This is a genomic window from Tolypothrix sp. PCC 7601 (assembly GCF_025677855.1).
GTDB lineage: Bacteria > Cyanobacteriota > Cyanobacteriia > Cyanobacteriales > Nostocaceae > Aulosira > Aulosira diplosiphon.
In genome coordinates this window covers 5882492-6113177 of record NZ_CP064879.1, presented here as the reverse complement: position 1 = coordinate 6113177, position 230686 = coordinate 5882492, and the positions used below count along the sequence as shown (strand labels likewise).

General features: G+C 40.9%; 172 protein-coding genes, 1 tRNA gene and 3 pseudogenes (2 of these 176 cut by a window edge). 83 read left to right on the top strand and 93 right to left on the bottom strand.

The genetic code is table 11. The features are described from left to right. The 3 genes from HG267_RS25070 to HG267_RS25060 all read right to left on the bottom strand — a co-directional run. Positions 1 to 1445: the start of a DEAD/DEAH box helicase gene (locus tag HG267_RS25070; RefSeq protein WP_045868491.1), read on the bottom strand. The gene continues 5065 nt to the left of window position 1, outside the view; only the first 1445 of its 6510 coding nucleotides appear in the window; its start codon is at positions 1443 to 1445; the stop codon falls past the left edge of the window. A gap of 481 nt (positions 1446 to 1926) precedes the next feature. Beyond that, positions 1927 to 2274, bottom strand: a complete 348-nt coding sequence (locus HG267_RS25065) for a type II toxin-antitoxin system RelE/ParE family toxin (protein ID WP_045868490.1) — start codon at positions 2272 to 2274, stop codon at positions 1927 to 1929. Continuing rightward, complete coding sequence (locus HG267_RS25060; RefSeq protein WP_228045616.1) at positions 2258 to 2578, bottom strand: type II toxin-antitoxin system Phd/YefM family antitoxin; 321 nt, start codon at positions 2576 to 2578, stop codon at positions 2258 to 2260. Before HG267_RS25060 ends, HG267_RS25065 begins: the two co-directional genes overlap by 17 nt. A 273-nt stretch (positions 2579 to 2851) precedes the next feature. On the opposite strand from HG267_RS25060, the gene HG267_RS25055 reads away from it, so the two are divergent. After that, positions 2852 to 3070: a helix-turn-helix domain-containing protein gene (locus tag HG267_RS25055; protein WP_228045615.1), complete on the top strand. Its 219-nt coding sequence runs from the start codon at positions 2852 to 2854 to the stop codon at positions 3068 to 3070. Positions 3071 to 3326: 256 nt separating this feature from the next. Here HG267_RS25055 and HG267_RS25050 read toward each other — a convergent pair whose 3' ends face one another. From HG267_RS25050 to HG267_RS25035, 4 genes and pseudogenes are all read right to left on the bottom strand, one after another. Continuing rightward, the gene (locus HG267_RS25050; RefSeq protein WP_045868489.1) at positions 3327 to 3716 is read right to left on the bottom strand and encodes a hypothetical protein; all 390 of its coding nucleotides are present in this window, start codon (positions 3714 to 3716) and stop codon (positions 3327 to 3329) included. 19 nt (positions 3717 to 3735) lie between these two features. Continuing rightward, entirely contained in the window at positions 3736 to 4044 is a 309-nt protein-coding gene (locus HG267_RS25045; protein WP_045868488.1) for a hypothetical protein, read from the bottom strand. After that, on the bottom strand, positions 4025 to 7960 hold the full coding sequence (locus HG267_RS25040; RefSeq protein ID WP_052335073.1) for a hypothetical protein: 3936 nt from the start codon (positions 7958 to 7960) through the stop codon (positions 4025 to 4027). Before HG267_RS25040 ends, HG267_RS25045 begins: the two co-directional genes overlap by 20 nt. A gap of 42 nt (positions 7961 to 8002) precedes the next feature. Next, positions 8003 to 9125, bottom strand: a pseudogene (locus HG267_RS25035) (RNA-guided endonuclease InsQ/TnpB family protein). A 38-nt stretch (positions 9126 to 9163) separates the two neighbouring features. Between HG267_RS25035 and HG267_RS25030 the strand changes: the two are divergent. Continuing rightward, a complete protein-coding gene (locus tag HG267_RS25030) occupies positions 9164 to 9310 on the top strand; it encodes a ribbon-helix-helix protein, CopG family (protein WP_045868487.1) in 147 nt (48 codons plus the stop codon). On the opposite strand, the gene HG267_RS25025 is transcribed toward HG267_RS25030, so the two are convergent. The 6 genes from HG267_RS25025 to HG267_RS25000 all read right to left on the bottom strand — a co-directional run bounded on the left by HG267_RS25025 (position 9307) and on the right by HG267_RS25000 (position 17964). Then, a complete protein-coding gene (locus tag HG267_RS25025) occupies positions 9307 to 10191 on the bottom strand; it encodes a hypothetical protein (protein ID WP_045868486.1) in 885 nt (294 codons plus the stop codon). The two genes, HG267_RS25030 and HG267_RS25025, sit on opposite strands and share 4 nt — an antisense overlap. A 696-nt stretch (positions 10192 to 10887) precedes the next feature. Further along, a complete protein-coding gene (locus tag HG267_RS25020; protein ID WP_235623010.1) occupies positions 10888 to 12939 on the bottom strand; it encodes a tetratricopeptide repeat protein in 2052 nt (683 codons plus the stop codon). 81 nt (positions 12940 to 13020) lie between these two features. Then, the gene (locus tag HG267_RS25015) at positions 13021 to 13482 is read right to left on the bottom strand and encodes a hypothetical protein (RefSeq protein ID WP_045868484.1); all 462 of its coding nucleotides are present in this window, start codon (positions 13480 to 13482) and stop codon (positions 13021 to 13023) included. 148 nt (positions 13483 to 13630) lie between these two features. Beyond that, positions 13631 to 16648, bottom strand: coding sequence for a DEAD/DEAH box helicase (locus HG267_RS25010; protein WP_210403061.1), 3018 nt, complete (start codon positions 16646 to 16648; stop codon positions 13631 to 13633). A 114-nt stretch (positions 16649 to 16762) separates the two neighbouring features. Further along, entirely contained in the window at positions 16763 to 17455 is a 693-nt protein-coding gene (gene xerC / locus HG267_RS25005; protein ID WP_263419974.1) for a tyrosine recombinase XerC, read from the bottom strand. A 293-nt stretch (positions 17456 to 17748) separates the two neighbouring features. Next, the gene (locus HG267_RS25000; protein ID WP_228045711.1) at positions 17749 to 17964 is read right to left on the bottom strand and encodes an Arm DNA-binding domain-containing protein; all 216 of its coding nucleotides are present in this window, start codon (positions 17962 to 17964) and stop codon (positions 17749 to 17751) included. Between the two features lie 1324 nt (positions 17965 to 19288). On the opposite strand from HG267_RS25000, the gene HG267_RS24995 reads away from it, so the two are divergent. Further along, positions 19289 to 21457 (top strand): phage/plasmid primase, P4 family, encoded by a 2169-nt coding sequence (locus tag HG267_RS24995; RefSeq protein ID WP_081583905.1) that lies wholly within the window; start codon positions 19289 to 19291, stop codon positions 21455 to 21457. 239 nt (positions 21458 to 21696) lie between these two features. On the opposite strand, the gene HG267_RS24990 is transcribed toward HG267_RS24995, so the two are convergent. The 9 genes from HG267_RS24990 to HG267_RS24950 form a co-directional block, all read right to left on the bottom strand. Continuing rightward, positions 21697 to 22920, bottom strand: a complete 1224-nt coding sequence (locus tag HG267_RS24990) for a UvrB domain 3-containing protein (protein ID WP_375539732.1) — start codon at positions 22918 to 22920, stop codon at positions 21697 to 21699. A 185-nt stretch (positions 22921 to 23105) separates the two neighbouring features. After that, positions 23106 to 23495 (bottom strand): hypothetical protein, encoded by a 390-nt coding sequence (locus HG267_RS24985; RefSeq protein ID WP_045868481.1) that lies wholly within the window; start codon positions 23493 to 23495, stop codon positions 23106 to 23108. A gap of 42 nt (positions 23496 to 23537) precedes the next feature. After that, entirely contained in the window at positions 23538 to 24830 is a 1293-nt protein-coding gene (locus HG267_RS24980) for an ISKra4 family transposase (RefSeq protein ID WP_081583904.1), read from the bottom strand. 49 nt (positions 24831 to 24879) lie between these two features. Further along, complete coding sequence (locus HG267_RS24975; RefSeq protein WP_228045642.1) at positions 24880 to 26577, bottom strand: type I restriction endonuclease subunit R; 1698 nt, start codon at positions 26575 to 26577, stop codon at positions 24880 to 24882. Further along, complete coding sequence (locus tag HG267_RS24970) at positions 26577 to 27791, bottom strand: restriction endonuclease subunit S (protein ID WP_045868480.1); 1215 nt, start codon at positions 27789 to 27791, stop codon at positions 26577 to 26579. Before HG267_RS24970 ends, HG267_RS24975 begins: the two co-directional genes overlap by 1 nt. A gap of 7 nt (positions 27792 to 27798) precedes the next feature. Next, positions 27799 to 28905: a HigA family addiction module antitoxin gene (locus tag HG267_RS24965; protein WP_045868479.1), complete on the bottom strand. Its 1107-nt coding sequence runs from the start codon at positions 28903 to 28905 to the stop codon at positions 27799 to 27801. Continuing rightward, a complete protein-coding gene (locus HG267_RS24960) occupies positions 28898 to 29227 on the bottom strand; it encodes a type II toxin-antitoxin system RelE/ParE family toxin (RefSeq protein WP_045868478.1) in 330 nt (109 codons plus the stop codon). The genes HG267_RS24965 and HG267_RS24960 overlap by 8 nt, the downstream gene beginning before the upstream one ends. Before the next feature lie 166 nt (positions 29228 to 29393). Next, on the bottom strand, positions 29394 to 30878 hold the full coding sequence (locus HG267_RS24955) for a class I SAM-dependent DNA methyltransferase (protein ID WP_045868925.1): 1485 nt from the start codon (positions 30876 to 30878) through the stop codon (positions 29394 to 29396). Then, positions 30875 to 32383, bottom strand: a complete 1509-nt coding sequence (locus HG267_RS24950) for a class I SAM-dependent DNA methyltransferase (RefSeq protein ID WP_045868477.1) — start codon at positions 32381 to 32383, stop codon at positions 30875 to 30877. The genes HG267_RS24955 and HG267_RS24950 overlap by 4 nt, the downstream gene beginning before the upstream one ends. Before the next feature lie 397 nt (positions 32384 to 32780). Here HG267_RS24950 and HG267_RS24945 point away from each other — a divergent pair, with 397 nt between their 5' ends. The 3 genes from HG267_RS24945 to HG267_RS41980 all read left to right on the top strand — a co-directional run bounded on the left by HG267_RS24945 (position 32781) and on the right by HG267_RS41980 (position 35943). Beyond that, entirely contained in the window at positions 32781 to 33728 is a 948-nt protein-coding gene (locus HG267_RS24945) for a hypothetical protein (protein WP_045868476.1), read from the top strand. 301 nt (positions 33729 to 34029) lie between these two features. Beyond that, positions 34030 to 35565 carry a fdxN element excision recombinase XisF gene (xisF, locus tag HG267_RS24940; RefSeq protein ID WP_045868475.1) on the top strand — a complete coding sequence of 512 codons (1536 nt, stop codon included), beginning with the start codon at positions 34030 to 34032 and terminating at the stop codon, positions 35563 to 35565. 18 nt (positions 35566 to 35583) lie between these two features. Beyond that, positions 35584 to 35943, top strand: a complete 360-nt coding sequence (locus HG267_RS41980) for a hypothetical protein (protein WP_045868474.1) — start codon at positions 35584 to 35586, stop codon at positions 35941 to 35943. Positions 35944 to 36134: 191 nt separating this feature from the next. Here the strand turns inward: HG267_RS41980 and HG267_RS24930 are convergent, their stop codons facing one another. The 9 genes from HG267_RS24930 to HG267_RS24890 all read right to left on the bottom strand — a co-directional run bounded on the left by HG267_RS24930 (position 36135) and on the right by HG267_RS24890 (position 45933). Then, entirely contained in the window at positions 36135 to 36509 is a 375-nt protein-coding gene (locus HG267_RS24930) for a hypothetical protein (protein ID WP_096621870.1), read from the bottom strand. 17 nt (positions 36510 to 36526) lie between these two features. Next, on the bottom strand, positions 36527 to 37513 hold the full coding sequence (locus tag HG267_RS24925) for a hypothetical protein (protein ID WP_045868472.1): 987 nt from the start codon (positions 37511 to 37513) through the stop codon (positions 36527 to 36529). A gap of 10 nt (positions 37514 to 37523) precedes the next feature. Beyond that, complete coding sequence (locus HG267_RS24920; protein WP_045868471.1) at positions 37524 to 38534, bottom strand: hypothetical protein; 1011 nt, start codon at positions 38532 to 38534, stop codon at positions 37524 to 37526. Next, a complete protein-coding gene (locus HG267_RS24915) occupies positions 38531 to 40744 on the bottom strand; it encodes a dynamin family protein (protein WP_045868470.1) in 2214 nt (737 codons plus the stop codon). Before HG267_RS24915 ends, HG267_RS24920 begins: the two co-directional genes overlap by 4 nt. A gap of 803 nt (positions 40745 to 41547) precedes the next feature. Beyond that, on the bottom strand, positions 41548 to 42702 hold the full coding sequence (locus tag HG267_RS24910; protein WP_045868469.1) for a site-specific integrase: 1155 nt from the start codon (positions 42700 to 42702) through the stop codon (positions 41548 to 41550). Positions 42703 to 42889: 187 nt separating this feature from the next. Then, a tRNA-Phe gene (locus tag HG267_RS24905) sits at positions 42890 to 42962 on the bottom strand. A gap of 76 nt (positions 42963 to 43038) precedes the next feature. After that, entirely contained in the window at positions 43039 to 43908 is an 870-nt protein-coding gene (locus HG267_RS24900) for a metal ABC transporter permease (RefSeq protein ID WP_045868468.1), read from the bottom strand. Positions 43909 to 43988: 80 nt separating this feature from the next. Beyond that, entirely contained in the window at positions 43989 to 44768 is a 780-nt protein-coding gene (locus HG267_RS24895; RefSeq protein ID WP_045868924.1) for a metal ABC transporter ATP-binding protein, read from the bottom strand. 250 nt (positions 44769 to 45018) lie between these two features. Further along, positions 45019 to 45933, bottom strand: coding sequence for a metal ABC transporter substrate-binding protein (locus HG267_RS24890; RefSeq protein ID WP_081583930.1), 915 nt, complete (start codon positions 45931 to 45933; stop codon positions 45019 to 45021). 485 nt (positions 45934 to 46418) lie between these two features. Here HG267_RS24890 and HG267_RS24885 point away from each other — a divergent pair, with 485 nt between their 5' ends. The 3 genes from HG267_RS24885 (at position 46419) to HG267_RS24875 (ending at position 52837) form a co-directional block, all read left to right on the top strand. After that, complete coding sequence (locus HG267_RS24885) at positions 46419 to 48056, top strand: iron uptake porin (protein WP_045868466.1); 1638 nt, start codon at positions 46419 to 46421, stop codon at positions 48054 to 48056. A gap of 659 nt (positions 48057 to 48715) precedes the next feature. Beyond that, entirely contained in the window at positions 48716 to 51475 is a 2760-nt protein-coding gene (locus tag HG267_RS24880; RefSeq protein WP_045868465.1) for a hybrid sensor histidine kinase/response regulator, read from the top strand. Between the two features lie 75 nt (positions 51476 to 51550). Beyond that, complete coding sequence (locus HG267_RS24875) at positions 51551 to 52837, top strand: sensor histidine kinase (RefSeq protein ID WP_045868464.1); 1287 nt, start codon at positions 51551 to 51553, stop codon at positions 52835 to 52837. Positions 52838 to 53034: 197 nt separating this feature from the next. Here the strand turns inward: HG267_RS24875 and HG267_RS24870 are convergent, their stop codons facing one another. Beyond that, a complete protein-coding gene (locus HG267_RS24870; protein ID WP_045868463.1) occupies positions 53035 to 53418 on the bottom strand; it encodes a hypothetical protein in 384 nt (127 codons plus the stop codon). Positions 53419 to 53448: 30 nt separating this feature from the next. Beyond that, entirely contained in the window at positions 53449 to 53811 is a 363-nt protein-coding gene (locus HG267_RS24865; RefSeq protein ID WP_045868462.1) for a papain fold toxin domain-containing protein, read from the bottom strand. Positions 53812 to 53969: 158 nt separating this feature from the next. Here HG267_RS24865 and HG267_RS24860 point away from each other — a divergent pair, with 158 nt between their 5' ends. Beyond that, positions 53970 to 55478 carry a UbiD family decarboxylase gene (locus HG267_RS24860; RefSeq protein WP_045868461.1) on the top strand — a complete coding sequence of 503 codons (1509 nt, stop codon included), beginning with the start codon at positions 53970 to 53972 and terminating at the stop codon, positions 55476 to 55478. Positions 55479 to 55661: 183 nt separating this feature from the next. Here the strand turns inward: HG267_RS24860 and HG267_RS24855 are convergent, their stop codons facing one another. Beyond that, entirely contained in the window at positions 55662 to 56324 is a 663-nt protein-coding gene (locus HG267_RS24855; protein ID WP_045868460.1) for a CAP domain-containing protein, read from the bottom strand. A 214-nt stretch (positions 56325 to 56538) separates the two neighbouring features. Between HG267_RS24855 and HG267_RS24850 the strand changes: the two genes are divergently transcribed. Together HG267_RS24850 and HG267_RS24845 are read left to right on the top strand one after the other, a co-directional pair. Then, positions 56539 to 57207, top strand: a complete 669-nt coding sequence (locus HG267_RS24850) for a ribonuclease T2 family protein (protein ID WP_045868459.1) — start codon at positions 56539 to 56541, stop codon at positions 57205 to 57207. A gap of 292 nt (positions 57208 to 57499) precedes the next feature. Further along, positions 57500 to 59143, top strand: coding sequence for a long-chain-fatty-acid--CoA ligase (locus HG267_RS24845; RefSeq protein WP_263419973.1), 1644 nt, complete (start codon positions 57500 to 57502; stop codon positions 59141 to 59143). Here the strand turns inward: HG267_RS24845 and HG267_RS24840 are convergent, their stop codons facing one another. Beyond that, the gene (locus tag HG267_RS24840; RefSeq protein ID WP_045868457.1) at positions 59144 to 59626 is read right to left on the bottom strand and encodes a DUF2243 domain-containing protein; all 483 of its coding nucleotides are present in this window, start codon (positions 59624 to 59626) and stop codon (positions 59144 to 59146) included. Positions 59627 to 59935: 309 nt separating this feature from the next. Between HG267_RS24840 and HG267_RS24835 the strand changes: the two genes are divergently transcribed. From HG267_RS24835 to HG267_RS24820, 4 genes are all read left to right on the top strand, one after another. After that, positions 59936 to 60415: an NADAR family protein gene (locus HG267_RS24835; protein ID WP_045868455.1), complete on the top strand. Its 480-nt coding sequence runs from the start codon at positions 59936 to 59938 to the stop codon at positions 60413 to 60415. A 493-nt stretch (positions 60416 to 60908) separates the two neighbouring features. After that, positions 60909 to 63710 (top strand): GAF domain-containing protein, encoded by a 2802-nt coding sequence (locus HG267_RS24830; RefSeq protein ID WP_081583903.1) that lies wholly within the window; start codon positions 60909 to 60911, stop codon positions 63708 to 63710. A gap of 837 nt (positions 63711 to 64547) precedes the next feature. Continuing rightward, on the top strand, positions 64548 to 64691 hold the full coding sequence (locus tag HG267_RS24825; protein ID WP_228045566.1) for a hypothetical protein: 144 nt from the start codon (positions 64548 to 64550) through the stop codon (positions 64689 to 64691). Between the two features lie 21 nt (positions 64692 to 64712). Beyond that, positions 64713 to 65642, top strand: a complete 930-nt coding sequence (locus tag HG267_RS24820) for a hypothetical protein (RefSeq protein WP_045868454.1) — start codon at positions 64713 to 64715, stop codon at positions 65640 to 65642. Between the two features lie 293 nt (positions 65643 to 65935). Here the strand turns inward: HG267_RS24820 and HG267_RS24815 are convergent, their stop codons facing one another. Next, positions 65936 to 66385 carry an orange carotenoid protein N-terminal domain-containing protein gene (locus HG267_RS24815; RefSeq protein WP_045868453.1) on the bottom strand — a complete coding sequence of 150 codons (450 nt, stop codon included), beginning with the start codon at positions 66383 to 66385 and terminating at the stop codon, positions 65936 to 65938. A gap of 525 nt (positions 66386 to 66910) precedes the next feature. Here HG267_RS24815 and HG267_RS24810 point away from each other — a divergent pair. Beyond that, positions 66911 to 67636, top strand: coding sequence for an ABC transporter ATP-binding protein (locus HG267_RS24810; protein ID WP_045868922.1), 726 nt, complete (start codon positions 66911 to 66913; stop codon positions 67634 to 67636). 161 nt (positions 67637 to 67797) lie between these two features. Here the strand turns inward: HG267_RS24810 and HG267_RS24805 are convergent, their stop codons facing one another. Further along, positions 67798 to 68328 carry an orange carotenoid protein N-terminal domain-containing protein gene (locus tag HG267_RS24805; protein ID WP_045868452.1) on the bottom strand — a complete coding sequence of 177 codons (531 nt, stop codon included), beginning with the start codon at positions 68326 to 68328 and terminating at the stop codon, positions 67798 to 67800. A gap of 215 nt (positions 68329 to 68543) precedes the next feature. On the opposite strand from HG267_RS24805, the gene HG267_RS24800 reads away from it, so the two are divergent. Then, positions 68544 to 68918: a hypothetical protein gene (locus tag HG267_RS24800; RefSeq protein ID WP_045868451.1), complete on the top strand. Its 375-nt coding sequence runs from the start codon at positions 68544 to 68546 to the stop codon at positions 68916 to 68918. A 697-nt stretch (positions 68919 to 69615) separates the two neighbouring features. On the opposite strand, the gene HG267_RS24795 is transcribed toward HG267_RS24800, so the two are convergent. Together HG267_RS24795 and queG are read right to left on the bottom strand one after the other, a co-directional pair. Next, positions 69616 to 70257, bottom strand: a complete 642-nt coding sequence (locus HG267_RS24795; RefSeq protein WP_045868450.1) for an HAD-IA family hydrolase — start codon at positions 70255 to 70257, stop codon at positions 69616 to 69618. Beyond that, positions 70232 to 71206, bottom strand: coding sequence for a tRNA epoxyqueuosine(34) reductase QueG (gene queG / locus HG267_RS24790; protein WP_045868449.1), 975 nt, complete (start codon positions 71204 to 71206; stop codon positions 70232 to 70234). Before queG ends, HG267_RS24795 begins: the two co-directional genes overlap by 26 nt. 136 nt (positions 71207 to 71342) lie before the next feature. Between queG and HG267_RS24785 the strand changes: the two genes are divergently transcribed. After that, entirely contained in the window at positions 71343 to 71768 is a 426-nt protein-coding gene (locus HG267_RS24785) for a nuclear transport factor 2 family protein (protein WP_045868448.1), read from the top strand. 311 nt (positions 71769 to 72079) lie between these two features. Here the strand turns inward: HG267_RS24785 and HG267_RS24780 are convergent, their stop codons facing one another. Continuing rightward, positions 72080 to 72496 (bottom strand): hypothetical protein, encoded by a 417-nt coding sequence (locus tag HG267_RS24780; RefSeq protein WP_045868447.1) that lies wholly within the window; start codon positions 72494 to 72496, stop codon positions 72080 to 72082. 1597 nt (positions 72497 to 74093) lie between these two features. Between HG267_RS24780 and HG267_RS24775 the strand changes: the two genes are divergently transcribed. From HG267_RS24775 to HG267_RS24755, 5 genes are all read left to right on the top strand, one after another. Then, positions 74094 to 74348, top strand: a complete 255-nt coding sequence (locus HG267_RS24775) for an RNA recognition motif domain-containing protein (RefSeq protein ID WP_045868445.1) — start codon at positions 74094 to 74096, stop codon at positions 74346 to 74348. Positions 74349 to 74581: 233 nt separating this feature from the next. Next, the gene (locus HG267_RS24770) at positions 74582 to 74791 is read left to right on the top strand and encodes a hypothetical protein (RefSeq protein WP_071989347.1); all 210 of its coding nucleotides are present in this window, start codon (positions 74582 to 74584) and stop codon (positions 74789 to 74791) included. A gap of 174 nt (positions 74792 to 74965) precedes the next feature. Next, on the top strand, positions 74966 to 75277 hold the full coding sequence (locus HG267_RS24765) for an RNA recognition motif domain-containing protein (RefSeq protein ID WP_045868444.1): 312 nt from the start codon (positions 74966 to 74968) through the stop codon (positions 75275 to 75277). 407 nt (positions 75278 to 75684) lie between these two features. Then, positions 75685 to 76017, top strand: a complete 333-nt coding sequence (gene trxA, locus HG267_RS24760; protein ID WP_045868442.1) for a thioredoxin — start codon at positions 75685 to 75687, stop codon at positions 76015 to 76017. A 118-nt stretch (positions 76018 to 76135) separates the two neighbouring features. Beyond that, positions 76136 to 76651: a hypothetical protein gene (locus tag HG267_RS24755; RefSeq protein WP_045868441.1), complete on the top strand. Its 516-nt coding sequence runs from the start codon at positions 76136 to 76138 to the stop codon at positions 76649 to 76651. Positions 76652 to 76684: 33 nt separating this feature from the next. Here the strand turns inward: HG267_RS24755 and HG267_RS24750 are convergent, their stop codons facing one another. Further along, positions 76685 to 77098, bottom strand: coding sequence for a hypothetical protein (locus HG267_RS24750; RefSeq protein WP_045868440.1), 414 nt, complete (start codon positions 77096 to 77098; stop codon positions 76685 to 76687). A 1550-nt stretch (positions 77099 to 78648) separates the two neighbouring features. On the opposite strand from HG267_RS24750, the gene nifH reads away from it, so the two are divergent. From nifH to ychF, 3 genes are all read left to right on the top strand, one after another. Then, on the top strand, positions 78649 to 79542 hold the full coding sequence (gene nifH, locus HG267_RS24745; protein WP_045868439.1) for a nitrogenase iron protein: 894 nt from the start codon (positions 78649 to 78651) through the stop codon (positions 79540 to 79542). Positions 79543 to 79859: 317 nt separating this feature from the next. Beyond that, positions 79860 to 80057 carry a hypothetical protein gene (locus HG267_RS24740; RefSeq protein WP_045868438.1) on the top strand — a complete coding sequence of 66 codons (198 nt, stop codon included), beginning with the start codon at positions 79860 to 79862 and terminating at the stop codon, positions 80055 to 80057. Positions 80058 to 80096: 39 nt separating this feature from the next. Beyond that, a complete protein-coding gene (ychF, locus tag HG267_RS24735; RefSeq protein WP_045868437.1) occupies positions 80097 to 81188 on the top strand; it encodes a redox-regulated ATPase YchF in 1092 nt (363 codons plus the stop codon). Between the two features lie 297 nt (positions 81189 to 81485). Here ychF and HG267_RS24730 read toward each other — a convergent pair whose 3' ends face one another. Continuing rightward, on the bottom strand, positions 81486 to 82415 hold the full coding sequence (locus HG267_RS24730) for a hypothetical protein (RefSeq protein ID WP_045868436.1): 930 nt from the start codon (positions 82413 to 82415) through the stop codon (positions 81486 to 81488). Between the two features lie 221 nt (positions 82416 to 82636). On the opposite strand from HG267_RS24730, the gene HG267_RS24725 reads away from it, so the two are divergent. Both HG267_RS24725 and HG267_RS24720 read left to right on the top strand, forming a co-directional pair. Continuing rightward, entirely contained in the window at positions 82637 to 83524 is an 888-nt protein-coding gene (locus tag HG267_RS24725; RefSeq protein WP_045868435.1) for a hypothetical protein, read from the top strand. An 18-nt stretch (positions 83525 to 83542) separates the two neighbouring features. Then, positions 83543 to 84469 (top strand): GUN4 domain-containing protein, encoded by a 927-nt coding sequence (locus HG267_RS24720; protein ID WP_052335072.1) that lies wholly within the window; start codon positions 83543 to 83545, stop codon positions 84467 to 84469. Positions 84470 to 84560: 91 nt separating this feature from the next. On the opposite strand, the pseudogene HG267_RS24715 reads toward HG267_RS24720, so the two are convergent. The 3 genes and pseudogenes from HG267_RS24715 to HG267_RS24705 form a co-directional block, all read right to left on the bottom strand. Beyond that, positions 84561 to 85187, bottom strand: a pseudogene (locus HG267_RS24715) (cation transporting ATPase C-terminal domain-containing protein); the annotation flags it as partial. Next, positions 85160 to 85477, bottom strand: a complete 318-nt coding sequence (locus HG267_RS24710) for a cation-transporting P-type ATPase (protein ID WP_045868433.1) — start codon at positions 85475 to 85477, stop codon at positions 85160 to 85162. The pseudogene HG267_RS24715 and the gene HG267_RS24710, both read right to left, overlap by 28 nt. Before the next feature lie 144 nt (positions 85478 to 85621). Next, positions 85622 to 85822, bottom strand: coding sequence for a hypothetical protein (locus tag HG267_RS24705; RefSeq protein ID WP_155539011.1), 201 nt, complete (start codon positions 85820 to 85822; stop codon positions 85622 to 85624). A 41-nt stretch (positions 85823 to 85863) separates the two neighbouring features. Here HG267_RS24705 and HG267_RS24700 point away from each other — a divergent pair, with 41 nt between their 5' ends. Next, the gene (locus HG267_RS24700; protein ID WP_045868431.1) at positions 85864 to 86982 is read left to right on the top strand and encodes an ATP-binding protein; all 1119 of its coding nucleotides are present in this window, start codon (positions 85864 to 85866) and stop codon (positions 86980 to 86982) included. 207 nt (positions 86983 to 87189) lie between these two features. Then, complete coding sequence (locus tag HG267_RS24695; protein WP_263419972.1) at positions 87190 to 89790, top strand: MASE1 domain-containing protein; 2601 nt, start codon at positions 87190 to 87192, stop codon at positions 89788 to 89790. 158 nt (positions 89791 to 89948) lie between these two features. Here HG267_RS24695 and HG267_RS24690 read toward each other — a convergent pair whose 3' ends face one another. Beyond that, the gene (locus HG267_RS24690; protein WP_045868428.1) at positions 89949 to 92252 is read right to left on the bottom strand and encodes a hypothetical protein; all 2304 of its coding nucleotides are present in this window, start codon (positions 92250 to 92252) and stop codon (positions 89949 to 89951) included. Between the two features lie 84 nt (positions 92253 to 92336). On the opposite strand from HG267_RS24690, the gene HG267_RS24685 reads away from it, so the two are divergent. Both HG267_RS24685 and HG267_RS24680 read left to right on the top strand, forming a co-directional pair. Further along, positions 92337 to 93350: a zinc-dependent alcohol dehydrogenase family protein gene (locus tag HG267_RS24685; protein WP_045868427.1), complete on the top strand. Its 1014-nt coding sequence runs from the start codon at positions 92337 to 92339 to the stop codon at positions 93348 to 93350. A 583-nt stretch (positions 93351 to 93933) separates the two neighbouring features. Then, on the top strand, positions 93934 to 94167 hold the full coding sequence (locus tag HG267_RS24680) for a hypothetical protein (RefSeq protein WP_263419971.1): 234 nt from the start codon (positions 93934 to 93936) through the stop codon (positions 94165 to 94167). A gap of 27 nt (positions 94168 to 94194) precedes the next feature. Here the strand turns inward: HG267_RS24680 and HG267_RS24675 are convergent, their stop codons facing one another. The 4 genes from HG267_RS24675 to HG267_RS24660 form a co-directional block, all read right to left on the bottom strand. Beyond that, on the bottom strand, positions 94195 to 95373 hold the full coding sequence (locus HG267_RS24675) for an ARPP-2 domain-containing protein (protein WP_045868425.1): 1179 nt from the start codon (positions 95371 to 95373) through the stop codon (positions 94195 to 94197). Positions 95374 to 95377: 4 nt separating this feature from the next. Beyond that, on the bottom strand, positions 95378 to 95758 hold the full coding sequence (locus HG267_RS24670; protein WP_155539009.1) for a hypothetical protein: 381 nt from the start codon (positions 95756 to 95758) through the stop codon (positions 95378 to 95380). 45 nt (positions 95759 to 95803) lie between these two features. Beyond that, entirely contained in the window at positions 95804 to 97231 is a 1428-nt protein-coding gene (locus HG267_RS24665; protein ID WP_096621879.1) for a hypothetical protein, read from the bottom strand. Positions 97232 to 97614: 383 nt separating this feature from the next. Then, the gene (locus HG267_RS24660) at positions 97615 to 98019 is read right to left on the bottom strand and encodes an alr0857 family protein (RefSeq protein ID WP_045868422.1); all 405 of its coding nucleotides are present in this window, start codon (positions 98017 to 98019) and stop codon (positions 97615 to 97617) included. Positions 98020 to 98416: 397 nt separating this feature from the next. Here HG267_RS24660 and HG267_RS24655 point away from each other — a divergent pair, with 397 nt between their 5' ends. Further along, positions 98417 to 101431, top strand: coding sequence for a HEAT repeat domain-containing protein (locus HG267_RS24655; RefSeq protein WP_045868421.1), 3015 nt, complete (start codon positions 98417 to 98419; stop codon positions 101429 to 101431). A gap of 1958 nt (positions 101432 to 103389) precedes the next feature. On the opposite strand, the gene HG267_RS24650 is transcribed toward HG267_RS24655, so the two are convergent. Both HG267_RS24650 and HG267_RS24645 read right to left on the bottom strand, forming a co-directional pair. Continuing rightward, on the bottom strand, positions 103390 to 104148 hold the full coding sequence (locus HG267_RS24650; RefSeq protein ID WP_045868920.1) for a circadian clock KaiB family protein: 759 nt from the start codon (positions 104146 to 104148) through the stop codon (positions 103390 to 103392). 96 nt (positions 104149 to 104244) lie between these two features. Next, positions 104245 to 105588 carry a type IV pilus twitching motility protein PilT gene (locus tag HG267_RS24645; protein WP_045868420.1) on the bottom strand — a complete coding sequence of 448 codons (1344 nt, stop codon included), beginning with the start codon at positions 105586 to 105588 and terminating at the stop codon, positions 104245 to 104247. Between the two features lie 718 nt (positions 105589 to 106306). Here HG267_RS24645 and HG267_RS24640 point away from each other — a divergent pair. Both HG267_RS24640 and wecB read left to right on the top strand, forming a co-directional pair. Further along, positions 106307 to 106678 (top strand): hypothetical protein, encoded by a 372-nt coding sequence (locus HG267_RS24640; protein ID WP_045868419.1) that lies wholly within the window; start codon positions 106307 to 106309, stop codon positions 106676 to 106678. A gap of 308 nt (positions 106679 to 106986) precedes the next feature. Then, complete coding sequence (gene wecB / locus HG267_RS24635) at positions 106987 to 108102, top strand: non-hydrolyzing UDP-N-acetylglucosamine 2-epimerase (protein ID WP_045868418.1); 1116 nt, start codon at positions 106987 to 106989, stop codon at positions 108100 to 108102. A 90-nt stretch (positions 108103 to 108192) separates the two neighbouring features. Here the strand turns inward: wecB and HG267_RS24630 are convergent, their stop codons facing one another. Then, positions 108193 to 109365, bottom strand: a complete 1173-nt coding sequence (locus HG267_RS24630) for a response regulator (RefSeq protein ID WP_045868417.1) — start codon at positions 109363 to 109365, stop codon at positions 108193 to 108195. A gap of 1047 nt (positions 109366 to 110412) precedes the next feature. Here HG267_RS24630 and HG267_RS24625 point away from each other — a divergent pair. Then, the gene (locus HG267_RS24625; protein WP_045868416.1) at positions 110413 to 116424 is read left to right on the top strand and encodes a hybrid sensor histidine kinase/response regulator; all 6012 of its coding nucleotides are present in this window, start codon (positions 110413 to 110415) and stop codon (positions 116422 to 116424) included. 112 nt (positions 116425 to 116536) lie between these two features. Next, positions 116537 to 118540 (top strand): response regulator, encoded by a 2004-nt coding sequence (locus tag HG267_RS24620; protein ID WP_045868415.1) that lies wholly within the window; start codon positions 116537 to 116539, stop codon positions 118538 to 118540. A gap of 557 nt (positions 118541 to 119097) precedes the next feature. Here HG267_RS24620 and glgA read toward each other — a convergent pair. The 3 genes from glgA to HG267_RS24605 all read right to left on the bottom strand — a co-directional run bounded on the left by glgA (position 119098) and on the right by HG267_RS24605 (position 122522). Continuing rightward, positions 119098 to 120522 (bottom strand): glycogen synthase GlgA, encoded by a 1425-nt coding sequence (glgA, locus tag HG267_RS24615; RefSeq protein WP_045868414.1) that lies wholly within the window; start codon positions 120520 to 120522, stop codon positions 119098 to 119100. Positions 120523 to 120761: 239 nt separating this feature from the next. Beyond that, entirely contained in the window at positions 120762 to 121733 is a 972-nt protein-coding gene (gene hemC, locus HG267_RS24610; RefSeq protein ID WP_045868413.1) for a hydroxymethylbilane synthase, read from the bottom strand. Between the two features lie 366 nt (positions 121734 to 122099). Next, positions 122100 to 122522, bottom strand: a complete 423-nt coding sequence (locus HG267_RS24605; RefSeq protein WP_045868412.1) for a lysozyme inhibitor LprI family protein — start codon at positions 122520 to 122522, stop codon at positions 122100 to 122102. An 85-nt stretch (positions 122523 to 122607) separates the two neighbouring features. Between HG267_RS24605 and HG267_RS24600 the strand changes: the two genes are divergently transcribed. The 4 genes from HG267_RS24600 (at position 122608) to HG267_RS24585 (ending at position 124439) form a co-directional block, all read left to right on the top strand. Continuing rightward, positions 122608 to 122844, top strand: a complete 237-nt coding sequence (locus HG267_RS24600; RefSeq protein ID WP_045868411.1) for a type II toxin-antitoxin system Phd/YefM family antitoxin — start codon at positions 122608 to 122610, stop codon at positions 122842 to 122844. A 149-nt stretch (positions 122845 to 122993) separates the two neighbouring features. Next, positions 122994 to 123206, top strand: coding sequence for a DUF2281 domain-containing protein (locus HG267_RS24595; protein WP_045868410.1), 213 nt, complete (start codon positions 122994 to 122996; stop codon positions 123204 to 123206). 570 nt (positions 123207 to 123776) lie between these two features. Continuing rightward, a complete protein-coding gene (locus HG267_RS24590; protein ID WP_155539007.1) occupies positions 123777 to 123992 on the top strand; it encodes a hypothetical protein in 216 nt (71 codons plus the stop codon). 252 nt (positions 123993 to 124244) lie between these two features. Then, positions 124245 to 124439, top strand: coding sequence for a hypothetical protein (locus HG267_RS24585; protein ID WP_045868409.1), 195 nt, complete (start codon positions 124245 to 124247; stop codon positions 124437 to 124439). 59 nt (positions 124440 to 124498) lie between these two features. On the opposite strand, the gene HG267_RS24580 is transcribed toward HG267_RS24585, so the two are convergent. Together HG267_RS24580 and HG267_RS24575 are read right to left on the bottom strand one after the other, a co-directional pair. After that, positions 124499 to 127174: an AAA-like domain-containing protein gene (locus tag HG267_RS24580; RefSeq protein ID WP_096621882.1), complete on the bottom strand. Its 2676-nt coding sequence runs from the start codon at positions 127172 to 127174 to the stop codon at positions 124499 to 124501. A 250-nt stretch (positions 127175 to 127424) separates the two neighbouring features. Further along, the gene (locus HG267_RS24575; protein WP_045868407.1) at positions 127425 to 129026 is read right to left on the bottom strand and encodes an AAA-like domain-containing protein; all 1602 of its coding nucleotides are present in this window, start codon (positions 129024 to 129026) and stop codon (positions 127425 to 127427) included. A 461-nt stretch (positions 129027 to 129487) separates the two neighbouring features. Here HG267_RS24575 and HG267_RS24570 point away from each other — a divergent pair, with 461 nt between their 5' ends. After that, a complete protein-coding gene (locus HG267_RS24570; RefSeq protein WP_045868406.1) occupies positions 129488 to 130456 on the top strand; it encodes a YegS/Rv2252/BmrU family lipid kinase in 969 nt (322 codons plus the stop codon). Positions 130457 to 130574: 118 nt separating this feature from the next. Then, positions 130575 to 132137, top strand: a complete 1563-nt coding sequence (locus tag HG267_RS24565; RefSeq protein WP_045868405.1) for a metallophosphoesterase — start codon at positions 130575 to 130577, stop codon at positions 132135 to 132137. Here the strand turns inward: HG267_RS24565 and HG267_RS24560 are convergent. After that, positions 132134 to 132994 carry an SGNH/GDSL hydrolase family protein gene (locus HG267_RS24560; protein WP_052335070.1) on the bottom strand — a complete coding sequence of 287 codons (861 nt, stop codon included), beginning with the start codon at positions 132992 to 132994 and terminating at the stop codon, positions 132134 to 132136. The genes HG267_RS24565 and HG267_RS24560 overlap by 4 nt on opposite strands. A 404-nt stretch (positions 132995 to 133398) precedes the next feature. Here HG267_RS24560 and HG267_RS24555 point away from each other — a divergent pair, with 404 nt between their 5' ends. Further along, entirely contained in the window at positions 133399 to 138789 is a 5391-nt protein-coding gene (locus tag HG267_RS24555) for an ATP-binding sensor histidine kinase (RefSeq protein WP_309227613.1), read from the top strand. A gap of 431 nt (positions 138790 to 139220) precedes the next feature. Here HG267_RS24555 and HG267_RS24550 read toward each other — a convergent pair whose 3' ends face one another. The 5 genes from HG267_RS24550 to HG267_RS24530 form a co-directional block, all read right to left on the bottom strand. Beyond that, positions 139221 to 141467, bottom strand: a complete 2247-nt coding sequence (locus HG267_RS24550) for a cation:proton antiporter (protein WP_045868404.1) — start codon at positions 141465 to 141467, stop codon at positions 139221 to 139223. A 285-nt stretch (positions 141468 to 141752) separates the two neighbouring features. Beyond that, the gene (locus tag HG267_RS24545; protein WP_045868403.1) at positions 141753 to 142160 is read right to left on the bottom strand and encodes a hypothetical protein; all 408 of its coding nucleotides are present in this window, start codon (positions 142158 to 142160) and stop codon (positions 141753 to 141755) included. A 777-nt stretch (positions 142161 to 142937) separates the two neighbouring features. Beyond that, positions 142938 to 143372, bottom strand: coding sequence for a CAAD domain-containing protein (locus tag HG267_RS24540; protein WP_045868402.1), 435 nt, complete (start codon positions 143370 to 143372; stop codon positions 142938 to 142940). A gap of 311 nt (positions 143373 to 143683) precedes the next feature. After that, positions 143684 to 144148 carry a BON domain-containing protein gene (locus HG267_RS24535; RefSeq protein ID WP_045868401.1) on the bottom strand — a complete coding sequence of 155 codons (465 nt, stop codon included), beginning with the start codon at positions 144146 to 144148 and terminating at the stop codon, positions 143684 to 143686. A gap of 129 nt (positions 144149 to 144277) precedes the next feature. Next, positions 144278 to 146173, bottom strand: a complete 1896-nt coding sequence (locus HG267_RS24530) for a hypothetical protein (protein ID WP_228045254.1) — start codon at positions 146171 to 146173, stop codon at positions 144278 to 144280. A gap of 664 nt (positions 146174 to 146837) precedes the next feature. Between HG267_RS24530 and HG267_RS24520 the strand changes: the two genes are divergently transcribed. The 4 genes from HG267_RS24520 to HG267_RS24505 all read left to right on the top strand — a co-directional run bounded on the left by HG267_RS24520 (position 146838) and on the right by HG267_RS24505 (position 157150). Next, entirely contained in the window at positions 146838 to 150020 is a 3183-nt protein-coding gene (locus tag HG267_RS24520) for a hypothetical protein (protein ID WP_045868400.1), read from the top strand. Positions 150021 to 150440: 420 nt separating this feature from the next. Beyond that, positions 150441 to 150584, top strand: coding sequence for a hypothetical protein (locus HG267_RS24515; RefSeq protein ID WP_155539005.1), 144 nt, complete (start codon positions 150441 to 150443; stop codon positions 150582 to 150584). A 111-nt stretch (positions 150585 to 150695) separates the two neighbouring features. Then, positions 150696 to 151466: a pentapeptide repeat-containing protein gene (locus tag HG267_RS24510; RefSeq protein WP_045868915.1), complete on the top strand. Its 771-nt coding sequence runs from the start codon at positions 150696 to 150698 to the stop codon at positions 151464 to 151466. Between the two features lie 674 nt (positions 151467 to 152140). Next, a complete protein-coding gene (locus tag HG267_RS24505) occupies positions 152141 to 157150 on the top strand; it encodes an Ig-like domain-containing protein (RefSeq protein WP_052335069.1) in 5010 nt (1669 codons plus the stop codon). Positions 157151 to 157471: 321 nt separating this feature from the next. On the opposite strand, the gene HG267_RS24500 is transcribed toward HG267_RS24505, so the two are convergent. Continuing rightward, a complete protein-coding gene (locus tag HG267_RS24500; protein WP_045868399.1) occupies positions 157472 to 158674 on the bottom strand; it encodes a phosphoglycerate kinase in 1203 nt (400 codons plus the stop codon). A 90-nt stretch (positions 158675 to 158764) separates the two neighbouring features. Here HG267_RS24500 and HG267_RS24495 point away from each other — a divergent pair, with 90 nt between their 5' ends. The 8 genes from HG267_RS24495 to HG267_RS24460 all read left to right on the top strand — a co-directional run bounded on the left by HG267_RS24495 (position 158765) and on the right by HG267_RS24460 (position 165134). Further along, positions 158765 to 159172, top strand: coding sequence for a universal stress protein (locus tag HG267_RS24495; RefSeq protein WP_045868398.1), 408 nt, complete (start codon positions 158765 to 158767; stop codon positions 159170 to 159172). Further along, positions 159162 to 159323 carry a hypothetical protein gene (locus HG267_RS24490; protein WP_155539002.1) on the top strand — a complete coding sequence of 54 codons (162 nt, stop codon included), beginning with the start codon at positions 159162 to 159164 and terminating at the stop codon, positions 159321 to 159323. Before HG267_RS24495 ends, HG267_RS24490 begins: the two co-directional genes overlap by 11 nt. A 74-nt stretch (positions 159324 to 159397) precedes the next feature. After that, a complete protein-coding gene (locus HG267_RS24485) occupies positions 159398 to 159598 on the top strand; it encodes a hypothetical protein (RefSeq protein ID WP_045868913.1) in 201 nt (66 codons plus the stop codon). 218 nt (positions 159599 to 159816) lie between these two features. Further along, positions 159817 to 161052 carry a GNAT family N-acetyltransferase gene (locus HG267_RS24480; RefSeq protein WP_045868396.1) on the top strand — a complete coding sequence of 412 codons (1236 nt, stop codon included), beginning with the start codon at positions 159817 to 159819 and terminating at the stop codon, positions 161050 to 161052. Between the two features lie 99 nt (positions 161053 to 161151). Continuing rightward, the gene (gene ruvX, locus HG267_RS24475; RefSeq protein ID WP_045868912.1) at positions 161152 to 161643 is read left to right on the top strand and encodes a Holliday junction resolvase RuvX; all 492 of its coding nucleotides are present in this window, start codon (positions 161152 to 161154) and stop codon (positions 161641 to 161643) included. A 140-nt stretch (positions 161644 to 161783) separates the two neighbouring features. After that, positions 161784 to 162356: a DUF3727 domain-containing protein gene (locus HG267_RS24470; RefSeq protein WP_045868395.1), complete on the top strand. Its 573-nt coding sequence runs from the start codon at positions 161784 to 161786 to the stop codon at positions 162354 to 162356. 310 nt (positions 162357 to 162666) lie between these two features. Beyond that, positions 162667 to 164388, top strand: coding sequence for a protein kinase domain-containing protein (locus HG267_RS24465; RefSeq protein WP_052335068.1), 1722 nt, complete (start codon positions 162667 to 162669; stop codon positions 164386 to 164388). After that, positions 164385 to 165134, top strand: coding sequence for a hypothetical protein (locus HG267_RS24460; RefSeq protein WP_045868394.1), 750 nt, complete (start codon positions 164385 to 164387; stop codon positions 165132 to 165134). Before HG267_RS24465 ends, HG267_RS24460 begins: the two co-directional genes overlap by 4 nt. Positions 165135 to 165262: 128 nt before the next feature. On the opposite strand, the gene asnS is transcribed toward HG267_RS24460, so the two are convergent. Continuing rightward, complete coding sequence (gene asnS / locus HG267_RS24455; RefSeq protein ID WP_045868393.1) at positions 165263 to 166654, bottom strand: asparagine--tRNA ligase; 1392 nt, start codon at positions 166652 to 166654, stop codon at positions 165263 to 165265. A 3-nt stretch (positions 166655 to 166657) separates the two neighbouring features. Then, positions 166658 to 167026: a hypothetical protein gene (locus tag HG267_RS24450; RefSeq protein WP_045868392.1), complete on the bottom strand. Its 369-nt coding sequence runs from the start codon at positions 167024 to 167026 to the stop codon at positions 166658 to 166660. Positions 167027 to 167135: 109 nt separating this feature from the next. Between HG267_RS24450 and HG267_RS24445 the strand changes: the two genes are divergently transcribed. Further along, on the top strand, positions 167136 to 167432 hold the full coding sequence (locus HG267_RS24445; RefSeq protein ID WP_045868391.1) for a DUF6439 family protein: 297 nt from the start codon (positions 167136 to 167138) through the stop codon (positions 167430 to 167432). A gap of 144 nt (positions 167433 to 167576) precedes the next feature. On the opposite strand, the gene HG267_RS24440 is transcribed toward HG267_RS24445, so the two are convergent. Continuing rightward, on the bottom strand, positions 167577 to 168047 hold the full coding sequence (locus HG267_RS24440) for an ATP-binding protein (protein WP_045868390.1): 471 nt from the start codon (positions 168045 to 168047) through the stop codon (positions 167577 to 167579). 425 nt (positions 168048 to 168472) lie between these two features. Further along, complete coding sequence (rlmD, locus tag HG267_RS24435) at positions 168473 to 169840, bottom strand: 23S rRNA (uracil(1939)-C(5))-methyltransferase RlmD (RefSeq protein WP_045868389.1); 1368 nt, start codon at positions 169838 to 169840, stop codon at positions 168473 to 168475. Positions 169841 to 170085: 245 nt separating this feature from the next. Here rlmD and HG267_RS24430 point away from each other — a divergent pair, with 245 nt between their 5' ends. The 4 genes from HG267_RS24430 to HG267_RS24415 all read left to right on the top strand — a co-directional run bounded on the left by HG267_RS24430 (position 170086) and on the right by HG267_RS24415 (position 172424). Further along, positions 170086 to 170571: an allophycocyanin alpha-B chain gene (locus HG267_RS24430; RefSeq protein WP_045868388.1), complete on the top strand. Its 486-nt coding sequence runs from the start codon at positions 170086 to 170088 to the stop codon at positions 170569 to 170571. Positions 170572 to 170742: 171 nt separating this feature from the next. Then, positions 170743 to 170964 carry a hypothetical protein gene (locus tag HG267_RS24425; RefSeq protein ID WP_063749811.1) on the top strand — a complete coding sequence of 74 codons (222 nt, stop codon included), beginning with the start codon at positions 170743 to 170745 and terminating at the stop codon, positions 170962 to 170964. 229 nt (positions 170965 to 171193) lie between these two features. Further along, the gene (locus HG267_RS24420; RefSeq protein ID WP_045868386.1) at positions 171194 to 171850 is read left to right on the top strand and encodes a hypothetical protein; all 657 of its coding nucleotides are present in this window, start codon (positions 171194 to 171196) and stop codon (positions 171848 to 171850) included. Between the two features lie 415 nt (positions 171851 to 172265). Then, entirely contained in the window at positions 172266 to 172424 is a 159-nt protein-coding gene (locus HG267_RS24415) for a PEP-CTERM sorting domain-containing protein (protein ID WP_168160930.1), read from the top strand. 24 nt (positions 172425 to 172448) lie between these two features. Here the strand turns inward: HG267_RS24415 and HG267_RS24410 are convergent, their stop codons facing one another. The 5 genes from HG267_RS24410 to HG267_RS24390 all read right to left on the bottom strand — a co-directional run bounded on the left by HG267_RS24410 (position 172449) and on the right by HG267_RS24390 (position 175504). Then, entirely contained in the window at positions 172449 to 172754 is a 306-nt protein-coding gene (locus HG267_RS24410) for a hypothetical protein (RefSeq protein ID WP_263419970.1), read from the bottom strand. Next, entirely contained in the window at positions 172748 to 172927 is a 180-nt protein-coding gene (locus tag HG267_RS24405) for an HNH endonuclease (protein ID WP_263419969.1), read from the bottom strand. Before HG267_RS24405 ends, HG267_RS24410 begins: the two co-directional genes overlap by 7 nt. Next, positions 172917 to 174503 (bottom strand): group II intron reverse transcriptase/maturase, encoded by a 1587-nt coding sequence (ltrA, locus tag HG267_RS24400; RefSeq protein ID WP_263419968.1) that lies wholly within the window; start codon positions 174501 to 174503, stop codon positions 172917 to 172919. Before ltrA ends, HG267_RS24405 begins: the two co-directional genes overlap by 11 nt. Before the next feature lie 570 nt (positions 174504 to 175073). Then, the gene (locus HG267_RS24395; RefSeq protein ID WP_081583896.1) at positions 175074 to 175307 is read right to left on the bottom strand and encodes a type II toxin-antitoxin system death-on-curing family toxin; all 234 of its coding nucleotides are present in this window, start codon (positions 175305 to 175307) and stop codon (positions 175074 to 175076) included. Further along, the gene (locus HG267_RS24390) at positions 175307 to 175504 is read right to left on the bottom strand and encodes a hypothetical protein (protein WP_045868384.1); all 198 of its coding nucleotides are present in this window, start codon (positions 175502 to 175504) and stop codon (positions 175307 to 175309) included. The genes HG267_RS24395 and HG267_RS24390 overlap by 1 nt, the downstream gene beginning before the upstream one ends. Before the next feature lie 168 nt (positions 175505 to 175672). Between HG267_RS24390 and purL the strand changes: the two genes are divergently transcribed. After that, positions 175673 to 179473, top strand: a complete 3801-nt coding sequence (gene purL / locus HG267_RS24380; RefSeq protein ID WP_045868383.1) for a phosphoribosylformylglycinamidine synthase subunit PurL — start codon at positions 175673 to 175675, stop codon at positions 179471 to 179473. Between the two features lie 70 nt (positions 179474 to 179543). On the opposite strand, the gene HG267_RS24375 is transcribed toward purL, so the two are convergent. Continuing rightward, on the bottom strand, positions 179544 to 179762 hold the full coding sequence (locus tag HG267_RS24375; RefSeq protein ID WP_045868382.1) for a hypothetical protein: 219 nt from the start codon (positions 179760 to 179762) through the stop codon (positions 179544 to 179546). On the opposite strand from HG267_RS24375, the gene purF reads away from it, so the two are divergent. Together purF and HG267_RS24365 are read left to right on the top strand one after the other, a co-directional pair. Next, positions 179748 to 181247 (top strand): amidophosphoribosyltransferase, encoded by a 1500-nt coding sequence (purF, locus tag HG267_RS24370; RefSeq protein ID WP_045868381.1) that lies wholly within the window; start codon positions 179748 to 179750, stop codon positions 181245 to 181247. The genes HG267_RS24375 and purF overlap by 15 nt on opposite strands. Before the next feature lie 103 nt (positions 181248 to 181350). After that, positions 181351 to 181917: a Uma2 family endonuclease gene (locus tag HG267_RS24365; protein ID WP_045868380.1), complete on the top strand. Its 567-nt coding sequence runs from the start codon at positions 181351 to 181353 to the stop codon at positions 181915 to 181917. A gap of 32 nt (positions 181918 to 181949) precedes the next feature. Here the strand turns inward: HG267_RS24365 and HG267_RS24360 are convergent, their stop codons facing one another. Next, on the bottom strand, positions 181950 to 182657 hold the full coding sequence (locus HG267_RS24360) for a Uma2 family endonuclease (RefSeq protein ID WP_045868379.1): 708 nt from the start codon (positions 182655 to 182657) through the stop codon (positions 181950 to 181952). 180 nt (positions 182658 to 182837) lie between these two features. On the opposite strand from HG267_RS24360, the gene HG267_RS24355 reads away from it, so the two are divergent. The 3 genes from HG267_RS24355 to HG267_RS24345 all read left to right on the top strand — a co-directional run bounded on the left by HG267_RS24355 (position 182838) and on the right by HG267_RS24345 (position 190898). Then, complete coding sequence (locus HG267_RS24355) at positions 182838 to 186329, top strand: PAS domain-containing protein (protein ID WP_045868378.1); 3492 nt, start codon at positions 182838 to 182840, stop codon at positions 186327 to 186329. 257 nt (positions 186330 to 186586) lie between these two features. Further along, positions 186587 to 189472, top strand: coding sequence for an excinuclease ABC subunit UvrA (gene uvrA / locus HG267_RS24350; protein WP_045868377.1), 2886 nt, complete (start codon positions 186587 to 186589; stop codon positions 189470 to 189472). Between the two features lie 175 nt (positions 189473 to 189647). Next, positions 189648 to 190898, top strand: a complete 1251-nt coding sequence (locus tag HG267_RS24345; RefSeq protein ID WP_369792166.1) for a sensor histidine kinase — start codon at positions 189648 to 189650, stop codon at positions 190896 to 190898. Between the two features lie 125 nt (positions 190899 to 191023). On the opposite strand, the gene HG267_RS24340 is transcribed toward HG267_RS24345, so the two are convergent. The 3 genes from HG267_RS24340 to HG267_RS24330 are packed head-to-tail and all read right to left on the bottom strand — an operon-like array spanning position 191024 to position 193490. Beyond that, the gene (locus tag HG267_RS24340; RefSeq protein WP_045868376.1) at positions 191024 to 191440 is read right to left on the bottom strand and encodes a DUF2358 domain-containing protein; all 417 of its coding nucleotides are present in this window, start codon (positions 191438 to 191440) and stop codon (positions 191024 to 191026) included. Positions 191441 to 191459: 19 nt separating this feature from the next. Further along, positions 191460 to 192614, bottom strand: coding sequence for a glycoside hydrolase family 10 protein (locus HG267_RS24335; protein ID WP_045868375.1), 1155 nt, complete (start codon positions 192612 to 192614; stop codon positions 191460 to 191462). Positions 192615 to 192674: 60 nt separating this feature from the next. Beyond that, positions 192675 to 193490, bottom strand: coding sequence for a DUF1206 domain-containing protein (locus HG267_RS24330; protein WP_045868908.1), 816 nt, complete (start codon positions 193488 to 193490; stop codon positions 192675 to 192677). A 227-nt stretch (positions 193491 to 193717) separates the two neighbouring features. On the opposite strand from HG267_RS24330, the gene HG267_RS24325 reads away from it, so the two are divergent. The 3 genes from HG267_RS24325 (at position 193718) to HG267_RS24315 (ending at position 196695) form a co-directional block, all read left to right on the top strand. Further along, positions 193718 to 194584 (top strand): alpha/beta fold hydrolase, encoded by an 867-nt coding sequence (locus HG267_RS24325; RefSeq protein WP_045868374.1) that lies wholly within the window; start codon positions 193718 to 193720, stop codon positions 194582 to 194584. A 372-nt stretch (positions 194585 to 194956) separates the two neighbouring features. Next, a complete protein-coding gene (locus HG267_RS24320) occupies positions 194957 to 195415 on the top strand; it encodes a pentapeptide repeat-containing protein (RefSeq protein WP_045868373.1) in 459 nt (152 codons plus the stop codon). Positions 195416 to 196260: 845 nt separating this feature from the next. Further along, positions 196261 to 196695: a CAAD domain-containing protein gene (locus HG267_RS24315; protein ID WP_045868907.1), complete on the top strand. Its 435-nt coding sequence runs from the start codon at positions 196261 to 196263 to the stop codon at positions 196693 to 196695. Positions 196696 to 197019: 324 nt separating this feature from the next. Here HG267_RS24315 and HG267_RS24310 read toward each other — a convergent pair whose 3' ends face one another. The 7 genes and pseudogenes from HG267_RS24310 to rpsT form a co-directional block, all read right to left on the bottom strand. Next, the gene (locus HG267_RS24310) at positions 197020 to 198081 is read right to left on the bottom strand and encodes an S-layer homology domain-containing protein (protein WP_045868372.1); all 1062 of its coding nucleotides are present in this window, start codon (positions 198079 to 198081) and stop codon (positions 197020 to 197022) included. A gap of 143 nt (positions 198082 to 198224) precedes the next feature. Then, entirely contained in the window at positions 198225 to 198770 is a 546-nt protein-coding gene (locus HG267_RS24305) for a GIY-YIG nuclease family protein (protein ID WP_045868371.1), read from the bottom strand. A 53-nt stretch (positions 198771 to 198823) separates the two neighbouring features. After that, positions 198824 to 199144, bottom strand: a complete 321-nt coding sequence (locus HG267_RS24300) for a hypothetical protein (protein ID WP_045868370.1) — start codon at positions 199142 to 199144, stop codon at positions 198824 to 198826. Between the two features lie 240 nt (positions 199145 to 199384). Then, a pseudogene (locus HG267_RS24295) lies at positions 199385 to 205336 on the bottom strand (DNA-directed RNA polymerase subunit beta''). A gap of 134 nt (positions 205337 to 205470) precedes the next feature. Continuing rightward, positions 205471 to 208770, bottom strand: coding sequence for a DNA-directed RNA polymerase subunit beta (rpoB, locus tag HG267_RS24290; RefSeq protein ID WP_045868367.1), 3300 nt, complete (start codon positions 208768 to 208770; stop codon positions 205471 to 205473). 805 nt (positions 208771 to 209575) lie between these two features. After that, a complete protein-coding gene (locus tag HG267_RS24285) occupies positions 209576 to 210361 on the bottom strand; it encodes a TatD family hydrolase (protein WP_045868366.1) in 786 nt (261 codons plus the stop codon). A gap of 70 nt (positions 210362 to 210431) precedes the next feature. Beyond that, positions 210432 to 210728: a 30S ribosomal protein S20 gene (gene rpsT / locus HG267_RS24280; RefSeq protein ID WP_045868365.1), complete on the bottom strand. Its 297-nt coding sequence runs from the start codon at positions 210726 to 210728 to the stop codon at positions 210432 to 210434. An 800-nt stretch (positions 210729 to 211528) separates the two neighbouring features. On the opposite strand from rpsT, the gene hisD reads away from it, so the two are divergent. The 4 genes from hisD (at position 211529) to HG267_RS24260 (ending at position 215481) form a co-directional block, all read left to right on the top strand. Then, on the top strand, positions 211529 to 212830 hold the full coding sequence (gene hisD / locus HG267_RS24275) for a histidinol dehydrogenase (protein WP_045868364.1): 1302 nt from the start codon (positions 211529 to 211531) through the stop codon (positions 212828 to 212830). A 177-nt stretch (positions 212831 to 213007) separates the two neighbouring features. Next, a complete protein-coding gene (locus HG267_RS24270) occupies positions 213008 to 213433 on the top strand; it encodes a universal stress protein (RefSeq protein ID WP_045868363.1) in 426 nt (141 codons plus the stop codon). Between the two features lie 28 nt (positions 213434 to 213461). Continuing rightward, a complete protein-coding gene (locus tag HG267_RS24265) occupies positions 213462 to 214058 on the top strand; it encodes a Uma2 family endonuclease (protein WP_045868362.1) in 597 nt (198 codons plus the stop codon). A gap of 88 nt (positions 214059 to 214146) precedes the next feature. Continuing rightward, positions 214147 to 215481 (top strand): HlyD family secretion protein, encoded by a 1335-nt coding sequence (locus HG267_RS24260; protein WP_045868361.1) that lies wholly within the window; start codon positions 214147 to 214149, stop codon positions 215479 to 215481. Positions 215482 to 215559: 78 nt separating this feature from the next. On the opposite strand, the gene HG267_RS24255 is transcribed toward HG267_RS24260, so the two are convergent. Then, complete coding sequence (locus tag HG267_RS24255) at positions 215560 to 215946, bottom strand: hypothetical protein (protein WP_045868360.1); 387 nt, start codon at positions 215944 to 215946, stop codon at positions 215560 to 215562. Between the two features lie 339 nt (positions 215947 to 216285). Here HG267_RS24255 and hslO point away from each other — a divergent pair, with 339 nt between their 5' ends. Together hslO and HG267_RS24245 are read left to right on the top strand one after the other, a co-directional pair. Then, on the top strand, positions 216286 to 217191 hold the full coding sequence (gene hslO / locus HG267_RS24250; RefSeq protein WP_045868359.1) for an Hsp33 family molecular chaperone HslO: 906 nt from the start codon (positions 216286 to 216288) through the stop codon (positions 217189 to 217191). Positions 217192 to 217344: 153 nt separating this feature from the next. Further along, the gene (locus tag HG267_RS24245) at positions 217345 to 219411 is read left to right on the top strand and encodes a hypothetical protein (RefSeq protein ID WP_045868358.1); all 2067 of its coding nucleotides are present in this window, start codon (positions 217345 to 217347) and stop codon (positions 219409 to 219411) included. 531 nt (positions 219412 to 219942) lie between these two features. On the opposite strand, the gene crtD is transcribed toward HG267_RS24245, so the two are convergent. Continuing rightward, positions 219943 to 221454: a C-3',4' desaturase CrtD gene (crtD, locus tag HG267_RS24240; protein ID WP_045868357.1), complete on the bottom strand. Its 1512-nt coding sequence runs from the start codon at positions 221452 to 221454 to the stop codon at positions 219943 to 219945. Positions 221455 to 221767: 313 nt separating this feature from the next. Between crtD and HG267_RS24235 the strand changes: the two genes are divergently transcribed. The 3 genes from HG267_RS24235 (at position 221768) to HG267_RS24225 (ending at position 225634) form a co-directional block, all read left to right on the top strand. After that, a complete protein-coding gene (locus HG267_RS24235; protein ID WP_045868356.1) occupies positions 221768 to 222241 on the top strand; it encodes a hypothetical protein in 474 nt (157 codons plus the stop codon). A gap of 111 nt (positions 222242 to 222352) precedes the next feature. Beyond that, the gene (locus HG267_RS24230; protein ID WP_228045448.1) at positions 222353 to 222610 is read left to right on the top strand and encodes a hypothetical protein; all 258 of its coding nucleotides are present in this window, start codon (positions 222353 to 222355) and stop codon (positions 222608 to 222610) included. 204 nt (positions 222611 to 222814) lie between these two features. Further along, the gene (locus HG267_RS24225; protein ID WP_045868354.1) at positions 222815 to 225634 is read left to right on the top strand and encodes a pentapeptide repeat-containing protein; all 2820 of its coding nucleotides are present in this window, start codon (positions 222815 to 222817) and stop codon (positions 225632 to 225634) included. Here HG267_RS24225 and HG267_RS24220 read toward each other — a convergent pair. Beyond that, positions 225631 to 226053, bottom strand: coding sequence for a hypothetical protein (locus HG267_RS24220; RefSeq protein ID WP_194007799.1), 423 nt, complete (start codon positions 226051 to 226053; stop codon positions 225631 to 225633). The two genes, HG267_RS24225 and HG267_RS24220, sit on opposite strands and share 4 nt — an antisense overlap. 278 nt (positions 226054 to 226331) lie before the next feature. On the opposite strand from HG267_RS24220, the gene HG267_RS24215 reads away from it, so the two are divergent. The 3 genes from HG267_RS24215 to HG267_RS24205 are packed head-to-tail and all read left to right on the top strand — an operon-like array spanning position 226332 to position 228679. After that, complete coding sequence (locus HG267_RS24215) at positions 226332 to 227615, top strand: M16 family metallopeptidase (protein ID WP_045868353.1); 1284 nt, start codon at positions 226332 to 226334, stop codon at positions 227613 to 227615. Positions 227616 to 227625: 10 nt separating this feature from the next. Further along, positions 227626 to 227769: a hypothetical protein gene (locus HG267_RS24210; RefSeq protein ID WP_168160917.1), complete on the top strand. Its 144-nt coding sequence runs from the start codon at positions 227626 to 227628 to the stop codon at positions 227767 to 227769. 46 nt (positions 227770 to 227815) lie between these two features. Beyond that, positions 227816 to 228679, top strand: a complete 864-nt coding sequence (locus HG267_RS24205; protein WP_045868352.1) for a fructosamine kinase family protein — start codon at positions 227816 to 227818, stop codon at positions 228677 to 228679. Between the two features lie 250 nt (positions 228680 to 228929). Here the strand turns inward: HG267_RS24205 and HG267_RS24200 are convergent, their stop codons facing one another. The 4 genes in view from HG267_RS24200 to HG267_RS24185 are tightly spaced (at most 57 nt apart) and all read right to left on the bottom strand, a layout consistent with a single transcriptional unit that may run on beyond the window. Beyond that, positions 228930 to 229280, bottom strand: coding sequence for a tRNA-binding protein (locus HG267_RS24200; RefSeq protein WP_045868351.1), 351 nt, complete (start codon positions 229278 to 229280; stop codon positions 228930 to 228932). A 57-nt stretch (positions 229281 to 229337) separates the two neighbouring features. After that, complete coding sequence (gene tatC, locus HG267_RS24195; RefSeq protein ID WP_045868350.1) at positions 229338 to 230174, bottom strand: twin-arginine translocase subunit TatC; 837 nt, start codon at positions 230172 to 230174, stop codon at positions 229338 to 229340. Continuing rightward, positions 230156 to 230362, bottom strand: a complete 207-nt coding sequence (locus tag HG267_RS24190) for a hypothetical protein (protein WP_155538998.1) — start codon at positions 230360 to 230362, stop codon at positions 230156 to 230158. Before HG267_RS24190 ends, tatC begins: the two co-directional genes overlap by 19 nt. Next, a protein-coding gene (locus HG267_RS24185; RefSeq protein ID WP_045868349.1) for a transglycosylase SLT domain-containing protein crosses the window boundary here: on the bottom strand, positions 230362 to 230686 show its 3' end. The gene runs 1871 nt beyond the window's last position; 325 of the gene's 2196 nt are visible here — the last part of the coding sequence; its start codon lies beyond the right edge, outside the window; its stop codon occupies positions 230362 to 230364. The genes HG267_RS24190 and HG267_RS24185 overlap by 1 nt, the downstream gene beginning before the upstream one ends.

The window sequence follows — 230686 nt, the reverse complement described above, 5'->3', positions numbered from 1 at the left end:
AATTCCCGTACCCATAGTTGCACTTGGGTGGGAACCAAAGGTAAGGCTCGACCACTGCGAATTTCTTTTGCTTGAGCAACGAGGGCAAAAAAGGCAGTTATAATCCGCTTACGGTCTTCCCACTGGGGAATGGAAATAAAGGAAAAATCCTTCGCTGCTAATTGTTCTACCAGTTTTAGCCAAGTTAGTGGACCTTCATCAGAATGTTCGGCAATCTCAAATAGTTCCAGCAGTTGCTTAAACAGCTTTGTACCCTTTAACCATTCCCCCAAAGCTACTGACCAATCGGTAATTGCTTTTTCTGTATCTCCGGCGAAACTTGGGCCACCCCAAAGTTGAGCCTGACGTATGGCATAAGTAACTGCATCTTCTTCCCCCAAGGGATCGCATTCATCGACTTGAGGCAATTCCAGAGAAATTAAATCTTCTTCTGGTTTGATAATTTCTGCAACTTTGAGACGGTCTTCTACTATTACTGCTTCTGGGAGAATATCTTCTTCAAACAGCTTACTAGCAAACAAAGCCAAGCGATCGCCTCCAGTTTCTACCGCATCAGCCGAAACTGTAAGACCCATTGCTCGATCGCTGCGATCGCGGTCGTCCATTGTGGCACTAGTCCCAACTACACACAATTTCCCTTTGGGTATACCCAAGCGTTCTTTTAACCGTCGAATTAAACAGGCAACGTCTGCACCTTGAGCGCCATCGTAAGTGTGTAGTTCATCTAGCACTAAGTAGTGTAAGGTATCTGGTTGATTGCTACGCCAAAGTCCCTGATCTTGCGGTCGCAACAGCAAGAAGTCCAGCATTTTATAGTTAGTTAATAAGATATCCGGCGGGTTTTCTAGTTGGGCTTCGTGGTTGGTAATACCGTGGCTATCGCCCATACTGGTAGTACCAGAATCTTGGGATGTGGGGTTGGCGGGGTCGTAGCGCCCTGTATAATTGCCAACCAGAATACCTGCTTGTTTGAGAATGGGGTCGTTCCAAATAGTTTTGGCAAAGCGCCGTTCTTGGTCTGCGGCCAGGGCATTCATCGGGTAGAGAATGATTGCTTTTATACCTTTTTCTCCGGCGCTTTTTGCTCGCAGACAGTGGTCGAGGATGGGATACAGAAAACATTCTGTTTTACCTGAACCTGTTCCAGTAGTGACTAAAGTTGCTTCCGGCTTGTGGTTTTTACTTGTTAACTTTCTCCAAGCACGACTTTGATGGACGAAGGGATGGAAAGGAACAGTTAGATCAAAAGGAGGTTTATAGGAATCTGCTGCTGGGCGAAAGGGACGACGCAACTGCACCCACGCACCTTTGAATATACCGCGTTCTGGGTCTTCGAGAAATTCTTCAAAGGCTTGGTTGACTTCCTTGTCACGGAAATCAAAGGTAGATTGCAGGTAGTAAAGCACCTGACGGCGGATGTTTTCAGCGAGATGCGCTGGCAGCATTATCAGTAATTTGGCAGTTTACAAGGTTATTCGGGATATAAGTAAATATATAAATAATTTAAAGTATGTATTAATTAAAGATTATACGTAAGTACGTAAATGTACCTTTGATTAGTATAGCCTATTCCTTTTTTGAATGCTGCAAATAGCCTGACGATTGTATTAAATTTTGCATCCCATTGTTCCGCTTCTAACAGCTTGGAGATTAGTTCGGGGAATAAGGAAGCTTGATTTTGCAGAATTTGTATTAGGAATGTGGATTAAAGTAGGGTGTCGTTAGCGAAGCGTAACGCACCATTAAATATTCTTAACTTTGAATAAATTTAGTAAAAATTATTTCTGCTGCTTCTCGCAAGCGATCGCTATTTCCTTATAATAGTTCGATGTGGATTAATAGGGGGTCTGCAATTGAGTTTTGTGGCAGTTCTGGTCGGTTGCAATCGCTTGTTTGATTATATATATTTGTATTTTCACCAAGATGTTACTCATTGTTATCATCGAATAATTGTTCAGGATCGCGTAACCTATCCTGTGAACCATGACGAACCCTATGAATACGAACAATGCCGCTATTTTCCTCTGGAATTTCATTAACAGTAAACAAAATGCGAAATTGCTTTTTGTAAAGTAGCTGCCGTATTTCTATACCCATATAATCGCTTTCCGGTGACATTGGACAACGCTTAGGAAATTTTTCCAATGTCAGCATAATTTCATAGCACCCTCTAACCCATCGATGAGCTATATCAACAGATGATTCTCGCATCCAAAGAAATATTTGTTCGATATCAGCAACCGCAGTTGGTGATATTTCAACTTTGTATGTCATATTTTGTCCGCAGCTGCTCGAATGCTTCATCTAAAGGGATACCTTTACCCTGCTGAAATTCTTCGATACTTTTGCGAATTCCTGCACTCGTCTCCAAAATTTCTAACCTATCCAGTAATTCTTGGTAACTTTCAGCATCCTGAACTACCACAGATGCTTTACCATTAACAGTCAGGATAATAGGTTCTTTGCTTCCCCGAAGCTTTTCTAAAAAGGCTTTCGCTCCCCGTTGAAATTCTGATAGTGGGTAAATGTTACGAAGACTGAGATTCATAATTATCATAAAATTATCAGTTAATTTCATGATAATTATTTGAAGTTCTGTTGTCAAAGGGAGCATCCCTGTGATGATTTCGCAAAACTTCCAATGTGGAACAGACTTCTAGCCTGTATCCGGGATAATTTTTTTGGTTTCTCCTCCAAATAACTTGGAATCCATCTAAATAATACTTTAGTACCATATACTAACGCGCTTCCGCATTAGTGCTGATTATATTGAGTGCGGTAAAATATATAAATATTTCTATAGCGGTAATGCACTAGTGCTGTAGTGATGTAGTGTAGGGAATGTAGAGTTATGGAAAAAGTGAAAGTACTTTGTAAGCTCAAAGAATTGATGGATGAAAAGGGTATTAGTCAGTTGGAGTTAAGCGAAAAAACTGGATTAGCACCAACAACTATAGGGAGATTATATAGAAATCAATCTTCTAGATTTGATGTTTCTACTTTGGAAAAACTAGCAGATTTTTTTCAGTTAACAACGATTACGGAATTATTGGAGTTAAAAAGGGTGTAATAATCATGCATGATTCTCATGATAACAACAATATTCGGGTATTTAGATCCCCGACTTCTTAGAGAAGTCGGGGATCTGTTGCCCCCCAGAAGTACTAATGCGGGTTTAGAACAGTTGACTGCGATTCTTTTAAGACTTACGAGAAATGATAATTAATCTTAAATTAAATTTTATTTTTGGAGCAGGCTTCTAGCCTTTTTTGTTAAGGCTAGGTATTTGGCACTACTTGAAATTACATAAATTAGTATTGAAAAATTTATATTTTTCCCAGCAGTGGAGATTCTGTATCTAAAAGCCAATTTTCATCAATAAATTCGAGATTGTCGTTGTACACAAGAGTCAACTCACCCAGCTTTTCAGAATTTTGCATATATACATCATGATTATTTAAAACTTTCAGTAATAGCTTTAGTTGTAATAGGTGTTCTTTGTTGGTGACACTTGCAGAACTGCTAATCAACTCAGCTTCTAGGGAGCGAGGTAAAGTAATTTCTTCGTAATATTTATCTTGTTCATCCCAATAGCCACATATTTTATAATCGCATTCTTCCAGATGTTCTTTTATCAGTGTGTTAACATCTAAATTTTCTAAAATATCTGTTAAATCTTGCCATAGTTTATGGTTCTTTAATTGCAGTTGAGTCATGATTTTGATTAATACTCAATTAATGTTCTGTCACTAAACCAGGGAAATGTAAGACTCCATCTATGTACTTTCCATGAAATCTTCTGTCACCTCCTTTACCTAGAACTTTTGACTTTAAATCGTAGCCTTCTTCTTGTGAGGGAACAAGCCCAATATTACCGCGTGCTGGAACCTGTCCCTTTTCAATCGCTTTTAAATGTTTGCCATTGAGGTCATACTTTATTCCTATTTTAATTTGTTCGCTGGCAAAGGAAACTAGCAGACCGTTGGTAGTTTGATATACAATATCGGCTTGAATTTCTGCCCAGTTATTGGGTAAGGGTTCCATCTTTCACCCCATATCTATTTTGAAACACCTCGTAGGCAACTCGATAATCTTCTTCTCTGTCAACTTTGGTGAAGGGGGGATAAAAGGTTTTGGTGACTGTTTCCGAACTATCGTTGATTTGCCAAGTTACAGTTAAGGGAGAGGTTCCATCCCAGTTTTTGCGTGCTTCGCGGATTTCTTTTCCTCCTGCGGTTTTTCTGTCGGTGCTGGGGAGTCGTTGTCCTTTTGCGTCGTATTCGTCTGCGAGTTCGTATTGTCGCATCACGGGGAATTGGACGCGGTAGATGGTGGTGAGTTCGTCGAGGGTTAAACTGAGGGATAGGGCTACAAGTACGTCAATTTCGAGGAGTGCTTGACGACGGGAAAAGTCGCTGCGGAGGGGGGAGTTCCATGTCCATTCCTGGGGGTTGAGGTTTTCCCAAGGGGACTCGAAGGAGTCGAGCATGGGGTTTTCGGTTGTCCAGCTATCTTGGGTGATTTGGGTGAGGTTGACGGATGTCCATAGTTGCGAATATGCACGGGTGAGGGCGTTGAGGCGTAATCCTCGGTGCATAATGGGGGTAAGGTGGGGTTCGGTTATTTTGGGGAGGATTCGTAAATCAGCTTCCCTAATATTGGTTCTACCAGCTGCACGAATGAGAAAATCAGCAGTAATAGATGTACATAGAGAAGCAAAAGATAGTAGTTCAGATAGTTGATTAAAAGATATAGAAGAAATCGCGTTTATATGTGTAACTCCAGGTGGGATAATAGCACCAATTAATGTATGCTCATTGCTAAGAGTTGCCATAATTCTGTTGACAAATCTGTATGATTCCGTGACTTTTTCAGAATCTTGCCATAGGGGAATTTCTGCGTTGAAATTTGCGCGATCGCCTTTTTTATCCCCTGGTGCATAAACCGCTCGTGGTAAGTAGTCTTCTGGTAATTCCGTCAAATCAATATCATCGTAAGCATTATTGTGTTGACAGCGAGTTCTAGGGGTTTTATTTAAAGGTGTTCCGACATAAAAATGGGGGCCACTGATTACCCATTCGTTGGTATTGTTGGGTTGAAAACTGGGATTATCTTGTCGAGTCAGGATTCCATCGCGTTGGGAATAGGTTTCGTCAAACATAACTGTTGCAGAGTATGTTCCTTCCAGTTCGGGAAGCCATTTTGCTGCTTGGTTGATTTTGTCGATAACTGTTACAAGTTGACGAGCGTGTAAATTAATCAAAGGGCATTTTAAATAAAATTCTTCATTATCTGAACCACAAAAAATACTCAGTTCTCGATGACTAATTTTTACTATGCGGTCTGGATGTCCTGAAATATCCCAGTTTCCTAAGTCATTTTTAATTCCTGGAACTGGTTTGTCATAATTATTTGTTGCACGACAGGTTTTGATAGTCACTGGATGAAATAAGTTACTAATCATCTCAAAATCAATGTTTTCTTGAGGACGACCAGCATAAATATTTAAACCGAACCTCATTCTTCCGTGGTCATTTGTTCCTTTAAAAAGATTTAACTCATTTTCAAATTGATAATGTGCTTTCAGTCGAGAATAGTATTTAGTTCTTAAAATTCCTCCATTGGGGTCGTCATAAGTACCTTGAGGATGCAACAAACCCCCAAAACCAGTTTCCCCTAACAAACTCCAACTTTTAACAATAAAATTCTTATACAAATTGGTCTGACTGCCCCGCAAAGCCTCATAAAGTCGGTGACAATTCAAAAACGCAACTGTCCCCAAACTCGATTTTTGAGCATCCAAATAAAACTGACGTTGCTGTTCCTCGGCAATTAACCGGGGACGTTCCTTATTAAAGTCTGCACTCCTCGCTTCCCTAACCCCCAACATCGCATCAAAATCGCTCAACAAAGCCGCATCCGACCAAGATACCTTAACCCAGGGTGGATTTCCCAAAATCAAATCGAAACCCCGCGATTGGCTCGCATCACCCCCCAAAATCTCTGGGAAAGCTAATTCCCAATGCTGAAACCGCTCCCGTTCAGCAATTTCTCGACTCACCCCGTACCAAGGAACCGCAGCAGCAAGCAAATCCACATTCAAATCACTTTTCGCACTTGCTTTTAACAACCCCGCACCATCAAAATTCCACCGCAAAGCTTGAATTCCCAACTCCCCATCCGGTGACAGCAATAACTGCGCTGCTGCTAAATAATCTTCCCGTCGCGGTAAAGCTTGCACATCATCCATCGACCAGAAAAACAACCCACACCAAGCATCCATCAACAATTTTAACCGTTGAAAGCTGCCGGAATTGGCTTCCAAACTGGCTTTTACCTCTTCCTGCAAACGCAAACTTGCTCCGGGTTCCGTTGTCGGGGGATGGGGAAACACACTTCCAGGACAAGCGGTTTGCTGTAATGCTGTTAATCGTTGCTGTGCATACTTCTGCTCATGTTCGTCAATCAAATCACTGACATCTAAAGCCAAATTTACCTCAGTTTGCTGCCACTTTCCCCGCACTTCCTTCTTAATCCAATCCTTAGCTTGCTTAACCTGTTCGGAATAAAACTGTTTCACCAAACTATCCCCAGCAGTGGGAACCATATCGGGGTCGAATACTAAATAATGATATACCTCATTTTTCCCCCGCTTTTCCCCCGGTTTTAGTTGACGAGGTTCCACAGTTTCGTTACCACTTTTGAGATGAACCCCAGCCAAAAGTTGCGCTTTCGTCCACACCGCACGTCTCGCACCAATTAAACTATTCCCCGTCCGCAACCGCAAACCAAACCAAGGAGTCGCACCCCGTACCCATTCTTCTCTCCCATCTTCCCCCACCAACTTCGCCCGATGCATGGAATTTAACCACAAAGATAAGGCTCCCAACTCCACCGCCGTCGGGTTTAAGTCCACTCCGTAAAGATTGCGCGTTGTAATATAGTGGCGGACACGGCGCAATTCATCCGCATAATCCGAGGGGTCAATGGTATCACCTAACTGCTTCTGCTTCAACTCCAAATATTTCTGTGCTAGTTGGTTCGCCGCTTCATTCAAAAATGCCCCGCTTCCCATTGCTGGCTCACACACTGTTAGCTGTAAAATTTTATCCGCATCTTCGGCAGTGTAATCCTGTAATAAAGGTCGTAAAGTCTCCTCTACCAAGCATTTTGTTAGCACCTCCGGCGTGTAATAAGAAGCACTTTGCTCCCGATCCAACCCCGACAAATGCAAAATAAACGCACCTTTGACATAAATTACAGGTTTCCCATCCCCCAAACGCTCGACTTCTTCTTTTTTAAACTCCTCCAACCGTTCCTTAGCTACAAACCAAGTCTGGGTTTTCGGTTTCCCAAAATCATCCTGAGCGCGTTTTACCCGAATAAAATCGTCTTCCGCAAACATCCCTTTATAGGAAAGCAAACCCTCATACACCGCACCTAACTGGTTAATTCCCAAATCTGCATAATTAACCCGTCCCGTGGTTTTGGTTCTGTCGTCATAACTGAGGGAAAGCTTGCGAATCACCTGCTGCAAACAACGGTTAGAAAGTCGCGCTTTCGTCAACAATGGGGTAGCATTGGGGTCAAATAAGGTTGCAGTCAGGGGTGGTAACTCAAAACTCCTGGTATTACTCGCATATTTAATTTCCAATTGGTTAGAACTAGTTTCATCGGGAAGAGAATTAAACCCCTGATGAATTAAACTAAATATCTGATTGATGTGTGCTTGGAAATAAACACCCTCGGCTGACTGTTCCGATAAAGGTACTAATTCCAAATCTCGCAATGCTTCCAAACTATAACCCAAACGGTAAGCATCATCATTTATCGGTAAAACCCCTAATTCCGCCCCATGTGCTTCCGCGTAAAAGCAAAATATCAACCGATACACAAAAGTCAAAGCTTCATGACGCAATTGTTCCGCAGTCACCGTATCAAAACCATCCAAAGTAGTCATTGTTGACATACTCCCCAGCCTGAAGGCATGGGGATTCTAGCTTCAGACAGCGATTGCTGGCGTAGCCAGTCTGACATCACCTAAGCCAACAGTCGATGCCCCGACTGCACAAATATTGCGACTAGCGTTTTCGTCTCTTCCATTAACTGACTGACAGGAAGGACAACGCCACTCTCTAACTGACAAATCAAGACTTTCTAGAATATGTTTACAATTAGAGCATGTCTTGCTACTTGGATACCACTGGTCGATAAAGACAACCAGTTTATTCTTCTTCTTGGCAACCCATTCTAGGATTTGCAGAAACTCACCAAACGCTAAGTCTGATATTTGCCTGCCCCAAAGACGTTGCATTCCTTTGAGATTTAAAGTCTCAAAACAGAGAATATCGAACCTATCTGTTAGCTCATGAGCTAATTTCCAGAACCAATCACGCCGACGGTTGGAAATATCTTCATGCTTGCGTACTAAATTCTTTCTGGCTCGTTCTCTGTTAGATGAGCCTTTTTAGCTTTTTGGAATGCCGCGAACTTGCTTTTTTAATGGCGCTTAGGGATTGCTTGAAAAATTGGGGCGATTCAATTTTAGTGCCGTCTGAGCAAGTGAGGAATGTCTTTAACCCAAAATCAAAGCCAGCGATTTTACCCGTCTTAACTTCAACTTCTGAGCTACCCTCATCAACAACCAAAACCATAAATAACTCACCTAACGGGGTGCGTTTAATAGTTAGGGTTTTGACTGTTCCCTCAATTTCTCTGGACTTCCAAAACTGGTAAACTCGACTACCAATTTTTACCCTATTTCCACCCAAAAACTTATAACCTGCCTGCTTAAGGGTGAACGATTTGTATTTCTTGACCTTCTTAAATCCTGGTGGTCTTACTCCTTTGTTATTGTGTTTGAAAAACAATTGGTAAGCTTTCTCAATGCGTTGACAAATATCTTGTGCTGCTTGAGAACCTACTGATTGCCAAAAAGAATTACGCTTTCTTAATTTGGCGATATGAGCCTGAAGTTTTGCACAGTTTAAATGCTTGCCAAACATCCGGTAATACCTTTTATGTAGAGCAATGCAATGGTTATAAATCACTCCAGCAGCGTTGATTGTGCGCTTGAGGTGTCTATTCCTTTTGTGTTCGTACAATTTAAACTTCAGTGTTTTCATGCTAGTATTATACCATAAAACGACGGCAATATGACGGCATGAAGAAATTAACAGTTCGATGCTCTAATGAAGAGTATGAAACGCTTTTGAAATACTGCGAAGAAACAGATCGCACTCAAAATGACGTACTTAGAGAGATGATCCGGAAGTTGAAGAAAAGCCGTGCTAGAAGCACGGGGCTTTAGACCCAATTTTTTGGTAAACCACGACGACGGCGATCGCTTACCCACTCATTCGCCAATAATTCTATGGCTTCCCGTACCGCAACCTGGAGATTTTCCGTCACACCGTGGGCTAATTTATGACTTTGCTCTTCCAAAGTATCGTGTAATAAATCAGCCGATTCGCTATCAGGAGCCAGTGTTTCCCGCGATAGAAATGTAGCAATTTGCTCAAAACTACTTTTCTCACCCCGTCCAAAAGCCTCATCCAAATCAAAAGCCAACCACCGACCATTTGCATAGGTTTTGCGATCGCACAACAAAACCCGACTCCCCGCTAATAACATCAACCAACGGGGTGGTTCCTCGGTTTTAAAAATTTCTCCAACAGCCTTTCCCCAATCTCCCGGAAGCAATTTGTGGGTATTTTCAGCTAAGTTGGTGGGTAGTTTTGTCGGTAGCAACTGCATTTCCAAGGGGTCTTCACTCGGTATCCCATCAGGTAAACTCCCATCGGGGATACAAAAAGCACTCTCACAAATTATTAACCACGGTTGCCCAAACCGCTTTAATAGTCCCAAACTCGGCACATAAACATCCCCAGCACCAACGGGAATATCGAGTTGCTGTAAATCACCATAACCTAAAGCCTGTAACAAATACGAGTGCCAAGATTGAATATCAGCCCCTGCATTCTGTCGCTTTGACCAGTCAATTTCCTCAACAGCTTCAGCTTTAGCCTTAAAATATCGCTGTCCCAATCGTTGCAACTGTCGCGGACAAGCAGCAGCACCCGCTTCCTTCCACCCCTGGGTAAACTTCTGCGCGTCCTTAGAGAAACTGGTGTCTAGGTAATGAGATGAGTAATATTCACCAACGTTGTATACAGCGATATCCAGGGGCATTTGGGGATTGGGGATTTGAGATTATTCAGGAATTATACAAAAATAACTCAGTAGTGCGGGGCATCTTGCCTGCTTTTTGACAACATGGGGCGAGGGAATTGTTAGCGATCGCGTTTTGCCGTAAGAGTATTCCAACAAATAAATGATCCAAAATGTGTCATTGCGAATGGAGCGAAGCGGAATGAAGCAATCGCAAGAACTCGGAGATTACGCGATTGCTTCGTCGTTCCTCCTCGCAATGACAATTGGGTATTTTTTTACTTGGAACACTCTAAATTAATTGTAGGACTTATGCACTATACAAATTGACGATTATACGCGATCGCACTCAGAGCATGGCAGCGAGACTGGAAGCCGCTCCGCGTCTCTACGTCCCTCAACTCAACCTTGTATCTTAAGAATAGTAGTAGAGTGTATTGCATACAAACGAGAAGTTCTATATTCAAAACACCATCATTCGACCTCAGAAGCTGAAGATTCTCCTTTGCAGCAAGAACATTCTCACTGGAAACAGGAACATTCTCGTTTAGAACAAGAACGTTCTCACTGAAAACAAGAATACTTTAGTTTGAAACAGGAACATTCTCGTTTGCAACACGAAAGTTCGGGTTCTGAACATGAAACTTTGAGTTCAAAACAGGAAACTTGGAGCTAAAAGCTTGATTGATGAGGTTGGGAAGGTAAATTTTCCTGTTCTCATGAGAGATAATCGCGTAAATTTGCTAAATTCTCACGCACAGTCACAGTATTAGGATGATTCCCTCCTAAACTTCGCTCAAAAATATTCAAAGCTTGGAGAAACAGGGGTTCGGCTTGGTCGTACTTTCCTTGGGAATTGTAGAGATATGCCAAATTGTTGAGGCTTTGGGCGAAATGGGGATGATTATCTCCCAGCAGACGTTTATAGAGTTCTAAAGCTTGGAGAAACAGGGGTTCGGCTTGGTGGTACTTTCCTTGGGAATAGTAGAGTTTAGCCAAGTTGTTGAGACTTAAGGCGACATCGGGATGATTGTCTCCCAGCAGGCGTTGTCTGAGTTCTAACGCTTGGAGATAAAGGGGTTCGGCTTGGTCGTACTTTCCTTGGAAATAGTAGAGTAATGCCAAGTTGTTGAGGCTGGTAGCGACTGAGGGATGATTGTCTCCCAGCAGGCGTTGTTTCAGTTCTAAAGCTTGGAGATGCAGGGTTTCGGCTTGGTCGTACTTTCCTTGGGATTCGTAGAGTCCTGCCAAGTTGTTGAGGCTAGTGGCGACATCGGGATGATTGTCTCCCAGCAGGCGTTGTCTGAGTTCTAAAGCTTGGAGATACAGGGGTTCGGCTTGGTCATACTTTCCTTGGGAATAGTAGAGATGTGCCAAGTTGTTGAGGCTGCTGGCGACATGACGATGATTGTCTCCCAGTAGGCGTTTACAGAGTTCTAAAGCTTGGAGATACAGGGGTTCAGCTTGGTCGTACTTTCCTTGGGATTCATAGAGTCCTGCCAAGTTGTTGAGGCTGGCGGCGACATCGGGATGATTGTCTCCCAAGCGGTGTTGTACTGTTGATAAACACTGTTGATTCCAAGGTTCGGCTTGGGTATATAACCCTTGTCCTTCATAGAAGCGAATCAAGCCGACGAAAGTCCAAACTATATCTTCATCACTGACGTATTGAATGAGATTGTTTGCTACTTCAGCTATGTGTGCTATGGCAAGGGAAACAGTGTTAATTTCTTCAAGTATGGGAGTCCCAGGAATTTTTTTAGCAACTGCTACCATTACCTGAGAAAACGATCGCTTAAGTTCCTCTGCTTGCTCTAAACCTGTAAACTTAGATTGGAAAAATTCCCGCAGTAGGGGATGTAGTTGATAAATTCCTTCATCTTTGCGCTGGAGTAAATGCAGATTCAATAATTTATCATCCCGAATTTCCTCTAACTCGCCCTCATCTTTCTCTGTTAAGCACTGTTCTACAAAGTTCCAAGGTATGGGTGCGGCGGCAAATAAACTGAGTACACAGCCTAATAACTTATCACCCTCTGCTAATTCCTGCCAACTCAACTCAAAGGCGGCTTTTATTCCCCGTTGTGCTGTCATATCTGCTTCTGGGTTGACAGTTGCAGGTTGTTCTAGTCGCTTTTCCTTTAATCGCCCCATCATTTTCGATAGGGACAAATCCGGTTTTCGTGCCAAATATCGCCCCACCAACTCCAAACCCAAAGGCAAATACCCCAGCCATTCGCACAATTGATTTGCTACATCTAATTCTCTCTCAATTCGCTCTGGTGTTTCTGCCAGCAAAGACCGTAACAACTCCAACGCTGCATCTGGTTGTAATACATCTAAAGATAATTGCTTGATGGCTGCACCCAACTTTTTGCGCGTAGTCATTAACACTTTAAATCTGGAAGATGCGCCCTGTAGGTAAGGTCTGACTTGCTGGTAATCTGTAACATCATCCACCACCAGCAGCACATTACCCTCACGCCAATTCCGCCAGCAGTATTGTACTTGTGCAGGTAAATCAAATTCTTCTGGTGGCTTTAAATCAAGCTGAGTTCTGGCAAACCGCACCACTTGAGAGCCAAAATCCTCAACTTTCGCCTGTAACCAGCACAGTCCACCTTTGTAGTTTTCGCGCTGAGTCATGGCATATTGCAAGGCGAGTTCTGTTTTACCCAGTCCACCCATTCCCAAAATAGCCGCAATGGCTACTTGGTTATTTTCCTGCAATAGTTTGTGGAGTTCTTGCAGTTCTTCATCGCGTCCCACAAATTTCACCACCCCACTCAGGGGTAAATTTTGCGGTATTTCAGGATTTGACTTTACCCGTTCCTGTTCGGGCGACTGTAGTCAGTTGTATGTGTTGTGCTGTTCCCCAATTGTGATTTGTTGGGCAACCATTGCCCCTTTTTCAGCTTGGATACTTTCTGCTAACTTGGCAAAGTTATTCACAATTGCTGGCTGCGCTTGAATTTCTGCGGCTAATTTTTGAATTTCCTTCGCCTTGGGGGATTCATCTTGATTGATTGTGGCTTCTACTTCCCGCACCGATTGAGCAATATCGTCATCTTTATCGGCTGCGGCTTTCAACTCCAACACAGCTTGACCATAATCTAACGCCTCCTGTGTGTTTTCCTGTGACGTATTCGCCAATGACGAGGGCAGTTTATTTTTCTGGCGCAGCCGTGCGATTAACTCGTTACTTTTTTCTAATGCTGCTTCTCCCAGCTTTTCGCCTGTTTTTTCTAAAGCCTTAGTTAAAACTATAGTAGCGATCGCAGTTCCTACGGCTGTTAAGGTTACTGGTTCCATAACTTAAGAATAATAATACGAGATTATACTGATTTTTCCTCAGCATAACAGTTTCTCAACAGAGAAAAAGCGTTGCTTGATTTTTGCAGCATGGCTGACTTACAAGCTTGGTTGGAAGCAGTGGAAGATTAATTTGCCACTAAATTAACTAACTTTTTACACCTTCAATCACCATCACTAACCGAGTAATAGGCGACTCTCCAGGTAACAAGTGAGTATCCCGCCAATATTGCTGACGGTCTCTGAGATACTTATACATTTCCTCCCGTTCTGAGAGCAACTTTTTAGCAGAGGCACTATTTGGGTCAATTTCAGCTAACCGCTTATTAATTATATCCAGCCGTTTTTGACTCCACTGTTTCAGTCGCTGTTCTTCTTGCTGCAATAGGGGTTTGATTTTTTCTTGTCGTTGTTTTTCCAAATTTTGTAAATATGTCAAACTTGCTTCCACCGCAGCAGTAATAAATATTTCTCCTGCTGCAAGCTGCACTGGAGTTTGGGTATTTGCTAGCTTTTCAAACCCTGCATCAGCTAAAGTCTCTTGTAAGGGCGCAATTTCACATTTTCCCCCGCGATGGATGCGAACTGCATGGGCATCTACTACCAAAGGCGTACCAGCTTTTGATGGAACTTGTCCAATAAAACAAAATGCCAGTTCCCCTGCTTCCAGTTCCTGGGAAATCACAACAGGAGCTTCTCCTCGCGCAAATTGCATTAATAACCTTTCCACCAACCATTGCATAATGGGGTGAGTCTCGCTACACAAAAGTTCTTTCGACCAATAACCAGAAGTATTACGAGCAGCAGTAATTGCCAACTTTACCCGTTCGACATCATCTGTTAGCCGAAACTGATCGTGTTCCTGCCAAGCTTCTTGAGGAATTGCCGTTGCCCCGAAAATAATATCATTTGCCTGGGAAGACTGACCCAAACGCCGTTTCAAATCATCAGGTGCAGTTAGCGTCATCATCCGTCCTTCAACTTCAATGGGCAGATAGTCTCTATTTGATTCGCGTAATAATTTATACGCTTCTTGTAAAAACTCGAAATCTTTATAGAAGCGAATGCGGTTAGTTTGGAGAGTAAGCGAACAATTATTACTGAGTTTTTTATCTTCTTTTCCCCCTTCTGCTTTTCCTCCACCTAGCAAAAAAGCCAGCAGGTCATCATCATCCTTAGTATTACCAACTGAGATAATAGATTCTAATTCGCCAGCTTCATCCGAAACTGATTGATTTTGTACTACCTGTAGTTCCAAAATATTGCGATCGCCTTTCAACAATCCTTGTTCAGCAATATACTCTGCTTCTTTTTCTGGATCGTACAGTTTTAGCAGACTCTCCCCAGAACGGGTACTGCGGTTAATTTCCTCAACTTTATTAATTAACCGTTCAAAAATTGCCGAGTCCCCCTTAAGTAAACCAGTTTTTGTCTCCACCATCAAATACCGAATGATGGGCGATTGAGTTTGCCCAATGCGATCGACCCGCCCGTTGCGTTGAATCAGTGTAATAATCGACCAAGGTAAATCGTAGTGGATGACATGGTGACATTGGTGATGTAAGTTAATCCCCTCTGATGCTACATCGGTAGCGATCATCATCCGCACAGGTGAGGTTTTTGTGCCAAATGCCTCCACTGCCGCCATCAAATGTACATCGGGACAAGCTCCACTAATTGAAGCGATCGCCTGCTTTGCCTGGTCTTCAAACCTTTCGCTGTGTTTAAGTTTGAATTCCTTAGCAACAGCTTCTGCTAGTGCTTTTTGTGTCTCAATATATTCCGTAAAAACTAAGATACGCAGGCTACTATCCTGACCATTCCAGCCAACTTTACGCAATTGCTCAAGTAAAAGTTTGAACCGTGATGAATCTTCAAGGGAAAGTTGCTTCAAGTTTTCTTCCAGCCTTTTTAAATATGGAAGCTCTGGACTTTTAGAGTTTTCTGCCTGGATTTTTTTAACTCGTTTTGCAACTGTACTCCGACAAGATTCTGGACTAGAAAGAAACTGTTTATACAATCCATACTGAATTAAACGCTGGTTTCGCCAATCAGAATATTGCCCTGCTTCCTTCGCTATTTGAGCTGCTTGTCGAAGTTCTCCCAAAATACTGTAAGCCGCTTCCTCTCCATCGGTCGCTTGTATCGCAGTTTCCCCAATTGGCACAACCACTCGGTCAGTAAGTTCCTGTCCAATTTGGCTGCGGACATCTTCCTTAAACCGCATTAAATAAAAACCGCGAATATCTTCTGCATCATACTCGCGGTGACGGGGGTCGGGAATTGCAGAAGGGTCAAGTAAAGAAATTAAACGCCCAAAGGTTTCTCGCTTGCCATTGTGGGGAGTTGCGGTTGTCAACAACATTGTATCCGCCCGTCTTGACAGCAATCTTGCCAACCGATGCGCCTGATGGTTTTCGGGAACGCTAGCGCCAGCAACGTTGTGCGCTTCATCAATGACCACCACATCCCAATGGGCGGACTCCAAAAAGTGGCGATAACGTCCCGCATCTTTGAGAGTATCAATGCTAATTATGACCCGATGGTAAATTTCAAAAGGATTTTTATTCGTGGGAATACGCAACCTTAACTTAGCAATACCCTGGGAATCCAAACGCACAAGAGGAATCGAAAAACGGTTCCAAAGCTCTGCTTGGAACTGAGTCAACATCGATTTTTTCGATAAAACCAAAATGCGATCGCCTCGTCCCCGGCGCATTAATTCGGTTAAAATCATGCCGACCTGGATTGTTTTCCCCAAACCAACAGCATCAGCAAGTAATAATCGAGGACGAAGTTGTTCCAATGCACGTCGTACAGATGTTACCTGAAAGGACATCGGGTCAAATGCACCTAAACCGACCAAATCAGGTTCCTCACCAGCTGCTGGCATCTGTCTCAATTGGGCTTCCAGGAATAGTTTTGCACGACGAAAACCATTTGAATTATCTGCAACCAGCTTAGTTTTGCGCGGATTAACTGCCTCAATTCGATCTAGCTGCGTCAAAAAAATCGACTGATGTCCTCGAACCAAATCATCAACCCCAACGACATGTACTGCATATTCCGTGCCAGCATCGTTAGACGCTTCAACGCGCTGCACAAGCCATTCCGCATCACGACACAGTATTCGCATTCCGGGGGCAAGGGTAAGGACACTGGGCATCGGGTATGAGTCCTGAATATTAGGCAAAACTCATTAATTATACTAGGCGTAGAATCAAGATTAAATATTTTCCAGCCTTCTTTATATGCAAACTTTCTAAGACATAAAAAGAACCTAAAATTCCGGCACGAACAACTCTTTTCTTGCCCCCGCATAATGCTCGTAAATCATCTTGGCACTCGTACCGACTAACTTGGCGATGTCCTTGGCATCCAACATCCTCATTCCCCCATCGGGCATCAAAATTGGTGTTTCCAGTGCTGCGGTAATAAAGGTATGTCTGGTTTGATACAAATTACGGTATTCAATATTACTATCCAATCTTTTCAATACCGAATTCCATGCCCTGTTGTTGAGATTATGGGTATCAATCCATCCTCCTTTCGGTGCTGGAAACACTTTGTCTTCCCCCGTCACACCTTCTGGCTTAATGGATTGTAACAGCCCTGCCAACTTCGGATTTATGGGAAAAGACCGCTTTTTCTGCGTTTTTAACCCCTTTTTACAAACCAAGCCATTTTCTGACTCCACCACAGCCTGCTCAAAGCGAATTGTCCGAAAATCATCTGTGATATGTTTCCACTGCAAAGCCACCGCTTCGGATGGTCTACAGCCAGTCATAAACAGGAATTCAATGAAAGGGGCATAGTATTTGTAATGGCGATCGCTCTTAAAAGTCTGAATGATTTTATCCCGTTCTGCCAAGGAAAAAGGGTCAATATCCGTATCCTCCGACTCACCTTTGGGAACCCGAATATCGGCAGCCATCCCCACAAACGGATTATTGGTAATTAGTTGAGATTTCACAGCCCAATTGCAACAGGCATTTATTTGCGTCAAAATACGTTTTGCAGAATTGGCCGTTTTATTCGCCACCAACCAGTCTCTAATTGCAACTGCATCGTCAATAGACTTCTTTGGCAGGTACAAATTAAGACAACGGTCAACTTTCTGATAATCCTTTGCCAGGGTACTTGGAGAAGCATTTGGTCGCTTAAATTCTACATATTTCTCCCACAACTGGGGAAGGGTTGGTTGGGACTTTTGCGATGGTGTACCTGCTTGAGCCTTACGGACAGAACCTTCGGGGGTATATTTGCTTAAATCCTTGGGTCAAACCGCTCGCACAAAATATCTTTTTCGATTTCTGAGGCTTTGAGTTGGGCTAGCTTCCAATGTTGTGGTGTGTCAGGATAGCCCGTGGAAATATAATGACGCTTGCCAGCAAAATGGAAGCGCAGCTGAATGCGTCCATTGGAAAGAATGGCTGTGACAGAACCCTTGGAAGCCCTGCCAGTTGGGGTTTTCGTTTTCATGGGGTATCTGGTGTAAGCTACATTCTAGTCTACACAAGGATTACACCATCTTTACACCATTTTTTTCGCTAAATTGACCTAAACATACCCAATAATTTGATTACAGCTTTTTTTACTAAACCTCCAAAACCCTTGCTCTGTGGGAGAAATCTAGATTTTGGAGTAATGCCAGGAACCAGACTTGAACTGGTGACACGAGGATTTTCAGTCCGAGGACTATTTAGTATCTGCAAGGGTTTTGAGTAATAAAACCTTTATTACACCCAATTTACACCCAATTTCTCCTACTATTGGTCTGTGCTTGTCTGGTTTTAATCGGGTTCTTAACGATTTCGATCAGGCTGGAAAGCCTAAGATTTTCAATATAAAGATAATTCTTGACTAATTCTATATGAAGCAAGGCTATATTCCCTGATAGACTTCAGCCTGTGGCTACTCGAACAAAGTCTGCTTACGCTTCGCAATGGCTTTGCTAAATGCAAGCTAGTTAGACGTATCTTGATCAAGAACCGATATTAGAAGGTGAATTCCTAACCTTGTCTTCTTCGCTAGATAAATTTATATCGAAATTTTGTCAGGGAGAAGAATAGCATAATTTAGCTCAACTGCTTGAAAACTCCACCGACCTAGCTAATAGAGTCTGTAGTTGCCTAAATACCCAACTACTTTACACTTCTTTACAATATTAGCCAAAAAATCCATTAATAATTGACCCCGTATAAGCTGAGTTAGTGTACAAAAAGCTCCAAATTGCAACGTTAATTGCCATTGTGAGCATGATTATTCATCTAATATGGAGACAAAAATTCTTCTTATATGGGCAATTCCAAACCTCAAGACTATCAGTTTGTTACTAAGCAGGTAATGTCTGAAGTAACTGGTTTATCAAGTAACACTTTGAAGAAATATAGACTTCAGGGAAAATTGCAGAGGGATATTCATTGGATCACCCTTAACTCAAGAGTTGTGAGATATAACATTACCCTTGTGTTGGATTGGGTACAGAACCACATTAGTAATCCTAAAGCCCACTTGAGAGCCATTGAAAATTATTTGGCTGACTTACCTTCTAACCAACCAAAAAGAAGACGCAATAGTTCTAAGCAGAGATGATTGAGTCTCTAAAACAATTCTGCTGCTCCGAGGAACCGAGATAATTATTCGGATAAGCAACGCCAGAAATTCTTCTCACGATCCTCAATAAGGACGTAAAAATACTTGCTACTCAAGTAGATATTGACTACCTGTTCTGTTTGCACAAAAAAAGCCATTAGTCAGCAATCATTGCTCTACTTATGGCTCTCGTAAAATTTTTTTCTAAAGTATGAGTATAGCAAATAATGAAGATTTTAGGAACAAGGTTGTTCCTAATTTATCTATGTCCTCTTCATCCGAAGCAACTTCATCCTATATATGTGCTAGGCATTTAGAAGAGTGGGTGAATGGCAGCGGAGTCTCAGAAGAAATTACCCGCCTCAATGTTAAAACACTCGAAGATAATGAGGAAATAGCACAGCATTTAGACTGGAAAAAATATAAGCACACTGCTGGTTGGTGGTGTAGTGGCATCAATCCCAGGAATGGATTACCGATGGGAAAAATGCATGGACAGTTCAAGCCAAATGAACCGTTAAAGTTGGGATCATCAGATAAGTCAAAGCCAGCTAAGTATATCTCCAGCAAAGCTCAACATGATGCTATCTGCTTGGACACAGGAAATCGCAATTATTGGTCAGAAATAATTGGCAATGTTTCTATACCAATTTTTGTCACAGAAGGATGCAAGAAAGCTGGAGCAGGACTTACAAATGGATACCCCACGCTTGCATTATGTGGAGTAGACATGGGATTAGATGATGGCACATTAGTTAGCCATTTAGAACTATTTGCAAACCCAGAAAGAAATATTTACCTATGCTTTGATGCAGATATCGTTCGCAAGACTCCTGTGAGGAAAGCATTAATCCGATTAGCTAACGTGCTATGCCAGCAGAAATGTATAGTTCGCGTAGTTATTTGGGAAGAAACTAGAGGTAAGGGAATGGATGATTTTTTGGTGACTAATGGTAAAGCAGCATTTGATGTGGAAATTGCGAAAGCACAAGATATTCATGAATTTAAAAGGCAAACTGTAGGCGATCAAGCTAGCAAATCTCAAAAAGGTAAAAATAATTTGCCAGCGCATTCAGTAGCTGCAGAAATAATTGCTTCTCAAGTAACGAACTTAAAATTTGACTCCAAAATTAGCCGATGGACGCAATATCAAAATGGTTATTGGAGCATAGCTATCAAAGAATCAGTCCTTCAACGAATAGTTCAGAAACTGAAAGAAATTTATCCTGATATAGGTTTCAGCGCCAGCTATCCAGAGGGAGTCATAAAAATGTTGATACCGGAACTTTTGTTTGATGCGTGGAATGAGCAACCTAAAGATTTACTTCCCTTTAAGAATGGAGTCTTGGATTTGAAGTCAAAACAAATGATGCCTCATTCACCGGATTATTATTTCCGTAGTATTCTCGATCGCGAACATGATGTCTGCGCTACAGATTGGAACGTAATTGAAGAGTGGATGGACTTCGTATTTGACAATAATCATGACCAAAAGCGCTTACTATTATGCTGGTATGCAGCAGTATTAAGGGGGATGTGGAAACTGCACAGATTTGCCTTAATTACTGGGTTAGGGGGAACTGGTAAATCTACAGCTATGAAACTAGCAACAGAATTAGTTGGCAAACGTTTTAGCCATAGTGTTACTCTTTCATCTCTAAACAACCATCAATTCCAAGCAGGGAACATTTATGGCAAACGATTAGTATGTATCAACGATGCTGATGACTATCGAGGGAACATAGAAATACTCAAAAATATTACTGGCGGAGATGAGATTACTATCGAGCATAAATATGAGATGCCTTTCACAGCAACTTATACAGGAATGGTAATGATCACTGCTAATCACCTTGTCTTTAATGCGAGTGATTCAGGATTGGATCGACGTATGATTATTTTTAAGTTCAACCGTCCAGTTCCAAAAGTTGACCCTGATTTTTCAGCAAGTCTTTCTGCACAGATCTCTGGTTTTACTAATTATCTACTTAGTATTCCAGAAGAAGAAATTAATCAGACTTTGATTTACAAGGTTGATGAAAGTGGAATGATAGGTGAGAATGAATTGGAGTTTTTACTACAAACTAATTCTGTTGCTGACTGGTTGAATAATAACTATGTCTACGATCGCAATAATCAAATTCCTATTGGGAAAGACAAAGACCGAACAGATCAACTCTATGGTGATTATTGCAGTTACTGCTACAAAACCAGGTCTAAAATGCTTACTAACAAGCAGTTCAGCCCAGAGATTATCCGTCTAGGAAGAGAAAAACTGGAGAAAGTGAAAACTAGTAGCGGTTTCGTAATTCGTGGGCTTAAACGTGATGATTCGGGAGGAGTAGTCGAAGCTATCATTCGCGAATCTTATTCCAAATAAACTTGTCTTTCTCACCCTGCATACCCTTCACTCCCTGCATTCAGTCCTTGAAAAGCTTATTATGCTAGGACTTAATGAATGCAGGGTCTTTAGGGTGAATGCAGTGAGGACATAACCAAACTGCATCACCCTACAAATTAGTTAAGTTAAAGCTTTCAGCTATCATCAATCACTTCAATGCAGGATGTGGAGGGTGAAAATGAAAAAGGTTTAGTCCTTCAACTTAGTAAGTTTGTCCATTAATAATATTGCTTGATGTAAGCATAAGCCTTTTCAAAAAGTTCTTTATCTTGGTGCAGAGCATATTTAAATAGGGTTTTCCGTAAGGCTTGCTTGACTTCCCGTTCCCCAGCACTGGTTTTCTGCCAACCAGGGAAGCGTACTAAGCGTAATATTTCGTCAATATCATTAACAATTCGCTCCACCATTTTGGGCGTTTGCTCATTACGGACTTCCAAAAATAGCTCTGTCAACGCTGCCTTACCCCGGTCTTCATCTTCCTCTGGCGGTGTGTCTTTTTCTGCTTGCACCAAGTCACGGGCTAAGTCAAGCAAATCCTTTAGGAAGGCTACACTATGAATTTGTCCTTGTTCATGGCGTTCTTTCAAAGCTTCTAGACGCTCTGATAAAGCTCGAAAGCAGGGATTATCAATATGTTGGCGAAGTCTTCTAGCAACTTTAATCTCAATTTCCTTGGCTTTGTTCTTGGGATCTGCGGAATTTAGCACCACCTCTAATAATTCGGCATCCAGGACGATTTCTTCGAGGTCATCACGCACTGCTTCCACACGGACGTTTTGATGAATTAGCTCAATGGTTTTAGCTCCAAGTGCGTGCCAGAGCAGTTTACCCATGCCAGTTGTCGGTTGAACTGAAATGTAAACCTGGGAAAGCCACTTGTAATCAGTTTCATAGTTGACAAGTATGGGATCTGGTGATACTGCTTCCCATAAATTAGCCAGGTAACTGTAATCGGCAGCGAAGTTATCACGCACATCATTGTTGGGTAAACAATCCTGCGCGGCAATTAGTCCTTCATAACCACTAAGGGTACGATCTACTCCTGGGAAATATGCTAGACATTTCTGGACTGCACCAGGAAGTTCGTTCTTTAAGGCACTAATTCCAGAAACAACCTGCTGGAAGCCTTGCTCGTCAAAGTCTAAAGCTTGAGCGACATCATCAAATACGCCAAGATAATCTACTACCAAACCGTGTGTTTTTTTATTGCCGTAGGTGCGATTAGTACGGCAGATGGCTTGGAGTAAGGTATGTGCCTTCAGTGGCTTGTCTAGGTACATCGCCTGAAGGATCGGTGCGTCAAATCCTGTGAGTAATTTTGCGGTGACAACCAGAATTTTTAGTGGATCGTTGGCATCACGGAACCGATCTAAAAGTTTTTCTTCTTGATCGCGACTACGTAGATAAGGTTTTAATCGCTCATCTTTCCCTGTGGCGGAAATAACTATTTCGCTGGCTTCTGGGGGCAGATGTTTATCCAGTTCTGCTTTATATAAAAGACAGCATTCTTGATCGTAGGTAACGACCGGGTGAACGAAAAAAGGTGTGGGGAAGAGCTTAGTTAGCGTACATCATACGCTAACTAAGCTCTGACTCATATAGATGTTAACTCTTATGAGAGTATGAATTATTTTTGAAATCTTGCCGCTTCTTCAACTAGGTCATTGAGTCCTAGTTCTAATGTATGAAGCACCTGGTTTAACGCTTCGATTTTTGTCCGATTTTTCATCATCTCAACTGCCTTTAAAAAAGCAGGACTACCTGCTTTACCAATATATTGATGACAACTTTTGCTACCATTTTTGGTAACAAAGATAGGTTCTCCTGATTGCCACTTGTAATACCAATAAGCGCCACCCTTACCTTTGGCGCGGTAACGAACAATCCAACAACTATTAGCAGCTACATCACTCTTAAGAAGAGTAGAGATTTCTTGGTTGATTTCTTCTCTTTTGGCTTGTAATTGTTCTATTCTATGTGCTAAATCTGAAAGATTCTGTTCTCTTGTTTTGACCACTATGTAAGTACTAACTTCAAAGGACAAGTTTTATCGTAAACTTTACGCTACCTGACTGTAATTGTAAGATTTGGATGACCAAAAATTTGACCATCGAGTTGAATTACTTAAATATGCTGCCCTTAATGCCATAACTCCTTCAGCTCCAAATAAAGACCAATGCATTCCCGCTTGTTTTAATCTTTGTGTAACCACACGCCGATTGGAGCTTTCAACCACTCCCGAACCAATCATTAAACCAGCTTTTAAATAAGAGTGATAATCAATCCGACTCTGATTATTAGTTAAATAACGCTCTAAATCGGTAATAGCTCCCTTTAAATCTTTCTTCTTTTTGGGGAATTGATGACAATTTTCAATTACTGTATTCCATTGTGATTTTTTTAGTAATTGTTGTTGAGTTTTTACCCAATCCAATTGATAGTCTTCGTTATTTGGATACGCTGCTTTCGCTACTGCCCACACATATTCCGAGAGATGAAAAAAGTCGAGAATTTCCACCGAACCTGGAAATTGTTCTGATGCCATCGACCAAATCCAATGTGCGCCATCACCAATTACTACGGTTTTTGTGGGTTTTGTACCTGCTACTTGATTATATAACTGGGATACTCTCTGAGTAAATTCTGGTCGAGATTTTAAAGTAGCTACATATTCCCGAGTACGTATAACACCTCTTTTTTTACCAACTTTTTGATGGTCTTTACTCCAGAAAATTACACCAACTTTTGCTTCTTTATATCCTTGTTTTTGATTCAAGGGAGTCATGACTCCATCAACTCCCACATATAATAAATCTGGTGGTTCCTGCTCTTGATTGGGAATTCCAAACTGTGAAGAAGTGTCTTGCTCACATCGAACCTGAAACTCTTGTGTTTGTAGTTGATTTCCTGTCTTTTCTACTTGATTAGCTAAGGTTTTTTGTGTCAAATCTAGTCTTGTCCATTTTTGAAACAAGGAGTGAGAATTTGGAAATTCACTACTAACTCCCAAGGCACAGGCTAATTCTAATACCATTGGTAGCCATTTATCTTTTGGTAGTCCTAACTCTTCATCAACTTTGACTTTAATACCATCTGTTGTCTCATAAGCTCTACGTACAACAACCATTTCACCTAATGGAGTGTAATATCTTTTTTCTCGTTTAGTTCTCGGATGTGAGTATTCGGCTTCTTTTTCTTCAATTAAGGCTTGGAATAAGCTTTGTTGCACAAAGTTCCCTAATTTTAGCCACATATTGTAAAATTCGCCCACAAATTCTTCTAAATGGTGACACTCCGGTAAGTCCTGGAGTGTGTCATTGATGTGAGACAGAATTGATTGGTGGTTGTTCATGGGAAGTTTGGTTTTATGGCATCTCAGATATGTTAGCGGAATTTGTCCGCTAACTCCTCTCCCACACTTTTTTTCGTTCACCCGTAACGACCATGCCTTTAAAGCCATTGGGAGCAACTTTTTGTTGGTAATGTTCAGCAATGTCGGCACAAATGTTGGTAATCCGGTCTGGGACTTTCACCAGCACTGCCATTTTAGAAACTGCTTTGGCGAGGGTTTCTTTATCTAAATCTGATAACCCACCTGTTAATTCTGCATAAGCTTGGTCGATCGCATCTTTGTCAATATGCAGTTCTACCAGACGTGGCTCAAAATGCAGGGGAAGTGTTGCTCCGTCGCGGATTGATTCTTTAAAACCATAGCGACTCATGTAACCGCGCTCATCTTCTTCTGCGCCAAAGGCATAAAAGGTATTGCGATCGCTTTGATTAATTGGCGTACCTGTAAAGCCAAACAGAAAAGCGTTCGGTAATGCTGCTCGCATTTTCAAGCCTAAGCCACCTTCCTGAGTACGGTGTGCTTCATCTACAAGCACGATAATATTTTCACGGGGATTAAGAATACCTTGTGCTTCCCCAAATCTAAATATAGTAGTAATGATAATTTTGCGTGTGTCCTGCTTCAGCAACCTTTCTAACTCTGCACGGGTTTCGGCTTTTATTAAGTTGGGAATATCTGAAGCGTGGAAGGTGGCGCTAATTTGGGCATCTAAATCAATGCGATCTACGACAATCAGCACTGTTGGGTTACGCAGTTGCGATCGCAAGCGCATTTTTTGAGCTGCAAACACCATTAACAGGGATTTACCTGAGCCTTGGAAATGCCAAATTAACCCTTTCTTGGGTCTACCTGCCAGCACACGGTTAACAATCAGGTTGACAGCTTCGTATTGTTGATAGCGGCAGATAATTTTGATGCGACGCTTTTTGTTGTCAGTAGCAAATAATGTGAAGTGATTCAGGATATCCAGGACAACTGCGGGACTAAGTAGAGAAGCAATCGTATGTTTGAGGGCAGCGAGGCTAGCGGGGGGTGTGTCATCATCCAGTCGCCAAGGACCCCACAAGTCGATAGGCATACGGATCGAACCGTAGCGTAATTCTTTGCCTTCTGTGGCTACACTGAAGACGTTACAGGCAAACAATTCTGGGACATTTTTCTCATAGTCGTCATGTACCTGTAAGGCTCCATCTACCCAGCTTACTGCTTTCCTCACCGGGGTTTTAGCTTCTATCAGGACAAGGGGAAAGCCATTAACTAGCAGCACTAAATCGGCGCGGCGTTCTTCTGCCCCGGCACGGTAGGAGTATTGGGTTGTGAGAATATATTGATTATTTTCTAGGTTGTCAAAGTCGATGAGGCGGACACTGGTGTGTTCGTGGTTGAGTCCAAAGGGCATCGTGCGATCGCCACGCATCCAAGTTGTAAATTCTTCGTTGGCGCGGATGAGTCCATCACTGCGGACTGACAGCACAATTGCCCGTAAGCGGTAGAGAACTTCTTCTGCTCGGTTAGTGTTGGCGGCGATTTCTGGGTTGAGGCGGATTAAAGCTTCACGGACAAAAGTTTCAACGAAAACTTCTTGAGATTGGCGGGGGATATTTCCTGCAGGAAAGTAGTGCCAACCGACACCGTTGATATTTCTATTTTTGCGTGATAAGCCAGGTTGAGGTAGTGCGGTTTGGATAATTTTACCGCAGAGGATATCACGGACAAAAGCTTCGACGGTGTTGGATTCGTTGAACATCACATTTTCAGAATTTCATTTAATGTATATTTTTTTATATATTTAGCTGATTCTATTCTTTGATTTAACTTGCTAATTGTCTGTACAGCATTTAATAAAATTTTGACTATTTCTTTTTGAATATTTATATCAATTAAAGGAAATTGCATTGCTGCAAATCGCTGCACACCTAAGTGAGCTATTGATGTAGTCTGCTTTGCTATTTGTACGAAACGACCAGTGTATTGGCTGTACTGGAAATAGTAATGAGCATATTCTGGTATTACTGTCTGTGCTGGTCGAAAACGAATTAGTGTATTTTGAAAGCAACAATTCTCAACATCATTTCTATAAATTGCACTTCGTCCAACTAACTCCCTACTTTGACCTTCATTTAATAAAATGTCACCTCTAGACAATTTGAATGTTTCAAATTCAACATCAGAGAAATCCATCTCGTAGACTTCTTTAATATCAATGTACCCATCAAATACATTAGCGACACGCAGGTATGGTCGTGAGAATAGACCTGTTTTGTATTTCGGTGAGAGTTGCCGTCCCATCAAAACACTTCCAGCTTGTTCTACTTTAATGCGATTGCAATCGGTAGTAATTCCTAATAGCGGCAATTCAATTGAACCTGATGACATTAAGTTATTAAAAATATTGATCAATAATGACTTACGCAATTTTTCGGCTAAATCTCTAGCTAATTTAAGCTCGTTGTTAGTTTTTTCAACTGTATTAATTAACTTAGTTATGCGCTTTTGCTCCTCTAGGGGCGGCAGAAAAAACTCAAAATTCGCAAGACTTGCCCAGTTTGTTCGCGGAGATAATGACCCTGCTGAAGTACCTACAGCATATTCAGAAAACCTCTCCGTCTGGCAAATAAATGGTAGAAGTTCAGAAAGTAGCACTTTTGGATTAGCACTCTCAAACACATAAATATCACCAGAGCAAACCCCCTCGAAATCGGCAACAGCAACTTTTCGTTGATAGGCTCGACGCTTACCAAATAAAACCTGTCGGGGCTTAAATTTGCTAGTAAAAGTTGTTCCCTCAGCTACAAGACCCCAACGCCGAATGCGTAAATCATCAGGGTCAATATGCTCAAGTCCCACGTATCGCTCAATACCTTCTGCTTCTGGGTTAGTAGCACGGTCTTTGCTGAGGCGTACAACATCCCCAAACTTTACCAATTTCCACCCTGCTTTTAAAGTGTCAGCTTGTATCATATTGTACTTATTCTACCCCTTGAAAACATAAACTCTCCTTCAAACCATTCATCCAAGAGATAGGAATTATACAATCATGTTGCAGCCGACCTACGACAATAGCCGGATGAATACCTATACGTTCAGCAAAATCAACAACATCAGCTTTAGATTTAAGTTGCGCTAATTCTCTGTCGTACTGAGGTGGTATCAAAATTTCACGCGACCATTGATTTGCTTCGCGTTCTGGTTCAGATGCCAAACTTTCCCCACCATCCCATTCATCCAGAAAAATATTTTCTTTATCATGTAGTAGGATATGTGCTGCTTCATGGAAGAAATTAAACCAGAAGCGGTCATTGGTCTTACCATAAAGTGAAAGTTGAATCAATGCCTTGTGGGGATTTAGCCACCGTGCTACACCACTGACGTGCGCTCTCTTAATTGCTGGTACTAAAACAAGTACAACCCCTGCTTCTCGGCACAACTGTTGCATCTGTGGTTCAAATTCATCTGGTGGTAACACTGTCAAAGAGCGAATTTCCCGCACTACTTTTTCAAACTTTGGTTTACTGTATTTGGGACAGTCTAGTTTTTCTGCTTCTATTTCACCCAAACGTAACCAAGCAGAAATAGCAGCAACATCACTTTGTTCGTCGCGAGTACGACGAAAGAAAATTTCCATACCTGCATAGTAACTTCGCCACTCGTCCGGCGAAGCCACACCGAAAAAATGTAATAACTTTTTTACCAAGCTAGGTTTATTCTTGGCAATTAAATTGCACTTGGGAATTACACCTTGGTTCATCAATTCTTTGACTGGTAACTGATCTAACCAAGATGTCCAACCCTTTAAGCGGTTTTCTTCTTCTATCCGTGCTAAAGCAGCGCGATATTGGGCTTCACGATTGAGCCAGAATGCTGCTGTACTCCCTAAAACCCGTTCCAACTTCATGGCAGTTTCTTCATTAATGGGTGCTTTGCCATTAATTAACTGACTGATATGTTTCGTGGTATAGCCTAAACGCTCTGCTAACTGCACTTGTGTCCAATCACGCTCTTCTAAGAAATCAGCGATAGTATCACCAGGGGGAGAAACCCAATCTGGTGTAAAGGGACGGGTTGTCTTAATCATGGTAATCTCCGATGAAAACAATACAAACAGCAGTGACTTTTGACCAATCAATGCTTCCATCCTCATTCAAGGGGATGGGTTCGTTATCTGGCTTAAATACAAGTCGTGTACCACCTTCTAGGTCTACTGCAAATTCACCTGCTCTATCTCCCGTTAAGGGATGGGGACGACCCATAACTAATTCCGTGACACAACTAACAGCAGCAAGATCCGCCAATCGGGTTCTCAATTTCTTGGCACAGTTTGCACCCAATTTTCTTTGCGCTAGGTCTTGTTGCTCGCATAGTTTTTGTAGTTTGCGATCGCCGAAAGTGATTTCCATTCGTTAATAGACTAATACAAGTTTACCACTTTGGTAAACAAATTTGTTATGTCCAGAGAACATATCATATCAATGATGCTTTACCATTTTGGTAAATAAATTTTTTATACTATTGTTGCCAACTAGGTTTTAGCTAATACTTTACCATTCCAGTAAATAAATTAGTTTACAAGGAATCCAGCATATCAACTAAGGCATCCATTTCTTGCCAAAAAGCTCTACTACCTTGTTCCCAGTCTGCCCAAACTTCTGCTAGCGTCTTGAGATCCTCAGTTTGGCTATTGGCTGTTTTTCGTCGCACATAAAGCGGGATGGATAAGCTATAGTCCTGGGCAGCAATTTCCTCTAAAGTAGCAACTGTAGCAAAGCCAGGGTCATTAATGTAACTTTGATACGCACTGAAAATACGTGACTGATGTTCTGGTTTGAGAAAACTTTGTCCTTGCACACGAGCTACTTCATGAACAGCATCAATAAATAAAATCTGCCCTTGACGTTTTGGTGGCTTGCGAGTACGGCAAATAATAATACAAGCTTCCATTGGCGAATTGTAAAACAGGTTTGCTCCTAAACCAAGGACACATTCCACCAAATCAGCTTCAACCAACTTTTTACGCATTTCAGCTTCTTCTTTACGGAACAGTACCCCATGCGGAAAAAGAATGGCACAGCGTCCCGTTTCTGGGTCAAGACTTTTCAAAATATGCTGAAAAAAGGCATAGTCAGCCCTTCCTTGAGGCGGTGTTCCTAAAAAATTACGCTGCCAAGGGTCACTTTGAAACTTTTCCCGGTTCCACTGTTTAATAGAGTAGGGGGGATTGGCAAGAACTACATCAAAAGTTTTTAGTTGATCGTCTTCACTAAAAGCGGGATTGTCCAAGGTATCACCACGCATGACTTGATAATCATCTACACCGTGCAGCACCAAATTCATGCGAGCAATAGAAGCAGTCATGTGGTTACGTTCCTGTCCATAAAGCTTGAGGGTGCGATGTTCTCCACCTGTACGCTTCACCTCAGTTAACGCCGAAATTAACATTCCTCCTGTACCGCAGGTAGGATCGTAAATGCGATCGCCAGATTTCGGTGCAAGCATCTGCACCATTAAATGTACAACTGTACGGTTGGTGTAAAATTCTTGTGCTGTATGTCCACTGTCATCAGCAAATTGCTTAATTAAATACTCGTAAGCATTACCTAATTCATCTTCAGGAACATTAGCTAGGGACAGCACCACACTTGAGAAATGTTCAATCAGCTCTTTAATATCAAAATCTGAAAGACGTTCCTTATTTGTCCAAGGAGCATCACCAAAAATACCATCTAAACGACCAGGGTTAGCGGTTTCAATGCTCCGCATGGCATCTTGTAAAGCTTTACCAACATCCTTGGCAACAACGCGGACATCTTTCCAGTGTGATCCATCAGGGATAATAAAGCGATCATTGGCAGTGTCACGAGCATAATTAGCATCACTTGTGTCAGCCAGTGCTTTGGCAAATTCCTCATCCCAAACATCAGATAGGCGTTTGTAAAACAGCAAGGGAAAGACATATTGTTTGTAGTCCCCGGCATCAACTAGCCCACGCAGAATGGTAGCTGCTCCCCACAGATAACTTTCTATAGCTTGTTGTGTAATTTGTTCGTTCACTCCAGCCACCCCCCTTCCAGCATTACTTGGTGCAGACGTTCCTCAGCTTCTCGGCATTGTACCAAAGCATCTTTAAAAGATGCGATCGCATCTTCTAAGGGAGGAATATCTGCTCCTATAGGCGGTAAGACATAACGCGAGATATTCAGTGTCCATCCTTCCTTTTCAATTTCCTCCAAGGAAACAACCCGTGCGCGATCCTCAACATCTGTAAATTCTTGATACCAACGCAGAATTTCTGAGGTGTGTTCTGACTCTAAAAAGTTTTGGGCACGTCCTTTACGGAACAGGGTTGAAGCATCGATAATTAATACCTTACCTGCTCGTGCTTTAGCTTTATGCTGACGCAGTACCAAGATACAAGCAGCTAAACCAGTGCCATAAAATAAGTTTGGTGCTAATCCAATCACTGCCTCAATCATGTCCATTTCCAGCAGGGTGCGTCTAATTTGCCCTTCTACCCCACCACGAAATAATGCACCTTGAGGTAACACAACTGCCATCCTTCCATGTGGCTTTGCCATTGACTTGATCATGTGTTGTACCCAGGCAAAATCACCACTACTATCTGTAGGTAGACCTGCAAAAGCTCGTCCCCAGGGGTCAACCTCCCAAACTTCCCGTCCCCACTTTTCTAAAGAAAATGGCGGATTAGCAATTACCACATCAAATTCAGCTAAACTATGCGTATCTGGGTTGGTGAAGAAAGGTGTACGCAGTGTATCACCACGTTCAATGACAAAATCTTCCACTTCGTGAAGGAATAAATTCATGCGAGCAGTGGAAGCAGTTGTTAAATTCTTCTCTTGCCCATATAACTTGCCAAAGAATGTCCTTGCATCTCCACCTTTATTGCGTAAATGGGTGACAGCAGCAAGTAGCATTCCTCCTGTACCACAAGCTGGATCGTAAACTGTTTCCCCTTCTTGGGGATCTAACATATCTACCATCAGATGTACTACACTACGTGGGGTGTAAAATTCCCCAGCTTTATTCTTGGTAGTATCAGCAAACTTCTTGATCAAGTATTCATAGGCATCGCCCATGACATGGCTGTGGACACGCTTGTTGCTAAGGTTAAGAGCAGAGAAGTGTTCAATAAGGTCTTTTAGCAGTTGATCAGACAGCTTTTCCTTGTTTGTCCACTGAGCATCCCCAAATACACCGTATAGATGTTTCTGGTTGGCAACTTCAATATTACGTAGGGCATTTTGTAGAACAGTACCCACATTACTAGATGCCTCACGCACGTCTTGCCAGTGGCTACCTTCAGGAATTTGAAAGCGATGTTCGTCGGGAAAGTGTTCTCCGTATTCTTCAATCATTGTTTGACGTTCTTCGTCCCAGACATCGCAAATGCGCTTGAAGAACAGCAATGGCAGAATGTAACTCTTCCAGTCGGTGCGATCCACGGGACTTCCACGCAGAATATTCGCTGCTTCCCACAAATGAGATGACAACTCCGGCAAGGTGATGGAAGTTTCAAATAATGTTCCCTGGATCATGTTGCTCTGTACTAAAATGGGCAGGAGTTTCCTGGACTTAGTTTTATCAGCATAAACTCTTGCCAAGATTTTTCCTGGCGATAACAACTTTAACTTGTTTTTACCTACGATAATCTGCTGTTTACTCTTACCACAACCATGCAGATTTGTGGATTTTGGTGATATTCAATAATTAAATAAATACTAAAAAAACGTTGCCACCTTGAAAGGTGTAGTACGCTAATTCCTATTTTGCCTTAAATTTTATTTAATTACTTAAGCTCATAGGTCAAATAATACGTGCCTGTGTCTAGAAGATGAAATCATTGCTAGAGTGTATCTACCCAAAGAATATGGTTCATGCGATCGCCACACCCAAAAGCAGCAATGATGTTTATTAAATAAAATTAGGTGAAATATGAAGCAGCTATATGATGTAATTCTAGACGAAACTATCTATGAAATATTTGATAATAATGGTTGTTCGAGAGAAGTACCATTGAGAGAATTTCTAGCACTATCATCTGCGAAAGTAGTTGCTGATGACAGATTATTGGGTATCAAACGTCAACACATACCTTTTAAATTAATTAATTTACCTGATAAAACTCAAACTGCTGATTTTTGCCATTTAGCTAACGCTATCAGCAATATTGCTGTCTTTGATGTTGCCCCTGATAATGAAGACCAAGGTATTTGGATGCGCTGTGTTCAACTATATTGGCAAGCAAAAGCTATATTGTTGCCCAATAAGATATTTCGTCTAATTCCAGATCCAACTCAACCTGGGGGTTCAATTGAACAAATATTACCACCAGAAGCTCTAAAAAATTTAAAACTAGAGACTGAAGCTGACAAAGCTATGTATGACCTGTTTAAAGCAGGAGAACCTGAAATTATTTCTTGGGCAGAAAGCAAAAATATTGAATATCCCTTTGCGAACTTTCAAGAACTATTTATTCGTATGCTCAAATCTAGATTTACAAGAAGTGTGCAAGAAGAAGCATTCCGAATAAAATCATATTGGACAAATCAGAGAAATAATAAACAACACTATCGTCGCTGGCTAAAATATCTTAGCAATCATGATCTAGGTCAAGATATTGAACAAAAATACTACCAGATACTTATGGATATGAAGTGGGAAGGCTACCCACTGATAGCATTGAGATCTCAACAATCAAACATAAAATTTAAAAAACTTTGGCAAGTATACCTAAAAACACACAGAGCGTTAATAGAGATAATTGACACTAATCTCTACTGGCAGGGTAGTATCCCTTACCAAACTAAAAGTACAAACCAAAGAGTTGCTGTTCATGGAACTGTAACCCAATCAGGCTATTTTGAATGGGATTGGCAGTAACATGAAATATTCTTTCACAAGCCACTTAATAGTACTTAACTAATTTAGCCAAAACTCCCACTCTTGTTATTACTCTGATATCAAAATATCAGGGTATTTTTTTGTAGATAGGAATAACCAAGTACTTAGAGTGTAGGAATAATTTTAATAAATTATGGATAAATTTGGATACTTTAATTGTTTAAAAATCAGATTTTATTGTTACGAAAACAGCTTTTTTGTGCATACCCAGTTGGTGCTGGATATGCACAAAATTCGTATTATTCTTATAAATAAGAACTAAAATATTGAGGCTAAAGTAATGCAAAAAACAAGAATTGTAGGCTATGCCAGAGTATCATCCCGCGAACAAGCTGTTGATTCTCAAGCTCTAGAACAACAAATAGCAAGACTAAGATCCGCTGGAGCCACTGAAATTTTTCAAGATATTCAATCAGGTAGTAATGATGATAGAAAGTCTCTAAAAAAACTGATGGATTTAGTCCGTGCAAAAGAACTTGACGAAGTGATTATTACCCGTATAGATAGGTTGGCAAGGTCATTACCCAAACTACGCGAGTGTATAGATATCTATCAACAAGCACGAGTAAATCTTAAAATCTTAGACCAGCAAATAGATTTGAATACTTCCCAAGGGAAGTTAATGGTCAATGTTTTAGGTTCTCTTGCTGAATGGGAAACAGATCTTTTATCAGAACGTATTAGACATGGTAAAGAATACCGTCGAAGTAAACAAGCAGCCAGCGAATCTTTTCCTTGGGGCTATCAAGTAGTTGATGGTAGATATCAGCTAAATAACCGCTTATTTCTTTGCCTTATATCAGACAGACCTGCTAATTATTTAGAGCTTTACCATGAAGATGAATTAACTAAGCTTTCGAGCTTAACTATTAAACAAATAGCTAGAGATTGTATTGACATTTTTCTAGAAAAGAAAGGACTAAGCCGTGCTTTAAAAGCCATATTCAATAAGTATGGCATTAGCAAAAGAAATTCTAAGAGAAATAGTCACGACAGTATATTACATTGGACAATTGCTGGCTTTACAAATTGGTTGACTAACCCTGTTTTATGTGGACATACTGCTTATTTTCAACGTATTACTATTAGTAAAGGTAAAAGAAAAAAAAATAAGCCAGAAAATTGGCAGATTATTCATGACACTCATCCAGAGCATAGACTCATTACTAATGAAGAATTAGCAGAAATTAAACAAATTCTAGACTTCAACTCTAAAACTGGAGGTTTTGGCTTTAACCAAAATTTAGATAGCCCTATTGTTTATCGAAAATATACCTATCAGACAGGCTTAGTCTTTTGTGCAGAATGTGGATCAAAGTGTATTACTAAAAGCGGTAAATCAAAAGAACAAGGAAAATATTACTATTTTGCTTGTAGATATGCGGGTATGGGTTGCTCAAATAAGAAATCTACCCGCAAACAAAATATTGAAGATGCTCTCATTAATACGTTAGTGCAGCGTTCATATATGCTAGCAAATGAGTCACTAGATAAGCAACCAAGCATAGAACAAGAAAAGTCAGAAAATTTAAAGTTGTTGGAATCTCGTTTAGAAGCTTTAGAGCAAATTCCTGGTTTTGATCCTGATATTGAGAAAGTAAAAGATAAAGTTCGTCAACAGATAGCAGAAGAAATTAACCCCTTCATATCTGATGTAGTAACCCAAAGAACAACTGAGGAAATAATTATTGCTGGGAATAATTTAGCAATATGGCACACACTGTCACCAGACAATAAAGTGAAAATCTATCATCAAATTGTCCAGAAGATACTTATCTACAATGGACAGATTGAATCAGTAACCTTGAAAATTTAGTAACCATTGGAGATATATATGAAGATTAAGGATGAGTTTTTGTTAAATAAGCTTAGATGTGAGCTAGCAATGCAGCAAGCATTACAGGAATGGCAAGTAAAACCACAAATTTATGGTATGGAATGCCCCAAATGCAAATCTAATCAGATTTGGAGATGTGGAATCAGTGAAGGGGTACAAAGATATCAATGTAAGAATTGCCAACGACGCTTTCAAAACAGACTACAACTTGTATGTGATTGTTTAATTCCAGGCAAACAAGTAAAGTGTCAAGATTGTCCTCAATTTAAGGAGTTTTTAGAGATTGTTAAACAAAAGGTAGACACCTTAATTGATCTAAGTGAAATCGATTTAGAAAAGCTTGAATCCGAGGCATGAATATTCACTAGTGTATGTTTAGCAGCGTCATCAGATAGTAATGAGATACTCAAGTCTTGCGATCGCATCATCCAAGCTTCTGAGCAGCAACTGAGCGATGTGCTTGTGAGATGCTCAAGAGTTGATTGTGCTATGTTTGGCAACGTTATCAGATTAGCTATCAGATACTCCAGTCTTGTGATCGCATCATCTCAGCTTCTAACAAGTTTCTTGTAGTATTCTATGTATTCTTCGTCATCTTCCATTAGTTGAGCTATCTGCTGGCGGTACAGTAGACATACAATTAGATAAAAATCGTTCAGTTCTTGTTCTTCTAAATCCTTTATAAACATGAGAAATTCAGGCAATTGATCTATCTCAGGTAATGCATTTGCATAAAGCTCTTTTCCGTAATTTAGCAATGAAGAAAAATCTATATTACCTCTTCCAGTAGAATTGCTTTCATACTTACGAAGACCTTTAGTTAACTGTTTCCAATTTTCCATGCTGTATAAAGTGCCTCTAGCATGAAGCTTTGCCAACACACGTAAACCTATTTTGTATTCTTTATTTAAGCTACCTACCACGCCAGTTATTAAAACAATTAGCTGTAGTCTTGAAGGTTTGCTTTTGCAGTCTTCTTGATCGGAACGCTCATCATCAAACTCTGCTCCTGGTGTTGGCTTGGAGGTGTTCTCACAGGATTCTCTGCCTGTTTCTGCTCTTTCTGTTCGCTTTTTTCTGTCTGTTTCTGCTCTTTCTGTGGGTGTTGGGGGTTGAACAAAGGATTCTCCCTCTGGCTTTGACCTATTAACAGCACTGCTAATATTACTGCCACCAGAAATAACATTACCAAAATTAATTTCTTCCTTCTCCAGGATTCCTCTGGAGGAGGAGACTTTTTTTCTCGCTCATACGCCTCCCAAGCTTCATTCTTCAATTTCCCGGACAAACCTCGCCAAACTTTTGCTTCTCGAAAAACTTCTTTAGTAACAAAGTCACTTACCACAATAAGAACACCTTCTTCTTGGAGTAAACTCTGACTTGTCAACTCCTTTATAAGATCAGCTTTCAACTCTTCATTATTTGTACCTATCTTGTCAATATGATCATCACTCTTACCATTCACAAGTAGCAAACTTTCATCTTTTTCAAGCTGTTCAAGTCTGCTAATGTTTATATAAAAACCATGTTCATTTTCGGGAGTTGCAGTTATGACTGAGGAAATCTCATTCTGCAACCTGTCATCCAAAGCACGAATTATCAATTTGCGTATGACGTTCTCCTCTCTTGAAAGAGACTTACTGCTACTCAACCAAGCTACAGAATGATAAATTGCTCCGCCAGGAGCATCCCATTCTGCTTTGATACCAGTTAATAGAAGTAGTAGTTGTTCCTTAGATCTCACAACTATGATAGAAGGTTGTTCGCAATCATAAAAATGTGTTATGTAAAAAACTGATTTATTATTTCCATAAATAACTGGACGTAAAGGATGCAATATAGAGGGTTCATCTGTCTTTTGATTATTTTTGACCCAAGTATATTCCTGTGACCATTTTTCGCCTCTACTTTGTACAAAGATATCCATAAATTTAGGTTTAACTATTTAGTAAGCTTCCCCCGCTAACAATTCTAAAAGCGCCTTCCTGCTTGCAACTTTGAGAGAATTGTGCCAATCCTGACTTCATCAATATGATCTGTTTCGTCAGATTTTCTTTTTCTTGTCTTGCCCCTGAGGGAGGGCATAAGCCACCTTCTTCAATTTTTTGGTTAATCTCATTAAATCGAACAAGATTTTCTTTATTGATACGAGCCAGTGCAAAGCGAGCTATATACCTGAGTAATTGATCTCCATCCTGTGGTTTATATTCGCCTTTAGTATTAACGTATGTCGGTCGGATTCCTTTATTAGGATCTTTTTTAAAGCCAGTAAATACTGCCCCCCCAATTGTTTGAACTGGTGCTATAACAACACAATTCTTTCTTAAATCAGGTTCTGCACTGAGATATTGAAGTAGATTTTCATATACATCTTCTACTTTCCTTCTGAGTTCTTCACCTCTTTGTTCTTGAATATATTTTTCACACTTAACAGGTGATAAGATAACCAATCTGGGGGTATTTCTATTCATCTCTGACCTGAAAATATTTTCAATGCCCTCAGGATTATTCCATTCATCGATCAACTTAGCCCACTCACCTTCACTTTCCATCAGAGATGGTGAGTCAATAGGAATAATGACAGCAACACATGTATTTAACCACTCTCGTACCGTTGCTGCATCAGAAGTACTCGAATCCATTAGTCTACCACCTTGGTAATCCAAAAATTCCAATTGAAAAAGCATTTGCTCATTCGAGTACATTTGAAATAAAAAGGTACGTAATACATTCGTGGGTGCAATTGCATCACCAAAAATATATTCAGTTGCACATTTCAAGTTATCTTCTGCTTTACTCAGAAGTTGAGATGTTAGATCATTTCCAGGTTTTATTTGGAATTGATAATTTCCAGCAAGCTCTTTTTGAGTTGCTCTGTACATAGAAGCTAAAAGACTTGTCTTACCAACTCGTTGATAACCAAGCATTAAAACTCTAAAAGTAGTCATAATACACCTTCCAAATTGCAGATTCGCTGTAATTTCGTTATAGAGTTTCTCGCTTGCTCCACGGCGTTAGATAATTTGTCTCTCAACTCAATCTCTTGCTCAAGTTTTCCGAAATCTTCTGCCCAAATTTTTCTTTTATGGGGTTCTAGAAAGTCTTGCCATTCACCTGAAACAATTCCTCTACCCTGTTCGTCCGAAGCATAAAATACTAAATCAATAAACTCCTCCAAAGCTGCTAGCACAGCATTATTTGGAGAAAAGTCATCTGTAGCATCTCCACCAAGCAAAGCAAGTAGCTTAGACTTAGCTGATATACAGCTTGCTTCTAGAGCTTGGTAAAATAATTCTGCTGTTACTGGTTTGCTGGAATTACTGCTGTCTGGTTTTAAATTATTTTTCCGGGGATCTAGAATTTCTAGCCCTTCATAAATCTTAACTCTAATTAACCAAAAGTAAGCTAATTCAAATTCTTTGAGCATTTGAAATGCTAACTTGAGCATTGGACAAGTTTTTGGAATTAAATGATAAATATTTTCAATGAAATCACTGCCCTCTCTGTTTGATAACCTGTCTAATCCAATTTTATGGAACTCATCTGCAACAATCTTTTTTAATTCATCTACCAATGGACTAAGATGAATATCAAGGTCTTGAAAGTGCCGCCATCCTTGTACACGAAGTTCTCCTAATATTTCTATAAATACTTTGTCGTAGGTTTCTTTCGGCGTTCTTCGTAACTCAATTTCTGGTGCAGAAGGAATGCTAAACTCAAGAGCATTGACCTTATCTCTCACTATTTTCTTAACTGATGAAATATCTTGCCTGTTAAAAAAATACTGTTGCATTTGCTTGAATGCATTACTCAGTTTTGGCACAAAGTCCTTCTCGAACAGTTTTCTGTATTTTTGGCTAGAAATGTCTATATTTCCAGATGATTCTACGTTAATTCTATGCAGAATATCAGAGGTCTGGGCACATTGTTCAAGAATACTATTAAACCTATGTTGTGTGTCATCCCAATCAAGAGAAGAAATTTTTTCAGCTAAATAATTAATAGTGGGATCGACTACTTGAGATTGAACTTGCTCAGGCTTAGAGCAATTAGCAACGAAAACTTTAGCGAAAGTTAAAGTCCACTCAGCTAGCTTATCTGGCTGAGAAAGTCTTTGACAAGCTTGAGAGTTATTACCGTCGTCGTTTAGCACTAATAGACATCTCTTATCCGCCTGTCCAATTCCTTTCTGCATTAGACTGAAAAAGTTAGTGTGCCTCGCCTGATAAGTAAATTCGTTAGGTCTTGGGAGAATAAGACAAATTACAATATCTGCACTTTTACGAAGGATTTCTACCAAGTTCTCTTCTTCTCTACTTCGTAATTCTCCCAACCCAGGAGTATCTAACAAAGCAATTTGACCAACATCATGATTGGGAAATTTTGTATATATTATGGCATTTTTTACAGACCGATATATATCAATCGGTTGTTTATTTATATCTACCTGAGCAATGTATTGCCGAATATTATTCTCTGCAACTTTTATCGGCTTTTGGTTTAAGTAATTTTTATATTTAGAGTATTTTTCATAATATGCTAAAAGACGCTTGTACTTTGTCTGTTCGACTGCATCTTGTATTGGAAACGAAGGTTGCTTCCATGCGTCCAAACTTATTGGCTTATCTGTTAAGTTTAATTCACTGTAATAAGGTTGAATTACTTCCTTAAGGAAAACATCACTAGAGTAAAACTCTATCTCTCCATAGGTTTCAGTACTTTCATGATTATAAATGGTAGATGATGCACCTGTGCATAATTCTTCTGATGAAGGAATTACCTCCTCCCTTAGTTCAGTAACTGCACGGATAAAAGTGCTTTTTCCTTCCTTTGGAAGACCAGCCACAGCAATTTTTAGAGGGGGTTTAGAGAAACGTTCGTATAAGTAAAAAAGATGTTCTAGCTGAGAATTTAGAGTTGACTGAATGTCTTTAGTAACAATAATTTCATTTATTGCAATTTTCTTGAGATTTTCAGAAGATGCACTAAGTCTCCGATACTCTGGAATCAAGTCTTCAAGTAAGCTCAACGCTGATAATAGTTCTTGAACATAGTTACGTGCTTGGTCAATTTTTTGAGACAAAGGTTTGCGTTTCTCAAGTATCTCAGCTATGCGTTCCCTTCTAGTAGGAGGTTGATTTTCACCTATTTCACTCATACTTTCTTATCCGCCTTAATAATTGAGTATTATTTTACACACTCAATTCGAGTTATAGCTGATTATACTTAAAATGTAAATATTCAAAAGTGCCATGCCAGCTAATACTTCACAAAGAGCGAATTGCGTTAGCTCCTAAAAGCAAGAGATAAGCTGTTCCATATTTAACTTGCATATATTGGGCGGGCAAGATGCCCACCCCACAATAAATATATAATTTCAGATTATGCAAACTAGATGTGGTTTAGCTTACTATATCTTTGAAGCAAGCACAGACAGAAATACCATTACTTAATTCTGATGAATTTGTTCCTAATACGATAGTTAAAAATTTAACTTCTAATATTGGGTATTAATTAAACCTACTGTCACTTTCCGGTATGGTGATGCCTAGAAGCCTTATGAGGTAATCAATACAAGCTATACTTTTAGAAAAAAATGGGTCTTGTATTTGTTATTAGAAAAGAATCGCGCGATCGCTTGCTATATAGAAGCTCTAGAATTCAGCAATGGCAAATGTTTTCGGGGTGCAACAGAATAGGGATAAATAAACAGGACATTTGAAATCGCATTAAAGCCCGAAATACAATCCTTTTGACTTTTGACTTCCGCGCAGAGGTACTAGGAATTTATGTGATTGCCTCCCATCTGTGCAGCTTCTCATGGTGTGTGGATTTAAGGAACATATTCTTGTGGGGAGCCTTAACATCAATCATCTTGATGTAATTTCAGGTTCTACAGTTTTCTTGCTCCTAAAGTCTAAAAGAGTTATAGAACCTGATGGTAATCTTTACATTGCAATTTTAGGAAAGCTCGGGTGGTCTGAGATTTGTAAAGTTGGTTGCACCATAATGGTTGTCGATCATTTTGGCTGAAGTTCCAGTCCATCTACCAATCGCAGTGCTATTAATATGTGCTTCCACACATAAACTAATAAAGGTATGTCGTGTCTGGTAGCTTTTACGATAAGGGACATTACACTTATCTAAGATTGACTTCCATGCACGATTAGCAAAGTTGTGATGGTCAATAAATTTTCCTTTCGGACTTATAAACAGTAGAGATTCAGGGTTATCTCCCTCAGGTCTAATTTCATCTAAAATTGCTTTTACCTCTGCATTAATTGGAAAATCCCGTTTTCTTTGGGTTTTCAGTCCTTCTTTGAGGACTAAGCCATCTTCAGAGACAACAACAGATTCTCGAAACTGAATCACACTATTAGTAATGTTCCTCCATTTCAAAGCAACTGCTTCCGATGGTCTGCACCCCGTGAAGAAAAGGAAGCGCACATAGTTCGTGTAATGGCTATAGTAGCGATCGCTAGCGAAAGTGCTAATAATTAAATCTCTCTCTTCCTTGGTAAAAGGATTAACGTCCTGTTCCTCGGAAGTACCCTTAGGGACTTTGATTTTCATAGTGGCAAAAGGGTTAGTGTCGATTAATCCCTCATCCATTGCCCAATTACAGCAAGCTTTCAGTTGGGTTAAGCACCGCTTTGCCGCATCTGGAGTGAGATTCGATAACAGATGATCTCGAATAGCAGATGCCTCATCTAGCGATCGCGTAGGTAACTTAGCAATGTGATTACGGTGCTTAGAGAAGTCTTTGGCATAAGTACTGGGGCTAACTTGCGGTTTTTTAAATTCACTATACTTGTCCCAAAGTTCGTCTAATTGAGGTTGAGACTTTCTAATGGGTGTAATGGGTGTAATCGTGCTTAAAGCAGATTGAGCTTGGTACTTCTCTAGAGTGAGGTCTAATCGTTCACAGAGTATATCTTTCTCTATCTCGGATGCCTTCATCTCTGCCAATTTGCGGTTAGCGGGAGTATCAGCTAAACCCGTAGAGATGTAATAACGCTTGCCTTGATATCTAAATCGTAATTGCAACCGTTCATTAGAGTTAATGATCGATACAGAACCCTTAGATGCTCGTCCTGTAGGAGTTTTGGAGAACATAGGTTTACAAGGTGTAATTACTCCTCTACTCTAGCTCTTTTACACCCAATTTACACCCAATTTGTCTCTAAAGGTATCCAAAAATGTCCAAAATTGGCATACAAAATAGAACATATGTTCTATATCTATCAGGACTTAGAAACAATAAAACCCTTGAAATTCAATGATTTCAAGGGTTTTTTGATTATGCCAGGAACCAGACTTGAACTGGTGACACGAGGATTTTCAGTCCTCTGCTCTACCGACTGAGCTATCCCGGCGGGCGCTTTTGTTAGCCACGATTAATAAATGTAGCAAACTTATAACGATTGTGCAAGGGCAAAACGGAAAAAAGTTTTATGCTGCTTTCATTGTCAACTTGATCCAGACGAAAACAGCGACAAATACGAGAAACTGAACCAGGACGATACTGGGGCCAGAGGCTAAGTTAAATAGTCCTGAAACTATCATGCCGACAACGCTGCTACTAGAACCGATAATCACTGACAAGATTAGGAAGCGGCTAAAATGGTGACTCATTAATTTAGCAGTGGCAGCAGGAATTACCAAAAAGGCGTTTACTAGCAATACGCCAACAGCTTTGATGGCTACAGCTACAGCTAAGGAGAGCAATATCACAAATCCATAGCGGTGCAACTGGACTGGAATGCCTTGTACCTGGGCTACATCTGCGTTGAGAGTCAATAAAATTTGCTGTTGCAGGGTTGATAACAAGAAAATACTGCTGCCTAGGAGTAAAAGCAGGGTTAACATTAAATCCGTGCCATCAATTGCCAGAATATCGCCAAATAACACGCCCATCAAATTACCGCGATAGCCTTTGATGAGGCTGGTGAGAATCACACCGATCGCTAATGCTCCTGAGAGAACTATACTAAGTACGCTATCGCTCGCTAAATCGGTTTTGTCGATTAAATAGAGGACAATCACACCGAAAACTAAGGTAAATGGCAGCAACATCCATGTAGGATTTAACTGAAGCAATACTCCTAATGCCACACCGACTAAGGCTGCATGACCAACCGCATGGCTAAAAAAGGAAAGCTGGCGCAAGGTAACAAAACAGCCTAATAAACCACCAAGTATTCCCATCATCACAGCACCTGCGATCGCACGCTGCATAAAGGGAAACTGTAACAATTTCACCAAGTCCTGAGCATCGCTGACAGCTAGCCAAGTTATCTGGCAATCTGTGAATAAATTCATTTGTAAGCTTTTTAACTGATTAGCCTTTTATTTATCACAGATTGCTCGGTAATTTTATTATTTTTGAATTGTGCATTGATTTAGTGGTGATGTTGATAACGACTGAAACCAGGCCCATAGGTTGCTAATAGGTTTTGCGGTGAAAGTGCAATTTCTGGTTTTCCAGTACAAACCACAGTTTGATTCAGGCAAAGAATGCGATCGCAATGGCGGCTGACCATATCAATATCATGAGAAACTTGCAATATTGTCCAACCTTCCTGTTGCTTTAACTCATTTAATAAAATATAAAAATCTGCTGCACCTTGTACATCAACTCCGGCGAAGGCTTCATCTAGTACCAAGAGTTTGCGAGGTGTTACTAAACAATAAGCTAATAATACTCGCTTGAGTTGACCACCGCTCAAAGTTCCGATAGCTTGATTGCGTAGATGATAAGCGTCAGTTCGCTTTAAAGCTTGCGCGATCGCTGCTGATTTATCTGGTTCTTTTCTCAATAATTTTTTGAATAATGAACCTTTTTTTTGTTTTTGTCTAAAAGTTCTCATCCACCCCAGTCCTACCAATTCGCTGACGGAAATGGGAAAGCTGCGATCAAAAATCAAATTTTGCGGCATGTAGCCTAATAACTGGCGTAAATTCCCTAAATTTTTGATTGGTTGACCAAATATTTCTACATAGCCATTACTGTGAGGAATTAAATTTAAAATAGCTTTTACTAAAGTACTTTTACCTGCACCATTTGGCCCCACTATAGCTGTATCTGTGCCAGGAAATAATTCAAAAGAAACATCTCTTAAGGCTAAGTAATTGCCTTGGTATACAGTTAATCCTTCTACTTTTAAAACAGGGGAGGTTATTGCTTGTTGGTCATTTAGCATAGATGATTGAGGATTGGGGATTGGGGAACTCGGGGCCCCCTCTGGGGATAAGGGGTAATGGGGACTGGGGATTGGGGAACTCGGGGCCCCCTCTGGGGATAAGGGGTAATGGGGATTGGGGACTGGGGAATTGGCAAGGCAGGGAGTAGGGGGAAATTGTTAACTCCAATTACCAATTACCAATTACCAATTACCCAATAACAAATGACAAATGACAAATGACAAACCACTATTTACAAGCTGTCGACAAGTTTTGCAAATTAGCTTTCATCGCCTGGAAATAATGTTGCGGATCTGTCTCACCATTTTCTAAAGAATCTAGGGTTTGCAAATTTAACTTTAAGTCTTGAGATAGACTTTTCAGTAATTTGTTATCGATTCCTGGTTCGCTGAATAAGGCTTTAACTTTATATTTTTTTACTGCATTAACTGCATTTTGTACATCGCTTGGTGAAAGTTGGTCTTCCGGGATTTCTACGACTGCAAGTTGCTTAAGGTTATAACGTTGGGCTAAATATGGAAAGGCATCATGAAAGGTGATAAAGGTGCAGTTAGGATTTTTCTGCAAAGTTTGTTGAAATTCGCTATTTAAGCTGTCTAATTTTTGGATATAAGCTGTGGCGTTCGCTTCGTAGGTAGCTTTATTTTTGGGATCGGCTGCAATCAATCCATCCCGGATATTTGTTACTTGCTGTTTTGCCAAAACTGGATCTAGCCAAACGTGAGGATTACCCTCAGTATGTTCGTGATCGTGGTCTTTTTCCTCTTTCCCTGTGCTGACGATGGGAGAAATCTCTGCGAGAGGTTTAATCCCTTTACTGGCATCAATTTCAGTTAATTTGGGATTTTGGGCATTTTTGACAGTTTGTTCGAGAAATTCTTCTAAGCCTAAACCATTTTTGACTAGTACATTAGCAGTGGCGATCGCTTTGACATTTTCTGGTTTGGCTTGATACTCATGAACCTCCGTACCTGGGGGTACTAAAATTTCTACCTCTGCTGCATCCCCAGCCACAGCTTTTGTAAACAAATACATTGGTAAAAATGTCGTTACTACTTTAGTTTTTTTAGCAGGCGGCGATACATTAGATGCTGCTTGCTGATTTGCAGGTGATTGGTTACAACCAGAAGCAATGGATAGCATTACCAGAGCAATTAAAGGCAGAATACCATTTCTTTGTCTGCCTATTTTAGGTTCTATATGATTGCGAACCACAGTGTTTTCCCCTCCGGAAAGTAGCAGACGCTGCTTTCGTGAAAATTTTTATCGACAAAGCTCAGTCATGAGTACTGAAAAAGTATTTTTCAGTACTCATGTACTTAATAACAGACACCCTTACTAGACACAGCACGGGCTAAACACCCCGCTACCAGGGCTTTTAATTCACTACTCTTGCTAATGAGTTGAATCTAAATCAATATTATAATAATTCTCATTCTCAAGCAATTAAGGTGTCAGCAATTACTTCCACGTCAATTTAGAGCGCAAATAATTCATGATGATTCTTTGACGGAATCTTATATAAAAAAATGTCGGCTCCTGGTAAGATACTGAGAATAGTTTTTAATAAACCTGGTGAAACAGCAGGGTAGTAAAGCTATTTACTATCAATAGGTGTGAGGAAAAAAATGCGGAAAGTATGGAAGTCTCTGCTGGCTGGTTCAGCAGTTGGCGGTGCAATGCTATTTTTAGGTGCAGCAGCCGTTGCGGGTGAAATTAGTGAGCCGCTTGTTGCAGCTGACCAAAAACAAGAGATTGAGAATTCCCCGCAACAACAGGTAATGTCCCAAGTTACCTCAGTATCTCAACTATCAGATGTGCAACCTACCGATTGGGCATTTCAAGCATTGCAATCGTTGGTAGAACGTTATGGTTGTATTGCAGGCTATCCCAACGGCACATTTCGGGGTAACCGCGCACTCACAAGATATGAGTTTGCTGCTGGTTTAAATGCTTGTCTCAATCGTGTGAATGAACTGATTGCGACTAGCACTGCGGAGTTAGTCACCAAAGAAGATTTAGCCACACTGCAAAGATTGCAAGAGAATTTCTCAGCAGAACTGGCGACCTTACGAGGTCGAGTAGATGCATTAGAAGCGAAAACTGCAGAGTTAGAAGCGAATCAATTTTCCACTACTTCCAAACTGCAAGGAGAAGTTGTGGCTGTAGTTAGCGATGTGTTCTCAGGTAGCCAAGTCAACGGTGAAGAAATCACAGACCAGAATACAACTTTAGGGGCACGGGCAAGAATCGAATTTGTGACTAGCTTCACAGGCAAAGATACACTGTTCACGAGAATTCAAGTAAATAATATTCTCAGCCCTAATATTGGCACACCAGAAGGTAGCTTGTTCTTTGCTGGGGAAGATGGTAATACGAATGCATTTATCGATGCCCTATATTACCAATTTCCTATTGGCGAAAAATTACAAGTAATTGCCTTAGCTAATGCTGGGGCGGCAGATGACATTACTGATACAATTAATCTCTTTGATGGGGATGGTAGCTTTGGTGCCTTATCTACATTTGGGACTCGCAACTCCATTTATTATCAGATGGATGGTGCTGGCTTAGGTATTAACTATGATTTTAGTGAGCAATTAGCATTGAGTTTGGGGTATTTAAGCAGTGCAGCTAATGATCCCACTCCTGGAAATGGTTTATTTAATGGTGCATATGGTGCTTTAGCCCAACTCACATTTAAACCAAGCGATCGCTTAAAGGTTGGCTTCACCTACATCAATGCTTACAATCAAGAATTGGGAACAGGAAGCAACCGCGCCAACGTAAGTTCGTTTCTCGGTGGAGTTGTGCAAAATCTCACAGGAAGTGAAGAAGCGATTCCTGTACCAACTATTAGTAATTCCTACGGCTTACAAGCGTCTTTCGCCCTCAGTGAAAAATTTGTGCTGGGTGGTTGGGTAGGATATACTAACACGCGTAACTTATCCACAGCCGGAGACATCATCAACCGAGGTAGTGTTGATATCTGGAACTGGGCTGTGACGTTAGGATTACCAGACTTGGGTAAAAAAGGCAACTTAGCAGGTTTCATCTTTGGTATGGAACCAAAGGTTACAAGTTCCAACGTTAGCGGACTGGAGAAAGACCCGAGTACTTCTTATCATATTGAAGCTTTCTACCAGTACAAGGTCAGCGACAATATCACCATTACCCCTGGAGTAATTTGGTTGACAGCACCAGATCATAATGAGCAAAACGATAATGTTGTGATTGGTGCGCTCAGAACGACATTCAGTTTCTAGCTGTTCACAAAAGACGCAGCTTTCAATAGATAAACCCGGTAGGAGCTAAGATAATCAGACCGCCTACCGGGGTTTTTAGTATTTTCTGGCCATGTTTGATCAGGTTAGCGCTTATTTGTTAATAAATAATGCTTTATCCTCATTTAAGGTAACTAAATTGTGCATCATTAGTCTTTAAGAAGAGTCAAGAAATAGGTTAAGTTGTCGTTAACAGAAAACTATCGTCTACCAACCACTGCATGAGTTCCGTCGATCAAAAAAAACTCATACAGAAACCAACTTGCAGATAGTTAAGCGTAAATTTTGTTCAAATTAGATATTTTTGGGGAATCCTCATTAAAGAGGGCAAAGTTTTTGCTAGTACCAGCCAGCGAATTTAAAGCCGTGCCAATAGCCCTCACCATCCAAAACTCTATCGACAAAGGGATTTTGGGTATGGCAGAGAGTTCAATGCCCAAAACCCCAAGTCGGTAGTGAGCAACCTCTACTAGTAGTACACCAAGGCAACTTGGCGGGGGAAAGGGGAAAGGTTTTTGTCCCTTACCCTTTTCCCTTTAACCTTTACCCAACCTCCACCTAACATTTTTGGGTTGGCAAACTACTAGTTATCAGGGTACATAATTTGGCACCGACTGTTGATGAACCAAAATTTCTAACTTATGAAGAACCAGCCATCATCCAGTAAATTCCGGGTATTGCCATTACAACTTGTTCTTATTGTTCCTTTTGTGGTGCAAGTGTTTGGCGCAGTGGGATTGGTGGGATATTTGTCCTTCAAAAACGGTGAAAAAGCGGTTCAGGAGCTAGCAGCACAGTTAATGAAACGCACTAGTAGTGAGGTAGATAATCATTTAAATGCTTATCTATCGATTCCCCATAAAGTAACTCAAATTAATGCTGATGTGCTTCGTATGGGTTTGCTAAATATACGCGATCGCAAAACCATTGGTAAGTTCTTCTGGCACGAAATGCAAGCTTATGACTTAACTTACATCGGTCTGTATTTTCCCAACGGCGAAGGATCTGGAGCCGCTCGTTTTGATGGCAAAACGATCACTATTGATGATATGGTCACCAAAACACCCAGTGTTGCCAAAAATTCTACAACCTATTTGACAGACAACGATGGTAACCCTACTCAAATCCTAGCAGCCGTTAATTGGGATGTTCTCAATCAACCTGCATACACTGAACCAGTAAAAGCCGGAAAATTCATCTGGAATCCTATCTATACATATTACGATCCCGCCTATCCTCCCTATATTTCGGCAGCAGCAGGTCGGCCAGTTTATGATTCTAGGAAAAATTTGATTGGCGTAGTAGGGGTTGAAATCCACCTCTTGAAGTTAAGCGAATTTTTGCGAACGTTAGATATTAGTCGTGCTGGGCAAGTGTTGATTATAGAGCGGGATGGAATGTTAGTTGCCAATTCTGCACCAGAACAACCTTTTAATGTAGTCAACAACCAAACTAAGCGCCTAAAAGCAACAGAGAGTCCCAATTCTGTAGTGCAAGGTATTGCTAAGGAACTGCAAAAAAGCATTCCCAACTTACAATCCATCACCAATACACAACAGATGAAATTCCACTTTCAGGGAGAAAATTACTATGTGCATATTGCTCCCTGGCACGATGAATATGGCTTGAATTGGTTGGTCGTGACTAGCGTGCCAGAAAGTAGCTTTATGGCACAGATTAACACTAATACTCAAACAACTATCTTACTTTGTGTTGGGGCGTTGGGGGTGGCAACGGTGGTTGGGTTATTGACCTCTCGCTGGATTGCACGTCCCATCCTCCGCCTCAATCAAGCCAGCCAGGCAATGGCACTGGGTAATTTAGACCAGACAGTCAAAGATGGCAAAATCCAAGAATTCAATATTCTCGCCCATTCTTTTAACCACATGGCAGGGCAATTGCGTGACTCATTCACTGCTTTAGAAAAAAGTAATGCAGAACTAGAAGCACGGGTGGAAGAACGTACCGCCGAACTGCAACAGGCAAAGCAAGCCGCCGAAGCTGCAAACCACAGCAAGAGTAAATTTCTTGCTAATATGAACCACGAACTACGAACCCCACTCAACGGTATCCTTGGCTATGCCCAGATTCTTCAACGCGATCCAGCGACAACCGAAAAGCAACAAAAGGGATTAGGCGTGATTCATCAGTGCGGTTCCCATCTGTTGACGCTGATCAATGACATTTTGGATCTATCTAAATTGGAAGTGCAGAAGATGGATCTCTATCCTCAAGATTTCCATTTAGCTAACTTCCTCAGCACCACAGTAGAAATTTGTCGCATTAAAGCCGAGCAAAAGGGGGTAGCCTTCAATTACCACCCTGCTGCTAATTTACCAATTGCTATTTATGCTGATGATAAACGCCTACGGCAAGTATTGCTTAACCTCCTCAGCAATGCGGTGAAATTTACCGACTTTGGCAGCGTGAGTTTTAGCGTAGAGGCATTAGAGAATCAGGAAATTGGCGATCGCCTGTCTACGAGAATCCGCTTCCAGGTAGCAGATACAGGTATTGGTATAGCAGCAGAAAAACTCGCTGCTATCTTTTTACCCTTTGAACAAGCCGGGAAACGCGATCGCAATAGTGAAGGTACTGGCTTAGGGTTGGCTATCAGTCAGCAAATTGTAGAGATGATGGGTGGCACAATTCATGTAAAAAGCATTCTTGGTAAAGGTAGCACCTTCTGGTTTGAAATCGATTTACTCACTGCAGCCGATTGGCTTTCCCAAAATGGGACTAACCATCAAAAGGTAATTGGCTATCAAGGCGAACGGCGCAAAATTTTAGTGATTGACGATCACCGAGAGAATCGTGCTGTGGTAATTGGAATGCTGGAACCCCTGGGTTTCAAGATGATGGAGGCAGACAATGGCCAGACGGGATTAGATAAAGCAATCCAGATGCATCCAGATTTGATTATTACCGATATCATGATGTCACAGATGAATGGTCTGGAAATGACTCGCCGCCTGCGCCAACTGTCAGATTTTGCCCAACTACCAATTATCGCTTCTCCTGCCAGCTTATCTCAGGTGGATATGCAAGAAACGGTGGACGCAGGTTGTAATAGCTTTTTCCCCAAGCCCATTGAATTCACTGGATTGTTGCGTGAGTTGCAGCGCTACCTAGAATTACATTGGATTTACGAAACTCCAACGCAGACAGATGCAACCTCTGCTGAAGAAGACAATCCCACAGATTGGCTTGTACCAGCATCAGCAGAATTGATAGTCATGTATCAAGCAGCACAGGACGGTTTTATGGCAGACATCCAGCAGGAAGCCAACCGACTGAAGCAACTCAATCCCCAATATGCACCCTTTGCGAACAAGCTACTAGATTTGAGTCAGAAGTTTGATGATGAGGGCATTATTAATTTGCTACAAGCAAATATGTAGTTATACATAGTAGAATTGACCGTTAAAAATGTCCGTTTTTATTTTCTATTTTTAATTGTTTTAAGGAGTTCATCCATGATTGTTGAAACCACTGCCCGCACCGGAACCATTTTAGTAGTGGATGATAACCCTACCAATATTCAAGTTTTGTTTGATATTTTAAGTGAGATTGGCTACCGAGTGGCGATCGCCAAAAGTGGGGAAGCTGCCTTACAACGCCTCCAGTCTTACCAGCCCGATTTGATTTTGTTAGATGTGATGATGCCGGGAATTGATGGATTTGAAACCTGTCAACGGCTCAAATATCAACCCGAAACCAGCGATATTCCGGTAATCTTTATGACTGCCCTTTCGGATACAGTGGATAAGGTCAAAGGGTTGAGTTTGGGTGCTGTGGATTATATTACTAAGCCTATCCAACATGAAGAAGCACTAGCTAGAATTCGAGTACATTTGCAACTGCACAATTCCCAACAAGTTCTCGAACAGCGCACCAGCGAACTCTCGCAAGCGCTAGAAGACTTAAAACAGGCACAGGTGCATTTAGTGCAGAGTGAAAAGATGTCTTCCCTAGGGCAATTAGTAGCAGGTTTAGCCCACGAAATTAACAATCCTGTCAACTTTATTTATGGCAATCTCAAACCTGCTGAAGAACATATCCAAGATTTGATTACTTTTGTTTCTTTATATCGGGAATATCATCCCGAAGCCCATCCGGAAATTCAAGCTTGGATGGAAGAAGTAGATGTGGATTATCTCACAGAAGACTTGCCCAAGTTACTCAATTCTCTCAAATTGGGGAGCGATCGCATCCGTCAACTGGTTGTTTCTCTACGCAACTTCTCGCGTTTAGATGAAAGCGAACTCAAACCCGCCGATATTCACGCAGGTATTGATAGTACTTTGCTGATTTTGCAACACCGCCTCAAAGGTAGCCCCGATCATCCCACAATTCAAGTGATCAAAGACTACGGACAATTGCCAATGGTGGAATGTTACCCCAGCCAACTCAATCAGGTAGTGATGAATCTGCTGAGTAATGCCATTGATGCGCTGGAAGAGTCAACAGTTAACACCACACCACAAATTACCATTCGCACCTTCGTAACCAATGATAACTGGATGACAATTGCGATCGCAGATAACGGTATCGGTATCAGAGAGGAAATCCGTTCTCAACTTTTCGATCCCTTTTTCACCACCAAACCTATAGGCAAAGGCACTGGATTGGGATTGTCTATTAGCTATCAAATTATTACTCAAAAACACAATGGCAAAATTTACTGTAATTCTACTCCTGGGCAAGGAACAGAATTTATCGTGCAAATTCCACTGCAGAAAGTAATATGTCAGATTGCTTAAGTAGGTTGGCGAAATTAAAGATAATTAGCTGAGGCTGTCATTGGTCATTGGTCATTGGTAAGGATTTCAAAATTATTTACGTTTCTTAACATAGCTGGGTTTATTTTTACTGACTTGCTTAATTTAGTCTTAGGTGTTTGGTGTTTGAGTTTTTTCTCATTTCCTACAATCCTCAATTACCAACTCAATATTTACTTTTATATACCAATAACTTCTTCTATGTTATGTTTATTGTCTTCATAAGACTTTGCGTCAGATAAATCTCCACCTACATTCTTATTATGATGTTGAAATTCCTCTAACAACTTGTAGAAAGTGTTAAAACCTTCTTGCTCACTTTTGCAATGGAGCATAATTATTTTTGCCCAAGAATTTGAAGTTGATACGTGATATTTCTTTTGTACCCAAGGCTGGAACTCTCGATAAAAATCCATTTCTTCTTTAGTAGCAGCAATTCCTAATTCTCTCAATGCTGTTTTGAAACCAACTAAGAAATGGAATAAATCGCTAACCGAAGCACTGCCAATATACATACCAGGTTTATTTCTAATCTTTTGCAAAATCTCAAATAACTTGCTCATCTCGATAACCTGCTGAAATCATCTAATTATTTATGAAATATCATCCAAATATTCAATTAAAAACTCTCCACTGGGGCATTCAAAATCATTACGCCAATCGTTAACAGTTAATCCTTGTGTTGAGAGATTATCAAATATTCTGTCTTTAACCTCCACGCCGTAATGAATACCATTTAACGTAATCGAATCAGTTATGCCCTGATTTTCTAGACGTGTACTAATTATATAATCCTCTCCAAAAGCTGTTTGAATTTTTATGATTCGTCCTTTAATATTATTTTTTTGTAACCAATGCATCACAGCATTAGCACATTCATTACATTGATATAAGCCAAAATTTGCTACTATTCTACCGATTGCCTGGTATATTTCCTCATCAGATAACGCACTCACCCACGCACCCGACCTTACATAATCAATTTGTTTACCTTAATTCAGCGTAAAGTGCTGATGCATCTTTTGCGATCGCCTGCGGTGTGAAACGGTGGAGAATTAGCTAATAATATAAGAGAACGCTTCACAGTTCTTAATTATTCAGCTTTACTAAAACAATGGCGAGAGATTTGCGGGGATTTATCAAACTTCTGGAAGAAAGGGGACAATTACAGCGAATTTCTGCTTTAGTTGACCCAGAGTTAGAGATTGCGGAGATTTCTAACCGGATGCTGCAAAAAGGTGGGCCAGGGTTACTGTTTGAAAATGTTAAAGGCGCATCCTTCCCGGTGGCGGTGAATTTGATGGGAACTGTGGAAAGGATCTGCTGGGCGATGAATATGCAGCATCCAGAAGAGTTGGAAACTCTGGGTAAAAAGCTGAGTATGCTGCAACAACCCAAGCCGCCAAAGAAGATTTCCCAAGCGATAGATTTTGGTAAGGTGCTGTTTGATGTCCTGAAAGCTAAACCAGGACGAGACTTTTTCCCCGCCTGTCAGCAAGTGGTAATTCAAGGTGAAGATTTAGATTTAAATAAGTTACCTTTGATACGTCCTTATGTGGATGATGCTGGGAAAATTATTACCCTGGGATTGGTAATTACTAAGGATTGTGAGACGGGTACGCCGAATGTGGGTGTGTATCGCTTGCAACTACAATCTAAAAATACCATGACCGTACATTGGCTATCGGTGCGGGGTGGGGCGAGACATTTACGCAAAGCCGCAGAACAAGGTAAAAAATTAGAAATTGCGATCGCCTTGGGTGTAGATCCCTTAATTATTATGGCTGCGGCGACACCCATACCTGTAGATTTATCAGAATGGCTGTTTGCTGGGCTGTATGGCGGTTCTGGGGTGCAGTTGGCTAAATGCAAAACTGTAGATTTGGAAGTTCCCGCAGATGCAGAATTTGTGTTAGAAGGAACGATTACACCAGGGGAAGTGTTACCAGATGGGCCTTTTGGCGACCACATGGGTTATTACGGCGGTGTTGAAGATTCGCCATTAATCCGCTTTCAGTGTATGACACATCGCAAAGATCCAATTTACCTAACAACATTTAGCGGTCGTCCACCCAAAGAAGAAGCGATGATGGCGATCGCACTTAATCGGATTTACACCCCAATTCTGCGACAACAAGTCTCGGAAATTGTCGATTTCTTCTTACCAATGGAAGCTTTGAGTTACAAAGCGGCGATTATTTCTATTGATAAAGCATATCCCGGACAAGCACGGCGAGCAGCTTTGGCTTTTTGGAGTGCTTTACCACAATTTACTTACACCAAGTTTGTGATTGTGGTTGATAAAGATATTAATATTCGCGATCCACGTCAAGTTGTCTGGGCGATTAGTTCTAAAGTTGACCCCACCAGGGATGTGTTTATTTTACCGAATACACCCTTTGATACTTTAGATTTCGCTAGCGAGAAAATTGGTTTAGGTGGACGCATGGGAATTGATGCTACCACCAAAATTCCCCCAGAAACCGAACATGAATGGGGCGCGCCACTAGAATCAGATCCCGATGTCGCCGCAATGGTTGATCGACGCTGGGCTGAGTATGGTTTAGCAGATTTGCAATTAGGCGAAGTTGACCCCAATCTATTTGGCTACGATATGAGGTGAATCAATCAATTTTAGATTTTGGATTGCCGATTTTAGATTGAATCCAAAATTTAAAATCTAAAATTCGTGATTTTGGATTGACTCAATAAATATTGTGGAAGGGATAAAATTTTAAATTGGTTTGGGGATAAGGTTAAATCTTTCTGATTTCCCATTCCCCTTTTACCTTTCCCCCTTCACCAATTATTCCGCAAACATCTGCACTGCATAAATCCGCCCATCTACACCAATTGCAATTCCGTAACCAAATTTGGTGTATTGAACTGCGAGAAGATTTTCTCGATGTCCATTGCTGTACATCCAACCGCGTTGAAATTTTTCGGCTTCGCCATAGGTTAAGCCGAAACCCTGTGTGTTGCTTTGCAGAATGTTTTCAGCCACGCCTTTACCAGGAGTACCGCCCAATGAAAGATAGCGATCGCGCGGACTTTTACCTTCCAGAGAGATATGACTAAAATAATTGCGCGCCAGCATATCTTCTGCATGACGTTGGGCAGCTAAGGAAAGTATGGTATCTTGTCGCAAAGTTGGTAAATAATTTAAATCGCGATCGCGGTTTACTATTTCTAGGGCGAATTCTCTGATTTCTGGTACAGAACGCAACTGTTCGGCATTCCAGATTGTAGCTTTTGGTTTGCCTATTTTCCAGTCTGCCCCACCATCGCCATTGTAAAGACCCGCAGCCAAAATTTTTTCTAATGAAAGTTCACTCCAGAAATAGTTAAAATCTAGCGGCTGTCCTCGTAAAGCCTGGTTAACAAAATGAAAAGTTGGTCTAGAAATGATTAGCGCTGTAAATAAGAAAAAATATCGCCACCAAATATCAACTTTGCTTTTTGTCCTCATTTTTATTTATCCAAGCTTTAAGGATGCACAAATTACTGTATAACTACAGATGCATACTGAACTGATTTCGCCGCAGTATAGTCAGCAGTATCACTGATATTTTGCCAGAAAAGCTTGTCTGAGGGAATGCCTGCGATCGCTATTGACTATTTTTTACTGCTCTGAGTTAAGGTATAGGTCGTCACTTTCATTACCGAAAAATCTCGATGTGAATATGCAGTTCAAAAACATCCTGGTAGCATCTTCCCTGTTGATTACTAGCTTTGCTATCCCTAACGCCGTTAGCGCCCAAAATCGTGGAACTCCTGGCCAGTTTGATTTTTACGTACTAACTTTATCATGGTCACCAGATTACTGCGCCAACAATGGCGATCGCGATCCACAGCAGTGCAAAGCAGGTAAAAAACTTGGTTTTGTCTTACATGGTTTGTGGCCCCAATACCAAAAGGGTTATCCAGCAAATTGTTCCTCTGAAAAATTACCGAAAAAATTAAAGCAAGAGTTTGCAGGTTTGTTTCCCAGTCCAAAACTTTATGACCATGAATGGGAAAAACATGGTACTTGTTCGGGTAAAACTCCTCAAGAATACTTAAAATTATCCAAGCAGTTAAAAGATTCTGTGGCGATTCCCACAGCTTATAATCGTCCTAGCAAACCTTTCCGCACTACTATTAATGGATTACAAAATTCATTGGTTAGTGCTAATCCAGAATTAAATCCTAATTCTATAGCGCCTTATTGTTCCGGTTCTGGAAGATTTTTACAAGAAGTATTCTTTTGCTACTCTAAAGACGGTCAACCTGGTGTTTGTAGTGAAGACATTCTCAAACGGTCTCGCACAAGTTGCGGACAAGCAGATTTTTTGGTGAGAAATGTGAGGTAGTCAAGGGTTGGAGAGACGCGATTCATCGCGTCTGTAATCAAGAGTCAAGAGTTAAATACTTTACATGAATTTCGGACATAAGGAGAAAAATTATCTTAATTGAAAATCCTTATGCATAGATGTTTCAACTAAATCATTGATATGGGTAGGGGCACAATCTTTTATGCCCCTATTATTATAGGTAACTCATGTGTGATATGCTCCAAGGTGGGAATTTTAAACTTTATGCACTACATTCATTTTTCGTAATTATTAGGTAAAAAAACGATAATTCCCTAAAAATCTTTGACTCTTGACCTTTGACTCTTTAGCCATGAACCCTGAAGCAGTTTACCGCAGCATTCTCACTCCTTTAACATTCATTAAACGCAATGCTAAAGTATATAGTCATAAAGTTGCGATTATATATAAACAAAACCGCTTCACCTACGCTGAATTTGCAGAACGGATAAATCGTCTAGCTTCAGCTTTGCGTCATGGGGGGCTAGAAAAAGGCGATCGCGTCGCCTTTTTTTGTTTTAATACTCCCCCCATGCTAGAAGCCCATTTTGCTGTACCTTTAGCTGGCGGTGTTTTAGTATCTATTAATACACGGTTAGCACCCCAAGAAGTCGCCTATATATTAAATGATTGTGGCGCGAAGTTTTTATTTGTTGATACAGAATTAGCAAATGTTATTCGACCAATTCAAGATAGTTTAACAACTGTCAAACAGATTATCAATATCAGCGATATAGCAGAATTCGAGCCTTTAGAGGGTGAAGATTATGAAGCCTTTATCCAAACTGGTAGCAATGCGGAATTACCTTGGCTAATTGCTGATGAAATGGAGACAATTTCTATTAATTACACAAGTGGCACTTCTGGCAAACCCAAAGGTGTAATGTACTCCCACCGCGGCGCATATCTGAATTCTTTAGGCGAAATTATTGAAACCACATTAACGCCTAACTCAGTTTATCTGTGGACTTTGCCCATGTTTCACTGTAATGGTTGGTGTTTTACTTGGGCGGTAACTGCTATAGGTGGTACTCATATTTGTTTGCGTAAATTTCACCCTAGTACTGTCTGGAATTTAATTGCACAAGAGAAAGTTACACATTTTAATGCTGCGCCTGTAGTTCTAATTTCACTCCTCAATCATCCCAACTGTCCGCAAGTTTTAGCAGCACCACTAACAATCACAACAGCAGGCGCACCACCGTCACCAACTTTGATTGCCAAAATTAGCGAAATGGGCGCGAAAATTATTCACGTTTATGGTTTGACGGAAGTATATGGCCCTTATACAGTTTGCGAATATCAATCAAATTGGGAAGATTTAGAGATTGCAGAAAAAGCCAAACTCATGGCGCGTCAAGGCGTACCCTATATAGGTGCAGATGGTTTGCGGGTTGTAGATAAAAATATGCATGATGTTCCTGCAGATGGACGAACAATGGGCGAAGTGGTGATGCAAGGAAATATGGTGATGACGGGTTATTATAACGACCCCAAAACCACAGAACGTGCATTTCATGGGGGATGGTTTCACAGTGGCGATTTAGCGGTAATGCATCCAGATGGTTATATTGAAGTGCGCGATCGCATGAAAGATATCATCATTACTAGTGGTGAAAATGTCTCTAGTATTGAAGTTGAACAATGCCTTTACCGTCATGAAGCAGTATTAGAATGTGCCGTAATTTCCATCCCTCATCCTAAACGCGGTGAAGTTCCTAAAGCCTTCGTTACCCTCAAAGAAGGAATGCAAGTTACAGAACAAGAATTAGTGCAATTTTGCCGCAGTCAAATTGCGGGTTTTAAATGTCCTAATGCGATTGAATTTACTTCCTTACCAAAAACTAGTACTGGTAAAATTCAAAAATATCTTTTACGCGAAAAAGCATGGGTAGGTCACGATAAAAAGATTTTTGGTGCTGAGGTTGATTGTTGATTATTCTGCTACTTTTCTATTTTTAATCATCAACAGCCCAATAACAATAAGTAGCGCTCCAAATATTAAAAAGCCTATATCCCAAGCTAACTGATTTGGCCCTGGTTTCACATGATGAATGCCGAGAATTTGATGGTCAATCAGCCCTTCCACGACATTAAATAAGCCAAAACCAAAAAGTATAGATCCCAGAAACGTTTGGGATGACCAAAGAACATCTTCACGCCCACCAGCACGCCATAACAAAGCTACCCCAACTACTGTGAGTAACCAATCCAGGGCATGAAATAATCCATCCCAGACCATGTTCAAATCTATATTTGACTCATTATTCAGTGGTCTTACATTACTTAACATATGATGCCATTGGAGGATTTGATGTAGTACGATGCCATCCACAAATCCACCTAAACCTAAACCCAGGAAAATACCAGCAGCAATTAGCGGTGTCGGTTGCTTGAGTTGCTCACTATTCGCCTCCATGCTCAACCTCGCAGATTAGCATTTTTACTACCTTAGAACTTTCACCAAAGGAATATCTTCTATCTAGAGGCAAATGCTAGCGTTGATTTGAAAGTAGAAAATTTCCTGTTAGGGGACTTCCAGAAATTAAATTATCCATTTTTTGCAGGGAAGACCATAATTATATTCTTCCTCCTCTGCTGCCTCTGCTGCCTCTGCCTCCTCTGCTTCCCAAAGCGATTGATTTTTGGAAGTCCCTAGGGAGTTTTTACAGACTCTAATTACCATCTCCAGGCATGATATAAATTGATATTCAAGAGCAATTTTCAAATGACTATTTACTTTTACAAGGTTTGGCAGCCTTATGGCTGTTTTTCTAACTTTTCTCCGCATGGAATTCAAATCCAGGGTACTTACTGGGCAACTGTTGAGCATTATTATCAAGCACAAAAGTTTGTTGGCAGTATTGATGCGGTAATTATACCCGCGATCCATAATGCCCCAACTCCCGAAGAAGCCGCTGCTTTAGGGCGATGTAGTAGTCGCCAACTCCGTTGTGATTGGGATATTGTCAAAACTCAGGTAATGCGAGAAGCTGTATTGAAAAAGTTTCTCACTCATGCTGAAATTCGAGACATACTGTTAAACACGGGTAGTGAAATCATAGTAGAGGATTCTCCTAACGATTACTTTTGGGGTTGTGGAAAAAATAAAACTGGTCAAAACCAACTTGGTAAAGTTCTTATGAGCGTACGTGAAGAAATCCGCAAGTTAGTCTCTGTGAGTACACTTACTGAAAAATACCTGTAATATTAATTACCAAAAAATACGCTAAAAATAATTTAAGGGGAATTTACTGATTTCCCCTTAGATTCTCTTGAAACAAATATTTTTAATGAGAAGAAAATCTTTTTTATCGCAAAATTAATTTAAATATCTGTATTTTTTTATACGACCTATAGATAAAAAATTAACATTTTCTAATTTGCATAGTATTACCGTATGCATCTATAAGAGCAAAGAGATAAAATAAATTACTTAATAATTAACTTTTTCTTAATCTTTCACCCTCGAGACTTCAGATTTCTCTAGAGAAATCAAAGTAAGCGTGAGTTAGCTAGACTTTTTTGATGCTGCTTTCCTTGCTTCTCGCAAGAGTGTTAAGCGGTCTCCAATCTAGTCTAAAAATGTCTTCTTTGACATGGAAGCAATTCCATAAAAGTTCCACTCACCTGCCGCTAACTAAATTTAATTAATATCAGGGTTTAAGAGTTTTATACAATTCTTTGAGTGTATATAACTAATGGTATTTACTAAAAAAACTGGTGAGGTGCAGCAAACTTTTGATCCAGAAAGTTTACTACACCGAATGACTAATCAGATTAGGCGATCGCTTGAACTTCCAGAAATATTAACAGCTACCGTTTCCGAGGTACGGTCATTTTTAAGTACAGACCGGGTGATGGTCTATCGCTTTGATGCGGATGAGAGTGGCGAAGTGATTGCTGAAGCGATCCACGAACAGCGTTTACCATCTCTGCTGGGCTTACACTTCCCTGCCAATGATATCCCACGGTACGCCAGAGAGATGTTTATAGCCGTGCGGCAACGGGCTATTGTGGATGTGTCTACAGGACAAATCGGCTTATCGCCCTTATATTTATCAACCAGCGACCCATACCAACAAACAGAGGATATCTACTATCGACAGGTAGACCCATGCCATATTCAGTACTTAACTGCTATGGGCGTACAAGCTTCGCTGGTAGTGCCAATATTACATCGCAATCTTACAGAGAAATCAGCAAAGCCAGAACTATGGGGATTGTTGGTATCGCACCACAGCCAACCCCGAACTATTTCCGAGTGGGAACTGAAAGTCATACAACAGGTTAGCGATCAAGTAGAAATTGCGATCGCTCAAAGCAATCTACTTAGCGAAGCCCGTTTTCAGCGACAACAAGAAGGGATTATTAACCAAATCAGTATCCTCTTGCATCAACTACCAACAATTCAATTGCAACAGGCTCTCAAGGCAACTATTAATGCTTTTGGTGGTATCGGTGGTAGGATTTACATCGAACAGAGTGGAGAACTGTACACCTGGGGCGATCAACCGAAATTACCTTACGAGTTAGAAAATAATGTCATTGAGCAGCATCCTGTATGGCAAAACTGGATAGTTCAATCCAAACCTAGCCAAGTTTGGGCAATTTCCGACCTTTATAAAGAACCCCATTTCCGGGTTTTAGCCTTAGCCTTTAAAGCAACTCCAATTCGGGGATTATTGGTAATTCCTCTACATTACCGCCAAAATCTTATTGGTGTTTTAACCATTTTTCGCCGAGAATTTGATACCGAAATCTTGTGGGCGGGACGCTGCGAGCAAAATCAGCGACAACAACTACCCCAACTGTCCTTTGAGGTTTGGCGAGAAGAAAGGAAAGGACAAGCGCCAGAATGGAAACCAGGAGATATCTTTCTGGGACAAGCCTTGTCTTCTCACTTCTCGATGGCTATTCACCAGCAGCAAATGTATCAAGAAGTGCAAGGCCTCAATAGTAACTTAGAACAAAGGGTAAAAGAACAAACTGCTGAAATTGAGAAATCTCTGCATTTTACCAAAATCATTAAGCAAATCACCGAGCAAATACGCAGTTCATTAGATTTAAATATTACCCTCCAAACCATAGTCAGGGAAGTGCGATCGCTGCTCAATTCTGATCGGGCGTTAATTTACAAAATCTTCAGTGAGTCTGATGGTTATGTGATTGTAGAAGAGATTCATGGTAAATATCCATCAGCTTTGGGAACCACAGCCCCTCAACAATGTTTTCCTGATGAGTATGCTCGTCTTTACAATCAAGGAAGAGTACGGGCTATTAATGATGTTTCCACTGCTAGTTTGAGTGATTGTCATCGGGAGTTCTTGGAAAATCTGCAAGTACAAGCCAACTTAATTATTCCCATCAAAATGGGTACGCAACTATGGGGTTTACTCATTGCTCATCAATGTAATGCACCCCGAAATTGGCAAGATGCAGAAATTCAGTTAATCCTACAACTAGCAGATCAGGCTGCGATCGCAATTCAGCAAGCACAACTCTATGAACAAAGCCATGCTGCTGAAAACCAGGCTAAAGCTAAAGCAGAACAGTTAGAGCGGACTCTACAACAACTGCAACATACACAAACACAATTGATTCAAACCGAAAAAATGTCCAGTTTGGGACAGTTAGTTGCAGGGGTAGCACATGAAATTAACAACCCTGTTAACTTTATTTACGGTAACCTCACTTACGCCAATGACTACACCCAACAATTACTGCAGCTTTTATACCTCTATCAATCACATTATCCTGAGCCAGATAGTGAAATTCTGTTAGCAGAAAAAACCATTGATGTCGGGTTTGTGGCAGAGGATTTGCCCAAAATTATCTCCTCTATGCAAGTAGGAGCTGAGAGAATCTACTCTATAGTGCTGTCTTTACGCAATTTTTCTCGTCTGGATGAGGCGGAATTTAAGCCTGTTGATTTACACGAAGGAATTGATAACACTTTATTAATTTTGCAACATCGGCTCAAGTCCAATATCAATTTCCCAGGGGTAAAGCTGATAAAAGACTATGGCGATTTACCATTAGTGAAATGTTATGCCGGACAAATGAATCAAGTATTCATGAATTTGTTCACTAATGCTATTGATGCTTTAGAAACACAAATTAAACACGATCAGTCTCTCATACCGTCAATTTGTATTTCCACGAGAGTTTCCGCAGATCAATCCTTTATCCTGATTCGGATTGCCGATAATGGTACAGGCATGACAGAAGAAGTTAAAAAGCGGATTTTTGACCCATTTTTCACAACTAAGCCTGTAGGCAAAGGTACAGGTTTAGGACTCGCTATCAGTTACCAAATTATTGTAGAAAAACATGGTGGCATTATAGAGTGTGTGTCAGAAGCAGGTAAAGGTACAGAGTTGTGGATTGAGTTACCTCTTAATCCCCTATGCAAAGTCAATCACCATTCTGCCCATTCGATAAAACTCAACTCGGAAAGATGGCAAATTAAACCTATTTTTTATAACTTAAACAATTCATGAGTTATTACTCATTCAGCTAAAACAATGAAGACTTTACTATTAGAGTTTTTCCAAAAATACTTAATATTTCGTCAATATCTATGAGTATTACAAGTAAACTTTAATGACCAAAAATTATCTAGAACTTTCCAGGTGGTAATCTAATAAATGAAGTTACTAAGCTTCCCTGGCAGATATAACAGCTGCATTTGGAGTTAAATTAAGAGGTAAAAACGCTGTTTAATTTACATCTGTCTCGTCAAAAAGCAGCAACACCCAACACAAAACCTGATATTTCCTCAAATACTTAAATTCAGGGGGCGCTGTCACTGGTTCTCATTGCTTTTTCATTAAAGTGATGAAATCGTAGTACATCCCTGGCTGTGTTACATAATTAGAGGAAAGTGTTCAGTTAGTAGGAGTTTGGGTGTTGTTGTTTTTAAAGGGATATTTCCAGTATTTCCAGCTAGTTAATCACGATTAAATCTCAATACGCTTGAGTTAAGCTCATTAGTGATTGATTTGTCACTTAAATAAAAAAGCCAGAACAATTGGGGGATTCTCCCCCAAACCCCCGATTGGGTGACGGTTGCGTCCCCCAAACCCCCTCCAAAATTATTGTTCTGTTTTTTTGTTGAGTAACTAGTTTTTTGGTTTTGTGATCAATTAATTTTCTTAACCCAAGCGTATTGGATTAAATCTCTCTTATCTATGCACTAGCGGAAACACCCCTATTTTTAAGAAAGTTACAGTGACAAAAATTTGACTACTATCGATGAAAATAAAAATAGGGTTTTGACTCAGCAACGCTACTGGCTTTAAGGCGGGAAACCCCTAAGGGTGCAGTGTCTGCGCCTTTTGGTTACTCTTGGGAGAACTCGCAGATTAGCCGCAGAAGCTTCAACAGCACTCTCAAGCCGATGGATTGCGTCTTTTCAAGTTTTGCGATCGTTTGCGATCGCTTCCGAATTATTGCGTTTACACTTTGGATTTGAGATATGAAGTCATTGAGAGGCCACTAAGATGCCTACCGATTATGTTCTCTTTGTCCACGGTGTCAAAACTCATGAAAGACCAGCATTTGAGAAATTATGCAATATCTTGCTGAATCGCATTCAAAATTCTATCAACGATAAGTCTAGAGTTGTGAAGCCGATTTATTTTTTCTGGGGAGATCTGAATTTGGCTGCACAAAGGGAATTAGTCACCAATATCAAAGATTCTCCCAAATGGAACGACTTTTGGTTTAGAGATTTTCGCACAGAACAGATTCTTGAGTTTGTCGGTGATGCTGCACTTTACTTAAGCCGCCATGTTGGTACCCAGGTAGTACAAAGATTCAAGTCTGAGGCTTTTAGTGTACTACAAGGTGCCAATACTAGCGATCGCCTCCATGTAATCACTCATAGTTGGGGAACAGTAATTTTATTTGACATCCTCTTTGCTCGTCGGTGGGAATCTCGCGACTTAGAAGATGAGACAATCAAACTGGTTAAGGATCTGCGTAATGTCCTGTTTGGTTTAGATCCCAATCCTCAAACTGGAATCCCCCTAGCTAGTATCCATACAATGGGTTCACCACTAGCGCTGTTCAGTCTGTTGAATATTAGCGGTAATGTCAATGGAGTGAGTACCCACGATTTAACACCCGATCTGCGAAGATTTTTACAAAATCTCTATAATTTGCGAAAAAAGCCGCTAAATTGGCGTAATTTCTCTCATCCTGGCGATCCCATTGCCTACCCATTAGAAGGCGTGATGTCAATGCTTTTAGACGGTAGCACTGATTATGTGAATACTCAGGATGTAATTACAGACAAGGGTAATATTTTTAACCGTCCTTTTAGCCAAAGATTAATCCCACTCATTTGGGGTGGTGAAGCTCATGGAAGCTACTGGGATAATCCATTAGTTGGTAAAACTATTAGTGAAGTCATTCAAGCAGCAATTTAAGTCAAGTAAACGGAGTGAGGGAATAGGAAAGAAAGGTCGGTTAAGGGAAAAAAGGGGAATGGGAAAAGGAAAAGAAACTTTTAACCCTTAACCTTTAACATTTTCCCAATACTATAAGGGCATGACAGTGGCGTGCCCTTAAGAATAATATACTGTCGCCAACATGATTTAAATTGCGATCGCAATGCCAACTTCTGAGTGATGTTTTAATCCCGTTGCCAGGTTTCATTAATTAAGAATTTAGGTACGTTACCCTCGTAATAACGCACCTAAATTCCTAATTAAGAAATAGATTAACCCATTGCTTGCACAGCAGTAAGCATAAAATTCAATCTTTGATCAAACTCTAGCTTTTTAACTTGTGCTGTAAATTCCTCTGTGCCATTAGGAAGCTGATAATCAGAAGGCATTGGGATGATGGTTCCATTTTCCATTCCTTGTGCTAACAGCAACCAAACCTCTAGTTTGGCATTAGGACTGAGCGCGTTGTAACCACGGTTAATTTCACCACTACCACCCTTAATGAGGTCGCGTTGTGCTTGCAATTGCTCTTGTTGAGACAAGTCTTGAATGTGATCGAACACAGCTCTCGCTGGAGTATCAACGCTGTTAGGAGGCGCTGGGTTGAGCTGTGGTTTCAAATCTAGGTAACCGTACCAAAGTAAAGCGAGTTGAGTATCTACATCAAAGCGTTGAAATCTTTCTAAAGCTGGTCTTGTGCTTTCGTCAACTGTGTAGGTCATAAAAACTCCAAATTAGGCGAATTTTCTTAGCATTTGCAGTTACTAAGAAAAATTTCTTTTAGTTACTCCACATAACTTAACGAATGATTCTAGAGGCATAATCCTACAAAAGATAGAAACAATACTTACGCTGACAGACAGATGTAGATACGTTAGGGATTTCCAAGAAATAAATTATTCCATCTTGTGGGGCGGGCATCTTGCCCGCTACATAAACTGGGCGGACAAGATGTCCACCCCACAATACATACTGGGATATTTTTTTATTTGGAAGTCCCTTAATCGGCATTTAAGTTTCTCATCTGGGCGGGCAAGATTCTCACTCCACAAAAGATTGAGAAAGTTTAATATGTAATTAGATGTGTTTTGTATTACCCTCTGAAGAACACCAGAGTAAGTTACTGAATTTACTGAGGAAAGAGGTTATAAAAAATAAAAATCAGAGAAAAATAACAAATGACAAATGACAAAGCGCAAAGTCTGGGCGGAGGTTTCCTCCGATCAGAACTTTGTAAGAGAGGACAAATGACAAATATCAAATCCCCAATTATTAGATTAGAAAATATCTTTAAAGTTTACGGTAGCGGCGAAACGGAAGTCAAAGCACTTAATAATGTGAATTTGGCTATCGATGAAGGTGAATATTGTTCAATTATGGGGCCTTCTGGTTCTGGTAAATCTACAGCTATGAATATCATCGGCTGTCTGGATCGCCCTACTTCTGGGAGTTACTATTTAGATAATGTTGATGTGGCGCAAATGAATGATAAAGCATTGGCGCATATTCGCAATATTAAACTAGGGTTTGTCTTCCAACAATTCCATTTATTAACCCAATTGACAGCCTTAGAAAATGTGATGTTACCAATGGCTTATGCAGGAATCAATGCTCAAGAAAGACGCGATCGCGCTACGGAAGCTTTGATTAAAGTCGGCTTAGAAAAGCGTCTGAATAACAAGCCCACGCAACTATCAGGCGGACAACAACAAAGAGTAGCGATCGCGCGTGCTATTGTCAATCGTCCTGTAGTTCTGTTAGCGGATGAACCCACTGGCGCACTCGATTCTCGCACTACTCAAGAAGTCTTGGATATCTTTAGCGAGTTAAACGCCAGTGGGATTACAGTTGTCATGGTTACCCATGAACCAGAGGTAGCGCGTCAAACTGCGCGCATAGTTTGGTTCCGCGATGGTGAAGTTATTCACTCTCACCTCACCCCAGCGGATTTAAACCAGATGGCGATGTCTTAGGGACTCAATAGTTGTCGGTTAAGGGGAAAGGGGGAAGGGGAAAAGGGTAAGGGGAAAAGGGGTAAGAAAAAACCTTTAACCTTTACCCTTTCTCCTGCGGAGACGCTACGCGTAGCTTGCTTCCCCGCAGGGGTACACCTTTTCCCCAAATTAAATTAAGCTTACAAACTTGGGGTTTTACCAGTTTGTGCTTGGGTTTCTACAGGTTGGACATCACTGTAGCCCATGTTTCCTACAATGGTTCGCATTACAGACATTTGTTGCTCAAACTCTAATCCTTCGAGTTGAGAAAGTAAATTGTCCATTGTATCTGTAGTTTCGTAATTATCGGGTAGATCAACTACTTTATCTCCCATTGCTACCGCCCAAGCATACCAAACTAATAGCTGATTATTTTCTTTTAAAGCACCATAAGCACGAGAATAATCGCTATCTTCGCAATTAACAATTTGGCGCATAATTGCCAATTGTTTTTCATCCGATAAATCTAAATAATCTCCTAGTAAAATTGGTGCTAAGTTGGGTTCTGCAGCAGCAGGTGCGGCTGGGGTAATTGAATCTCCCATCTTTTCATAAACAAAATAAAACCATGCTAATTTAGCATCGGTATCTAATTTATTAAACGCTTCTACAACTTTTTGAGTTTCATTAGTTAAAGCTTGTGGAACGCTTTGATTTTGGCTAGCAGTCATTATTTATCTCCAAGGCAATTTAACATATCAAACTAAGGGTTAACAGAATTTAATAATCAGAATCGACTTCCACAAGAAAGAGATTTATTTATAGCAATTTGCAGTTTTTATCTATCTTTTAATAGAGGTAAGAATATCTCCTAAGGTGCCAATGATTTTACAGATTGCTTTGATAGGATGACCACAGCAAGCGAAAAAATACCTAGGAGTCAATTATGCCTGATGAAATCAAGCCCAATGTCAGCGAAGCACCTACCCATGACGCACAGTTAGCAGCAGAAAACATAGCTGCTGGTGAAGAAAAAGCGCCTCAAGTAGATTTTGAAGCTGATTACGCTGCTGCACAAAAACTCAGTGTTAGTGAAATTGATCGCACAGGTGAAGGTGCGAAAGCCGCTGAAGCAGCAACAGCACCTAAATATGAAGTTCCCAAACCAGAAGAAACTAGACTCGAAACCCAAGCAACTGGTAATCCTGATGATTATGCAGATATGGCTAAGGATGTTGCAGGTTCTAGAAATGAAGGTGTAGCTAGTATTGATGATGAGCTAATAAAAAAAGCTTTGGAAAAGGGTGAAGCAAAAAGTTGATAATTCGTAATTCGTAATTCGTAATTCGTAATTCGTAATTCGTAATTCGTAATTCGTAATTACCAATATTAGGACACTATGTAATTACGAATATACAGTGTATTTCGGTAGGATACAGCCAAGTTATCTATACAGCAATTCTGAAGTTAGTGAAGTACATCATGAGTAATGAGTTATGAGTAATGAGTTATGAGTAGGAAATTTACTTATAACTCACTACTTATTACTCATTACTTTTTTCAATTAGTTGTTGTAGCTAATCAACATCGAATCTGCTGTAATTACCTGAACCTCTCATTTTGAAATCTGCTAAGTGATGTTGCTATTTAGGTGGTAACAGCTTTAAGGGATTTCCAAGACATAAATTATTCCATCTTGTAGGGCGGGCATCTTGCCCATACGTGTCAACTTAAGCTAAAAGCGATATAGGGTGGGCGTTGTACAAATACCTCGCGCCCTCATCCCCTAACCCCTTCTCCCCGAGGAGAAGGGGAACTAAATCTCTGGCTCCCTTCTCCCTGTGGGAGAGGGGCTGGGGGTGAGGGCGAAACCTTGCAACCAAGAGGGTTTCACGTTAAGTTGACACCAATGTATCTTGCCCGCCCTATAAACTGGGCGGACAAGATGTCCACCCCACAATACATACTGGGATATTTTTTTATTTGGAAGTCCCTAAATACGAATTACGCACTATGAATTACGAATTTTTCCTATTTACTACCGTCAACAATTCACTTGGATGGTGAATTAAAAAATCTGGTTTTTGTTTGGCTAAAATTTCTGGGGAATTAAAGCCCCAAGTTACGGCAATTACTTGAATATTGGCTTTCTTTGAAGCTTCTATATCTCTTGTTTCGTCACCAACATAAATTACTTGTTGCGGTTTTAGCTGCCTTTGCTTTAAGACATTATTGATGATAGTCTTTTTGCCAAAAATTGTGACTCCTGAGTAGATAAAATCGAATAAAGTATCTAGCTCATTAATTTTGAGAAATTCGTTGACATTATCTTTAGAGTTAGAAGTAATAATTCCCAAACTATAACCTTCAGCCTTGAGTTTGATTAAGGCTTCTTTAATTCCGGGAATTGGTTGAAATTCGTGAATCTTGTCTTTTAACTCTCCTTTAACTTTCTTTACTAAAAAAGGGATTTTAAATACAGAGATACCTGAGTATTTAATAATTTCCCTTGATGTTAAGTTTTTCAGGAGTGCTAGCTCCTGCTGGGTAATTGGGACATAGCCAAATTCTACAGCCAAACGATTAGCAATGCTGACAAGAGCGTCTACTGTATCTGCAATCGTGCCATCAAAATCAAAAATAATCACTGTCTGAGTCATTCTGTTGCCTTGATGCGTCTAGATTAGCACGGGCATTACGTCTCAACATTTCTGGTTTAATCCGTCGTAAGGCTGAAGCTGTAAATTGTTGCTCCCACTCCTCTTCTGAGATTTCTGCTAATTCTAGCAGCTTCGGTGCCAGATTCCCAGGATAAGGATTAAATTCTTCCACATCTGTGCTTTTTGCAAAACGTTGATTCCACGGACATACATCTTGGCAGATATCACACCCTGCAACCCAGCCTTGTAAGTGGGGTTTAACGTTTGGGGGTAATTGTTCTGCCCGATTTTCAATTGTATGATACGCAATGCAGCGATTAGCATCTACTACATAGGGTTGAGTAATTGCACCAGTAGGGCAAGCTTCTAAACAGCGCGTACAGGTGCCGCAATGTTCTGTAGCTGGGCGATCGCACTCTAGTTCCAGATTGGTAATAATCTCTCCTAAAAAGACCCAAGAACCATATTCCCTGGTAATTACATTGCCGTTTTTGGCAATCCAGCCAATACCAGATTTTTGCGCCCATAATTTATCTGGTACGGGGCCTGTATCTGCATAATAACGCGCTTGGACATTTTCACTCAGTGATTGTACCCAATTGTTTAGTGCTTTAAGTCTCTTATGCATGACTTTGTGATAATCTCGTCCCCAACCATAACGAGAAATCTTGCCATATTCCTCACCTGTAGGACGTTGATGGGGTGTGTAGTAATTGAGTGCCACACAAATCAGCGATCGCGCTTCTGGCATGATTAAGCGGATATCCTGACGCTTGGGGTTAGCCATCCATGCCATATCAGCGTTGTAACCCAGTGCTAGCCATGCTTGCAAGCGCTGTGCTGCTGTTTCATCTACCCCATCCACAGCCGCAATTCCTACTTTGTGAAATCCCAACTCCTGCGCTTTTTTCTTTACCACATCAGTCGTGGTTATGCCTGAGCTATTCATTTCTCTTAATTTAATTTTTGCCTCTATCCAGAGAACGACTTCATGATCACAAAGCAATATATACCGATAGCAGCTTTTTTTAGACTGCGTTTGCCATGAACATTGATGTTTAGCTAGCCTCAAAACAGGTAATTTTATGACTACTGCTGAATTTAACAAAAAAACAGACACCAGAGAATTATCAATTGAGGGAATTACAGAACCGACTATTCTACGTTACTTTGAAGCTTTGAATGCTGGAGATTTTGCGGCAACTGCTGCCTTATTTGCTGAGGATGGTATGATGTATCCACCCTTTGAATCTGGTTTTGTAGGGACAGATGCGATCGCAACTTATCTAAAACAAGAAGCTCAAGGTATTAAAGCCGAACCGCACCAAGGAATTATTGAGAGTTTGCCAAACGAGCAAATTCAAGTCCAAGTAGCAGGAAAAGCCTTCACATCCTGGTGTGGTGTTAACGTTACTTGGTTATTTATTCTCAATCAACAACGCCAAATTGTCGAAGCCAAAATTAAACTCTTAGCTTCTCCCCAAGAATTACTCGCTATGCGTCGTGATTAAGCATTTTGTATGAGGTTAAGGGGGAAAGGGGGAAGGGGGAAAGGGGAAGAAAAAACCTTTAATCCTTTACCTTTAAGCTAAAAACAGTTTTGAGTTCAAAACGCTTAACCGAGTAGTGTTGGGATGTGTTGCAATATTTGTTGGTTAAGGGGGAAAAGGGGAAAGGGGAAGAAAAAACTTTTAACCTTTAACCCTTCACCCTTCACCCTTTCCCCCATAAAACTTAGATGCTTAGGTAAAATCATGAATGAAGCAATGCTGCCCAGATACCTGATTTTCTCAAACAGTCGGGTATCTAAATCTCGCTAAAGTCAATGACTTTTAACCTTGCCATTGCCATTCACACCGGTAATAATTGCTTCTTCACCAGTAAGCTCAATTGCCGATTCGCCTCGCAGTCCCTTGCGCCGTTGGTTTTTCGGAACTCCTCCCGCCATGCCATACTCTACACTGCTTTTGCCATATTTAGTTGCAACACCCATGAGCATGTGTTCTGTCATGTCTGCCAGTTGACGCTCGGTTGCCAGCATTTCAGTATACAATCTATCCAAGTTAGCAAGCGCACTGTTGTAGGTATTTTCTTGATCTCGCATTGTCTCAATGAGGTTGGAATAAGCAAATAAAGTTAATCCATTACCTGCATTTAAGTTTGGATCAATTGATTTAATACCAGCCGCACGACGCACTGCTTTAATTAACACATCGGAAGTTCTTTGTCTTCTAGCCATATTTAAGATGCACCTTCTAATCTGCTTCTCAGTTAACAGTTAAGTAACAATACAGGCTTAATTGCATAATTACTCATCAGGTTTTTGACCGTTTACCGTTGAATTATTAACTGATTTAATCTTATTTACCTTAAAAAATTTCCTATGGATCAGCCTGAGAGAATTTTGGCAAATCTCAAATAAATTTAGCTACATAGTAATACTACGATTTTTCAAAGAAATTACCCAAATTAATCAGCCAAAGTAACTTTTGAGAAAACAATATTTGCTTTGGCTTGCTAAATACACCGAAACGAGAAAGCCAAAGCAGCTTTTGAGAAAACAATATCTGCTTTGGCTTGCTGAATACACTGAAATGAGAAAGCCAAAACAGCTTTTGAGCAAGCAATATTTGCTTTGGCTTGCTGAATACACTGAAATGAGAAAGCACAAACAGCTTTTGAGAAAGCCAAAGCAGATTTGAAGAAAGCAATACTTGCTTTTGCTGATTAAATTGTTGTGAGGCAGAGATTGCCTTTGAAAATTGGCTATGCTACTATTTATACCAATCGCTGCACCTTGAAAATTCAATAAATATATATCTTTGGCTTGTAACCTCATGGTTAGTTTCCTTAAGCCATTTTATTAAGAAATGTAACCTGAGGGGGTCGTGCAAAAGCTCAAATGCTGATTCTTTCGTAGACCCCCTCAGATAACTTACTCTATAAGGGTTTGAGGCACTTGCAGGCTGTCCATATTGTCAATAAATGTGGCTTGTTGACAGGTAAAACAGACCCCCCTCAGTTTTATGGTGCTGTAAGCCTTATTTAATAAGCTTTCTACAAGGGTAGGGTTTTCAATCAATTACCCCTCACGGGGATGGAAACTTTTTCTTAATCCAAATCAGCTTCCCCCAAAACAGGCGGTTTTCAATCAATTACCCCTCACGGGGATGGAAACATAGCGTCAGCCCGCTCATATGAATCCTCATAATTTGTTTTCAATCAATTACCCCTCACGGGGATGGAAACTGAAGTAACAAGTACGATATGTACCTTAGTATGAGTTGTTTTCAATCAATTAGGGACTTCCAAGAAATAAATTATTCCATCTTGTGGGGCGGGCATCTTGCCCGCCACATAAACTGGGCGGACAAGATGTCCACCCCACAATAAATACTGGGATATTTTTTTATTTGGAAGTCCCTTACCCCTCACGGGGATGGAAAAGAAGGGAGTTTTGGGAAAGTAGGTAACTGCCTAGTACAAGTCGGCGTAAATAAACAGACCATCTGTAATTGCTAAAAATCTGGTGGGATAAGTATTCTTTCTTTTTACCTTTAACTTTTGACTTTTGCCTTGTTGTACTGGCTAATTGACTTATCAGTTGCGTCTACTTATAAAAAATATTTATTACCTTAGTTAATGGGCTGAGGTTTATTCTCTTGATAAATTTTTAAGCTAAAAAACCAAGCTACTTAAACCTGTACTGATTTAAATATGTTTAAAATTTAAAACCATGCTACTATTAAATTATTGAGAAATATTTTTGGTCAAGTGACTATAGAGATACCTCTCCAAATGTAAATCTCTACATTCTGTTAGCTCGGAGATATTCTATGTCAGTTTATATTGGTAATCTATCCCATGAAATTGAAGATGAGGATATCAGACAAGTCTTTTTAAAGTATGGGTCTGTGAAAAGGATACTAGTATCTACCAAGCAAAAATCAGGCGAAAAGCGAGGTTTTGCCATTGTTCAAATGGAAAAAGACACCGACGAAGTAGCAGCGATTAATGGATTACAAGGTACTGAATGGATGGGTTATAGCCTGAAAGTGAATAGAGCTAAAACCATCGCAGATGCAGCTTAAATTGGTCTTAGTGTATATAAGCTAAACCAAATCTAGTTTGCATAATCTGAAATTATATATTTCTTGTGGCGTTGGGCATCTTGCCCGCCCCATCTATGCAAGTTAAATATGGAACAGCTTATTAAGCTGAAATATTTCAATTATTGTTGTGCTTATATAGAAACCAAAATCAGGTCAAAACCCTCCCCATAAATACTATGGGTTAGATGAATAACTGTAGAAGTGAGTAGAAATTGAAAATAAAAGCATTGGAAGTCAAAGCTGGCGATCGCATATTTGCATACTGTAAAAATAAACGGCAAATGTGTAAGGTGAAAGAAATTTTAGATCAAGGTCAGACTAATGTCACACTCTCAGTATTTACCAGTGGACATTATCGCGGCTGCTTAGTCTCATGCGTAGTCAGGTTTCAGCGAGAAGCTCTAGTGGAATTAGTCAGCTAATATTCTTTTTTCCATTATTCCCCTAAAAGTAAATTTCTATGCCATAATGAGAGATGAGAGTTAATTCGGTTAACAGCTTTTGTTTTTAGTATTGACAGTCTTTTTGTTTTTGGTATTTACAAACTTTTCTCCGAAATTTAAATCTCTACATATTTACAATTTCGGAGACAATCTATGTCAGTTTATGTAGGCAATCTTTCTTACGAAGTTACTGAAGCCACTCTGAATGCAGTCTTTGCAGAATATGGTTCTGTGAAGCGCGTTCAGCTACCTACAGATAGAGAAACAGGCCGTTTGCGCGGCTTTGGCTTTGTTGAAATGGGTACAGATGCAGAAGAAAATGCTGCTATTGAAGCTCTTGATGGCGCTGAGTGGATGGGAAGAGACTTAAAAGTAAATAAGGCTAAACCCAGAGAAGAAAGAGGCGGCTCATTTGGTGGTGGCGGTGGTAACCGTGGTAATTACGGTGGACGCAACCGTTACTAAGCTTTACTAATTTAGCTATTTGACCTAACTTGTTAGATCAATATAATTCACTTGATGTATTAGTGGCTCAAGCAGAAATGCCTGAGCCTTTTTTATACAATTTTGATTTCAAAATCAAACAAGTATTCATTAAACTTCTGGCAAAAATCGGGAAAAGGTGTACCCCTGCGCTTAAGAAAGCTACGCGTAGCGTCTTTGCAGGAGAAGGAAGAAAAGTTTTGTATTTTCCCTTTCCCCTTCTCTTGCAGCACTTTTGTAAGAGGTTTATGAACTTGTGAAATAAATTATTAGCCTTTTATAAAGAAAATTTTTGTATCGCTTTGTAGGTAAAATATTAAATATTCATTGGTCATAATGTCGCTAAAAAATGTTTTTGCAGTTTTAGTTTAATATTGAGGAATTCCAAAATGTCTACAGATACTGATTTAGTTGCTTATATCCAAGAAAGTGAATTTGAAACTCTTTTAAGTGAAAAAAACATTCTTGTAGTTGACTTCACTGCTACTTGGTGTGGCCCTTGTCGCCTAGTTGCTCCATTAATGGAGCAACTTGCACAAGAGTACAAAGATAGTGCAAAGGTCGTCAAGGTAGATGTGGATAACAACAAACCAATGTTAAAAAAATTTGGTCTTCGCAGTATTCCAGCAGTTTTAATTTTCAAAAATGGTGAGTTAGCAGAAACTATTGTTGGAGTTTCTCCTTACGAGAAATTTAGCAGTGCTGTCTCTCAGCTTCTCTAGCTTGTTTTGCAGGTAATTTTTAGTTCTCCCATCCTTTTGGGAGTTACTAAGCATAATTTCCTTATCCCTAAAAATTCTCTTAGACATCCAATCTACACAATAATTAAGTGTAGTAAATATGAACCCAGAAGCCAAACACATTGTTAGCGAACTCAGAAGTGAATTCTACTCTTTGTTCGCTGCTGCGATGAAAACTCCAGTGAGAATAAGTAGTACATCTTATAGTAGTAACTCTCCAATCGCATCTTGGATAGATAATAGAGAACAACTAAATTATGTAAACATCTACGCTTATACAGCACCAGACGAATTTAACCCATTACGCCCATTCATACTGCGGTTGGCTATTAATAAAAGCGCTCTTCAATATATGATGGCTAAAAAATGGCAAAAATCTCGAGGGCTGAATATCCTCTGGGAATTTGAGTTAACTATCTTACCAACAGAAATTTTAGATTTTCTTCCTTGGATAGTTAGCTTAGTTGAAGCCCAGAATCAAGTTGTACCTTCCCTATTACAGCCACCACCCCATCCATTTGAATTAAAAGTGCCAGATTTTGCACTATGTAATAACTTATGGACTTTGGAAGCTTGTCTGCTCACAAAGGGAAAGGTGATGGAGCCAGCATTTTAGTGGCTATCTTCAAACACAACCATAATTGATTAACTACTGCAAGTTTTCTGCACTTGCATCTCTATTAATATCTACTGAGCTATTAGTATCAAGACTTATAGATTCCTTGGTAAAAGACTTTAACGTTGAAGCTAAAGCCAGTTGAGAAGCCACCTGATAAACTAGCTCTTTGGAGATGTCTTGTTGTTGGTTTAACAACTCAACAAAGCTGTCAAAATCACGCATTACACAATATCTGTGCAATGCAGCTTTATTTTCTATGAGATGAAATTTTTCGTCAATCTTTGCTTTTGCTTCCTTTTCAGCCTCAGCAATAGAATTGACGAATCCGCCATTATGACATAATTCCCCAAAAATTTTATAGTAATAAGCTTTTCTGCTTAATGATTCCTCTTCAATGTGAATGGAATGAAACTTGTATTCAATTTTGTATTTTTTAGATTCCATAAATATATGACACTAAAGGATGCAGGAAGAATAATCTTGAATTTGTTTCTCTTCCAGATTGGAGGAATAGCAGATTTATGACTATGGCAATCTAATCTAATTATTGAAATCGCTAGCGCAATGAAGTAACAGACAAACTTGTCAATAACCAAGAGTAAAAGCTTGCGATTAATAAAAACAAAATTTTTGTACCATTTTATTCTCATCTTCAACATTAACACGATATTCCATTAATCTACAGAATATATCTCTAAAGTCTGAGTTATATATTTTACCAATGTAAGTTTTTGCATTCTAGGCTTGATTTTAGGTGAAATATCGCGAAAATGCACTATATAAATTCTGTATAGATAATGTATTTTATATAACTATTTTTCCATGTGACTTTCAATTCAAGCGCGCGCGATACTAAAGCCTTTTTCTAAGAAAAATTGCTAAACCTAATACTTTATATATAGAAATTAGGTTAATAAACTATAAATTAGTTAGACGTGAACAATAAATTCAAAATTGAAAAATAATTTTGCTTAGGAAAAATAAATTAGTAAATCCGTGCTAATCTAAAAACAGGAATCAAAAAGTAAGAATGCAAAAAGACTTCAAGACAATATTGAGGTAACTCGATAAAGTCCTTTTGCTCTGGTAAGTCCGCTTCAATGTCGTTATGTTTTTTAGTAACGCTCATCATAGCCAGAACATCAAGATAATTACCTTAGTAATGGCTTGAAGTCAATCATAGCTTGCTTAGGTAATAGCCAAGTAACGCTTGGCTATACTAGTTAGTTAAACAGCCAGCACCAATTCCTCTTAGAGTCTAGGGAGAAAGACTCTAGGTATATCCTGGCAATCCCAAAGAATTTAGAATGGTTACTTAACTTGGGAAATTATGTTCTCAGATTTGCTTACTGGGAAAATTAAAACTCCCAGCAGAGTAGATACCGTTCCAATAAATTTAGGAATTTAACTAAATTGTCAAAATTCACCAATATACTGCCTAAACCATAGTGTTAAAGGTTATTAATGCAGAAACTTACCCTGTAATTGGGGAATTATTTTCCTGCATTAGTAGCAATAGCATGAAGTGATTTTTTAGGAATAATTGCAAGAAATGCTAAAAAGCGATCGCTCGTTATTTTAGGATATAAAATCAGGCAATTATGGCATAAGCAACATAGAGAATTTGTAACAAACATTAAAAGTAAACTGCAATTTTGGTGGGTTGGGTGCAGGACAAAAATCCTGCAAAGGTTGAAATTGCTAATCTCAAAACTCTTAATGTCTGAACCAGTGATGACGGTTTAGTTACAACAATCTAGAATGCTCATGTCCAGGTTTTCCTGATAGAAAATCCTCACAAATATATCTATCGCTAACTCGCAAGAGCATCTTTGTAATCGTCCTTAAACACAAATCAAATCTTCGTCTATGCAACCTTTTACTATTATTTGCCTGGTGTGTTGCTTGGCAAAAACTATATGCAACTACCAAGGGTTTAGTCTCAGTTAGCCTTTCACTCCCATCGACCCATTAATTCTAGGAAAAAACCCACCATGTCTATCGATAGCAAAATCAGACAAATAGCTTTCTACGGTAAAGGCGGTATTGGTAAGTCTACTACCTCTCAAAACACTCTGGCAGCAATGGCAGAAATGGGACAACGCATCCTAATTGTAGGTTGCGACCCTAAAGCAGACTCAACTCGTTTGATGTTGCACTCTAAAGCACAAACCACCGTTCTTCACTTGGCTGCTGAACGTGGTGCAGTAGAAGACCTCGAACTTGAAGAAGTCATGCTGACTGGCTTCCGTGGTGTTAAGTGCGTAGAGTCAGGCGGCCCAGAACCCGGCGTAGGTTGTGCTGGTCGTGGTATTATTACCGCCATTAACTTCTTGGAAGAAAACGGTGCTTACCAAGATGTTGACTTCGTATCTTACGACGTATTAGGCGACGTTGTTTGCGGTGGTTTTGCTATGCCTATCCGTGAAAACAAAGCACAAGAAATCTACATCGTTACCTCTGGTGAAATGATGGCGATGTACGCCGCTAACAACATTGCTCGTGGTATTTTGAAATATGCTCACTCCGGTGGTGTGCGTTTAGGTGGTTTGATTTGTAACAGCCGTAAAACTGACCGGGAACACGAACTCATCGAAACCTTGGCAAAACGGTTGAACACCCAAATGATTCACTTCGTACCTCGCGACAATATTGTTCAACACGCAGAATTGCGTCGGATGACTGTTAACGAATACGCACCAGATAGCAACCAATCTAACGAATACCGCGCATTAGCTACGAAGATCATCAACAACCAGAATCTTCAAATTCCTACACCAATTGAAATGGAAGAACTAGAAGAATTGTTGATTGAATTTGGTATTCTCGAAAGCGAAGAAAATGCTGCAAAATTAATTGGTGCGCCAGCTGAAAGCACTGCAAAGTAAATAATGTCTAGGGTGGGTTATTTCTCACCCTTCCTTAATTTTGTCAGCTTTATACTGGTTGCATACATAGACTATTTAACAACGGTGACTATCAGTGAAACGATAAAGTTACCGTTTTTACGTTGTTTACACAGTATTAATTTTGAATTCCGCGTAGTTCACGTAGGATGCGTTAGCGATAGCGTAACGCATCAGCGTCAAACTGCGTAGCGGTATTAATTACTTTTGATGACGCTGACTTAGCTATTTTGGAAGATGTCAGTACCTGATATTGTCATTTAGCTTGGGAAAGTCGAATAAATTAATTGAGACTTTTCATGATTCAACCTCAAGCTATTTCTATACCCGAACCCGGAATTCCCAATCCAGTCCCCAATCCCTTACCCAGTCCTGAACCTTCACCAGGGCCAACCATTCCCCAACCTATACCGGGGCCAGTTCCCGAACCTGTACCAGCGCCAATTCCGCAAACAGTTCCCGAACCAATTCCCCAAACAATTCCTGAACCGGTTTAAATTATCCTTGGTAATGTAAGCCAAAATCTAAAATCTAAAATGCTACGAGCCGGAATTGTCGGACTACCCAACGTCGGAAAATCTACTTTATTTAATGCTGTAGTTGCTAACGCCAAAGCCGAAGCCGCTAACTTCCCCTTTTGCACCATTGAACCCAATGTCGGCGTTGTTGCAGTACCGGATGAGCGCTTAAATGTTCTCTCTAACATATCCGGTTCAGCACAAATTATCCCAGCGCGTATTGAGTTTGTGGATATTGCCGGTTTGGTAAAAGGTGCAAGCCAAGGTGAGGGACTAGGTAATCAATTTCTCTCTCACATCCGGGAAGTAGATGCAATTGTTCATGTGGTGCGTTGTTTTGAAAATGATGATATCATTCACGTCGCTGGTTCCGTTGACCCAGCACGGGATATTGAAATCATTAATTTAGAGCTTGGTTTATCAGATTTAGCACAAATTGAACGCCGCATTGACCGCACCCGCAAGCAAGCACGGACTAGCAAAGATGCACAATTTGAAATCACAGTTCTAGAAAAATTAGCTGCGGCTTTAAATGAAGGTAAATCAGTCAGACAAGTTAGTTTAACTGAAGAAGAAGCCGAAATTATTAAAGGACTAGGACTGCTGACGAATAAACCAATTATTTACGCCGCCAATGTCTCTGAAGATGACTTAGCAACTGGCAATGATTTTGTTGAGAAAGTGCGGCAAATAGCAGCGCCAGAAAATGCCCAGGTCGTTATAGTTTCTGCTCAAGTAGAAGCTGAACTAGTAGAATTACCTGAAGAAGATAAAGCTGATTTCTTAGCATCTTTAGGAGTAGAAGAAGGCGGTTTAAAATCTTTAATTCGTGCTACTTACACTCTGTTAGGCTTACGGACATATTTCACCAGCGGCCCTAAAGAAACTCGTGCTTGGACAATTCACGCCGGAATGTCTGCACCCCAAGCAGCAGGTGTAATTCACTCCGATTTTGAACGGGGATTTATTCGCGCCGAAACCGTTGCTTATGATGATTTAGTAACAACTGGTTCGATGAATGGTGCGAAAGAAAAAGGTTTAGTGAGAAGTGAAGGTAAAGAATATATCGTTAAAGAAGGCGATGTGATGTTGTTCCGATTTAATGTGTAATACCAATTTTTATGCAGCTGCATAGAATTTGATCCCCCCTAGCCCCCCTTAAAAAAGGGGGGAACCGGAAAAAATAGCTCAAAGTCCCCTTAATAAGAGGAATACAGAAAAAATAGCTCAAAGTCCCCTTAATAAGGGGGGAGCAGGAAAAAATCTCTCAAAGTCCCCCTTTTTAAGGGGGATTTAGGGGGATCTAAATATGTGCAACTCCACATGATTAAATTGGTATAAGTAATTCGTAATTACAAGACGGATTATTTTAACCGCCGATGAACGCAGATGATTTATCGGCGGTTTTTATTCTCCACCAACAACATACACAGCAGAACCAAAATTCTCATCATCAGTACCAACAATTACACCGCCATTCGCACCAGGGACAAGTTCTATCCCTTCAATTTTGTGGTAATTAGTACGATAAAGCGGTACAAGTTGCGAGTTTGGTCTAAATACTAATTTGTTATTACGATATCCCAAAGCACCTGCAACATATACAGCCGATTGAAATGGCCCATCATCTCCAGCATCACTGGCTGCGCTAATAAAGACAACTCCCGCCGAATCAACTTTGATATCAGAAACATGGCGAACATTTCCAGATGGAAATGGAACTATAAAATTGCTATAACCTGCGAAAATAATTTGATATTTAGTTAAATCCAGCAATCCCCAATAAATAGTTGCAGGTTGTTCAGCTTCTCCCCGATGCGCCCAAACCGCAATTAATTTACCATCTATATCTTGTAGAGAAAAAGCCTCAAAATTACTGCCTTTTGGAAATGCTGGTAAATTAAATTCTTGAATAACTGAGATAGTTTTTTTATCAACATCTAATTTAAAATAATAAGCCTTACCAGCACTGGCTAGAGCGATAAATGAAGTATTATTAGTACCCGGAATAGATGTTAAAGCTTCTAAATCTTCTGGTAATACTTTACTTGGCCAGTTCAAAGCTAAATATTCTGGTTGATTTTTACCTTTAATATTAATAATTGCTAGACGACCTTGTCCGGGTTTTTTATTATCATGAACAATCAGAAAATCTAGGGAATTACTTTGTTGCTGAATTAGTGCGATTCCACTGATACCAAAAGGGATACCACCCCGCACAGGTAGCCACTCTTGCGCCCAAACTCGCTGACAGATGAATAACAGCGCTGCTAAGACTACTAAATTGATAATTAATTTCAGAAACCGAGGTATATTAAGTACTGCTGATAGACGCATAGATGAGCATCGCTAAGACAGAGTGCGTTAACGGATGACCCATCATATCAAATCCAGGCGATCACGCCATATAATTAGGTAACTTTTAGTAATCTTCACTGTCAACAACAACCGAAATTATACTTAATTATTTAGAGATATTTATTAACTCGACACATTCTTTTTGTAATGTTATTTTTGAAACTGTATACCAGTAAACAATCACTTCAGGATGATGCACAATGCTGGGATGGATATTTGGTGGTTTCGTTAGAAAATTAGAGCGTTCAGCAAAGAAAGTCTCACGAGATTTTGTGAAATCAAGCAGTAAAGAAATAAACGACTTATTTGATAGAAAACTTAATCCCTTGGCTGACAGACTAGACTATGTATCTAAAGAACGGATAAAACAAGTTGAGGAATTAGAAGTTCAATCTAAAGCTGATATTGAGTCTTTACTAAATAATGCAGATCACAAAGTGAAGGATTCTCTCAAAGAAATTGATGATATACGTCAATCGGCTCTCCAAGATGTAAGAGATACTGTTGGTGAAGTTGATGTTTATTTAGAAAATAGAATTAATCAAATTTCTTTAACTGTAATGAGAGCATTGAGCCAAACTGACATAATAACTGAAAATATTTTGAAAGAAGTTAATATTGTTGAAGAAAAATTATTCCAAGATATAGATTATCTGGTTGATAAAATCAATGAAAATATGGATGAAAAATTAGAATTAATTCGTAATGAATTAAGAAAACATTTAGCTCATGCTTTACCAAATCCGATTGATAAATGTAGGCAGAGATTAAAAATAGGGCTGAAGCCTGGGCCTATGTTGTCTGATGTTGAGCTTTATCAATTAACTGAGTGCTATGAACTAAGCAACTTAAATGAGAACATTTCGATTGATAAAGTAATAGATATTTATGGACAACTGCAACTCAATGCAGCGAGAATGGCTGCTTTAGTTAAAAAATCTCCAGTCTTGAAAAGACAAGCTATGGAAGACTGGCTCAAATATGGTTTACTTTGTGAGTTTTGGGAAGACACAAAAAGAAATTATGCTCATACTAAAAATTATGCTTTAGAGCGTCAACAATCACAGAACTTTTTGACTGGTAAATAAATTAACTATAGGTTGTTTATGAAACAAGCTGATCCAACAAACTGGAAAACGCCTTTAGAGTATTACGAAACGGCGATAGAAGAATTAAGACGAGCAAAAGAAGAGTTGCAAGAAGAGTTAGAAAATATCAAAGCTGGTAATGTAAAAGCTTTGGAATCAAGTGTTAGGTCTTTTCAAGCGGAAATATATTCATTGAAATCTGAGCTTCATCTGACAAAAGAAAAGCTTGAATCTGCCGAAAAAACTGCAATAGAAGCTGAAAAAGTTGCTATTCATGCTCAGAATAAAATTCAAGAAATTATAGATAAAACTCCTGAATCAACCTTGAATTTGCTGATTTTAGACGAATTTGCACACCTTAAAGAACAAACATCGCAAATTATTAGTATAGTTAACAATCCCCCTGAAAGCGAGACACAAAATAAAATTTTAGAACTATTATCAAGCTTGCAAAAGCAAGTTGATCAACTGGAAATCGAATCAACTCTTGTATCCTCTAATTCAGGTATAAACTATAGTAAATTACGAGATTTGTTGGCAGAAAGCAAGTGGCAAGAAGCAGATAAAGAAACTTGTCTTTATCTACTTAGAATCTCCGATAGAGAAGAGGAAAAGTGGTTAGACGATGGAGACATTAAGAGGCTATCTCGCCATGACTTACGAATTATTAATAACCTTTGGCTAAAGTATAGTAATGGCAGATTTGGTTTTAGTGTGCAAAAACAAATATGGCAAGATTCCAACGAAGATTATAAACTCTTTGGGCATCGTGTTGGTTGGTTGGTAAATCTTGTAAACACTGAATGGCGTAAATACGAAGAAGCGATATTTAGTATTGATGCTCCAGAAGGACATCTTCCATACACAATTAGGGTACTTGGTTTAGGTTATCGAAATCCTGGAGAAATTCCACACAGGCTAAAACGTTTCTTACCAAGATACTAATTTACTAACAAGATTTTATGCGACTAAATAACCTTTTGAAACCCATTTTTTGATTAAATAAAAAATCAGGTGGGCAATGCCCACCCTACTATTAATTGGGCGGATCGAAACGATTTACAACTGCTGCCCAAAGAATCATCGGTGAACCGACACCTAAACAGAATAACCACTGCTGCCAACTTAAGGGCGCTGTTTCAAATACATAATTAATGAATGGCACATGGGCAAAGATAATCTGCAAAATAATTGCCCCTAAAATCCCGAAGGCAATGGCAGGAATATCAACATTCTCTTGAATGGTGCCGTCCATTTTAGCAATCAAATTGGGGATTAATTGGCTAATGCTCAATAGGTAAAATATCCGCCCAGCAATCAAAGATTTAATTGCCATTGTGCGCGCTAAATTTAAATCGCCTGTGGTTTGGCGGATATATTCAAATACACCAAATATCACAATCCAGTTAAACAAAGAAATTACCAAAATTCGCTTTAACCGACTAGCCGATAATAATGGTTTGTTGGGGTGGCGCGGTGCTTGTTGCATGACGTTTTGCGCTTTGGGTTCAAAGGCTAGGGTTACTGTCATGGTGATGGAATTGAGCATATTTAGCCAGAGAACTTGTAAGGATAAAATTGGTAAGTCTCTCGCTAATAATGTACTAATCAAAATTGTCATTGATTCCCCAGCATTCACAGGCAAAATAAAGCAAATCGCCTTACCCCAGCGTTGACAAAACTACCAGTTACCGCCTTCACCAAACCCGCACACAACAAAATAATTAGTAAGGGTTGGTTAAATTGCAGCAAAAATTTTAACCACCAAGGTTTACCAGGCTTCGCCGCCAGTTCATTTGCACCGACTTCATTCAACAACCGTTGCGCTGTAGCCTTACTCAACCCATATTCAGCATCACTTTGCAAACGCGCGATCGCATCCGAAATATCCAAGCCATGCCAAACAGTCAGCTGCTTATCTTCTGGTGCGATGGTAGATACAGCTGGAGCCATAACTATTTCCTTTTTTAAAGTGTCATAGATTTTATAGCACGAAAATTTAGTTTTAAATGTATGTAAACACTAGAGAAATTTGATAATAATCATAGTTAGCTTCAATTTATTGTTTGTCATTTGTCATTTGTCATTGGTCATTGGTCATTTGTCATTTGGTAATGAGTAATGAGTAATGGCTATTCTCCCCTGCTCCCTCATCTCCCTCATCTCCCTCATCTCCCTCATCTCCCTCATCTCCCTCATCTCCCTCATCTCCCTCATCTCCCTCATCTCCCTCATCTCCCTCATCTCCCTCATCTCCCTCATCTCCCTAATCCCCAGTCCCCAATCCCCAGTCCCCAATCCCCAATCCCTACGCTTGCCCACTACCAACACAACTTAGTATGCTGGGCGTTACAGGTGGGAACTTAGAAGGCGGGTACATTTTGGATTTGTCTACTCCTTTGCAATTAATTGGACGTTCGGCGGAATTTCAGCAAATAGTAGAAGTGCTGGCGCGGGATGGTGATTTGCTAATTACAGGCGTACCAGGGAGTGGAAGACGTACCTTGGTACGAGGTGCAGCGCAAGAAGTGGGTGCGATCGTGCTGGAAATAGATTGTATCCGCGCTATCGATGGGCAGCGATTTATACAATTGTTAGCTGAAGCAATTAGCCAAAATTGGCAACCTGAAAAAATCCAAGACTGGGTTGCTCAAAATGCTCATGAGTTTTTTGTTGGTAATGCTGAAGGTAAACTCAAATTGTTGCCTTCTCTCAACCCAAAGCAGCTATGGCAAGCATTTGAAATTTTACTAGCATTACCACAAATCATTGCTGTGGATTTGCGGCAACGGGTAGTGCTAATTTTGCACAGTTTTCCTCATATCCGTTCTTGGGATAGAAATAATTTATGGGAAACAACATTTAGAGGAGAAATTAAGGCGCAATCTGAAGTCAGTTATGTTCTCATTGCTACTATTGCTGAGACAAGCCAGCAAACAGATGAGGCTGATTACCCTATAGAAACTGTACAGTTACCTCCCTTAGCTAAAGATGTTTTGGCAGTGTGGGCGAGGGAAATTTTACATACTCAAGGACTAAAATTTGATTCGCGTTCTCAAGCATTACAACTTTTCCTCGATGCAGTCCAGGGGCATATAGGCGATGCAATGGCATTAATTCGCCGCCTACAAACTTTGTGCAGTTCTGACGGATTAATTACTGAAGAAGAAGTACAGCAAGCTATTGAAGCATTGCTCAAAGATTTATCGATTATTTTTGAATCTTTACTGATGCTACTGCCAGCAAATCAGGTACACTTGCTGGAATGTTTAGCTTTAGATCCCACAGAAAAACCGCAAAGTAAAGAATATATACAAAAACATGGACTTTCAAGAGGTGGTAGCCTTCAAGGTGCTTTAACTGGTCTACAGCACAAGGGTTTGATCTACAATGCAGAACAGGGTTATAGGCTGGCTTTACCGTTACTGGCTTTATGGTTACAGCGACGGTTGAGATAAGAGGTAAAAAATTCAAGATAAAAGGGGAAAGGAAAATTCCTACTGTTCGCTATGGGGTTTTAAACAAGCACCATAGATTTAAATTTTTCTTTCTTTTATATATATTTTATAGATATAAAACTTCTTATCTAAAGATTCTAGATTATCCCGCTTTTTTCATAAAAATCACGAAATTTGTGGCTTAAGCCTATGTATAGAAGGCTTGTAATGACATTTGTAGGGTTATTAGCCTTAGTGTTGGCTCATAAAATGGCCCTCATCTACCAAATTCAGCCAGGGATATCCTTATGGTTTCCGCCATCAGGTGTGGCGATCGCGCTCACTTTTTGGTTCGGCCCCTATGGTATCTTGCTCACAGGGGTGGCATCTTTATTGATGTCAAGATTTTGGGGCTTGCATGGTTGGGAACAGCTAATTAGTTTGGTTGATGTCATCGAACCTTTGGTTGCTTGGTTACTCTATCGTCGTTTTAACCAAGGTTCGCTGAAATTTAATAGTCTCAAAGATGCAGCAATTTTTACATTTACTGTACCAATAGCCGCCTCTGCTATCTTAGCTGTGGTGGGTAATTTCGCTTGGGTAGCTGTAGGAAAACTGTCGGTGGCTACCCTAGCTCAAAATATTCCTCATTGGTGGTTGGGTAATGCTATAGGAATCATGGCTATTACACCTACTGCTTTATTAGTGCTAACTCCATACCTGCAATCTTGGGGATGGCTAACCCATGCTGAACCCTCAGATCCGATGTTGAATGCGCTTCACTCCCAGCAATCCCGGCGCTACATCCTCGAAATTGGCATCATTATTTTATTGTGTGTGGCGATCGCCATTCTCACTGTTACTCAAACTCACCAAACCAGCTTTAAGTTCCAACAACTCTCATTTTTAAGCTTTGTTCCTGTTTTATGGGCAGCAAGTCGCTTTGGTGTTACCAGTGGAATGGTAATCTCTACTTTCTGTGTACTGGTAACTTTATTTTGCTATCTCATTGTCTACCCGAATGCTATATTGATGGCCCAGTTTCCGGTACCACCAGAAGTTTTACATGTTCACAAACTGAGTTTATTCGTGCAGTGTGCTGTTAGCTTATTGGTAGGAACTGCAATTACAGAAAGGGCAAAAAGTCAAATAGCGTTAGCTGTGGAAAGAGTCAGACTAGGTGAATATCAAGCCCGTGCAGCGCTTACAGAAAAACTCCTTCAACTAAATGATTCACTGGTAGAAACTAATGTGCGGCTGGAAGAATCGAATCGAGATAAAGATGCATTACTCAAGCGTGAACATTCTCTGCGTCAACGTTTAGCTAATATTCTCGAAAGCATGACTGATGCATTTATTGCTGTCAATCATGATTGGCAAATTACTTATGTTAATCAACAAGCAGTCAAAATTACTGGTTTAGGCTCAGAGAAACTCTTGGGTAAAAATTTTTGGCGACAATGGCCTGGCGCTCAAAATACAACATTTGAATGGGAATATCGTCGAGCTTTAAATGAGGGCATACCTGTACATTTTGAGGCTTTTTGCGAAGCTGATCAGAAGTGGTTTGAAGCCCATGCTTACCCATCAGAAGATGGTTTGGGCATCTTTTTTAGAAATATCACCAGGCGCAAACAAGCAGAAGTAGAACGCGAACATTTACTTACAAGAGAACAAACCGCACGCGCTGACGCGGAAAAAGCAAACAGGCTCAAAGATGAATTTTTAGCTGTACTTTCTCACGAATTACGTACTCCCCTCAACCCGATTTTAGGTTGGGCAACATTAATTAAAATGTACAAATATCAGGGAGAAAAGCTGCTACAAGGGCTAGAAATTATTGAGCGCAATGCTAAGTTACAAATTCAATTAATTGAAGACTTGTTAGATGTTTCCCGGATTCAACAAGGGAAAATGGTGTTAAATATCCAGACAGTAAATTTAGTTAATACTATTACATCGGCTTTGGAGACAATGCATTTAGCATTAGAAGCTAAAAATATTCAAGTTAAAACATTTTTTCAGCAAAACATAGGGCTAGTGGCTGGTGATGGCGCACGTCTACAGCAAATTGTCTGGAACCTCCTTTCTAATGCCGTAAAATTTACACCATCAGGAGGAGAAATAGAAGTAAGGCTGGAACAAATCAATACAAATGCTGTAATTCAAGTTAAAGATAATGGTAAAGGCATTAGCCGAGAGTTTTTACCCCATGTATTTGAATATTTCCGCCAAGGTGATGGCACAATTACCAGAGAATTTGGGGGCTTGGGTTTGGGATTAGCGATTGTGAAAAATCTCACAGAACTGCATGGTGGAATGGTTGATGTAGAGAGCTTTGGAGAAGGCAAAGGGGCAACATTTACTATTAATTTACCATTAATGCCTGAGCAACCAAAAATAGCTAAGAAATGCGAAAAATCACATAATTATAGTAATTTATCAGGGCTACGCATTTTAGTAGTAGATGATGACAAAGATACAGGTGAATTTCTCACAATTATGCTGGCAAATTTGGGAGCATCAGTTACAGCAGTAAATTCAGCCGGAGAAGCTTTAGAAGTAATTGCCCAATCACCACCCGATTTACTTTTAAGTGATATTGGAATGCCAGGAATAGATGGCTATATGCTAATACGTTTAATTCGCGCTATGCCACCAGAAAAAGGAGGAAAAATCCCTGCGATCGCACTGACTGCTTTTGCTGGAGAAATGAACCAAAAACAAGCACTGGCTGCTGGGTTTCAAATGCACTTAGCTAAACCAGTGGAATTAGGTAAATTATTATCAGCAATCACGGAACTTTTAGAGTTAGGAGTGAGGAGTTAGGGACTGGGGACTGGGGACTGGGGACTGGGGACTGGGGATTGGGGATGAGGGAGATGAGGAAGATGAGGAAGCAGAGGAGAAATTTTCAATTCCCATTACCAAATGACAAATGACAAATGACAAATGACAAATGACAAATGACAAATGACAAACCCCAATTACCTTTTATACTCAGCCAGTTTTTTAATCAACTTATCACGAGTCGTTTTATCTTCCAGCACTTGAGCAATTTTTAAAGCTTGTTGATAGTATCCAATTAAAGCTTTGAGCAGAGCTATTTTTTCTAAAGAACTACCTCTATCTTGCTCATCTTCAATAATGGTACTGGGTGAACCATCTGGGAGCGAGCCGAATTCTAAAACACGAGATTCGGGGCCAGGAATTGTTTTAGCTGCTGCAAAGGCGAAGTCAAGTATTTCGGAGGCTAAACGAATTTTTTGGGCGTGGATGTAGGTTTCTGCGATGTTGATTAAGCCTGTAGTTTTAATTTCTGGAGTTTTGATTTGTTGGTAAATTTTATTAACCACATCAATTTGTTCATAGCCAGTTTCAACCAGCGATAAAGCCAAGCCATTTAATTTATTATCTTGTGTTTCTGTGGGATGAGCTTGCATAACTTGCAAAGCCGCAAGATATTGTTTGGCTGTCATCAACAATTCTTCTATTTTCAGCAAGTTAGACTCTCGTACAACTACATCTTTTTCGGTTTTAGCTAACTGTATTGCTTCGGCTAACAGCGCATCTGCTAGCTGTTGATTGTTAATGTGCAAATATTCTCGCGCAATGATAGCTAAAGCCAAAACCTGCGATTGTGGTGTTAATTTTCTCGCAGCTGCGATCGCCTGTGTAAATAGTTGCTCGCTTGACTCAGTTTTACCGTTAGCAGTGGCAATTAATACTAAAGTTTCAATCTGATAGGGTAAGCTCCCAGAATTATTGATTTGTGGGACTAAAGCCAGGGCATTTTCTATTTGTTGATTTTGGGCATAGATTAAGGCTATTTTCTGCAATAACTGATTGCGTTGCTCAATATTGCTTGGTTCTAAACTCTGAGCAAACTTTAATGTGATTTCTATTTCTCCGGCTTGAATTGCTGCATTACCAATTTGTAAAATCCAACTTGCCTTATTTAAAAAATTGGGATGGTTCGCATTTAGAATTATGTCAAAAGCCAGCTGATATTGTTGTGTTTCTAGGGCATTGGATAAGATGCTGGGCACGCTTCCCATTGGCTCGACAGCTTCTACAGTTTGAATTAAGGGAATAATCTGAGGCATAATTTCCTCAGCAATTTCTCTCTTGCCAAATTTTAGGTATTCAATAGCGATGATGCCTAAAGTTAGTGCTAATACTTCTGAATTTTGTAGCTGTGAAACTGCTAAATAAGCTGCATCCAACTGCCCAGCTTTGGCATAGGATTGAATAAAAATGCCTTTAGCTTCTTCTTCTGCAGCAGTAAAGGCTGTCACTGCTGTAGCAAATACCTGATTTGCTAATTCTTGTTCTCCTTCATCAACATATATCAGGGCAATTTCTCGCAGCCTCGCGCTTTTCATCTCTGATATTTCTAGCTTTTGGGCTAGTTTTAGCGCTGCTGCTAATTGATTTGTTTTGATGAAATACCGCACTACCTCAGAAATTACATGAGAGCGATAGTAAAGGTAAGAGATTGATGCCGCAATTTCTAAGGCGATATCAATTTTACCTAGTTTAATATAGGTAAGAGCAATAGCCTCTAGGGGAATACTTTGAGCCGTTGGATCTTCAGACTCAATTTGCCGAGCAATTTGCAGCGTATTTGATAAAATTTCTTCTGCTTGCGTAGTTTGTTTGAAAGCTAGATATGCTTGCGCTATGGGTAATAGTGCCTTAGCTTGAAATTCTGCGCCTGGAATTAGCTGGCTAGTTTTTAATGCTGTTGTCAACAATTCCAAAGCTAGTTTTTGTTCGCCAATTCTTTGGCTATAATTAGCAATCTTGGTGAAAATTACGGTTTTTTCAAAATTGTAACCCTGGTTTACGCTCTGCATGAGCCGCACCACTAACATCAATAACTTTATTGCTTGTTGTTTCTGGTGGGGTTTCACTCTGTTAATTAATCTTCCTAACAACCAATCTTGAATATCGTAAGTATTGATAATTCTATTGAGTAAGGATAAAGTAAACTCCGGATTAGCCAATTTCTGGGTAGTTTGTAAAATTTGGTGAAGTTCTGAAATTACTTCTTCAGTCTGCTCTCCAGTAATATCTTCTTCTATCAAATATTCCAGAGCACTAATTCGTGCTTCTAAGTTTTGCTGTTGCTGTTCGCGACGCTGTTTCATTTGAGCTAATATTTGGGATGCAAAGGGAAGGCTGACAGCGCTTAATAATAGTGCAAATGAAAATTTAGGAAGCGCCAATTTAGGATAGGAAATATTCATAGTGAGAATTTTCTTATTACCTTTTACTAAATCAGTCATATTGATATACAGGTATTTTTGCAGTAGTTACGCAAAATTTTCTCAGTTTGAATTTTTTTATAATTTTTTTCTAGGAGGAATTTTATGAAAGCTTACGTACTTCAAAGTAATGCGGGGATTGATGCACTGAAGTTAACCGATCGCCCCGAACCCCAACCAGGTGCGGGACAAGTTCTAATTAAAATCAAAGCCACAGCCTTAAATTACCGTGACTTGCTAGTCGCTGAAGGCGCTTATGGTGCGGGGGTGAAATATCCTCTGGTTCCCATGTCTGACGGTGCGGGAGAAGTGGTAGCCATTGGCGAAGGAGTAACCAGAGTCAAAGTAGGCGATCGCGTCGCGGGTATCTTCTTCCAAGACTGGATTTCTGGCGCTTTAACTAGAGAAAAAATGAAATCTGACTTAGGCGGTGGTATCGATGGAATGTTGTCTGAATATGTGGTTCTACACCAAGATGGCTTAGTAATATTACCTAATCATATATCTTATGCTCAAGGTGCAACTTTACCCTGTGCCGCAGTTACAGCTTGGCACGCCCTAGTTACTAAAGGCAATATTACGGAAGGCAATACTGTATTATTACTAGGTACAGGTGGAGTATCGATTTTTGCGCTGCAGTTTGCCAAAATATTTGGTGCGAAAGTTATCCTCAGTTCCAGCAGCGATCATAAGTTAGCACAGGCTTTAGTTTTAGGCGCAGATCAAACCATCAACTATAAAACAACGCCAGATTGGGAAAAGCAAGTCTATGCAATCACCGATCGCATAGGTGTAGATCATGTAGTAGAAGTAGGTGGTGCAGGTACATTACCTAAATCTTTACAAGCTGTTAGGGTTGGGGGACGTGTCAGCTTAATTGGCGTACTCTCAGGGAGAGGAAATGAGATTGACCCTATGCCCATACTTTTCAAGAGCATAACACTGCAAGGTATTTATGTTGGTAGTCGCAAAATGTTTGAGGCGATGAATCAGGTAATACAAGATTCGCAATTACAGCCAGTGATTGATCGAATTTTTCCTTTTACCCAAGCTAAGGAAGCTTACCGTTATGTTAAAAGTGCTTCACACTTTGGCAAAGTTGTCATTGAGCTTGATTAACCAAGTCTTCGCCAAGGCAATTTAAAATACATGATTGAGTACACAAAGCTTGTACTCAGTTATTTAATATCACTATAAGTAAAGTATTGATTATTGATAAAGATACAAAATTTTTGTGTCCTTAGTACTTGCTCTAAGTTCTCAAATCTGGGAAGCTTATACCAATTTGAAAAAAGAATACGACAGATGATAGGGGCACGCCGTGCCCTCTAGAATATATTGATGCGTCGCGAACATTTTTTGATTTGGTATCACTGATTAAAGAAGCCAGAAGAATTGGGGGATTCTCCCCCAAACCCCCGATTGGGTGACGGTTGCGTCCCCCAAACCCCCTCCAAAATTATTGTTCGGTTTTTTGTTGAGTAATACCAATTGGAAAAAAGAATGCAACAGATTGTAGGGGCACGGCGTGCCGCGCCCTCTGGAATATATTAATGTGTCGCAAACATTATTTGAATTGGTATTATCTATAGTAATAGGGGTATGCAACACTTTTTAGTAAATGACATTAGAAAAAAGTTCTTAATTTTTCTATTACTTATCGGTTGATTTTCTCTAGGCAATAGAATTGAGGAGATAGCTAATGTTAATCACAAATAAACCTCTGATGCAGCCGGAAAATCAGCTACTTGGGGCTTTACCACCCGATATATATGAACGCCTTGCTTCTGTGCGTGAGGGACTGGGGATTGGGGACTGGGGATTGGGGACTGGGGAAGGGGTAAAGGAGAAAGGGGGAAGGGGGGAAGGGGGAAGGGAAACAGGAAGCAGGGGGGAAATTGCTGATTCCAATTACCCATTACCAAATGACAAATGACAAATGACAAATGACAAATGACAACCCTCATTTCTTCCGCTTTTTCCTAGCTGCGTCTCGCACTTGTTGATTGAGTAAGTAACCAAAGCCGGCGGTTTCTAGGCGGGTGACAAATTCCTCGCGGGTGTTACCTAAGGCTGTGGCGGTTGCATCTATGTTCCAGTTGTAGAAGTGTAACTGGCTGAGTAAATAGACACGGCGGGTTTGGGCGGCGGAAAGACGGTAAGTTTTGAGATATTCTAGTTCGCCATCTTCACGAATAATGGCTTCGCCAATATGGTTTTCTTCCTTGGGAAGCAGACTAGTGATAAAGCGTTGCAGTACAAACGGCCCCATTGTATACACTCGCTGGGAATTTAGGGGACGTTGCAGCAAGCCTTCCGCCATGAAGCCTTGGAAAGTAGCCCAATCTGATCGCATTTGCGCGATCGCATTTCTTAAATCTGCCAAGTTGTGAATTTTAGTATCATCCACAGACAAATCCATCGGAAATGGCTTGTCAAACATCATGCTGTATTCATAAATTAACTCGCCGTAGAAGTCTTCTAGTAAACTGGTGTGCAAAGCTCGGTAATCCTCTGGGGTAGGAACGACAAAAGCCGATGCTAAAGTCTCAGCCACAAATACCAACACCCCAACCTGACGCGGATGAATCTCAAATACCCGCAAAGCATCTTCTAATCCCGCAATATAACGTCCACTAAAGGACATTTCATAGCGTGAACCCAGCCCATGAGACAGAGCATACTTAGAATACTCGCTCCAAGCAATATCCGGCCCTGAAAAGAACAGCGACAGAAAACCTTCCATAGCCAAATGCAGAGGTAACAATCGCAGTTGATTCTTAGCTTCCCGCTTCGCCATGCGATGCATTAACCGCACACTTGCACAACCACAGTTTAAACGCTTCCCATCCGGCTTGAACATCTGTCCACCAAAAGCGGCGATGGGGCTACCGTCATCACTCCAAGAAAGCACCAAGCCGTGAGGTATATAGGAGTAATATTGCATCCCTGGTTCTGTGATTCTACCTTCTAAAGAAACCACCGCTATGTCTTCGTGATAATCACGCCGCACTAAACGAAAGTCTCCGCGCACCTGACGACGCAATAAAGGGACAATCCGCACTGCACCGCGTATTTGGGATGGTGCAATTTCCAATCCTTTTAAGGATATATCTGTTAATAATTTCTGTTTGGTAGCCATAAGATTAAAGGGAAAGGGGAAGGGGGAAGGGGTAATGGGGAAAGGGGAAGAGGGAATGGGGAAAACTGGTGTGATGGTATAGGGTAAAGTACTTGAGATGATGGGTGGTGCGTTGCGCTACGCGACAACACACCCTACTCTCCTCTTCTTTGCGCCTTTGCGCCTTTGCGTGAGACAAAAAAGCCGCAATCTTCAGCCTCAAAGGTGCAACATTTAAGCTCAAAGCCGCAACTTCCAGCCTCAAAGGTGCAACGTTCAAGCTCAAAGCCGCAAATTCCGACATCAAACCCGCAACCTTCAGCCTCAAAGGTGCAACGTTCAAGCTAAAAACCGCAAATTCCGACATCAAAACCGCAACTCCCACCTTCAAAACTGCAACCTTCATGAAAACAGAGGGAAACTCCATCCCCCATGCCCAATGCCCAATTCCCTATGCCCATTTCAACATTTGTTGCACTCGTTCAGCCAAATATGCTTCTAATTCTGACAAAGGTGCAGAACCATCAGCGAAGCGTGCAAATCCCAGCATGGTTGGTAAATCTTCTGCATCGCGCAATCCCACTGTCGGGATGCTGGCGCTGAGATTTCGCAAGGAGAAATCCTCAGAATTAAACACCGGATTGCAATGAATAATGGAAGTTCTTCTTTTTGGATCTAACTTAGCTCTAAATATCCGCAACACTTCCGCCGCACCTTTGGGGGGATAGTTTTCGCAACCATCAGAGACAATCACAACTAAGTCTGCACCAGAACCCAAGGCGGCTAATAGTGGTGTAGCTAAGTCAGTTTGTCCATGTGGGCGGACTTGCAAAGCATCTTCTACGGGTATCGTCCAAAAAGCCCGATATTCCTGTGATGCGGCTTGCAATAAATAGTGAGTAGCAACAGCTACACCCAAAGGACGGCGACGCTTTTCGCTAGAACCTGAGCTAGAGTAGCTACAATCTAAAACTGCTGCCACTTTTCCCAGCTTCAATGGTGCTTTTTTTAGCACTGAACGAGCCGATCGCTCTAAGGCTGGGTGAAAAATCTCCCTTTGCTCTGTTCTGGTTTCCAATGGCAAAGATAAGATATACAACGCCAACTTAGTTAAGGGTAATTTTCCCAAATCTAAGTCAATTTCCACCTTTTCAGTCCGTTCCGCCGCACCTTGGAAACGCAACTTTTCACCCACAGTCATTTGCTGTTGAATTCTGGTTAAAAATACATCGCGTTTAACTTTGTGCTTTGCAGCTAATCCCTCAGCCACAGTGAAAGGTAAGTCATAAATCGCCTGTTCGCTAAAATGTGCTTGCCGAAACTTCTCGAATAATTCAGTTTCGTACACCTTTTGTTTCCAATTACGGAACAGAAAAGTACCCAATTCACCCTGAAGTTTCAAATGTGCGTGAGATGCGATCGCTCTTACCTTGGGACGATACTTCACAGCATGGAAACTTAAATCGCGTCGCTGTTGTAAATAATCCCGTGCGATCGCGCGACTCCGACGGTTGTTAATTCGTCGTTGACGCAACTGCTGCAACACCCCCCAAGCCCGTTGCGGCGGTAAAGCATTGAGCGCATGAGCAATTAACGCACCCTCCTCTTCCTTATGTTGTGGTAACGTATCCTTTCCCGTCGCCAGCAATTTTAAAATAATCTGCGCCTGATTAAAATGATTAATCCCCGCCGCCAAAGAACGAGCATAAAGTAAGCGATAATTTCCCAAAATATAATCATGTAAAAAGTCAATTGATACTCTTTGACCATAAGCATCATCATAAAATTCCCGCTGTCCCGTACAAGCCAGACAAGCATTAATAAACATCACCAAATCTTCCCGCGCCACCTGCTCAACGCGGTTATTATTAGTAACCATATAAATTGAGTAATGAGTAATGAGTAATGAGTAATGAGTAGGAAATTTACTTATTACTCATTACTTTTTTCAATTGCTTGCTGTACCTTATAAAAATCTAATCTGCTGTATTATGGTGCTGTTCGGGGAAAGATTAGCATGACTAGGTCAATCAACTTAACAGGTTGGAACGGAAGTCATACTCAAGTCCCGCGAACAGCAAGACTGAAAAATTAGATAATTCTATTTAAATATTTTTGAATTTTGAATTTTGAATTTTGAATTGTTTAGGTTGCTGTCCGGGGAAAGGCGGCGCGACTGGCTAGGACGAATTCAAAGTTCGGGTTCGGAAGTCGCACCAAAGTCCCGCGAACAGCAAGACTGAAAAACTGAGGTGTTAACTGTTAACTGTTGACTGTTAACTGTGAACTGTCAACAGTTAACAATGGCATAAATTGTTTAGTTTGCGCTAGTTGTTCAAGTAATAATTCTGCGGATTTTTCCAGTGAAGTTACAAAAATACCTACTTCACTCTCTTGATTTGATGCTATCCAAGTACCTTTGAGAACAACTTCCACAGCATCAGCATCACAAGGACAAATTTCTAAAATATTTGCTTGATTTAATTTCTCTAACTCTTCCAGATTAGATAAATCACAAGGAAGTAAAAATGCTGCTTGACTCGATTCAATGTAAATATTATTTGCAGAATGCAAAGATAGTGTAACTCTTTGATTTACCCAATTTTCTAATGAGGTTTCCAGATGTTCTAAGCTAAAGCTGTTTTCGGTGTAGGTAAGTTTTAACATATTGGCTGAGTGATATTTAAATTTTTAGGTGCTTCATCTATGTCTTAAGAATATGCGAGGGAATTTCCCCCAAGCCAATATAGCCTTAAAAGCTGGAAATGCTTATAGAACAAGGCTGAGTCTGCTAGGGGAAGTTGAAAAGCTAGGGGAATCCCCGAACTTTGTCGCGTATCTGGGGATTGGGGACAAATCAATTCAAAATTCAAAATTCAAAATTCAAAATTAAAGAATTTTAGGGATTGGGGACTGGGGATTGGGTAGGGAATTTACTTTTATTTTCCCCTTTCCCCCTTTACCGTTTCCCCCTTCCCCTTTCCCCTTACTAACTAAATACCCAGCGCGGAAGTTGTTAAACTTGGATAATTCCCGAACGTTGTCCAGTTCTACAACTACAGCGATGGCAAGAGCGAGTTATGGCCCAGAAGCAAAAAAGCGATCGCGCCGCTTGTTAGAGGTATTATTAGCTTATGCTAATGATGCCCTAGACTGTAGTGATGAAGCTGGTTTGGATGCTCTGCGTCCCCAAATCCAAACTCGTTGGCTATCTGAGAATCGCCTAGTTGTCAGAACGAAAGTAAGATTTTTACAAACATTAACAAGTTTGGCAGCAGGTGAAGGACAATTAAACGCCGAACAAATTAAAGAAGCCTTAAAACGGTTTACAGATTTCTTAGAAATTCTCGAAGATAATCGCCCATCTCGTAGCGGTTCAGAAACTTGGCACTTTACTCTCAATTTATGGTGCGATCGCCAAGACATAACAGCCAATTTACAAAAATTTGATATCCACTGGGAAAGTCGCCGCCCGGAGAAGTCGAAGCAAGTAACAAGGGAAGAAGAAAAAGGAGAAAGCCCTTCCCCTCTGCGCCCTGCTCCCTGCTCCCCTGCTTTTTCTCCTGACTGGAAGCAACTTTGTCGTGATGCTTTAACGGCGCAAAATCACCAACGGTTGACTACCAATCCTCTCACAAGTGCTGATGGTGTGAGTTTTGAATTAAATCAGGTTTATGTTCCCCTAGGTTTAGTGGAACGCAAACAACGTCTGCGTCAAGGTGGCGATGTCACGCCGCAAGATGGTTCGCGGTTATATGAACCTGAAGATTCGGAAATGACTCAGACTTTTAACCCTGATGAATTTATTCAACAATTATTAGGGGTGCAAGATAACCAGCGCATCGCCATTTTAGGAGAACCAGGGGCGGGAAAAACTACATTGTTGCAAAAAATTGCCGCATGGATTGTAGATAATACTAAAGATTTACCTGTCTGGGTTTCTTTAGCAGATTTGCAAGGAAAAACTTTAGAACAATACTTAATTCAAGATTGGCTACCTACTGCGTTTCGCAAATTACGTGTCTCGGAGGAAGTTGAAGAAGCATTCTGCGAACAGTTTAACCAAGGGCGAGTTTGGTTACTCTTAGATGCAGTGGATGAAATGGCTTTGGACTCTAGCCAAGCTTTAACGAAAATTGCGAGTTTTTTGACAGGTTGGGTTGCAGATGCCAAGATAATTTTGACTTGTCGGCTGAATGTTTGGGATGGGGGTAAAAATGCACTGCAAGCTTTTAAAGTCTATCGCAACTTAAATTTTAGCTATGGCACAGAATTTTCCTTCGGTTCCAAATCTGCATCAAACCAAGTCGGAGAATTTATTCAGCATTGGTTTCAAGATAATCCCGCTTGTGGTGAGAGTTTACAAGCAGAGTTAAATCAACCAGAACGGCGACGGCTTAAGGATGCGGTAAAAAATCCTCTGAGGTTAGCTTTATTATGTCGTACCTGGGGATTAGCCCAGGGAAGATTAGCAACTACCAAAGCGATGTTGTACGAACAGTTTGTAGAGTCAATCTACGAATGGAAACAGGATCGTTTTCCCACAACTTCCACCCAGCGACAGCAGTTAAATCGGGCGTTAGGAGAATTAGCATTATTAGCTATTTCCCAAGAAAAAACTAAGTTTCGCCTCAGACATCGCTTCGTTTCACAGGTTCTCGGCGCGTCTGATGATGGCTTATTTCAATTAGCATTACAGTTAGGTTGGCTCAATCAAGTAGGTATCTCCGAAACTCAGGGCGAAAAAGTTTATGCTTTTTACCATCCCACCTTTCAAGAATATTTTGCCGCCCAAGCCGTTACAGATTGGCATTTTTTCCTAAATCACACATTAAATCTCAACAATTCCCCCACCCTACAGGAAGCCGCTATCGCGTCTACATCCCCCAGCTACCGCATATTTGCACCCCAGTGGCGCGAAGTCATTTTGCTATGGCTGGGTAGAGATGACATTCCGCAAACACACAAGGAAGAATTTATCCAAGCATTAATTGAGTTCAATGATAACTGCGGTGGCTACTATGGTTATCAAGCTTATTTTGTCGCCGCCCAAGGAATTGCTGAATTTGCAGATTGTCAAAAAGCTGATGAAATTGTGCAGCAGTTGGTAACGTGGCGTTTTGGTTATGGCGACTTCCAAGACGAAAAGCCGTGGAGGTACCCAGCCCCAATTGTAGAATGTGCGCGGGTGGCTTTATTAAAAACCGATCGCCCAAAAGCGATCGCAGCTTTAGAAAACTACATCTCCTCCAGCCAAAACGACTTTGTAATCTGGAATGCGGCTTACAGCTTGGGTAAAATTTTCGATCCAGGTAACAAAATTGCGATCGCTAAATTAGAAGCACTCGTCAAAACTATGCGTTATGATACAGTGCGCTGGCAAGTAGCCTATAGTTTAGCCAGAGTTGATGCTGGTAATCAAATTGCGATCGCCGCTTTAGTAGAAATTATCGCCACTAGCAAAAATGAATCTACTCGTCGTAAAGCTGCCTATAGTTTAGGTAAAATTGATTCTCAAAATTCCATTGCCATTTCTACACTTAAAGAAATCGCTGCATCTGCAATTGATTCCTCTCAAAGCCGGCAAGCTTTAGAAAATTTAGCTATGCTTCAAGGTGATGAGTTACCTAAATCCGTTACAGTTTCTCCAACTTCAACATTTCATCAGCATAGAAGAAACAAGAGAAAACAAAAATCAGCCACATCAAATTATTTCTCTATCAACTCCAAAATTTCTGAATTAATTCGCGGTATCGCCGCCTCTGAAGATGAAGATACTCAAAGAAGACGGGCTTATAAATTAGCGCAACTCAATCCAGGTAATCCAATTGCGTTTACCACTCTATTACAATTGATGGAATCAACAGCAAGTATATCACTGCATAAACGTGCAGCCGACAACTTAAAAGAAATAGTTCTCAATGAACAGTTACCACAAATAATAGCAGCTTTAAAAAATTCTAACTGCTATCAAGTTTTAGATGATGAATGGGAAAGATATCGTAACTCTTTTAAACTTCTGTGGCACTGTGCAGAAAATATGGATTATTTAGAATTTTATCGAATCTGGCATCTTTAACATTAACTAATTAGCTAAATTATATTCATTTCCTATATTGCAAATGATCTACAAAACTTCCAAAACTTAATACTAATTTGAATAAAAATCCAACAAATTGTAGGGGCACGGCAGTGCCTTGCCCTCTAGAATATTATTGATGTATTGCAAACATTATTTAATTTGGTATAATTTATCCTTATTAAATCCCCTAAATAAATTTATGGGGGTTATCTTTTTAATTTTTACTTCTACAGCTTCCCCAGCCTCAAAAACGATAGGATATTTATATAATTAGAAGTCTCCAATTCTTGTAGGCTGGATATCTTTGCCGATGTTTTAGCAGTGCAGACTTCACAAAAAATACAATCAAAACTCTAAACCAATTTTAAAAATATGTGACAGATGTGTAGCCAGCACAAGCCCTTACCAATAATTTATCTATGGTAAAAATTATTTAAATTAATATAATAAGTTAAATTTTTGTCAATTCAAAGCCGAAGTATAAAGTACTAATAAAGCTGGAAAGCAATCCTGCTCATAGCATCTCCATCACAGGAGAAAAATACTATCAATTACCGCATTCATCAGGCGAAAATTTCAAATAGCCAGAAGTCAGCAATTGACAGATTTCCAGGCATTTATCTATGGTAAAACCCCCTAAAACAAATACGAAAATTTCTCTTTTATAGCTCATAGTACAGCACGGCGTAAATCAACAGAGCATACCTACTGGTTCGCCGTTACTGCGTTCCATTATCTTGTTGAGCCAACATTTATGGAGCTTTTACCCACTCTCACTTCATCATTTTTTGGTTAATTATACTTAGGTAATACAATATAATTACTTACAAACTAACCATATTGATGACACAGTGTTGTCATAGCATTGTCAACGGCAAGTGCTATCTTGAATGAAGATAGATTTTTAGACTCATTCTACGGGCAGGTTATCCTGCCTTTTTTTTAAGGATGAAACATAAGATTCTTGCGAATAAAAATAATCAATCACTTTGGCAAGCCAGGGGACTAGAGGAAGCAGCCCCAATACTGCTAGGTTAAGGATTTTCAACTCAGAATTTGGTTGGGTAAAAGGTTAAAGGGTAAGGGTTGAAGGTGTTTTCTTGCCCCTTTTCCCCTTCCCCTTTTGCCCTTAACCGACAAGTATTGGAAGCAGCCCCAATGAAAAAAATTCACTACCATCCATGAAAGTCGAGGCTGGGATTTGTGCTCAGAACTCAGCACTTTCAAGCTAGAGGCGGAAGAATGCAATTACGAACTGCGCTGTGAAAAATAGAAAAGCTTGCTGAGTTATGTTTTTATCTATTTAAACGTATCTCAGCATCTGATGATAGTTTAACTGCGCGCGGGCTGATTTACTAACATTAACTTATGTAAATACTAGGCGATCGCACATACATCTTTTTCTAGATATATGCCTAAATAGTTAAATAAAACTTAGGATTAATAAATATAAAACATCCTACTCAAGATTAAATGAGTAGGATTGGAAGCAAAATATTTCTTTAAACCCAAGTCTTATTTTACACTTATATTTTGCAAACTAGCAGAGGGGTATTACCCCTCAATTTATTTGCAATGAACATCATCATTTTTCATCCTTAAGATAGATTGACGACCACAGAAAATTCATATTTAAAAACAAATAATACAGTGAACAACACCTTTTATTAGTGCAATAAGTACATATCAGCGGATAGTTATTTATAATTCAGATTTCCAGATAATATCCAAGAGGGAATTTATTGCCTGAGTCAACATGACTCACATAATTGATCCTTAATTTAGGATTTAAAAAAGCTTAAGTTGTTTGGTGTTGAGTGTTGGGGGTTTGTTGTTTGCTATTTATGAGATGCCATAGGGGATAGGGAACATGGCATTATTTTGAATTCTGAATTTTAAATTTTGGATGATTTTTCTCCCTTATCTTCCTCATCCCCAATTCCCAGTCTCCTCACTTACAATTTCTCTTGCGCGCCTAACATTTGTAAGATTTTTTCTGCTTGATCTAAATCACCAACAAGGCGGCGAATGGGATGGGGCCAAACTTTTACTAAAGTGGGAGTAGCGCTAACCTGATCGATTTCAGCTTGTTCGGGATTAGTTAACACATCAACTACTTTTAAAGTGTAAGGTTGTCCCAGCGATCGCTCTAGTAGTTCATGTAAATTATGTAGAATGCGTTCCGTATTTGCACTATGTCCAGCTACAAACAGCCGCAAGACATAGGCTTGGGTTTTTAGTTGGAAACTCTGTGTTTTTGTGACAACTTGATGGTATTTCTGTGTTGATTCCGCATCTAAACGCACAATTAAATCATGGTCTTCCCAAAGCTGCGGAAATGAGGAACGATAAGTAGTTAATACCATGCGATCGCACAAACCATCGACCCAGGGAGCAGCTTGCCATGCTAAATCCCCTGTGCCAAAAATCGCGTTGAGCACAGCTTGATGTCGCAAAACTGCTGGATAAGCTTCAGCAAAGGTTCGTACTTGTTTGGTGCGCGGATCTAGCCAGTGATCAACTGTTGCTGTATAGCAAGGGACTAAAAAATGTGGGGGTTCTGATAGATCCAGAATTTCCTGCAAAGCAGCACACAGCTGTAAATGCCATCTCCCTTGTTTACTAGGGTCGATGCAGTAAATTAAATCGCCTCCAGGTGTAAACAGGGCAATACCTTTAAACAGATGGGTTTTAGTCAGTTTATCTGTATTCAAGTCAGTTTTGGGAACTACATAAATCCACAACAAAAAGTAAAAAGTAAAAAATTTTGTTTTTTACCTTTTACTTTTTACTTTACTTATTTACTGTAACTAAACTCTTCCTCGGAGGAATTGAGCCATTTCATTCGGAGTTGGTGACATCTCTAAGGCTGTTTCCTCAGTAATGCGTCCATCTTGGTAGAGGTTATACAACGATTGATTCATGGTGATCATGCCATCAAAGCTGGCTTGCTTCATGAGTTCAGTAATTTCGTCATATTTCCCGTCTTTAATCCATTCTTTAATGGCCTCAGTATTAATCAGGACATCGTGGAACGCTGCCCGCTTACCATCTGTCGTCCGGCATAGCCCTTGGGCAATTACTGCTACTAAAGACTCGGAAATTGCCACCCGCATAGCATCTTGTTCTTCCCCAGAGTAGAGGTTAAGTATCCGTTCAATGGTTTTTACAGCGCTATTAGTGTGCAAAGTTCCCATTACTAAGTGACCTGTCTGAGCAGCTTTTAGCGCGGTGTTGACTGTTTCTTTATCCCGCATTTCCCCCACCAGAATTAAATCTGGATCTTCCCGCAAGGCTGCTTTTAAGGCGTTATCAAACTTGCGGGTGTGCATTCCCACTTCTCGTTGTTTAATCAACGATTTTTGGCTTTTATGGACAAATTCAATCGGGTCTTCGATGGTAATGATATGCTTAGGCATCTCTTTATTGATGTAGTCAATCATTGCTGCCATCGTTGTGGACTTACCAGAACCCGTAGGCCCGGTTACCAGAATTAAACCTTTGTGAGCATGACAAATTTCCCGAAAAATAGGCGGTAATCTTAACTGCTCCATTGTTAAGATTTTTAACGGAATTAACCGCAGTACCATTGCATAGCCTTTGAGCGAGCCAAAGATATTAATCCGTACCCGGGCAAATTCGTACTGAGTTGCACCGTCAAATTCTAAATGTTCTTCAAAGCGTTGAATTTCAGCTTCAGTTAAAACTTCCCGCATCCAACTGAAAAAAGTGTCTTTATCTGTTTCTGGATGATTTGTTTTCTCAATTTCGCCCCGGTTGCGAAAACGCGGAGTTTCACCTACACCCAAGTGAATGTCAGAAAATCCTTTTTCGTAAGCTTCTTCAATTAGCTTCTGTAATGTCAGAGTCGGAGTAGTGCTTTTGGGACTCGGCACAGTAGGCATTGGTGGTGGTGTGCCAGGACGATGGGCCGCTGCTGGAGGTGCAGCTGGTGGCGGTGGCGCAGAGGGTGGTGGTGGTGCAACTGGTGGTGGCGCAGCAGGAACCCCAGGATAGTTTGACATATCCAATGTTTGTGTCGCCTGGCGTTGGGTACTCAGCGTTGGTGGCGGTGGTGCTGGCATTGGCGGCGGCATTGGCGGCACATTACGTGGAGCGGGATTAGAAGTAGATGGACGCTGTAGGTCGGTCATAAATCTTTACAATGAAGCAAAAAATTAAATTAGCGGAAAACTTACTGATGGATAGTCTCGAGGTGCTTGTAGTACAGGGTGCTCGGTGTTTATTTGCTTGATATTTGAAAACCGTTGTCAGTTCTTTTTTTACAACTGACATGAGTATGTTTTTTTACTAGCTTTATGGCATTTATTAGTTATGTAAAATTTATTAACTAGATATCAACTTGTTTAACATACTCAAACCCTTGGAAAGCATCAGTGATATTCCGGCTAATAACAAGTTTTTATTAAGACATATTACTTAAGAGAAAATACTTTATCCTCTCTAAATGAGAAATTTATTTCCAGCCTGGACAAAACTAGTTATCAATTAACAGCAAAAACACTAGCAGATAATTTCTTCAGCGCTATCTGAGAATTATGAGAAGACATAGGCATTTTTATAAGAAATGTTAAGCAGGAGTGATGTTGATCATTTAAAAGCCATTAGTGAAGTGCCTGCTTAAGTTCTTATATTCCTTTTGATAGATGTTGATAGTAGGCTTTCTACCTATATATGACTTACGCTTTACATTCATATTTACAAAAAATTAACTGTAAACTTTAGTAACTAAATGCTCATCTTAGCAGTAGGTTTTTATATACTGAACTTCTAATTGAACAGTTCAGTGTTCTCGCGAAAGTGAGATAAAGCTGAAGTAAAAATCTTGCTGTGTATTTGGGAGGAAAAGTCATGGTTTCGGCAGATAGCTCTAATCTAGGTAAGACCTACTCCTTGTTAATGATCAAAAGTTTTTTGATCTGGACTTTCACGTTGGCAGTATGTTTGTTGGTTGTCGGGTTCCCATTAGTTGTTTTGATGGCTACGGTCGGGTGTCTGTTGTCGATTGTGTTGCAATCTGTGATGCCTGTAAGTGCAGTTTTATTAGTAGCAGGCGGTTTGATTTTGTTTAATGTCATGGCAGTTGTTTTAGCTGCTGGGGTGTTAACTGCTAAAGGTGTACATCCAAAACAAATCAAATGGCTGAACTGGCTGCATGGAGAAGCAGAACAATTACATACTTCCGTCTACGCATCTTGTCCATTAACTTGCGAAATCAAATAATTGCTAACTTCGACAAACAGTACATCTGCCCGGTTCAGCCGGGTTTTTTCATGTTTATTTAGTATTTGGTGTTTGGTTTTTGGTGTTTTTATTTGTTATTTGGTGTTAGTAATTTATGAATAAATATGAAGTAGGGTGTGTTATGCCAAAGGCTAACGCACCTTAAATTTTGCTGTTACCCTACTTGATAGCGATAACATACTCTACAATTTAATTTTCTTAATAGTCGTTTTTCATGATTACCTTTGACCCTTAACCCTTAACCCTTAACCCTTGACCCTTAACCCTTGACCCTTGACCAATAACTAATGACTAATCAAAAACGAGTTTATATAATCTTAGGTACTCGTCCAGAAGCAATTAAACTAGCTCCTGTAATTCAAGTATTTCAAAGGTCACAAGATTTTGAGTCACAAATAATTTTGACTGGACAGCATCGTGAAATGGTGGAGCAAGTAATGCAGCTGTTCAGCCTCAAAGCCGATGGAAACTTAGAGATTATGCAGCCTCAGCAATCTTTAAGTGATATTACCTGTCGTAGTTTGCGCGGTTTGGAAACGTTATTTAAAGAAAGTAAGCCAGACTTAGTCATAGTACAGGGAGATACGACAACAGCTTTTGCTGCAGCTTTGGCGGCTTTTTATCAAAAAATTCCTGTAGGCCATGTAGAAGCAGGATTAAGAACTGATGACATCTTTAATCCTTACCCAGAAGAAGCGAACCGTCGCCTAATTTCGCAAATTACGCAATTGCATTTTGCACCCACGCCACTAGCTATGGAGAACTTACAGCGTTCTGGTGTGTTGGGTGAAATTCACTTAACCGGTAATACAGTAATTGATGCGCTGTTAAATGTGGCTGCAATTGAGCCAGCTTGCAATATTCCCGGTTTAGACTGGTCATCATATCGCACATTGCTGGCTACAGTTCATCGCCGGGAGAATTGGGGAGAACCACTACAAGGAATTGCTCAGGGGTTTTTACAGATATTAGATAAATTTCCTGATACGGCCCTGCTGTTACCATTACACCGCAATCCTACAGTCAGGGAACCATTACAGGCGCTTTTAGGGAATCATCCCCGGATATTTTTAACAGAACCTTTAGATTATAAAGAATTAGTCGGCGCGATCGCGCGATCGCATTTCTTGCTGACTGATTCTGGGGGTTTGCAAGAAGAAGCACCCAGCCTCGGTAAGCCTGTACTAGTTCTGCGAGAAACTACAGAAAGACCGGAAGCAGTGACGGCGGGTACAGCTAAACTTGTAGGAACTGAAACTGAGAATATTGTGGCAGCTGCGGCGGAATTACTCAGCAACCCCAAAGCCTACGACACAATGGCAAACGCTATCAATCCTTTTGGAGATGGTAAAGCAAGCGATCGCATTTTACAAATCGTCAAAAATTACTTTCAATTTCATTGAAATTTGAAAATGCGACATCGGGCAAGAGTTATTTCTTGCCCCTTTAGCCTGATATTTCTGCATCCCCTGCTCCCCCTGCTCACTATTTTGTTAGTTGCAAGTTCCTTGGGCATGAGGTAAATATTCACGCACTTTCTCCAAGACTTTATCAACTTCTATAGGTTTAGTCAGAAAATCTGTAGCACCAAAAACCTTAGAGCGAACTTTATCAAACAGACCATCACTGCCCGTTAAAATAATCACTGGTGTGTTTGACAACACAGAAGTTCGGCGTAACTGGGCGCAGAGTTCATATCCATTCACACCAGGCATAATCAAATCTAAAAAGATTAAGTCTGGCTTATTTTGAATAAGAATGGGTAGAGCTTGCAAAGGCTGTTGAATATTAATAAACCTAAAGTTATTTGGTATGAGAATTCCTTCGAGCAATTGACTAACTTGAGGACTATCATCTACACAAGCTACTAATGGAGTGGTTAGCTTTTTTAATGGTGTAAAGTTATAGCTATTTTTGAGTTCTGTAGTTGGTAAAGTCAAGTCAGGTACTACGATGAGTTCCATAATTCCTTGACGAATATAAGGAAGTAGGGAACGAATGATTGATAATAAACTCTGATTCATTTTGACGGCTAAATCCCATAAGGTGTATTTGCCGTTCATTAAATTTGCAAAGTTTTTGTAGACAGTTGGGCTTACCATCTGTCGAAGTTCTTCTGGTTTACGGATAATTGGTGCTAAGTGAGGAGAGAAAGTTGCTAACCCAGGTTTTGACCAAATATTCCAAGATTCTTGTACTTGTTGAATAACTATATTGGAATTTGTGAAATCAGTGGGTGCTTTTAAAATTATTTCTTGATGGCGCTCATAAGATAAAGGATGACGATTGAGATTTTGAGCTACATCAAATATAACTTCTGATATTGTTCCCCTCACAATGCTGTTAATTTGTGGGAGAGTAGCTTGATATTTTGTATATAGAATTTCTAGTAGACGATAATCCCAATAATCGCTGACAGTATCTTCAACATCTAAGAGTAACTTGTTAATAGCAATCTGCGGACAATTCTGGGTGATGTATCTATATAAACGACGACGAGGATGATTTCCTCCAGTTGCCCACACTATCTGTCCTAGATGATAATAGAAATTCCATTGCTCGTTATGATGGTTTTTAACATTTAGCTGGCCACTGTACTGAATTTTGATGGAGTTTTGAAATTCATACAATAATTTATCTAATCTTGTTTGTTCGAGAGATAGCATAAGTTTAATCAGGAATTCGGCAAATAAATATCGTGTGATTCAATCAATTTGAGAGTGACCAATTTCTTGTAATAAAGCACTGGACTCTATACAATTATTACCAAACAAAAACCATAGAAAAATCAGTAAACTTACCCTATATTGCTAATTTTTTCTCTATGATTAAAGCTGAGAGATTCAAAATTGCTTTAGGGAAAATCATATCAGTTAAAACTGATTTTCTTTGGGATATAGCAATCCATGCAGTAGTTGCGATATTACGTTTTAAGTGAGGGAATAAACAGAATAAATTACCTATGGAATAAGAATGCTATAGCTAATTAATGCCACACTGCGCGGATATTATTAATAATAATATTAAAATATGTAAACTAAATAGATAACCGTAATAATACGGTTATAAAAATTAAGATTTTTAAGCTAAAACCATGATTTTTCAGTGAATGATGGCAATCGATTTCGTAAATTCCGAATCAAAAATAATCAATTGCTTTAGCAAACAGGGAAAGCAGAAATTTTATAGCTATATTCGATGTGGGTATTGAGTAATTTGATCAATAATTTTTTGGATGAAGTCAAGCTTAACACTCGGTTAAGTAAGCTACTGAGAATCAACTGAAATATTTTTTACTTCAAAACGGTTATATTTTCATATCCCTTTTATTCAATCCCTTGATATCTCCTTTAGCCTTGAAGTTGATGCACATTTAAATTCCACATTTTCTTGTTTGGGCCGTCAAGGGTCAAGATTCAAGGTTAAAATTGGATCTTTGACCTTTGACTCTGGACAATCCTGATAAGTAATTATGCAACTTAAGTAGGTAGACACGAATAAACCTAACTATGTGACAGAATATAAATTACTCAAAACTCTTGCGATTGCTACCCTACCCTGCGGAAACGACTTCTCTACGAGACGCTGCGCGAACGTCGAACGGGAACGCTTCTCTGCGAGTGCTTTTTTACCTAAGTGACAACTTTGGTTAATCAGATTTTTTCTCCCCCAGCTTCAAAAGCGATAGGATATTTATTTATTTGCAAGTTCCTATGAGTATTACTATTGCAGGTTACAACCTCATCGAAGTCCTGTATGACGGTACTACTACCTGCGTTTACCGTGCTTTGCGGGAAACAGAGCAAACATCGGTGATTATTAAAACTCTCAAAGCTGAGTATCCCACTAGGCAACAACTAACTCAATTAAGACATGAATATCAAATACTGCAAAATTTAAATATTGCAGGTATTGTTAAACCTTTGGCACTAGAGAATTATCATAATGGTTTAGCATTAATTCTGACAGATTTTGCTGGAGAAACCCTCAATAATTTTATTAATATCCAAAATTTTGATTTAAGTAAATTTTTAAACATTGCTATTCAGTTAGCTACTATTCTTGCCGATTTACATCAAAACAATATTATTCATAAAGATATTAAGCCACAAAATATTCTCATTAATCCGCAAATAGACAAAGTAGAAATTATCGACTTTAGTATCTCATCATATTTATTCAGCGAAACTCAAAATCCCAGCGACACTAACTTTTTAGAAGGTACCCTCGCCTATATGTCTCCAGAACAAACAGGCAGGATGAACCGTGCAATTGATTATCGTACTGACTTTTACTCTTTAGGTGTTACTTTTTATGAAATGTTAACGGGTCAGTTACCTTTTCAAGTAAATGACTCTTTAGAATTAGTTCATTGCCATATTGCCAAAACTCCCGTATCACCTCAAGAGATTCACTCAGCAATTCCTCCAGTAGTTGCGGATATTGTCATGAAATTATTAGCCAAAACTGCTGAGGATAGATATCAAAATGCCTTGGGACTAAAGGCAGATTTAGAAGAATGCTTACGACAATTACAAGCAACAGGAAAAATTTCCCATTTCCAGATTGGTCAGCTTGATTTATCTAGCCAATTTCTGATTCCTCAAAAACTTTATGGGCGCGAAGTAGAAGTTATGATGCTCATCAATGCATTTGAGCGCGTCAGTCTTGGAGCAACGGAGATGATGTTAGTAAGTGGGTACTCTGGTATAGGAAAATCCTGCTTAGTTAATGAAGTTCATAAACCTATAGTTCGTCAACGGGGATATTTTATTTCGGGTAAATTTGACCAATTTAAACGTAATATACCCTACGCTTCTTTGATTCAAGCTTTTCAAGAATTAATTCGGCAGCTATTAACAGAAAGTAGCGAGCAAATTGCCAATTGGCAAGCAAAGCTTTTAGCAGCTTTGGGTAATAATGGTCAAATTATTATTGATGTGATTCCTGATGTTGAAAGAATTATTGGTACACAACCAGAGGTGCCGCAATTAGGCCCTACTGAATCGCAAAACCGATTTAATCGCCTGTTTCAGCAATTTATTCATGTATTTTGTCAACCTGAATATCCATTAGTGGTGTTCTTGGATGATTTACAGTGGGCAGATTCAGCTTCATTAAAGTTAATTCAACTGCTGACGAATAATCCAGATAGTCAATATTTGTTACTGATTGGTGCCTATCGAAATAATGAAGTTAATGAAACTCATCCGTTGATTTTATTTTTAGAAGCAATTCAAAAAGCTGGGGCAGTTATTAACAATATTTTGTTGCAGCCATTAGCGATTTCTCATGTTACCCAATTACTCAGTGATACTTTGCACAATCACTCAGAAAACTTAGCAACATTAGCTGATTTATTGTTTAATAAAACTCAAGGTAATCCTTTTTTCTTAACCCAGCTACTCAAATCACTTTATCAAGAAAATTTATTATCATTTAATTTCACTGCGAGGTCTTGGCAGTGGAATATCCATCTTTTACAGAAGATTGACATCACTGATAATGTGATTGAATTAATGGTCAGCCAAATTCAAAAGCTGTTACCGAATACTCAGAATATTTTAAAATTAGCTGCTTGTATTGGTGATAAATTTTCTTTAGAGGTTTTGGCAACTGTTAATAAACAAAATCAATCAGCAACAGTCACAGATTTATGGGAAGCTCTGCAAGCAGGTTTAATATTACCCTTAAATCATGCCTCTAGAATTCCCCTTCAACTTGAGCAAAAAGAAATAAACAATAGCGAGCCAACAATTACATATAAATTCTTACATGACCGAGTACAGCAAGCAGCCTATTCTCTGATTACTGATGAGCAGAAGAAAGCAACACACTTGAAAATTGGTCAATTACTGCTGCAAAATGCAACCCCAGAAGAACGTAAAGAAAATATATTTGCACTAGTAAATCAACTCAATTATGGTACTGAACTACTGACATCTGATTCAGAAAAATATGAACTAGCTCAACTGAACTTCTTAGCAGGGCAAAAAGCGAAAGCAGCGACAGCGTATGACTCAGCCGTTCGTTATTTCAATGTTGGTTTGAAATTGTTACCAGTTAATAGCTGGTATCAGCAATATGAAATAACCTTAGCGCTGCATCAAGAGACAGCAGAAGCAGTATTTTTGATTGGTGATTTTGAGCAAATGGAGCAACTAATCCAGGTAGTTCTACAACAAGCAAAATCGCAATTACATAAAGTGAAAGTGTATGAATTGCGAATCAAAAGTTGTGAAGTCCAAAGAAAACTTCTGGAAGCGGTAAAGCTAGGTTTAGAAGCTGTAGAAATATTGGGAGTCAAACTCCCTGAATCACCAACCCCTTTCGATGTTCAGCAAGCTATTGCGGAAACAACAGCTAATTTAACCACTCAAGAAATAGAAGATTTAGTTAATCTACCTCTAATGACAGATGCAGAAAAACTAGCAGCATTTCGGCTAATAGTCAGTTTAGTACCTGCGGCTTATCAATCTGCACCGACATTATTTATCTTGATGGCTTGTCAGCAAGTAAATTTATCAATTAAACATGGAATTACTTCTTTTTCTGTGAGCGGATTTGCTGATTATGGAATTCTTTTTAGCGGTATTTTACAAGATATAGAAGCTGCTGATAAATTTGGACAAGTGGCTTTAAATCTATTAGATAAGTTAGATACTCATGAGGTGAGAAGTAAAACCTTATTTAAAGTGGCAACATTTATTTTGCCTTGGAAACATCATGTGAGGGAAACATTACCACTTTTAGAAAATGCTTATCATAGCGGTTTAGAATATGGAGATTTAATCCATGCGGGATATGCAGCTAGTAATAAATGTCAATATGCCTATTGGAGCGGTTATGAGCTAAAAAGCTTAGAACAGGAAATGGCCAGATATAGTCAGGCGATCGCTCAAATTAATCAAGAAACAGCGTTAAATTGGCATCAGATATTTCATCAAGCAGTTTTAAATTTAATTGGAGAGTCTAAAAATCCTTGTCTTTTAGTCGGCACAGCTTATGATGAAGAGGAATTTTTACCAGTTCATATTCAATTCAATGAGCGAACAGTCATTCATTATGTATTCTTGAATAAATTAATCCTGTGCTATCTGTTTGGGGAATTTTCTCAAGCTGTGGCACATGCTAGCCAAGCCCAACAGTATTTAGATGGGGTAATTGGATGGTTAATGGTACCGTTGTTTCATTTTTATGATTCTTTAGCACAACTAGCAATATATTCATCACTACCGCAGCCACAACAACAGGAGCTATTAACTAGAGTAATTAATAATCAACAAAAAATGCAGAAATGGGCGCATTCTGCCCCGATGAATCATTTGCACAAATTTTATTTAGTAGAGGCTGAACGTCATCGTGTTTTAGATGAAAAAATAGAGGCGGTTGAGATGTACGATCGCGCGATCGCACTTGCCAAAGACAACGATTATGTCAACGAAGAAGCACTAGCCTGGGAACTGGCTGCTAAATTTTATCTATCATGGGGTAGGCAAACGATTGCCCGCACGTACATGAGTAATGCTTACCATGCCTATAGCCGTTGGGGAGCGATCGCTAAAATCAAAGATTTGGAAATCCGCTATCCACAATTAATTACAATATCGCCAAATACACAAAATCTGGAAATTCATTATCAAGAACTTAATCAGGCAAATTTCCCGATCATAGGCAGAACTCAAAGTCTCGATTTGATGACTGTGATGAAAGCTTCTCAAGCTCTTTCTTGCGAAATTGTTTTAAGCAAGTTGCTGACTAATTTGATGCGAATTTTAATTGAAAATGCAGGTGCAGAAAAGGGATTTTTAATTCTCGAAAAAGCAGGTAAGTTACAGATAGAAGCTTCAGGCAGTATCGAGCAAGAGGAAATCAGTGTTGAACAATCGCTACCTATAGAAAACAGTCAGCAGCTACCAATATCGATTATTAACTATGTGCAGAGAACTCAGAAAGACGTAGTTTTGAATGATGCCACTAGCGAAGCGGTATTTAATTTCGATAATTATATCCTTAACCAAAAGCCAAAATCTATTTTATGTACGCCAATTGTGAATCAAGGAAAGCTGATTGGCATTCTGTATTTAGAGAATAATTTAACTACTGGAGCCTTTACACCACAGCGCTTGGAAGTGTTACAGCTTTTATCATCGCAAGCAGCAATTTCAATTGAAAATGCGCGTCTTTATCACGATTTAGCAGAATATAATCGTACCCTAGAAGTGAGGGTAGAAGAACGAACTCTAGAATTACAAGGGAAAAATTTACAACTACAACAAGAAATCCGCGATCGCCAACGCGCTGAAGAGGTAGCAGAAACCGCTAACCGCGCCAAAAGTCAGTTCCTTGCTAGCATGAGTCATGAACTGCGTACACCCCTAAATGGGATTTTAGGTTACACACAAATTCTCAATAAAAATCAAACCTTAACTCCTGAACAAAAGAATGGTATCAAAATCATTCATCAATGTGGTGAACATTTACTGACGCTGATTAACGATATTTTAGATTTATCGAAAATTGAAGCCGGAAAATTAGAACTTTATCCTACAGAATTTTCGCTGTCAGAATTTCTAGAAAGTATTGTCCAAATTTGTCGTATCCGTAGCGAACAAAAAGGCATTGCCTTAGTTTTTGATCAACTATCAGTTTTACCCAAAGTTGTGCGAGCCGATGAGAAAAGATTAAGGCAAGTTTTAATTAATTTACTCAGCAATGCTGTCAAATTTACTGAAAAAGGCACTGTCAGATTTCAAGTAGGCTATCATGCAGAAAAATTCCGGTTTCAAGTAGAAGATACCGGTATAGGTATAGCTGAGGAGCAATTAGAAGAAATATTTTTACCTTTTAAGCAGGTAGGAGAAGATAGTCGCAAGACAGAAGGTACAGGTTTAGGTTTAGCAATTAGCCGTCAGTTAGTGGAGATGATGGGTGGTGAACTAAAGGTAACGAGTACTTTAGGTAAAGGTAGTGTTTTCTGGGTAGACTTAGATTTAGCTGAGGTCGCTTATCCGACAAATATTAAGAAAATTGTTGAACGTCACATTACTGGTTTTGTTAGTGATCAAAAGAAAATTTTAGTAGTAGATGATAAATGCTCAAATCGTTCTGTTTTAGTCAATTTACTCCAGCCTTTAGGTTTTGAAGTTTTAGAAGCAACAGATGGCTTAGACTGTCTAAACAAAGTATTAGAATTTCAGCCAGCTTTGATTTTTATGGACTTGGTAATGACTGTAATGGATGGTTTTGAAGCCACCCGTCGCTTGAGAATGTTACCAAACTTTAAAGAAGTAGTAGTAATCGCTATATCAGCAAGTGTGTTCGAGTTTGAACAAAAGCAAAGTCTAGAAGTAGGCTGTAATGATTTTCTGCCTAAACCATTTCGGGTAGCAGAACTGTTAGAAAAGTTAAGGATTCACTTAGGTTTGGAATGGATTTATGAAGATTTAGAAACCGCTCAAACTCAACAAAAAAATGTTAATGTAAAAACAAAAAACCAAAACTTACAACTAATTCCTCCGCCAGCAGAGGAAATTGCAATTTTGCTAGATTTGGCAATGAAGGGGGATTTGAGAAGTATTGCCCAAAGAGCAGCAAAATTAGAGGGGTTAGACGAGCAACTATTACCGTTTACCAATCATTTGCACCAACTGGCTAAAGAGTTTAAAGGAAAACAAATCGTAGATTTTATTAAACAATATTCCCCAGTAATAGGTAGTAAGTAGATTGACGGTTGATGGTTGACTGTTGACTGTTGGCGGTTGACTGTAATGCAGTGGGATTACGGATGTGGAATAACAAAATTGCTGACCTCTGCCTGATTTAAAATGAGGGTTTATGAACGCGGATTTGAATGATCAAGGTGTCATCTTAATTGTTGATGACAACCCAACTAATTTAGAAATGTTATTTGATTTTTTAGCCAATGCAGGATTTACTGTTTTGGTGGCAGAAGATGGTGAGAGTGCGATCGCACGCGCTGAATATGCTCCACCTGACCTGATTCTGTTAGATATACTTATGCCAGGCATGGACGGTTTTGAAACCTGTTGTCATTTAAAAGCCAATCCCTTAACACAGGATATTCCCATCATTTTCATGACTGCACTGACAGAAACCGTAGATAAGGTTAAAGGCTTGAGTTTGGGAGCTGTGGATTATGTTACTAAACCGCTACAGCATGAAGAAGTTTTAGCGCGGATTGAATTGCATCTGCAACTGCGTAACTTAACCAAGACACTGCAAGCGCAAAATCAGCGTTTGGAGAGAGAAATTTCTGAGCGCCAGCAAGCAGAACAAAAAATTCATCAACAAGCGGCTTTGCTCGATATCGCTACAGATGCCATTATTGTCCACGATTGGGACAATTATATTAGCTTTTGGAACCAAGGAGCAGAAAATTTATATGGCTGGTCAGCCACAGAAGTAATTGGCGAAAATATTAATCAGCTGATTTATCAACCGCAAATCTTACCGCAACTAGAAAATATCCGCGACAGCCTAGCAGCAGGTGGCTGCTGGTACGGGGAATTACAGCAAGTTACTAAACAAAATCAAACAATTATTGTTGCTAGTCGTTGGACTTTAATGCGCGATCGCAATGGACAACCGCAATCGATTTTGACAGTTAATACTGATATTACAGAAAAAAAACTACTAGAAAGTCAATTTCTTCGCGCTCAACGTTTAGAGAGTTTGGGTACCCTGGCTGGCGGCATTGCCCATGACCTTAACAATATCCTGACACCTATCTTATCTGCAGCACAACTACTACAGCTAAAACGCTCTCCCAGTGAAGAATGGAGTCAGCAAATGTATAGAACTATTGAAAGCAATTGTAAACGTGGAGCTGCTTTAGTTAAGCAAGTGCTACATTTTGCGCGGGGGGTTGAAGGTAAACGTTCAATTGTAGCCATTAACCATTTGTTCTTAGAAATTGAGCAGATTATTCATAGCACATTTCCCAAATCCATTGAATTTTCTTCAGATATTAACCCCGATTTATGGGCAGTAATTGGAGATGCCACACACTTGCATCAAGTGCTGATGAACCTCACCGTTAATGCTCGTGATGCCATGCCTAATGGTGGGACTCTGACTATTTCTGCTAAAAATTTCTTAGTTGATGAACAATATGCCCGGATGAATCTCGAGGCTAGTATTGGCCCCTATATTGTGATTACTGTTGCGGATACAGGAATTGGCATGTTGCCAGAGATTTTAGATAGAATATTTGAGCCATTTTTCACTACTAAAGAGGTTGGTAAAGGTACAGGTTTAGGTCTTTCAACTGTGAGAGGTATCATCAAAAGTCACGGTGGTTTTATTAACGTCCATAGCGAAATTGGTAAAGGCACAGAATTTAAATTATTCATACCAGCAGTAGAGACTATGGCAACATTGTTAGCCGAAAATGTTGAACTGCCAAATGGTAATAGAGAATTAATTTTAGTAGTAGATGACGAAGATGAAATTCTCGAAACCACCAAGATTTCTTTAGAAACTTATAACTACAGAGTGCTAACTGCCAGCAATGGGATTGAAGCGATCGCACTCTATGCCCGTTACCAAGATAATATTAGTGTGGTTTTGGTAGATATGATGATGCCATTAATGGATGGCGAAACTACCATTCGCACATTGCAAAAAATGAATTCCCAAGTGAAGATTATTGCTGTTAGTGGTTTGGTAGGCAGCAATAAAATTGCCAAAGATGCAACTATCAACAAATTTATTTCTAAGCCCTACACCACTCAAGAATTATTGCAAACTTTGCATGAGGTTCTTTACCAAGGGCTATATTATGCGGACGCACCAACAATACCTAATTTTGGATTTTAGATGGAGACAGATGGGTAGGGGCACGGCAATGCCCATTGGTGTCAACTTAACGCGAAACCCGCTTTGTAGCAAGGTTTTTGCCCTCACCCCCAACCCCTCTCCCACCGGGAGAGGGGAGCAAGAGATTTAATTCCCCTTCTCCTGCGGGAGAAGGGGTTAGGGGATGAGGGCGAAAGTTTTGTACAACGCCCGTCCTATATAGCTTTTAGCTTAAGTTGACACGTATGGGCATTGCCGTGCCCTCTAGAATATATTGATGTGTCGCAAACATTATTTGAATTGGTATTAGATTTTAGATTGGGAATAGATCCGCACTAAAAAGAGTTTAGCAGTGCTAAACCCCTACAGTATAAATGTTTTTACACATAAGGGACTTCCAAGAAATCAATTATTCCATCTTGTGGGGCGGGCATCTTGCCCGCCACATACACTGGGCGGACAAGATGTCCACCCCACAATAAATACTGGGATATTTTATTTGGAAGTCTCTAAAGCAGATGCAAAGCACTCAGCACAGGCTAAACGCCCCGCTACCGCTAACAGCACTCAGCACTTTCTTATACTGCCTCATTTAGCACCAACTCTGGTTGAGGTGCTTCCTCTTCTTCTGGTAAGCCGTAAATTGATCGATACAGCTTCACGTATTGCTTGGCAGATTGATACCAGCTGAAATCCTGAGTCATGCCACGTTTTTGCAATTCCTGCCATTGAGGTTTGAAACGGAAACCTTCCCAAGCGCGGATCATGCAGGTGAACAAATCCAGGGGTTCATAGCGGTCAAAACAATAACCAGTACCTGCGTCGTTCATGGGGTCGAAATGGGATACCGTGTCCACTAATCCCCCTGTACGGCGCACAATGGGCACAGAACCATAACGCAAAGCCATCATTTGGCTGATACCGCAGGGTTCAAAGCGGCTAGGCATTAAAAAGGCATCCGTACCAGCGTAGATGCGGCGAGACAAGGCATCGTTATACAGCAGGTAAGTTGCCATGCGTCCGGGGTAACGGGATGCCAATTGCCACATTTGGGTTTCGTAATAGCGATCGCCTGTTCCCAACAACACGAATTGCGCGTCAGTATATGCTAGGAAGCGATCGAGAATTTGGATGACTAAATCCAAACCTTTTTGCTCTACTAACCTCGTTACCATGCCAATTAAAAAGGCGTTGGAATTAACTTCTAATCCTACTTCTTCTTGCAGCCCAATTTTATTAGCTTTACGTTTATCTAATGTGTCAGTAGTAAAGGTTTGGGCAATATACTTGTCGTTTTCTGGGTTATAAACTTCTGTATCGATGCCGTTAATAATCCCAGATAATTTACCACTAATAAAAGACAGCAAACCTTCGATGGTTTCTCCGTAAGCAGGTGTTTTAATTTGCTCGGCGTATGTGGGAGAAACTGTATTTACCCTGTCGGCAAATTGCACCGCAGCTGCCATTGTATTGTGTCCTTGCATATACCAAGGACACCAAGTAATTTTTTCTAAATACCAACGCCAAGGCCCTTGATAAGCCAAGTTATGAATAGTGAATACACTAGTAATATCTGGATCTTGGTTCATCCACACAGGAATCATGCCAGTATGCCAGTCATGACAGTGGACAATTTCTGGCTTCCAGTAATTCCAGCAAAATTCTGCCGCACCATTGGCAAATAAAGTGAACCGCCAATCTTCATCCTCTCCTGAATAAATGCGGCGAGGTAGGAAAGCAGGATGTCCAAACAAATACAAGGGAACATCAGTACCAGGGAGAATGCTTTCGTAAACAGCAAAGTCCTGAAACATAGCATATCCCCGCCAGATGGGTTCCTTGGGAACCTCCATTTTGTCTGGCAGGAAGCCATAGTAAGGCAGGAATATGCGTACATCATGCCCCATTTGTCTCAAGATTTTGGGCAATGCGCCGACAACATCACCCATTCCACCAACTTTTGCAACAGGTGCTGCCTCTGCTGCAACAAATAGAATCCGCATGGTAATATATGTTTCCCCGATTCTGCCTACACAGTGATCAGTTTTCAGTTACTCAATTAGGGTCTTCCAAGTAAAAAAATATTCCTAACATTATTGTTGACTGTTAACTGTTGACTGTTAACTGTGAACAGTCAACGGTCAACAACGTTAATAGGGAATAATTTATTTTTTGGAGTTTCCTTATCACTGTTTCACTGTTCACTGATTACTTATCTAACCATATCAGGTTGCGGAATAGCTTAAGAACCTCTTTGGATTTCAGTAAAGATGACATCCAAAATTTCTTGTGCGCCTTGTTGACGCAACAGATTTGCTAGTTCTGTACCCAACTGTTCGGCATTTTTAGCTTCGCCAGAGACGGTATCTTTAACCAGCTTTTGTCCATCTACGCTGGCAACAATTCCGGTTAATGTTAATTGGTCACCATTAATTTCAGTGTTAACACCGATGGGTACTTGGCAGCCACCTTCCAAATCGCGTAAGAAAGCACGTTCAGCTAAACAGCGATCGCGTGTTTGGGGATGTTCGATAGCTTTCAGTAAAGATATCAATTCCGTATCATCAGCACGGCATTCAATACCCAATGCACCTTGCCCAACAGCATGAAGCGAAATTTCTTTTGGTAGAATTTGGTGAACGCGATCGCTCATTCCCAATCGCTCTAAACCTGCAACTGCCAAAATCAACGCGTCATACTCACCCGCATCTAATTTAGCCATGCGTGTGTTCAAATTTCCCCGTACATCCTTAAATGTGAAATGGGGGAACTGATTGCGTAACTGTGCCAAGCGCCGCAGAGAAGATGTACCGATGACAGCACCCTCTGGTAAGGTATCAATTGTCTGCCCTTTATACTTTTCGTGCAGTACCAAAGCATCTGCTGGGTTTTCCCGTTCGGTAATTGCTGCTAATGTTAACCCTTCTGGTAAATTAGTAGGCAGATCCTTGAGGGAATGAACCGCAAAGTCAATTTCCTTGTTGAGCATTCCCACTTCTAATTCTTTGGTGAATAAACCTTTATCACCAATCTTGGCTAATGCTACATCCAGGATTTTGTCGCCTTGGGTAGACATGGTATGAACTTCAAAAGCAATCTCAGGATAGCTTTTTTGGAGTTGTTCTTTTACCCAGTGGGTTTGAACCAGAGCAAGTTGACTCTTACGAGAACCAATACGAATTGTGCGTGTAGGACTGGAAACAGCTGAAGTCATAAAACAAAATGTCAAACAAGGCGATAAATTCACTCTCATCTAGACTACCGCAGTGAGTGACTTACCGGATGCTAATTGCTTAATTTCGATTAAGTTTAATTGCGAGTTTCTTTACATTTATTTACCAAGCAAAGCATGAAAAAGGATGAAGTGAAAATGAGTATCAAGTAGGGTGTGTTACGGCTATGAAAGGATATCGGACACAGAGACAATGATATTTAGCCGTAACGCACCGTCGCGTGGATGGTGCGTTAGGCGCTAGGATATTTCTTGCGTGACAAATCATATTGAAAACAAGCGCCTAACACACCCTACAGTCATCTTAATTAATTTCCCCCTTCCCCCTTCACCCTTCACCCTTCAGTATTAACGATCTAAATTAAGATATTCCTGTAATTGTTGAGTACGTTGCAGTGTAGTCTGTTCTAAGCAACCAAAATAAATAGTAGGTGCAATAGTTCCGCCTTCATATTGACTTCTTTCAAACTCACAACTAGCATCACGAAATTTAATCCATGCTTGCTGTGCGGTGATTAATTTCCTCTTGCTGGAACTAGATAAAGTTGGCACAAGTTTTTGATAAACCTGATTCAATTTTTTATCAGCATTCTGATAGGATATCTGCGCGCATTGATTAATTTCTGCCTGGGTTTGAGCATTATTACAGTTGAGCTTTTGCGCTAATTGTATCTTTGAAGTTTCCGGTGTTGTGCTTGCCATTGCTAAACTGCCAATAGACAAGCTGCTGAGGGTAATAATACTGAAAAAGTATGGTAAAAAACGATTCATAATATTTTGAAAGTTACGTGTATGCATCAAAATAGCATAAAATTGAGATAAGCTCTAATAGAAGACTGCGGCTGGAGATTAACTGATGAAAACAATTGATATTACCCAAGCCCTGACGGAAATGTCAGATTTAATTGCAAAAGCAGTCGATGGTGAAGAAATTATTATTACCAAAAACAACCAACCAATAGTCAAATTGGTTTCCTTACAACCTCTCCCTCAACGTCCTCCACTTTTTGGCAGCGATCAGGGCTTAATTTCCATTACTGATGATTTTGATGAACCTTTAGAAGAATTTTTTAATGTGTTGCAATTAAAATAATGTTGGCGATACAGAAAATTATTTATAGGGGCAAAACAGGTTGTGTAGACAATATAATTCAATTGCCACCCGATACAATAGCATTGTGAGTTGACGCGATGTCTATGACAAGCCGATGCAGCATCTACGCATAATCATGAGGAAATATTATGAATCTTGAACAAGCTGTGTTATACAAATTGCGGCAGCTACCTATAGAAAAGCAACAAGAATTATTGGATTTTGCAGAATTTCTGTACCAAAAAACTACTAAAAAACCTGCTTTACTTAGTGTTAGAGGGTTATGTAGTGATTTAAAGGTAGATATTACAGAAGAAGATATTGCTCTTGCACGCCAAGAAATGTGGGGTAATTTTTCGTGACTCGTGATTTGCAAATTCAGGCTTTAACCACAATTCAGACTATTTGGTAGTAAGTAGGTGCGATGTCTACGACAAGCCGCTCCGCGTCTACGCATTCTCCCCCAGACAGTGAAATTGTGAGTTGGTGCGATCGCATTCTCCCCCAGACAGCAAAATTGTGAATTGGTGCGATCGCATTCTCACCCAGACAGCAAAATTGTGAATCGCTGCGATCGCATTCTCACTTCATAGCAAAATTGTGAATTGGTGCGATCGCACTCTCACCCAGACAGCAAAATTGTGAGTTGGTGCGATCGCACTCTCTCTCAAACAGCAAAATTGTGAGTTGGTGCGATCGCATTCTCACTTCATAGCGAAATTGTGAATCGCTGCGATCGCATTCTCACCCAGACAGCAAAATTGTGAATCGCTGCGATCGCATTCTCCCCCAAACAGCAAAATTGTGAATTGGTGCGATCGCACTCTCACCCAGACACCGAAATTATGAATTGGTGCGATCGCATTTTCACCCAGACAGCGAAATTATGAATTGGTGCGATCGCATTCTCACCCAGACAGCAAAATTGTGAGTTGGTGCGATCGCACTCTCACCCAGACAGCAAAATTGTGAGTTGGTGCGATCGCCTTCAAAATCGTTTTGATCATCGTCAAAATCATTTTAATCGTCGTCAAAATCGTTTTGATCATCGTCAAAATCATTTTAATCGTCGTCAAAATCGTTTTAATCGTCGTCAAAATCGTTTTAATCGTCGTCAAATCGTTTTATCATCATCAAAATCGTTTTAATCGTCGTCAAAATCGTTTTGATCATCGTCAAAATCGTTTTGATTGCAATCTGAGTCGATCTGATCGCATTTTCACTCAAACAGTGACATTGTGAATTGGTGCGATCGCTTAACGCAGGGATACGGGAAAGTAGAGAAATAATACCAATTTGAAAAAAGAATGCGCTAGATGGTAGGGGCAAGGCACTGCCTTGCCCTCTAGAATATATTGATGTCTCGCAAACATTATTTGAATTGATATAACAAATTACTAATGACAAATAACTATCGACCGCAAGCAAAGCCAGAGAAACGAAATCATTGGGGTAGTCGCTTTTTAACCTCAGTAATTAAGAGTGCTAAACCCAAAAAATCTTCGCCGGGACAGATGAGTTTACCTTGGGACAATCAAAAAGTAACGGAATCTACGGAGGTGCATGAAGTAGCAGGAGGATTTATGAAATGCTGATGGTTACGTGGAAAATGAGGCGGAAACAAATATTCACAAACTTCTGAAAGCCTTAAATGTTACACTTTACAAGTCGCAGCGCGAGAGAAGAAGAACCCTGTAGCGCGAGAGAAGAACACCTCCGACGGCCCCGTAACCCGTACATACCCCGCTACAGCTTCCCTCCACGGTAGGCTTCCCGTACCATACGTAGGGTCATCTTTAACAAGCTTCAGCAGTTCGTCATACCTCAAAAAGTCGCCTCCTCTGCCGCCCGTTTCTGAGTCCCTAGTTTTTTTGTCATCATACCATCCTACTGCCGTGGCAAACCGATAATAATTTTCCACATCTTTGTCATTCCACTCTTCTGGCTTTATACCCAGCCGATTCCCCGTGCTTATCCATATTTCCTTCTGCACACTAAAGCCAAAACGTTTATCTGAATTAACCCAAAGCTGGTCTATTTTTTTCAGGTCTGGACAAGAAAAATTATTAATAGAGTCGAGATCTAAATACTCTTCTTTTTCTCTTTTAGCAATATTGAGCATGAGTTGATCTGTTTGCAGATCAGCTGCTTGCCAATTTTTAGCCTTCAAAGAATACTCAAGTTGAGCATATAAATGTTGGGTAAGAGATTTTTCTACCCGTTCTCTCAAAGGGGTGTTGGTTGAGAGTAAATTCAGTAAATTGCGATGAACAGTTTCAATATCTTTGGCTGCGAGTAATTGATTAGTTTTTGTAAAAGGATTAGTTTGATCTGGGTTTTTATTAAGGATTTTAAATGCTAATTTATAAGATTCTATAGCTTGGTTTTTTTCTTTTTTATGTACTAGAAAACTACCTTTAACCTTATTAGCCAAAACTTGAATTTGTAATCCTTCACTAGAATTAATACTTTTATCTGCTTGTACTAAAAAAATATTGCTTTCTTTAATTTCTTTTTCTGCTTCATCCCACTTTTTTAAATGCTGATATGCTTGTGAACTAGAAGCAAGTAGTAGAGCTTGCTTAAGGTTATAGTCTTTAACGTTGAATGATAAACCTGCTAATCTTAATGCTTCGTCTGATTCATCTGTCAGATTTTCATTACGTAACTCTCCAGCCAATTCAGATAGTTTTTGTACATTTTCAACATCTTTCTTTGCTAAAACCAGTTGACTTTGTGCTTCTAATAGTTTCCTTCCTTCCCTTGCTGCAAATACTCCTAAAATTATCGCAATAAACACCGCCAAAAATAAAACAGCAGTTCCATTACGAATCTTCTGTTGAGCTTTTTGATTAGCTACACTTAGTAATTGATTTCTTTTCTCTGTTGCTTCTTTATCCTGTCTTTCTCTTTCCAAAGCAGCTTTTTGTTCCTTAACTGCAATCTTTTCTTGAATTTCTTGCTCTTTACTCGCTGCTAAAAACTGCTTATCTTGATAACTTAAACTCTTATCTTTTACCCATACTTCAGCTTCTTCTAAAGCCTTTCCCCTCAATAATCTAGATGTATCCTTTCCCCCAGAAGCCACCCAAAAGCGGAAATTCTCTGAATATGGACGCAGATTTTTTAATTGATTATCTATCCAATTTTGATTAAAAACTTCGTTGTATATGGGATTATAAACTCTTAAATTATTTTGCTGCCTAAAAACCAATCCTGAAAGCTGTAACTCACTTTGCTCTAAAGTATCATTGGCTATAATTTCAGAGGAGATTTGAAAATTCCTCTTGTCGGTATCAAAAGTTTCAGATCCCTCTAAATCTCCCTTAAAAAGGGAGACTTTGATTTCAGTTCCCCCCTTTTTAAGGGGGGTTAGGGGGGATCTTGAATGTTCATCCCTCAATCTAATTTGCCGATACAGTTCTAGCAAATATCCAGCACGTTGTTCATCCCGCAAAATTCGAGCTTGAATTGTGCGTAAATGCTCAGGCTCATCTTGCGATTCCCAATTTGCAATAATCCGCGACTTTACTACCTGCTCAACATTGCGAGGATTGTCTTGCAAAGATTCTTCTATCATCAACTGACAAAGTTTTTGCGTCAGAAATGGTTGTCCTCCTGTCCAAGATAAAATTTCCTCCATGACTGCTTGAGGATGAGAAAATCTCCCTGACATCCCCCTAGCTAACGGCTCAACTTCATGCAATTGAAAACCAGTCAAAGAGATAGCTTGACCAATATTAAACGGAGTGCGTTGTTTATCCTCAATCAAATTACTAGGTGATGCGACTCCCAACAGACAAAAAGTCAGGCGATTATATTCAGGATTATCAACCCGCTTGTTATAACAGGCGCGAATCAGTGCAAAAAAATCATCTGTCGGAAACTTCAGGCTGAGTACACTATCAATTTCATCAATAAAAATAACAATATTTTCTTTAACTTCAAGCAGCAATATTTCTTCTAAAAACTTGCGAAATCTCGTTACCAGCGAATTTAACTGATTAGCTTCCCACCAATCACCAAAATCTACATCTAAGTCAAAAGTTTCAATTAAATTATCAATTAAATCTGCATACCATTGTTCCGGCGGTACATTTTGAATCCCCCCAGCCGAAAGGTCAATTGCTGCACATTGTACGCCTTCTTCTCTGAGTCTTTGCATGGTTCGCACCCGCAAGCTAGACTTTCCGCTTTGTCGGGAGTTCAATACATAACAAAACTTTCCCGCTTTTAATCCCGCATACAAATCACTGTCAGCTTGGCGTGTAACATAGGTGCTGGCATTTTCCGGTAAACTTCCAGAAAATATATATTGGTCATTTGTCATTTGTCATTTGTCATTTGTTATTGGTCATTGGTCATTGCTCATTGGTTATTTGTCATTGGTCATTGCTCATTGGTTATTTGTCATTTGTCATTGGTCATTTGGTATCGGAGAGCATCCCATTTTTTTGACTGTCATTGCGAACGTAACGAAGTGGAGTGAAGCAATCGCAAAGTCTAGCTGCTGCGATTGCTTCGTCGTTCCTCCTCGCAATGACAAGAGCTGTCTTTACACATTTGGAATACTCCCGATATTACCCTAAACGCACTGCGAAATACTGACGATATAATTCATAACTGGGAACACAATCATTACCTGAAAGTTTTACCAATCCTAAACTATGTAACTTGAATGCTACCTCAGTATCTAACCTAACGGGTGCATTCGCCATTACTACTTGTTTATACCCTAACTCAAGCAGAGAATTATGTTGTAAATGCCATAATTGCTGTCGCAAATGGTCGCTAAAAATTCCCTGTTCTGTTGGCGCAAGTTGCAAAAGTTCTTTTATAGTAGCTTGGGGATTTTGCAGGTAAGCGACTGCTTGCTGGATTAAATCAGGGTGTCCTCCTACTAACTTCATCAACTCACTTAAGGCTTGCGTACCTAACTTATCTGCTAATTCATATTGCTGGGTAAGAAATTCTACTTGTTGGAGATTAAATTCCGATAACTCAATTGGTAATCCCACATTAAATGGAGAATGATTAGTATCTAAAGTAGGATATGATTCTGTGGAATGAACTACAACTAATCGCAGTTTCTTCCAGAGATTACCAATTTTATCTCCTTGTTTAGCTGCTTCATACCATCCCCGCAGTAATAAACAAAATGAAGGGAAAATATCTGGATATCCAAACAGGCGCTCAAAATTATCGATAGCTAATACTAAAGGACTATCGCTAGCAGCTAATAAATATTTTTGAAAATATCGAGTACAGTTTTTATTTAATCCAAAAACATCTTGCCAATATTTATCTAATTGCGGTTCTAATTCCAGGCTATCAGCAACATCAACACATAACCATTGTAAAAATGTCTTTGCGTCAGATAGAATCTCACTATCAGCCAGTTTTAAATCTAATTTTGCTGTTCGATAACCTTCCTGTCTACTATGATTAAGGACTTTCTCTAACAGCAATGTTTTGCCCATTCTCTGCGGTGACCTAATGCGAATTAACGCCCCAGGTTGCAAAATTGCTTCATAACATTTCGCCTCAATTGGCGGTCTTTCTATATATATTGTCGTTGTCTCTGCTGCAGAATTTAATGATGCTGTATCTGATTTGGTAATTAATTTAGGTGTGAGATTTTCTGCTATGCCAGCTACACGAATCAAGCTACAACCTAACTTATAAGCAAACTCATAACCTTTATCTGCACCCAGCGCATCATAAAAACCCACTGCAAATTCAATAGCTGCTTTATCGCCAATTCTCTGACTCATACCGACAACATAATTAATATGTCTTGCTATTTCCCCAGCTTGATATTGAGAAAAACATGCATTGAGTACAACACATTCTACTTGGTCAGCAAATAGTTGAAATAACCCAGCTAAAGCTTCTGCATCAACTAATTTAATTTGACCAGATTCATCTTCAAATACTAAACCTTCTTCTCCTGTTCCATGCCCAGAAAAGTGAATAATCTGCGGTTCGTATTCTAAAATAGCTCTGTGTATATCTCTGTAACGTACTGCTTCTGCTGTAGCTATGGAATATTGGTCACGATTCTTTGACCTTTTCAATCCTTCCTTAATTTCGCGCATCTCTTCACCCAAACGCAGTGGATGGGTATTTTTGGGATTTGCGGATAAAAGCAGGATTTTCAGAGTTTGATTATAATCACTCATTATGCAATTTGCACCGGATAAGCCTAAAAACTAGGCTAAACTGGCAGATATATACATTTTGAGTATGCGGTTTTTCGGAATCTATTACAAGAAGGGGAAAGGGTGAAGGGTGAAAGGTGAAGGGTTGTTTGAAAAGTAATTGGTTATGATTTTCACCACTTGTTGATCCCCCCAACCCCCCTTGAAAAGGGGGGCAAAACCTCTGAAAGTCCACGCCACTTGCTACAAGTCGGGGAACCCGCCCAACGCAGTGGCTCCCCTTTTTAAGGGGGATTTAGGGGGATCTAAAACGTTTTGCTCAAACATCAAATATAAATTCAATCCCTTTCCCCTTTTCCCCTTTCCCCTTTCCCCAATTATTTAAATCGGCAACCTGTCGTCAGGAGGAAGAGAGAATTTTCTAGGTATGTTATGAATAATTTTGATATTTTAATGAGATTAGTTATTAAGTTTTTATTTATATGAAGCGTTCCGCCTGTCTTATTTTTAATCCTGTTGCTGGTCAGGGAGACTCAGAACAAGAACTCAATCAAATTCGTGCATTATTAGAACCAGAAATAGACTTAGATGTTTACTTTACTACCGAAGAAATTGGTGCTGACAAACTGGCACAGGAAGCAGTTCAGCGTGGTGTAGATGAAATTATTGCTTCGGGGGGTGATGGGACTCTCTCGGCGGCGGCTGCTGCTGTAGTTAATACGGGGATTCCTTTAGGGATTATTTCACGAGGTACGGCGAACGCCTTTGCCACAGCTTTAGGCATTGCTGACACCATTGAAGCTGCTTGTGAGACTATCTTGCAAGGTGCAACGCGCAATGTAGATATAGCCTACTGCAACGATTTGCCAATGGTGTTGCTGGTAGGCGTGGGTTTTGAAGCGGAAACCGTAGAAAAGGCAGATAGAGAAGCCAAAAATCGCTTTGGGATTATGGCCTATGTTCTCGCCGGACTTCAGCAATTGCGGGAGTTAGAAAGCTTTGATGTGGAAATTGAGACAGAAGACAAAATCATCAAAACTAGTGCTGCGGCTGTCACTGTAGCCAATGCTGCACCGCCGACTTCCGTATTAGCGCAAGGGCCAGCTGGGATTATTTATGATGATGGATTACTGGATTTAACGATTGTAGCCCCCGTGAATAAAGCAGGTGCGATCGCAGCTACATATCACCTCTTTCAAACTGCTTCAGCAGGTCATCCAGTGGAACGTGATGATATTGGCTACCTCCGCGCCAAACAATTTAAAATCACCACAGAACCACCACAAAAAGTAGTCTTAGATGGCGAAATCATCGGCACAACCCCCATTGAAGTCAAATGCGTCCCCGGCGGTTTGACGCTTTTTATCCCCCAGGAAGAAGAAGAAGTACCAGTTGAGAAGTTAGATGGACTACCCAATTTGGTAATTGAGATGAAGGAATCGGGGGAATAGGGATAAACAATTCAAAATTCAAAATTCAAAATTCAAAATTAAGAACTGTATTTGACCTTTGACTTTTGCCCAATGCCCCACGCCCCATGCCCCATGCCCACTTGAGGAGTAAATTCTATTGAAACTAGTTTCTGATCCGGCGATCGCAAAAAAAATTAGTAAGATGCAGCAACGGGTAAAATGGCAAGACCCGTTAATTTTGGAACGCGGGATTGACCAAACTCGCTTGGTTCTGGATGATGGTCACGCGGATGATGGGGAGTTTTCGTTTTTGGTTGTGGGTGATAGTGGTTCCGGGACACATAAGGGACATGATCCGCAAAGACGGGTAGCGGAATTGATGTTACCCCACCATGATGAATGTCGTTTCATGTTGCATACTGGCGATGTGATTTATTTGGTGGGGTCGAGGGAGTACTATCAACAAAACTTTATCCAGCCTTACCAGGAGTTTCTGGTGGGGGGAGAACAGCCGAAAAAGATTCCCTATGACAAAATGGTTTTTCAGTTGCCGATTTTACCTGTACCGGGAAATCATGATTACTATAATCTGCCAATTTTATTTGGTATAGCTTCGGTGACTACATTACCTATTCGGCGGTTGTTAAAATCGCGGCTGGATTTAGATGTGGGTTTGTATGGTTCAGGGACGGGTGAAGCTTATGCCAGAGCATTTTTAGATTATCTCTGCGGTATCCAATCTCCGGTAGATTTAGCTAATCATTTAGATAAATATTACACTGCAAATACAGATAGCGGTCGCTGTCTCTCTTACCAGCCGGGAAGCTTTACTCGCTTGCCAAACCGCTATTATACGTTTCGCTATGGTGGTATAGATTTCTTCGCACTGGATTCTAATACATTTAACGATCCGCCACCACTGCCTAACACTCAAGAAGGCAATAGCGATCGCAGAATTTTAGAGAAACGCCGCGCTAGTTTAGAACAAGAAAAGCAGCAAATTACAGCCACCTCAGCGTTGCTAAGTCCCAGCAATCCTAAGGATGCGGAACAATTAGACGATTTACAAGTTAAACTTACCCAAATTGAAGAAATTATTGTTGATATAGAAAAGCAACTCGACAGTAACAAAATAGTACTAACTGATATCGAACAGCTAGATTGGCTAAGGCAAAAGCTAATTGAATCTTGGCACAATAAAGAAGTGCGCGGCAGGATAATTTATTTTCACCATCCCCCCTACGTGACTGAAGCGACAAAATGGGAACAAGCGCAAACTCTAGCAGTGCGTACTCGGTTGCGTGGAGTGTTAGATGCAGTAGCAGAAAAATTAGGTTCTCTAACTGAGGGCCGTCCTTTAGTAGATTTAGTTATTAACGGTCACGCCCATTGTCTAGAATATCTGCAAACCGCAGACACCGGACACGCTGATTCCCATATTCCTTGGATTGTTTGCGGTGGTAGCGGTTTTAGTTTGCGTCGCCAACGGGAAGAAGGGCCAGAGTTACAGGAAATGATGGCGGATGGCGAGAAATTAGTAGCGCGATCGCAGCTGTTCATCGGACGCAGCGGCCAGGGTTTCAACAAACACAGACCTTACTCTTGTTTGCGAATTGATGTTAAAGGCGAAGGCCAGCCTAAATTTATTGTCCGTCCCTTAGTGGCTGAATGGTATCAGCGACAATGGTGCGATCGCGAAATTGAACCCTTTGAGATTTAGCGCTTGGATAAGATGGCTAAAGCTGCATCCGCGATTAATTTATTAGTCTTGGTTGTGAAATGTACTTGATCCCAAAATACATACTCATCTGGATTGCTAGATTCTACCAGGGAGCTAGCTTGAGTTGTGTTTGTGAAGCCAAATTTTTGCGGATGTGCGATCGCGTCATCCACAACAGACTTGACATCGAACAACATTAAATTAATTTTGTCTTCAAAAGTATAGGCAATTTCTTGCAAAGATGCGTTATGTTTTTCTACTAATTGAGTCACTAAATGGGAATTTGTAATCTGATTTACTTCTGGTGCTAGAGGTGTTTTTCCAATATCAATAACATTAACTAATAAAATATTTCTGGCACCTGATGCAGTTAAATTTTGTATGGCTGTAGAAATATTGGCGATAGTAGTAATAGTGTCACTATATTTAGGAATACCATTGACAAATGGCGCATAATCCGCAGCCCCAGCCCAGATAATATATAGTGCATTTGGCTGAATATGCGGCTTGCGGCTGGTATATGAATCTATTTGTTGTTGCAATCCTGGTAAATTTGGTAAATCAGGAATTACAGCCGGAAATAAATTTTCTGTACCTGTGGTTGCGCCTCCAACTGCAAAATTGATCCCGTGATTACTGGCGCTATTTTCTGTACTTGGTTGTATGCTTAATTTTAAACTGTCTGCGAGATAGTCAATCCACAGCAGACCATTAGAAAATCGCCCATGATAGTTGGGCGGTGCAGCTAGAATACCACCAGTAGTATTGAAAGCATTGCCAATATCGGAATAACTATCACCAAAAACATAAAGATTGCTGAAGTGTTTTAGCTCTGATTTGTGGAATTGCTGTGTCATATCTATGCAATACTTCCTGATAATTAACAAACTGAATCATAATTTCGCTACAGGTATAGCATAGAAATTTTAAAAATAGGTTTATTGGCGGGGAATGCTGATTTTTGGCTATTAATGGGGCTTAGAGACAATGAAATTTAGCCGCAGGGCACCATCCATGCAGAGGTGCTTAAGCAAAAGTTGCTGCCCAGATCCCCGACTTTTTGAAAAAGTCGGGGATCTAAATCTCGCTAAAGTAAGTGACATTCCATCCTACGGTTATTTTATGTTTACTTTATAAATAACTCTTAAACTTATTGAGTGATTGGCAGACTAATTTATATTTTTACTGGCTATAGTTATTTAACTCTCTTCCACGGGAAATCTAGATATATAAAAATCATGATATCAGCAGGGAAAATATTGTGTCGCCATTGTTCGGGATACTAGGGTATGAAATCACAGAAGTTGTTCATGAGGGGATAGACACCATACTTTACAGGGGAACCTCCCAGACGAAGCAACAACCAGTAATTCTCAAAGTACTGAAAGCTGACAACCCTAGCCTAGAACAGATTTTTCGACTCAAACAAGAATATAAAATTCGCGAAAATTTAAATTTAGCAGGTGTGGTTAAAGTTTATGGCATCGAAAACTATGAACATCGTTTAGTTCTGGTTTGCGAAGACTTTGGCGGTATTAGTCTCAAACAATGGCTTTCCACAGAAAAACCTTCTCTTCTCTGTTTCCTGAACATCGCAGTTGCATTAGCCACAACATTAGATTCTCTACATCAACAACACATTGTCCACAAAGATATTAAGCCAGCTAACATCATCATCAATCCTCAATCCCAGCAGGTGAAACTCACCGACTTCGGTATCGCTTCCCGGTTGGATCAGGAAACTCCCCAAATTAGCAATCCCAACCATATGGAAGGGACTCTAGCATATATGTCGCCAGAACAAACAGGACGCATGAATCGTTCTGTCGATTACCGTAGTGATTTTTACTCATTGGGAGTGACATTTTACGAAATACTCACAGCACAACAACCCTTTCAAAGTAATGACCCCTTAGAGTTAATTCACTATCATATTGCCAAACAAGCACCAAAATTAGAAGGTAGAAGAGAAGAAATACCACAAGCTATCTCTGAGATTGTCGCCAAACTGATGGCGAAGAATGCTGAAGATCGCTATCAAACTGCGGCTGGGCTATTGGCAGATTTAGAATTATGTTTAGCACAACTAAAAACTCAGGGGACAATATCAAAATTTACCCCTGGAGAACGCGATCGCACAGCAAATCTGCTTATTCCCCAAAAACTCTACGGACGGGAACAAGAAGTATCTATGCTACTATCTGCGTTTGAGCGGGTAGCAGCATTACAATCGCAAATTGAGTTAGTGTTGGTATCTGGTTACTCGGGGATTGGTAAATCATCCTTAGTCAACGAAGTTCACAAGCCGATTGTTCGCCAACGGGGTTATTTTATCCGTGGTAAGTTCGATCAGTTTCAGCGTAATATTCCTTATGCTTCGTTAATTCAGGCGTTACAAAGTCTGATCCAACAGTTACTGACAGAAACCAATGCTCAATTAGAACTGTGGAAACAGAAATTGCTGTCAGCTTTGAATGGTAACGGACAAGTAATTATTGATGTCATTCCTGAAGTTGAACGGATTATTGGCAAACAGCCTTTAGTACCGCAGTTAGGTTTAAAAGAAGCGCAAAACCGATTCAATCAGGTATTTCAAGATTTTATTCAAGTTTTTACCCAAAAAGAACATCCTCTAGTCATCTTTTTGGATGATTTGCAGTGGGCTGATTCTGCTTCCCTTGATTTCATTCAAGTGTTAATGACTAACTCAGATACTCAATATCTGTTACTAATTGGAGCATATCGAGATAATGAAGTAACTGCTAGTCACCCTTTAAATAAAACCTTAGAAGAGATTTCTCAAGCCGGAACCATCATCAATAATATTGTGCTGTATCCCTTGGGGTTGAACCATGTACAGCAAATTTTATCAGATACTTTAAATGATGAGAAAAATAGCTCATCTTTAGCAGAATTACTCTTCAACAAAACCCAAGGTAATCCCTTCTTCTTCACTCAACTCTTAAAAACCTTACACCACGATCAACTACTCAAGTTTGATTTTACTCAAAATTGTTGGCAATGGGATTTACAACAAATTCAAGCTACAGGAATTGCAGATAAAAGTGTTGTAGAGTTGCTAGCGGGTAATATTGCCAAGTTATCAGCCGCTACCCAAAATACTCTGAAATTAGCCGCTTGTATTGGTGCGCGGTTCAGTTTAAATATTTTAGCCACAGTCAGCGAACAGCGATCGCTCCTGGTGGCTGCTGCTTTAGAACCTGCTTTACAGGCGGGATTAATTTTGCCTTTGAGTAATGAATACAGCATCCCCCTACTATTTGCCGATGAAGAGTTGGAGATGATGGGGTTTGATAATTCGCAAATTACCTACCGTTTTTTGCACGATCGCGTACAACAAGCAGCATATTCACTAATTTTAGCATCGCAGAAGCAAGCAACTCACTTTAAAATTGGTCAATTACTGCTGCAAAGTAAATCAAAAGCCGAAATTGAGTCTCAGATTTTTGATATTGTCAATCAATTTAATTACGCCATAGAACTTTTTACTACACAGTCAAAAAAAGATGAATTGGCTCAATTGAATTTAACTGCTGGACATAAAGCCAAAGCCGCCGCCGCCCATGAACCTGCGGTAATTTATTTGCGAATCGCTAGAGGATTGTTAGCTGAAGATTGTTGGCAATCTCAATATAATTTGGCTTTGGATACCTATGTTGAAGGTGCAGAAGCAGAGTATTTAATCACTAACTTTGATGTAGCACAAAAACTATCAGATATTGTAATTCAACAAGCAGCTAATTTACTCGATTTAGTCAAAGTTTATGAACTCATAATAGACATGAATATTGCCCAATCCCAACAATTTCAAGGCGTAAAAGTGGGGATACAGGCAGTAGAAATGCTAGGAATTACTTTAGTTAAATATACAGGCGATCGCCACAGTTTACCGCAACTCCCATTGCTGTCAGATTTAGCAACTTTCCCAGAAATGACAGATCCATGTCATTTAGCAAGTATTCGCATTCTCAGCAAAATTTCTGCGGCTGCTTATCAATCTGCACCAGATATTTATCCCCAAATAGTCTTAACAATGGTGAATCTATGCTTAGAACATGGGCATTCACCATTGGCATCTTATGTTTATGGTGCGTATACTGCATTTTTGCAATCGATTATTGGCGATCCGGCTGCTGCTTATCACTCAGGACAAATTGCTTTTAGTTTATTAGCACAATATCCTGCCAAAGAATTAGAAGTTAAAGTTTATATGGTAGTTAGTACCTATGCTTTACCTGGTAAGGAACATATCAAATCTACATTTAATCCCTTAATTAAAGGTATTAATAGCGGCTTAGAAGTTGGCAATATTGCTCATGCTGGTTTAACTGTGATTGCTTATTGTACGCAACTATTTCTCTCAGGAGAAAACTTAGAATTAGTTAACCAGCGCCAAAATGAATATATTGAGCTACTGCGAAAACTCAAGCAGCAGCCTTATATGAGATATGCCAGGATTTGGGGACAATTAGTTGTCAATCTTCAGGGTGTAGTTGAGAAACCAGCCAATTTAAACGGAGAGATTTTTACTGAGGAAAATATTGTTCCTTGGTTTGAGCAACCTAAGTACTATCAAGGACTTTTTGCAGCTTATATTGCGAAGGTAATAATTTTGTATATCTTTGCAGAATATGAACAAGCTATTCATTATAGTCAAAAAGCTGCTCCTTATCAAAGAGCGACTTTAGGAATTATGTTGGCTTCTGTTTACTACTTCTACTATTCTTTGGCGCTATTAGCTAACTATAACAATATGGAAGTAGACCAACAACAAAAAACCTTAGAACAAGTAGAAATTAATCAACAAAAGCTCAAGCATTGGGCAGAATATGCACCATGTAACTTTCAACATAAATATGATTTAGTAGCAGCAGAAATCGCACGAGTTCAAGGAAAAGTTTTAGCAGCCATGAACTTGTATGATCTGGCTATTAGTGGCGCTGCTGAAAATAGCTACATTCAAGAAGAGTCTTTAGCAAATGAACGTGCTGCATTGTTTTACTTGGATTTAGGTAAAACTAAAATTGCCAAAACTTTTATGACAGAGGCTTATTATGGTTACATTCAATGGGGAGCGATCGCTAAGGTAACAGACTTAGAAAAACGCTATGCTGATTTGATTCCTAGAACTCAAGTTAGATCTAAAAGTCATCAAGGAATCATTGATGATTGCTTAACATCAATCACAACTCACCAGAACATAGCTAGAACTACAAATCATCTTCACAGCACTAACAATATCCTAGACTGGGCAACGGTGATGAAAGCAGCAGAAGCCATTTCCAGTGAAATTATTCTTGATCATCTCCTGAAAAAGCTGCTGCACATCTTATTAGAAAATGTTGCATCTCAAAAGGGTTGTTTAATTTTAGAACAAGAGGGTCAGCTACTGATCAAAGCTATTGATAAAGAACAAAACGATTCTGAAATTATTATGCAATCTACGCCTGTAGAAAACAGTGCAGATATCCCTTCTTCCTTAATTAATTATGTTGCTAGAACCCAGCAAACTTTAATTTTAGGTAATGCTAGCCAAGCGAGTATTGCTAGCACCGATCCTTACATCCTTCAGCATCAACCAAAATCGGTGCTATGTACGCCAATTTTGTATCAAGGTAAATTGATTGGCATAATTTACCTAGAGAATAACTTAACTACCGATGCCTTTACTAGCGATCGCTTAGAAATTCTCAAGCTGTTGTCAACCCAAGCTGCGATCGCAATTGAAAACGCTAGCCTTTACGCGCGCGAGCAAGAAAAATCCCAACAACTACAACAATCCCTCGAAAAACTCCAGCGTACTCAAGCGCAACTCGTACAAACTGAAAAAATCTCTTCTTTAGGACAATTAGTAGCTGGTGTTGCTCACGAAGTCAACAATCCTGTGGGCTTCATCAGTGGTAGTCTCTCCTATGCTGAACAGTATATTGCAGATTTGATTGCTCACTTAAATTTATACCAGCAGCACTACCCAAATCCGCCGAGTGTGATTCAAGAACACGGAACAAACATTGAGATAGATTATTTACTAGAAGATTTGCCAAAGATGATTGGTTCCATGCAGCTAGGAAGCGATCGCATCAAAGATATTATGCAATCTTTGCGGAATTATTCTCGCAATGATAATGGACAAAGAAAGCTGAGTGATATCCACAAAGGTATAGACACCACATTAATGATTCTGCAACATCGGCTGAAAGCAAAAGCTAATCGTCCCGCAATTCAGGTGGTGAAAAACTATGGTGATTTACCAAAAGTTCCCTGTTATCAGGGACAACTCAATCAAGTATTTATGAATTTATTGGCAAATGCCATTGATGCTTTAGAAGAAGCTAATGAAGGTAAAAATTATCAAGATTTAGAGCAACAACCCAACATGATTCATCTTCAAACAACAGTAGAAAATGAATATGCAGTAATTAGGATTGCAGATAACGGATTGGGGATGTCACAAGAAGTACAGCAGCTACTTTTTAACCCTTTCTTTACTACTAAGCCTGAAGGTAAAGGTACAGGGTTAGGATTATCTATCAGTCAGCAAATTATTACCGAAAAACATGGTGGAACTCTTGAGTGTAATTCTTCTCCCAGTCAAGGTACAGAATTTGTGATTCATCTCCCATTAAATTAAGACAATTTTAGATTTTGAATTTTGAATTTATAAGTGCTTACGCAAAATTATTTATGTCATTACGTTGGCCCTTGGCGTTCCCGAAGGCTTTACGCTCCACTCGCAATGACAAATATATATTTAATTTTGCATGAATACTTATTAGGAAATACAGTTCATACCAAATCAAATAATGTTTGCAACACATCAATATATTCTAGAGGGCAAGGCAGTGCCTTGCCCCTACAATCTGTCGCATTCTTTTTTCAAATTGGTATCAGTTAAGAAAATTAATTGATAACAAAACCAAAAAAAACAGTTACTTAACAAAAAAGCAGAACAATAATTTTGGAGGGGGTTTGGGGGACGCAACCGTCACCCAATCGGGGGTTTGGGGGAGAATCCCCCAATTGATCTGGCTTTTTTAATAACTGACAAATGTTGCAAATCCCTTAGTTACTACGCACAGTAATTACAGCCACCGGACACCGTGCTTTATTGAGAATAGCATCAACCCGATGACCAAAGAATACTCGACCTGTGATTGTTTGAATACTGCTACCTAAAACAATTAAATCTACTTGCTTAGTATGAGCATATTTAAGAATTTCAAACTCTGGAATACCAGCCAAAATTGCTGTTTTTACCTCAGCACCAAATCCTCGCCCCACCTCAGCTTGCTGCTGCACAATCTGTTTAGCAATGTCTGTAATAGAATCAATTGTCTGCTCCTCAAATAAAACATATTCGCGCTGAGTTCGGTTGACGACATTGACTAAAGTTACAGTTGCTCCAGTTTGAGCAGCAATTGTACTCGCCACTTCCACAGCGTGTAGGCTGTATTCATTCCCGCTAGTGGGTACTAAAATATGAGCGAGTTTATGATAACCAGTTGGCTCATTTGTCGATAAATTTGACTTCACTACCATTGTGGCGCAAGGAGATTCCTGCACTACTCGATCAACTAACAAGTTGAATACAGAACCACGAGAACGTTGATTTCCGGTTGCACCTAAAACAATCAAGTCATAGCCTTTATTGGCTTCTTTTAAAATCACATCCGCTTTGTTTTGTCCTGATTCAACTTTGGTCTGAATTAGTGAACCACTAGGAAGATTCATCTCGTTAGCTACGATAGCAATAGCATTTTCTGCTGTATTATCTTTAACAGCAGTTGCGACAGCTTTTACTGATTTACGTAGAGGCTGTTGATCGCTTTTAGCGTATAAAGCTGTCACTTCCAAAGAATTTTGATGTGCTAAATGGTTGACTAACTGAGCCGCTAATCTGACATTCGGCCCGCCTTGAGTGGGTATTAATATCCGACGAATGCGCTTGATAAAGCTGCGGCTAGCGAGTTCTTCTTGCTCTAAGCGTTGGGCTTCTTCTTCACCGATGGAGACTTTGGAAAGTGACCAACGTAGCAAAGGCGGAGCCATCAATGAGGTAACGATCGCCACCATAACGATAATGGAATACATCTGCGGATTCAGTACGCCCAAGGAAACCCCAATGGTAGCGACGATAATCTCCATCGCGCCTCTCGCATTCATTCCCGATCCCATTGCGATCGCTTCCCAGTGGCTTAATCCACCGACACGCGAACCGAGATAAGCACCACTAAATTTACCAACACAAGCGATCGCTAACACCACCAAACCCACTACAAAGGTTTGCGGAACCAATAATTGTACTAAATCTACCTTTAATCCTGCTGTAGCAAAGAAAATCGGCGCGAGAAACCCAGCCGTGATTAATTCCAGAGTTAAACCCGCCTCACGACTAAAACGGGGTGATTGTCCTGCTAAAATTCCGGTGACAAATGCTCCTAATGCGGCTTCAATTCCTAAGGTGTGGGTAAAAGCGGCTGCACTTAACGCCAACACCAACAAAGCAGACAAACTAGCTGTAGCGCCACCAATATAATCATCTACCCAGCGTAGCGCCCAAGCCATGAGCGATCGCCCTATAGTAAAAGCGATCGCTAAAAATAGTACTGCACCACCAATTGACCTAAATACTGTAGGAAAATCAAATTTCCCACTGGTTGCTAAACCAGAAACTACCGAAAGCAAAATCCAGCCTAAGGTATCATCAGTCATTCCCGCAGCTAGAGTCACCTGACCAATATCCCGGCGAATTAGCTTTAAGTCCATTAATACCTTAGCAATGACTGGTACAGCAGAAATACTCATCGCCGTAGCAATAAACAAACTAAAAATTAACCTTTGCTCAGGATTTGCTAAAAAGCTTTCTGGGAGAAACCAACCTAATCCCAATCCAGTTGCAAAGGGAATAATAATCCCCCCCAAGGAAATTAGTAATGCTGTTTTGCCTTTGCGAACAATTAAGTTAAGGTCGGTTTCTAATCCTGTGACAATTAGTAAGAACAGCACACCTAACCAAGAAACAACCGAAAGCAAATCAGACTGCGCCTGACTTTTAGGAAAAATATGATGCTGTAAATTTGGCAGAATCCAACCGAATACTGATGGGCCTAATAGTACCCCAGCGAGTAATTCGCCTACCACTGGTGGTAACTTAATCCGACGCATAAATTCGCCCAAACCTCTAGCCACTAGCAGTAGTAAAGCTAATTCCAGCAACACTAATAGCAACTCATGATGACCAAGAGGTTTAATTAAACCTTTTGCTGGTAATGCACTAGAGGCGAATAACAAGTTTAGCAGTTGATTCATGTTTTCAGTGGTGTTTGAATAATGCCAATGCAATACTACTCGGTTAAGGATTTTGAACTCAAAATTGGTTGTGGGTAAAAGGTTAAAGGTTAAGGGTTAAAGGTTTTTTTCCCTTTTCCCATTCCCCTTTTTTCCTTTAACCAACAGACAAGTATTGAATGCCAATGGATGAGATTATTAATAATAAAATCAATGACTTTACATAAAAATAATGATGAGGAAAACCCCTCATCATTCAACTTACAGTACCCCTAGAAAACTTAGAGAAATTTGACAGCAACAATGCTAGACAATTCCTGGCCCTTTACCGCGAACATCATCCTTATCTGTTAATTGACCTTCCTTATCTTCATTCGCTTCTATTAGTTCTTCTGAACGGTTGGCAATGTCTTGTTCGACTTCTTGACGTGCATCGCCAGGAACTTCATAATACATTTCTGGCTCAACTGCATAGTTGTTTAATAAACCTTCTTTATCTACAGTGTAGCCATCGGTGGTACGAATACTATCGCCCTCAGTTTGGTCGTCAGTAGGAGCGCTGGCTTCTCTTTCTTCTGTGGGGAGTGTTTTGTATAAGTCTCCTTCTCTTTCTTTACGAGCAGCGGTTTCTGCTGGAACAATACCTCTATCATATACATCAGATTCAACGCGATCTGAAGAGTCTATTGCTCTATTAAAATCTTTATTACTCATAATCTTGTCCTCGTTAAAACATTTTGTTCATTACTTCTTTGATTAGATTACGGTTTCAAAAAGGATAAGGATACTATCTTGAGAAGGGAATTAATTTGCATGAGTAAGTATTTACTCTATCAAAAGATATATCTTGATTGATAATTTCAAAGGTTTTGCTGCATTTCACAGCGTTTGAGAAATGTTATCCCAATTTGAAAAAAGAATGCGACAAACTGTAGGGGCAAGGCATTGCCTTGCCCTCTAGAATATATTGATATGTCACAAACATTATTTGAATTGATATTAGATAAATTGAAAAACTATTTGCAATGCATCCGTAACGCAAGAAAAGCATTGCCAGAGGTGCCTTACTCTCGCTGCTAACGCACCCTACTGGACTAATAAAAATAATAAATAATATAGAAATCCGATGTGATTTTTGAAAAAATTTCAGTTGATGCCGTACTCTCGCTGCTAACGCATCCTACTGGACTGACAAGACTAAAATGTGGCAATATAATTTTCTTGTGGGGTGGACATCTTGTCCGCCCAGGACGGGCAAGATGCCCATCCCACAAGAGTTTGAGCAATGCACTATTTTAGTCTAGACACGCTACTACATGGTTATTTATAAAGTAAAAATAAAATTACTGTAACCTAACGCACCATCGCGTGGATGGTGCGTTACTCAAAGTAGCCCAACGCAGTAGCTATATGATGGCGTACTCCTGCGGAGAAAGAGTACCCGCAGAAGCCTATACAGCATTCAGCACCCAGTAATGGGGTTTGCGGTACTTATTTACCCAAAATCTGTGCTTTAAACTGGTTAATTTCTCCAACTAATTCTTGTCGAGTGTTGGCTTTGAGTAGATAACGGAAGGTTAACCAACCTGTATAACCAATTCCAATCAACTCAAAAGTTGGTGCTATTAAAGGAATACTATTGACTGCAGACAGGATTGCTAATACTACTTTGAGTGTGACAATCGCTGACAAAATTAAAATGATGGTCACCAAAGGCTGCTGGTATTGCTGATAAAAGCTGCCTAAATATTCTGGCAAATTTGCCAAAAAATCAGAAACATTGCTCAAAATTTCCTGCAATTCTGAATTAGAATTTTTAGCAGGTGGTAGCTTTGGTAAGTTTTGATTGTCTGCCCCTGTAAGAGCTATTGCCCCTTCTGCTGAGTTAGAATTGGCTACTTCAATTGGCTGTTCTTGGGTTTCCATAAGTTTTATATGTTCGGTAACACAACAGTTTTTATAGGTGATGGAGCTTCCCTAATAATAATAGTACTTATTCTATAAAAATTACCTAATTTTTTATTCAAAAGTCTATAATCAAGGAAAATTTTTCTTTGATTATAGACTATTAAACCTGTAATTTAGATTTTGGGGTTATGTGCATTGCACCCTATTTAGGAAGGTGAATTAGTTTGTAGTCATAACTTCAGTTGTGCAAGATTTAAGTACTAAAGTGCTAACTACAAACTAGTTAAATTCATTTGGGCGATTTATGAATCCAGCTGCCGATGGATAATTTATTGTTGCTTAGGTGGAGCAACTGCGGCTTTAACTACTACTTTTGTGACACCTTTAATTTCTTTTGACAAAGGTTCAATCTTAGCTAACTGTTGCTGATTGTTAACAGTTCCGCCAACAGTCACAGTACCATCTTTTGCTGCTTCAACTGTTAAAGCACCATTGGGGATGTTAGCCTCTAATTTAGAGCGAACTTCACTGGCTAGGTCGCCTGTAGCTCTTTCTGCATCGCCGCCAGTGGTGTTATTGCGTTGTTCACGGGCGCGAATATCAGAGTTTAATTGTCTGCGGCGAGTTTCGCTTTGAGCATCTTGTTGCGCTGCTTCTGTGGCTTTGGCGCTAGGTGCTTGTACAGCTTCGTTAGGATTGGCGGGAGCAGATTCACTAGTTTTAGCACCATTATCACAAGCAACAGCACCAAAAATTAGAAGACTGCCAATTAAGAACGGTGTTAGCTTTTTCATTTGTTTACTCTTGGTATAAGAAGGGTTAATTGTGCTGATGTGTGTGGGAGAGAAGAAGGAGGGGGAAAGGGAAAAGGTGAAGGGGAAATGGCATTCCTTTAACCTTTTCCCTTTCATGCAGAGGCGCGATTATAGGGTTTCGTCGCGGCGATCGATGATGACTACAGCAGGCTCGTCTGTGGCAACATCACTTACATAATTGGGGTGAGTACGATCGCCAACTGTTCTATCGTGGTGGTGATGTGCTCTGTCTAAATCGGTAGCATCATATACTGCCCAATCTTCGATACCACGACGGCGGAGAATATTTTCAGCTTGATGGATTTCCGATTCTGTACCATCAACAATTACGAGGTAGTCGCCTCTGTTGAAGCGATCGCTATAAACTCGCGCCCGGTTTTCGGGAATTCCTAAGCCAACTAAGCCACCTGTAATTCCACCTGCGGCTGCACCAATTGCGCCGCCTGTGACTGCTGTAGCTAAAGCTGTGGCTGCTGCACCACCTGCTATTACGGGGCCGACTCCAGGGATGGCTAATGCACCCAAACCAACTAATAGACCACCCAATCCACCTAAGGCTGCGCCTGTAGCTGCACCTGCTTTGGCTCCTTCATCGGCTTTATTACCAGTACCAACATTTCTATCTACACCAGTGTTGACACCAGTATTTACGCCCGCAATGCGATCGCCATCGTTGTGTTTAGCAATGATCGAGACTCGGCTCATGGGGAAGCCTGCATCACGCAATTCTGTGAGTGCAGCTTCTGCATCGCGGCGGTGAGCAAATACACCTATCGCTCTTCTGTTAGTGCGAACATCTCCAACTGGTCTGTCGTGATTGTCGTGGTGGTGATGCACTCTGTCTATATCGGTAGCATCGTATACTGCCCAATCTTCAATACCTCGGCGGCGGAGAATACTTTCAGCTTGATGGATTTCCGATTCTGTACCATCAACGATTACGAGGTAGTCGCCTCTGTTGAAGCGATCGCTATAAACTCGCGCCCGGTTTTCGGGAATACCTAAGCCAACGAGTCCACCTGTAATTCCACCTGCGGCTGCACCAATTGCACCACCTGTGACTGCTGTAGCTAAGGCTGTGGCTGCTGCACCACCTGCAATTACAGGGCCGACTCCAGGAATGGCTAATGCACCCAGACCAACTAATAAGCCACCCAAACCGCCCAATGCTGCACCTGTAGCTGCACCTGCTTTGGCACCTTCATCGGCTTTATTACCAGTGCCAACATTTCTATCTACACCAGTATTTACACCCGCAATGTGATCATGATCGTTGTTTTTAGCAATCAACGAAACTCGGCTCATGGGGAAGCCTGCATCACGCAATTCTGTGAGTGCGGCTTCTGCATCACGGCGATGAGCAAATACACCTATCGCCCGTTTGTTGGCGCGAACATCTCTATGAGTACCTACAGCACCGACAGGCGCAACAGGCGCAACGCGATCGCTAGCTACATTTTCGCTAGTGGGGCGATCAAAAACATTAAACTCATCAATATTCCAGCGTCGGAGAATGGGTTCGACTCTAGCAATTTCTTCTTCTGTACCATCAAAAATTACTAGATAGCCACCACGTTCTACGCGTTCGTTATACATTCTGGCGCGTTCTTCGGGAATTCCTAAGCCAATTAATCCCCCAAGTAAACTACCTGCGGCTGCACCAATTGCACCACCTGCAACGGTTGTGGCTAAAGCTGTGGCGGCTGCACCAGCCAGCATGATAGGGCCAATTCCAGGGATGGCTAGAGTACCAAGACCTACCAATAAGCCAGTTAAACCGCCCAAAGCACCACCAGAAACTGCACCGATGGTTGCACCTTCATCAGATTTATCGCCAACTTTTTCTGTAACGGGAGTTCCTGCAATATCACCGTGGCGATCGCCTTCTCTGGCGATAACAGAAACTCTATCCATTGGTATGCCAGAATTGCTCAATTCCCGCAATGCTTGTTCAGTATCATGACGATTATGAAATACACCTATAGCTCTTCTAACTACAGCCATTGTTTTCTCCCAATAAGAAAATTACTTAAACAACAAAATTATTAAGCTTCAGCTAAGACTATTTAGGCTTTTTTAAAATTGCTTTTCATCAATCATTTGGGAGAAATTATTCCTCTATCATTGGATATAGATTTTTTAAATAAGCGAAATTTATCTTTAATATATTGCTTTCTATGCAAGGATTTTCGCATTCAATTTTATGTACATTGCAGCATATTTTGCTGGAGCAATTTATTTTTATTACTGCTTCAATATGACACCTTGGTGTTTTATTACATAAATTTTAATAATTTTATTTTTATCTTGACGAAACAAAAATTTACATAAAAATTTGGTTTTAATGGTAGCCATTCAATAAACTATTTCCTGCCTGAAATTTGAATGTTATATATACTTATTCAATGGGAGATACCACTTTTGACCCAGAGATTTATTACTTAGGAAAGTGTAGGCTCGCATAACTACTATTTACACTGATAACTAAGCCATTTCTTCTAACAGCGATTTAATATTTGGTAAACCGCAGGTTAGGCATTATCTATAAATTAAGTTGGGAAAGAAATAGTACACAATTGCCTACCTGACAAAAGCGTTAATTATTAATAAATGAATCGATGTTTTAGAAAAATGGCATTGAACCATCGAACGTAAGAGAGAAAATACTATGTTTCAAAGTTTTGAAACTATGTTGAGATGGGGCTGGCTACCTTTAGGCATCACAAGCACAGATAGCATACCAGAAGTTATCAGTCCAGGCAGAATGTCTGTTGTCTTTTCAAGCCCTAAATTTTTAGTGGCTTTTTTGGCTGGTACTTTGATGGCTTTAGCCTTTCAATTATTGCTCACAAATTTTTCTGTAGCTGTAGGGATTTCATCTTGGGATAATGATCCAGATGATGACGATAGCTCAGGTAGTTTGGGACATTCAATTCGCAAAGTAGAAGCGAAAGTAGGTTTGTGGGCATTAGTTTCTGCTAGTATCGCCTTATTTATTGCTTGTTTTCTAGCAGTAAAACTGAGTTTAATTCAAAGTGCCCTTTTTGGAGCCATCATTGGTGTAGTTATTTGGTCTACCTTTTTCTCATTGGTAGTTTGGTTTGGCTCATCAGCAATCGGTTCTTTAATTGGTTCTCTCGCCTCTACCTTGACTTCTGGTTTGCAAACCCTAACAGGTACAGCAACTGCGGGTATCGGTGCAAGTATGGCGCAAAGACAAATGGTTTCTACTGCTGAAGAAATCACTGCGGCTGTGCGGCGAGAATTAACTTCGGGTTTTGACCCTGATAACATTAGGAATACCTTGCAAAGTTCCTTAAGTTCTCTGCAAATACCAAACCTCGATTTAAAAGATATTCGCTCACAATTTGATAAGATCCTCAGTGATGTTGATTTTGGTAGCATCGCTAATAGTGATGTGCTACGCAATGTCAATCGGCAAACATTTGTGGATTTAATTAGCAATCGCACCAAATTATCGGCTGGCGATATCAATAAAATTGCTGACCAATTGCAAGCTGCTTGGACACAAGCATCATCTCGGAAAAATCCCACAGAGCAAGTAATTAATTTACTGAAATCGGCTACCCCTGAAGAATTAAATTCAGAAAAATTAGGCGAACGACTGCAGGAATTAGTAACAGTTGGCGGAAATGGTAGCGGTAATGGGAATGGTAGCAATGGTGTATTGAAGCAAGCGGCTCAATATGGCGTAGGTGCTGCTATTCCCGCAGTGTTGGATCGAGTGGATTTCTCGACTGTAGATATCGGCAAACTTACCAATCAGTTACAAAAACTGAAAGACAAAGTTCAAGATATCGATGTTGAGAAAATTACCCACGAACTGCAAAGTTTTACCGATAAAACTACCGAACAAATAACTGAGAAATTACCTTCATCCAACCGCAACAATATTAAAGCGGATGTGGAAGATTACATTTCCAATTCTTTCCCTTGGCATTTCAATCGCCTGACAATCAAAGATGAATTCCAAGAACTCATCTACGATCCACAAGCCGATCCAGCAACCACAAGCCGAGAGTTGGAAGAAATCAATGAAAACTATATTACCAGCTTGCTAAGTCGGCGAGATGATCTGAGCGAAGCTAGAATCAAAGAAATTTCTCAGCAGTTAGAAAGTATTCGCCAAGAAGTTTTAGCAACTGTCCAACAGTCAAGCGCAAAAGATAAATGGCAAGATGTGCGTAGTCAGTTGGAAAATTATCTGCGTTCAACTGGAAAAGACGAACTCAAACCGGAAAATGTTGAGCGTAATTTCACAGAGATACTCCAAGATCCGCAAGTTGCATTTGCAGAATTAAGCGTAGACGCGCAGCGGCTTGTCGATAGACATCGCCTCTCGCAATTTGACCGCGATACCTTTGTACAATTGCTCCAGCAACGTCAAGATATTGACGATGAGCAAATCAATAATATTATTGGTCAACTAGAAAGCACTCGCGATTCTATCTTAAATAGTGCGCGAGAATTGCAAGAACAAGCACAAGCGAAAACGGCGGAACTGCGCCAACGAGTAGAAGACTATCTGCGGAATACTAATAAGGATGAACTGAATCCTGATGGTATCAAGCGCGATTTTAGAACTTTACTCGAAGACCCACAAGCGGGATTTGCGGCTTTGAAAGAACGCTTATCGCAATTTGACAGAGATACATTTGTGCAATTGCTGTCTCAGCGTCAAGATTTGAGCGAAGACCAAGTTAATCAAATTATCCATCAGCTAGAAGGTGTCAGAGATAATATCTTGCAAGCACCCCAAGCCGTTGCAGATAAAGCCAAAGAACAATACGAACAAACTAGTACCAAAATTGCAGAGTATCTCCGCAATACCAATTTGGAAGAACTCAACCCCGAAGGTATTAGAAAAGATTTAGAAACTTTACTTTCAGATCCACAACAAGGTGCTGTGGCTTTACGCGATCGCCTTTCGCAATTTGACCGTGATACCTTAGTACAACTCCTGAGTCAACGGGAAGGCTTAAGCGAAGAACAAGTTAATCGCACTATCGACCAAGTTCAAGAAGCGATTAATAGTATAGTCAAAGCACCACGACGCTTAGTCAACCGCACCAGCCAACGGGTAATAGATTTTGAAAAGACTCTGGAAAATTACCTGCGTCACACCAACAAAGAAGAACTCAACCCCGATAGTATCAAGCGCGATTTGCAATTACTCTTGCAAGATCCAAGATTGGGTATTGGGAATTTAGCTGAACGCTTATCTAGATTCGACCGTTCGACAATTGTAGCTTTGCTATCTCAACGAGAAGATATCTCGGAAGAAGAAGCCAACCGCATTGTCGATCAAATCTTGTCGATTAGCGAATCCCTGGGCAAACAATATCAGCAGATTCAGCAACGAGTACAATCAGTCATTAATGGAGTTTTTGACAGATTCCGCAACTATCTCAACTCCTTGGATCGTCCCGAACTCAACTATGAAAGCATTCAACAAGACTTTGCTAAAGTCTTCGACGATCCACAAGCCGGATTTGAAGCCTTACGCGATCGCCTCAGCCATTTTGATCGTGACACCTTAGTAGCGCTAATCAGTTCGCGTTCAGATATTTCCGAGGAAGATGCTAACGGTATTATCGACCGCATCGAAGCCGCACGCGATCGCGTCTTACATCGAGCCGAACGCATTCAAGAGGAAGCACAAAAGCGCATCAAAGCCATTCAACACCAAGCTAAAAAGCAAGTTGAAGAAACCAAGAAAACTGTCGCCAGTGCAGCTTGGTGGCTATTTGGTACAGCCTTCACTTCCTTAGTTGCAAGTGCGATCGCTGGAGTGATCGCCGCCACAGGTGGTTTAAACTTCATCGGTTAAGGGATGGGAAAGGGGGAAGGGTTAAAGGGGAAAGGGTAAAGGTTTTATCCTTTTTCCCTTAACCAAATCCTAATCCTCCTATCCAACTCATCATCTATATATAATTCAATTCCGTCAGCCGATCCGGCGGAACTCATGGAACACCAACTAAGCCTGCTTCAACTTGATTTCTGGTTGTAAGCAGGTTTATTTATGCAAACAGACGCGATCATCGCGTACAACTAACAAAAAATTCTTCCCCAGTCAACCGTCAACAGTCAACCGTCAACAGCAAAAACTGCGATCGCAATCACCACACTGTGAGATATATATCACAGGGAATATCCGCACTTGTCACTTAGCTTGTGTACAAAATTAATCATACTGATACATAAGCTGAAGCTTTCAGCGATCGCCTGGCAGGTGTGGGGAGTGACTATTATGTCGGAAAAATTATTATTAGCAGTAGGCCTCACGTTAAGTCTTGTTTTATTTACCAAAATGAGTTGGTCAGCGCCAACCCAGACCACTAGCAGTATTGAGTTAGAGCATCCAGGGTTCACTGTTAGCCAAGTAGCTGAGTAATTGATGATACTACAGATGGCACATGGCTGATATTGCCCATATCATAAGCTGAAGTATAAATATTTCTCAGCGTCAGCTGAGTATTGAGTAACTAATATGGCGGCAGCGATTATGAAAAGCCAACTTCTAGCCACAACAGTATTCTTAACTATAATCAGCCACACAACAAGCGCCCAAGCTGCAAATTCTGAACATATTAGACAATTATTGGCAAGTAAACAATGTCAGAATTGTGACCTCACAAATGCGGGTTTGGTATTAGCTGACTTAACAGGAGCCAATTTAAGCGGTGCTAATCTTGCCGGTGCTAACCTCAGCCGTGCAAACTTAACCGGTGCTGATTTAAGAGGAGCCAATTTAAGTGGTGCTGGTTTATTTGGTGTAAACCTGAGTGGCGCTAGACTAGCGGGAGCAAATTTAGCAGGTGCAGATTTAAGAAATAGCTATTTAGCAAATGCAGAATTAACTGGAGTCAATCTTAATAGTACTTACCTGCAAGGTGCTGTGGGGATACCAGCGCAAATTGCCACACCAGAAGAATTTTATGCTTGGGGTGTAGCCGAAGGACAAAAAGGCAATGTCCGTCAAGCCATTGATTATTTTAACCAAGCGATCGTCGTCAAAGACGACTACGCAGGCGCATACTTAGCACGTGGTATTGCCCGTTACCAAATACTAGACCGCAAAGGCGCATTTCAAGATGCTCAACTAGCCGAAAAGCTGTTTACATCTCAGCAAAATAGTTCTGGAATCCAAACATCCCAAGCTTTTATTAAAGAACTGCAAACGCCCCCAGATGGTAAAGTCAGCGTCGGTAAACCCAGCTTTTTTGACTTTATTGGTAGTCTTGGCTCAGTTTTGCTGCAATTCTTCCCGTTTTAAGAAATATCTTGATTTAAGTTGCTACCCGACTTTTTGAAAAAGTCGGGTATCTGTGCTGCAAATTTTGAGTCAGTGGTATCTCACCATAGTGGACTGACAAAGCTAATTTGGTGCGATCGCCAAAATTCATTTCATGGGCACGCCAAAGGAATTAAGCTATACATATTTTATCTTCTATCAAATATCAATTTGATAGCGATTGAGCGCTGTCATAGGTTATCTACAGGAAATTTATCATATCGCTCTTCGCTGAATATGGAATACGAAAAATATTCATTAAATTTCAGAATTCTACAGCTATGAGACTGTAATTTTGGTTTGCAAAATTTATTATCTCTGATAAACATCAAGCATCAAAATTAGCAAGAATAGGAGATTAAAGTCTTATTATCTAAGAGTCATGACATAATATACTCTTAATAGAGTATGCATTTATCAGTATATTTGCATGTTAATTGATCATCATATGTTCCTGAAAAATTGGTAATTTGCTATAGCGAAGTGTGTTATATAAAAATAAACATTATATATGCGGGTTTTTATATATTTCTTATAAAGATATCTGTAAAAAATGTTGTTTGGTTGGATAATCTCAATGTTACTTGAATAGTACCTAGATAGGTATGAGAAGAAAATTTTTTCATTACTTGAGATTATTTATTTGCTCATTGTTAGTGATATTGTTTATAGGGAATTTTCATGGATATACAGTAGCGCAAACACAGCCATTACAAAAACCCAGAGAAGTAACAGCGATCGCATTTAGTCCAGATGGAAATACAGTAGCGACTGGGGTCAGCGACAGTCAGATTGCTTTGCTGGACACAAAAACAGGCAATCTGATGAAGAATTTACCAGGACACTTTGGTGCACCTGTAAGTGGCGCAGTCTTCAGTCCAGATGGCAAAATCTTGAGGACAGTTGGTAAAGACACTGTCGTGAGATTTTGGAACCTCATTACAGGTGAAGAAAGTGAGATATTGGAAGGCCCAGAGCACCCTCCGAGAACACTTGCAATGAGTCCTGATGGTCAGACTTTATTTACTAGTGGTGAAGATCCAAAGATTTTTCAATGGAATGTAAATACTAACAAACTCACCAAGGTTCTAGAAGGACACAGAAATTTTGTCAACACTCTGGCCGTTAGTCCAGATGGCAAGACTTTAGCGAGTGGAGACACAGGCGGTACCGTCATCTTTTGGAACTTAACTACAGGTCAAAAACTTCAAACCTTAGCTAGTCATGCAGATGCAGTTACAGGATTAGCCTTTAGTCCAGATGGTGCGAACCTAGCTAGTGTCAGTCAGGATCGTACAGTTCGACTTTGGAATGTGGCTAATGCTAGAGAAATACAAGTTTTTCGTGATGCTACTAAACCTCTCAAGACGATTGCTTTCAGTCGCAATGGGCAAAGTTTAGTAGCAGGTGGTGATGAAAACACAATTTTTGTGTGGAATGCCAAAAATGGTGGGCTACGCTTACGCCTAAGTACAGTTGATGCTGTTACAGGAGTTGCTATCAGCCCAGATGGAACAAGCTTTGCTAGTGGTAGCCGCAATGGAGATGTAGATTGGTGGAATTTGAATAGTGGTGTACGTGAAAGGACAGTAAAGTTAAACAACTTATTACCTATTCGTCCTAAGCAAGTAGCAAACCCATCGAATCGCAACAAAGTTCTCAAATCCCCGCAAAAACCTCTGACATCTACAAGGGAAGGAAGGATTCAAACTCCTAAAGCCACGCTGATGGCAGCAATTCCATCGCCACCAGGCGGGCCAATTCTCATAGTTACATCTGCTGCTAATCCCTTTAGCAACTATTACGCCGAGATTCTCCGCACCGAAGGGCTGAACCTGTTCAATGTCAGTGACATCTCATCAGTTTCATCGTCAACATTGGCTAACTATGATGTTGTCATCCTCAGTGAAATGCCCCTGACATCGGCTCAGGCAACAATGTTCACTAACTGGGTGACAAGTGGGGGAAATCTAATTGCTATGCATCCTGACAAACAACTAGCAGGATTGTTGGGGCTAACGGATGCTGCATCCACACTGGCAAATGCTTATTTGCTAGTTAATAACTCCACTTCTGCTGGCAAAGGCATTGTCAATCAGACTATGCAGTTTCATGGAACTGCTGACCGCTATACCCTGAATGGTGCTGACAGTATAGCGACACTTTACTCTAATGCCACAACATCAACCTCTAATCCTGCGGTTACCCTCCATAGTGTTGGTAGTAATGGAGGACAAGCTGCTGCATTTACTTACGACTTAGCTCGTTCTATTGTCCTCACTCGTCAAGGTAATCCAGCATGGGCTGAACAAGAACGAGATGGATTCTCACCTATTCGCTCTGATGACTTATTTTTCGGAAATAAGAGTGGTGATCCTCAAGCTGATTGGGTAGACCTCAACAAGGTTGCTATTCCCCAGGCTGATGAACAACAACGCTTGCTGGCAAACTTAATTCTGCAAATGAACTTGCCAAAAAAACCCCTACCCCGTTTCTGGTATTTCCCTCATGGTAAAAAGGCAGTTGTGCTGATGAGTGGTGACGACCATGCAAATGGAGGTACTGCTAGCAGGTTTGACCAATTTAAATCCCTCAGTCCAGCTGGTTGTTCCGTTGATGATTGGCAGTGTATCCGGGGTACTTCATACATCTATTCCAACTCACCCCTAACTAATGTCCAAGCCAATCAATATGTAAATATTGATGGGGGCTTTGAAGTTGCTTTACACATAAATACAAACTGTGCGGATTACACAGCTAGCTCATTACCTATCGCCTATACACAGCAACTAAGCAGCTTTACTAGTAAGTACACCAGCATTGAATCCCCTAAAACCCAACGTCATCACTGCTTGGTGTGGAGTGATTGGTTCAGTACACCACAAATTGAATTGAATAATGGCATTAGATTAGATACTACTTACTACTATTGGCCACCTACTTGGATTACAGACCGTCCTGGTTTCTTTACTGGTTCTGGTATGCCTATGCGCTTTGTTAACCAAGACGGCGCAATGATTGATGTGTTTGGCGCACCTACCCAATTAACAGATGAATCTGGACAATCCTACCCTTACACTATCGATACCCTACTTGATCGCGCGATCGGTACAGAGGGGTATTATGGTGTATTCAACGTTAACGCCCATACTGATTTTGCTAACTCATCAGTTTCTGATGCTGTAGTTAGTTCATCGCTAGCCCGTAGTATACCAATTGTCTCTGCCAAACAAGTTCTAACTTGGCTCGATGGTCGCAACAGTTCGTCTTTTAGCTCCTTGGCATGGAACAATAACAATCTGAGTTTTACAATCACCAAGGGCAGTAATACCAATGGTTTGCAGGCAATGCTGCCAATGCTCTCTGGTAATTTAACACTCGGCAATATTACGCTCAATGGTAATAATAATGTTAGCTATACTACCTCTATAATTAAAGGGGTTGAGTATGCTTTTTTCCCAGGAAATAGCGGTTCCTACGTTGCTACATACACCTCTGATAACATTGCTCCAACGGTCAGTTCCACAACTCCCAGCAGCAATGCAACAAATGTAAGTACTGTTGCCAGCATTACAGCCACCTTCAGCAAGTCCATAGACTCAACAACAATTAATGCAACTAATTTTGAGTTGCGTAATTCCAGCAATACACTGATACCTGCAACAGTTACCTATAACACCACTAATCGCACAGCCACACTTACGCCCAGTAACGCTTTAGCAACTGCTACTACCTACACTGCAACAATTAAAGGTGGAGCTACTGGTGTTAAAGATGTGATAGGTAATGCCTTGGCAACAAGCTACAGCTGGTCATTCGCCACTTCAGCAAACCAAACTCCTCAGAGTATTTGGAACAATTCCGCAACTCCAGCAAACCCATCATTCTCAGACAGCAATGCTGTAGAGTTAGGAGTCAAATTTCGCTCGAATGTTAATGGCTACATCACTGGCGTACGCTTTTACAAAGGTGTTGGCAATACAGGCACCCATACTGGTACCCTGTGGAGCAGTAATGGTCAGCAGTTAGCTACAGCAACCTTCACCAATGAAACTACCTCTGGTTGGCAAACAGTAAACTTTACTAATCCAGTGCAGATTACTGCTAATACCGTCTACGTAGCTTCTTACTATGCTCCTGCTGGGAACTATGCTGTAGATTTAGGATACTTTGCTAACTCTGGAATTAGTAACGGCCCACTATACCTGCTACGCGATGGCGAAAGTGGCAGTAACGGTATCTACAAATATAGTGGCGGTTTCCCAGATTCTAGTTTCCAGTCAGCTAACTATTGGGTTGACATTCTGTTTATTCCCAGCATAGCGACGGATACCACCCCACCAACAGTAAGCTCCACAACCCCCAGCAATAATGCAACTGGTGTGAGCAATTCCACAACCATTACAGCTACCTTCAGCGAGGACATCAACTTCAGCACAATTAATACAGCTAACTTTGAGTTGCGGAATTCCAGTAATACACTTGTAACTGCTACTGTGACTTACAGCGCCACTAATCGCACAGCGACACTGGTACCTAGCAGTAATTTAGCAATTTCTACTACTTACACAGCTAAGATTAAAGGTGGTGCCAGTGGGATCAAAGACTTGGCAGGTAACGCCTTGACAGTGGACTACACTTGGTCGTTCACAACTGTAGGGGACACTACTCCACCAACAGTGAGTTCCACTACTCCCAGCAACAATGCAACTGGTGTTAGCACTTCCCCAATCATTACAGCTACCTTCAGCGAGGCAATTAACTCCAGCACAATCAATACAACTAACTTTGAGTTACGGAATTCCAGTAATACAGTTGAATCTGCTACAGTGGCTTACAACAGTAGCAATTTGACTGCAACACTTACACCTAGTGCTGCTTTAGCAAATTCCACTACTTACACAGCTAGGATTAAAGGTGGAGCCAGTGGGATCAAAGACTTGGCAGGTAACGCCTTAACAACAGACTACACATGGTCGTTCACAACTGTAGGGGATACTACGCCACCAACAGTCAGTTCTACTACTCCCAGCAACAATGCAACTGGTGTCAGCACTTCCCCAAGTATTACAACTACCTTCAGCGAGGCAATTAACTCCACAACGATTAATAGCACCAACTTTGAGTTACGGAATTCAAGTAATACACTTGTAACTACTACAGTGACTTACAATGCCACTAATCGTACAGCAACACTGGTACCTAGTAGTGCTTTAGCAAATTCGACTACTTATACTGTCAGGATTAAAGGCGGAACCACTGGTGTCAAAGACTTGGCAGGTAATGCTTTGACTGCGGACTACACCTGGTCATTTACGACTGTGGGAGATACTACAGCTCCAACTGTAACCGCTATTACTCCTAGTAACAATGCATTTGGTGTTAGCATTTTTACTAGTGTTACAGTAACCTTCAGTGAGCCGATCAACTCAACAACGATTAATAGCACTAACTTTGAGTTGCGTAATTTACTTAACATAGGTGTACTGGCTACAGTCACTTATAATGAGACTAATCGCACGGCAACACTTAAACCCATTCTTCCTTTACTGAGTTTGTCTACTTCTACAGTCACGGTCAAAGGCGGAAGCACTGGTGTCAAGGACTTAGCGGGCAATGCTCTTGCATCTAACTATACTTGGAAATTTACTACTGGTTTATTGTAGTGAATTTTCTCATTACCTCTAATAGGAGACAAAAAGCTGTAATTAGCTGATGCGCGTCTAGTATCCAACAATACTTTTCCAGGGTCAAAAGTCTAAATTCTAATTGGCTTTTGACCCTGGACTTTTTATGATTAACCTGACTTTGGATGTCTCTTACTTGAATGGGAGTTAGAAACCCGACTTTTTCAAAAAGTCGGGTATTTGATCAGCAGTGTTTGCTTTAGTAGTGCTATTAATCCCTGGCTTTTATAAGCACAGAGATATCACAAATAACTCGTAATTAAGAATTCCTAAGCGTAATTACGAATTACGAATTAGTAATTACGCTTCATCTAAAGCCGCAATACCGGGTAATATTTTACCTTCGAGTAACTCCAAGCTAGCGCCGCCGCCAGTGGAAATGTGGCTCATTTGATCGGCTAAACCTACTTTTTCTACAGCCGCTACAGAGTCACCACCACCGATGATAGTGGTAGCGCCTGTTTTGCTAATATCAGCGAGGGTATGAGCGATCGCTTCTGTACCTACAGCAAATTTATCAAACTCAAACACACCCATTGGCCCGTTCCAAATTACTGACTTGCAATCTGCAAGCGCGTCTTGGAATACTTTTACTGAGTCTGGGCCAATATCCAAACCCATGCCATCAGCAGGGATGTTGTCGATGCTGACAGTTGTAGCATTAGCATCAGGAGCGAACTTATCTGCTACTACTACATCTGTGGGTAACAAGAAGGTAACGCCACGTTCTTTAGCCTTAGCTTCCAAAGATTTCGCTAGTTCTAGCTTGTCTTCTTCAACTAGAGACTTACCAACACTCAAACCACGGGCTTTGTAGAAGGTGAAAATCATTCCACCACCGATGATGAGTTTGTCGCACTTCTCTAGCAGTGTTTCAATTACACCAATTTTGCTAGAAACCTTGGAACCACCAATAATTGCTGCTAAAGGACGTTGGGGATTTTCAATCGCATTTTGCAGATATTGCAATTCCTTTTCAACCAAATAGCCAGCTACAGAGGGGCTAAGGAATTTAGTTACACCTTCAGTAGAAGCATGGGCGCGGTGGGCAGTACCAAACGCATCATTTACATAAAAATCAGCATTGGATGCCAACTTTTTAGCAAATTCTGGGTCGTTTTTTTCTTCTTCCTTGTAGAAGCGGACATTTTCTAACAGCAGCACTTGCCCGTTTTGTAAAGCACCGACTTTAGCGGCAACATCATCACCGATACAATCGTCTGTTTTAATAACTTCTTGACCCAGTAATTCCGACAACCGTTTAGCAACGGGAGTCAAACGCAATTTGTCATCCACGCCCTTGGGACGACCAAAATGGCTTGCTAGAATTACCTTAGCTCCCTTCTGCGTTAAATCTTGGATAGTTGGCAGGGCGGCACGAATCCGAGTATCGTCTGTGATATTGCCTTGGTCATCCACAGGTACGTTAAAATCCACCCGTACTAAAGCACGTTTTCCAGATACATCTGTCGCAGATAAATTTGCTAAAGTTTTTTTGGACACAGCCAGACCCTCCTGATCGCCTTTTTGTTATTGTTTTGAAAGTAGAACCATCCAGATTTTACCGGAGTACGGGGTACGGAGGTGAGAGATATGTTCAAGACAGTTCTATTTCCTATTGATCAAAGTCGGGAAGCCAGAGAAGCTGCCGATGTGGTTACCAACGTTGTGCAGAAGTATGGTAGTCGTTTGGTACTACTATCTGTAGTGGAAGAACCACCTACAGACGCACCTGTTGCCGATCCAATGGTGTCGCCAGATGTGGTAGCCAAACTTTTAGAAAATGCCCAAACTTTATTTTCTCAACAAGGAATTCAAGCTGAAATTTTAGAACGGCAAGGCAAACCAGCTTTTACTATCTGTGATGTTGCCGATGAAATTGCAGCAGATTTAATCATTATGGGTTGTCGGGGTTTAGGCTTAACTGATGAAGGAGCAACTGATAGCGTCACCACTCGCGTGATTAATCTTTCTCCTTGTCCAGTTTTGATTGTGCCTTAATGGGAATGGGGCATGGAAGCGGGAGGGTGAAACAGATGAGGGAGATGAGGAGGATGAGGAAGACACAAAAAATGCCAATTACCAATTACCCAATGCCCAATCCCCCATGCCCCATGCCCAACATTACACTTCATTGCAAAATAAAAAGTAAAGCTAAACAACGTGATAAGTTTTTTTTCATGTGAAAAAACTGCACAAGACTAATCAAGGAGAATACCAGTGGCATTGGAATCAAATCTCTTAACGGGCACAAGTGTAGTAAATGAAGATTTTAGCGAGTATGTTGCCCATTTACAGCTACACATGACTTTACAAGCTCGCAATCTGGTTCCACCTCTCAAGCCAAATCAAGAAGATAGTCGAGAGCAATTACTCCATCAAACCCAAGCCTATTTTGAAAAGCTCGCTTCTCGGCAAGGTTTGTAAATTATTTAAACTTTCAATTAATTTCACTTAATATTTACATAAAAATAAAGCGGATATTGTTGATATATGCTAAGAGTGTTATCATCAAATCTGCTTTTTTTATTTATTTTCAGTATTTTGTCAGCAAGATCACTCTTTTGGATCACTAGCTAGAGGCGGAAAGCCGCTAATATTATTATTGCAGCAATTACTCAGCAAGAGCAGTTAATTAAGGCTTAATGGCGGCTCGAATTAAAATGACTTCACTACTTCCTCGAAATCTCAGCGTGATCGTCCGACCAGTCCAATACCGGGATTTGGACGGTATCGAACGCCTGCATCAAGAGTCATTCGCAGCTCTCACTCCCAAGGGAGCTGATTCTGCCACACGCCAGATGCAATGGCTGCGACGCTGGTATGGCTTTTTGAAATTTTTAAGTTGGTTCCCCAACCCTTTACAGTATCTATTTTGTTCCTACGTAGCAGAGCAAGGGCGAATGCTGCTGGGAATGATTCAGGTGTCTCCGTTCAACCGTACCCGCAGTACTTGGCGTGTTGATCGGGTGATGCTTGACCGTGCTACAGATAAGCAAGTAATAGGTTCGCAACTGTTACGGCATTGCTTTGAGTCACTGGTCGAAGCACGGACTTGGATACTGGAAGTTAATGTTAATGACCTCGAAGCCTTAGCATTATATCGGCAAAACGGATTTCAACGGTTGGCAGAAATGACCTACTGGGAAATCGAACCGGAATTGTTGAGTGAATTGGCACAAGCAGAGCCAGATTTGCCTAACCTACTGCCTATAAGTAATGCTGATGCTCAGTTGCTTTATCAATTAGATACAGCATCAATGCCGCCTTTGGTGCGTCAGGTGTTCGATCGCAATACCCGTGACTTCAAAACGAGTTTGTTTGGAGCCTTAAGTGATGCTGTCAAACAATGGGTAACGAAAACAGAAGTAGTCAGTGGCTACGTATTTGAACCCCAACGCAAAGCTGCGATCGGACATTTTCAGGTACAACTTGATCGCAAGGGTATTACCCCCCACGTAGCAACCCTGACGGTTCACCCTGCCTATACTTGGCTGTATCCTGAGTTGTTGTCTCAGCTAGCGCGCATTGTCCAAGATTTTCCCCAACAAGGATTGCGACTAGCTTCCTCCGATTATCAACCAGAGCGAGAAGAGTATTTAGAGCGTATTGGAGCTAAACGCATCGAACATACTTTAATTATGTCTCGCTCAGTATGGCACAAATTACGAGAGTCAAAATTTGTCTCCCTCGAAGGCATTCAATGGCCAGAAGTGTTGCAAGGACTACAACCAGCCCGTAAGCCTATCCCTGGTGGGATGTCATGGACACAACTGCCAACGCGATCGCCCGAGAGGACAGTGCCAACTAAATCAGAACCTGCTGCCTTTGAAGCATCTTGCCAGCCTGAACCAGCAGATGCACAGCATGAAAAAGGATGAAGGATAAAGTATAAAAGATGAGGCGCTAATTGGTTTAAAATTGCCCCTAGTGGCTAATTTAACTAATATCTCTTGATAGATGAGCTAATTTCAGACTTTATTCTTCCACCTTCAGTTGATACTCAGGAGCAACCACAAACATTGATTTCAGCCTTAGGATTAGATTTCGGTCGTAAACGTATTGGTGTCGCTGGTTGTGATGGCACAGGCTTAATCGCAACTGGAATCACCACAATTGAGCGCACATCTTTTGAACAAGATGTGGAACAACTACGACAACTAGTAAATCAACGTCAAGTACAAGTACTAGTTATCGGCTTACCCTACTCAATGGATGGTTCCTTAGGCTTTCAGGCACGTCAAGTGCAAAAATTCGCCAAAAGGCTCGCTAAAGCCCTACAACTGCCTGTGGAATACGTGGATGAGCGATTGACTTCATTCCAAGCAAAACAACTGCTCAAGGCGGAAAACCGCTCGCCATCACGCCACAAAGCTCTGATTGATCGCAAAGCTGCTGCTTTAATTTTGCAGCAATGGCTAGATGCTCGCCGCGCTCAATCTCATAAATCGGCAATAGCGGCTGAGTATTGATACCTTTTAACATGATATTCTGAAAACTATTACCAGGCAGTTGTATTACATCTCCAGCTATTTATCAGGCACAATTCGGTCATTAAATAGTTAAACGATCTCCAAATTTGCTGCTATTTATAAAGTCCCAAATCTCGGCTATGTTTTCCTCACAATTTCCCGACGAAAATGATCGCTCTAATGCTGGTTCCATTACCTTGACTGACGACAAGGGGCGGACTCTGGATTGTTACATTGAACATTCCCTATCAGTTGATGGGCAAGAATATGTATTACTTCTACCTGTGGATTCGCCTGTAGAAATTTTTGCTTGGCAAGGTGAAAACGAGGAAGAAGAAGCCGTTCTAGTAGAAGATGATTACACTCTAGAAAAGATTTTTGCTACTGCTCAAGCCGTGTTGTCAGAGCAAAATCTCATGTTAAAAAATACCGCCTATGCACTCACAGTTGCTGGCGAATTACCTCCTGTAGAAGACTCAGAACTGTTCACATTAGAAATCGAAGATGATGAAGCAGATTTAGAGCCAGAACAATTACAACTCTTGGCTAGCTTCTACGATGAAGAACAGGAATACGCCATTTATACACCACTAGATCCCCTGCTCTTTTTTGCCCGCATTTCCAACACAGGTGAACCTGAACTACTTTCTCCAGAAGAATTCCGCAAGGTACAACCTTTATTAGAAGAACATCTTTTTAATGAAGTCGAATAATAATTACTAATTCGTAATTCGTAATTCGTAATTCGTAATTAAATAAAGACAGCAAAACCACCAAATCACAAGATTATGGTGGTCTTTTGTAAGGTGTGTTGTCACGAAGCGCAACGCACCATCAAGGAATCCAGCAGGCGTTTTATCCTTGAAGCGAGTCAGACAGGTTAAAAGAGGGGTAAAAAGCTGAGGTTATAACGACAACGTTAATTTGCCTAGATTTTTAGGGAACTATAGTAATAGAAATTTATATTCTGATACCTCTAACCATTAATACAAAACAATGGCTTGAGGACTCTATTACTATTAAATGTCTTATTGCATCAATCCTCATTGCCCAAAATCTGTTGACCCAGCAAATGCAAAAAACCGCATTTGCCGTAACTGTGGGTCAGATATTCTGCTGCAAGGTCGCTATCAAGTACTGAAACTACTAGGACATGGAGGCTTTGGTAAGACTTTTGAAGTGGATGATGGAGGTACACTTAAAGTCTTAAAAGTCCTAACAGAGAATAATTTAAAAGCTATTGAACTATTTCAGCAAGAAGCAAAAGTTTTAAGCCAGTTGGATAATCCTGGAATTCCCAGGGTAGATTCAGATGCTTATTTTACAGTTTTACCTAAAAATAGCTCTGTCCCGTTGCATTGCTTAGTGATGGAGAAAATTGAGGGCTTAGATTTAGAGCAATGGATGGAATTTCATAACTATCAACCGATTTCTCAATCTCAAGCTTTCAATTGGCTCAAGCAACTTGTAGAAATTCTCACTAAATTACACGCTCATCAATATTTTCACCGTGATATTAAGCCTCAGAATATCATGTTACGACCTAGTGGGCAGCTTGTCTTAATTGATTTTGGAGCGGTTCGACAAGTGACTACAACTATTTTGGCAGGAAATTCTCATACCAGAATCATTTCACAAGGATATTCACCGCCAGAGCAACAAAATGGTTATTCAGTACCACAGTCAGACTTTTTCGCTTTGGGGCGAACTTTTATTTTTCTACTCACAGGTAAAGAACCCCAAGATAAAGAAATTTATAACCCTCTGACTAACGAATTGAACTGGCGAAAATATGCATTAAATATTTCTCCACTTTTTGCAGACTTAATAGACAATTTAATGGCTCCCAGCGCAAGCCAGCGGCCTCAAAATACACAATTTATTTTGCTGCAATTACAAAATATAGAAAAAGAGTTACATAACACTCATAAACTATATCAACCAAGAATATTCCAATCAGCTAGCAAAGTTAAATTTCCTGCGTTATCGACTTCTGTAGCTACTGTATCAGTTGCTGCCATAAAATCATTAAATACTTCTTATAAGCAAACTCCTAAAAGCAAAATATATGGGCAATTTTTCATTAGCTTAGGAGTTATATTATGTTCTGGTTTTGCTATTACAGCAATTAACCAATCCAGTATAAAAACTCAAGTTTCTCCTGTAGAAAATATTCCAATTACTATTCCTAGTATAGTTTCCTCACCAGTTAACCAAATTCCAGAAACTATAAATGAAGCTAAACCTAAACCAACAATAAGTCCTTTAAATTTACCTGTATCTGAAACAGTAGAAGCCGAACAACCTCAAAGCAAAGCAGTAGAAAAAGAAAAACGTCAAGCTGCTTTTAAAGCAGAGCAAGAGAGACAAGCGGCTATTAAAAGAGAATTTACTGCTAGAGCCGAAAAGGAGAAGCTAGAAGTTTTAATTAAGGAGAAAAAAATACAAGATGATTTATTAGTACAAAAAAGGCGACAAGACGCACTTTTAATTCAGCGCAAACGACAACAGGAAGCAATAGAAGCTGAAAAACCTCAGATCAAGCGCACTGCTTTACGAACAAAGCCACAACAAAAAAACACTATAAAAGCCCGAAGTAATCAGCAACTACCAGTTAAACAGAAAAAAGATGTAGTAAATCCAAATAATACTGCAATTAACACTAAAAATCCTTGGGAGTATAAAGATACTATTCCAAAAGCATCAGATGAATTAGAAAAGGTAATAAGAGAAGGAAATCAATGAGAAAACTTGTATTCAAAAGTTTAATTACTTTCTTTGTAACTAGCTCTGCATTATTGTTAATACCCATGAGCAGTTATGCACAGGTTAATATGAAAATACTGACCAACGTTGCTAAAAGTTGTCAAAAAGATGCGCTTTCTTCCGATTATTACAAGTTAATGGGGTTTGATAATGATGCTACTGTTAACGATTCAATTAAAGATTGTATATCAGCAAGATATCATTACTCTTTAGTTTTGTCTAAATTCTCTTGGCTCTCCTCAACAGGAGAAATATTACCAGGATATCTCAGTTCTGTTTTGGTTGGAACGATAGCATATAAAAGTGTATATTACAATTTATATTCTCCGACTCAGATTTTAGATTGTATTGCTAGTAAAGATATATCTAGCCAAGAATGTAAGGTTACGCGAGGATATATGTCTCAGGGACTAAAAATGAGATATGTACTGTGGCGAGATAAAGTTTATCTTGTGTACGTTTGTCCTACTTGTTTCGTTGCCTATGATGATATATCCGGTTCCCAAGAGCAAATTTTAACAGCTTTTATGAAATGGTTTCTTACACTTGATAAACCAAAAAGACGAGAATTAATGTCACTTTTAGGTGATGAAAAACCTGCTGTTAATTTAAAGTACCAATTGATAGAAGAATCTAGGCTAGCAGTACAAGAATATACGGAAGCACGGGCAAGAGTAGAGCAGCAGGAAAGGGAGAGACGCAGACGGGAAATACTTGATCAATAAGTTTTTGAACTACAGATAATGATGCATTAAGGCGTGAATATTCATAATTTTATTCTAGCCATTAATGAGGTTGAAATTCCCAGCCTTATGCATCTTATTACTTTACTTTTTTGTAGCTTTATATGAAATTAAAATTCCACGTTTTCAGGGGTTCGAGGGAAGGGAATTACATCGCGAATATTTCCCATTCCCGTCATAAATTGCACGAGGCGCTCAAAACCTAAGCCGAAACCAGCGTGAGGTACAGAACCAAAGCGACGTAAATCTAAATACCACCATAAATCTTCTGGTTTCATTCCTTGTGCTAATACACGCCGTTCTAGCACGTCTAGCCGTTCTTCCCGTTGTGAACCACCGACAATTTCGCCGATTTTCGGTGCGAGAATATCCATTGCGCGCACAGTCTTTTCATCATCGTTTAACCGCATATAAAAAGCTTTAATTTGCGCTGGATAATCGGTAACAATTACTGGTTTTTTAAACAGTTGTTCAGCTAAATAGCGTTCGTGTTCTGATTGTAAATCCAGACCCCAACTAACAGGATATTCAAACTTGAAATCGGCTTTTTCTAAAAGTTTGATGGCATCTGTATAAGTTAAACGCTCAAATTGATTATTAATAATATTTTCTGCGGTTGCTAATACAGAATTATCAATGCGTTGATTAAAAAATTCCATATCTTCTGGGCATTTTTCCAACACATATTTAAATATATATTTGAGAAACGCCTCAGCTAAATCCATATCACCATTAAGGTCACAAAATGCCATTTCTGGCTCAACCATCCAAAATTCGGCTAAGTGGCGCGAGGTGTTGGAATTTTCTGCACGGAAGGTAGGGCCAAAAGTGTAGACGTTACTAAACGCCATCGCCATCACTTCAGCTTCTAACTGTCCGCTAACAGTTAAATATGCGGGTTTACCAAAAAAGTCTTTACTGTAATCGACAGCTTGGTTGTCTGTGCGGGGAATATTTTTCAAATCCAAGCTGGTGACGCTAAACATTTCGCCTGCGCCTTCACAATCGCTAGCTGTAATGATGGGTGTGTGTACCCACAAAAAGCCTCTTTCTTGGAAAAAGTTGTGAATGGCTGTCGAACAAGCATTGCGGACGCGGAAAACTGCACCAAAAGAATTAGTGCGCGATCGCAAATGTCCAATGGTACGCAAAAATTCAAAGGAGTGGCGTTTCTTTTGCAGTGGATAAACTTCGGGATCAGCTTCACCATAGACTTTCACGGTTTCGGCTTTCAGTTCAATTCGCTGTCCTTTCCCTTGGGAAGCTACCAACACACCAGCTACTTCTACCGCCGCACCTGTATTGACTTTTTTTAAAATCACTTCGTAGTCTGGCACATCTTCGTTGATCACAACTTGCAAATTTGCCAAAGATGAACCGTCATTAACTTCTATAAAAGCAAACCCCTTCAACTCGCGTTTAGTCCGCACCCAGCCTTGAACTAAGAGAGAGTCATCAGGTTCACCACTTCGCAATATTTCTACAATTCGTCGATTTACCATAATTTACCCAGCACAGGACTTTAATATCCAGCCTATGATAACGCCCATTCCACCAAAGCGGACGGCTTGCCAGAAAGGTTTCTTGAAGCTACGCCAAGAAAATAATTGGCTTTCTAGGTTGAGTTCTAGCGCTTCCAACTGCTGTTTAATTTGCCGTAACTCTGCTTTAATTTCTGGGGCAGGATTTTTATTTTGCTGCAATTCTTGGCGACGCTGTTGCCATTGTGCCTTTTGTTCGCGATCGCTTTGCACTTGATTGTATCGTTCCTTAAGAGAGAAAAGCGATCGCTCTACTTCTTGCAGTTCTTGTTCAAAATCGGCTTCGGAATTTCCCTCGGTTGAAGAATTAGAAAACTGTTTAGGCGGCTTCATTTTGCAGTAGTAAATTATGATTAAATGTGAGTCTGCCAATAGTCAATAGCTAAAATTGAGACTATAGACTAACTCAGCACTTATCATTTAGTACTCAGTATTTAGAGTTATGTCTCAACCTACCCAGCTGCCTAAAACCAGTCAACTGAATGAATTTAGCACTCTGGAACTAGCCCAAGCTCTCATGGAGAGACTCAGCATTTCTCCTAATGATTGGCATCGCCTCAAGTCTAACCGCAATTCCCGCGCTCGTGAACAGGCCGCCGCCGCTCTGGTGTTTCTACTGAAGGATCAGCCACAAGAAGCACTCGCCCGATTGGAACAGGCTACTGGTTGGTTAGATCGTTCTATTTCTGCTCCCCCTTGTCCGACTCATGGGGATAAGGGGAAGGGGACTGGGGAGTAGGGGCTGGGGACTGGGGACTGGGAACTGGGGACTGAGAAAAAGGAGAATTAATAAATTTAGACTCTTGACTTTGAACTCTAAACTCTTTACAAATACCCAATCTCCAATAACTAATCCCCGATCCCCGATCCCCAATCCCTAGTATCACCGCCGCAGAGATAGGCGGGGGCGCGGGGTTTCTAGCTGTTTACAAAGCCTTAATTCTGTGCCCTTACGGTTCCACTCTACTTGATCGAAGATTTGATGTAGTAGACATAAACCTCGACCACTTTCTGCTTCATCTGGAGGGAGATAGTCAATGGGATCGGGATCGCAATCAGAATCAGATTCAGATTCAGATGATGGACTAAAACCGTTACCTTGATCTGATATAATCCACCAATATTGATTATCTATCAAGGAAAAACGTACTAAGACTGTTTTACTAGGGTCTAGGTTATTACCATGTTTTGCCGCGTTGACTAAGGCCTCTTGGAGTCCTAGCCTCAGTTCTGCTTGCATTCTTTCTGGAATTTCTGCCAAGAGTAAATCTAAGATTGGACACAGATAGAGAGTTGAGGCAAAACTAATAGTGCCCCAATAACGTCCAACTGGACGGAGCGAGATGGTAATCACAAGAGAAACCCCATAGCTTTCAGTTAGCTAGACATCAGTTTGCTATCACAGGCACCCTGATAAATATTGAGGTGGTCATGCTGCCTTCAAACTTGCGTCTTTAAAACTAAATTTTGAAAATGCTAGGGAGCATTGACTCTATTTATGAATTAGAGATTGTTTAATACATAAAACGGCTTGGAGTTATATCCAAAGGCAGTCAGGCACTAAAAAAATGCTAATAATTAAAAGTAGCATTTTTGTGTTATGTCTGTTGGCCGATTTGGCATTTAACAATCCGATTCATAATTTAATTGAGCCTATGCAACTTCAGTTTTTTAAAAAAATCAATCTATTTTTAGCTTAATTCAATTTTAGCATTTTTACTATGCAATAGACTACAAATTTGAAATTTGAGTTTTTGTCAAGGTGGCAGTACCCCCGTATTATTGTGATAACGCAAGAAATGCGGCAGCTTCCACATGAGCAGTTTGCGGAAAAAAATCAGCAGGTTGTACCCGTGTGAGCGTATATAGCCCATCTTGGCAGAGCAGCTTCAAGTCTCGAGCCAAGGTAGCTACTTTACAGCTGACGTAAACGATTCTTTGTGGTTTCGTTTGCCGTAAAGATTCGATGACAGCGCGATCGCAACCTTTGCGAGGCGGATCGAGTAATACCACATCTGGGACGCTTTCCATCTGTGGCAGCAATTTTTCTACTGCCCCGGTTTGGAAGGTGACATTATTAATTCCATTACGTTGGGCGTTCAAAATTGCTTGCTGTACTGCCTCTGCCTGTACTTCTAGCCCGGTAGCTTGCTGTACTTGTTTCGCCAAAGGCAAGGTCAAAGTTCCAATTCCACAGTAGGCATCCACCAACACCTCATACCCTTGTAGATTCAGTTCTGACTGAATTACTTCTAAAAGTGCCTCTGCTGTTTCAGTATAAACCTGAAAAAACGTATCGGGTAGTACCTGGAATTCCAATCCTGCAAATTTTTCGCGCAAGTATGGCATACCAGCAATGCAGCGAGTCTCACTACCAAAGATGGCGTTAGTGCGATCGCGATTGCGATTTAACGATACACCTACTAACTGCGGATAGCGTTGCACCCATTCCTGTGCTTGGGTTTCAATACCTGGTAAATGCCAATCTTTAACAACTAGAGTTAATAAAATTTCCCCAGTGCGCCGCCCAATGCGTAAACCTAGATGGCGGATTTGCCCTTGATGACGACGTTCATCATAAATTTGCCAACCCCGCTTTTGAATATCCAACTTCACCTCAGCAAGTATGGGATTTAATCGCGAGTCTTGCACTGGGCATTGATTCAAGTTAATTAATTGGTGGCTAGCTTTTTGGTAGTAACCAGTTTGTACCTGCCCTGTAGAAGATTTCCCGACTGGATATGTAGCTTTGTTACGATAACCCAAAGGAGAAACTGGTACAAGTACAGGATCTACAGATGGTTGCGTGAAACCACCTATGCGTTCCAAAGCTTGGATGACTTGATTGCGTTTAGCTGTAAGTTGGAATTCATAATTAATATGCTGCCATTGGCAACCACCGCACTTATCAGCCACAAAACAACTTGGTCTTTGACGATGAGGCGATCGTTGCAATAATTCCTGAATTTTGCCGTGGGCGTATTTCGGCTTCACGTGTAACAAGCGCACAACAACGCGATCGCCTGGTACCGAATCGGGGACAAAGACAACGCGATCGTTATATCTGCCAACACCATCACCGGTATCACTCAAATCCGCGATCGTCACTTCAATTAATTCACCCTGTTGCCAATTTGTATTAGTCATTTGTTATTAGTCATTTGTCATTTGTCATTTGGGGTTTGGTAATTGGTAATAGGAGGAATTTTTAATTTATTTTTTCCCCCTGCTCCCTGCCGCCTGCTTTTTCCAAATCCCCAATCCCTAGTCCCCAATCCCTAGTCCCCAATCCCTAATCATTTCAATTCAATACATCGCTGCGTATAACCCTTCACTTGTGTACCTCCAACTCGTTAAACTAGCAAATAATATTTCGCGTGATTGCAATAATCATGACTGTAATTAGCCAAGTTATTCTCCAAGCCGACGATGAACTGCGTTATCCCAGCAGTGGCGAACTGAAAAGCATCCAAGCTTTTATGCAAACTGGTGTAAAGCGCACCAGGATTGCCAGTACTCTAGCTGAAAACGAAAAAAAGATAGTTCAGGAAGCAACCAAACAATTATGGCAGAAGCGTCCTGACTTTATTTCTCCTGGTGGCAACGCTTACGGCGAACGTCAGCGTTCTCTATGTATCCGTGACTTTGGTTGGTATTTACGCCTGATTACCTACGGCGTACTTGCTGGCGACAAAGAGCCAATCGAAAAAATTGGTTTGATTGGTGTAAGGGAAATGTACAATTCACTTGGTGTTCCCGTACCTGGAATGGTAGAAGCGATCGCTTCCCTCAAAAAAGCTGCCCTTGACTTATTGAGTGCAGAAGACGCTGCGGAAGCATCACCCTACTTTGATTACATTATTCAGGCTATGTCTTGATACAAATTGTGTACTGGTTCGAGTAGTGGATTTGCGTCTACTACAGCGAGTGCTGACATTGAGCACTCAAAATCGATAACATTCCTAATTTGATCATACTCTCCCCACAACTGGTTGTGGCCTTGGCAAGCTAATGTCAAGTTATCAACCGTTTGTGGGGAACTTTTATGGGTGGGGACTGGGGACTGGGGACTGGGGAAGCAGAGGAAGCAGAGGAAGCAGAGGAAGCAGGGGAGAAATAATCTATTACCAATTACCAATTACCAATTACCAATTACCAATTACCAATTACCAATTACCAATTACCAATTACCAATTACCCCATGCCCAAATAACAAAAAGCCGACAGCCCTTAATATAAAGACTGTCGGCAAGTATTGTGTTCCCTATTAATGACTCGGCTAGAGTTCAGTTATAAGGAAGTATGCCAGGTTGACCTGTGTACGGGGAGGATCTTAATCATGGGCACTAGTGATTGTTGTCACTGGATGGTTAGTACCTAACTGTATCTGCTCCAGGACTTTCTGACTTAGCCAGAAAAGTGCACATTATAGCATTAGGAACTGTAACTTAAGTTACAAAGTCTAGTTATTATGTTGTAAAACTAATGTTGTTAAGGACAATGACTCTTAAACTTGTGAATTTGATTACGGGGGCAATTCTGCTGGTAACAACCTTAGGTTGCGCCACATCAGCGCAGAATCAACTCTCCTCAGGGAATAGCGTTACACCTGCACCCACTGCTATCCAAACCAGTTATAACTCAAAAGCCAATAGACCAGCCACTAAAACCGCTACTATTAGCATTGAAGGAGAAAAAACTCCTATTACCCTCAGACTGTATAACCAATACAGCGATTTATTTAGTACCTACTTTCCTGAAAAAGATTTTGTAGCGGAAGGTAATAGTTCTGGTGAAGGAACTGGAGTTAGGTTTATTGCTAATTTTGGAGGGAGTAAAAACGATAATGCATATATCCATGTTGCCTTTTTAAATGATTTAAAAACTATCAATCAGTTAAGAAGTTTTATAAATGGCAAAAATGGTTTAATTGCATCTAATGGCTGGCGGGCTGTTAGCCGCAGTCAAAAAGTTTCCTATTCTTGGGCAAAAGAAAAGATAGTTTTTAGTAAAGGTAAAGATATTGTGGGTGATGTTTACCTTGGTCAGCAAAATGGGAAAGTTTTTTATGTTATTCTCCAGTTTCCAGTAGCATATGGCGACGGATTTACACCAAGAGCTGACTTGATTTTACAGAATCTCGAGGTAGCTCGTTAAGGGACTTCCAACTAAAAAATATACTATCGCTTTTTTGGCAAAGGGGCAGGGAGTAGGGGGGATAAAGAAAATATTTTCTCTCGGAAATTGGATAATTTAATTTCTGGAAGTCCCTAATACTAAATGCAGCAGACTTAGATTTAATTATGATAGGTGATTACTGAGAATTTGGTCACCAGTGGAATACATAAAAATTCCCCGATTCGCCATCAGCAGCAAACTCAACGGTAAATTCTAGAGATATTTATAGCTGATAAATCTCTTGCTGGATAGTAGATGTAGAGTTCATCTTCTTTTAAAATCTCCCTAATTTAAGCCAAACAATTGCTAAAGAGAGATTAAGAGGCAGTAAGATTGTGAATCAACTGAAAGCTTACACCTTAGCTTAGACCAGATTTTTAGCAGTAGCGATCAATTGTTAGTTAATACTCCTATCAGCTTTCAGCGGACAGTAGAAGTCCCAGAGTCTTCGCTTTTAGCTGGATTAGCGATCGCGGGTGCTGGCTTATTATTTCTGCGCCACAAAAAGCAAGTGGGAGTGTTGGTTAAATCAGAGAATAGTGAACAACTGTGAAAGAATTAAGGGTGCTTAAGCACCCTAGGGAAAATCTCTAAAATCAGCTATAGAAACAATATGGCTGCGAAGCCACTCAGTAAATTCATTTCTTCCTAACTGTCCGGCTGCTACTTGCAAAATTACCTGTTCTTGTTCATCCACTGTGGCGTTAATCTCAAAACCATTCAAAATCAAGAAAACTTCCATTGCAGCGTGACCGATGCGTTTATTATTAAACTCAGCAAGACTGTCACCAATCCTGCTGGTCTTCAAAACCGTACTTGAGACTTTCACCTCATACGGCTCCTCAATGACTTGACCCAAGTCGTGGGTACTTCTCACTACCACATCACATTTATTTCTGTATCGCTCTTAGGTTGATTATAAGAGTTGTCAGTGGCAGTTTTAACGTCGTGACAATGCCTATGTAATGCTTGCAGATTGTCGTATACATCCTTTCCACCTTGCGATTTAGGAATGATATGGTCAATCTCGATTAGGTCATCTTCTCTAAAGTACAATCCGCAATGAGAGCATTTCCCCTTTTGCTTTTTTAAGTAGTATTGCTACTCTTTTAGGTACTAAGGGATTTTCGCCCTTTCTTGAACTCCAATATTTTAAGTTCCCATCGAACGGTGAGGCATCACCTTTTACTTTTACGTGTCTCACAATTTCTTTTTGTGAGTGTTTGAATAGCCTCATTGTGATTTCTCCGTTCTTTGTTGCTGCGAATACCCAGTTATCGCCACCTACTGTATGCCAATATTTCTTGGTTACCCATACATTAGACTTGTCAGGGTGACGACGTTTTCCCCAGCGTTTCAGCTTCTGATATATTAGATGACTTAGCTTTGAGAATATCTCTTTACTCACTGATGTTGAGTAATAGTTAACCCATCCCCTGATTACAGGGTTAAGTTTACTTATTAGTGTTTCTTGTGCAGCATTTTTGTGATTATCGATTATTCTTGCTATGTCATCGTAGTGTTTCTTTACTGATTTTACACTAGGCTTGATGAGTGTTTTATACCCTAACTTTTTACCGTTCGATAATTTTCCAGAGTCATTCTTTCCCACTTTGTATTGTTTCACATTGAAACCGAGGAAATTAAATCCTACTTCTTGCGAGGCGAATATCTCTGAGCTTTTGAAAGTCGAAACTATACGGGTTTTGTTAGGGTTTAATTCCAGTCCCATTTCTGCTAACCACGTTTTTACTATTTCTTTGAGTACTATTATTTGAGTTTTATTGGGGGCAAGAATCACAAAATCGTCTGCATATCTAATTAGGGATATACTGTTCTGATTCTTCACCTTTCCTCCTCTCTGGCTGGCTGCAAACTCCTTTACTAGCTTTTCTAGCCCATGTAAGGCAATATTGGCTAATAGTGGAGATATTACACCGCCTTGTGGCGTTCCCTCAGTAGTTTCTGAGAAATGACCATTGTCTAGTACTCCTGCTTTCAACCATGCTTTTATTTGCCTCCTCATGGTCGGGAATGTGTTAATTTTGGTCAATAGTTTTTCGTGGTTTATTTTATCGAAGCATTTTGAAATATCAGCATCTAATACCCATTTGTTTGAGTATCTGATACTATTAAATATTGCTTCTCTTGCATCATGGGCATTGCGTCCGGGTCTGAAACCGTAACTATTGGGCTCAAATTTTGCCTCCCATTCTGGTTCTAATGCCAGTTTGACAAGCGATTGAGTTGCTCTATCTTGCATTGTGGGTATTCCTAGTGGTCGTTTTTCAACGTTTCCGGGTTTTGGAATCCATACTCTACGAGTTGCTTTTACCTTATGGTTAAGCTTCATATTCATTACCAAAGTGAGTCTGGCTGATGGTTTAAGGGATTTTACACCGTCAATACCTGCTGCCTTCTTTCCTTGGTTATCTTGGGTGACTTTTCTTACTGCAAGAGCTTTTCCAGACCAAGACCTCATCAGGGTTTTTTGGAGTTTGCGGACTGCCTTAGTATCACCACGTTGAGAAGCTTGGTATATTCTTTTCTGAAGCTTGTATACGCTACGTTCTAACTTTCGCCAGGGTATCGTATTCCATTCCGCCGTAGTCTTTAAACTCGTATTAGACATATATACTTCCTAATCAGACCAATCCTTTCAAATCATTGTGAGTACGTCAGCATATTTCAATCATTACAATTAAACATTTGCTTCTTACTCAATCTCTCCACGTTATTACATCCGGTTAGCACCTACTCAGATACTCGACCATCTGAGAGTAAATAACGGGTTACTTCGTTCCGAATAACAATGCTATGTATCTTTAGAGTGACACTATTCACCGGGTTTATTGGGAGTGCATACTGGTCAAGGTAAAATTTGCCAGTCCCTTATCCTTTACCTTTTGGTTGTAGCGATTCAGCCTGATTGCGCTACTGTTTTATCACGATGATTCAGACGTGTCTTTAAGCCTTGGCTTTACTCATGGATACTTTGCTTGGTGATTACCACATTAGGCTTGCAGTATTTCCACCTTTTATCCCCGCTTTACCGATTGATGGCTAGTCTCTACAGTAGGGGATATGCTTTCACTCCAGCACTTGGAGGGTAGGTTTTGCACCTACATTGTTATTCAGTTATCAAAAGATTCTCATGAATCTTAAGCGGCTAATCCTCCTTAAGCCCTATTGGGATTGGTTTCTAGCCAACGAATCGCACTCCATCTATGAAAGGATGATTCTTAATCAGTGAAAAACTTAGTGCTGAAGCCTTTTCAACGATGGTTGAATAAAGTTCCTCTCCACCAAAGGTCATTTTTGGTTGCGCTAAAGCTGATTCCAAAGCGCCAAGGTTAGCAATACCAGCAGAACCACCAGACTGCTCAATGATGCGATTATAAAGTGCTAATACCTCTTGCAAAGTCAGATAGCGCATTATGCTAGACGCTTGTACAGTTCAGCATTTTTATTGAGTACGTAGTCCATTGCATCTGGAAATGATGTTTCTGGCTGATTGAGCAATTCTTCAACACCTATTAACACCAATTCTTCTATTGATATTCCCAGACGAGTAGCTCTTTGTTGCAACTTCAGCAAATGCTCATCTGGAATTTGGATTGTAATGGTATTCATAGTAGGCTCAAAAGCTTGCAGTTAATACAACTCTAGCACTAGCAATGCTGTGGAATTCTGTAATAGAAGCGATCGCCTGGAAAATGAACTTGACAATTACTTTATCTGTAACGCGATTAGGTAAGAAACCGATAGAATAATTCTCTGTCCTTTTGGTGCATTAGTTACATGACTGCCCAATCCTCTGCTCCCTTTTCACCCCAAGAAATCGCCGCTGAAGGTTTGAAACCAGAAGAATACGAAGAAATTGTCCGACGGTTAGGGCGACATCCCAACAAAGCTGAACTAGGAATGTTTGGGGTAATGTGGTCAGAGCATTGTTGTTATAAAAATTCCCGGCCTTTACTCAAACAGTTTCCCACAACAGGCCCCCGAATTCTGGTTGGGCCTGGTGAAAATGCTGGTGTTGTAGATTTAGGCGACGGATTACAACTTGCTTTTAAGATTGAATCTCATAATCACCCCTCAGCAGTTGAACCCTTCCAAGGTGCGGCAACGGGAGTCGGAGGTATCCTGAGAGATATCTTTACGATGGGTGCGCGTCCCATAGCTTTGTTGAATTCCTTGCGCTTTGGTTCCCTAGAGGATGGTAAAACTCAAAGGCTGTTCCAAGGTGTTGTAGCTGGGATTAGCCACTATGGTAATTGCTTGGTTGGTAATGAAACATTTATCTGGCGCGATCGCAATGGTGTCAATTTCGACAAAATTGGCAACTTTGTCGAATCGCGGTTGCGTGGAAATGTTACCACTCTAGAATTAGATGATGCGATTGCAGTTGAAACTCTTTCTCTAGACCCTGATACTCATGCTAGTTGTTGGCAGCGTGTACGGCGGATTTTCAAGAGACGCACTCAAACTCTGGTAACTATTCGTACAAATCTGGGTCGTACTCTCACGGTGACACCAGATCATCCCATGTTGGTGCAGTCAAAGGGTCAATGGGATATCTGTACTGCCCAATCTTTAAAAGTAGGTGATGAAATCCCCATTCTTACTGCTTTACCAGAAAGCGATCGCGCCGAAGAAATTCTCCCATTAGATTTAATATCTACTTTGAATCCAGAAGATGGGACTGGTAAAGATGTATATGTGGAACTCCCCGCAACTTGGCAACCGACAGCAGAAATTCGTACAGCTTTGCGATTACTCGAACCTTCTGCGGTTAATCGTCATCAGTACTTGAAAGATGGTAGGTTGCCCCTAGGATATTTTCTCGCTTTAGAATCCGTACTCAAAATATCCCGGAGCGAAGTCCGCCTGTTCCGTCGTGGCAAAGCCAATTATATGCGGGCGGTTATCACCCCTGATGCAGGTTTTGCACGATTACTGGGCTATTACCTCTCAGAAGGATGTGTCTCTCAAAATGGCAATACCTATAAGATTATTTTTACTTTCGCTCTCCATGAAAGTGAATATATCGAAGATGTTGTCAGCGCTTTAAAAGATTTGGGATTACGCCCATGTGTGGAAAAACGGTCTTCAACAATCGCCGTTTATGCTACTTCTTGGCTGTTTGGGCATATCTTGAAAAATGTTTGGCAGTGTGGTGCTGGTGCCAGCAATAAAGCTTTTCCCAGTTTTGTGTTCACATGGCCAAGTCATTTACAACGTGAAGCCCTCAAGGGTTTACTTAGAGGCGATGGTTCCCTAACTACAAAAACTCATGGCAGTCATGCCAAAATATCGTTTGCGACAACTAGCCACAAGTTGTTTGAGCAAACTCTGATGCTAATTCAAAATCAAGGGGCAATTCCTTACATTTATCAACGACCAGCATCAGTAGGAGAGATAGAAGGGCGCAAGCATACAAGATTACCATTATGGCAGTTAGAAGTTACCAACTTTGCTGGACTAACCGCTTTAGCTAATGTATTTTCTCAAGCAAGAACGGCAGAACTAGCTACTGCTTTGGCACGGTATGACGGAACAAAATATTCTTTCCCACGTTTCCGTCAACCTGCAAATACCTTAGCAGTGGTCAAAATTACCAGTATAGAAACCAAAAACGTTGATGAATGCAATGTCTACGATGTAGAAGTAGATAATACTCATCTTTTCGTTACGACTTCTGGTATTATCACCCACAATTGCGTTGGAGTTCCCACTGTTGGTGGTGAAGTTTACTTTGACCCTGCTTATTCTGGCAATCCCTTAGTAAATGTCATGGCTTTGGGATTGATGGAAACTCCAGAAATCGTCAAATCTGGGGCTTCTGGGATTGGTAACCCTGTGCTGTATGTCGGTTCCACCACCGGACGCGATGGTATGGGAGGCGCAAGTTTTGCTAGTGCAGAATTGAGTGATGAATCTTTAGATGACCGTCCGGCTGTGCAAGTTGGCGACCCATTTTTAGAAAAATCATTAATTGAAGCCTGTTTAGAAGCATTTAAGACAGGTGCGGTTGTCGCCGCCCAAGATATGGGTGCTGCAGGTATTACCTGTTCCACATCAGAGATGGCTGCTAAAGGCGGTGTCGGTATTGAACTCGATTTAGATAAAATTCCGGTGCGGGAATTGGGGATGGTTCCCTATGAATATCTGCTTTCGGAATCGCAAGAACGGATGCTGTTTGTTGCCCACAAGGGAAGAGAACAAGAGTTAATTGATATTTTTCACCGTTGGGGACTCCAGGCTGTTGTCGCTGGGAATGTGATTGCGGAACCAATTGTACGGATTCTATTTGAGGGTGGAATCGCAGCCGAAATTCCGGCTGATGCTTTAGCAGAAAACACTCCCCTTTATCATCGGGAATTGTTGGCGGAACCTCCAGAATATGCGCGCCAAGCTTGGGAATGGCAGGCTGATTCGTTACCTCCTTGCAATACTACTGGGATTGAAATTCAAGGAAGTCTGCAAAGTTGGAATGATATTCTGTTAACTTTGCTGGATACTCCCACCATTGCTTCTAAAAGCTGGGTATATCGTCAGTATGACCATCAGGTGCAGAATAATACGGTGATTTTCCCTGGTGGTGCTGATGCGGCTGTGGTGCGCTTACGTCCTTTAGAACCCCCTGGAAAAACAGGAAGTAAGACAGGTGTCGCCGCAACAGTAGATTGCAATCCGCGTTATGTTTATCTTGACCCTTACGAAGGTGCTAAGGCTGTGGTGGCTGAAGCTGCACGCAATCTTAGCTGTGTGGGTGCTGAACCCTTAGCTGTGACAGATAACTTAAATTTTGGTAGCCCAGAAAAACCCATAGGATACTGGCAATTAGCAGAAGCTTGTCGCGGTTTAGCTGAAGGTTGTCGGGAATTGGCTACTCCTGTAACTGGTGGGAATGTTTCTCTTTATAATGAAACCCTGGATTCTCAAGGAAATCCCCAGCCGATTTATCCGACTCCGGTTGTCGGGATGGTGGGATTAATTCCCGATATCAGCAAAATTTGTGGTCAAGCTTGGCAAGCTGCAGGTGATGCGATTTATCTTTTAGGGTCACTGCCACAATCTAATGATAATTTAGGTGCTTCCGAATATTTAGTCGCAATTCACAATACTATCGCTGGTAAACCGCCCAAGGTGGATTTTGAATCGGAACGTCGGATTCAGAAAGTTTGTCGTGAGGGGATTCGTGCAGGCTGGATACGTTCAGCCCATGATTGTGCTGAGGGCGGATTAGCTGTGGCTTTAGCCGAATCTTGTATTGCTGGTAACTTGGGGGCGCAAATCACTTTAGAATTACCAGCCAATAACTCCACAAGGTGGGATACATTGCTATTTGGCGAAGGTGGTGGACAAATTTTAGTGTCCGTGGGTTCAGAACAACAGGAAATTTGGGAATCCTATTTACAGGAACATCTCAATCAACAATGGCAAAAACTGGGCATAGTGGTTAATTCAGAGATGGGTTTGGGGGTCTTAACCTCTGATAACCAAACCTTAATAAAAGGTAGTATCAACGATATGACAAATCGCTATTCCCAAGCGATCGCTAAACGATTAGCAGTTCATATTACTACCCCCAGTTAATTCGTATAATCCCCCCTATGGGAATTATTAGCATCATTTAGCATAATTACGGTACTGTTTTAATGGATGGTTAAAGATTTGTTAAGAAGTCTGCATCTATCCACCCATAGAAATCGGGGATTTTAAATTTTGGATTTGGGATGGTAGAAACTTTGCCGACAAGGTTTCTATCACCTACAAGACTGAGACCAAAAATCTCCCATAATACTATCTCTGCCCATTTGGGATTGCACAATCCCAGTGACTCGACACCACCACCAGGAGCAAAGCTAGCATGATTCCCTACCATCCCGACTCTTTGGATGATTACTCTCAACAATCTGACAACGCCATCAATAGTGATGAAAATCGTCCAGACAAGCCAGAAGAAGCTTGTGGAGTTTTTGGTATCTACGCACCAGGAGAAGACGTTGCGAAACTAACCTACTTTGGATTGTATGCACTCCAACACCGGGGTCAAGAATCTGCTGGCATTGCCACATTTGAGGGTACAAAAGTACACCTGCATAAAGATATGGGCTTGGTGTCTCAAGTCTTTAATGAAACCGTTCTCCAAGAGTTACCGGGTAACCTCGCTGTAGGACACACTCGTTACTCAACTACAGGTTCTAGTCGCAAGGTTAATGCCCAACCTGCTGTAGTCGAGACTAGTTTAGGTTCATTAGCTTTAGCACATAATGGTAATTTAGTCAATACTGTAGAACTGCGCGAACAGTTGCTTAAAAACAAATGCAACTTAGTGACAACGACAGACTCAGAAATGATTGCCTTTGCGATCGCAGAAGAAGTAAATGCTGGGGCAAATTGGCTAGATGCCGCTATTGAAGCTTGTCGTCGTTGCCAAGGAGCTTTTAGTTTAGTAATTGGGACTCCTGATGGCGTGATGGGTGTACGTGATCCTAATGGGATTCGTCCATTAGTCATTGGCATGTTAGCTGGTGAGCCAGACCGTTATGTCTTAGCTTCCGAAACTTGTGGCTTAGATATTATTGGCGCAGAATACGTGCGAGATGTTCAACCAGGGGAATTAGTTTGGATTAACGAAGAAGGTTTAACTTCCATTCAATGGCAACAACAGACCCAACGTAAATTATGCATCTTTGAAATGATTTACTTTGCTCGTCCTGATAGCCTCATGCATGACGAGACTTTGTACAGTTACCGGATGCGTTTAGGACGGCGACTCGCCGCAGAATCTCTGGTTGAGGCTGATTTAGTGTTTGGGGTTCCTGATTCTGGCATACCAGCAGCCATTGGATTTTCCCAAGCTTCTGGCATTGCCTATGGTGAAGGCTTGATTAAAAATCGCTACGTAGGACGCACTTTTATTCAGCCCACTCAATCCATGCGCGAGTCTGGTTTGCGGATGAAACTCAACCCACTCAAAGATGTGCTAGTAGGCAAACGCGTGGTGATTGTAGATGATTCCATTGTGCGCGGAACCACCAGCCGGAAATTAGTTAAAACTCTGAGGGAAGCTGGTGCTACAGAAGTACATATGCGAATTTCCTCTCCGCCAGTAACTCATCCTTGCTTTTATGGCATTGATACCGACACCCAGGATCAGTTAATTGCTGCTACCAAGTCAGTAGAAGAAATTGCCAAGCAATTGGAAGTAGATACCCTCGCTTATCTCAGTTGGGAGGGAATGCTAGAAACCACCAGAGAAGACACCAATAGTTTCTGTTCTGCTTGCTTTACAGGCGATTACCCCGTTGCTATTCCTGAGCAGGTGAAGCGTTCTAAGTTGATTTTGGAAAAGGTTGTAGTTTAGAGGCTGGGTAATGGGTAATGGGGAAGAGAGAATAAATTACCTTTTCCCTTTTGACCCACCTCCTCAAGCTAAAATTAGGTAAATACCCCACAAGAAATATCTCATGAACCAGCAGACAACTGAGAGAGTTCGCTGGACAACCGCTGATTTGGACTTGTTTCCAGATAACGGGAACCGCTATGAAATTGTTGACGGGGAATTGTTTGTGGCGAGAGCGCCTCACTGGAAGCATCAGAAAACTTGTGTGAGAATTAGCGGGGTTTTGGATAACTGGTCACAAGTTAGTGGTTTAGGAGAAGTTGTCACAGCGCCAGGTATAATTTTTGGCGACAACGATCATGTGATTCCTGATGTTGTCTGGGCTAGCAATGAGAAACTAGCTACTGTGTTAGATGAGGCGGGACATTTGACTGCTGCACCAGAATTGGTGGTAGAGGTGCTATCTGCGGGAATAGAGAATGAAAAGCGAGATAGGGAATTAAAACTCAAGCTCTATTCATCGCGAGGTGTAAGAGAATATTGGATTGTGGATTGGCGGAAGCAACAAATAGAAGTTTATCGCAGAGAACAAGGGATTTTAAAGTTAGCTGTGACTTTATTCCATGATGATGAATTGACATCACCTATATTGCCTGATTTTACTTGTGCGATCGCTCTTTTGTTCAAATGAGAAATTAAACTAGCGATCGCACTATATCTATCTCAAGGCTCTGGTTCTATTCCCAAGGCTCTTAACTGTTCTCCTAATCTTTCACCACGTTGGCGTTCTTTAGTGGCTAGTTCTCCTCCCCATAGTAAGAGTTCGCCTTGTTCATCCCACCAACGCAGCCACAAGCCAGAACGATTTTCGCGCACTCCTTGCCAGATACCTAAAAATAAGTTCATTTCTGCAATCAAGTAACGGTTATTTGCATCTGGCGATCGCAATTGATAACGTCCGGAATCATCTCGTTGATAAACTTCTAATATTCCGGCATCAGGTTCAAAAATGGCATAGTTTGGTATTTGTAAAATTTGCTCATAATAGAACCATTTTCCAGGCGGATAAGTTGGTTTACTGGAATATTCTCCACCTTCCGTATCCGAAATAAACTCCATGACAATTACAGGAATATCGCCTTGGAGCCGTGGAGTATAACTGCGTTTCACCTCAGCACGTGGGACTTTAATAGAGGGTACATATCCCCAATCTGGGGCTTTAACTACGAACTGGCGGTTTAAGGTGGCACAAATGCCATAGTTAGTTATAGTTAAAGCGTTGGCTGGTAATCTCCCTGATATTTCTAAGCTTTCTGTCAGAGCTGCAGCAAGGGCAGGCTGATTAATGTTATCCACTGGCTCATCATCTAAAACAAAATCATCTGGTAATTTTTCCCAGGTAACTTCATAGGTGGCGGCATTGGCGAGCATGGTGATACTGCCTCGTTAGCGCAATCAAATTTAAGTCTATAGTCTCTTTAGCTTCTCTGCAATTTTGCAAAGCGATCGCCCTACATATCCTAATTTACTGCAATTGGCGATACCCCAAAGCTATATTACTCCAGCCAGTTGCCCAAGGTAAAATAAGAGTCTACCTCATCAAAAAGCAGTATGTTAAAAGTCCAGCGTTTACAAATGCAACGCTACGGTGTTGCTATTTTGTCAGTGCTAATGGCGTTGCTATTAGGTTTAATGCTGGAAAAACTGCTACAAATAAAGGTTGCGTCACTTTTTTTTGCGGCTGTAGTCTTTAGTAGTTGGTCTGGTGGGTTCTCTGCTGGTTTAGTGGCTACAGTCTTGGCCATCTTAGCTAATAATTATTTTTTTACACAACCTATATACGTTTTTACACTGAATAATGCTTCTGATGCTTTAGAGCTAATCATATTTAGTTCAGTATCACTATTGATTAGTTCGTTAAATGCAGAATTGCAGGTTGCTAAACAAGCATCGGAAGCCAAGTTAGCAACACTTCAAGTCAGCTATCGTCGCTTGCTAGAGACAGCTAATGAAGGTATCTGGATATTTGACAATCAAGGCAAAACAGAATATGTCAACCAGCGTTTAGCCGAAATGCTAGGCTACGCCATAGAAGAGATGATTGGTCAACCAATTTTCAACTTTGTAGAACATCAAGTTGAAATTGAATTAGACCGCTGGTTAACGCAACAAAGGTACAATCTGCAAGATATTAACCAGCAATTTGACTTGTGTTTATGCTGTAAAGACACATCAGAACTTTGGGCAATTGTTTCCACTAGCCCCATTTTGAATCAGCAGGGTGAATTTTCGAGTGCGATCGCCATGCTCACTGATATCACTAAACGTAAACAAACCGAAGTCGCCCTGCAAGAAAGTCAAGCAGCACTGCAACAAAAGCAAGAAAGGTTAGATTTAGCCCAAGCAGCAGCGAAAAGTGGCAGCTTTGAGTGGAATATTCAAACTAATGTCAATATTTGGTCAAAAGAGTTAGAAGCACTCTACGGTTTAAACCCTGGTGAGTTTGGCGGTAGTTATGAAGAGTGGGCGAGATGGGTTCATCCCGATGATTTAGCTAAAGCCGAAGCAGATTTGATGAATTCGCTGAAAACAGGGGAATTTTTCACTGATTGGCGTGTGGTTTGGAAAGATGGCAGTATTCATTGGATGCACGCCAGAGCGAAGGTATTTTACGATGATGCGGGTCAACCTTTACGCATGGTGGGTATTAATGTTGATATTAGCGAGCGTAAACGTGCAGAATTCGCCCTGCAAAAAAGTGAAGCGATCGCTAAAGCACGAGCGCAAGAACTAGAAACTTTCATGGAAACGGTTCCTGCTGCTGTTTGGATTGCCCACGATCCGCAATGTCATAACATGAGCGTTAACCGAGCGGCTTATGAATTGATGCGGCTACCACCAGGCTCAGTGTTAACTGCAACTCCGGCTGATGGCGAGTTTCCCTTTCAATTCAAAATCCAAAAAAATGGTCAAGACATTCCACCAAACGAATTACCAATGCAATTAGCAGGTCGTATTGGGAAACTAGTTGAGGCAGAATGTGAATTTGTTTTTAGTGATGAAGATGTGCGCTCCGTCTACGGCAAAGCTGTGCCATTGTGGGATGAGTCTGGTTCTATTCGCGGTGTAATTGGCGCATTTTTGGATGTTACAGAACGAAAACAGGTAGAAGATGCATTGCGGGAAAACCAAGAACGTCTAGCTTTAGCGCTGGATGCCGCTAGGATGGGATCTTGGGATTGGGATCTGTTGAGCGATCGCGTGATGTGGACTCCTTACCATGAAATGATTTTTGGCTATGAGCCTGGAAACCCTCATCGAACTTATCAGGATTGGCTGAACCGCATTCATCCAGAGGATCTGCATCGCTTTGAGGTAACAATTAAAACAGCGATGACAAAACGCCAAAACTATGAAGACGAATACCGAGTAGTTTGGGCAGATGGTAGCTTACATTGGGTGTCAGCTTTTGGACGCTTCCAGTACGACCAACAAGGCCAACCGATGCGGATGTTGGGAATGCTGTTTGAAATTAGCGATCGCAAGCAAGCAGAAGCAGCACTCCGCCAAAGGGAATTAATGTTTAGCACATTAGCGGATACAATGCCGCAAATTTTTTGGATTACCCAACCAGATGGCTATCATGAATACTTTAATCAACGCTGGTATGATTACACAGGAAAAACCTTAGAACAAACGCGTGGTGAAGGGTGGCAAACGGTTTTGCATCCCGATGATGTGCAACGCACGAGTGAAGTTTGGCAAGATTCCCTGCGTACTGGCAAAACTTATGAGATTGAGTATCGTTTTTTGCGTACTGATGGCGAATATCGCTGGCATTTAGGGCGAGCATTTCCATTACGTAATCAAGAAGGTCAAATTATTAACTGGTTTGGTTCTTGTACCGATATTCACGACCAAAAGTTGGCAATTGAGGAACGCGCCCAAGCTTTAGCTAGGGAACGTGCGGCGCGCATAGAGCTAGAAAAAGCCAGCCGGATGAAAGATGATTTTCTCGCGATTGTCTCCCATGAATTACGTTCACCACTCAATCCGATTTTAGGTTGGTCAACACTGCTGCTCAACCGCCAATTGAATGCCCAAAAGACAACTCAAGCCCTAGAAATCATCCAGCGCAACGCCAAATTACAAACAAGATTAATTGATGATTTATTAGATGTTTCACGGATTCTCCGTGGCAAACTCAGCCTCAATATCTGTGAAGTTGACTTAGTTGCCATTGTGGAAGCATCTGTAGAAACCGTGCGTTTAGCAGCTGAAGCGAAATCGATTCAAATTCAGACCCAGCTTGACCCCACGGTTGGTAAATTAGAAGGCGATCCTAACCGCTTGCAGCAAGTAGTAGTAAATATACTGACCAATGCTGTGAAATTTACACCAGAAGGAGGTCGCATCTACATCCAACTCCAGCAGCTGGGAACTAATGCCCAAATTCAGGTTACCGACACAGGTAAAGGAATTAGTCCCAACTTTTTGCCCTACGTATTTGAGCGTTTTCGGCAAGCAGATGCAGCAACCACCCGCAAATTTGGCGGTTTAGGCTTAGGGCTAGCAATTGTCCGTCACATAGTGGAACTTCACGATGGTAAGATTCAAGCCAGCAGCCCGGGAGAAGGTTTCGGCTCAACCTTCACTGTCACGCTACCCGTGATGACTCCAGCCTCTCACAGCATTGAAAATCATGAATTGCAAAATCATGGCCCAAATCTTCAGGGTTTGCGAGTAGTTGCCGTAGATGATGATGTTGATAGCCTGGATCTAATCGCCTTTATCTTAGAGCAATATGGCATTGAAGTTACAGCCGTTTCTTCCGCCCGTGAAGCCATCAAAGCGATCGCCCAAATTCAACCAGATTTATTAATCAGTGATATCGCCATGCCAGAAATCGACGGTTATACACTCATCCGTCAAGTCAGAGAAATGGAAGCAGTAAAAGGTGGAAAACTACCTGCGATCGCTCTGACTGCATTTGCTGGCGAAACAAATAATCATAAAATTCTCGCCGCAGGTTTCCAAAACCACATTACTAAGCCTGTTGATCCAGATGAATTAGCAATGGTGATTGAGAAAGAAGTTAAATAATGGGCATGGGGCATGGGGCATGGGGCATGGGGCATAGGTAATGAGTAATGAGTAATGGGTAATGGGTAATGGGTAATGGGTAATAGTAATTTCTCCTCATCTCCCTCATCTCCCTCATCCTCCTCATCCCCCTCATCTCCCCAAGCGGGCGTAAAATTACTACCAAAATAAAACAGTACGCACGTTCTACTATAACTCCAGTAAAGATAGTATTATTAAGGACTGTTTCACGCCTCCCTCACCATCAGCTTGCCGATATGTCAGAGCAAAAGCTAGCCGCATCCTTAAATGGACATCTTCCGCACAAGAGCCACAACAACCAGAATACGATTCGTATTCGGGGTGCTAGGCAGCATAATCTGAAAAATATTGATTTAGAATTACCACGCGATCGCCTGATTGTTTTTACTGGCGTTTCTGGTTCGGGTAAGTCTTCTTTGGCTTTTGATACCATCTTCGCGGAAGGACAACGCCGCTATGTGGAATCTCTCAGCGCCTATGCTCGGCAATTCCTGGGACAATTGGATAAGCCGGATGTGGAGGCGATTGAAGGTTTAAGTCCGGCGATTTCGATTGACCAAAAGTCTACCTCTCATAACCCCCGTTCCACAGTGGGGACGGTGACGGAAATTTACGATTATTTGCGGCTGTTGTTTGGGCGGGCGGGTGAACCCCATTGTCCGATATGCGATCGCTGTATTTCGCCGCAAACCATTGATGAGATGGTAGATCGGATTATGGATTTAAGCGATCGCACTCGCTTTCAAATTCTCGCCCCTGTAGTTAGAGGTAAAAAAGGTACTCACCGCAAACTGTTATCAAGTTTAGCTTCGCAAGGTTTTGTCCGGGTGCGTGTTGATGGTGAAGTCAGAGAATTATCCGATTCCATTGAATTAGACAAGAATTTCACTCACACTATTGAAGTAGTTATCGACCGTTTAATCAAAAAAGATGGCATTCAAGAACGTTTAGTTGATTCACTGTCTACGTGTCTCAAACTATCAGGTGGAATTGCTAATATTGTTATCGGTCATGCTCAAGAACAAAGTACAAATGACCCTGAAGAAGAATTAGTATTTTCCGAGAACTTCGCCTGTCCAGAACATGGGGCAGTAATGGAAGAATTATCACCGCGCTTGTTCTCGTTTAACTCACCTTATGGTGCTTGTCCTAACTGTCATGGAATTGGTAGTTTAAAAAGATTTTCGCCGGATTTAATTATTCCTGATAGCGATGCACCAGTTTATGCTGCTATTGCGCCTTGGTCAGAAAAAGATAATTCTTACTATTTAGAATTGCTCTATGCTTTAGGGCAAGCTCATGGATTTGAATTACAAGTACAGTGGAGTAAATTAACAGCAGAACAGCAACAAATTGTGTTGTATGGAGAAGAAGCAACTACCGCAGCCGAGCGCAAACAGAGCTTCAAAGGTGTAATTCCCATTCTGCAAAGGCAATATGAAGGCGGTTCGGAGTTAATTAAGCAGAAATTAGAAGATTATTTAATCGATCAGCCCTGCGAAGTTTGTCATGGTAAGCGGTTAAAACCGGAAGCTTTATCAGTGCGTTTGGGACAGTACAAAATATTAGATTTAACTGGGGTTTCTATCCGCGATTCTCGCCAGAGAATTGAACAATTAAAATTAAGCGATCGCCAATTTCAAATTGCTGATTTAGTCCTGAGAGAAATTAAAGCCAGATTGCAATTTTTACTGGATGTCGGATTAGATTACCTCACCCTCGACCGTCCCGCCATGACCCTTTCTGGTGGTGAAGCTCAACGTATTCGGCTCGCCACACAAATTGGTTCTGGGTTAACAGGTGTCCTCTACGTTTTAGACGAACCCAGTATAGGTTTACATCAAAGAGATAACGGCAGATTACTCAAAACTTTAACCAAATTACGCGATTTAGGTAATACCTTAATTGTGGTAGAGCATGATGAAGAAACAATTCGTGCAGCGAATCACATTGTTGATATTGGCCCTGGTGCAGGAATTCATGGTGGTCATATTGTCGCCCAAGGTGATTTGCAGGAATTACTAACAGCAGAAGATTCTTTAACAGGTGCTTATTTATCAGGAAGGCGCGTAATTCATACACCAGCCGAACGCCGTGAAGGAAACGGTCGGAGTTTGACAATTAAAAACGCCCATCGCAATAATCTGCGAAATATTGATGTCGAAATTCCTTTGGGTAAACTTGTCGCTGTCACGGGTGTTTCTGGTTCAGGAAAATCAACTTTAATTAATGAATTACTTTACCCAGCATTACAACACCATTTAACAAAGAGAGTTCCTTTACCCAAAGAAATAGAGGAAATTAAAGGATTAAATTCTGTTGATAAAGCCATTGTTATTGACCAATCCCCTATTGGTAGAACCCCACGTTCTAACCCTGCAACTTACACAGGTGTTTTTGATGTCATTCGTGATGTCTTTTCCCAAACAGTAGAAGCCAAAGCGAGAGGTTATAAACCCGGACAATTTTCTTTTAACGTTAAAGGTGGACGTTGCGAAGCTTGTAGCGGACAGGGTGTAAATGTCATAGAAATGAACTTTTTACCTGATGTTTATGTGCAATGTGAAATCTGTAAAGGTGCAAGATATAACCGTGAAACATTGCAGGTGAAGTACAAAGATAAAACCATTTCCGACGTTCTCAACATGACAGTTGAAGAAAGTTTAGACTTTTTTCAAAACATCCCCAAAGCTGTTACCCGCTTACAAACTTTAGTTGATGTTGGCTTAGGTTATGTTCAATTAGGTCAACCAGCTACCACCTTATCTGGTGGCGAAGCACAGCGCGTAAAATTAGCCACAGAATTATCTCGTCGCGCCACAGGTAAGACACTTTATTTAATTGATGAACCTACAACAGGTTTATCTTTTTATGATGTACATAAATTGCTAGATGTATTGCAACGTTTGGTAGACAAAGGCAATTCAATTTTAGTAATTGAACACAATTTAGATGTCATTCGTTGCGCTGACTGGGTAATAGATTTAGGCCCAGATGGTGGCGATAAAGGTGGAGAAGTAATTGCAGTAGGAACACCAGAAGAAGTTGCAGCAAATTCCCGTTCTTACACTGGCGAATATTTGCGTCAGGTATTGCAGCAGTATCCAGCTTTGAAGAAGTAACATTGCGGAGAATAAAGTTCGGATCAAACAAATCGATTGACGTTTAAATCTTGTAGAGACGCGATTAATCGCGTCTCTACAACTTAAGCAACAAACTAAAACAAATGTCTCTTCCCACAGATATAATTTTTTGGGTAAGTCTCATAAAATCAGCTTATCTGTTGGAGGGTTGCTAGTGGAATTGCTTTATAATTTCTTCTCCTCAGGGAATTTCATTCCACATGGCCATTGTTACCTGTGGAAACCAGAGTTAGTTTGGTTGCATATCTTAGCTAACACTCTCATTGCACTTTCTTACTACTCAATTCCCCTCACACTCATATATTTTGTTCGTAAAAGAGATGACATTCCATTTAAAGTAATTTTTCTATTATTTGGAGCTTTTATCATTTCTTGTGGAACCACACATTTGATGGAAGTGTGGACGCTTTGGCACCCTGTTTATTGGCTATCTGGTGCAATGAAAGCTATCACTGCACTAATTTCTTTATATACAGCAATTACTCTTATACCTCTAGTTCCCCAAGCGCTAGCTCTCCCCAGTCCTGCACAATTGGAAGCTGCATATATGGCTTTAAAAGATGAAAATGCAGAACGACAGCGAGTCGAGCAAGAGTTGAGACAATACAAAGAAACCTTAGAAGAATTAGTAGAACAACGCACTGCTGAACTAGCTAAAACTAATGAGCAACTCCAACAAGAAATTGTTCAACGTCAGCAATCTCAAGAAAAAATGGCTGAATTATTAAAAGCTGTAAAAAGTGCCAATCAAGATTTAAATGATTTTGCTTATGTAGTTTCTCACGATTTGAAAGCACCTCTGCGGGGAATTAGTTCATTATCGGAATGGTTGTTAAGTGATTATGGCGATCAATTTGATGATGAGGGACAAGAATTAGTCAGATTGCTCATTAGTAGAGTCAAAAAAATGTACGCTCTCATCGATGGAATTTTACAATATTCCCGCGCTGGTAGTTATCGAGAGGAAAAGACCCAAGTTAATTTAAATGATGTGGTGAGAGATGTAATCGATTTACTTGCGCCACCAGAAAATATTCAAATAGAGATTATAAGTACATTACCAATTATTAGCGCTGAAACAACAAGAATCAAACAAATTTTTCAAAATTTATTCAGTAATGCTATTAAATTTATCGATAAGCCACAAGGTAGAATAATTATTAATTGTACTGAAGATAATAGTTATTGGCAGTTTATTGTTGCTGATAATGGCCCGGGTATTGAAGAAAAGTATTTTACAAAAATTTTTCAAATGTTTCAGAAATTATCTAATGATGATAATTCAGATAGTACGGGAATCGGTTTATCTTTGGTCAAGAAAATTGTAGAGCTATATGGCGGTACAGTTTGGGTAGAATCGGAAGTGGGTCAAGGTAGCAAGTTCTTTTTTACGTTGAGGAAATAGCTATTACCTGACATTTATAAACCCGAATTTCTGAAAAATTCGGGGATTTGGACAGCGACTTTTGCTTGAGTAGGTGGTAATTAATAATATGATGCGTTACGCGATCGCTAACGCATCCTACTGGATTAATTATCTCCGCCTTTTTCTATAAACTGTCGCAAAATCTCACTGGGTTTTCTATCCCAAGTATCAATATGCTCATATATTAAATTATCTGAATTGAGCTTATAGGTGGAATAACCATTAAAAAATATCTTCGCTTTCCAGGGAACACGCAATATACCTCTCACTGTCCACTTAGCTAGAATCGTATCCTCGGCTGACTGATAGACTTCATGTAAATCAAAATAAATTTGCGTAAAAAATAGCTGCGCGTGAAATCTTAACGTCCAAAATATAATCCGATAGTTGAATTTATATTTAAATTTATTGACTGGATCGCGAAAGTAAATATTCTGCGTATAGATATCATAAGAAATATCTTTTTCAAACAGAGTTGGTAAATCTTGTTTGAGAATCTCAATTACCTGTTCTACCTGCATTATTATTCCCCAAATGTGATTAGAAAAGGTTTCTAAAAAATCTTACCAACTTCTGCCAAATTGATAATGTATTTCTGCTATCCGCACGACTTACTGTCAAATCAGCTAAAGTCGGAAATGACGCAGGTTGAGCATAGGGGCCATTCCGTAATAATTGACCTAAAGCATTATTATTTTCTCTTAAACCTTCATAAAAAAAGAAGACTTCTCCGTTAATACCGCGTTTACGATTGCAGTTAATTACTTTCAGAAGATGTTCAGGAGTAATACAGTAAGTACCAAGCTTCATTAAAACTCCTGGTGCTAACTTGGGTAAAGTTGCATCTGTAAATTGTTCAGAAATCAACTTATTAACAATACATTTGTAAATTTGGAAATCACGGCGGTAAATTTGTGGGTGAATCATGTCCACAATGCCACGATTTAGCCAGGTAGCTGAATCTTGTAAATACTCTTTAAATCCCCAATCATAAATATTGGGAGACATCGACACAATTAAATTAGGATTAATACTTTTAACTTCTTGATAGAGACGTGCTAAAAATTCTGTCAGAATATCCGCACGCCATTTTAACCATTGACTATCTTTAGGGTTTTGTGGCGGATTTTGGTTAAACTGCTGACGATAACGTGCGATTGTACCCTCATCATAACCACCTTCAGATGGTAATGCAGGAAAGCGATCATCGCCTTGAATGCCATCAACATCATAATTCTGCACAACTTCCCGTACTAAGCTCAATAAAAATTCTTGCACTTGTGGGTCAAGGGCATTCATCCACTCAAAGCCATTTTTCTTGAGTAGTTTACCATCGCGATCGCGCGCTGCCCATTCCGGTTTTGTTTGCAACAACATTCCACCATTCAGGTTATAAGAACTTGCAAAGCCGTATTCAAACCAAGGAATAACTTTCAATCCAACCCGCCGCGCTTGTGCAACTACTTCCGCTAAAGGGTCACGACTAGCAAAACTGGGGTCAATTTCTACCCCAAATGTTTGCTGCATCGTTGGACTGCGATACAGGGTGACACCTTTATTCCAAACCACAGGAAATACAACATTAAATCCTGTCTCAGCCAGAAAATCCATTGCCTCAGCAATGCGTTGCTGTGACTTGAGTACTTTACTATCGGTATTAGTCAGCCAGACACCACGTGTTTCTATTAAGCTCATGTGCGTATCTAAAAACAAAGCGTGCGCTACCTGCGTTAACCCCAGTGAGGAACGCAATTTTTAATTCACGACTAGCTGACTATACCGCGCTTTAATGGCCATATAAATACCATAAGCAATTAAACCCAATGCTACAAAGCCTAAAAGCCAAGGGCCATAGGGTTGTTGTGCCAAAGTCTGTAACGCCTCATCCAAGCCTCCCGCAGCTTGAGCGTTAGATTGTGTTGCAGCTTGAATAAAAAACCAGCCAATAATGCAGAATACAATTCCCCGGGCGACTAAACCAAAGCGACATATACCAATCATCCACTTACGTTCTTGATGACTCAACTGAGATAGATTGAATTCTCTTTGAAACTTAGTACTATAAGCTTTATAAAATTGATAAAAACCTAAACCAATAACGAACGCGCCGCCAGTTCCTACTAACCATTGTCCAAAAGGTTGAGAAAGTAGGCGTGCTGTCCAATCTTGAGTGGAGTTACTATTACCACTATTGCTAGAACCCAAGAGAATTTGCACAGCACTATAAGCTAGACCTGCATATATAAAACCATTGATTGCATAACTAATTCTCTGTGCTAAACCTTTAGCATCATTACCTTTATGTTCTGGATCTTTAATAGCCTCGACAAAGCGCCAAAGTACATATCCAATTAAACCAATTGCTACCAAAGCCAGTAAAATTTGTCCAAAAGGTTGTTCTACAAGTGTTTGTAAAGCACCTTTAGTATCAGTTGTTTTGCCACCTGTACCAAAAGCCACTTGTGCTGCTAGTAAACCAACGATAGCATAAACTATTCCTTTAGAAGCATAACCAAATCTGCCTAATCTTTCTACCCATAATGATGGGCGATCCATCAGATGTTGTGTCATGGTATTGTCCATAATTTATGCAAATTCTTTTAGCAAAATTCACATATTATTAACATCTATCTATTGGCAATATTTAGATTATCTCAAGATATATTTATCAATCTTATATTCATTAAATCTCTTACTGAAACTTTTCTTTTAACAGATGTTGTACGAAGTCTAAGAAAAGATAATGCAGTCATCTCTCAGATAAACCAACGGTATTTTATATCAATGGAGTAAGATTTATGACTGCTGTAGTTCAACCCACTTGGACACATGAATATATCACTACTAATGGCGTGAGATTGCACTATGTCAACCAAGGCGAAGGCCCTTTGATGTTGATGTTACATGGATTTCCAGAGTTTTGGTATTCCTGGCGGTATCAAATACCAGAATTCGCCAAAGATTTTAAAGTCGTTGCTCTGGATTTACGCGGTTATAACGATAGCGATAAACCAGAAGACAAATCTGCTTATGTAATGGCTAAATTTGTCAAAGATGTTAAGGGGGTAATTGAAGGTTTAGGATACGAAAAATGTGTATTAGTCGGACATGATTGGGGAGGTGCGATCGCCTGGAATTTCGCATATACTCATCCAGAGATGTTAGACAAGCTAATTATCCTCAATCTGCCACATCCGGCAAAATTTTCTCAAGGTTTACGCAATCCGCAACAAATGCTCAAAAGCTCTTATATGGCATTTTTTCAGTTACCTTGGTTACCAGAATTCGCTATTCAAATGGGAAATTATGCCCCAATTGAAGCAACTTTTAAAGGTATGGCAGTTGACAAAAATGCTTTTAGCCAAGCAGATATTGACGCTTATAAAAATGCTGCGGCCAAACCTGGTGCCCTTACTGCAATGCTCAATTATTATCGCAACATTTTCGACCAGAAACTCTTACAAGAAAATTGGGGAATCTTGCAAGTTCCGACGCTGATGATTTGGGGCGAAGATGATACAGCACTGGGTAAAGAACTGAGTTATGGTACAGAAGCCTACGTCCAATATTTTCAAATTAAATACATTCCTCACTGTAGCCATTGGGTACAGCAAGAAAAACCAGATTTAGTCAATCAGTATATGCGTGATTTTTTAAGCATTTAAATGTGCTTACTTTATCTTGTCTAGTCTTGTACTAGGCAAGATAAAAAATGTTAGCTTTTCCTAACAAAATACCGCAAAATGTACATTTGCTTAAAAAATTTTAACAAAAGTGTCCTGGGAACAAAATTGTAAATAAATAAGTCGTAAACATCCCCCTAAAATATAAGTAATTTTACAGTGCAGCATGAATACACCAAAGATTCACAATTTATGAAAAGCTTGTTATAGATAGATTCTGAGTCTTTGAATTCAAATTTTCTATAGCTGTCATAGCAGTTTGTACTATCAATTAACATTATTTTTTGAATTTAGTGAGATAATAGATTTGTGAGGAAAAGAACGGACATAATTTAAGTGCAAAGGGGGACAATTATGAAACTCCAGCTATTAGCGGCATTAGCCTTAGCGACTCCCCTGTTTTTTACTGGTGCAGTAAAAGCTGATAATCCGCAAGACTTGCAAAAGTTGTTGAGCACTGGGGAATGTGTAGGGTGTAATCTCCGAGGAGCCAACCTTAGTAGCGCTCATTTGATTGGTGCTGATTTAAGAGATGCAAATCTTCAAAATGCTAATCTTAGCGGCGCTAACCTTGAGGGTGCAGATCTCACGGGTGCAAACTTGTCAGGCGCTAACTTAACTTCAGCTTACATAACCAATGTGAATTTAAAGCAAGCCAATCTTGATAATGCCAATTTGACTCGCGCTAAAGTTTACGATTCCAATGTATATCGCGCTTCAATGGATAATCTGACTCTTACTGATGCAGAAATTTATCATACTGGTATCGGCATTGGTGGTGAAGACGCAGTAGAAATTCCTGATTGGAAATAGGCTGAACTAAGTAAGCATCAACACTACATAGAGTAGTAAATTGGGGATAAGCAAAATAACATTAACTTGCGATCGCTTATCCCTAAATTTCTCTACAAGAACTCAAAATATCGCCTCAGTGTTTCTGTGGATGAAATTTCTCTGGCTCTATTTATTCCTGAAGAGGTATAAGTACTAGGGTCTCAATCAATAAAATAGGGACTAGAGATTAGGAATGAGGGATGAGTATTTTTAATCAATACTTAAATCCTCAAAACTCAGCAATTTTTCCACCTAGTCCCTCATCTGAGAATTTCACAATTAAGGGCTGAAAATAACTCTTTTGTAGCCCCTGACCTACATATCACAAATCAGCTTATATGTCTAGTATATTTGAATACATAAAGAATTTTATTAAGTATTAATATCACTACCTATAGGTTCGATAACTAATTAGTGCTTAAGATAGCTTTAATATCCGCTGAAATCGAGCTTTAAACCTGTATAAATGAGAGGTGGACTGACTTTTGCAAGATTTGTACTTCTAATAAGTACGATAATGGGCAATTGGCATGACATGGGATAATAGCAACCTGAGGATTCCAGTTGATTTAAGACCGCAGAACTCAGAAAGCTAATTTAAACAGCTCCTTACCGCCTTCTGAACTTCTATCCTCCTACTGACTTCCTACCCTGTAGTTGATCAAGTAGTAGTTAAGGGGCAATTATGGTGATAGGACACTAAAACCCTTTTGAACCCCAAACTCAGTTGTACAGATGCATTCATACATCGCCTAATCAACAGCCTTTTGGTTGTAATTGTCCAGATTAGAGAAACTCAACTGTTACAATTTATGGAAACGAAAATGCCAGAACCGGAATACACAGAAACCAAGTCCTCAGAGACCACGATGACAGATATCAACAACCAAACAGGAACCATAACCAAGCTCCAGCCTCCCGCGCAGTCCCAAGAACAATGGCTCAAGTACGGAGAACAGATTTCAGGCTTTTTAGGCACACTCCCTGAATATCTGGGTAGCTTCTTCAATCAATACAAGCAGCCGTTGATTTCCGTAGGTTTAATTGTAGGCGCAATTGTTGCTGTTAGGGTACTTTTGGCGATATTAGACTCTTTGAACGATATTCCTTTGGTAGCGCCTACCTTTGAATTGATCGGTATTGGTTACTCAGCCTGGTTTGTTTACCGTTATTTACTCAAAGCTTCAACTCGGAAAGAGTTAACCAACGAAATTACAACTCTGAAATCACAGGTTGTTGGCAAAAGCGTTTCCGAGTAATTTATTAGCGATCGCAATTTTTCAGCCTAATATGTCAGCTTGACCCTGCTATTAGCTATAAATCTGACTAAAAGCGATCGCAATCAAGTTCGGTTATATATCAATACGGTTCAGATGAGTATTTTGCATCTCTCTCGTGATTTGGGAAAAGGGTAATGGGAAAAAGGGTAAGGGTGAATTTAATCCTTTTCCCCTTTTCCCTTTCCCCCTTAACCGAACTGTATTGAGTTAGATATCTCCCACTCTTTAATGGTGCGGAGTCTACATATAAATAAAGGGAGTCTGTGAAAGCAGACTCCCTTTATTGTCTGAGTATTTTCTACCTTACTGCGGTACACGGACAATATTTTTCGATGGAATTTTTTCCAATCTTCCCATTTTGACTAAAGCTTGATAGACCATTGCGGCTACTTCAGCGCGGGTAGCTTCTCTGTTGGGAGCAAAGATATCCGAATCTGGATAGTTAACAACTAGTCCATTAACAGTAGCAGCTGCTATTTTCTCAGTGGCATATTTAGGAATATCTTTAGCATCTTTATATACTGTTAAAATCTTCTCTGGTGATGCAGGTGTTTTGAGATTTAAACCACTAACCAAAGCCACCAAAACTTGTACTCGCGGAATCTTTTGTTCTGGTTGAAAAGTTTGGTTAGGATACCCTTTCAAAAATCCTGCACTAATAGTTTGGTTAATTGCAGTATTTGCCCAAGATTTATCCGTGACATCTTTAAACTTGAGTTTATTCTTAACTGGCTTATATTCAAACGCTCCTTGCAATATAGCTGCAAACTCAGCACGGTTCACAGGTTGATTTGGTCGGAAAGTATAATCTGGGAAACCTTTGATAATACCCCGCGAAGACAGAACATTAATAAAACCCAGACCCCAAAAATCAGCCGGGACATCATTAAATGCTATGGGTGGCGGGATGGTTAACTTTGGTTTTGAGGGAGTTACCAGAGAAAATGGTTCGGGATTGACTGTGACAGAAGATGGTACAGGCCCTTGTGCTTGGGGGGAAATAGTTGGCGCAACTTCAGCAGGTAATAAAACTGAGGTTGCAGGGGCCTGGTTAACCAGAGAGGGATAGCTGCTAGGTACAACAATAGGTGCAGGTAGAGGCGATCGCAAATTATCTACATCTGTATCTGCTTCTGGTTGTACTGTCGGAACAGGCGAGGGTGAAACTGGTTTTTGCTGAGTCGTAGCTGAGGTTTTTGGGGATAGAGATAGTAAACCGTTAAAATCCCAGCTAGTATCTTTACGGGATAACGACCAAAATAAAACCGCGCCAATTGTGCTAAAAGCGACCAGAACGGCAATAAATTCGTCAAAACCAAGGGCAGTTTTTGGGGATGACTCAGGATCGGGAGGCGTATTTGTCATCTTAGGCACCGTACAATCAGTACACTAGACATCCTAAATTAAGTTTATCGATCAAATATTAATACCCCCATTGAATTTTTGGGGGCTTCTGAAATGCTGACTAATAATTTAAGTTATTAAACTATATGTAGAAAAAACTACATTTATTTCAAATCCAGCAATCCTTCTTCCTTCAACTTGGGATTGAAGCGAATCGGCGTTTGTAAACCCCGGCTTTCCAATATCGCTAAAATCTCCGCTTCAACTCGCCGTGCGACATTTTTCAAGATTTTCATCTGTGCCAATTCATCATTGACAGGATTTTGATAATTTTCCTGTTCTGCGGCTGTCATCATCGCTTTCGCATTGATGGCGGTTGTCCATTCGGCTTTGCGATCGCTATTTCCCAATGGCACAGTACCATTTTCTGCAATCCAAGCCTGCTCAATATTTTCTAAAATAGCGCGGCTGGGACGGTCAATAGTTTGAACTTTGACAAAGTAGCATTGTTGCGGCTGACGTACTAAATGCTGCTTGAGGCTAACGTAAACATCGCGAGAGTAGCCAACGAATTGCAGTACTTTGTCTTGGTCAAAAATGGCATAGACTCCAATTTTACCTTGAAACTGTTCAGGTATTTGCCCATGATCATCTATGTAATTGACATAATCTAGCGTCGCCAACAACGGAATATTTGTTTCAGTAGCCATAAGCTAAATTGAAGTTGAATAATTTTCTCACTAAACAGAAGGTCAAAATAAAATTAAACAATTTTGTAAATTGCACAAAGGCGGCTGGGCTGAAAAATTTTGGCATTAAACATAAAGTTTGGCGGTACGTTGATAATAGCGTATTCTTTAGACTCATGATATTTTTCAAATTCTCTAGGCATTCCTTTAGGAGTATTTAAACTATAAGGAACTGGCTGAAAAAGTAGTTTTGTAAATTCAACTTTTGCACATTTTAATTGTTGAGAAATTTGTTGAATAAATGTCTCATTGGTTAATAATTTATATAGATTCTCTTGAAGTTGGGGTTCCAGGGAAAAACTGCTATCAAAGTTTTGAACAATCTTGAGAGACATAATATTTACTCGTCATTAACAACTTAATAACAGATGACATTCGCCAGCAATCGCCTCACAAATTACGAATTACGAATTACGCATTACGAATTGGTATTAAGTAATGATTAGCTCAACAAACTCTGTCATCAATTCATTTTAGTGGGGCTAGTGAATTTGTAACTCATAATTTTTATAACAACAAAAAAGGCAAAAGAAAATTTTCTTTTGCCTTTAGTTAATTTCTACCTGTTCAGGTTTTTATTCGTAATCGTCCTCATCATCGTCATCATCATCCTCGTAGTCATCATCATCTACAAGGTCGGTGATTTCATCGGCGATTAAGTCATCATCATCCAAAATAGAGCGTTCTGTACGTCTGGTAGCACCAAAAGTAGGTTCAGTCAGAGACGGAGCATCTAAATTGTAGGTACGAGCTGTGCGATCATCTAGCACCATATCTAACGGATCGTCTACTTCATCTAAGACGCTGCTGCTATCTAGTGCAGCGTAATCATCAATGGCTCCTGTTTCTTCATAGGCATTGTAGCCAGTACCAGCAGGAATCAAGCGTCCGATGATCACGTTTTCTTTTAACCCCCGCAGCCAGTCAGATTTACCTTCAATGGCAGCTTCGGTTAAGACTCTGGTGGTTTCTTGGAAAGAAGCAGCAGAAATAAAGCTGTCGGTGTTCAAGGATGCTTTGGTGATCCCTAATAATACGGGGGTATACTGTGCCCTAGCACCGCCAGTAATAGCCATTGCTTCGTTCACCTGCTCAACTTGGCGCAATTCCACCAATTCACCGGGAAGCATAGTGGTGTCACCACCATCATCAATCCGAACTTTGTTGGTCATCTGGCGAACAATCACTTCGATGTGTTTGTCAGCAATATCAATACCTTGGGATTGATATACTAACTGCACTTCGTTCACCAAGAAGGTTTGCACTTTTTGTAAAGCATGGCTAGCGCAAGCGTAGACTCCATCTTCGGAACCCAGGCTAAAGAAAACTTCCAAAATTTCGTGGGGGTTAGAAGGGCCATCACTGAGGGGCTGTCCTGCAGTTACATGGGAACCATCTGTTACCACTAAGTTTTGTCCAGGGCCGAGAGGATAGTCTGTGACTACTCCATTCGGTTCTACTACTTTAATTGCGATCGCTTCATCACCATCGCCGTAAACTACCTTAACTTCACCAGCCCGACGGCATAAGATACAAGCTTCTTTGGGTTTCCGGGCTTCTAGTAGTTCTTCAATCCGGGGCAAACCTTGGATAATGTCCCCAGTTTTAGCACGTTCAAATACCAGCAACACCAAGTTATCACCACGCTGTACCAAATCGCCGTCTTCGATTTGCAACACAGCACCAGGGCTGACTCGATAGGGACGACCGATACGGATATCAACGGAGTAATTTTTAGTACTGAGTGCTGATTCACCAGCAGCAGAACTAGCGGCCGTATTCCTGATATTTATGACTTGCCCAGATTCAGGAGCAAAGATGCCAGGAGCGATTTCTGCACCTTCGACTAACAAGTCTCCTACCTTCAGGTTGGGTTGGACGTTAGTATTGATTGTGATTTTGTCAACGCTGTCACGTAAAACTAGACAACGGCGGACGTTTTCTGAGCCTTTCTGTACACCCCGTACTGTACCGCCTTCTTTACACAAGATTTGGGTACTGGCGACAACTGCACCAGGGGCGATGGTTTGTCCATCCTGTACTTCTAGTGAAGTTTGGGTACTACCTTGAGTAGCGTCAGCGGTAATATCGCGACGAATCACCAAAGATTCCAAAATTACTAACTGCAAGCGCTGCAGATCTGCATCGTCAGAATCGGGTATTAATTCAATATCAGCTGCTAAGGGAGAAGCATTGTGGTCTTGTTCGCCTTCTTGCTCGATTTCCAAAACTAGTTGGGTACGCAGCAGTTCTACGCCTTCTACAGACTTGACACGTTCAGAATCTTTGTAAGGTAGTCTTTGTACTGCCCGTAACTGAATTGAACGCCCAGTTTGTTGGCTAACAGATGTGGTGGATGGCACATCTGGGTTGGTAGGAACAGCAAACTCCACTACGGGGCGGCTCAATAAAGCTGGGCCTTCTGGAGACTCCACATACTGGATATAGCGCAATTCGGTAGCTACTGTACCTTGGAATTCTTCTCCGGGTTGAATGAAGGTATTGTCTCGACCGATGACTGCTTCGGGATCGTCTACCATCAGCAGTTCACCTGGCTTAATCACGACTTCCCGCAAGATGTCGTTTTTCTGAGTAACTTCAATTACACCACTGTTTTGGCAGAAGATATCTTTCACGACTTCGGTGCCAGCTTCCACGAACTGTCCATCTTCCACCAACAGCAAGGAGATGTCTTTGTTGACTTCGTGGGTTTCTTCGGGAATCCACAGCAGGGTACCACCCTGTACTACTTCATAACCGAGCTTGGCTTTACCTTTTTTCTGAACTTCTACACCCGCGAATTTCAGGAAGCCCCCAGTGGTGGTGCGATAGCGGTCATCAATTAATTCCGCTACTACTTGACCATTCTGCACTTTTGTGCCTGGTGTAGCTCTGAGGTTAAATACTTGGTTATTACCAGTAGTAACTAAGTAGTTGTTGCGACCTTGGGAGCTTTGAACTGTGACAGTAGCTTGGTCTAAGACGACAGAAGCAGTAATAATTTCAATTTCTCTAGTGCTCTTACCAGGGGTAGCTTCTGGCAAGCGGACTGTACCACCGTGCAAGGTAGTGAGTTTGGTTTCTGCTAATACACCATTAGAAGCGATCGCATCCCCATTTTTCACTACTAATTCGGCACCAGGTGGTAAGTTATAGACTTCCCCAGACAAAATCCAAATCAAACCACCTCTAGCGGCTGTGGTGGTGGTGTTGCCTTGGCGGTCTGTTTTTTGTTCGGGTACAACTTCCGCAAACTGTACTTCCCCTGCCAAGTCTGTTGCTACGTCTTTTACCGCTTTTTCAGTATTGGCACGAGCTGTACGTCCACCAAGGGCAACTTCTGCTAGCAATTGCCCTTGTTTTACTTGGTTCCCATCAAATACATAAAGTGTCGAGCCTTGAGTTAGATGTACTTCTTGGGGAGGCGGGGTGTCGGTGCCGACTTTTTTCGGTTCCAAAATCAGGATACCGTTGGCCTCAACATACAGAGCATCTTCACCGTGACGGGTACGATATGCTCTTACCTTCAGCTTCCGAGGAATTTTGACAGTACCATCAATTTTTGAACGTACTTGTTGTGCGACTTCCCCAGTGAACACCCCACCTGTGTGGAATGTCCGCATGGTTAGCTGGGTACCAGGTTCCCCAATACTTTGGGCGGCAATAATCCCCACAGCTTCACCCAAGTCCACCATCTTGGCGTGGGCTAAACTCCAGCCGTAGCAATGTTGACAAACTGAACGTGCCGCTTCACAAGTGAGAGGCGATCGCGCCAATACTTCAGTTACCCCAGATTTTTGAATTTTTGCTGCCAATTCATCGGAAACTGGGGTATTCCTTGGTGCTATCACTTCTTTTGTCTTAGGATCTACCACATCTTCCGCCACTACCCGCCCATGTAAGCGAGTAGCTAGAGGAATTTTTGTTTTGCCACCTTCTACCATTGCCCGAATGGGAATGCCTCTGGTAGTACCGCAATCAAATTCCCGGATAATTACATCCTGGGATACGTCCACCAGACGACGGGTCAGATAACCAGAGTCAGCCGTCCGTAAGGCTGTATCTACCAGCCCTTTGCGGGCACCGTAAGACGAAATAATGTATTCCGTAACGGTGAGTCCTTCACGGAAGTTGGTTTTGATGGGTAAGTCAATAATTTCCCCTTGGGGATCTGCCATCAATCCCCGCATCCCTACCAGCTGCCGGACTTGGGAGATATTACCCCGTGCGCCAGAGAATGCCATCATGTACACGGAATTGAGGGGATTGGTCTTTTTAAAGTGAACAACTACCTCATCTTTCAGAGCTTCACTGGTACCGTTCCAGGTATCAATTACTTTTTGAAAGCGTTCTACTTCCGTAATTTCCCCACGTTGGTAACGAGCTTCAGTAGCGCGAATTTCTTCTTCAGCTGCTTCTAGCAGCGCCCGCTTGGAAGGTGGCACCATCAAATCATCGACACTGATAGATACCCCTGCTTTGGTGGCATAGCGAAATCCTAAGTCTTTCAGTTTGTCCGCCATGACTGCGGTACGCGCTGTACCGTAATTTACAAAAGACCAAGAAATTAAATTTCTCAGCTGGCCTTTATCAACTACGCGATTGCGGAAAATTGCCTGTTCGTTTGTCATTAGTGATTCATCCCCAAGTTAGCTTGCCAGTGCTTCCTGAATTGCTTTGTTGTAAATAACGCGGCCTGGTGTCGTGCGGACATACTGAGACAATAAATTTCCTTGAGCGTCTTCTCTGACTCGGCGGTATTTATACAGCAAAGTTCGAGTACCATCGCTGTTGTCTGTCACTTCCAGTGGTTCTGTGTCGGGCCCGTCTGATTCTACTTCTCCATCAAACCGCACGTAGATATAGGCGTGCAAGTCAATTTGCTCTTGCTGGAACGCCATAATTACGTCGTCAAGAGAAGCAAAATACCGGCCTGCCCCTTTGGTTGCACCAGGGTTTTCTGCAGTTAAATAATATGCTCCCAATACCATGTCTTGGCTGGGTGTAATAATTGGTTTCCCGGTAGCTGGCGACAAGATATTGTTAGAAGCCAGCATTAATAACCGCGCTTCTGCCTGACTTTCTAAAGACAAGGGTACGTGTACCGCCATTTGGTCACCGTCAAAGTCAGCGTTAAATGCCGGACAGACTAAAGGATGGAGTTGAATAGCTCTCCCTTCCACCAAAATTGGCTCAAATGCCTGAATCCCTAAGCGGTGCAGTGTCGGTGCCCGGTTCAGCAGTACGGGGTGTCCTTCAATCACTTCTTCCAGTACATCCCACACGCTGGGATCGTTACGAGAGATGAGTTTTTTCGCTGCTTTGATGTTGTTGACCATACCGCTGCGAATCAAGCGATTGATCACAAAGGGCTGAAATAGCTCAATTGCCATTTCTCTGGGCAAACCGCACTGGTGGATATTTAATTTTGGCCCCACCACAATTACAGAACGACCCGAGTAGTCAACCCGTTTACCTAACAAGTTTTGCCGGAAGCGCCCTTGCTTACCTTCAATAATGTCAGATAAGGACTTCAAGGGACGGTTATTGGCTCCGACTACAGTGCGTCCTCTCCGACCGTTATCAATCAAAGCGTCTACTGCCTCTTGCAACATCCGCTTTTCGTTCCGCACAATAATTTCTGGTGCCAAAATTTCTTGTAGGCGTGCCAGACGATTATTCCGGTTAATGACTCGGCGATACAAATCATTCAAATCGCTGGTGGCAAATCGACCACCATCGAGTTGCACCATTGGGCGTAAGTCTGGAGGAATCACAGGGATAACTGCCATTACCATCCACTCTGGTTTAGAACCCGTAGCGATGAAGTTGTCAATTACCCGCAGGCGTTTAATTAACTTGGCTCGCTTTTGTCCTTTAGCATTGCCAATTTCTTCCCGGAGGCTTTCAGCTTCTTGCTCTAAATTAATATCAGCGAGTAAGTGTAACAGGGCCTCAGCACCAATACCTACCTCTACACCTTGTAGCTGGGAATCTTCACTATAAATTTGGTCTTCAATTTCTAGCCACTGGTCTTCACTGAGTAGCTGCTTGTAGGTTAAGGTTTCGGCATTACCAGGGCTAAGAACAACATAAGAGTTGAAATAGACAATTTGTTCTACATCCCGCAAGGGCATATCTAGCAAAATGGAAATATAGCTAGGAATCCCTTTGAGGTACCAAACGTGAGCAACTGGGGCAGCGAGTTTAATATATCCCATGCGGTGCCGCCGCACCCGTGACTCGGTAACTTCTACACCACAGCGTTCGCAAACAATGCCTCTATGACGAACTCTTTTATATTTACCGCAATGGCATTCCCAATCTTTTGCTGGGCCAAAGATGCGTTCGCAAAATAAGCCGTCCATCTCTGGCTTGAGAGTACGGTAATTGATTGTTTCTGGCTTGGTAACTTCACCCACAACCTGACCATTAGGCAAAGTGCGTTCGCCCCACTGCCGAATGCGTTCTGGTGATGCCAAGCCGATTTTTACGTAGTCAAACTGATTGGTTTGGGCGTTTCTCATACTTAAGTGCTGAGTTCTGAGTTATGAGTATATTTAGTTTTTTGTTGAAAACTGGGCGTTAGACAAGGGGCATTGGGCATTAGGCATTGAGATTAATTTCTCTGCCCTATTCCCTATGCCCTATTGCCTAATCTTTATTCGTCATCTTCCAGTGATTCACGGGATAGAGATTCATAGGTGGGTCGAGGTGGTGTGCGACGAGCTGATTGGTCTGCCATCAAATCAACTTCCACATCTAAAGAACTACCATCTGCTTGGGTTTCTACTTTGTGGACAGCAATATCTAAGCCTAAAGATTGCAGTTCTCGCATCAACACCTTAAAGGATTCTGGCGTACCTGGTCTGGGGATAGCCTTGCCTTTGACAATGGCGTTGAGGGCTTCATTTCTTCCCTGCATATCATCTGATTTCACTGTCAGCAATTCTTGCAAGGTGTAAGCAGCACCAAAGGCTTCCAATGCCCACACTTCCATTTCTCCGAAGCGCTGACCACCTTGTTGTGCTTTACCACCCAAGGGTTGCTGCGTCACCAGAGAGTAGGGGCCTGTAGACCGGGCGTGGATTTTATCATCCACCAAGTGCACCAGCTTCAGCATATAAGCTACGCCCACGGTTACTGGTCGGTCAAAGGGTTCGCCAGTGCGGCCATCGAAGACCATGATTTTGCCAGGATCATCGGGGTTGTATACCCAATTTCTACCTGTTTCATCCCGTGCTTCTTGCAATTTGCCATGCACAATTCGGCGAGATGATTCTTCCCCATACATTTCATCAAAGGGAGTAATCTTAAACCTGACACCTAAGTTTTGTCCTGCCCATCCCAACAAACACTCAAACACCTGTCCGACATTCATCCGGCTGGGTACACCTAAGGGGTTGAGGACGATATCTACTGGTGAACCATCTGGTAAGTAAGGCATATCTTCTAAGGGCAAGATGCGGGAGATAATTCCCTTGTTGCCATGTCGTCCTGCCATTTTGTCGCCGACTTGGATTTTTCGTTTCTGGGCGACATACACCCGGACTACCATATTGGCACCTGGTGGTAGTTCATCTCCTTGTTCACGGGTAAATAGACGCACGTCAACAACGCGTCCTTTTTCACCGTTAGGAACTCGCAGGGAGTTATCGCGCACATCCCGGGCTTTTTCCCCGAAGATTGCCCTGAGTAGTTTTTCTTCTGGAGGTTGGTCAGATTCACCTTTGGGTGTAACTTTTCCAACTAAGATATCCCCAGCTTCTACCCAAGCCCCAATACGGATAATTCCTTGTTCATCTAGTTGCCGTAAAGCATCTTCCCCAACGTTAGGAATTTCTCGGGTAATTTCTTCTGGGCCCAGTTTGGTCTGTCTCGCCTCAATTTCATATTTCTCAATGTGAATTGAGGTGTAAACATCATCCTGAACTAACCTTTCGGAAATCAAAATCGCGTCTTCGTAGTTGTAGCCTTCCCAAGGCATATAAGCGACGACGATATTTTGACCCAGGGCTAATTCTCCCCCTTCTGTAGAGGAGCCATCAGCTAATACCTGACCAGCAACAACACGCTCACCTATCCTTACCAAGGGTTTTTGGTTAAGGCAGGTGTCTTGGTTGGAACGCTGATACTTGGATAGGGTGTACTTAATTTCTGAATTTGAGTTTTTGACGCGGACGCGAATTGTTGTGGCATCGACATAAACCACATCGCCATCAGTACGAGATACAATTACCATCCCGGAGTCACGAGCGCCTTGGGCTTCTAAGCCTGTACCCACTAATGGACGCTCTGGCTTGAGCAAGGGTACTGCTTGCCGTTGCATGTTGGAACCCATCAATGCCCGGTTTGCGTCGTCATGCTCCAAGAAAGGAATCATACTCGTAGCTACCGATACAATCTGTACGGGAGATACTGCTACGTAATCCACCTGCTCTGGGGTGGTGGTAGAGAATTCCTGACGATAGCGGACTGGCACTTGCGGGCCAATAATCATCCCATTTTCATCAACTGGGATATCCCCAGGAGCAACTCGCAAATCGTCTTCTTCATCGGCAGTCATGTAAGCTGGCTGCAGGTCAAACCTCACACGACCGTTTTCCACTGGTCTAAATGGAGTTTCCAAGAAGCCGTATTGGTTGACCCGCGCATGGGTTGCTAAGGAGCCAATCAAACCAGCGTTGGGCCCTTCTGGGGTTTCAATGGGGCAAATCCGTCCGTAGTGGCTGGGGTGGATATCTCGCACAGCAAACCCAGCTCTTTCTCTGGTTAAACCACCAGGGCCAAGGGCAGAGAGACGGCGTTTGTGAGTCAGTTCTGCTAAGGGATTGGTTTGATCCATGAACTGACTTAATTGACTGGAGCCGAAGAATTCTTTAATGGCGGCGACCAGTGGTTTGGGGTTGACTAGGGAGGCTGGGGTGAGAACTTCTGCATCGGATACTGTCATCCGTTCCCGAATTATTCTCTCTAGGCGGTTTAAACCTACACGTACTTGGTTTTGTAGCAGTTCACCAACACTCCGCACCCGGCGATTGCCCAAATGGTCAATGTCGTCAATGCTACCGATGTCATATTCCAGATTGATCAGGTAGTCTACTGCGGCCAAGATGTCGCCAGGGGTTAAGACGCGCATGGTGTCAGGAACCGACAGCCGTAATTTTTTGTTGAGCTTATAGCGCCCTACACGACCCAAATCGTAACGTTTAGGGTCGAAGAATCGGGAATCTAACAACTGCTGTCCACCCAAAACTGTAGGTGGCTCACCAGGACGCAATTTGCGATATAACTCCATTAGGGCTTCTTCTTCCGAAAATTGCCCTTCTTTTTCAATGGTTTTTTGGAAATACTCAGGGTGTCGTAAAGCGTCAAAGATTTCGTTATCTGATAAACCTAGGGCTTTTAACAGCACTTGGGCTGAGAGTTTGCGGGTTTTATCAATCCGTACCCACACTAGATCGTTACGGTCTGTTTCAAATTTCAGCCACGCACCCCGATTGGGAATTAAGCTAGCTGAATAGGTGCGGCGACCGTTTTTATCAATTTCTGATTTGTAATAAACTCCAGGCGATCGCACAATTTGGTTGACGATTACCCGTTCGGCACCGTTAATAATGAAAGTACCGCGATCGGTCATCAACGGCAGATCGCCAATAAAGACTTCTTGTTCTTTAATATCCCCGGTTTCTTTGTTGAGTAGCCTTGTGGGAACATACATTTGGACGGCGTATGTACTATCTCGCCGTTTGGCTTCTTCGACACTGTACTTTGGTTCTTTAAGTTTGTAGTTTTGACCTAAAAAGTGCAGTTCTAGTTTGCCAGTGTAATCTGTAATCGGACTAAAGGAGTTTAGTTCTTCTATTAGCCCTTCTTCTAAAAACCAACGGAAGCTGGAACGCTGGATTTCAATCAAGTCGGGCAACAGAAAGGCGGGTTCAATATATGTTTCGTTTGTCATGCCTCTACCTTTGTCAACCTGGTTAAACTTACCATTGGACACTGCTGTTTCACGGTTCCCACCGCTAGCCAGTGTCCGTAGCTGTTTGGGAACTTCTCCTTAACGCCACCTGCTAGAGCGCAGGTACGGGCAAACGCAGAAATTAAAGCTGGAAAGTGCTATCTTGACAAGGGGGAAAGTACTCCCTTAAAAGTGACCATTATAACTAATAACCAGCTACTAGGTTGATTGCTCAAAAGCAGATGGTTGAGATAGTCTGGAATTAAATTGGCTGTCGTCACTTCCCCTCCCACAAGCGCGTTAATTAGACTCCGCAGCTTTGTTCTGTTGTGTCTTCAATACCCCTCTATATTTAGACTCACGGTGATATCCTAAAACTAAGAAACCGAGTGGCTGTTAACCGACTCTGGATTAGTATGTCTTTTTCTTGCTGGGTTATTCTCACAAGGCAATTACGTTTAACAGTTTTCTATAGGTGAAATACGGAAAAGGTATTTTTTTGAAAGCGTCTAGCTCAACCTACTATATTTTCAGGCTTGGCGATCGCGGCTCGTACATCCGCTTGTAGAGATAGGAGGATGATCGACCCCTGTAAATTAGCAGCTTAGTTACCCAAAGGGGAACTGCTCTGGGGGTGGCGATGGTCAAGTTGATAACAGGTTACTACCAATCTTAGAAGTATTGATTTCCTTCCTTTATCATTATGGCGCAAGCAAAATGTTTTGGAGGAAATAATTTTAGCATATTTCCGTCCTCCGAGGTGTTTATTTATTTTTACACAGCTAACTACACTTACAGGTACAGTCTATAGTACCAGACCAAATAATTCACAAGCATTTTGGGTAGTTTGATTAGCTATCTCTTCTACTGTTTTCCCACGCAGTTGGGCTATGCTCTCTGCTACATAACGGACGTAAGCAGGTTCATTCCTACCTGTACCTCGTTTGGGGACGGGAGCGAGAAAAGGACAGTCTGTTTCAATGAGCAAGCGATCGCTCGGTACCATTGCGGCGGTAGCTTGGATCTGCTTGGCGTTTTTGAAGGTAACTGTCCCGCTAAAGCTAATGTAAAACCCTAAGTCAATAAACCATTGAGCTTCTTCAGGTGTTCCACCCCAACAATGCATTACACCCCGTAATTTTTCTCCTTTTTGTTCTCGCCATTTTTGCAACACTTCTCTTACCTGTGCCGCAGCATCACGACAGTGGATAATTATCGGTAAATTAAGTTCAGTGGCGATCGCTAATTGCGCTTCAAATACCATGCGCTGTTGCTCATAGTTATCTGCTTTACGCAAATCCAGCCCCATTTCCCCCATTGCTACTACTTTCGCGTCAGATTGCGCCAACTTTGAGATTTCATCGGCTGTCTGATCAGTCCATTGTTTAGCATCTAAGGGATGTAAACCTACGGCAAAGCTGAGTTCGGGAAACTCATGTGCTATGGCTTGGATACTGGGAAATTCTGATGGTTCGACGCAGGAATGTATTAAATGCACTACACCTGCTTCTTGCCATCGCGATCGCACTGCTGCTAAATCTTGTTGAAAAACGTCAAAGTTAATGTGAACGTGGGTGTCAATTAGCTGCATTTTGGTTTAAGAGTCATTAGTCATTAGTCATTAGTCATTAGTACCAGACTAATGACTAAATGATTTTGGACTACTGTGCGGTTTGTGTAAGTGGTTTGAGTTTATGAGCCAATCTTGACTTTTTCCTGGCCCCATTGTTGGGATGAAGTACACCTCGCTTGACAGCTTTATCAATTTTGCTGTAAGCCTCAGCCAACCGCTCCTGTACTTGTTGATTTAATTCAGGAGTGGGATTAGCAGCATAAAGTTGTACTGCACTAAGGTACTTCTTCATCAGCGTCTTAACAGCTGATTTATATGCTTTATTACGCAAACGATTACGTTCTGCGATTTCGGCGCGCTTGAGAGCAGACTTTGTATTCGCCACAGTCAGTTCCAAAAAGACTATTAATATGTACACACACTACTAGATTTACTAATATAGCATCCAGATCGCCAATGTTAAGATTTCCGAAAAAATATCACTGCTGAGTTTTTTAGAAATATGGGATATGGGGCATTGGGCATTGGGCATTGGGCATAGAGATTGGATACTTTATTGAGTGGGAAATCCCTGCTCTATCTCAGATCTTTGCCGTTGTTGACTGGTACTGCAGTTTTGGCGGGGGTTTTAGATGTGCCTTCAACATGAGAAATGCGTTAAGATAAATTACTCCCATAAAGAATCATAGTTATCTTAGCTTCCTGGCGGATGCGTTAGGAGTCAACTTGCCGATGTACTATCTCTAGATCTCAGAGGCAAATAAGTATTACTAGTTACAGTTAAAGGTGAAAATTTAGAGATTGAACACATTGTTTCGCAATCGCTTTTAGCTAGTAAAATTAAGAAAAGTCAGTAAAAATTATACTCAGTCCCTAACTAAGTTCTCGATTCAGAGTGAATCGATGTGCAAACACATGATATCTATACTGGCGGGCAATTGAGTGATGGGATCAAAGGGTAGTGGAACTTGGCACGCCAACTCCCTGCTACAAGCCACTAAAGCTTGTGGGAATGAGCAATGAAGTCGCCTACTCAAGCAATACAGCAGTGAGAACACTGGAAGTATCAAAAAAATCCAGGTTAAGCTAGAGAAGAGAATTAGCGTCAGCTTGGTACCTCTTGGGGGAAAAAGCAAGACTGATTCTCAGGCGGGAACATTCTAATTTTGGCATTGTCCTTACTCCATGCTGCGAATCATTACTCAGCAGGCAGACGTTATAGCAGAACTACAACGTATCTGCGATCGCACCCATGATGACCAGGTGCTTCACAAAGAGGCAACGGTGCGAGAAGTGTTACAAGCAGTGAAGCGCCAAGGCAACAAGGCTGTGTTGCATTATACAGCCGAATTTGACAACCAAACTCTCAAGCCAGAGGAACTGCGCGTTACAGGTTCAGAACTAGATGCAGCTTACCAACAAGTTTCTCAAGAGTTGCTGGCAGCGATTCGGCTGGCTTGCCAACAAATTGAAGCCTTTCACCGTAAGCGAGTACCAAAAAGTTGGGTAGAATTTGGTGATGATGATGTAGTACTGGGCAAACGCTACAACCCTGTGGATCGTGCTGGTTTATATGTGCCTGGTGGTCGCTCTGGCTATCCTAGCACGGTACTGATGAATGCAATTCCGGCCAAGGTGGCTGGTGTACCGCGCTTAGTTATGGTAACCCCTCCAGGAGCAGGCAAAGCAATTAGCCCGGCTGTTTTAGTCGCAGCTCAAGAAGTTGGGATTCAAGAAATTTATCGCGTTGGGGGCGCACAAGCGATCGCGGCTTTAGCCTATGGTACAGAAACAATTCCTAAAGTTAATGTCATTGCTGGCCCAGGGAATATTTATGTGACACTGGCAAAAAAATTGGTCTATGGTACTGTCGGTATTGATTGTTTAGCTGGGCCAAGCGAAGTGCTAATTATTGCTGATGAAACCGCAAATCCCGTACATGTGGCTACTGATATGTTAGCACCAGCCGAACATGACCCAATGGCAGCAGCGATTTTGTTGACTACGGATGCGGCTTTGGCAAAAAACGTACAAGTTGCCGTGGAAAGACAATTGGTAGATCATCCCCGCAGAATAGATACAGAAAAAGCGATCGCTCACTATGGCTTAATTGTGATTGTAGAATCTCTCGATGCCGCAGCAGAACTCGCTAATGAGTTTGCCCCTGAACATTTAGAATTAGAAATTCAAGACCCTTGGGAATTACTACCAAAAATTCGCCATGCTGGGGCAATTTTCTTAGGAGACTCTACACCGGAAGCTATCGGGCATTATTTAGCTGGGCCAAATCATACTTTGCCTACCTCTGGTGCAGCTCGTTATGCTTCGGGGTTGGGTGTAGAAACTTTCATGAAACACTCCAATATTATTCAATATTCCCAATCTGCATTGCAGAAGGTAGCTGGTGCAATTGATGTATTGGCAACAGCAGAGGGATTCCCATCTCACGCCGATTCAGTAAGAAGACGAATTCAGCGTGAAGAATGATTGAAAGTGCAGAATTTTTGCTTATACTTTTGGTAAAAGTCAATAGATGGCTGCAAACCAAAAGTTTGGCTAATCAGGTCATATAGAAACTTGGTTGACAGCTAGTTGTTGGTATAGCTGCCAACAAACTTTAGTCAGTATGTGTTTAAGGGGTCTACTCTTGAGGAGACGGGGGCGGTGCTAAAAACTATTTTGGTAGCTCTGGATGGTTCGGAAGTTGCAGAACGGGTAATTCAGACTTTAGATGAATTGGCGCTGTCAGAAGATAGCAAAGTGATTCTCTGTCATGTTTTTCCTACACCAGAGTCAGAGATGGAACTACCCGCCGATAAACCTCATTCAGATTCACCAACATTGTCTTTCTTTCATATTGAAAAGCAGCTGCAAGCTTACCAAGAGAGTTTGTCAGTTAAAAGTGCATTAGAACTGGTAAATGGCGATCCGGCGGAAGAGATTATTCGCTTGGCAAATATTTATAATGCTGACTTAATCGTTATTGGTAGTCGTGGTTTAACAGGAATGAAGCGAATTGTCCTGGGTTCTGTGAGTATTCAAGTTGTAGAAGAAGCGAGTTGTTCGGTGTTGGTGGTAAAGCCAAATTAGAATGAATTAAAGGCAATAAAAGAATGCCATGACAATAACTCCTGCAGTTACTAAACGACTAACTTTTCAGGAATATTTAGCTTATGACGATGGCACCGATACCCGCTATGAATTGGTCAATGGAGAACTAATTCCGATAAGTTTGGGAAGTGGGGAACATGGTGCAGTTGCAGAATTTTTAAATGTTTGTTTCCGCAGTGAAATTAACCGTTTAAAGTTAGATTGGACTTCTAAACAAATGGTTATTGGTATTCGTTCCCCACATGCTGGGCGATGGGATACCTCCAGAATTCCAGATGTATTGGTGATTCCCATGTCTCAGTGGCGTGAGTTAAGAAACCGCGAAGCAGTAATTGAACTTAACGAACCACCACCGTTGTTAGTTGTAGAAATCGTCAGTGAATCAACAAAGATTGTTGATTATCGAGCTAAACGAGTTGAGTATAATGTTCTCAATATTCCAGAGTATTGGATTGTTGATCCTTTACTCAAGAAAGTAACTGTGTTTACATTAATTGAAGACTTATACGAACCTGTAGAGTTCGTTGATGGTGATTACATAAAATCTCAAATTTTTCCAGAGTTGCAATTAACTGTAGAGCAAGTTTTAACTGCTGAGGGTTAAATTTAAATTTAACTCAGTGGAATTTCCATTGCTGCTACTTGGTTGCTTGTGCATGAATTGAGATACTGCCTACCTTTCATCGTAATTTATGCATAATGACCCCAGTCCAGACTTGTTTCGCCCCATCAGCAGCGATCAGTTTCTTCCAGCAATTAGTCTCTGGACAACTTTAGGGGGTTTATTTCTCGTTAGCACTGTAGGTATAGCCTTGGTTTTGGCTGCGGTAACTCACTACAACGTCACCGTTACAGCACCCGCTATCGTTCGCCCTGCAGGAGATGTACGTTTAGTGCAAGCAGGTAGTGAGGGAGTTGTGAAAAAGATTGTGGTGAAAGAAAATCAGGTGGTGAAATCAGGGGATGCGATCGCCTATATTGATTCTTCGCAACTGGAAACTAAAAAAAGTCAGCTTTTAGGTACGATTCACCAGAATAATTTACAGTTATCACAAATTGCAGCCCAAGTCAAGACGCTACAAACTCAAATCGCGGCGGAATCTAATTCTATGCAACGAGCGATCGCGGCGGCGGCGGCTGACTTGAGGCGCAACCAACGAGATTATCAAGACCAAAAAATCACCACTTTCACACAAGTGCAAGAAGCAGAAGCCGCGCTGGAATTAGCTAAGGAGGAAATGAAGCGATATCAGCAACTAGGAAATACAGGTGCGATCGCTATTCTGCAAATTAAAGAGAAAGAACAGGCTTATAAAGCAGCATTAGCTAAACTCAAACGTGCTCAAGCTGGACTTAACCCCAGTAATGCGACTGTGACAATCGCTAATGAACGTATTGCCCAAGAAAAGGCTAAAGGCGAATCGACACTGGCGACTTTGAAGAAAGAACAAGAAGAATTAATTCGCCGTCAAGTTGAAATCCAAAACCAGATTAATAGCGACCAAAAAGAATTAACACAAGTCTCTACAGAACTGCAAAAAACTGTCATTCGCACCTCAGAGGCGGGTACAATTTTGAAGCTGGAAATTAGAAATACTGGGCAGGTAGTGCGTGCGGGAGATGCGATCGCGCAAATTTCCCCTAATCAAGCACCTTTAATTGTGAAAGCCCGTGTAGCGGCGGCTGATATTAGTAAAGTGCGCCTATGTCAAGCTACTCAAGTAACGCAATGTAACCAGGGTAAAGTTATTATGCGGGTTTCTGCTTATCCTTACCCAGATTATGGCACGCTCAATGGTGCGGTTCGAGGCATTAGCGCTGATGCAATTGCACCCCAAACTAATAGTAATGTTGCAGTTGTACCTTACTATGAAGTCACAATCGAGCCGGATAAACTGGAGCTAATTAAAGGTAATCAATCCTATGGCATTCAACCAGGTATGGAAGTAACAGCCGATATTATTGCCCAGGAAGAAACTGTATTGACATTTATGTTAAGAAAAGCCAGGTTACTCACAGATTTGTAGGTTGTAGTAAGCAATTTCGGATTTAAATTATCAATACGAAAATACTTACTACAGCCCTATCAAAATTTATAAAAATTCTTATGATTTTTGGCTTGCTAAAAATTGCCGCAAACTCAATAAGCTGAAAGTTTGTCCTAAATTTAACGGTAATAGTGACACTCCTTCTAAGCGGGACTGTACCCAACCTTCTCCCCAATACCATTCATGAAAACCATCAATTCCGCCACTGAGTAACAAGCGTAGGCAATTAGGCTTAACCACACTTACTTGATGATGAATCTGGATGGGCCCTGTCCAAGTAGTAAACTGAAACCCGGACTGTAGTTCTTCTGGCATTCCAGAAGCAAAGCGTTGCCCTAAAAGCCATTTTTGTAATTGCGCTGGACGTAGCAGACTGTCATGGATGGCATTTGCTGATGCTTCGATTTCTATCCGCAGTTGACTTTTTTGAAAAGTACCTAGCATTTTTTAGGATGACACTGAGCCAAAATTAATTACTATTTTAGTAGTATGGCAAATATAGAATCAAAAATCAGAAAATAATTAGGGTTGTTGCATTTAAATATCAAGCTGGATAATCAATTATTTATTTTTGCATAGCAGTTAAATTTGATTTTTGAAACCTACTGCAGATAGGCAGAGTTGATTTATTGATGTACTGTCGGGAAATCCCTACCTACGGAACTTAGTATGAGAAAGATGTTTAAGTTTAGTTTAGATATACTAAGTTATACTAAATAAGACTTTAGTGTCCCAGCCTCATAGCAGAGGCGTTTAGTAACATACTATTTGGTAAGGTTTTTCATGGCGGATCAATTAATTCGCGCCACGGCAGCCGACGGTGGGATTAGAGCCGTAGGTGTGATCACTACGCGCCTCACAGAAGAAGCAAGACAACGTCACAAGCTATCTTATGTGGCAACAGCAGCACTGGGGCGGACTATGGCAGCAGGCTTGTTAATGGCTTCTAGTATGAAGCGGCCAGGCTCTAGAGTGAACGTCCGGGTGAAAGGTGATGGCCCGTTGAGTGGCATTTTGGTAGATGCGGGGTTAGATGGTACAGTCCGTGGCTACGTAGGTAACCCATCTATAGAATTACCACCTAACGCTAAAGGTAAATTAGATGTTGGTGGTGCAGTAGGTAAGGGTTTTCTCTACGTTGTCCGGGATATCGGTTATGGCTACCCTTACTCGAGTACGGTAGAACTGGTTTCTGGTGAAATTGGTGATGATGTCGCCCATTACTTGGTAAGTTCTGAACAAACACCTTCAGCGCTGGTTTTAGGTGTATTTGTGGGCGCAAATGGCGTAACGGCGGCGGGTGGATTGTTGGTGCAAGTGTTACCTAAAGCTGCTAGGGATGAAGCTTTAGTTGCCACCTTAGAATCACGAGTAGCTGCTTTATCAGGATTTACACCATTATTGCAAGCAGGCAAGAACTTGCCGGAAATCTTCACAGATTTACTGGGAGATATGGATCTGAATATATTTCCGGAAAGCCAAATTCTGCGCTTCCACTGTGGTTGCTCCTTTGATCGGATGTTGGGAGCATTAAAAATCTTGGGAGAAGCTGAACTACAAGATATGATCGTGAAAGATGATGGCGCTGAAGCCACTTGCGACTTTTGCGGCCGAGTCTACCAGGCCAGCAGCGATCAGTTGGCTCAGTTAATTGTCGATTTGCAGACGGAATCTTCGGTCTCTGGTTAGGGTGTAAAACCACACTGATTTTTCCAATTGTTGATGGTATCTGTGGCGAAAGATAATAAAAAAGGTAGCTTTTTAATTATGAGAAAGTTACTATGGCAACAATGGAATTATCGATCTACAACAGATCGCTATTCAATTATTTTGGTGTGAGAGATGACAGAGCGGGATATTACAGACAGTTGGTCCCGAGGCAGAGCCAGAGATCAGGATGAAATGGCGAGATTATCCGAAACACAACAATTCGGAGAACCTCATTTATTTAATATTCCAGCTACTGGTTCTAACTCTAAGTCAGTGAAGCGGCAAACAGATAATCATTCCGAAGAATTACCTTTTAATAATCAGTCAGAGAAAACTATTTCACCCAATTATATATTCAGTAAATTGCCCCGCTGGATGCAAAATTGGGTGGTGTGGTTAGTATTATTAACTTTGATTCCAGGGGGGATAGGATTCCTGGCAATGGCAATGCTGTTAAAATTGCCAACAGCCCCTAACTGCCCCAAAATCTTCTGGCCTTTGGCTAGTGAGTCAGTACGGTTACACTGCGCGCAATTAGCGGCTTCTAAACAAACAGTCACCGACTTACTGCAAGCGATCAACTTAGTGAAGCAATTGCCGAAAAACCACCCCTTGCGTGGAGAAGCCGATCGCTTTATTGAGAGGTGGTCTAAGGATATTTTGCAACTAGCCGATCAAAGTTTTCAAGCGGGAAAATTAGATGAAGCGATCGCCACTGCCAGAAAAATACCTAACGATTTGCCTGCTTATAGCAATGTAGAAGCACAAGTAGATAAATGGCAGTCGATTTGGTCAAAAGCAGAGGGCATTTATCAAGAAGCGGAAGGCGAACTGCGGCAAAGAAATTGGCAATCAGCTTTTATGCTGTCTGCTAAATTGTTGCGTATTGATAATAAGCACTGGGCAACTACTAAATACGACGAATTAAACCGCATTATTGCCACAGCTAGAGAAGATGGCGAAAAATTAGCAAAAGCTGATAGTTTAGCTAAAAGTGGGGTAGCCGATCAGATACTCGAAGCCATTAAGCTAGCGGAGTCAATTAGCCCCACTAGTTACATTTATCAAAAAGCGCAAGAGTTAATTCCCCAATATGGGCGCAAGATGCTGGATTTAGCTCAAGCTAAGTTAGATAAGCGAGATGCAGATGCAGCGCTAGATATCGTGCGCCAAATTCCAGAAAATACGGGATTGCAAACGGAAGTTGAAGATTTTATCAGCTTGGCTGAAGCCCAAAGAAGTGCTTGGCTAGGAACCATTGATGGTTTACAGACAGCAATTTCCCAAGCGCAACAAATCGATGCTTCTAGGGCTGTGTATGATAAAGCACAACAATTAATTGCCCGTTGGCAGTTGGAAATTGAAGATGTCGCCCGTTTAGATAAGGCGCGGACATTAGCTAGCCAAGGTACAATCAGTGATTTAAGTGCGGCGATCGCCCAAGCTCAACTCATTCCTAGCGGTAACCCCCGTGCTAGCGAAGCCAGACAAGCAGCCGGACGTTGGCAAGCTGAAGTGGAGACAATCCAAGATAGACCTTTCTTGGATCGTGCCGATCAGATTGCATTAATGGATGATATCAACTCCTTGCAAGCTGCGATCGCAGAAGCTAGCCAAATCCGTAATGGTCGGGCATTATACTCGGAAGCACGCAGAAAAATCCGTAATTGGACAGCAAAAATTCAGCGAATTGAAGACCGACCTTATTTAGATCAAGCAAAAGACTTAGCGCAACGAGGCGATTTAAATGGGGCAATTAGTGCGGCTCAATCCATAGCATCATCAGGACGGGCACTTTCTGGCGAAGCCCAAGAAGCCATAGACGATTGGCGAGTGCAAATCCGCGCCAAAGAAAACTGGCAGAAAGCGCGAGATGCTGCTTTACCTGGTACAGCAGAAGCTTTGGTAAATGCTATACAACTAGCACAACAAGTTCCCCGGCGGAGTATCTTACGCTTGGATGCTAATGTTGCCATTGACCAATGGAGTCAGCAGTTGTTAGATATCGCCCGTTCTCAAGGTCAATCTGATATGTATCAAGGCATTGAGACGGCGAAGTTAATTCCTAGAGGTACTTCTGCTTACAGTGCCGCACAAGAGCAAATCAAGACTTGGCGAAACTTTCTCAATCCTGAACCTGCGCCAGCTGTGCCGGAAATTTTGTCACCTTCGCCAACTAGTACTGGCACTCCAAACTAACAGGTGTAACTACAACTTAATTTCTAGGCAAAGGTTAATGACCTATATAGATCAATACGCTTGGGTTAAGCTCATGAGTGATTGATTTGTCACTTAATTAAAAAAGCCAGATCAATTGGGGGATTCTCCCCCAAACCCCCGATTGGGTGACGGTTGCGTCCCCCAAACCCCCTCCAAAATTATTGTTCTGTTTTTTTGTTGAGTAATTAGTTTTTTGGTTTTGTTATCAATTAATTTGCTATGTAGATAAAGGCACAGAAATGTGCCCTTTTTTATGAAAGAACTTCTGCACAAATTTGGGTAATTCACTGAGCAGCATCAAAAATCTGTTGGGCTGTTAAGTTTAATTGGGGAAAAGTAAGTGATATGAGTGCAGCATTTCCCTGAAAAGGTGAAAGGGTAAGGGTTAAAGGTTTTTTCTTGCCCCTTTTCCCCTTCTCCTTTTGCCCTTAACCAACAAGTATTGCCATAGATTTTTACTTTACAAAATCTTTGATGTTAACTGTTGACAGTTGACGGTTGACGGTTGACTCAGCTATTTAATATTTGTCGCACGACAGTTAGCGCTGAGTAACTTACTCCTGCTGTTCCTTCGCCGGGGTGAGTGGAGTCACCGACTAACCAGAGGTGGTTGATTGGTGTACGATTGGCAAAACCGAAGGGGCCGAAGTTGGGGATACGTTGACCGATACCGCCCACGATACCGCGATCGCGTGCTGTGAAATGGGCGAAGGTGCGGGGTGTGGCGGCTTCTTGGTGAATGATGGTTTCGGGTTTGAGGTAGAAGAATTTTGCTAGGCGGGCGATCGCTTCTTCTGTATACTGCTGCTTGAGTTCTTCATAATTCTCAGTTTGCCACCACCTACGTGTATCTACAAAAGATGAGGCAATAATTGTGGCTTTACCTTCCGGGGCGCGACCATCTCCGGGATGACTAACGGAGACAAATAGAGAATTATTTTCGCCAATTGGCCCATCGGGGTTGTATAAAAATTGCAGATGCGGTGGGCATTCGGGCGGAATGGCGCTAGCATCTACACCTAAATAGACGACAAACGCCCCTGATGATGGGGGTAATTTTTCGACTCGCTGTTTATAACCTGCTGGCGCTGCGTCGCCTAAAAGCTGGACGAGGTTTTGCACAGTGACATTGGTAATAATATGGTCGGCTGTTTCTGTCCAGACTTCGCCGCTTTGTTGATTGCGAATAGTGACGGCTTTGGCTTGAGCATTGTCTACAGTAATTTTTTCGACGGTGTGGCGCAGCAATAATTTACCGCCATCTCTTTCCAAAGATTCTACCAGGCGATCGCTTAGGACTTGCATACTACCCTGGAGGTGAAATAATCCTTGGGGAAGTTGGGAGACACTCAACGCTGTGGCTGCATAAAGTAAGGCTGTTTCTTCTGCATTGACTTGGGAATACAGCTTCAGTTGTAAATCTAAAAAAGTCCGTAAGCGTTGATCGTTACCTAATCCATATAGCCGTAAAGCATCGCCCACAGTAAATAAAGTGAAGGGCACAGTAATTAATGTACTGGGACGTACCGCCTGAGTTAACTGCCACAAATCCCATAAATTACGTGGTGGTAGCACCGGATCGCGTCCTTGAAACTCCCAGCTAGCTTCAAATAGAGTTGCTAACAATTGCCAGAATGGTTCGCTACCAGGAAATTGTCGTTGGCGTTCTTCTCGCCATTTTTCGCGATCGCGCCAAACGTTGATGGGTGTCGATTCCCCTGGGAGATAAACCGCACAAGCCGGATCGCAAGGTGTGGCTGCAGGTAAATCTATTCCCAATTCTGAGAAAATCCGGTGATGAATCCCCCCAGGTTCTAAACCAGCGACTTGGGTTGCGCCGACATCAAAAGTAAATCCTCGGCGTTTAAACGTAGAAGCACAACCCCCAGGTACAAGGGCTTGGTCTAAGATTAAAACGCTGTAACCTTTATGGGCTAATAATGCACCAGCAGTTAGCCCACCTATTCCTGCACCGACGACAATGACACGAGATGCTTTTTTGTCAAGCGATAGACTGGGCATTGAGACTTTAGTTTATATTTCTTAATATTATTCTTAATTTTAACAAAAGTGGTTCTTTCGCCAAGCCGTAATCCAAGCTTGTAAGTAGTTGAACAAAAATATTTACAGTCGTTGCGAGCAGAGCGAAGCAATCGCAAGGGCTAAGATTGCTTCATTCCGCTTCGCTTCATTCGCAATGACATTGTGAATTAATTCTGTCCAACTACTTATCAGCTGCAATTTGGTAAGGAACAGGTATTGTGAGCTTAAATCAGCCAATTACCTGTTTTACTTTGGGAATACTGAGAAGAGTTATCTCAGAGGAGTGACAAAAATGGCTGATAATCGTCTCAGTGCTAACTTTTCCCCTGCTGATCGGGAAGCAGTAATGCAGGCGATCGCAACAATTCGCGAAAAGTTACCGTTTTTGGTAGATTTGACAACGGAAGACCAACGCACAATTTTAAAAATGGGTGATAAAAGTCGCGCCTTTGTTAGCAAAGCGTTGGAAGTAGCGACGCAAAACCCAAACTTTTTACCCCGTTCCTTTGATGTAGAAGAAATGCGCCGGGATGTAGCGCTGTATGAGGCTTTGTATCCAGTACTTTTATCCCTGACGCAACTGCAAGAACTCGTGGATGATACCTGTATCACTGCGGGTAGTGAAGCATATACAGCAGCTTTAGCAGTTTACAATTACGCCAAAGCTAGCGGTGATGTTGCTGGTTTAGATGCAGTTATAGATGAGATGGGACGTAGGTTTACTCGCAGTTCTAAGAAGAAGAAAAGCGCAACAACTATCAACTAAAACAAGGGCGAATCGGTGTAGGGTGCGTTATGGACTTTAGTCCTAACGCACCACCAGAGATTTACGGTGCGTTACGCTAACGCGATAACACACCCTACCAAACTTGAGGCTTTGAGGCTGACAGTTGAGGTTCTGAGGGTGACGCTTGAGGTTTCGAGGGTGACGCTTGAGGTTTTGAGGGTGACGCTTGAGGTTTTGAGGCTGAGACTTGAGGTTCTGAGGCTGACAGTTGAGGTTCTGAGGCTGACAGTTGAGGTTCTGAGGCTGAACGTTGAGGCTTTGAGGCTGAAGCTTGAGGTTCTGAGGCTGACAGTTGAGGCTTTGAGGCTGACAGTTGAGGCTTTGAGGCTGAAACTTGAAGCTTATTAGTATAAATAAGAATATTTAAGAGTAAATTTGCGTACAATTACTAGCAAATATCGTCTCAATATCTCATACCGTTTCACTTTAATCATGATTCTTATATATGGGTGAGGGTTTAGCAGTGCTAAACCCCTACGAAGAATCTATATGTATCAGAATTTTGGGGAATTGGTATGAGCTAACCATATTTATCAATACAATACAACAGCTATGAGCAGCAAACCTGGAATTCTCATCAAGCAGCCTGTTTCCGTCTTCAGCAAGCGTCTTAATGTTAACTTCGGGAGTGGTTTTACAGCGCTAACCAAAGCTGTAGTGAATGGGTTGACTGGTAATGTTAGCAACGTTCCCGAAAATTTGGTAGAGATGGGTGCTGCTGTTGGCTTGGCTAAAGAACCGGGAGAAATAGCTTGGCTTTTAATTTTTCGTTCTTTAATTCAAGCAATGGCTAGTTTAGTAGATGATAATCAGGATTTACTCAAAAAAGTTGATAATGATGAGATTGAGACTATAGTTAAACACCGTTTAGAAAACTGTCTCCAAAATTTAGAAGCCACAGAATTAACAATTGACAGCAATTTTTTTGCTCATCCTGAAGAATTAGCCATTGTTCCAGCCATCAAAGAACCTTTTCGCCAGTGGTTAACAGAATTTGTCACCACACCAGCACAAGCAGAAGCAATTAGTAATCGTCTTTCTACAGAGTTTGTCTATTCACTCATTGAGGAATGGAAGAAAAATAGCGATAAATATACAGTTTTACAAACTGAACTAAATACCCCGTTTATTAAAGCAAGCGAAAGAGAACAAGCTTGGCAACGTTACTCTATATGGTTGCAAAAACAAGTTAATGAACGGATGTTTTCTGAAGCATTTAGTCTGGAACAAGTTTATGTTCCCCTCCGTGCTTACTATGAACGCAAAATAGCAGGTGAAGATGATGATGATTTTGCTAGCGGGGTAAGACAGAACTATAAACTAGATAAAAAAACTGAACGGATTATTGTTGATTTACAAGCAGAACTCCAAACTTGGTTAGACGAAGCTGATCAAAAAGATGCTATCCGGGTAATTAGTGGCGGGCCAGGAAGTGGTAAATCTTCCTTTTCTAAAATTTTTGCAGCTACACAGGCAAAGATAGGCAAAATCTCAGTTTTATTTATTCCCTTGCACCTGTTTGATCCAGAAGATGATTTAGTTAATGGTATCGGTAATTTTATTAATGACTTGCGTGATATTCCTTTACCACCTAATCCTTTAGATAAAGACAACAAGGTAGAAAAATTACTAATTATTTTTGATGGTTTAGATGAATTAGCTATGCAGGGCAAGATGGGAGAGGAAGTTGCTCAAAAGTTTTTAAGTGAAGTCCAAAGACAAGTCACTACATTTAATCATGTTCAAATTCGGTTGCAGGTTTTAATTAGTGGAAGAGAATTAGTTATCCAAAAAAATCAAAGCGATTTTCGTAAACCTAAGCAAATCCTTCATGTTCTTCCTTATTTTGTAGATGAGGAAGAAAGAAAGCAGAATAATTACATTGATGCTCAAAATTTATTAAAGCAAGACCAACGGCAAATTTGGTGGTGTAATTATGGTAAAGCTAGCGGTCGTGGATATGACAGCTTACCTGCAGAATTAGACAAGGGACATTTAAGAGAAATTACATCCCAGCCGTTATTAAATTACTTGGTTGCTTTAAGCTTAGTTCGTGGTGCAGTTAAATTTTCCGATGATAGTAACCTCAATGAAATTTATGCAGATTTACTCACAGCAGTTTATCAAAGAAGTTGGGGTCATGATAATCCAATTATTAAGGGAGTTACAGAAAAAGATTTTGTTCGGATTCTAGAAAGTATTGCTGTTGCTGCTTGGCATGGAGGCGATGTTAGGGTAACGACGGTTTCAGAAATTGATAAGTATTGTGATAGGAATATTCTGGAACGGATATTAAATATCTTTAAGCAAGATAAAAAAGCTAGCTTAACTCGTTTGTTAACTGCTTTCTATTTCCGTCAACGTGGCTTAAAAGGTCGTGAGGAGACTTTTGAATTTACTCACAAAAGCTTTGGTGAGTATTTAACTGCAAGACGTATTGTGCAGGAATTAAAACTCATTAATAATCAGCTAAAAGCTAACAAAGAAGATTCAGATTATGGATGGAATAAGCTACAAGCTTTAGAACGCTGGGCGAAGTTATGCGGTTCAACCGCTATGGATAATGATATTTTTAGATTTATTATCGATGAAATTCGATTACAGAAAGATAAATATCAGGTTGATGTTGCTGAATGGCAGCAGACAATATGTGACTTAATAGGTTATATGTTAAAAAATGGAATGCCGATGGAGAAATTGCAGTTAACCAATTTTCAGGAAGCAAATCGGCAAGCACGTAATGCAGAAGAAGTGCTGTTAGCTATTTTGAATGCTTGTGCAAGGGTGATAAAAAAGGTTTCTCAGATTATATGGCCTTATCCTGACGCTTTTGGTAATTGGATTTATCGCCTACGTGGACACAGAGTTGAGCGTTATAGTAATGATGTTTTGTCCTTAAATTGCTTAAGTTTTTTAAATTTACAAAACTGTATTTTATCCTCCCAAGATTTTAGTGGGGCAAATCTTGAAGGAGCGATTCTTAAAGGGTCAAATCTTGAACGGGCAATTCTTAAAGGGTCAAATCTTCAGCAGGTGAATCTTAAAGGGTCAAATCTTCAGCAGGTGAATCTTAATGGAGTGAATCTTGAATGGGCAAATCTGGAAGGAGCAAATCTTCAAGACGCGATTCTTCAAAATGTGAATCTTCAAGAGGTAAATCTTAATATAGTGAATCTTGAAGGTGCGATTCTTCAAAATGTGAATCTTGAAGGTGCGATTCTTGAAAGTGCCAATCTTGAAGGCGCGATTCTGCAAAATGTGAATCTTGAAGGTGCGATTCTTGAAAGTGCCAATCTTGAAGGCGCGATTCTGCAAAATGTGAATATTGAAAGTGCAAATGTTCACGGCACTATTCTGGAAGGCAAAATCTAAATCCACTCAATACCCTGTGCAGCTAAATATTTCCTCGCACCTTCCAAAGCCTCTTTCCTCAGAATAATCTTTACATCTGGCTCAGTCAGATACAAGCGAAAGCGCTGCACAAATAATTGATTAGCTGACTCAATTTTTCTAATCGCACTCCAAGGAATCAACAACGCTGGAAGCCCAAAGTTAAACAAAACAAAAATACTCAAATACAGCCCTTGGGGAGACACACCAACATTTAAACTTCCTTTGTAATACGCCATACCCACAGAACCATATTCAAAGCGTGAGAGATTTGCTGGTGCTGGTTCATTGGTGCGGTATAGTTTCGCCAGCTTATTCCAATCAAAACTGAGTAAAAAAATCAAAAATAACCAGAACAATATAGATCCAGGAATCAGTAACAGATAAAAGTCTTGTTGCATTTGTTTGTTAAGGGTGAAGGATGAAGTATAAAATTAACCCACTAATAAAAAAATTGGGTGATGAATAAGGAAAAATTTTATTTTTCGCCCATAAGAAGCTTTAGGCTAACGAGACGTATCCTTATGGGGAAGCAAGCTAGGCATTAGCGCCTTGTAAAAAAAGTTCAGTTTGTAGAGATTCTTACTTCAGACTTCATCCTTTATCCTTCTTCCTTCCTAGATAAGATAGAGAAGTAAGAAAGCTTTCTCTCTGTCCTCTTCACCACTCACTACTAGCAATGACCTCAACCCTGGTAAAATTTCCTCGTCTCAACGCTCCAACACTACACCAGCTACCCAACGGTTTAACAATAGTAGTGGAGCAAATGCCGATTGAAGCCGTTAACCTAAGTTTGTGGATTAAGGTAGGCTCGGCAGTAGAATCGGATACCATTAATGGCATGGCTCACTTTTTAGAGCACATGATTTTTAAAGGTACAGAACGCCTAGCTAGTGGCGAGTTTGAACGTCGCATTGAAGAACGGGGAGCCGTTACTAATGCGGCTACTAGCCAAGATTACACTCATTACTACATCACTACTGCTCCCAAAGATTTTGCCGAACTTGCGCCGCTACAAATTGATGTCGTATTGAATCCCAGTATTGATGATGACGCTTTTGAACGGGAACGCTTGGTAGTACTAGAAGAAATTCGGCGTTCCGAAGATAATCCCCAGCGGCGGACTTTTCGGCGGTCGATGGAATTGGCGTTTGAACGGTTACCTTATCGTCGTCCAGTGTTGGGCCCAGAATCGGTGATTTCCCAACTAAAACCCCAGCAAATGCGGAATTTCCACGGGAGTATGTATCAACCCCAGTCGATTACGGCTGTGGCTGTAGGAAATTTACCGACAGCAGAATTAATTGATATTGTTGCCCAAGGAATTGCTGAGGCTACTAGTAACAAAAATGCACCACTCCCTGCTTATCACACACCACATCTACCCGAACCTGCGTTTACAGAAATAGTCCGTCAAGAATTTGTTGATGAAAGTCTCCAGCAAGCCAGGCTAGTAATGGTATGGCGAGTTCCAGGGTTGCAATATATTGATGAAACTTACGCACTGGATGTTTTAGCGGGAGTTTTAGCCCACGGACGCACATCAAGACTGGTGCAGGATTTACGAGAAGAACGGCATTTAGTGTCTTCGATTTCTGTCAGTAATATGAGTAATCAACTGCAAGGCACGTTTTATATTTCCGCCAAGTGTGCAGTAGAAAACTTACAAGCAGTAGAAGAAGCGATCGCACAACATATCCGCATTTTACACACAGAACTAGTCAAAGAATCAGAAATTGCCCGTGTACGCCGACGTGTAGCCAACCGATTTATTTTTGGTAATGAAACACCAAGCGATCGCGCTGGCTTGTATGGTTATTATCAATCCATGCTAGGAAATCTAGAACCAGCCTTTAACTACCCCGCAAACATTCAAGCCCAAGAAGCAACCGACTTAATGCAAGCCGCCCAACAATATCTTTCTCCCGATGCTTATGGTGTAGTTGTCATCAAGCCGGCATAGGGCATTGAGCATGGGGATGAGGGAGATGAGGGAGATGAGGGAGATGAGGGAGATGAGGGAGATGAGGGAGATGAGGGAGATAAAGGGAAAAGGGGAAATAACAAACACCAATTACCCATTACCAATTACCAAACCCCAAACAACAAATGACTAATGACAAATGACAACTGACTAATGACAACTGACAAATGACAAACACAATGTGGACAGAAATTGATGCCCATATTAGCAGGGTAACTGGTGAAAAATTTCAGAGTCAGCAAAAGCGTTCCGTGAGTGGTGGGTGTATTAACCAAGGCTATGCTGTCTCTGATGATGAACGCACTTACTTTGTCAAGCTAAATCAAGCATCTCAAGTTGCCATGTTTGAGGCTGAAGCGCTGGGATTGGAGGAAATGCTGAATACAGCTAGTATTCGCGTTCCAAAACCCTTGTGCTGGGGTACGGCTGGCAATTCTGGCTACATTGTGTTGGAGTGGCTGGAAATGGGGGGAGGTAATACCAAATCTTGGCAAGAAATGGGGCTAAAGCTAGCAGCAATGCATCAAGCCACTAGCAGCCAAGGTTTTGGTTGGAAAATCAACAATACGATTGGTTCAACGCCCCAAATCAACACTTGGACAGCAGATTGGGCAGAATTTTATGGGAAACATCGCTTGGGTTATCAATTTCAGTTAGCGAGGCGACGAGGGGGGAGTTTTCCCAATCAAGAGAAGTTATTAGCCGCTATCCCCGAATTATTGGCAGATCATCAGGTAGAACCCGCCTTAGTACATGGCGATTTATGGGGAGGGAACGCTGGGTGTACAGTATCGGGTGAACCAGTGATATTTGATCCAGCAACTTATTTTGGCGATCGCGAAGTTGATATCGCCATGACAGAATTATTTGGTGGTTTCCCAGCAGCTTTTTATCAAGGTTATAACGAAGTCTTTCCTTTAGATGCAGGTTATGAGCAGAGAAAAACCCTCTATAACCTCTATCACATTATTAATCACTTCAATTTATTTGGTGGCGGTTATGCTTCTCAAGCCAATAGAATGATTGACAAAATTTTGCGTTAGAGTTGCATAATTTGTAAAAAGGTAGGGGCGTGACAGCTTATAAAACAATCAGCTTGGGTTAAGCTCATTAGTGATTGATTTGTTACTTATTAAAAAAGCCAGATCAATTGGGGGATTCTCCCCCAAACCCCCGATTGGGTGACGGTTGCGTCCCCCAAACCCCCTCCAAAATTATTGTTCTGTTTTCTTGTTGAGTAACTAGTTTTTTGGTTTTGTTATCAATTAATTTTCTTAACTGAACTGTATTTGCTTATAAAATTCTTTTACCCAAAGATACATCTCTATCTGGTTGAATTAAAACTACTTCGCCACCATCAAGAACTACGCCTAATACCAAAACTTCAGACATAAAATCTGCAATTTGGCGGGGTGGAAAGTTAGTTACAGCTAATATTAATTTGTTAATTAAATTCTCTGGTTGGTAAAGTTTAGTAATTTGGGCACTAGATTTTTTAATGCCCAAATCGCCAAAGTCTATCCAAAGTTTATAAGCAGGTTTTCGTGCTGCAGAAAAATCTGCAACTTGAATAACTTTACCAACACGAATTTCGACTTTTTCAAAGTCGTCATAGGTGATTTGTTTAGGTTTGTCATTTGTCATTTGTTATTTGTCAATTTCCAATGCCCCATGCCCTATGCCCTATGCCCTATTCCCCAATCACTTCCCTATCACCTTCACTAAGCCAATCCCACCAAAATAAAGTCCTAAAACTGCGCCAGCTAGCAAACTTTGGGTGAGGGGGTCAGTAGATGGTGTGAGGACAGCACCTAAAACTACTGCACCCATAATGACGTAACGCCAACCAGCAAACATTTGTTTAGAAGAAACAATTCCTAAAGCACCAAGTAATAGTTGAATAACAGGAATTTGAAATGCTAACCCGGTGCTAAATAGTAGCAACAAGACAAATTCAAAATACTTTTCAATTGACCAAAGTTGTTCTACTACATCTGCACCGTAGCTGATGAAAAACTTTAAAGCAGCAGGGATAAGTAGAAAATAGGCAAATACTAACCCTGCCACAAATAGCACGCTGGAACCTAAAACTACAGGCCCTAATAAGCGACGTTCGCGACGAGTTAAACCGGGCAGAACGAATTGGATAATTTGGTAAAGAATGAAGGGGGTAGAAAGTACTAAGCCGCTATAGGCTGCAACTTTCAGAGAAACAAAGAAATATTCCCCAGGCGCAAGTTGAAGAAATTTTACTCCCTGTGCGGGAACTTCTAACAGCTGAACAATCGGCCTGACGTATAAGAAACAGCCAAAAATACCTACTGCAACAGCAATTAGCGCATAGAAAATCCGCTGGCGTAACTCCTCTAAGTGGTCGAAAAAGGACATTTCGACTTCACCAGGTAAATCATCAAGCGGATCAGCCTCAGAATCGCTATCTACCTCTACGTCAATTTCGGTTGGAGTAGCAGCAGATATCTCTGGGTATTCTTCCGGTAAATCGGACTGAGTTTCTGTGTCTAAATTTTGTGGCGACATGGTTCAGCAATTAGGCAACATTTGCTAACTATTGTACTGGGGCATGGGGCATGGGGCATTGGGCATGGGGCATTGGGCATGGGGCATTGGGAATGGGTAATTGGTAATAAATATTTCTCCCCTGCTTCCTCATCCCCCTCATCCCCCTCATCCCCCTCATCGCCCAGTCCCCAGTCCCCAATCCCCATCACTTGCTAGGTAATTTCGGGTGTTCGCTGGAATATTGCGCGACTAGGGCAGAAATTTCTGGGTTGTATAGTCGTAAATAATTCCAGTAGTTGCCTAATACTTGACGGACGTAATTTCGGGTTTCGTCGAAGGGGATTTTTTCGACAAATTCATCGGGGTCTTGTGTGGGTAGGGTTTGCAGCCATTTGGCTACGTTACCGGGGCCAGCGTTGTAACTAGCGATCGCTAACAGGCTGTTGTTGCTATATTGCTGATGAGTATGATCCAAATACCAAGTCCCCAACATGATATTGTCGTTGGGATCTTCTAGCTTTAAGGTTTTG

Excerpts from the sequence above, each read along its gene's own strand:
- HG267_RS25065 (WP_045868490.1), bottom strand. The coding sequence starts at position 2,274 with ATGACATACAAAGTTGAAATATCACCAACTGCGGTTGCTGATATCGAA.
- HG267_RS25060 (WP_228045616.1), bottom strand. The coding sequence starts at position 2,578 with ATGAAATTAACTGATAATTTTATGATAATTATGAATCTCAGTCTTCGT.
- HG267_RS25055 (WP_228045615.1), top strand. The coding sequence starts at position 2,852 with ATGGAAAAAGTGAAAGTACTTTGTAAGCTCAAAGAATTGATGGATGAA.
- HG267_RS25050 (WP_045868489.1), bottom strand. The coding sequence starts at position 3,716 with ATGACTCAACTGCAATTAAAGAACCATAAACTATGGCAAGATTTAACA.
- HG267_RS25045 (WP_045868488.1), bottom strand. The coding sequence starts at position 4,044 with ATGGAACCCTTACCCAATAACTGGGCAGAAATTCAAGCCGATATTGTA.
- HG267_RS25040 (WP_052335073.1), bottom strand. The coding sequence starts at position 7,960 with ATGACTACTTTGGATGGTTTTGATACGGTGACTGCGGAACAATTGCGT.
- HG267_RS25030 (WP_045868487.1), top strand. The coding sequence starts at position 9,164 with ATGAAGAAATTAACAGTTCGATGCTCTAATGAAGAGTATGAAACGCTT.
- HG267_RS25025 (WP_045868486.1), bottom strand. The coding sequence starts at position 10,191 with ATGCCCCTGGATATCGCTGTATACAACGTTGGTGAATATTACTCATCT.
- HG267_RS25015 (WP_045868484.1), bottom strand. The coding sequence starts at position 13,482 with ATGGAACCAGTAACCTTAACAGCCGTAGGAACTGCGATCGCTACTATA.
- HG267_RS25010 (WP_210403061.1), bottom strand. The coding sequence starts at position 16,648 with ATGCCCAGTGTCCTTACCCTTGCCCCCGGAATGCGAATACTGTGTCGT.
- HG267_RS25000 (WP_228045711.1), bottom strand. The coding sequence starts at position 17,964 with ATGAAAACGAAAACCCCAACTGGCAGGGCTTCCAAGGGTTCTGTCACA.
- HG267_RS24995 (WP_081583905.1), top strand. The coding sequence starts at position 19,289 with ATGAGTATAGCAAATAATGAAGATTTTAGGAACAAGGTTGTTCCTAAT.
- HG267_RS24980 (WP_081583904.1), bottom strand. The coding sequence starts at position 24,830 with ATGAACAACCACCAATCAATTCTGTCTCACATCAATGACACACTCCAG.
- HG267_RS24975 (WP_228045642.1), bottom strand. The coding sequence starts at position 26,577 with ATGTTCAACGAATCCAACACCGTCGAAGCTTTTGTCCGTGATATCCTC.
- HG267_RS24970 (WP_045868480.1), bottom strand. The coding sequence starts at position 27,791 with ATGATACAAGCTGACACTTTAAAAGCAGGGTGGAAATTGGTAAAGTTT.
- HG267_RS24965 (WP_045868479.1), bottom strand. The coding sequence starts at position 28,905 with ATGATTAAGACAACCCGTCCCTTTACACCAGATTGGGTTTCTCCCCCT.
- HG267_RS24960 (WP_045868478.1), bottom strand. The coding sequence starts at position 29,227 with ATGGAAATCACTTTCGGCGATCGCAAACTACAAAAACTATGCGAGCAA.
- HG267_RS24950 (WP_045868477.1), bottom strand. The coding sequence starts at position 32,383 with ATGATCCAGGGAACATTATTTGAAACTTCCATCACCTTGCCGGAGTTG.
- HG267_RS24945 (WP_045868476.1), top strand. The coding sequence starts at position 32,781 with ATGAAGCAGCTATATGATGTAATTCTAGACGAAACTATCTATGAAATA.
- xisF (WP_045868475.1), top strand. The coding sequence starts at position 34,030 with ATGCAAAAAACAAGAATTGTAGGCTATGCCAGAGTATCATCCCGCGAA.
- HG267_RS41980 (WP_045868474.1), top strand. The coding sequence starts at position 35,584 with ATGAAGATTAAGGATGAGTTTTTGTTAAATAAGCTTAGATGTGAGCTA.
- HG267_RS24925 (WP_045868472.1), bottom strand. The coding sequence starts at position 37,513 with ATGGATATCTTTGTACAAAGTAGAGGCGAAAAATGGTCACAGGAATAT.
- HG267_RS24920 (WP_045868471.1), bottom strand. The coding sequence starts at position 38,534 with ATGACTACTTTTAGAGTTTTAATGCTTGGTTATCAACGAGTTGGTAAG.
- HG267_RS24915 (WP_045868470.1), bottom strand. The coding sequence starts at position 40,744 with ATGAGTGAAATAGGTGAAAATCAACCTCCTACTAGAAGGGAACGCATA.
- HG267_RS24910 (WP_045868469.1), bottom strand. The coding sequence starts at position 42,702 with ATGTTCTCCAAAACTCCTACAGGACGAGCATCTAAGGGTTCTGTATCG.
- HG267_RS24900 (WP_045868468.1), bottom strand. The coding sequence starts at position 43,908 with ATGAATTTATTCACAGATTGCCAGATAACTTGGCTAGCTGTCAGCGAT.
- HG267_RS24890 (WP_081583930.1), bottom strand. The coding sequence starts at position 45,933 with ATGCTATCCATTGCTTCTGGTTGTAACCAATCACCTGCAAATCAGCAA.
- HG267_RS24885 (WP_045868466.1), top strand. The coding sequence starts at position 46,419 with ATGCGGAAAGTATGGAAGTCTCTGCTGGCTGGTTCAGCAGTTGGCGGT.
- HG267_RS24880 (WP_045868465.1), top strand. The coding sequence starts at position 48,716 with ATGAAGAACCAGCCATCATCCAGTAAATTCCGGGTATTGCCATTACAA.
- HG267_RS24875 (WP_045868464.1), top strand. The coding sequence starts at position 51,551 with ATGATTGTTGAAACCACTGCCCGCACCGGAACCATTTTAGTAGTGGAT.
- HG267_RS24870 (WP_045868463.1), bottom strand. The coding sequence starts at position 53,418 with ATGAGCAAGTTATTTGAGATTTTGCAAAAGATTAGAAATAAACCTGGT.
- HG267_RS24860 (WP_045868461.1), top strand. The coding sequence starts at position 53,970 with ATGGCGAGAGATTTGCGGGGATTTATCAAACTTCTGGAAGAAAGGGGA.
- HG267_RS24855 (WP_045868460.1), bottom strand. The coding sequence starts at position 56,324 with ATGAGGACAAAAAGCAAAGTTGATATTTGGTGGCGATATTTTTTCTTA.
- HG267_RS24850 (WP_045868459.1), top strand. The coding sequence starts at position 56,539 with ATGCAGTTCAAAAACATCCTGGTAGCATCTTCCCTGTTGATTACTAGC.
- HG267_RS24840 (WP_045868457.1), bottom strand. The coding sequence starts at position 59,626 with ATGGAGGCGAATAGTGAGCAACTCAAGCAACCGACACCGCTAATTGCT.
- HG267_RS24835 (WP_045868455.1), top strand. The coding sequence starts at position 59,936 with ATGACTATTTACTTTTACAAGGTTTGGCAGCCTTATGGCTGTTTTTCT.
- HG267_RS24830 (WP_081583903.1), top strand. The coding sequence starts at position 60,909 with ATGGTATTTACTAAAAAAACTGGTGAGGTGCAGCAAACTTTTGATCCA.
- HG267_RS24820 (WP_045868454.1), top strand. The coding sequence starts at position 64,713 with ATGCCTACCGATTATGTTCTCTTTGTCCACGGTGTCAAAACTCATGAA.
- HG267_RS24815 (WP_045868453.1), bottom strand. The coding sequence starts at position 66,385 with ATGACCTACACAGTTGACGAAAGCACAAGACCAGCTTTAGAAAGATTT.
- HG267_RS24810 (WP_045868922.1), top strand. The coding sequence starts at position 66,911 with ATGACAAATATCAAATCCCCAATTATTAGATTAGAAAATATCTTTAAA.
- HG267_RS24805 (WP_045868452.1), bottom strand. The coding sequence starts at position 68,328 with ATGACTGCTAGCCAAAATCAAAGCGTTCCACAAGCTTTAACTAATGAA.
- HG267_RS24800 (WP_045868451.1), top strand. The coding sequence starts at position 68,544 with ATGCCTGATGAAATCAAGCCCAATGTCAGCGAAGCACCTACCCATGAC.
- HG267_RS24795 (WP_045868450.1), bottom strand. The coding sequence starts at position 70,257 with ATGACTCAGACAGTGATTATTTTTGATTTTGATGGCACGATTGCAGAT.
- queG (WP_045868449.1), bottom strand. The coding sequence starts at position 71,206 with ATGAATAGCTCAGGCATAACCACGACTGATGTGGTAAAGAAAAAAGCG.
- HG267_RS24785 (WP_045868448.1), top strand. The coding sequence starts at position 71,343 with ATGACTACTGCTGAATTTAACAAAAAAACAGACACCAGAGAATTATCA.
- HG267_RS24780 (WP_045868447.1), bottom strand. The coding sequence starts at position 72,496 with ATGGCTAGAAGACAAAGAACTTCCGATGTGTTAATTAAAGCAGTGCGT.
- HG267_RS24775 (WP_045868445.1), top strand. The coding sequence starts at position 74,094 with ATGTCAGTTTATATTGGTAATCTATCCCATGAAATTGAAGATGAGGAT.
- HG267_RS24765 (WP_045868444.1), top strand. The coding sequence starts at position 74,966 with ATGTCAGTTTATGTAGGCAATCTTTCTTACGAAGTTACTGAAGCCACT.
- trxA (WP_045868442.1), top strand. The coding sequence starts at position 75,685 with ATGTCTACAGATACTGATTTAGTTGCTTATATCCAAGAAAGTGAATTT.
- HG267_RS24755 (WP_045868441.1), top strand. The coding sequence starts at position 76,136 with ATGAACCCAGAAGCCAAACACATTGTTAGCGAACTCAGAAGTGAATTC.
- HG267_RS24750 (WP_045868440.1), bottom strand. The coding sequence starts at position 77,098 with ATGGAATCTAAAAAATACAAAATTGAATACAAGTTTCATTCCATTCAC.
- nifH (WP_045868439.1), top strand. The coding sequence starts at position 78,649 with ATGTCTATCGATAGCAAAATCAGACAAATAGCTTTCTACGGTAAAGGC.
- HG267_RS24740 (WP_045868438.1), top strand. The coding sequence starts at position 79,860 with ATGATTCAACCTCAAGCTATTTCTATACCCGAACCCGGAATTCCCAAT.
- ychF (WP_045868437.1), top strand. The coding sequence starts at position 80,097 with ATGCTACGAGCCGGAATTGTCGGACTACCCAACGTCGGAAAATCTACT.
- HG267_RS24730 (WP_045868436.1), bottom strand. The coding sequence starts at position 82,415 with ATGCGTCTATCAGCAGTACTTAATATACCTCGGTTTCTGAAATTAATT.
- HG267_RS24725 (WP_045868435.1), top strand. The coding sequence starts at position 82,637 with ATGCTGGGATGGATATTTGGTGGTTTCGTTAGAAAATTAGAGCGTTCA.
- HG267_RS24720 (WP_052335072.1), top strand. The coding sequence starts at position 83,543 with ATGAAACAAGCTGATCCAACAAACTGGAAAACGCCTTTAGAGTATTAC.
- HG267_RS24710 (WP_045868433.1), bottom strand. The coding sequence starts at position 85,477 with ATGGCTCCAGCTGTATCTACCATCGCACCAGAAGATAAGCAGCTGACT.
- HG267_RS24700 (WP_045868431.1), top strand. The coding sequence starts at position 85,864 with ATGCTGGGCGTTACAGGTGGGAACTTAGAAGGCGGGTACATTTTGGAT.
- HG267_RS24695 (WP_263419972.1), top strand. The coding sequence starts at position 87,190 with ATGACATTTGTAGGGTTATTAGCCTTAGTGTTGGCTCATAAAATGGCC.
- HG267_RS24690 (WP_045868428.1), bottom strand. The coding sequence starts at position 92,252 with ATGACTGATTTAGTAAAAGGTAATAAGAAAATTCTCACTATGAATATT.
- HG267_RS24685 (WP_045868427.1), top strand. The coding sequence starts at position 92,337 with ATGAAAGCTTACGTACTTCAAAGTAATGCGGGGATTGATGCACTGAAG.
- HG267_RS24680 (WP_263419971.1), top strand. The coding sequence starts at position 93,934 with ATGTTAATCACAAATAAACCTCTGATGCAGCCGGAAAATCAGCTACTT.
- HG267_RS24675 (WP_045868425.1), bottom strand. The coding sequence starts at position 95,373 with ATGGCTACCAAACAGAAATTATTAACAGATATATCCTTAAAAGGATTG.
- HG267_RS24670 (WP_155539009.1), bottom strand. The coding sequence starts at position 95,758 with ATGAAGGTTGCAGTTTTGAAGGTGGGAGTTGCGGTTTTGATGTCGGAA.
- HG267_RS24665 (WP_096621879.1), bottom strand. The coding sequence starts at position 97,231 with ATGGTTACTAATAATAACCGCGTTGAGCAGGTGGCGCGGGAAGATTTG.
- HG267_RS24660 (WP_045868422.1), bottom strand. The coding sequence starts at position 98,019 with ATGTTAAAACTTACCTACACCGAAAACAGCTTTAGCTTAGAACATCTG.
- HG267_RS24655 (WP_045868421.1), top strand. The coding sequence starts at position 98,417 with ATGGCAAGAGCGAGTTATGGCCCAGAAGCAAAAAAGCGATCGCGCCGC.
- HG267_RS24645 (WP_045868420.1), bottom strand. The coding sequence starts at position 105,588 with ATGACCGACCTACAGCGTCCATCTACTTCTAATCCCGCTCCACGTAAT.
- HG267_RS24640 (WP_045868419.1), top strand. The coding sequence starts at position 106,307 with ATGGTTTCGGCAGATAGCTCTAATCTAGGTAAGACCTACTCCTTGTTA.
- wecB (WP_045868418.1), top strand. The coding sequence starts at position 106,987 with ATGACTAATCAAAAACGAGTTTATATAATCTTAGGTACTCGTCCAGAA.
- HG267_RS24630 (WP_045868417.1), bottom strand. The coding sequence starts at position 109,365 with ATGCTATCTCTCGAACAAACAAGATTAGATAAATTATTGTATGAATTT.
- HG267_RS24625 (WP_045868416.1), top strand. The coding sequence starts at position 110,413 with ATGAGTATTACTATTGCAGGTTACAACCTCATCGAAGTCCTGTATGAC.
- HG267_RS24620 (WP_045868415.1), top strand. The coding sequence starts at position 116,537 with ATGAACGCGGATTTGAATGATCAAGGTGTCATCTTAATTGTTGATGAC.
- glgA (WP_045868414.1), bottom strand. The coding sequence starts at position 120,522 with ATGCGGATTCTATTTGTTGCAGCAGAGGCAGCACCTGTTGCAAAAGTT.
- hemC (WP_045868413.1), bottom strand. The coding sequence starts at position 121,733 with ATGACTTCAGCTGTTTCCAGTCCTACACGCACAATTCGTATTGGTTCT.
- HG267_RS24605 (WP_045868412.1), bottom strand. The coding sequence starts at position 122,522 with ATGAATCGTTTTTTACCATACTTTTTCAGTATTATTACCCTCAGCAGC.
- HG267_RS24600 (WP_045868411.1), top strand. The coding sequence starts at position 122,608 with ATGAAAACAATTGATATTACCCAAGCCCTGACGGAAATGTCAGATTTA.
- HG267_RS24595 (WP_045868410.1), top strand. The coding sequence starts at position 122,994 with ATGAATCTTGAACAAGCTGTGTTATACAAATTGCGGCAGCTACCTATA.
- HG267_RS24585 (WP_045868409.1), top strand. The coding sequence starts at position 124,245 with ATGACAAATAACTATCGACCGCAAGCAAAGCCAGAGAAACGAAATCAT.
- HG267_RS24580 (WP_096621882.1), bottom strand. The coding sequence starts at position 127,174 with ATGACAAATGACCAATATATATTTTCTGGAAGTTTACCGGAAAATGCC.
- HG267_RS24575 (WP_045868407.1), bottom strand. The coding sequence starts at position 129,026 with ATGAGTGATTATAATCAAACTCTGAAAATCCTGCTTTTATCCGCAAAT.
- HG267_RS24570 (WP_045868406.1), top strand. The coding sequence starts at position 129,488 with ATGAAGCGTTCCGCCTGTCTTATTTTTAATCCTGTTGCTGGTCAGGGA.
- HG267_RS24560 (WP_052335070.1), bottom strand. The coding sequence starts at position 132,994 with ATGACACAGCAATTCCACAAATCAGAGCTAAAACACTTCAGCAATCTT.
- HG267_RS24550 (WP_045868404.1), bottom strand. The coding sequence starts at position 141,467 with ATGAATCAACTGCTAAACTTGTTATTCGCCTCTAGTGCATTACCAGCA.
- HG267_RS24545 (WP_045868403.1), bottom strand. The coding sequence starts at position 142,160 with ATGAGTAATAAAGATTTTAATAGAGCAATAGACTCTTCAGATCGCGTT.
- HG267_RS24540 (WP_045868402.1), bottom strand. The coding sequence starts at position 143,372 with ATGGAAACCCAAGAACAGCCAATTGAAGTAGCCAATTCTAACTCAGCA.
- HG267_RS24535 (WP_045868401.1), bottom strand. The coding sequence starts at position 144,148 with ATGAAAAAGCTAACACCGTTCTTAATTGGCAGTCTTCTAATTTTTGGT.
- HG267_RS24530 (WP_228045254.1), bottom strand. The coding sequence starts at position 146,173 with ATGGCTGTAGTTAGAAGAGCTATAGGTGTATTTCATAATCGTCATGAT.
- HG267_RS24520 (WP_045868400.1), top strand. The coding sequence starts at position 146,838 with ATGTTTCAAAGTTTTGAAACTATGTTGAGATGGGGCTGGCTACCTTTA.
- HG267_RS24515 (WP_155539005.1), top strand. The coding sequence starts at position 150,441 with ATGTCGGAAAAATTATTATTAGCAGTAGGCCTCACGTTAAGTCTTGTT.
- HG267_RS24510 (WP_045868915.1), top strand. The coding sequence starts at position 150,696 with ATGAAAAGCCAACTTCTAGCCACAACAGTATTCTTAACTATAATCAGC.
- HG267_RS24495 (WP_045868398.1), top strand. The coding sequence starts at position 158,765 with ATGTTCAAGACAGTTCTATTTCCTATTGATCAAAGTCGGGAAGCCAGA.
- HG267_RS24480 (WP_045868396.1), top strand. The coding sequence starts at position 159,817 with ATGGCGGCTCGAATTAAAATGACTTCACTACTTCCTCGAAATCTCAGC.
- HG267_RS24470 (WP_045868395.1), top strand. The coding sequence starts at position 161,784 with ATGTTTTCCTCACAATTTCCCGACGAAAATGATCGCTCTAATGCTGGT.
- HG267_RS24465 (WP_052335068.1), top strand. The coding sequence starts at position 162,667 with ATGTCTTATTGCATCAATCCTCATTGCCCAAAATCTGTTGACCCAGCA.
- HG267_RS24460 (WP_045868394.1), top strand. The coding sequence starts at position 164,385 with ATGAGAAAACTTGTATTCAAAAGTTTAATTACTTTCTTTGTAACTAGC.
- asnS (WP_045868393.1), bottom strand. The coding sequence starts at position 166,654 with ATGGTAAATCGACGAATTGTAGAAATATTGCGAAGTGGTGAACCTGAT.
- HG267_RS24450 (WP_045868392.1), bottom strand. The coding sequence starts at position 167,026 with ATGAAGCCGCCTAAACAGTTTTCTAATTCTTCAACCGAGGGAAATTCC.
- HG267_RS24445 (WP_045868391.1), top strand. The coding sequence starts at position 167,136 with ATGTCTCAACCTACCCAGCTGCCTAAAACCAGTCAACTGAATGAATTT.
- rlmD (WP_045868389.1), bottom strand. The coding sequence starts at position 169,840 with ATGACTAATACAAATTGGCAACAGGGTGAATTAATTGAAGTGACGATC.
- HG267_RS24430 (WP_045868388.1), top strand. The coding sequence starts at position 170,086 with ATGACTGTAATTAGCCAAGTTATTCTCCAAGCCGACGATGAACTGCGT.
- HG267_RS24420 (WP_045868386.1), top strand. The coding sequence starts at position 171,194 with ATGACTCTTAAACTTGTGAATTTGATTACGGGGGCAATTCTGCTGGTA.
- ltrA (WP_263419968.1), bottom strand. The coding sequence starts at position 174,503 with ATGTCTAATACGAGTTTAAAGACTACGGCGGAATGGAATACGATACCC.
- HG267_RS24395 (WP_081583896.1), bottom strand. The coding sequence starts at position 175,307 with ATGCGCTATCTGACTTTGCAAGAGGTATTAGCACTTTATAATCGCATC.
- HG267_RS24390 (WP_045868384.1), bottom strand. The coding sequence starts at position 175,504 with ATGAATACCATTACAATCCAAATTCCAGATGAGCATTTGCTGAAGTTG.
- purL (WP_045868383.1), top strand. The coding sequence starts at position 175,673 with ATGACTGCCCAATCCTCTGCTCCCTTTTCACCCCAAGAAATCGCCGCT.
- purF (WP_045868381.1), top strand. The coding sequence starts at position 179,748 with ATGATTCCCTACCATCCCGACTCTTTGGATGATTACTCTCAACAATCT.
- HG267_RS24375 (WP_045868382.1), bottom strand. The coding sequence starts at position 179,762 with ATGGTAGGGAATCATGCTAGCTTTGCTCCTGGTGGTGGTGTCGAGTCA.
- HG267_RS24365 (WP_045868380.1), top strand. The coding sequence starts at position 181,351 with ATGAACCAGCAGACAACTGAGAGAGTTCGCTGGACAACCGCTGATTTG.
- HG267_RS24360 (WP_045868379.1), bottom strand. The coding sequence starts at position 182,657 with ATGCTCGCCAATGCCGCCACCTATGAAGTTACCTGGGAAAAATTACCA.
- HG267_RS24355 (WP_045868378.1), top strand. The coding sequence starts at position 182,838 with ATGTTAAAAGTCCAGCGTTTACAAATGCAACGCTACGGTGTTGCTATT.
- uvrA (WP_045868377.1), top strand. The coding sequence starts at position 186,587 with ATGTCAGAGCAAAAGCTAGCCGCATCCTTAAATGGACATCTTCCGCAC.
- HG267_RS24340 (WP_045868376.1), bottom strand. The coding sequence starts at position 191,440 with ATGCAGGTAGAACAGGTAATTGAGATTCTCAAACAAGATTTACCAACT.
- HG267_RS24335 (WP_045868375.1), bottom strand. The coding sequence starts at position 192,614 with ATGAGCTTAATAGAAACACGTGGTGTCTGGCTGACTAATACCGATAGT.
- HG267_RS24330 (WP_045868908.1), bottom strand. The coding sequence starts at position 193,490 with ATGACACAACATCTGATGGATCGCCCATCATTATGGGTAGAAAGATTA.
- HG267_RS24325 (WP_045868374.1), top strand. The coding sequence starts at position 193,718 with ATGACTGCTGTAGTTCAACCCACTTGGACACATGAATATATCACTACT.
- HG267_RS24320 (WP_045868373.1), top strand. The coding sequence starts at position 194,957 with ATGAAACTCCAGCTATTAGCGGCATTAGCCTTAGCGACTCCCCTGTTT.
- HG267_RS24315 (WP_045868907.1), top strand. The coding sequence starts at position 196,261 with ATGCCAGAACCGGAATACACAGAAACCAAGTCCTCAGAGACCACGATG.
- HG267_RS24310 (WP_045868372.1), bottom strand. The coding sequence starts at position 198,081 with ATGACAAATACGCCTCCCGATCCTGAGTCATCCCCAAAAACTGCCCTT.
- HG267_RS24305 (WP_045868371.1), bottom strand. The coding sequence starts at position 198,770 with ATGGCTACTGAAACAAATATTCCGTTGTTGGCGACGCTAGATTATGTC.
- HG267_RS24300 (WP_045868370.1), bottom strand. The coding sequence starts at position 199,144 with ATGTCTCTCAAGATTGTTCAAAACTTTGATAGCAGTTTTTCCCTGGAA.
- rpoB (WP_045868367.1), bottom strand. The coding sequence starts at position 208,770 with ATGACAAACGAAACATATATTGAACCCGCCTTTCTGTTGCCCGACTTG.
- HG267_RS24285 (WP_045868366.1), bottom strand. The coding sequence starts at position 210,361 with ATGCAGCTAATTGACACCCACGTTCACATTAACTTTGACGTTTTTCAA.
- hisD (WP_045868364.1), top strand. The coding sequence starts at position 211,529 with ATGCTGCGAATCATTACTCAGCAGGCAGACGTTATAGCAGAACTACAA.
- HG267_RS24265 (WP_045868362.1), top strand. The coding sequence starts at position 213,462 with ATGACAATAACTCCTGCAGTTACTAAACGACTAACTTTTCAGGAATAT.
- HG267_RS24260 (WP_045868361.1), top strand. The coding sequence starts at position 214,147 with ATGCATAATGACCCCAGTCCAGACTTGTTTCGCCCCATCAGCAGCGAT.
- HG267_RS24255 (WP_045868360.1), bottom strand. The coding sequence starts at position 215,946 with ATGCTAGGTACTTTTCAAAAAAGTCAACTGCGGATAGAAATCGAAGCA.
- hslO (WP_045868359.1), top strand. The coding sequence starts at position 216,286 with ATGGCGGATCAATTAATTCGCGCCACGGCAGCCGACGGTGGGATTAGA.
- HG267_RS24245 (WP_045868358.1), top strand. The coding sequence starts at position 217,345 with ATGACAGAGCGGGATATTACAGACAGTTGGTCCCGAGGCAGAGCCAGA.
- crtD (WP_045868357.1), bottom strand. The coding sequence starts at position 221,454 with ATGCCCAGTCTATCGCTTGACAAAAAAGCATCTCGTGTCATTGTCGTC.
- HG267_RS24235 (WP_045868356.1), top strand. The coding sequence starts at position 221,768 with ATGGCTGATAATCGTCTCAGTGCTAACTTTTCCCCTGCTGATCGGGAA.
- HG267_RS24225 (WP_045868354.1), top strand. The coding sequence starts at position 222,815 with ATGAGCAGCAAACCTGGAATTCTCATCAAGCAGCCTGTTTCCGTCTTC.
- HG267_RS24220 (WP_194007799.1), bottom strand. The coding sequence starts at position 226,053 with ATGCAACAAGACTTTTATCTGTTACTGATTCCTGGATCTATATTGTTC.
- HG267_RS24215 (WP_045868353.1), top strand. The coding sequence starts at position 226,332 with ATGACCTCAACCCTGGTAAAATTTCCTCGTCTCAACGCTCCAACACTA.
- HG267_RS24210 (WP_168160917.1), top strand. The coding sequence starts at position 227,626 with ATGGGGATGAGGGAGATGAGGGAGATGAGGGAGATGAGGGAGATGAGG.
- HG267_RS24205 (WP_045868352.1), top strand. The coding sequence starts at position 227,816 with ATGTGGACAGAAATTGATGCCCATATTAGCAGGGTAACTGGTGAAAAA.
- HG267_RS24200 (WP_045868351.1), bottom strand. The coding sequence starts at position 229,280 with ATGACAAATGACAAACCTAAACAAATCACCTATGACGACTTTGAAAAA.
- tatC (WP_045868350.1), bottom strand. The coding sequence starts at position 230,174 with ATGTCGCCACAAAATTTAGACACAGAAACTCAGTCCGATTTACCGGAA.
- HG267_RS24190 (WP_155538998.1), bottom strand. The coding sequence starts at position 230,362 with ATGGGGATTGGGGACTGGGGACTGGGCGATGAGGGGGATGAGGGGGAT.